This window comes from Planotetraspora sp. A-T 1434, assembly GCF_025420585.1.
GTDB lineage: Bacteria > Actinomycetota > Actinomycetes > Streptosporangiales > Streptosporangiaceae > JAOEGB01.
Genome location: NZ_JAOEGB010000001.1, coordinates 287,780 through 518,465, shown reverse-complemented (window position 1 = coordinate 518,465; position 230,686 = coordinate 287,780). Strand labels below are relative to the sequence as shown.

General features: G+C 69.9%; 190 protein-coding genes, 1 tRNA gene, 1 other RNA gene and 1 pseudogene (2 of these 193 cut by a window edge). 95 read left to right on the top strand and 98 right to left on the bottom strand.

The features are described from left to right. On the top strand, positions 1–730 hold the 3' portion of the coding sequence (locus N5079_RS02235; RefSeq protein WP_261581600.1) for a glycoside hydrolase family 76 protein. Its footprint begins 452 nt before the window's first position; only the last 730 of its 1,182 coding nucleotides appear in the window; its start codon lies off the left edge, out of view; the stop codon is at positions 728–730. A gap of 433 nt (positions 731–1,163) precedes the next feature. On the opposite strand, the gene treZ is transcribed toward N5079_RS02235, so the two are convergent. The 7 genes from treZ to N5079_RS02200 form a co-directional block, all read right to left on the bottom strand. Next, positions 1,164–2,867 (bottom strand): malto-oligosyltrehalose trehalohydrolase, encoded by a 1,704-nt coding sequence (treZ, locus tag N5079_RS02230; RefSeq protein ID WP_261581599.1) that lies wholly within the window; start codon positions 2,865–2,867, stop codon positions 1,164–1,166. A 52-nt stretch (positions 2,868–2,919) separates the two neighbouring features. Next, complete coding sequence (gene treY, locus N5079_RS02225; RefSeq protein WP_261581598.1) at positions 2,920–5,100, bottom strand: malto-oligosyltrehalose synthase; 2,181 nt, start codon at positions 5,098–5,100, stop codon at positions 2,920–2,922. Between the two features lie 46 nt (positions 5,101–5,146). Next, a complete protein-coding gene (gene glgX, locus N5079_RS02220) occupies positions 5,147–7,252 on the bottom strand; it encodes a glycogen debranching protein GlgX (RefSeq protein WP_261581597.1) in 2,106 nt (701 codons plus the stop codon). 250 nt (positions 7,253–7,502) lie between these two features. Next, the gene (locus N5079_RS02215; RefSeq protein ID WP_261581596.1) at positions 7,503–8,408 is read right to left on the bottom strand and encodes a TauD/TfdA dioxygenase family protein; all 906 of its coding nucleotides are present in this window, start codon (positions 8,406–8,408) and stop codon (positions 7,503–7,505) included. A 182-nt stretch (positions 8,409–8,590) separates the two neighbouring features. Then, positions 8,591–11,923, bottom strand: a complete 3,333-nt coding sequence (locus tag N5079_RS02210) for an AfsR/SARP family transcriptional regulator (RefSeq protein WP_261581595.1) — start codon at positions 11,921–11,923, stop codon at positions 8,591–8,593. Positions 11,924–11,994: 71 nt separating this feature from the next. Beyond that, the gene (locus N5079_RS02205) at positions 11,995–13,311 is read right to left on the bottom strand and encodes an ATP-binding protein (protein ID WP_261581594.1); all 1,317 of its coding nucleotides are present in this window, start codon (positions 13,309–13,311) and stop codon (positions 11,995–11,997) included. Positions 13,312–13,486: 175 nt separating this feature from the next. Further along, the gene (locus N5079_RS02200; RefSeq protein ID WP_261581593.1) at positions 13,487–14,173 is read right to left on the bottom strand and encodes a response regulator transcription factor; all 687 of its coding nucleotides are present in this window, start codon (positions 14,171–14,173) and stop codon (positions 13,487–13,489) included. 157 nt (positions 14,174–14,330) lie between these two features. Here N5079_RS02200 and N5079_RS02195 point away from each other — a divergent pair, with 157 nt between their 5' ends. After that, positions 14,331–14,975 carry a hypothetical protein gene (locus N5079_RS02195; protein ID WP_261581592.1) on the top strand — a complete coding sequence of 215 codons (645 nt, stop codon included), beginning with the start codon at positions 14,331–14,333 and terminating at the stop codon, positions 14,973–14,975. 19 nt (positions 14,976–14,994) lie between these two features. On the opposite strand, the gene N5079_RS02190 is transcribed toward N5079_RS02195, so the two are convergent. The 5 genes from N5079_RS02190 to N5079_RS02170 all read right to left on the bottom strand — a co-directional run bounded on the left by N5079_RS02190 (position 14,995) and on the right by N5079_RS02170 (position 25,383). Next, positions 14,995–15,759, bottom strand: coding sequence for a DUF305 domain-containing protein (locus tag N5079_RS02190; protein ID WP_261581591.1), 765 nt, complete (start codon positions 15,757–15,759; stop codon positions 14,995–14,997). Between the two features lie 624 nt (positions 15,760–16,383). After that, positions 16,384–18,966 carry a glycosyl hydrolase family 8 gene (locus tag N5079_RS02185; RefSeq protein ID WP_261581590.1) on the bottom strand — a complete coding sequence of 861 codons (2,583 nt, stop codon included), beginning with the start codon at positions 18,964–18,966 and terminating at the stop codon, positions 16,384–16,386. Positions 18,967–18,971: 5 nt separating this feature from the next. Further along, complete coding sequence (locus N5079_RS02180) at positions 18,972–21,041, bottom strand: CBM35 domain-containing protein (RefSeq protein WP_261581589.1); 2,070 nt, start codon at positions 21,039–21,041, stop codon at positions 18,972–18,974. A 74-nt stretch (positions 21,042–21,115) separates the two neighbouring features. Next, the gene (locus N5079_RS02175) at positions 21,116–23,587 is read right to left on the bottom strand and encodes a PQQ-dependent sugar dehydrogenase (protein WP_261581588.1); all 2,472 of its coding nucleotides are present in this window, start codon (positions 23,585–23,587) and stop codon (positions 21,116–21,118) included. Between the two features lie 221 nt (positions 23,588–23,808). After that, a complete protein-coding gene (locus N5079_RS02170; protein WP_261581586.1) occupies positions 23,809–25,383 on the bottom strand; it encodes a beta-N-acetylhexosaminidase in 1,575 nt (524 codons plus the stop codon). A gap of 114 nt (positions 25,384–25,497) precedes the next feature. Here N5079_RS02170 and mscL point away from each other — a divergent pair, with 114 nt between their 5' ends. After that, the gene (gene mscL, locus N5079_RS02165; protein ID WP_261581585.1) at positions 25,498–25,926 is read left to right on the top strand and encodes a large conductance mechanosensitive channel protein MscL; all 429 of its coding nucleotides are present in this window, start codon (positions 25,498–25,500) and stop codon (positions 25,924–25,926) included. A 127-nt stretch (positions 25,927–26,053) separates the two neighbouring features. Here mscL and N5079_RS02160 read toward each other — a convergent pair whose 3' ends face one another. Together N5079_RS02160 and N5079_RS02155 are read right to left on the bottom strand one after the other, a co-directional pair. Beyond that, a complete protein-coding gene (locus N5079_RS02160; protein ID WP_261581583.1) occupies positions 26,054–26,275 on the bottom strand; it encodes a hypothetical protein in 222 nt (73 codons plus the stop codon). 54 nt (positions 26,276–26,329) lie between these two features. Beyond that, positions 26,330–27,937, bottom strand: coding sequence for an AMP-binding protein (locus N5079_RS02155; protein ID WP_261581582.1), 1,608 nt, complete (start codon positions 27,935–27,937; stop codon positions 26,330–26,332). A 527-nt stretch (positions 27,938–28,464) separates the two neighbouring features. Between N5079_RS02155 and N5079_RS02150 the strand changes: the two genes are divergently transcribed. From N5079_RS02150 to N5079_RS02135, 4 genes are all read left to right on the top strand, one after another. Then, positions 28,465–29,652, top strand: a complete 1,188-nt coding sequence (locus N5079_RS02150) for a thiolase family protein (RefSeq protein ID WP_261581580.1) — start codon at positions 28,465–28,467, stop codon at positions 29,650–29,652. A gap of 166 nt (positions 29,653–29,818) precedes the next feature. Then, a complete protein-coding gene (locus N5079_RS02145) occupies positions 29,819–30,253 on the top strand; it encodes a Zn-ribbon domain-containing OB-fold protein (protein ID WP_261581578.1) in 435 nt (144 codons plus the stop codon). Beyond that, a complete protein-coding gene (locus tag N5079_RS02140; RefSeq protein WP_261581577.1) occupies positions 30,250–31,044 on the top strand; it encodes a crotonase/enoyl-CoA hydratase family protein in 795 nt (264 codons plus the stop codon). The genes N5079_RS02145 and N5079_RS02140 overlap by 4 nt, the downstream gene beginning before the upstream one ends. Positions 31,045–31,150: 106 nt before the next feature. Further along, positions 31,151–31,993 carry a fumarylacetoacetate hydrolase family protein gene (locus N5079_RS02135; RefSeq protein WP_261581575.1) on the top strand — a complete coding sequence of 281 codons (843 nt, stop codon included), beginning with the start codon at positions 31,151–31,153 and terminating at the stop codon, positions 31,991–31,993. A 90-nt stretch (positions 31,994–32,083) separates the two neighbouring features. Here the strand turns inward: N5079_RS02135 and N5079_RS02130 are convergent, their stop codons facing one another. From N5079_RS02130 to N5079_RS02120, 3 genes are all read right to left on the bottom strand, one after another. Beyond that, entirely contained in the window at positions 32,084–32,998 is a 915-nt protein-coding gene (locus tag N5079_RS02130) for a LysR substrate-binding domain-containing protein (protein WP_261581574.1), read from the bottom strand. Positions 32,999–33,259: 261 nt separating this feature from the next. Further along, positions 33,260–34,411 carry an acetyl-CoA C-acetyltransferase gene (locus N5079_RS02125; protein WP_261581858.1) on the bottom strand — a complete coding sequence of 384 codons (1,152 nt, stop codon included), beginning with the start codon at positions 34,409–34,411 and terminating at the stop codon, positions 33,260–33,262. Between the two features lie 169 nt (positions 34,412–34,580). After that, positions 34,581–34,760, bottom strand: a complete 180-nt coding sequence (locus tag N5079_RS02120; RefSeq protein ID WP_261581572.1) for a hypothetical protein — start codon at positions 34,758–34,760, stop codon at positions 34,581–34,583. A 1,525-nt stretch (positions 34,761–36,285) separates the two neighbouring features. Here N5079_RS02120 and N5079_RS02115 point away from each other — a divergent pair. Both N5079_RS02115 and N5079_RS02110 read left to right on the top strand, forming a co-directional pair. After that, positions 36,286–37,437, top strand: a complete 1,152-nt coding sequence (locus N5079_RS02115) for a glycoside hydrolase family 75 protein (RefSeq protein WP_261581571.1) — start codon at positions 36,286–36,288, stop codon at positions 37,435–37,437. A gap of 313 nt (positions 37,438–37,750) precedes the next feature. Continuing rightward, on the top strand, positions 37,751–38,125 hold the full coding sequence (locus tag N5079_RS02110; protein ID WP_261581570.1) for a hypothetical protein: 375 nt from the start codon (positions 37,751–37,753) through the stop codon (positions 38,123–38,125). A gap of 121 nt (positions 38,126–38,246) precedes the next feature. On the opposite strand, the gene N5079_RS02105 is transcribed toward N5079_RS02110, so the two are convergent. The 5 genes from N5079_RS02105 to N5079_RS02085 form a co-directional block, all read right to left on the bottom strand. Beyond that, entirely contained in the window at positions 38,247–38,498 is a 252-nt protein-coding gene (locus tag N5079_RS02105) for a hypothetical protein (RefSeq protein ID WP_261581569.1), read from the bottom strand. Continuing rightward, positions 38,491–38,718 carry a DUF6158 family protein gene (locus N5079_RS02100; RefSeq protein WP_261581567.1) on the bottom strand — a complete coding sequence of 76 codons (228 nt, stop codon included), beginning with the start codon at positions 38,716–38,718 and terminating at the stop codon, positions 38,491–38,493. Before N5079_RS02100 ends, N5079_RS02105 begins: the two co-directional genes overlap by 8 nt. Before the next feature lie 11 nt (positions 38,719–38,729). Beyond that, positions 38,730–38,870: a hypothetical protein gene (locus tag N5079_RS02095; protein WP_261581566.1), complete on the bottom strand. Its 141-nt coding sequence runs from the start codon at positions 38,868–38,870 to the stop codon at positions 38,730–38,732. A gap of 195 nt (positions 38,871–39,065) precedes the next feature. After that, the gene (locus N5079_RS02090; protein ID WP_261581565.1) at positions 39,066–39,287 is read right to left on the bottom strand and encodes a DUF397 domain-containing protein; all 222 of its coding nucleotides are present in this window, start codon (positions 39,285–39,287) and stop codon (positions 39,066–39,068) included. Next, entirely contained in the window at positions 39,284–40,135 is an 852-nt protein-coding gene (locus N5079_RS02085) for a helix-turn-helix domain-containing protein (RefSeq protein ID WP_261581564.1), read from the bottom strand. Before N5079_RS02085 ends, N5079_RS02090 begins: the two co-directional genes overlap by 4 nt. Before the next feature lie 143 nt (positions 40,136–40,278). Here N5079_RS02085 and N5079_RS02080 point away from each other — a divergent pair, with 143 nt between their 5' ends. The 5 genes from N5079_RS02080 (at position 40,279) to N5079_RS02060 (ending at position 47,759) form a co-directional block, all read left to right on the top strand. Beyond that, positions 40,279–40,773 (top strand): ATP-binding protein, encoded by a 495-nt coding sequence (locus N5079_RS02080; protein ID WP_261581563.1) that lies wholly within the window; start codon positions 40,279–40,281, stop codon positions 40,771–40,773. Positions 40,774–41,255: 482 nt separating this feature from the next. Beyond that, positions 41,256–42,695 carry an MFS transporter gene (locus tag N5079_RS02075; protein WP_261581562.1) on the top strand — a complete coding sequence of 480 codons (1,440 nt, stop codon included), beginning with the start codon at positions 41,256–41,258 and terminating at the stop codon, positions 42,693–42,695. 362 nt (positions 42,696–43,057) lie between these two features. After that, positions 43,058–45,190, top strand: a complete 2,133-nt coding sequence (locus tag N5079_RS02070; protein ID WP_261581561.1) for a carbohydrate-binding protein — start codon at positions 43,058–43,060, stop codon at positions 45,188–45,190. Between the two features lie 170 nt (positions 45,191–45,360). Next, positions 45,361–45,852 (top strand): PH domain-containing protein, encoded by a 492-nt coding sequence (locus N5079_RS02065; RefSeq protein ID WP_261581560.1) that lies wholly within the window; start codon positions 45,361–45,363, stop codon positions 45,850–45,852. Continuing rightward, positions 45,849–47,759 (top strand): PH domain-containing protein, encoded by a 1,911-nt coding sequence (locus tag N5079_RS02060; RefSeq protein WP_261581558.1) that lies wholly within the window; start codon positions 45,849–45,851, stop codon positions 47,757–47,759. Before N5079_RS02065 ends, N5079_RS02060 begins: the two co-directional genes overlap by 4 nt. A gap of 75 nt (positions 47,760–47,834) precedes the next feature. Here N5079_RS02060 and N5079_RS02055 read toward each other — a convergent pair whose 3' ends face one another. Beyond that, positions 47,835–48,845, bottom strand: coding sequence for a Gfo/Idh/MocA family protein (locus N5079_RS02055; RefSeq protein ID WP_261581557.1), 1,011 nt, complete (start codon positions 48,843–48,845; stop codon positions 47,835–47,837). A gap of 153 nt (positions 48,846–48,998) precedes the next feature. On the opposite strand from N5079_RS02055, the gene speB reads away from it, so the two are divergent. From speB to N5079_RS02015, 8 genes are all read left to right on the top strand, one after another. Beyond that, positions 48,999–50,012, top strand: a complete 1,014-nt coding sequence (speB, locus tag N5079_RS02050) for an agmatinase (RefSeq protein WP_261581555.1) — start codon at positions 48,999–49,001, stop codon at positions 50,010–50,012. 127 nt (positions 50,013–50,139) lie between these two features. Then, entirely contained in the window at positions 50,140–51,114 is a 975-nt protein-coding gene (locus N5079_RS02045) for a hypothetical protein (protein ID WP_261581554.1), read from the top strand. 188 nt (positions 51,115–51,302) lie between these two features. Beyond that, positions 51,303–52,334, top strand: coding sequence for a rod shape-determining protein (locus N5079_RS02040; protein WP_261581553.1), 1,032 nt, complete (start codon positions 51,303–51,305; stop codon positions 52,332–52,334). After that, on the top strand, positions 52,331–53,095 hold the full coding sequence (mreC, locus tag N5079_RS02035) for a rod shape-determining protein MreC (RefSeq protein ID WP_261581552.1): 765 nt from the start codon (positions 52,331–52,333) through the stop codon (positions 53,093–53,095). The genes N5079_RS02040 and mreC overlap by 4 nt, the downstream gene beginning before the upstream one ends. Positions 53,096–53,115: 20 nt before the next feature. Then, positions 53,116–53,691 carry a rod shape-determining protein MreD gene (locus N5079_RS02030; RefSeq protein WP_261581551.1) on the top strand — a complete coding sequence of 192 codons (576 nt, stop codon included), beginning with the start codon at positions 53,116–53,118 and terminating at the stop codon, positions 53,689–53,691. Further along, positions 53,684–55,774 carry a penicillin-binding protein 2 gene (gene mrdA / locus N5079_RS02025; protein WP_261581550.1) on the top strand — a complete coding sequence of 697 codons (2,091 nt, stop codon included), beginning with the start codon at positions 53,684–53,686 and terminating at the stop codon, positions 55,772–55,774. Before N5079_RS02030 ends, mrdA begins: the two co-directional genes overlap by 8 nt. Then, positions 55,771–56,943 carry a rod shape-determining protein RodA gene (gene rodA, locus N5079_RS02020; protein WP_261581549.1) on the top strand — a complete coding sequence of 391 codons (1,173 nt, stop codon included), beginning with the start codon at positions 55,771–55,773 and terminating at the stop codon, positions 56,941–56,943. The genes mrdA and rodA overlap by 4 nt, the downstream gene beginning before the upstream one ends. A 14-nt stretch (positions 56,944–56,957) precedes the next feature. Next, positions 56,958–58,001 carry a DUF2293 domain-containing protein gene (locus N5079_RS02015; RefSeq protein ID WP_261581548.1) on the top strand — a complete coding sequence of 348 codons (1,044 nt, stop codon included), beginning with the start codon at positions 56,958–56,960 and terminating at the stop codon, positions 57,999–58,001. 286 nt (positions 58,002–58,287) lie between these two features. On the opposite strand, the gene N5079_RS02010 is transcribed toward N5079_RS02015, so the two are convergent. Then, on the bottom strand, positions 58,288–59,178 hold the full coding sequence (locus tag N5079_RS02010; RefSeq protein WP_261581546.1) for a serine/threonine-protein kinase: 891 nt from the start codon (positions 59,176–59,178) through the stop codon (positions 58,288–58,290). Positions 59,179–59,222: 44 nt separating this feature from the next. Then, entirely contained in the window at positions 59,223–61,460 is a 2,238-nt protein-coding gene (locus N5079_RS02005; protein ID WP_261581545.1) for an N-6 DNA methylase, read from the bottom strand. Between the two features lie 57 nt (positions 61,461–61,517). Here N5079_RS02005 and N5079_RS02000 point away from each other — a divergent pair, with 57 nt between their 5' ends. The 5 genes from N5079_RS02000 (at position 61,518) to N5079_RS01980 (ending at position 66,766) form a co-directional block, all read left to right on the top strand. Further along, positions 61,518–62,252 (top strand): PP2C family protein-serine/threonine phosphatase, encoded by a 735-nt coding sequence (locus N5079_RS02000; RefSeq protein WP_261581544.1) that lies wholly within the window; start codon positions 61,518–61,520, stop codon positions 62,250–62,252. Between the two features lie 52 nt (positions 62,253–62,304). After that, complete coding sequence (locus tag N5079_RS01995; RefSeq protein ID WP_261581543.1) at positions 62,305–63,546, top strand: acetate/propionate family kinase; 1,242 nt, start codon at positions 62,305–62,307, stop codon at positions 63,544–63,546. A 277-nt stretch (positions 63,547–63,823) separates the two neighbouring features. Then, on the top strand, positions 63,824–64,606 hold the full coding sequence (locus tag N5079_RS01990) for a PhzF family phenazine biosynthesis protein (RefSeq protein WP_261581542.1): 783 nt from the start codon (positions 63,824–63,826) through the stop codon (positions 64,604–64,606). A 277-nt stretch (positions 64,607–64,883) separates the two neighbouring features. Beyond that, positions 64,884–65,720 carry a glycosyltransferase family 2 protein gene (locus N5079_RS01985; RefSeq protein ID WP_261581541.1) on the top strand — a complete coding sequence of 279 codons (837 nt, stop codon included), beginning with the start codon at positions 64,884–64,886 and terminating at the stop codon, positions 65,718–65,720. An 86-nt stretch (positions 65,721–65,806) separates the two neighbouring features. Beyond that, the gene (locus N5079_RS01980; protein ID WP_261581857.1) at positions 65,807–66,766 is read left to right on the top strand and encodes a pirin family protein; all 960 of its coding nucleotides are present in this window, start codon (positions 65,807–65,809) and stop codon (positions 66,764–66,766) included. A gap of 125 nt (positions 66,767–66,891) precedes the next feature. Here N5079_RS01980 and N5079_RS35435 read toward each other — a convergent pair whose 3' ends face one another. After that, positions 66,892–67,026: a hypothetical protein gene (locus N5079_RS35435; protein WP_410007735.1), complete on the bottom strand. Its 135-nt coding sequence runs from the start codon at positions 67,024–67,026 to the stop codon at positions 66,892–66,894. Positions 67,027–67,130: 104 nt separating this feature from the next. Here N5079_RS35435 and N5079_RS01975 point away from each other — a divergent pair, with 104 nt between their 5' ends. After that, on the top strand, positions 67,131–67,805 hold the full coding sequence (locus N5079_RS01975; RefSeq protein ID WP_261581539.1) for a TetR/AcrR family transcriptional regulator: 675 nt from the start codon (positions 67,131–67,133) through the stop codon (positions 67,803–67,805). A 660-nt stretch (positions 67,806–68,465) separates the two neighbouring features. After that, positions 68,466–69,119, top strand: coding sequence for an FMN-dependent NADH-azoreductase (locus N5079_RS01970; RefSeq protein WP_261581538.1), 654 nt, complete (start codon positions 68,466–68,468; stop codon positions 69,117–69,119). Positions 69,120–69,174: 55 nt separating this feature from the next. Here N5079_RS01970 and cynS read toward each other — a convergent pair whose 3' ends face one another. After that, positions 69,175–69,645 (bottom strand): cyanase, encoded by a 471-nt coding sequence (cynS, locus tag N5079_RS01965; RefSeq protein ID WP_261581537.1) that lies wholly within the window; start codon positions 69,643–69,645, stop codon positions 69,175–69,177. Here cynS and cynR point away from each other — a divergent pair. After that, entirely contained in the window at positions 69,644–70,375 is a 732-nt protein-coding gene (gene cynR / locus N5079_RS01960) for a transcriptional regulator CynR (protein WP_261581536.1), read from the top strand. The genes cynS and cynR overlap by 2 nt on opposite strands. 121 nt (positions 70,376–70,496) lie before the next feature. On the opposite strand, the gene N5079_RS01955 is transcribed toward cynR, so the two are convergent. Beyond that, positions 70,497–72,284 (bottom strand): sigma-54-dependent Fis family transcriptional regulator, encoded by a 1,788-nt coding sequence (locus N5079_RS01955; RefSeq protein ID WP_261581535.1) that lies wholly within the window; start codon positions 72,282–72,284, stop codon positions 70,497–70,499. A gap of 200 nt (positions 72,285–72,484) precedes the next feature. Between N5079_RS01955 and N5079_RS01950 the strand changes: the two genes are divergently transcribed. From N5079_RS01950 to N5079_RS01925, 6 genes are all read left to right on the top strand, one after another. Beyond that, entirely contained in the window at positions 72,485–73,510 is a 1,026-nt protein-coding gene (locus N5079_RS01950; protein WP_261581534.1) for an NAD(P)-dependent alcohol dehydrogenase, read from the top strand. A gap of 16 nt (positions 73,511–73,526) precedes the next feature. Next, positions 73,527–75,125, top strand: a complete 1,599-nt coding sequence (locus N5079_RS01945; RefSeq protein ID WP_261581533.1) for an extracellular solute-binding protein — start codon at positions 73,527–73,529, stop codon at positions 75,123–75,125. Positions 75,126–75,188: 63 nt separating this feature from the next. Beyond that, positions 75,189–76,067 carry a carbohydrate ABC transporter permease gene (locus N5079_RS01940; protein WP_261581531.1) on the top strand — a complete coding sequence of 293 codons (879 nt, stop codon included), beginning with the start codon at positions 75,189–75,191 and terminating at the stop codon, positions 76,065–76,067. Beyond that, positions 76,067–76,909, top strand: a complete 843-nt coding sequence (locus N5079_RS01935; protein ID WP_261581529.1) for a carbohydrate ABC transporter permease — start codon at positions 76,067–76,069, stop codon at positions 76,907–76,909. The genes N5079_RS01940 and N5079_RS01935 overlap by 1 nt, the downstream gene beginning before the upstream one ends. After that, positions 76,906–78,006 carry an ABC transporter ATP-binding protein gene (locus tag N5079_RS01930; RefSeq protein WP_261581528.1) on the top strand — a complete coding sequence of 367 codons (1,101 nt, stop codon included), beginning with the start codon at positions 76,906–76,908 and terminating at the stop codon, positions 78,004–78,006. Before N5079_RS01935 ends, N5079_RS01930 begins: the two co-directional genes overlap by 4 nt. A gap of 1 nt (position 78,007) precedes the next feature. After that, positions 78,008–79,099: an ABC transporter ATP-binding protein gene (locus N5079_RS01925; RefSeq protein WP_261581526.1), complete on the top strand. Its 1,092-nt coding sequence runs from the start codon at positions 78,008–78,010 to the stop codon at positions 79,097–79,099. Positions 79,100–79,240: 141 nt separating this feature from the next. Here N5079_RS01925 and N5079_RS01920 read toward each other — a convergent pair whose 3' ends face one another. Continuing rightward, positions 79,241–79,732 (bottom strand): DUF4265 domain-containing protein, encoded by a 492-nt coding sequence (locus tag N5079_RS01920; RefSeq protein WP_261581525.1) that lies wholly within the window; start codon positions 79,730–79,732, stop codon positions 79,241–79,243. A gap of 503 nt (positions 79,733–80,235) precedes the next feature. On the opposite strand from N5079_RS01920, the gene N5079_RS01915 reads away from it, so the two are divergent. After that, entirely contained in the window at positions 80,236–81,924 is a 1,689-nt protein-coding gene (locus N5079_RS01915) for a cytochrome b (protein WP_261581856.1), read from the top strand. Between the two features lie 60 nt (positions 81,925–81,984). On the opposite strand, the gene N5079_RS01910 is transcribed toward N5079_RS01915, so the two are convergent. The 3 genes from N5079_RS01910 to N5079_RS01900 all read right to left on the bottom strand — a co-directional run bounded on the left by N5079_RS01910 (position 81,985) and on the right by N5079_RS01900 (position 85,009). Beyond that, on the bottom strand, positions 81,985–82,803 hold the full coding sequence (locus N5079_RS01910; protein ID WP_261581524.1) for a hypothetical protein: 819 nt from the start codon (positions 82,801–82,803) through the stop codon (positions 81,985–81,987). Continuing rightward, positions 82,800–83,270: a papain-like cysteine protease family protein gene (locus N5079_RS01905; RefSeq protein WP_410007724.1), complete on the bottom strand. Its 471-nt coding sequence runs from the start codon at positions 83,268–83,270 to the stop codon at positions 82,800–82,802. The genes N5079_RS01910 and N5079_RS01905 overlap by 4 nt, the downstream gene beginning before the upstream one ends. A 536-nt stretch (positions 83,271–83,806) precedes the next feature. Beyond that, a complete protein-coding gene (locus N5079_RS01900) occupies positions 83,807–85,009 on the bottom strand; it encodes an FAD-dependent oxidoreductase (RefSeq protein ID WP_261581522.1) in 1,203 nt (400 codons plus the stop codon). A gap of 53 nt (positions 85,010–85,062) precedes the next feature. Here N5079_RS01900 and N5079_RS01895 point away from each other — a divergent pair, with 53 nt between their 5' ends. Then, positions 85,063–85,755, top strand: coding sequence for a TetR/AcrR family transcriptional regulator (locus N5079_RS01895; protein WP_261581521.1), 693 nt, complete (start codon positions 85,063–85,065; stop codon positions 85,753–85,755). A 539-nt stretch (positions 85,756–86,294) separates the two neighbouring features. Here the strand turns inward: N5079_RS01895 and N5079_RS01890 are convergent. After that, positions 86,295–86,366, bottom strand: a tRNA-Arg gene (locus N5079_RS01890). Positions 86,367–86,508: 142 nt separating this feature from the next. Between N5079_RS01890 and N5079_RS01885 the strand changes: the two genes are divergently transcribed. Together N5079_RS01885 and N5079_RS01880 are read left to right on the top strand one after the other, a co-directional pair. After that, the gene (locus N5079_RS01885) at positions 86,509–86,889 is read left to right on the top strand and encodes a response regulator transcription factor (RefSeq protein ID WP_261581855.1); all 381 of its coding nucleotides are present in this window, start codon (positions 86,509–86,511) and stop codon (positions 86,887–86,889) included. A gap of 503 nt (positions 86,890–87,392) precedes the next feature. Continuing rightward, on the top strand, positions 87,393–88,190 hold the full coding sequence (locus N5079_RS01880) for a hypothetical protein (protein WP_261581519.1): 798 nt from the start codon (positions 87,393–87,395) through the stop codon (positions 88,188–88,190). Between the two features lie 236 nt (positions 88,191–88,426). On the opposite strand, the gene N5079_RS01875 is transcribed toward N5079_RS01880, so the two are convergent. Further along, positions 88,427–88,543, bottom strand: a complete 117-nt coding sequence (locus N5079_RS01875) for a carbohydrate-binding protein (protein ID WP_261581854.1) — start codon at positions 88,541–88,543, stop codon at positions 88,427–88,429. Positions 88,544–88,679: 136 nt separating this feature from the next. On the opposite strand from N5079_RS01875, the gene N5079_RS01870 reads away from it, so the two are divergent. Continuing rightward, complete coding sequence (locus N5079_RS01870) at positions 88,680–88,976, top strand: family 1 glycosylhydrolase (protein ID WP_315967770.1); 297 nt, start codon at positions 88,680–88,682, stop codon at positions 88,974–88,976. Further along, the gene (locus N5079_RS01865; RefSeq protein ID WP_261581518.1) at positions 88,973–89,968 is read left to right on the top strand and encodes a LacI family DNA-binding transcriptional regulator; all 996 of its coding nucleotides are present in this window, start codon (positions 88,973–88,975) and stop codon (positions 89,966–89,968) included. The genes N5079_RS01870 and N5079_RS01865 overlap by 4 nt, the downstream gene beginning before the upstream one ends. A gap of 7 nt (positions 89,969–89,975) precedes the next feature. On the opposite strand, the gene N5079_RS01860 is transcribed toward N5079_RS01865, so the two are convergent. The 3 genes from N5079_RS01860 to N5079_RS01850 are packed head-to-tail and all read right to left on the bottom strand — an operon-like array spanning position 89,976 to position 92,836. Further along, entirely contained in the window at positions 89,976–91,184 is a 1,209-nt protein-coding gene (locus N5079_RS01860; protein ID WP_261581517.1) for a hypothetical protein, read from the bottom strand. Between the two features lie 2 nt (positions 91,185–91,186). Next, on the bottom strand, positions 91,187–91,573 hold the full coding sequence (locus tag N5079_RS01855) for a RidA family protein (protein ID WP_261581516.1): 387 nt from the start codon (positions 91,571–91,573) through the stop codon (positions 91,187–91,189). 36 nt (positions 91,574–91,609) lie between these two features. Then, positions 91,610–92,836 carry an alanine racemase gene (locus N5079_RS01850; RefSeq protein ID WP_261581514.1) on the bottom strand — a complete coding sequence of 409 codons (1,227 nt, stop codon included), beginning with the start codon at positions 92,834–92,836 and terminating at the stop codon, positions 91,610–91,612. A 556-nt stretch (positions 92,837–93,392) separates the two neighbouring features. On the opposite strand from N5079_RS01850, the gene N5079_RS01845 reads away from it, so the two are divergent. The 4 genes from N5079_RS01845 to N5079_RS01830 all read left to right on the top strand — a co-directional run bounded on the left by N5079_RS01845 (position 93,393) and on the right by N5079_RS01830 (position 96,213). Further along, the gene (locus N5079_RS01845) at positions 93,393–94,034 is read left to right on the top strand and encodes a hypothetical protein (RefSeq protein WP_261581512.1); all 642 of its coding nucleotides are present in this window, start codon (positions 93,393–93,395) and stop codon (positions 94,032–94,034) included. Between the two features lie 122 nt (positions 94,035–94,156). Beyond that, positions 94,157–94,786 carry an SdpA family antimicrobial peptide system protein gene (locus N5079_RS01840; RefSeq protein WP_261581510.1) on the top strand — a complete coding sequence of 210 codons (630 nt, stop codon included), beginning with the start codon at positions 94,157–94,159 and terminating at the stop codon, positions 94,784–94,786. Continuing rightward, positions 94,780–95,739 carry a sporulation-delaying protein SdpB family protein gene (locus N5079_RS01835; protein ID WP_261581508.1) on the top strand — a complete coding sequence of 320 codons (960 nt, stop codon included), beginning with the start codon at positions 94,780–94,782 and terminating at the stop codon, positions 95,737–95,739. The genes N5079_RS01840 and N5079_RS01835 overlap by 7 nt, the downstream gene beginning before the upstream one ends. A gap of 96 nt (positions 95,740–95,835) precedes the next feature. Then, positions 95,836–96,213, top strand: a complete 378-nt coding sequence (locus N5079_RS01830; protein WP_261581507.1) for a thiol-disulfide oxidoreductase DCC family protein — start codon at positions 95,836–95,838, stop codon at positions 96,211–96,213. A gap of 20 nt (positions 96,214–96,233) precedes the next feature. Here N5079_RS01830 and N5079_RS01825 read toward each other — a convergent pair whose 3' ends face one another. From N5079_RS01825 to N5079_RS01815, 3 genes are read right to left on the bottom strand one after another with little or no spacing between them, the layout of a single operon-like run. After that, positions 96,234–97,778, bottom strand: a complete 1,545-nt coding sequence (locus N5079_RS01825; RefSeq protein WP_261581505.1) for an N-acyl-D-amino-acid deacylase family protein — start codon at positions 97,776–97,778, stop codon at positions 96,234–96,236. Between the two features lie 60 nt (positions 97,779–97,838). After that, positions 97,839–101,687 carry a DUF4153 domain-containing protein gene (locus tag N5079_RS01820; RefSeq protein WP_261581503.1) on the bottom strand — a complete coding sequence of 1,283 codons (3,849 nt, stop codon included), beginning with the start codon at positions 101,685–101,687 and terminating at the stop codon, positions 97,839–97,841. 30 nt (positions 101,688–101,717) lie between these two features. Beyond that, positions 101,718–102,407 (bottom strand): response regulator transcription factor, encoded by a 690-nt coding sequence (locus tag N5079_RS01815; protein WP_261581502.1) that lies wholly within the window; start codon positions 102,405–102,407, stop codon positions 101,718–101,720. 189 nt (positions 102,408–102,596) lie between these two features. Between N5079_RS01815 and N5079_RS01810 the strand changes: the two genes are divergently transcribed. Then, entirely contained in the window at positions 102,597–103,583 is a 987-nt protein-coding gene (locus N5079_RS01810; RefSeq protein ID WP_261581501.1) for an arylamine N-acetyltransferase, read from the top strand. A gap of 66 nt (positions 103,584–103,649) precedes the next feature. On the opposite strand, the gene N5079_RS01805 is transcribed toward N5079_RS01810, so the two are convergent. Beyond that, positions 103,650–105,311 (bottom strand): class I adenylate-forming enzyme family protein, encoded by a 1,662-nt coding sequence (locus tag N5079_RS01805; protein ID WP_261581500.1) that lies wholly within the window; start codon positions 105,309–105,311, stop codon positions 103,650–103,652. A 112-nt stretch (positions 105,312–105,423) separates the two neighbouring features. Here N5079_RS01805 and N5079_RS01800 point away from each other — a divergent pair, with 112 nt between their 5' ends. Beyond that, a complete protein-coding gene (locus N5079_RS01800) occupies positions 105,424–106,017 on the top strand; it encodes a hemerythrin domain-containing protein (RefSeq protein WP_261581498.1) in 594 nt (197 codons plus the stop codon). A gap of 10 nt (positions 106,018–106,027) precedes the next feature. On the opposite strand, the gene N5079_RS01795 is transcribed toward N5079_RS01800, so the two are convergent. Next, positions 106,028–106,927, bottom strand: coding sequence for a winged helix-turn-helix transcriptional regulator (locus N5079_RS01795; protein WP_261581497.1), 900 nt, complete (start codon positions 106,925–106,927; stop codon positions 106,028–106,030). Between the two features lie 122 nt (positions 106,928–107,049). Here N5079_RS01795 and N5079_RS01790 point away from each other — a divergent pair, with 122 nt between their 5' ends. The 3 genes from N5079_RS01790 (at position 107,050) to N5079_RS01780 (ending at position 109,819) form a co-directional block, all read left to right on the top strand. After that, entirely contained in the window at positions 107,050–108,507 is a 1,458-nt protein-coding gene (locus tag N5079_RS01790; protein WP_261581495.1) for a carotenoid oxygenase family protein, read from the top strand. Positions 108,508–108,512: 5 nt separating this feature from the next. Continuing rightward, positions 108,513–109,505, top strand: coding sequence for an LLM class F420-dependent oxidoreductase (locus tag N5079_RS01785; protein ID WP_261581494.1), 993 nt, complete (start codon positions 108,513–108,515; stop codon positions 109,503–109,505). 119 nt (positions 109,506–109,624) lie between these two features. After that, positions 109,625–109,819 carry a hypothetical protein gene (locus tag N5079_RS01780; RefSeq protein ID WP_261581493.1) on the top strand — a complete coding sequence of 65 codons (195 nt, stop codon included), beginning with the start codon at positions 109,625–109,627 and terminating at the stop codon, positions 109,817–109,819. A 130-nt stretch (positions 109,820–109,949) separates the two neighbouring features. Here N5079_RS01780 and N5079_RS01775 read toward each other — a convergent pair whose 3' ends face one another. Both N5079_RS01775 and N5079_RS01770 read right to left on the bottom strand, forming a co-directional pair. After that, the gene (locus N5079_RS01775; RefSeq protein WP_261581492.1) at positions 109,950–110,270 is read right to left on the bottom strand and encodes a DUF3817 domain-containing protein; all 321 of its coding nucleotides are present in this window, start codon (positions 110,268–110,270) and stop codon (positions 109,950–109,952) included. Positions 110,271–110,343: 73 nt separating this feature from the next. Further along, entirely contained in the window at positions 110,344–111,129 is a 786-nt protein-coding gene (locus tag N5079_RS01770; protein WP_261581491.1) for an SURF1 family protein, read from the bottom strand. A 269-nt stretch (positions 111,130–111,398) separates the two neighbouring features. Between N5079_RS01770 and N5079_RS01765 the strand changes: the two genes are divergently transcribed. Together N5079_RS01765 and N5079_RS01760 are read left to right on the top strand one after the other, a co-directional pair. Continuing rightward, on the top strand, positions 111,399–111,572 hold the full coding sequence (locus tag N5079_RS01765; RefSeq protein WP_261581490.1) for a hypothetical protein: 174 nt from the start codon (positions 111,399–111,401) through the stop codon (positions 111,570–111,572). Positions 111,573–111,813: 241 nt separating this feature from the next. Next, on the top strand, positions 111,814–112,050 hold the full coding sequence (locus tag N5079_RS01760; protein ID WP_261581489.1) for a hypothetical protein: 237 nt from the start codon (positions 111,814–111,816) through the stop codon (positions 112,048–112,050). Here the strand turns inward: N5079_RS01760 and N5079_RS01755 are convergent. After that, positions 112,010–113,878, bottom strand: a complete 1,869-nt coding sequence (locus N5079_RS01755; protein ID WP_261581488.1) for a gamma-glutamyltransferase family protein — start codon at positions 113,876–113,878, stop codon at positions 112,010–112,012. The genes N5079_RS01760 and N5079_RS01755 overlap by 41 nt on opposite strands. A 207-nt stretch (positions 113,879–114,085) precedes the next feature. Between N5079_RS01755 and N5079_RS01750 the strand changes: the two genes are divergently transcribed. Beyond that, a complete protein-coding gene (locus N5079_RS01750; protein WP_261581487.1) occupies positions 114,086–115,273 on the top strand; it encodes a sensor histidine kinase in 1,188 nt (395 codons plus the stop codon). Further along, positions 115,270–115,932: a response regulator transcription factor gene (locus N5079_RS01745; protein ID WP_261581486.1), complete on the top strand. Its 663-nt coding sequence runs from the start codon at positions 115,270–115,272 to the stop codon at positions 115,930–115,932. Before N5079_RS01750 ends, N5079_RS01745 begins: the two co-directional genes overlap by 4 nt. Before the next feature lie 144 nt (positions 115,933–116,076). Here N5079_RS01745 and N5079_RS01740 read toward each other — a convergent pair whose 3' ends face one another. Beyond that, a complete protein-coding gene (locus tag N5079_RS01740; protein WP_261581485.1) occupies positions 116,077–116,523 on the bottom strand; it encodes a hypothetical protein in 447 nt (148 codons plus the stop codon). Positions 116,524–116,615: 92 nt separating this feature from the next. Here N5079_RS01740 and N5079_RS01735 point away from each other — a divergent pair, with 92 nt between their 5' ends. The 3 genes from N5079_RS01735 to N5079_RS01725 are packed head-to-tail and all read left to right on the top strand — an operon-like array spanning position 116,616 to position 119,485. Beyond that, positions 116,616–116,816, top strand: a complete 201-nt coding sequence (locus N5079_RS01735) for a hypothetical protein (protein WP_261581483.1) — start codon at positions 116,616–116,618, stop codon at positions 116,814–116,816. Positions 116,817–116,818: 2 nt separating this feature from the next. Then, on the top strand, positions 116,819–117,955 hold the full coding sequence (locus N5079_RS01730) for a sulfite exporter TauE/SafE family protein (protein ID WP_261581482.1): 1,137 nt from the start codon (positions 116,819–116,821) through the stop codon (positions 117,953–117,955). A 57-nt stretch (positions 117,956–118,012) separates the two neighbouring features. Continuing rightward, positions 118,013–119,485, top strand: coding sequence for a tetratricopeptide repeat protein (locus N5079_RS01725; RefSeq protein ID WP_261581481.1), 1,473 nt, complete (start codon positions 118,013–118,015; stop codon positions 119,483–119,485). A gap of 68 nt (positions 119,486–119,553) precedes the next feature. On the opposite strand, the gene ald is transcribed toward N5079_RS01725, so the two are convergent. Both ald and N5079_RS01715 read right to left on the bottom strand, forming a co-directional pair. Further along, positions 119,554–120,669 carry an alanine dehydrogenase gene (gene ald / locus N5079_RS01720; protein WP_261581480.1) on the bottom strand — a complete coding sequence of 372 codons (1,116 nt, stop codon included), beginning with the start codon at positions 120,667–120,669 and terminating at the stop codon, positions 119,554–119,556. Positions 120,670–120,742: 73 nt separating this feature from the next. After that, positions 120,743–122,125: an aspartate aminotransferase family protein gene (locus N5079_RS01715; RefSeq protein WP_261581479.1), complete on the bottom strand. Its 1,383-nt coding sequence runs from the start codon at positions 122,123–122,125 to the stop codon at positions 120,743–120,745. Between the two features lie 271 nt (positions 122,126–122,396). Between N5079_RS01715 and N5079_RS01710 the strand changes: the two genes are divergently transcribed. The 8 genes from N5079_RS01710 (at position 122,397) to N5079_RS01675 (ending at position 132,940) form a co-directional block, all read left to right on the top strand. Next, complete coding sequence (locus N5079_RS01710; RefSeq protein ID WP_261581478.1) at positions 122,397–123,743, top strand: dipeptidase; 1,347 nt, start codon at positions 122,397–122,399, stop codon at positions 123,741–123,743. Between the two features lie 797 nt (positions 123,744–124,540). Continuing rightward, positions 124,541–125,518, top strand: coding sequence for an ATP-binding cassette domain-containing protein (locus N5079_RS01705; RefSeq protein WP_261581477.1), 978 nt, complete (start codon positions 124,541–124,543; stop codon positions 125,516–125,518). Beyond that, positions 125,515–127,854 (top strand): YhgE/Pip family protein, encoded by a 2,340-nt coding sequence (locus N5079_RS01700; protein WP_261581476.1) that lies wholly within the window; start codon positions 125,515–125,517, stop codon positions 127,852–127,854. The genes N5079_RS01705 and N5079_RS01700 overlap by 4 nt, the downstream gene beginning before the upstream one ends. A gap of 65 nt (positions 127,855–127,919) precedes the next feature. Then, positions 127,920–128,543 carry a TetR/AcrR family transcriptional regulator gene (locus tag N5079_RS01695; protein WP_261581853.1) on the top strand — a complete coding sequence of 208 codons (624 nt, stop codon included), beginning with the start codon at positions 127,920–127,922 and terminating at the stop codon, positions 128,541–128,543. Between the two features lie 169 nt (positions 128,544–128,712). Then, positions 128,713–130,536, top strand: coding sequence for a substrate-binding and VWA domain-containing protein (locus N5079_RS01690; protein WP_261581475.1), 1,824 nt, complete (start codon positions 128,713–128,715; stop codon positions 130,534–130,536). Between the two features lie 55 nt (positions 130,537–130,591). Beyond that, on the top strand, positions 130,592–131,353 hold the full coding sequence (locus N5079_RS01685; RefSeq protein ID WP_261581474.1) for a hypothetical protein: 762 nt from the start codon (positions 130,592–130,594) through the stop codon (positions 131,351–131,353). A gap of 90 nt (positions 131,354–131,443) precedes the next feature. Further along, on the top strand, positions 131,444–132,076 hold the full coding sequence (locus N5079_RS01680) for a LysE family translocator (protein ID WP_261581473.1): 633 nt from the start codon (positions 131,444–131,446) through the stop codon (positions 132,074–132,076). Positions 132,077–132,211: 135 nt separating this feature from the next. Continuing rightward, positions 132,212–132,940 (top strand): HAD family hydrolase, encoded by a 729-nt coding sequence (locus tag N5079_RS01675; protein WP_261581472.1) that lies wholly within the window; start codon positions 132,212–132,214, stop codon positions 132,938–132,940. Between the two features lie 184 nt (positions 132,941–133,124). On the opposite strand, the gene N5079_RS01670 is transcribed toward N5079_RS01675, so the two are convergent. From N5079_RS01670 to N5079_RS01650, 5 genes are all read right to left on the bottom strand, one after another. Next, positions 133,125–134,714: an acyl-CoA synthetase gene (locus N5079_RS01670; RefSeq protein ID WP_261581471.1), complete on the bottom strand. Its 1,590-nt coding sequence runs from the start codon at positions 134,712–134,714 to the stop codon at positions 133,125–133,127. A 49-nt stretch (positions 134,715–134,763) separates the two neighbouring features. Further along, positions 134,764–135,912 (bottom strand): thiolase domain-containing protein, encoded by a 1,149-nt coding sequence (locus tag N5079_RS01665; protein WP_261581470.1) that lies wholly within the window; start codon positions 135,910–135,912, stop codon positions 134,764–134,766. 141 nt (positions 135,913–136,053) lie between these two features. Then, positions 136,054–137,082, bottom strand: coding sequence for a thiolase domain-containing protein (locus N5079_RS01660; protein ID WP_315967772.1), 1,029 nt, complete (start codon positions 137,080–137,082; stop codon positions 136,054–136,056). A gap of 11 nt (positions 137,083–137,093) precedes the next feature. Then, a complete protein-coding gene (locus N5079_RS01655; RefSeq protein WP_261581467.1) occupies positions 137,094–138,089 on the bottom strand; it encodes a Zn-ribbon domain-containing OB-fold protein in 996 nt (331 codons plus the stop codon). Beyond that, positions 138,079–139,683: an acyl-CoA synthetase gene (locus N5079_RS01650; protein ID WP_261581466.1), complete on the bottom strand. Its 1,605-nt coding sequence runs from the start codon at positions 139,681–139,683 to the stop codon at positions 138,079–138,081. The genes N5079_RS01655 and N5079_RS01650 overlap by 11 nt, the downstream gene beginning before the upstream one ends. A gap of 221 nt (positions 139,684–139,904) precedes the next feature. Between N5079_RS01650 and N5079_RS01645 the strand changes: the two genes are divergently transcribed. Further along, a complete protein-coding gene (locus N5079_RS01645) occupies positions 139,905–140,720 on the top strand; it encodes a crotonase/enoyl-CoA hydratase family protein (RefSeq protein WP_261581465.1) in 816 nt (271 codons plus the stop codon). A 6-nt stretch (positions 140,721–140,726) separates the two neighbouring features. Beyond that, positions 140,727–140,990: pseudogene (locus N5079_RS35430) on the top strand (DUF4143 domain-containing protein); the annotation flags it as partial. 107 nt (positions 140,991–141,097) lie between these two features. Here N5079_RS35430 and N5079_RS01640 read toward each other — a convergent pair. After that, positions 141,098–142,399, bottom strand: coding sequence for a damage-control phosphatase ARMT1 family protein (locus N5079_RS01640; RefSeq protein ID WP_261581464.1), 1,302 nt, complete (start codon positions 142,397–142,399; stop codon positions 141,098–141,100). 370 nt (positions 142,400–142,769) lie between these two features. Next, on the bottom strand, positions 142,770–143,882 hold the full coding sequence (locus N5079_RS01635) for an NAD(P)H-dependent flavin oxidoreductase (RefSeq protein ID WP_261581462.1): 1,113 nt from the start codon (positions 143,880–143,882) through the stop codon (positions 142,770–142,772). Between the two features lie 408 nt (positions 143,883–144,290). On the opposite strand from N5079_RS01635, the gene N5079_RS01630 reads away from it, so the two are divergent. The 3 genes from N5079_RS01630 to N5079_RS01620 all read left to right on the top strand — a co-directional run bounded on the left by N5079_RS01630 (position 144,291) and on the right by N5079_RS01620 (position 148,267). Next, on the top strand, positions 144,291–145,256 hold the full coding sequence (locus N5079_RS01630) for a LysR family transcriptional regulator (protein WP_261581461.1): 966 nt from the start codon (positions 144,291–144,293) through the stop codon (positions 145,254–145,256). An 85-nt stretch (positions 145,257–145,341) separates the two neighbouring features. Continuing rightward, the gene (locus tag N5079_RS01625) at positions 145,342–146,868 is read left to right on the top strand and encodes a S1 family peptidase (protein ID WP_261581460.1); all 1,527 of its coding nucleotides are present in this window, start codon (positions 145,342–145,344) and stop codon (positions 146,866–146,868) included. Between the two features lie 205 nt (positions 146,869–147,073). Further along, positions 147,074–148,267, top strand: coding sequence for an alpha-lytic protease prodomain-containing protein (locus N5079_RS01620; protein ID WP_261581458.1), 1,194 nt, complete (start codon positions 147,074–147,076; stop codon positions 148,265–148,267). Positions 148,268–148,529: 262 nt separating this feature from the next. Here N5079_RS01620 and N5079_RS01615 read toward each other — a convergent pair whose 3' ends face one another. Genes N5079_RS01615 through N5079_RS01600 form a run of 4 tightly spaced genes read right to left on the bottom strand, consistent with a single transcriptional unit; the run spans position 148,530 to position 152,541 of the window. After that, positions 148,530–149,297, bottom strand: coding sequence for an SDR family NAD(P)-dependent oxidoreductase (locus N5079_RS01615; protein WP_261581457.1), 768 nt, complete (start codon positions 149,295–149,297; stop codon positions 148,530–148,532). A 34-nt stretch (positions 149,298–149,331) separates the two neighbouring features. Continuing rightward, entirely contained in the window at positions 149,332–150,669 is a 1,338-nt protein-coding gene (locus N5079_RS01610; protein WP_261581456.1) for an FAD-binding oxidoreductase, read from the bottom strand. 1 nt (position 150,670) lies between these two features. Then, a complete protein-coding gene (locus N5079_RS01605) occupies positions 150,671–151,621 on the bottom strand; it encodes a decaprenyl-phosphate phosphoribosyltransferase (RefSeq protein ID WP_261581455.1) in 951 nt (316 codons plus the stop codon). Then, positions 151,621–152,541 carry a DUF3068 domain-containing protein gene (locus tag N5079_RS01600; protein WP_261581454.1) on the bottom strand — a complete coding sequence of 307 codons (921 nt, stop codon included), beginning with the start codon at positions 152,539–152,541 and terminating at the stop codon, positions 151,621–151,623. The genes N5079_RS01605 and N5079_RS01600 overlap by 1 nt, the downstream gene beginning before the upstream one ends. A 188-nt stretch (positions 152,542–152,729) precedes the next feature. On the opposite strand from N5079_RS01600, the gene N5079_RS01595 reads away from it, so the two are divergent. Together N5079_RS01595 and N5079_RS01590 are read left to right on the top strand one after the other, a co-directional pair. Beyond that, a complete protein-coding gene (locus tag N5079_RS01595) occupies positions 152,730–154,145 on the top strand; it encodes an acyltransferase family protein (protein ID WP_261581453.1) in 1,416 nt (471 codons plus the stop codon). Positions 154,146–156,107: 1,962 nt separating this feature from the next. Next, on the top strand, positions 156,108–156,845 hold the full coding sequence (locus N5079_RS01590; RefSeq protein ID WP_261581452.1) for a class I SAM-dependent methyltransferase: 738 nt from the start codon (positions 156,108–156,110) through the stop codon (positions 156,843–156,845). Here N5079_RS01590 and N5079_RS01585 read toward each other — a convergent pair. From N5079_RS01585 to N5079_RS01555, 7 genes are all read right to left on the bottom strand, one after another. Further along, positions 156,786–157,781, bottom strand: a complete 996-nt coding sequence (locus N5079_RS01585) for a DUF3068 domain-containing protein (protein ID WP_261581451.1) — start codon at positions 157,779–157,781, stop codon at positions 156,786–156,788. The two genes, N5079_RS01590 and N5079_RS01585, sit on opposite strands and share 60 nt — an antisense overlap. Then, a complete protein-coding gene (locus tag N5079_RS01580) occupies positions 157,778–162,088 on the bottom strand; it encodes an alpha-(1->3)-arabinofuranosyltransferase family protein (protein WP_261581449.1) in 4,311 nt (1,436 codons plus the stop codon). Before N5079_RS01580 ends, N5079_RS01585 begins: the two co-directional genes overlap by 4 nt. Positions 162,089–162,096: 8 nt before the next feature. Beyond that, on the bottom strand, positions 162,097–163,602 hold the full coding sequence (locus N5079_RS01575) for a glycosyltransferase family 4 protein (RefSeq protein WP_261581447.1): 1,506 nt from the start codon (positions 163,600–163,602) through the stop codon (positions 162,097–162,099). A 202-nt stretch (positions 163,603–163,804) separates the two neighbouring features. Continuing rightward, entirely contained in the window at positions 163,805–163,936 is a 132-nt protein-coding gene (locus N5079_RS01570) for a hypothetical protein (protein ID WP_261581445.1), read from the bottom strand. A gap of 138 nt (positions 163,937–164,074) precedes the next feature. Beyond that, positions 164,075–166,090, bottom strand: coding sequence for a hypothetical protein (locus N5079_RS01565; protein WP_261581444.1), 2,016 nt, complete (start codon positions 166,088–166,090; stop codon positions 164,075–164,077). 395 nt (positions 166,091–166,485) lie between these two features. Beyond that, positions 166,486–168,693: an acyl-CoA dehydrogenase gene (locus N5079_RS01560; protein ID WP_261581443.1), complete on the bottom strand. Its 2,208-nt coding sequence runs from the start codon at positions 168,691–168,693 to the stop codon at positions 166,486–166,488. A 316-nt stretch (positions 168,694–169,009) separates the two neighbouring features. Next, positions 169,010–169,927, bottom strand: a complete 918-nt coding sequence (locus tag N5079_RS01555) for a hypothetical protein (RefSeq protein ID WP_261581441.1) — start codon at positions 169,925–169,927, stop codon at positions 169,010–169,012. A 160-nt stretch (positions 169,928–170,087) separates the two neighbouring features. Here N5079_RS01555 and N5079_RS01550 point away from each other — a divergent pair, with 160 nt between their 5' ends. Then, positions 170,088–171,167, top strand: a complete 1,080-nt coding sequence (locus tag N5079_RS01550; protein ID WP_261581440.1) for a S1C family serine protease — start codon at positions 170,088–170,090, stop codon at positions 171,165–171,167. A 91-nt stretch (positions 171,168–171,258) separates the two neighbouring features. After that, on the top strand, positions 171,259–172,299 hold the full coding sequence (locus N5079_RS01545) for an adenosine deaminase (protein ID WP_261581439.1): 1,041 nt from the start codon (positions 171,259–171,261) through the stop codon (positions 172,297–172,299). 478 nt (positions 172,300–172,777) lie between these two features. On the opposite strand, the gene N5079_RS01540 is transcribed toward N5079_RS01545, so the two are convergent. Together N5079_RS01540 and N5079_RS01535 are read right to left on the bottom strand one after the other, a co-directional pair. Next, positions 172,778–173,509 carry a hypothetical protein gene (locus N5079_RS01540; protein ID WP_261581438.1) on the bottom strand — a complete coding sequence of 244 codons (732 nt, stop codon included), beginning with the start codon at positions 173,507–173,509 and terminating at the stop codon, positions 172,778–172,780. A gap of 360 nt (positions 173,510–173,869) precedes the next feature. Next, a complete protein-coding gene (locus N5079_RS01535) occupies positions 173,870–174,460 on the bottom strand; it encodes a GntR family transcriptional regulator (RefSeq protein WP_261581437.1) in 591 nt (196 codons plus the stop codon). A 462-nt stretch (positions 174,461–174,922) separates the two neighbouring features. Here N5079_RS01535 and N5079_RS01530 point away from each other — a divergent pair, with 462 nt between their 5' ends. Beyond that, on the top strand, positions 174,923–176,515 hold the full coding sequence (locus N5079_RS01530) for an alpha/beta hydrolase (RefSeq protein WP_261581436.1): 1,593 nt from the start codon (positions 174,923–174,925) through the stop codon (positions 176,513–176,515). Between the two features lie 230 nt (positions 176,516–176,745). Here N5079_RS01530 and ssrA read toward each other — a convergent pair. The 5 genes from ssrA to ftsE form a co-directional block, all read right to left on the bottom strand. After that, positions 176,746–177,131: a transfer-messenger RNA gene (gene ssrA, locus N5079_RS01525) on the bottom strand. 297 nt (positions 177,132–177,428) lie between these two features. Then, positions 177,429–179,315, bottom strand: a complete 1,887-nt coding sequence (locus N5079_RS01520) for a penicillin-binding transpeptidase domain-containing protein (RefSeq protein ID WP_261581435.1) — start codon at positions 179,313–179,315, stop codon at positions 177,429–177,431. 3 nt (positions 179,316–179,318) lie between these two features. Further along, positions 179,319–179,801: an SsrA-binding protein SmpB gene (gene smpB / locus N5079_RS01515; RefSeq protein ID WP_261581434.1), complete on the bottom strand. Its 483-nt coding sequence runs from the start codon at positions 179,799–179,801 to the stop codon at positions 179,319–179,321. Positions 179,802–179,890: 89 nt separating this feature from the next. Then, positions 179,891–180,790 (bottom strand): permease-like cell division protein FtsX, encoded by a 900-nt coding sequence (gene ftsX, locus N5079_RS01510; RefSeq protein WP_261581433.1) that lies wholly within the window; start codon positions 180,788–180,790, stop codon positions 179,891–179,893. A 14-nt stretch (positions 180,791–180,804) separates the two neighbouring features. Beyond that, positions 180,805–181,494, bottom strand: coding sequence for a cell division ATP-binding protein FtsE (ftsE, locus tag N5079_RS01505; RefSeq protein ID WP_214107638.1), 690 nt, complete (start codon positions 181,492–181,494; stop codon positions 180,805–180,807). 179 nt (positions 181,495–181,673) lie between these two features. Between ftsE and N5079_RS01500 the strand changes: the two genes are divergently transcribed. Continuing rightward, positions 181,674–181,862, top strand: a complete 189-nt coding sequence (locus N5079_RS01500; RefSeq protein WP_261581432.1) for a hypothetical protein — start codon at positions 181,674–181,676, stop codon at positions 181,860–181,862. A gap of 5 nt (positions 181,863–181,867) precedes the next feature. Here N5079_RS01500 and prfB read toward each other — a convergent pair whose 3' ends face one another. Further along, a complete protein-coding gene (gene prfB / locus N5079_RS01495; protein ID WP_261581431.1) occupies positions 181,868–182,977 on the bottom strand; it encodes a peptide chain release factor 2 in 1,110 nt (369 codons plus the stop codon). A gap of 82 nt (positions 182,978–183,059) precedes the next feature. Here prfB and N5079_RS01490 point away from each other — a divergent pair, with 82 nt between their 5' ends. Then, positions 183,060–184,130, top strand: a complete 1,071-nt coding sequence (locus N5079_RS01490; RefSeq protein WP_261581430.1) for a hypothetical protein — start codon at positions 183,060–183,062, stop codon at positions 184,128–184,130. 170 nt (positions 184,131–184,300) lie between these two features. Here the strand turns inward: N5079_RS01490 and N5079_RS01485 are convergent, their stop codons facing one another. The 4 genes from N5079_RS01485 to N5079_RS01470 form a co-directional block, all read right to left on the bottom strand. Further along, a complete protein-coding gene (locus N5079_RS01485; RefSeq protein WP_261581429.1) occupies positions 184,301–189,292 on the bottom strand; it encodes an NAD-glutamate dehydrogenase in 4,992 nt (1,663 codons plus the stop codon). Positions 189,293–189,324: 32 nt separating this feature from the next. After that, on the bottom strand, positions 189,325–190,146 hold the full coding sequence (locus N5079_RS01480) for a tryptophan 2,3-dioxygenase (RefSeq protein ID WP_261581428.1): 822 nt from the start codon (positions 190,144–190,146) through the stop codon (positions 189,325–189,327). A gap of 107 nt (positions 190,147–190,253) precedes the next feature. Beyond that, positions 190,254–190,466 carry a zf-HC2 domain-containing protein gene (locus N5079_RS01475; protein ID WP_261581426.1) on the bottom strand — a complete coding sequence of 71 codons (213 nt, stop codon included), beginning with the start codon at positions 190,464–190,466 and terminating at the stop codon, positions 190,254–190,256. After that, positions 190,466–190,954 (bottom strand): sigma-70 family RNA polymerase sigma factor, encoded by a 489-nt coding sequence (locus N5079_RS01470; RefSeq protein WP_261581852.1) that lies wholly within the window; start codon positions 190,952–190,954, stop codon positions 190,466–190,468. The genes N5079_RS01475 and N5079_RS01470 overlap by 1 nt, the downstream gene beginning before the upstream one ends. A gap of 201 nt (positions 190,955–191,155) precedes the next feature. Here N5079_RS01470 and N5079_RS01465 point away from each other — a divergent pair, with 201 nt between their 5' ends. The 5 genes from N5079_RS01465 to N5079_RS01445 all read left to right on the top strand — a co-directional run bounded on the left by N5079_RS01465 (position 191,156) and on the right by N5079_RS01445 (position 197,126). Beyond that, on the top strand, positions 191,156–191,761 hold the full coding sequence (locus N5079_RS01465; protein ID WP_261581425.1) for a DUF4142 domain-containing protein: 606 nt from the start codon (positions 191,156–191,158) through the stop codon (positions 191,759–191,761). Between the two features lie 37 nt (positions 191,762–191,798). After that, positions 191,799–193,082 (top strand): DUF1996 domain-containing protein, encoded by a 1,284-nt coding sequence (locus tag N5079_RS01460; RefSeq protein ID WP_261581423.1) that lies wholly within the window; start codon positions 191,799–191,801, stop codon positions 193,080–193,082. Positions 193,083–193,184: 102 nt separating this feature from the next. Continuing rightward, positions 193,185–194,141, top strand: a complete 957-nt coding sequence (locus tag N5079_RS01455) for a hypothetical protein (protein ID WP_261581422.1) — start codon at positions 193,185–193,187, stop codon at positions 194,139–194,141. Continuing rightward, on the top strand, positions 194,138–195,595 hold the full coding sequence (locus N5079_RS01450; RefSeq protein ID WP_261581421.1) for an NADH-quinone oxidoreductase subunit NuoF family protein: 1,458 nt from the start codon (positions 194,138–194,140) through the stop codon (positions 195,593–195,595). Before N5079_RS01455 ends, N5079_RS01450 begins: the two co-directional genes overlap by 4 nt. Positions 195,596–195,668: 73 nt before the next feature. Beyond that, positions 195,669–197,126: an FAD-binding oxidoreductase gene (locus tag N5079_RS01445; RefSeq protein WP_261581419.1), complete on the top strand. Its 1,458-nt coding sequence runs from the start codon at positions 195,669–195,671 to the stop codon at positions 197,124–197,126. Between the two features lie 138 nt (positions 197,127–197,264). On the opposite strand, the gene N5079_RS01440 is transcribed toward N5079_RS01445, so the two are convergent. Next, positions 197,265–197,978: a Clp protease N-terminal domain-containing protein gene (locus N5079_RS01440; protein ID WP_261581418.1), complete on the bottom strand. Its 714-nt coding sequence runs from the start codon at positions 197,976–197,978 to the stop codon at positions 197,265–197,267. Between the two features lie 181 nt (positions 197,979–198,159). On the opposite strand from N5079_RS01440, the gene N5079_RS01435 reads away from it, so the two are divergent. Continuing rightward, on the top strand, positions 198,160–198,417 hold the full coding sequence (locus tag N5079_RS01435) for a type II toxin-antitoxin system Phd/YefM family antitoxin (protein WP_261581416.1): 258 nt from the start codon (positions 198,160–198,162) through the stop codon (positions 198,415–198,417). A gap of 2 nt (positions 198,418–198,419) precedes the next feature. After that, entirely contained in the window at positions 198,420–198,788 is a 369-nt protein-coding gene (locus N5079_RS01430) for a type II toxin-antitoxin system VapC family toxin (protein WP_261581851.1), read from the top strand. A gap of 191 nt (positions 198,789–198,979) precedes the next feature. Here the strand turns inward: N5079_RS01430 and N5079_RS01425 are convergent, their stop codons facing one another. From N5079_RS01425 to N5079_RS01370, 12 genes are all read right to left on the bottom strand, one after another. Further along, positions 198,980–201,022, bottom strand: a complete 2,043-nt coding sequence (locus tag N5079_RS01425) for an acetoacetate--CoA ligase (protein ID WP_261581414.1) — start codon at positions 201,020–201,022, stop codon at positions 198,980–198,982. A 135-nt stretch (positions 201,023–201,157) separates the two neighbouring features. Continuing rightward, on the bottom strand, positions 201,158–201,904 hold the full coding sequence (locus N5079_RS01420; protein WP_261581412.1) for an HAD family hydrolase: 747 nt from the start codon (positions 201,902–201,904) through the stop codon (positions 201,158–201,160). A gap of 107 nt (positions 201,905–202,011) precedes the next feature. Next, positions 202,012–202,644, bottom strand: a complete 633-nt coding sequence (locus N5079_RS01415; protein ID WP_261581411.1) for an HAD family hydrolase — start codon at positions 202,642–202,644, stop codon at positions 202,012–202,014. Between the two features lie 112 nt (positions 202,645–202,756). After that, positions 202,757–203,263, bottom strand: a complete 507-nt coding sequence (locus tag N5079_RS01410; protein WP_261581410.1) for a DUF6912 family protein — start codon at positions 203,261–203,263, stop codon at positions 202,757–202,759. A gap of 113 nt (positions 203,264–203,376) precedes the next feature. Further along, positions 203,377–204,045, bottom strand: coding sequence for an HAD family hydrolase (locus N5079_RS01405; protein WP_410007723.1), 669 nt, complete (start codon positions 204,043–204,045; stop codon positions 203,377–203,379). A 157-nt stretch (positions 204,046–204,202) separates the two neighbouring features. Next, positions 204,203–205,594: a glycoside hydrolase family 3 protein gene (locus N5079_RS01400; protein WP_261581409.1), complete on the bottom strand. Its 1,392-nt coding sequence runs from the start codon at positions 205,592–205,594 to the stop codon at positions 204,203–204,205. 63 nt (positions 205,595–205,657) lie between these two features. Then, entirely contained in the window at positions 205,658–207,364 is a 1,707-nt protein-coding gene (ptsP, locus tag N5079_RS01395) for a phosphoenolpyruvate--protein phosphotransferase (protein ID WP_261581408.1), read from the bottom strand. A 5-nt stretch (positions 207,365–207,369) separates the two neighbouring features. Beyond that, entirely contained in the window at positions 207,370–207,627 is a 258-nt protein-coding gene (locus tag N5079_RS01390; RefSeq protein ID WP_261581406.1) for an HPr family phosphocarrier protein, read from the bottom strand. 34 nt (positions 207,628–207,661) lie between these two features. Further along, positions 207,662–208,288, bottom strand: coding sequence for an HAD family hydrolase (locus N5079_RS01385; RefSeq protein WP_261581405.1), 627 nt, complete (start codon positions 208,286–208,288; stop codon positions 207,662–207,664). Next, positions 208,288–208,734 (bottom strand): PTS glucose transporter subunit IIA, encoded by a 447-nt coding sequence (locus tag N5079_RS01380; protein WP_261581404.1) that lies wholly within the window; start codon positions 208,732–208,734, stop codon positions 208,288–208,290. The genes N5079_RS01385 and N5079_RS01380 overlap by 1 nt, the downstream gene beginning before the upstream one ends. A 244-nt stretch (positions 208,735–208,978) precedes the next feature. Beyond that, positions 208,979–209,215 carry a PTS glucose/sucrose transporter subunit IIB gene (locus tag N5079_RS01375; RefSeq protein WP_261581403.1) on the bottom strand — a complete coding sequence of 79 codons (237 nt, stop codon included), beginning with the start codon at positions 209,213–209,215 and terminating at the stop codon, positions 208,979–208,981. Between the two features lie 13 nt (positions 209,216–209,228). Next, entirely contained in the window at positions 209,229–210,263 is a 1,035-nt protein-coding gene (locus tag N5079_RS01370; RefSeq protein WP_261581401.1) for an SIS domain-containing protein, read from the bottom strand. 155 nt (positions 210,264–210,418) lie between these two features. Here N5079_RS01370 and N5079_RS01365 point away from each other — a divergent pair, with 155 nt between their 5' ends. From N5079_RS01365 to N5079_RS01355, 3 genes are all read left to right on the top strand, one after another. Then, complete coding sequence (locus tag N5079_RS01365; protein ID WP_261581400.1) at positions 210,419–211,159, top strand: GntR family transcriptional regulator; 741 nt, start codon at positions 210,419–210,421, stop codon at positions 211,157–211,159. A gap of 39 nt (positions 211,160–211,198) precedes the next feature. Further along, entirely contained in the window at positions 211,199–212,527 is a 1,329-nt protein-coding gene (locus N5079_RS01360) for a PTS transporter subunit EIIC (protein ID WP_261581399.1), read from the top strand. A gap of 282 nt (positions 212,528–212,809) precedes the next feature. Next, positions 212,810–213,301 (top strand): Rv3235 family protein, encoded by a 492-nt coding sequence (locus N5079_RS01355; RefSeq protein ID WP_261581398.1) that lies wholly within the window; start codon positions 212,810–212,812, stop codon positions 213,299–213,301. A 215-nt stretch (positions 213,302–213,516) separates the two neighbouring features. Here N5079_RS01355 and secA read toward each other — a convergent pair whose 3' ends face one another. Then, positions 213,517–216,318 carry a preprotein translocase subunit SecA gene (gene secA, locus N5079_RS01350; RefSeq protein ID WP_261581397.1) on the bottom strand — a complete coding sequence of 934 codons (2,802 nt, stop codon included), beginning with the start codon at positions 216,316–216,318 and terminating at the stop codon, positions 213,517–213,519. A 231-nt stretch (positions 216,319–216,549) separates the two neighbouring features. Here secA and N5079_RS01345 point away from each other — a divergent pair, with 231 nt between their 5' ends. Together N5079_RS01345 and N5079_RS01340 are read left to right on the top strand one after the other, a co-directional pair. Beyond that, positions 216,550–216,828, top strand: a complete 279-nt coding sequence (locus tag N5079_RS01345; protein WP_261581396.1) for an HGxxPAAW family protein — start codon at positions 216,550–216,552, stop codon at positions 216,826–216,828. An 82-nt stretch (positions 216,829–216,910) separates the two neighbouring features. Then, complete coding sequence (locus N5079_RS01340; RefSeq protein ID WP_261581395.1) at positions 216,911–218,221, top strand: winged helix-turn-helix domain-containing protein; 1,311 nt, start codon at positions 216,911–216,913, stop codon at positions 218,219–218,221. Positions 218,222–218,246: 25 nt separating this feature from the next. Here the strand turns inward: N5079_RS01340 and N5079_RS01335 are convergent, their stop codons facing one another. The 6 genes from N5079_RS01335 to mtrA all read right to left on the bottom strand — a co-directional run bounded on the left by N5079_RS01335 (position 218,247) and on the right by mtrA (position 225,579). Next, positions 218,247–218,951 carry a response regulator gene (locus N5079_RS01335; RefSeq protein ID WP_261581394.1) on the bottom strand — a complete coding sequence of 235 codons (705 nt, stop codon included), beginning with the start codon at positions 218,949–218,951 and terminating at the stop codon, positions 218,247–218,249. 311 nt (positions 218,952–219,262) lie between these two features. Continuing rightward, positions 219,263–219,934 (bottom strand): ribosome hibernation-promoting factor, HPF/YfiA family, encoded by a 672-nt coding sequence (gene hpf / locus N5079_RS01330; protein WP_261581393.1) that lies wholly within the window; start codon positions 219,932–219,934, stop codon positions 219,263–219,265. Positions 219,935–220,473: 539 nt separating this feature from the next. After that, the gene (locus tag N5079_RS01325; protein WP_261581392.1) at positions 220,474–221,220 is read right to left on the bottom strand and encodes a ComF family protein; all 747 of its coding nucleotides are present in this window, start codon (positions 221,218–221,220) and stop codon (positions 220,474–220,476) included. Positions 221,221–221,360: 140 nt separating this feature from the next. Beyond that, positions 221,361–223,103 carry an LpqB family beta-propeller domain-containing protein gene (locus N5079_RS01320; RefSeq protein WP_261581391.1) on the bottom strand — a complete coding sequence of 581 codons (1,743 nt, stop codon included), beginning with the start codon at positions 223,101–223,103 and terminating at the stop codon, positions 221,361–221,363. Then, positions 223,093–224,886, bottom strand: coding sequence for an MtrAB system histidine kinase MtrB (gene mtrB / locus N5079_RS01315; protein ID WP_261581390.1), 1,794 nt, complete (start codon positions 224,884–224,886; stop codon positions 223,093–223,095). The genes N5079_RS01320 and mtrB overlap by 11 nt, the downstream gene beginning before the upstream one ends. A 15-nt stretch (positions 224,887–224,901) precedes the next feature. Beyond that, a complete protein-coding gene (gene mtrA / locus N5079_RS01310) occupies positions 224,902–225,579 on the bottom strand; it encodes an MtrAB system response regulator MtrA (RefSeq protein WP_030509347.1) in 678 nt (225 codons plus the stop codon). 330 nt (positions 225,580–225,909) lie between these two features. Between mtrA and N5079_RS01305 the strand changes: the two genes are divergently transcribed. From N5079_RS01305 to N5079_RS01285, 5 genes are all read left to right on the top strand, one after another. After that, positions 225,910–227,637: a collagen-like protein gene (locus tag N5079_RS01305; RefSeq protein WP_261581389.1), complete on the top strand. Its 1,728-nt coding sequence runs from the start codon at positions 225,910–225,912 to the stop codon at positions 227,635–227,637. Next, positions 227,634–228,272, top strand: coding sequence for a DUF4129 domain-containing protein (locus tag N5079_RS01300; protein WP_261581388.1), 639 nt, complete (start codon positions 227,634–227,636; stop codon positions 228,270–228,272). The genes N5079_RS01305 and N5079_RS01300 overlap by 4 nt, the downstream gene beginning before the upstream one ends. Then, on the top strand, positions 228,269–229,495 hold the full coding sequence (locus tag N5079_RS01295; protein ID WP_261581387.1) for a DUF4350 domain-containing protein: 1,227 nt from the start codon (positions 228,269–228,271) through the stop codon (positions 229,493–229,495). The genes N5079_RS01300 and N5079_RS01295 overlap by 4 nt, the downstream gene beginning before the upstream one ends. Then, positions 229,492–230,571 (top strand): AAA family ATPase, encoded by a 1,080-nt coding sequence (locus N5079_RS01290; protein WP_261581386.1) that lies wholly within the window; start codon positions 229,492–229,494, stop codon positions 230,569–230,571. The genes N5079_RS01295 and N5079_RS01290 overlap by 4 nt, the downstream gene beginning before the upstream one ends. Before the next feature lie 73 nt (positions 230,572–230,644). Further along, a protein-coding gene (locus tag N5079_RS01285) for a DUF58 domain-containing protein (protein WP_261581385.1) crosses the window boundary here: on the top strand, positions 230,645–230,686 show its 5' portion. 1,281 nt of this gene lie beyond the right edge of the window; 42 of the gene's 1,323 nt are visible here — the first part of the coding sequence; it begins with the start codon at positions 230,645–230,647; its stop codon lies beyond the right edge, outside the window.

The window sequence follows — 230,686 nt, the reverse complement described above, 5'->3', positions numbered from 1 at the left end:
CCGCGTGTACGACATCACCCGCGACACGAAGTACCTGGAGATCGCCAAGACCGACGAGGCGTACATCCACCAGTACTGGGACGATTTCTGTGGCGGCGGCGTCTGGTGGGACCTTCCGGCGAAGACCTACAAGAACGCGATCAGCGTCGAGCTCTACATCAAGCTGCTCGCGGCGCTGCACAACCGGATCCCCGGCGACAAGCTCTACCTCGGCCGCGCTGTCGAAGCCTGGAACTGGTTCAAGAAGAGCGGCATGATCAACGGCGAGCACCTGGTGAACGACGGCCTGCAGACGCAGGGCGGTAAGTGTGACAGCAACCTGGGGACCACCTGGACCTATAACCAGGGCGTCATCCTGGGCGGACTGGCCGAGCTGTACAAGGGCACCGGTGACCGGAGTCTCCTCGCCGATGCCCGGAAGATCGCCGACGCCGTGATCAGCAGCCCGTCACTGTCCCCGAAGGGGATCCTGACCGAGCCCTGCGAGGTCACCACCTGCAACTCCGACGGGGCGTCTTTCAAGGGCATCTTTGTCCGTAATCTCAGCGAGCTCGACCGGGTTGTGCCCGGTCACCCGTACCGGAGCTACCTGCTCAACCAGGCCCGCTCCGCCTACGCGTACGACCGGAACAGCGCCAACCTGTACGGACTGCGCTGGGCCGGGCCGTTCGACCACTCCAACATCGGCCGCCAGACGGCCGCCGTCTCCCTCCTGACCTCCGTCCTCTGATCAAGGGGTCAACCATCTCGGGGCCGCCGGACGCACACCGCGACCGGCGGCCCCCGCTCGTGTCAGGCAAGCGCCAAGAGAACTACGTCATGCGGAAGACGAGGCCGCGGGGGTGGAAGGGCAGGATGCCGCCAGCGGGTTCCTATACCCGCCGTCCCGCCTGCCGCTTCGTGCGGCGTGATCATTCAGTGTTCCCGCGTACACCGTCCCACCTGGCGCTTTGTCCAGCGTGATCATGTAGTGGGAGGGCACCCCGGTCGGACGAACGCTGCATGATCACTAAGAGGGGCGGCGCTGATCAGACCGCGTGCGGAGGAATCCGTACATGATCACGATTCGGGAAACCAGACGTCCCCGAGCTTCCCGGGAAACCCTGCATGATCACGATGCGGGCGGGGAAGCCCTGCATGATCACGATGCGGGGCGGGGTCGCTTACGTCTGGACGACGGCGAGGGACTGGGCGGGCAGGTAGATGTCGCCTCCCATGGGGCGGATAGCCTCGTCGGAGGCGAGCAGGATCCGCTTGGCCCCGGGCGAGAGCCGTACGGGCACGGGGAAGTTGCCGAAGTTGGCGAGGACGCGCAGGGAGCCCCGGTCCATGACGAGGAAGTGCCGGTCCTCGTCGAAGCGGACCTTCACCCGGTCGAGCCGGGGGTCGGCGAGGTCGGGGTGCGACTTGCGCAGCGCGATCAGATCGCGGTACCAGCCGAGCAGTGACATCGGGCCGTCCTCTGAGAGCTCCCTCCAGTCGAGCTTGGAGCGCAGGAACGTCTCCTCCTCGCCCGGCTCGGGCGCCTTCCAGTCGTAGCCGAAGCCCTCGAACTCCAACCTGCGGCGCTCGCCCTCGCCCTCCGCGAGGTGGGGCTCGAAGTGGTCGGTGAAGAAGTAGAACGGCGTGCTCGCCCCCCACTCCTCGCCCATGAACAGCATCGGCGTGAACGGCGAGGTGAGCAGCAGCCCGGACGCCAGCCAGAGCTGCTCGGGCTCCAGCCGGTCGCCGAGTGGCCGGTTGCCGATCTGGTCGTGGTTCTGGACGGAGCAGACGAACCGGTAGCCGGGCACGCCGGCCGCCGAACGGCCGTGGCTGCGCCCGCGGAACGTCGAGTAGGTGCCGTCGTGGAAGTAGCCGTGCGTGAGCACCTTGGCCAGCGCGGACAGCGACCCGAAGTCGCAGTAGTAGGCCTGGGTTTCGCCGGTCACGGCGGAGTGCAGCGCGTGGTGGACGTCGTCGTTCCAGGTGGCGTGCATGCCGAGGCCGCCGGCCTCGCGCGGCGCGACCATGCGGGGGTCGTTGAGGTCCGACTCGGCGATCAGCGTCAGCGGCCGGCTCAGGCTCGTGGACAGGGCCTCGACCTCGGCCGACAGCTCTTCGAGGAAATGGACGGCGCGGGAGTCGTGCAACGCGTGGACGGCGTCGAGGCGCAGGCCGTCCACGTGATAGTCCCGCAGCCATTGGAGCGCGTTCTCGATGAAGTAGCGCCGCACCTCGTCGGAGCCGGGCCCGTCCAGATTGACCGCGTCGCCCCAGTAGGACCCTTTGAAGTCGTGGAAGTACGGCCCGAACTTGGCGAGGTGGTTTCCCGACGGCCCGAGGTGGTTGTAGACCACGTCGAGGATCACACCCAGCCCCACCTGGTGGCAGGCGTCGACGAGCACCTTGAGCCCGTCCGGCCCGCCGTACACCTCGTTGACGGCGTAGAGGTCCACGCCGTCGTATCCCCAGTTGCGCGTCCCGGGGACCGGGGCGACCGGCATGATCTCGATGAAGTCGACACCGAGGTCGACGAGATGGTCGAGCTTGTCGAGGACTCCCCGGAACGTTCCGGCCGGGGTGAACGTGCCGACGTGCAGCTCGTAGATCACCGAGCCGCGCAGGTCACGCCCGCGCCAGTCCTGGTCTCCCCAGGTGAACCTGCCGTGGTCGTAGACCCGGCTCGGGCCCTGCACGCCGTGCGGCTGCCGCCGCGTGCGGGGGTCCGGGTAGGGCCCCTCGCCGTCGACGTAGAAGGCGTAGTCGACGCCGTGCTCGTCTCCGCGAGCGTTCCACCATCCTCCGTCCCCCGGCGACATGTCGTGCCTGGTTCCCCCGAACTCGACCTCGACCTGTGTCGCCTGGGGCGCCCAGACCTCGTACATGCCCCTCCCGTTTTCTCCGTCTTCAGCACCTTTCCCACCCCGGGGCCGATGCTCACCGCTCCAGGATTGCGACCGGGTAACGGGACAGTAGATGGGCCATGGGGATGCGGCCGGTGTGCTCGTGTCCGGACAGGAGATCGCGCCAGCGGCCGGGGGGCAACATGAGAGTCTCGCTCCCCCAGCCGCCGCGGCGTTCGAGCGAGACCGGCAGCCGGGTCGCCACCGCGACCGCCCGGTCCCCCCGCGCGAACGCGACCGCGTGCTCGCAGGTCTCGATCGGCACGTACGGCAGGGCCGGGTCGAGCCGCCTCCGCAGCCGCAGCGCGGTGGTGGTGACCAGGAGCTTCTGGCCGTCCCAGCTGTCGTCCGGGGCGGCGAGCAGCTCGCGCCGCCGGTCGAAGTCGACGGGCCGCCGGTTGTCCGGGTCGACCAGCGAGAAGTCGGTGATCTCGCTGCCCTGGTAGACGTCGGGGATGCCCGGCATCATGAGCTGGACGAGCTTCTGGCCCAGCGAGTTGACCCTGGCGTAGCGGTCGACCACCGCCGTGAACGAGGCGACCGAGTAGCCGCAGACGTCGATGGCCCGCCTGGCGAACTCTCTGATGCCCTCCTCATAACCGGGGTCGGGGTGCTGCCACGACACGGTGGTCTTGGCCTCGCGCGCCGCCTTGAGCAGGTAGTCCGTGAACCGCTCGGTGGTGATCGGCCACGACGCCATCAAGTTCTGCCAGGCCAGGTAGTCGAGCTTGGGGTCGAACCGCACGGCGGACGCCCACGAGTCCACGGCGAGCGCCCACTCCTCCGGCAGCTCGGACAGCACGGCGAGCCGGGCCCGCACGTCCTCCGAGCGCTTGGTGTCGTGGGTCGAGAGCGTGGTCATCGTCTTCGGCGGCAGGCCCGCGCAGAATTGGTGGAACTCGGTCGCCGAGACCCCCCACCGGTCCGGCTCGCCGCCCACCTCGTTGAGGCTCGCCAGCGGATACCACCGGTAGAGCGCGGTGTCCTCCACGCCCTTGGCCATGACCGGGCCGCAGGTCTGCTGGAACCGCGTCACCGCCTCGGCCGGGCCGTACAGGACGAGGTTGGCGGTCTTGGCCACGGCGTCCGGGTCGGTGCGGGTCGCGGCCCGGGAGGCGGCGGCCTGGATGATCCCGGCCGACTCGGCGGGCGGCTGCTCGCCGGGGTTGACGTAGGCCCGGTAGACCGGCATCGCGGCGAGCAACTCCACGGCCGCCTCGCGCAGCCCCGCGTCGCCCAGCGCGGCCACCAGCCGGTCCACCTCGCCGCGGAAGAACTGCTCGATGACCTGCTTCTTGGCCTCGTATCGCACGGACTCGTAGTCCTTCGACACGCCGGTGTGGCGGGTGAACGTCTCGATCAGCGAGTCACGGGCGGCCGGGTCGACGAACAGCCGGGTGACCATGTTGAGCGAGTCGTATCCCGTTGTCCCGTCACACGGCCAGTCCTCGGGCAGCCGCTCCTGATCGATCAGAATTTTCTCCACCCAGAGCGGTCCGGGGACGCGGGGGCGGAGCCGTTCGAGGTAGCCGCGCGGGTCGGCCAGGCCATCGGGATGGTCCACCCGCAGCCCCTCGATCAGGCCGTCCTCGACCAGGGACAGCATCACCGCATGGGTGGCGGTGAAGACGACCGGGTCCTCGACCCGCAAGCCGATCAGCGACGACACGTCGAAGAAGCGCCGATACCCCGGGCTCTCCCGCCAGTTGACCAGCCGGTAGTGCTGGGCCTCCAGGAGCTCGGGCAGCGGGAGGTGCTCCGTACCGGGCCGGATCGGGAATTCGTGGTCGTGGTAGCGCAGGACGGACCCGTCCACCACGAGCCCGCCCGGCTCGTCGCCGAGGATGGGGAAGTCGACGGGCCACTGCACGTCGAACCAGCGTGCGTGCGGCGACGCCGGGCCGTCCCGCAGCGCGGACCAGAGCTGGGTGTTCTCCGACTCGGGCACCGGCACGGTCATGTGGTTGGGCACGATGTCGGCGACCAGCCGAAGGCCTGTCGCGGCCAGCTCGCGCAGGCCTTGCAGACCGCCGAACTCGGCCCGGATCCTGCTGTGGTCCACCACGTCGTAGCCGTGCCGCGACTCCGGCACGGCCTGCAGGATCGGCGACAGGTAGACGTGCCCGGCCCCCAGCTCGCGGAGGTATCCCGCGAGCCGGGTCACCTCCCCGAAGCCGAAGTCCGGCGTGAGCTGCACGCGGTAGGTCGAGGTCACGGCAGGTCCTTCCAATGGATCACAGGGGCATCATCGCCTGAACCGCCTACACCCGGCGCAGGACCCGGACGGAACGGCCGGACACCGGGACGGCCTCCCCTGCCCGGCACATGCGCGACTCGGTCGAGATCGGCATGGCCGTGTCGAGGTCGGTCGCCCACATCTCCCCGTAGTCCTTGGGGATCGTGAACCGGATGACCTCGTGGTGGGCGTTGAACAGCAGCAGGAAGGAGGAGTCGGTGATCGGCCTGCCCCTCCGGTCCGGCTCGGTGATGGCGTCGCCGTTGAGGAAGACCGCGAGCGCCTTGGCGTACCCGTTGTGCCAGTCGGCGTCGGCCATCTCGGTCCCGGACGGGGTGAGCCAGGCGATGTCGCTCAGCTCGTCGTGGGAGCCGCGCTCCGGCCTGCCGTAGAAGAAACGGCGGCGGCGGAAGACCGGATGCTCACGGCGGAGCCGGGCGAGCCGCCGGGTGAACTCCAGGAGCTGCCCGTTCTCCCTCACATCGGACCAGTCGAGCCAGCTGATCTCGTTGTCCTGGCAGTAGGCGTTGTTGTTGCCGCCCTGGGTGCGGCCCATCTCGTCCCCGTGGGAGAGCATCGGCACGCCCTGCGAGAGGAACAGCGTGGTGAGGAAGTTGCGCTTCTGCCGCTCGCGGAGCTGCGCGACCGGGCCGGTCGCCGGACCCTCCACACCGCAGTTCCAGGAGCGGTTGTCGTCGGCTCCGTCGCGGTTCTCCTCGCCGTTGGCCTCGTTGTGCTTGTCGTTGTACGACACGAGGTCCTGGAGCGTGAAGCCGTCGTGGCAGGTGACGAAGTTGATGGACGCGGCCGGGCGGCGGCTGTCGTCCTGGTAGAGGTCGCTCGACCCGGTCAGCCGCGAGGCGAACTCGGGCAGCGCGGCCGGCTCCCCTCGCCACAGGTCGCGGATCGTGTCGCGGTAGCGGCCGTTCCACTCGGTCCAGCGGGCCGGGAAGTTGCCCACCTGGTAGCCGCCGGGGCCGACGTCCCACGGCTCGGCGATGAGCTTGACCTGCGACAGGATCGGGTCCTGCTGCACGAGGTCGAAGAAGGCGCTCAGCCGGTCGACCTCGTGCAGCTCCCTGGCCAGCGACGACGCGAGGTCGAAACGGAAGCCGTCCACGTGCATGTCGCTGACCCAGTAGCGCAGCGAGTCCATGATGAGCTGCAGCGCGTGCGGGCTCCGCATCAGCAGGCTGTTGCCGGTGCCCGTCGTGTCCATGTAGTAGCGGCGGTCGTCCTCGACCAGGCGGTAGTAGTTGGCGTTGTCGATGCCCCGCATGGACAACGTCGGGCCCAGGTGGTTGCCCTCGGCCGTGTGGTTGTAGACCACGTCGAGGATGACCTCGATCCCGGCCTCGTGCAGGGCCTTCACCATCGCCTTGAACTCCAGCACCTGCCCCCCGCGCTCCCCCGAACTGGAGTAGGCGTTGTGCGGCGCGAAGAAGCCGAGCGTGTTGTAGCCCCAGTAGTTGGACAGGCCGCGCTTCTCCAGCACGTCGTCGGTGACGAACTGGTGGATCGGCATCAGCTCGATCGCGGTGACGCCGAGGCCGGTCAGATGATCGATGATCTCTGGGTGGCCGAGTGCGGCGTACGTCCCCCGGATGCGCTCGGGGATCTTCGGGTGGTTGATCGTCAGACCGCGGACGTGCGCCTCGTAGATCACCGTGTCGTGGTACGGCGTGGCCGGCGGCCGGTCGTGCCCCCATCCGAAGAACGGGTTGATCACGATCGAGCGCGGCATGTTCGGCGCGGAGTCGCTGTCGTCGCGGCTGTCCGGCTCCCCGAAGCGGTAGCCGTACACGGCCTGGTCCCAGCGCACCGAGCCCTCGACCGCCTTGGCATAGGGGTCGAGCAGCAGCTTCGCGGGGTTGCACCGCTGTCCCTCCGACGGGGCGTACGGCCCGTGCACGCGATAGCCGTACCGCTGGCCGGGACCGACGCCCGGCAGGTAGCAGTGGTAGACGAAGCCCTCGACCTCGGTGAGCGGCACCCGCTCCTCGCCGCCCTCGTCGTCGAACAGGCACAGCTCGACGCTCTCCGCGACCTCCGTGAACAGCGCGAAATTGGTGCCCGCGCCGTCGTACGTCGCTCCGAGGGGATAGGGGTCCCCCGGCCAGATCTCCCTCACGCGGTCTCCTCGCCCTCCGGCTCGGCGGCCCGCGCGGGGACTTCCCGGCACCCACCGGCTCTATATCTGCGCCCGCTCACCAGGCTGGCATGACACTCGTTCACAGACATGGTGCCTGCCCACGAAAGGCCCAGGAAACCCCTCTGGCAGTCCTGCCATGTTAACCGCGCGTATGCCAAAGGGGTGAACACGCCACGGCACACGAAACGGTGCGCGAAACGGCGCGTTCACCCCTGCGGAGGGCGATGACTCAGGCGGCGACCTGGGAGTATTCGGCGGCGTCACCCCGCAGGACGACGGACGGACGGCCGTCCACACCGGCCGGCACGTCACCCGCGACGGTCACGCGCTGGAGTCGCCTCGGCTGACCGCCGAAGTCGTGGACGACCCGGTGCTGGGTGGCCCGGTTGTCCCAGACCGCCACGTCGCCGGGCGCCCAGTGCCACCGAACCGTGTTCTCGACCTTGGTGACCTGCTGCTGGATCAGCTTGATGATCCCGTCCGACAGGTCGGACGACAGGCCGGCCACCCGGCGGGCGAAGTCGCCCAGCAGGATCGACCGCTCCCCCGTCTCGGGATGCACCCGGACGACCGGGTGCTCGGTCTCGTACACGGTCGAGGCGAAGACCTCCGCGTACGCCTTGGTCCGCTCGGGGTCGTCGGAGAAGGCGATCCTGGCGTAGTCGTACGCGTTGGTGTGCACCGCGCGGAGCCTGTCGAGGAGGTCGCGCAGCTCCGAGGGCAGGTCCAGGTACGCCGTGACCGTATTGGCCCACAGCGTGTCCCCACCGGCGGCAGGGATCTCAATCGCCCGCAACACCGACGCCTGCGGCGGCCGGTCGACGAACGTCACGTCGGTGTGCCAGCGGTCGACCTTCTGGCCGAAGCTGTAGTCGAGGTCGAGGACGTGCCGCTGACCGTCGAGTGACGGCACGGTCGGGTGGGCCGTCGTGAGCGGGCCGAGCAGCCCCGCGAAGGCGACCTGGCCGTCCGCGTCCAGGTGGTCCTGGCCGCGGAAGAAGATCACCTTATGGCGGAGCAGGGCGTTCCTGATCTCCTTGACGGTCGCCCTGTCGAGGTCGCCGCCGAGCTTCACACCGGAGATCTTCGCTCCGATGCGTCCGGCGACAGGGGAAATCTGCAGGTCGTTGGACATGATTGCGCCTTTCGTCCAGTACGGCACAGCCGTAGGGAAAATGGAGGAGGACCGGGGGATCAGTCGGCGTGACACAGGGCGCTGGCCACGCGACAGAAGTCCACGTGGCCGCGCCGGGTCAGCTCCTCGAATGGCGTCATGGCCCGACAGTAAACCAACATTCCATGCAAAGCAAGTAGGGATTACAGGAAAGACCGCCTCACCCCCTCCTGTTCGTGATCATGCACGGATTCCGCCGTACCGAGGAGCTCCAGGATGGGCTGCTCGTACAGCCACGCGCCCGACCTCCGCACGAAGCCGAGCGCGCCCCTCAGGCGATCGGCCGCCAAGTCCCGGTCGCCCCACACGAGCGCCAGGCGGCCGAGGCAGAGGTCCGTCACCGACCACCCGAGCAGGCGGCCGCTGATCGGCTCCAGGCGGGCGTAGAGGGCCTCGGCGGCCGGACCGTCCGCCAGCTCCAGGCAGACCTCGCTGAGCAGGTCGGGGATGAAGCGGTACGCCAGGTCGCCCTCGATACCGGCGAAACCGTCCGCGGACAGGCCGGCGAAGACCTCCGCGGCCTCGTCCCGCCTGCCCAGGTCGAGCAGGGCGACGCAGCGCAGCAGGCGCCAGCCCGCCTGGCCCTGCCTGCTGCCCGGAACCTCCTCGGCCAGTCGCAGGGCCCCCTCGGCATCACCTCTGGCCCGGAGGACGAGACAGTGGAACAGCCGGGCGCGGACGATCGCGTCGTCGCGGCCGAGAGCCCCCTCGGGGTGGACCCGGGCCGACTCCTCCGCCTCGGCGAGCGCCCCGTCGAGGTCGCCCCGCATGTACGCGCGGGTGGCCGAGAGCCAGGCGGCGAGGCTCATCAGCGCGGGCTGCCGGATCCGCCGCGCGGTCTCCACGAGCCACGTCAGGAGCGGGTCCGCCCGCTCGCTCTCGCCCTGCTTGGCCAGCTCGAAGTATTCGGCCTCTCGCGCCGTCCACTCGGCGACGAGATCACCCGTCCGGCGAGCGACCTCGGCCAGCTCGTCGATGGCCACCTGCCGCTCCTCATGCGTGCCGACGCCGCGGGAGAGGATCTCGTAGGCGCTCAGGCCCCGGAGCAGTGACCTGTCGTCCCCGCGCCGCCGGGCGTGCCGGGCCGCGTCCGCCGCCAGTGCGCAACTCTCCAGCACCGGCCGCGAGAAGTATCCCGCCACGGCCGACGCGGCGAGGAGCTGGGCACGCCACGGCGAGTCGTCTCCGGTGTGGGCGAGCAATGAGCGCTCGATCCGGCCGACGAGGGCGTCCCCCGCCGCCCATTCCTCGTACATCGCCCAGGCCAGCGGGTCGAAGTAGCCGAGTGCCGCCTTGGCCAGCCGCTCGTCGTCGCCGAGGGCCTCCGCGATCTCGGCGGCCTCGTCGAGGGACGTGTGGACCCTCGTGCTCATCCCGGCCGCCGACTGGGCCTCGGCCAGCTCCAGCAGCAGGTCGCACCTGAGACCCTGGTCGGTGACCGGAAGTTGCCCGGTCAGCATGACCGCCTGCTCCAGATGCTCGACCGCGTCCTCGTTGGCGAACTGGGCCGCGGCATGCCGGGCCGCCTCCCTGGCGTATTCGATGGCCTTGGCCGCCATTCCGGCGATGACCAGGCCCTCCCGGTAGTGGTACGCCAGCTCGGCCAGGTGGGTGCCGCGGTGTTCGAGCGCCGCCGCCACCCGGGCGTGCAGGCGGCGCCTCCGCAGCGGGGCGAGCCCGTCGCGCAGCACGTCCCTGACGATGTCGTGCGCGAAGCGGTAGACCAGCGCGTGCTCGGTCAGCAGCCGCGCCTCCACGGCCGCGTCGAGCACGTCGAGCACCTCGTCACGGGGGACGTCGACCACGTCGAGCAGCACCTCGAGCTCGGCCTCCCGCCCGAGCAGGGCCGCGGCGGACAGCACGTCGGAGGCGTTGGGCGGCATGCCGGCCATCCTGCCGCGCAGCACGTCGGCGATCGCGCCGGGCGCGTCCTCTCCCTGCTTGCGATCGGCGAGGTGGACGACCTCCCCCAGGAAGAACGGGTTGCCGCCGGTCTGCCTCGCCACGTCGGCGGCCCTGGTCGCGTCGGCCCCGGCCCGCTCCAGATATTCGGCGATGGCCTCCTCCCGGAGGCCGCCGAGCGCGATCCGCTCGACGTGCGGGAGCCGTACCAGCGTGGAGAGGGCCCGGGCCAGCGGCTCCCCCACCTCGGTGTCGCGGTAGGTCGCGACGACGGTCAGCGCCGGGCACGACCTCGTCGTGGCGAGAAATTCCAGCAGCCGCAGCGACGACGCGTCGGCCCACTGGAGGTCGTCGAGAACCACCAGCACCGGGCCGTACTCTCCGACGATCCGGGCGAAGGTTTCATAGAGCCCGAACTCGCCCGTGGCTCCGGTGATCTCGGCCAGCTCGCCGTGCCGCCCGGTGAGCTGCCGTACGGCCTGCGCCCACGGCCAGAACGGCGGGGCGCCGGTGCCGTCCCAGCACCGGCCGAAGACGGCCCTCGGGGCATGTCCGGCGGCGTGCTCGGCAAGGCTCGTCTTGCCGATGCCCGGCTCCCCCGCGACCAGCACGATGTGGTGGCCGCCCGCGGCGATGGCCCTGCGGAGGACCTCCAGCTCGGCCCCTCGGCCGATCAGGTCGCTCTCACCCGGCGGCCCAGCGGTCGGGGAGGCCGAGGACGGGGAGGCCGAGGACGGGGAGACGGGGCCGGCCGTCACGTCGGGAGCCGGGGAGGTGGGGGCGATGGCGGTGGCAGCGGTGGCTCGGCGGGTGAGCGCGGGATCCTGGGCAAGGATCCGCTGCTCCAGCTCGCGCGAGCGCGGGTCGGGGTCGAGCCCGAGCTCGTCGACCAGCATCCGCCGGCCTTCGGCCAGGAACGCGAGCGCGTCGGCCTGCCGTCCGGCCTGGTAGAGAGCGTGCGCGCCCATCCTGCGAAGGCGCTCCCGAAGTGGGTGCGCGGCTACGAGCCGGCTCAACTCGGGCACCAGCGCAGGCCCGAGCCCGAGCGCGAGGTCCGCTTCGGTGGCATCCTCGAGGACCGTCATGCGGAGCTCGGTCAGGTGCAGGATGTCATCCCGCGCCCACGGCTCGCTCTCGAACCCGGACAGCGGCTCCCCCCGCCACTCCGTAAGGGCGAGGCGCAGCTCCCTCGCCCCTCCGGCCGCGTCGCCGGCGGCCAGCAGCCGCCGTCCTCCGGCGACCCGGCCCCTGACGCGGCCGAGGTCGAACGCCTCGTCCGGGAGCTCGATGGCGTACCCGCCCGGCCTGCTGACCAGCACTGAAGGGGTTCCTCGGCGGGTGCGGCCGGGTTCGAGGACGCGCCGGAGCTTGGAGATGTAAGCCTGGACCGTGTTGACCGCCCCCCGAGGGGGGCCTTTCTCCCAGAGGGCGTCCACGATCCGCACCCTGCTGACCGGGCGCGGCGCGGCCAGCATGCAGAGGGCGAGCACCGCCCGCTGCTGGGCGGGCCCGATGTCCAGCGCCGCACCGCCCTCGTCGAGCACCACCACCGGGCCGAGCAGACGGAACTCCACGCGGTCTCCCTCAGATTCTGCGGCGCACCAATCTATCGGGATTGCGCTGTTTCCGGAGGTGCGGCCCCGGATCAGCGGGTGAGGGTGCGGCGGAGCAGGCTGCGCGGGGGGCGTGCCGCCGGGCGGCCGTCGGTCCGGAGCCACAGATGCACACCCGTGCCGCCGAGCGCCGACGGCTCAATCCGGACGTTGCCGCCCGTGGACTCCGCCAGACGGCGGGCGATGTCGAGCCCCAGGCCGGTGGACCCCGCGCCGCTGTGGCCCCGCCGCAGGGCGTCCTCGGGGTCGGCGATGCCCGGACCGGCGTCCGCGATCAGGATGCCCACCATCCCCACTCCTTGATGCAGAGTGACCCGGAACTCGGCCCGCTGCGGCGTGTGCCGGAAGACGTTCCCGAGCACCACGTCGACGGCGGCGCCGAGATCCGCGGCCGCCACCGGCACCCTGGTGGGCACGTCCGCCCCGACGAGCTGCCAGGGGCGCTCCTGGTCCTCCGCGAGCGCCGACCAGAAAGCGAGCCGCTCCCGGAGCACCTCCGCCGCGTCGCAGCCGCTCGCCACCGGACGGGACGGCCTGCGGGCAGCCTCGATGATCTCGTCCACCGCCCGTTCGAGCCGGTCGATGGCGAGCCTGCTCTGCTCCGCCTCGGGACCGGTGCCGCCCACGTTGAGGCGCAGCGCGGTCAGCGGCGTACGCAGCCGGTGGGAGAGGTCGGCCGCCAGCTCACGCTCGGCCGCGAGCAGCCCCGCCACCTGATCGGCCATGGCGTTGAACGCCTGCCCGGCCGCGACCAGCTCCGGCGGCCCGTCCGGCACGATCCGGACGGACAGGTCGCCCGATCCGAGGGAGGCCGCCGCGTCACCGAGACGGCGGGCCGCCCGGACCACGCGCGCCCCCAGCCTGTCGGCGACCGCCACCGAGCCCGCGACGAGGACGACCGCGACAACGGTCAGCACGGCCCACGAGGTGGCGACGCCCTTTGTGACGTCCGCCTCCGGCGCGTACACCTCGATCACCGCCCGCCGGCCTCCTGCGAGGGCGACCGGCTTGAGGAGCACGTATCCCCCGCCGAGGCGAACGGTCTTGGCTCTCTTGTCCGCCCGCGCGATGTCGGCGACCGGGGCCCGCGACGAGCCGACGACCGTGCCGTCGGGAAGGTGTACGGCGAGCCGCTCGGCCCCCACCGGCGTGCTCGCCAGCGCCCTTTCCAGCGCCTTGGCATCGTCGGTGACGACCAGCGCGGGGACGATCGTGGTGGCCTGCCGCTCGGCGTCGGCGAGGGCGCGGCTCTCGGCGATCTCCTTGACCGCCACCGCCAGCGGGATCAGAAAGGCCAGCGCCACCATCGCCGTCACCGCCACCGCGACGAGGGCCAGACGCCGCCTCACACCCGCCCCCGTCCCCGGCGCCTGGCCGTGCCGGCCGGCTGCGCCACACGACCCGGCCATGCCGTACTGCCCGCCGGCGTGCGTACGGGGACGCGGTGTGCCGCGCCGGTGAGGTGGAGGACGGTCACGCCGGAGCTGGGAGCCGACCTGGCGGCGGGGAGGGCGGCGAGGGCGCTCACGGCCGCGGTGGGGGAGGGCTGAGCCGGACGCCGACTCCTCGGACCGTGTGCAGGTAGCGCGGTTGGGAGGCGCTCTCGCCGAGCTTGCGGCGCAGCCAGGAAAGGTGCACGTCGATCGTCTGGTCGTCGCCGTAGGACTGCCGCCAGACCTCGGTCAGCAGTTCCTTGCGGGAGACGACGTGGCCCGGCCGCGCGCACAGGTACGCGAGCAGGTCGAACTCACGGCGCGTGAGGTCGAGCGGCGCGCCGTCCAGAAGGGCCTCCCGGCGCTCGGAGTCGATGGAGATGCCGCCCACGCGGACGACCTTCGACGGGGCGCCGTACCGGGCTCGCCGCAGCACCGCCTCCAGCCGCGCGTTCAGGTGGTCGCCGGAGAAGGGCTTGACGATGTAGTCGTCGGCGCCGTCCCGCAGCAGCCTGACGATTTCGGCCTCGTCGTCACGGGCGGTCGCGACGATGACGGGGACGTCGGAGATGGCCCGGAGCATCTTGAGCGCTTCGGCCCCGTCCAGGTCCGGCAGCCCGAGGTCGAGGATGACCACGTCGGGCGCGGAGTGGGCGATCTCGCGCAGGGCGTCCAGGGCCCGCCCCGCGCTGCGCACGGCATGGCTCCGGCCCCTCAGGTCGCGGATGATCGCGGAGCGGACGAACTCGTCGTCCTCCACCAGCAGAACGGTCGCCATGGGCCAGAAAGTACACGCCCATAGCGCACCGCGTCCCCCCTTATCACGCCGTATCGCGAAATATCCTTCATGTTCTCGAGAACCGCTCCTGCGGAGAGCGGACGAGTGGCTACTTATGGGTACGGAGCGGGCCCGCTGCCGATAGAGTGATCAGCCGATGAGACGGTGCGTCGGCTATACGCTTGCTTGGTGCGGTGCGACCGCGCTCGCCGTCGGCGTGTCCTGGCTCGGCGTGCGTGACGTGCTGCGCAGCACGGTTCTGGATGAAGCTCCCCTCGCTCCCGTGGTAGCCGTCGCCGGCGCGGTCGCTCCCACGGTGACCGCCGCCGTGCCGCTGATGAGTCCTGCGCCGCTGAGTCCTGCGCCGCGCCGGCATACGTCTCCGACCACGAAGGCCTCCCCCTGGCCCAGGACGCTTGTCCGCGTCTCACCGGCCCGCCATTCGCCGTCCTCGCCGGCGTCGCCCTCCTCCCGGCCAAGATCGACGGCCGGGTCCACCACCAAGGCGTCCGCCAGGCCGACGGTCAGGCCCACGGCCCAGCCGACGGGCCAGAGCCGCCCCACGCCGAGCCCGACGGGTGAGAGCCTGCACACGTTCACGCTCAAGGGCGGCAGGGCGACGATCGCGGTCACGGACAAGGACTGCCGGGTCGTGACCGCGACGCCCAACGACGGCTACGAGCTCAAAGTGTGGGAGAACGTGGGCTGGCTCCGCGTGACCTTCCTCCAGGGCACTCACGAGTCCTCGGCGTTCTGCACCTGGAACGCCCTCCCGCCCAGGCTCGACACCTACGAGACCTGAACGCCCCGGCCCGGGCGGGTCACTTGAGCTTGGGCAGGTATTTCTTCATCTCCTTGAGCTCGGCCCGCTGGGTGGCGGCCATCGACCCGGCCATGGCCTTGGCGTCCGGATCGGCGCCCTTGGCCTGCTCCACCTCGGCGATCTGGACGGCGCCGCCGTGGTGCTCGATCATCATCGTGACGAACAGCCGGTCGAACGCCGAGCCCTTGGCCTTGGCCAGCTTGGCGATGTCGGCCGCGGTCTGCATGCCCGGCATACGGTGGTCGCGCGGCAGCGGCTCGGCGCGCCACTTGTCGAGCCAGCCCTTGAGGGTGCGGATCTCCGGGTCCTGGGCCTCAAGGATCTTGTCCGCCATGTCCCTGACCCACTGGTCCCCCGCCCGGGTCTGGGCAAGGGTCGCCATGTCGATGGCCTGCAGGTGATGCGGGATCATCATCCGCGCGAACATGACGTCGGCGTCGTTGAAGCCCGGCGCCGCGGCGGATGTCGTGGCCGAAGTCCCGGCGGGTGTCTCAGCCGGTGTCTGGGTCGGCGTGTCAGTCGGCGTGTCAGTCGGCGTGTCAGTCGGCGTGTCAGTCGGCGCGGCCGTCGTCGTGGGGGACTCGGTCGAGATCCCCGCTGGAGAGGATGCCGCCGGAGCGGCGGAGGCGCCCGCGTCGTTCTGGGCCGGCCCTGTGCAGCCGGCCAGCAGTCCGGTGAGCAGGGCCGTCGCGAGCACGCCCGGCAACGCGCTCGTCAGGGTGCCCGTGACACCGTGCGGGACGATCCGGCGGGAGGTGGTCATACTGGGGAGCCTTTCGGATTACGACGGAAGGACGCGCCGCTGCGGCCGTGAGGACCGCCACGGCATGCAGTGGGCTGGCGCCGCGGTCGGGGCGGGAACCAGGCCGGGCCGGTCACACATGCGCCGGCAGCCTGTCCCGTGATCCCTTACGCCGTGACCCTACCGCCGGAGCCACCCCCCCCTCACGCCCGTGATCATGCGCAGGTTCCTCGTACCGGCCCGCCACGTCCCCCCACCCGGTTGGTGATCATGCGCACTTTCCCGGCCACCTCCGCTCGGCTGGGAAGACGCCAACCCTGATCACGCACTGGTCTCCCCGCTGCCAGATCACGAAGGCCGTCCGTACAGGCAGCGGCCGGACGTAGGAACCCGTGCATGATCACCGCTTACGGAGGCGCATGGCATCGCACCGCTCGGGAACCTGTGCATGATCACCGCTTACGGAGGCGCATGACAGCGCGCTGCTCGGGAACCTGTGCATGATCACGGCGGAAGGGGGGCCGCGAGGAAATAAAGAGCCGTGGTCTGCGGACAGACCACGGCTCTTCGGCTAACGGCCTAACGACCCCCGCGTGGGCGGGGAGGGGGCCGGACCGCCCAGGGGACGGTCCGGCCGGATGCGGGTCAGGGCACCCAGTAGTTGCCGCTGGCGACGATCATCACCTGCAGCTGGATGCTGGTGGAGTAGTAGTCGGTCGAGGTGAACGACGTGTTGAGCATCTTGTTCCAGATCGCGTCCAGCCACGCCTGGCTGCCGGAGTCCGTCATCGCGGCGACCGCGAACGGCGCGAAGAACGCCGGCTCGCTGCCGCTGCTGATCGCGGTGCCGGAGAGCGAGTAACCGGTAGCGACGTTGCTCGGGTTGCCGCCGGTCTTGCTCTTGATCCAGGTGTTCAGCTTGCGCGCCGAGGCGAGCGAGGCGCTGTCGCCGCTGGTGACGGCGTCCGCGCCGATTCGCCACGGGTCACGGCAGGCGTTCCAGAAGTACTTGCCGTCGTTCGGGTCCTCCAGCACCTGGCCCGGAGCGGGCTTGGGCGTGGTGTTGGTGTTGACGATGAAGTCCGCCAGGAGACCCGTGCTCGGGGCGTAGTTCGCCTGCTGCGACGTGATCAGGTTCTGGTGGGCCGTCCTGATCGTGTCCCACGCGGTGTCGCCGGTGGCCTTCTTGAACGCCCGGAAGTGGTCGATCAGCCAGTCCGACGAGCGGGTGATGTAGTGGGTGGAGTCGCTGGAGTCGCTCCAGTCACCGAGCAGCATCAGGTGCGTGGTCGAGTTGACCTCGCTCGCCTTGATGGCGTTGATGTGCTTGACGGCCAGGTCCTTGTAGTTGTAGGTCCCGGCGCTGCCCCACTGCTTGTCGGCCAGCAGCAGGCCGTAGGCCACGTCGAGGTCACCGTCGGTCGCGGAGTCCGAGCCGTTGACGCTCTTGCAGGAGGTGTCCTGCTCGGCGGCAAGGAGGTTCGCGTTGTGCACCGACGGGTGGGCGAGCATGAACTTGACCATGCCGTCGAACGCGGTCTTGGCGTTCGGGTCGGCCCCGGCCATCGTGGCGAGGATGACCATGCCGTAGCCCTGGCCCTCGGCGACGTACGGGTGGTCGGCGTCGGGCGAGATGACCTCGTACCAGCCGTTGCCACAGTTCTGCTTGAGGAAGGCGGCCTTCCACTTGTTGTAGTAGTCGATCACCTTCTGGTCGAGCGTGGCCTGGGAGCCGGTCGGGAGGATCGTGCCCGCGGCGTACGGGAACAGGTGGCTGCCGAACGGCACGTTCGGGCCGCCGCTGGCCGCCTTGGTGGTGCCGGTGACGGAGGCGCTCTTGGCCGACTCGTTGCCGGCGGCGTCCACCGCGCTCACCGTGTAGGTGTGCGAGCTGGAAGCGGCCAGACCCGAAATCGTCGCCGAAGTCCCCGACGGGCTCGCCACGACCGTGCTGCCCTCGTACACCTTGTAACCCGTCACCCCGACGTTGTCGGTCGACGCGCTCCACGACAGGCTGATGCTGCTGGACGTCGTGGTGCCCACCGCGAGGCCGGTCGGGACCGACGGAGCCTGGGTGTCGCCGCCGCTCGTGGTGGTGCCGGTGACGGAGGCGCTCTTGGCCGACTCGTTACCCGCGGCGTCCACCGCGCTCACCGTGTAGGTGTGCGAGCTGGAAGCGGCCAGACCCGAGATCGTCGCCGAGGTCCCCGACGGGCTCGCCACAACCGTGCTGCCCTCGTAAACCTTGTAACCCGTCACGCCGACGTTGTCGGTCGACGCGCTCCACGACAGGCTGATGCTGCTCGACGTGGTCGAGCTCACCGCGAGACCCGACGGAACCGACGGAGCCTGCGTGTCACCACCACCACCGGTCGAACCGGAGACGGAGATCTTGTCCAGGTTCGGGCCGCCGTTGACCGTCGTCGCCGTCGCCCGGATCGTGTTCGCACCCGCGGCCAGGTTCACCGTGAACGTGTCATCCGCCCAGGTGTCCCAGTTCGCCGTCGCGTTGTAGTTACGCGTCGCCACCGTCGAACCGTTCACCGCGTACTCCAGCGGCCGGTTCGTCGTCGTCCCGTTGGCGTACCGCACAACAACCGACGCCGGACCAGCAGCGGCGGCATTGACGTTGAACTCCACGTAGCCACCGGTGACGTTGACATAGTCCACGAACCCGGTCCCGGTGAAGTTCAGGTGGTTGTTGAACACCCCCGCCTGCGACAACGTCGCGTCCTCAGCCTGATACACCGTCCCCGGCGGCGGCGCCGCGACGACATCCACGTCGACGTAGTCCAGGTTCGGGTTACCACCCGCGGTCGTCGCGGTCAGCCGCAGCGTGTTGGACCCGGCGTTCACCGGAGCGGTGATGGTCGAGTTCGCCCAGGTGTCCCAGTTCGCGGTCACCGGGAACGACCGGTTCGCCGACACCACAGTGCCGTTCACCGCCACATCGGCGGGCCGGTCACTCGTCGTGCCGTTGGCATACCTGATGACCAGCGTCGCCGTCCCCGCGCTCGCCGCGTTGAACGAGAACTCGGTGTAGCTTCCCGCGATGTTGTCACCGTTCACGAAACCGGTGCCCGAGAAGTTGAGGTGGTTGGACTCCACGACCCCCTGAGAGATCGTGGCGTTCTCCGCCTCGTAGCGAGTGGCGGCGGCCGCCGCCGGATGCGCCGCGGCGAGGGGCAACAGCAGCCCGGCGGCGACGATTAGGGATTTCATTCGCATGTCAATCACCCGGTGTACTGGACGAAGATCTTGGTGAAGGCGTATGCCGACTGCGAGACGCCGCTGCAGGCGTCGGCGTCGGAACCCGCGGCGCACTGCCGGTCGCGGTTGATCGACCAGAAGGTCAGGCGGCCGATGTGGTGCTGCTGCGCGTAGGACAGCATGGTCTGGAAGTCCGTCGTGGTGACGGTCTCGTCGGCCTCGTCGGTCTTGCCGTTCATGGAGGAGAGGCCGATGTGGTTGTAGGCGACCGAGTCGCTGTAGCCGTACGCGGCCTTGACCTTGGCCTTGAGGCCCTCCATGGCGCTGACCGTGGCCTGGCCCATGGTGCCGGTGTGGCCGTTGAAGTCGAACGGCATGATCGTCCAGACGTCGTTCTGGAAGCCGGCCGCGGCGCCCCGGTTGATGAGGTCCGTGCCGTCGGCGTCGGGACCGCTCGGCGTGGTGCCCATCGTGATGACGGTCTTGATGCCGGGGTTGTTGGTCTTGACGATCTTGAGGGCGTCGATCACGCGCTGCCGGACGGTAGCGGTGGTGAACTCGGTGGCCTCGATGTCGATGTCGATGACCTTGAGGTTGTACGCGTTGATCACCTTCTGGTACGCACCGGCGAGCGCCGACGCGCTGGAGCAGTGCTCACCGAGCTTGTTGCCGCTCCAACCACCGAAGGAGATGACGATGTCGCCGCCCGCGTTGCGGATGGAGTTGATCGCGGACTGGTCCGAGCCGCCGGTGAGCGGGCGGGAGCCGTCCCAGGCCGGGTTGCAGGTGCCGTCGGAGAGCATGAAGGCGAGGGTGAACCACTTGATGCCGGTCGCCGTCATCACGCTGGTGGGCGACTGCGGGTTGCCCCAGCCGAGGTACTCGTACGGAGCGACGGCGAAGGACGGGCCGGTCGAACCGCCCGTGGTCGTGCCGGTGACGGAGGCGCTCTTGGCCGACTCGTTACCCGCGGCGTCCACCGCGCTCACCGTGTAGGTGTGCGAGCTGGAAGCGGCCAGACCCGAGATCGTCGCCGAGGTCCCCGACGGGCTCGCCACAACCGTGCTGCCCTCGTAAACCTTGTAACCCGTCACGCCGACGTTGTCGGTCGACGCGCTCCACGACAGGCTGATGCTGCTCGACGTGGTCGAGCCGACCGCCAGACCCGACGGAACCGACGGAGCCTGCGTGTCACCACCACCACCGGTCGAACCGGAGACGGAGATCTTGTCCAGGTTCGGGCCGCCGTTGACCGTCGTCGCCGTCGCCCGGATCGTGTTCGCACCCGCGGCCAGGTTCACCGTGAACGTGTCATCCGCCCAGGTGTCCCAGTTCGCCGTCGCGTTGTAGTTACGCGTCGCCACCGTCGAACCGTTCACCGCGTACTCCAGCGGCCGGTTCGTCGTCGTCCCGTTGGCGTACCGCACAACAACCGACGCCGGACCAGCAGCGGCGGCGTTCACGTTGAACTCCACGTAGCCGCCCGTGGTGTTGACGTAGTCGACAAACCCGGTCCCGGTGTAGCCCAGGTGGTTGTTGAACACCCCCGCCTGCGACAACGTCGCGTCCTCAGCCTGATACACCGTCCCCGGCGGCGGCGCCGCGACGACATCCACGTCCACGTAGTCCAGGTTCGGGTTACCACCCGCGGTCGTCGCGGTCAGCCGCAGCGTGTTGGACCCGGCGTTCACCGGAGCGGTGATGGTCGAGTTCGCCCAGGTGTCCCAGTTCGCGGTCACCGGGAACGACCGGTTCGCCGACACCACAGTGCCGTTCACCGCCACATCGGCGGGCCGGTCACTCGTCGTGCCATTGGCATACCTGATGACCAGCGTCGCCGTCCCCGCGCTCGCCGCGTTGAACGTGAACTGGGTGTAGCTCCCGGCGATGTTGTCACCGTTCACGAACCCGGTGCCGGAGAAGTTGAGGTGGTTGGACTCCACGACCCCCTGAGAGATCGTGGCGTTCTCCGCCTCATAACGGGTCGCCGCCGAAGCGGGCCCTGAGACGACTAACTGGACGAGGGCGGCCAGGACACTCCCGGCCAGGACTGTGGTGATGGTGCGGCGCACCTCGGTCTGCCTTTCCGCCATGCCTTGCGGCGCGGCCTGTTATACGCAAGAAAGGCCGGCGGCCGCGCGGGACGCGGCCGCCGGAGAACTTCCGATCAGGTGATGGTGATCTTGAAGATCTTGTCCGATCCGTTGGCCGCCCCACCGTTGTTGTCACTGTTGGTGGTGGTCAGCCAGAGCTGGTCGACGCCGGGAACCTTGACCACGGTCCGCAGCCGGCCGTACGTGCCGACGTAGTACGCGGTCGCGGTGCCGACGCTCTCGGTGTCGCCGCTGATCGGGATGCGCCAGAGCCGCTCGCCCCGGAGGGCCGCCATGTAGATGACGTTGCGGACGATGGCGATACCGCTCGGAGACGCCTGGTCGACGGTCCAGGTCTTCTTCGGGTTGGTCATGCCGGCGACGCTGCAGGTGCCCTCACAGGTCGGCCAGCCGTAGTTGGCGCCCGGCTTGATCAGGTTGAGCTCGTCGTAGGCGCTGTTGCCGAACTCGGCCTCCCAGAGGCGGCCGTTGCGGTCGAAGGCCAGGCCCTGCGGGTTGCGGTGGCCGTAGCTGTAGACCAGGGTGCCGAACGGGTTGCCCGGGGCGGGCGTGCCGTCGGTCTTCATCCGCAGGATCTTGCCGTTCAGCGAGCTCTTGTCCTGCGCGAGGCTGGACGTCTGCGCGTCACCCGTGGAGGCGTAGAGGTAGCCGTCGGGGCCGAAGGCCAGGCGTCCGCCGTTGTGGTACTTGTTCTTCGCGATGCCCTGGACCAGGATCGTGTACCCGCTCAGCGACGTGCCGTTGTAGGTCATCCGGACGATCCGGTTGCCCTCGGAGGCCGTGTGGAAGAAGTACACGTAGTGGTTGGTCGCCCAGTTCGGGTCGACGGCCACGCCCAGGAGGCCGCCCTCGCCGCCGGTCGTCACCACGTTCGGGACGGTGCCGACCTGGGTCCGCGCCCCGGCGAGGCTGACCTTGAAGACCTTGAACTGGCCGGCGGTCACCTTGTCGTCCCGCTCGGTCGCGAGAGCCGACTGCCCGTCGGGCATCCAGTAGAGGCCCCACGGGATGGTCCAGCCGGACGAGATCGTGGAGATGCTGGACGGCACGCCGCCGTCAGTGGCGCCGCAGGTCTGCGTCGTGAAGCTCACCGAGTTGCTCGCCGCGGACTCGTTGCCCGCCGCGTCGAGGGCGACGACGGCCAGCGTGTACGGGCTGTTGCAGGCGAGGTTGGTGACCGTGGTCGAGGTGGCCGGCGGGGTGCCGGTCACCGTCGCGTAGACCGACGTGCCGCTGCGCACCTCGTAGGACGTGACGCCGACGTTGTCGGTCGAGCCGGTCCAGGCCAGGTTCACGCTGTTGGCGGTGACGTTCGAGCTGGTCAGGCCGGAGGGCGTGGTGGGCGCCTGCGTGTCCGAGCTCGCCAGGGTCGTGCAGGGCACCTTCGCGCTGCCGATCGACACGTTGCCCGCCGCGTCCCGTCCGAACACCGACAGGTTGTACGTCGTGTTCGGCGTGAGGCCCGTGAGGTTGGTCGAGGTCTGGCTGCCCGGCGCCTCGGCCAGCTTGTTGCCGTCGTTGTAGATGTCGTACGCGACGACGCCCACGTTGTCGCTCGAGGCCCCCCAGTTCAGGGTCAGGCCGTTGGTCCCGATGTTGGTGCACGACGGGGTGCCCGGCGTGGTCGGGGCCTGCGTGTCACCGCCCGAGGAGGCCGACACGGTCAGCTTGTCCAGGTTGGGACCACCGTTGGCGGTGGTGGCCGTGGCCCGGATGGCGTTGGCGCCCGCGTTCAGGTTCAGCGTGAAGGTGTCGTCGACCCAGGTGTCCCAGTTCGCCGTGGCGGGGTAGGACCTGGTGGTCGCCGCCGTGCCGTTCACCGTGAAGGCCAGGGGCCGGTCGATCGTGGTGCCGTTGGCATACCGCAGCGTCAGCGACGCCGGGCCGGCCGCGGCGGCGTTGACGTTGAACTCCACGTAGCTGCCGGTCGTGTTGACGTAGTCCACGAACCCGGTCCCGGTGTAACCCAGGTGGTTGGTGAACACGCCCGCCTGGGACAGCGTGGCGTCCTCGGCCTGGTAGACCGTGGACGGCGGCGGTGACGCGACCACCGTGGCGTCCAGGTAGTCGAGGTTCGGGTTGCCGCCCGCGGTCGTGGCGGTCAGCCGGAGCGTGTTGGTTCCGGCGTTCACCGGAGCGGTGATGGTCGAGTTGGCCCAGGTGTCCCAGTTCGTGGTCACCGGGAAGGACCGGTTGGCCGACACCACAGTGCCGTTCACCGCCACATCGGCGGGCCGGTCACTCGTTGTGCCGTTGGCATACCTGATGACCAGCGTCGCCGTGCCGGCGCTGGCCGCGTTGAAGGAGAACTCGGTGTAGCTGCCGGCGATGTTGTCGCCGTTGACGAAACCGGTTCCGGAGAAGTTCAGGTGGTTGGACTCCACGACTCCCTGGGAGATCGTGGCGTTCTCCGCCTCATACCGAGTCGCCGCTGAAGCGGGCGCTGAAGTGACGAGTTGCGCGCTGGCGACGGTTGCCAGCGAGGCTACAAGAATCAGAGGTCGACGGAAACTACGCGGAAACACCTCTAACGGCCCTCTCCGCCGAGCCGTACGCCCGCAACGCCCCCGATAGGCGCCGGTCGACTGGTCGTGACAGGACACAAGTTAGGAAAGCTTCCTAACTTGTCGCTAATGGGACCAGCACCGGCCGTTCACAGTCAAGGCCCAATTTGTTTCACTGACATGAATCGTCAACAAATGCCAACATCCCGGTACGGCTCGGCCGTACCGGGACTCGGCGCCGGTCAGAACGGAATCTGCGGCGAACGGTAGAAGCTGACCGAGCCGGCGACCCACCGCGGCCCCTGGGCGGCGATCCGCGACCGGTAACCGCTCCACGAGTGGCTGGACGCGGGCGACCAGCCGATCTCGGCGATGCCGGGCAGCCGCGGATAGGCCATGTACTCCAGCTCAGAGAGCGTCTTCATGGTCTCGGTCCAGATGGGCGCCTCGACGCCGAGGACGTCGCCCTCCCCCACGCCGGTGATGAGCTTGGCGGGGTCCCAGTCGTACGCCCGGCGCGCCTCCACGATCGCGGCCCAGTCCTGCCCGAGCGGAGTTTTGTGGGTGTACTTCATGTCGAGGTAGGCGTGGTCCGCCGGGGCCATGATGAGCTTGACGCCGTTCTTGGCGGCGTTCCGGGCGAGCTCGGTGCCCTCCTGGGTGCCCGTGACGGGGTTCCAGTGCGCGGCGACCGAGTCCTGGCTGATCTTCGCCCCCGCGATCTCCTCCCAGCCCATCATGCTCTTGCCGTACTTGTGGACGATCTTCTGCACCTTGCCGATGAACTTGGTGTAGTCCTTCTGCTTGGTGCTGTGCGCCTCGTCGCCGCCGATGTGGATGTACGGCCCGGGGGTCAGCTTGGCCAGCTCCCGGATGACGTCGTCGAGGAACTCGTAGGTGATGTCCTTACCGGTGCATAGCGAGCTGAAGCCCACGTCCGTCCCGGTGTACGGCTTGGGCGCCTTGCCGTCGCAGTTGAGCTTGGCGTACGACGCGAGAGCCGCGTTGGTGTGGCTCGGAGTGTCAATCTCGGGGATGACCGTGATGAACCGCTTCTGCGCGTACTTCACGATTTCTCGGTAGTCGGCCTGTGTGTAGTAGCCGCCGGGGTCCCCGTCGACGGCCGTCCTTCCGCCGAACTTCGCCAGCCGGGGCCAGCTCTTGATGGCGATCCGCCAGCCCTGGTCGTCGCTGAGGTGCAGATGGAAGGCGTTGACCTTGTAGGCCGCGGCGAGGTCGATGTACCGCTTGACCTGCTTGACGCTGAAGAAGTGGCGGGCGACGTCGAGCATCGCGCCGCGGTAGGCGAAGCGGGGATAGTCCTCGATCTCCACTCCGGAGACCTTCCACGGCCCCGCCTGCTTGGCGTGGCTCTCGACCTTGGCCGGAAGGAGCTGGCGGAGCGTCTGGACGCCGCGGAAGAGCCCCTCCCCCGTGTCCGCATTTATCAGGACACCGTCACTCGTGACCGACAGGCGATATCCCTCGTCTCCCTGGCCCACCCCGCCGCTCGCGTCGAGGACGATGCCGGCCCCCTCCCGGGCGATCGGCAGCGGGAACCCGGTCGACCTGCGCAGCAGGCCCGCGAGATAGGAGGCGGCGCGCAGGCCGGTTCCGGACGGCACGACGATCTTCGTCTTGGCCGTGATCTGGTACGTCCCGCTCGTCACATGCAGGGACACGGGCACGGGGACGAGCTTGGGCGCCGGCGCCGAGTGGCGTGTGGGCGTGGAAGAGCTCTGGGCGGCCGCCGGCAGGGTGGCCGAAAGAGTGAGCAGCGCAGCCGAGGCGAGGGCGGCGGTAAGACGTCGCGACAACGGAGACCCCATAATTTAGTAAGGTTTCCTTACCTTGGAGGGAACCGTAGGCTCCGGCCCTTCCCGCGTCAAGCCCTTGCATACCTATGGGGTTCCGGGATAGGGCGTTGCCCCATGAGCGGATTCAAGAAGTTCATCATGCGCGGCAACCTTGTGGAACTCGCCGTCGCGGTCGTCGTCGGGGCGACCTTCAGCGGTCTCATCCAGGCCCTCGTGGCCGACCTCATCACCCCTCTGATCGGCGCGATCACCGGCGGCAAGAAGCCGGACTTCTCCTCGTACGTCTTCACGGTGAACGGCGCGCAGTTCAAGTACGGCGATTTCATCAACCACGTGCTGAGTTTCCTCATCGTGGCGGCCGTTGTGTACTGGCTGGTCGTCCTGCCGATGACCCGCTTCCTCAGCCTCTTCGACTCCAAGAAGGAGGCGACGGAGAAGCAGTGCCCCGAGTGCCTCAGTGACATCCCCGTCGAGGCCCGCCGCTGCGCCTTCTGCACCGTCGAGCTCTCCACCGTCCCCGCCACCGCCAAGCCCCCCGCCTGACATCCGTACGGCTCGCCCGCCCGCTTCCCCGGCCGGGCACCGGTCAGTCACGGGCGGGCGGCCGCTCCAGGGGTTCACGGCGGCCGGCACCTCAGGCGTCCGTTTCCGGGTCTGGGCGCCGCAGCGCCTATGCCAGGGCCTTCGCGGCGAGCTCGGTGCCCCGGACCCGCGCGGCGATCTTGGCAAACGCGGTCTCGCGGGAGGTCGACGTGTCGTCGGCGAACGGGGAGAAGCCACAGTCGTCGCAGGTGCCCAACTGCTCGACCGGGATGTGGCGGGCGGCGGCCAGGACCCGGTCGCGCACCTGTTCGGCGGTCTCCACCGCCGGATCGATCGGGTCGGTGGCCACCCTCCGATGTGACGCGACGCCGCCGACCGCGATGCCCCTGCACCATCGCGAGGCTCAACTCCGGAGCGGCCGCGCCTCGGATCGCAGCAACACGCGCAGTTCGTTCTTGGCGACCTTCTCCAGGGTCGAACGCGGCAGGTCGTCCACGACCCTGACCTCGCGAGGGACCTTGAAGTCGGCCAGGTCCCGGCGGCACGCGGCCAGAACGGCCTCCGCCAGGTCGCCGCCGGTCCCCCCGGGCCGGGGCACGACGAAGGCGACCGGCACCTCGTCCAGCATCGGGTCGGGCGCTCCCACGACCACCGCCTCCGCCACACCGGCGACGCCGAGGACGACCCTTTCTATTTCGGACGCCGCGACGTTCTCCCCGCCTACCCGCAGCATGTCCTTGCTGCGGTCGGCGTAGGTCACTGAGCCGTCCTCGTGCACGGTCAGCCGGTCGCCGGTGATGAACCAGCCGTGCTCGTCGAAGGCTGCGGCGGTGGCGGCTTCGTCATGCAGGTAACCGCCGAAGAGGGACACCCCGGGGATGCCGCGCACCCGGAGGTCTCCGGTCTCGCCGACGCCGACCGGCTTGCCGTCAGGGTCGAGTACGGCGATCTCGTACTGGGTCGCCGCACGGCCGATCGTGCCGGCCCTGTTCGGTACGAGCAGATCGCCGGCGATCGGGGCCGCGACGGTCTCGGTCATGCCGTACCACCCGATGATCGGGACCTTGAAGAGCTTCTCCGCGGGATGCCCGGACATGCCGGTGAACCAGCGGGTGAAGGTGTGCCGTTCGGGGACGTCGCGGTTGGCCAAGGCGCGCAGCGCGAAGTAGATCTGGGAGGCGAACGTGGAGTTGTGCGTGTGCGCGACGTCCCAGAAGCGCGAGGCGGAGAAGCGTGGCTGGAGAACCGCCGTCCCACCGGCCCACAGGGTGGGCAGGATCGAGTAGGACTGCGCGTTGGTGTGGAACAGCGGGAGGTAGACCTGGGTGACATCGGCGGGCCCCAGACGTGAGTGCGACCCGTTGACCTTGGCCGCCCACATGGTGTTGGCATGGGTCCACGTGACCGCTTTCGGCCGGCCTGTGGTGCCCGAGGTGTAGAGAATCAGAGTCGGGTCCAGGGCGCCACCTTGGTGGGCCGGGCCGGGCTCGTTGTCCAGCAGCGCCGCGAACCGGTCGGTACGGCCGGGCAGGTCGGCGGACGCCACCGGGTCACCGGCGTTGTGGTCGGTGACGAACACCGCCTTGGCGTCGGGGATGGCGTTCGTCACGACCGATGCCAGACTCGGCTGAGTGACCACGACGGAAGCGCCTGAGTGACTGCCGAAGTAGCTCAGCTCATCCTGCGACGATCGGGTGTTCGTACAGACCGCGACCGCGCCGATCCTGGAGCACGCGAACCAGGTGAGGACGTATTCCGGGCAGTTCTCCAAATGGATGAGCACCATGTCGCCCGCACGGACGCCACGGCGGCGCAGCCCTTCGGCGATCGCCGCGACGTCGTGGGCGAACTCGGCATAGGTCCAGGTGCGCCCGGTGTCGGCGAACGGCTCCCAGACGAGGAACGGGTGGGTCGCCCGGTTCGCCGCCCGTGTCTCCAGCAGCCAGTTGACGTTGCGGCCGTTGCCGATGGTCGTCAACGGCGAGCGCGGAGCATAGGGAATCGGTCGCATGTCAGTCCTCATTCGACGGAAGGGTTGTGGCACGGCATCGGCCGGTCTCCAGCTCGCTGGGGCTCGTCGAGCTGACAGAGGCCCGCGAAACCCGCTCCGGCGACAACGGCGTGACCTCCCCGGACCGGGAGCGGCGCAGCCTTTTTCCTGTGGCCCTGAGAATGTCTTACCGGAACGCCGAAATGGCGACCTCTTACGGCTTGCAGATTAGAACACCCAGGAACTTCTCGACTAACACCAAGTTAGACACATTCGATTACTTCGCACGACCTAGTAGGCCCTGACCAGCACAAATATAGATCGTTTCTCTCATTGTGGCGCTCGGTCCCACCCCGATCGCCGTCCAGAACAGATGCGCCCGTCAACCGCCGCATTTAGCATGACGTTCAGGTCGGACCACATGGAACCGCCACGCGCCGAAAGCCTTTTTTTGCACGCCCGGCGGCTCCCATGGCCGCATTTTCCAACCCTCGTCCGCGCATCGGGATACCGAGGGCAGCCGCTGAGAAACCGGAGTGAGGTCGCCTATGAGCGCCAGGGGTGACAGGCCCGCGCACCGCCGTGCCGCGATCGTCGGCCTGGGGTTGACCGAGATGGGCAAGGTCTACGGGCCGACCTCGCAGCGGTTCGCGGCCGAAGCGGTGAGGCGGGCGGCTGAGGACGCCGGTATCAGGCTCTCCGACATCGACGGTCTGCTGGTGTCCGCGGGCGTGACCCGGTCGGTGGACCTCAGCCTGCAGGTCGATCTCGGTCTGCACGACCTGCGACTGCTCACCCAGATGCAGGCATTCGGCTCCACAGCGGGTGCGATGGTCCAGTACGCGGCCATGGCCGTGGAATCCGGCATGGCCGACACCGTGGCGTGTGTCTTCGCCGACGCTCCGTTGCAGCCCGGGCGCGGTAGCGGTTCCGCGTACGCGGGACGGGCCGCGCCACGCGGCTGGTCGGGGTTGCTCGACGCCAGCGGGTTCGCCGGCCCCAACACGTTCTACGCGCTGGCCGCACGCCGCCACATGCGGGCTTTCGGCACGACAAGTGAGCAACTCGGCGCCGTGGCCGTCGCACAGCGAGCGTGGGCCGGAATGAACCCACTGGCCCAGTTACGCGACCCGATCACCCTTGCCGACCACCAGGAGTCCCGGTTCGTCGTCGAACCGTTCCACCTGCTCGACTGTTGCCTTGTCTCCAACGGTGGCGTCGCGGTGATCGTGACCACCGCCGATCGAGCCGCGTCGCTGGCCCAGCCTCCGGTGTCGGTGATGGGCTGGGCGCAAGCTCATCCCGGAAAACGAATGCGTCGTGACGACGACTTCGGCTTGGTGAGTGGAGCCGCGAGGTCGGGTCCGGCCGCTCTGAAGATGGCCGGCGTCGGCGTCGACGACGTCGACGTGCTGGAACTGTACGACTGCTACACGTTCACCGTGCTGCTCACCCTGGAGGACTACGGGTTCTGCGGCAAGGGTGAGGGCGGCGCGTTCGTGTCGGAGCCAGGGGTGCTCGGGCCGGGGGGATCGCTACCGCTGAACACCGGCGGCGGCCAGCTCTCCTCCTACTACATGTGGGGCATGACCCCGCTTGCCGAGGGGGTCATCCAGGCGCGTGGCCAGGGCGGCGAACGCCAGGCGCGCCGTCATGACGTGGTGCTCGTCTCGGGGAACGGCGGCTACCTCGACCACCACAGCACCCTGGTGCTCGGAAGCGCCTCGGCTCTCTGAAGATGGCGTTTTATCCCCATCGGCTCACACCTCCATCGGCTCACACCTCCATCGGCTCACACCTCCATCGGCTCACACCTCCATCGGCTCACACCTCCTTCGACTCACAGCTCCTTCGACTCACACCTCCTTCGACTCATAGCTCATCGACCAGAAAGGAGCGGCCATGACCATTGATCCGGTCGCCCGGGACACCGCCTCGGCTGACTTCTTCGACGGCACGCGTGGTGGCCTTTTCCTGCTCCGCCGCCGTCGAAGCACCGGCGAATACCTCGATCCGCGGAGCTTGCCCCTACCTGGCGACGAGGCTGACTGGGAATACGTGGCCGCCCGTGGCGGCGGCCGGGTGGTGTCGTGGGCCACGGTGCACAGCAGGAAAGAGGACAGGCCCGAAGCGGTACGCACCGTCGTCGGAATCGTCGAGCTGGACGAGGGGCCGTGGTGGTGGTGCCGGCTCGACGACGTGGATCCCGATGCCGATCTCGCGGACCTGCGCGTTCAGGTCGAGGTCGTGCCGTCCGGTCCCGCGCCCGAAGACGAGATGGTGCCCGTGTTCCGTCCGGCCCGGCTTGAGCATGCCGAATCCCGGAGCGCGCGATGAAGGCGATCGAGCCCGCTGCCCTGGTCGAGCGGCGCGGCCATGCCCTGGTGATCACACTGAACCGGCCCAGTGCGATGAACGCCGTCAACGCCGAGGTCAGCGAAATCGTCGGCGGCGCACTGGTCCGTGCCGAGGAGGATCGCGATGTCCGGGCGGTGGTCCTGACCGGCGCGGGCGGACGCGCGTTCTCCGCCGGCGCGGATCTCAAGGCGGTCTCCCGCGGCGAGTCGCTGATGGCTCCCGGGCATGACGAATGGGGCTTCGCCGGCTATGTCCGGCACCACATCAGCAAACCCACCATCGCGGCCGTGAACGGTTACGCCCTGGCGGGCGGCATGGAACTGGTTCTGGCCAGTGATCTCGCGGTGGCCGGCGAGTCCGCGACCTTCGGCCTTCCTGAGGTCGCCCGCGGGCTGTTCGCCGCGGCAGGCGGTGTCTTCCGGCTCCCGCAGCAGATCCCGCCCAAGATCGCCATGGAGATGATTTCCACCGGAGAACCGATCGACGCGTCACGTGCGCTGGGCCTCGGGCTGGTCAACCAGGTCGTCCCGGACGGTGCCGTGCTGGACGCCGCGCTGGCGCTGGCCGAGAAGATCAGCGGCAACGCACCGCTCGCCGTACAGGCCGGGAAACGGCTGGCGACGGGTCTGACCGATGACGCCGTGGCGGCTGAGACCGATGCCTGGGTCCGCAACACGGAGGAGATCTCCCGCATCAAGAACAGCCAGGACTTCAAGGAAGGCACCAGCGCGTTCGTCGAGAAGAGGGCACCCGTATGGCGAGCCCAGTGAGCACACGCTCTCACTTTCAGTGACCTGCGAGGCGCCGGCGAAGGCCGGCGTGCCCGTGATGGCCGCGGTCGACGGGCCTGCGCATCACCATCGATCAGGAGAATTCATGCGTATCGGCAATCTTTCCGGCAGGCTCACGGTCTTCACCGACGCGGGAGCGATCGACGTACAGCAGGCCAGTGACGGGCGGTTCGGCCCCGACCCGCAGTCGGTGTACGGCCAGTGGGACGAGTTCATTATTTGGGCGGCACAGGCGGCCGGCACCGCTGGCGCGGCTCCCTTCGCGATGGAAGATCTCGGGTCTCCCGCGCCCCGGCCCGCCCAGGTGTTCGGGATCGGCGTGAACTATCGGGCGCACAGCGCCGAAGCCGGGATGGAAGCGCCTGAATTCCCCGTCGTCTTCACGAAGTTCCCTACGTCGATCACCGGACCCGTCGGCGACGTCGTGCTCTCCGGGCCGACCGTGGACTGGGAGGCCGAGCTCGTCGCCGTGATCGGCAGGCCGGCCCGCAACGTCCCCGTGGAGAAGGCATGGGAGCATGTCGCCGGGCTGACCGTCGGGCAGGACCTGAGCGACCGGACCGAGCAGATGAAGAACCAGATGCCCCAGTGGAGCCTGGGCAAGTCGTTCCCCGGCTTCAGCCCCATGGGCCCGTGGCTGGTCACTCCCGACGAGTTCCCCGATCCCGACGACCTCGAGATCGGCTGCGCCGTCAACGGCACGGAAATGCAGCGTGCCTCGACGTCCGATCTCCTGTTCTCCGTACCCGCCCTGATCGCCGAGCTTTCGGCGAAGCTCCCGCTCCTGCCCGGCGATGTCGTCTTCACCGGCACCCCGGGCGGAGTCGGCGCGGCCCGCAAGCCACCGATCTATCTCAAGGCCGGCGACGAACTCGTCACCACGGTGGCGGGCATCGGCGAGCTCAGGCAACGCTTCCTGTCCGCGTGACTCCTGTCCCCTCGGAAATATCGGGAATGTAGGGCCGAGCCGTACGGCATGGCCGCGGCGTTGGACGACGCCGCGGCCGCCGGGGTCGCGCTACGCCACGGCGCCTTCCTGGCCCGTCCGGAACGAGGCGGACACCTTTTCGACCAGGTCGATGAGGGCCAACAGTGCCGGATTGTCGTCGTATTCGGCCCAGGCGAGGGCCAACGGGAGCGGCGCTATCTCGGGCACCGGCACCAGAACGACGCCCGGCAGTCTGATGTGGCCCGCCGCGATCGGAACAAAGCCGATCCCGACTCCGGCGCCGACCAGCGACATGATGGTGTGCGCGTCAGGCGCCGACTGGACGACGTTGGGGGTGAACCCGCGCTCGAGGAACGCGCTTTGGACCACGTGGGGCACCGCGACACCACGATCGGTGGAATAGCTGATCACCGGCAGGTCGCGCAGGTCGGACAGGTCGACGTGCGGGCGGTCCGCCAAGGGATGGTCGGCGGGCAGTGCCACGGCCATGTCGTGCCGGAGGATTTCCCGGACGGCGATCCGGGAGCCTTGGACCGGCAGGCGGACCAGGCTGGCGTCGATCTCGCCGTGGCTGAGTCGCTCGATCAGCTCGCCTCCGTAGAACGGGCCCACCACATCCAGCCGGACCTGGGGCCGCCGTTCGCGGTACATCCTGGTCATCATCATCAGCACCTCGTGGGAGGCGGGGCCGCTGAACCCCAGCCGGAGGACACCGGTCGTCCCGGCGGCCACCTTCGTGGCAGCTCGTCGCGCGGCGTGCACGCCCTGCACCGCACGCCGCGCCTCCTGCAAGAACACCTCGCCGGCCGGGGTGAGCGAGACATGCCTCGTGGTGCGGTTCAGCAAGGTCACGCCGACATCGCGCTCGAGTCGCTTGATCTGCTGCGACAGCGGCGGCTGGGCGATGTGCAGCCGCTCCGCCGCGCGGCGGAAGTTCAGCTCCTCCGCCACGACGATGAACGCCTCGATATGCCGGAGCTCCATAACTCCACCCCCTGGCCTGGGACCTGACGGCGACCCCTGACGGAGTGGTGTCCACTCCGTCGTGTGCTGAGCCGGTCGACCCTGTGCTTGATGCGGCAAGGAAGTGCTTGCCGAGTCAAGTAAATCCCGAGACCCTCACAATAAGCAAGTCTCCGGCGTGGTGCCTTTTGCCCAGGTCATGTGGGGGCGCTTGCCGTGGGTGGCGGACGGCCCGGTGCCCTCGCTCCTGTTTACGTTTGGCTGCGATGCCGAGGGGTGGCGTCAGACGTGCTCGAAGATGGTGGCGTTGGCCTGTCCGCCGCCCTCACACATCGTCTGCAGCCCGTATCGGCCGCCGGTGCGGTGCAGCTCGTACACGAGCTTCGTGGCCAGGATCGCGCCGGTGGCTCCCAGCGGGTGCCCGAGCGCGATCGCGCCACCGTTGACGTTGGTCTTCTCCAGCGAGGCCCCGGTTTCGCGGGCCCATGCCATCGGGATGGACGCGAAGGCTTCGTTGACCTCGAACAGGTCGATGTCGTCGATGCTCAGCCCGGACCGGGACAGTGCGGCCGCGGTCGCCGGGATCGGGCCGGTGAGCATGTAGATGGGGTCGTCGCCGACCACAGCCAGTGTGTGCACGCGGGCAAGCGGTGTCAGGTTGTGCGTTCGCACGGCATGCTCGGAGGCGACGAGCAGCGCGCCGGCGCCGACCGACATCTGGCTGGACACCGCGGCCGTGAGCGCCCCGCCTTCCCGCAGCGTCTTCAACTTCGCCATCGCTTCCAAGGAGGTGTCGCGGCGCGCGCCCTCGTCGGTGTCGACGCCGGCGATGGGGGCGATCTGCGTTGCGAACCGGCCCTCGTCGATCGCACGGACCGCCCGCCGGTGGCTTTCCACGGAGAAGCGCTCCATGTCCTCGCGGCTGAGGCCCCACTTCTGGGCGATCAGCTCGGCCCCGCGAAACTGTGAGATCTCCTGGTCGCCGTAACGCTTTGCCCATCCTTCGCCGCGCCGTGGGGTGCCGAGTTCCTTCAAGACGATGTTGTTCGCGTTCATCGGCACCATCGCCATATTCTCCACGCCCGCGGCGATCACAAGGTCCTGGGTTCCCGAGATCACCGCCTGGGCGGCGAAGTGCAACGCCTGCTGCGAGGAGCCGCACTGCCGCTCGACCGTCACGCCCGGCACGCTCTCCGGCAGGCCCGCCGACAGCCACGCGGTGCGGGCGATGTCGCCGAACTGCGCTCCGAGTTGCGTGACGCACCCCATGATCACGTCCTCGATCGCCGACGGATCGACACCGGCGCGTTCTACGACTTCGCTCAACACGTGCGCTCCCAGGTCGGCGGGGTGAACGCCGGTCAACGCGCCCTTGTGGGTTCCGACTGGCGTACGTACGGCACTGACGATGTACGCCTCACTCGTCACTGGCATGGCTGTCCTTTTCTCGCAGTGATCTGTACGTTTCCGGGCTCCGCCGCCGCCCACCCGCAGCACGTCCTCGCCGCGGGTGGAGCAGGTGACCGCCGCCTTTGTACGCGGCCGGCGGACCGCCGGTTCAGTGGGAGCCGGTTCAGTGGGAGCCGGTTCAGTGGGAGCCGGTTCAGTGGGTGCCGGCCATCAACTCGGCGAGGTCGTCGGGCTTGAGCAGCGACGGCGGCATCGGCGGGCTGCCCGGATCGGCCGACGGCTGCGGCAAGAGGCCCAGGTCGGTGTAGAACTCCACCGTCTCGGCGACATTCGGGACGCCGAGGGTGATATCCGTGAGCCGGTGCAGCGACATATCAAAGCTCCCTAGGACCACGCGATGACGCAACGCCGGCGGAGGATCGCCCTGTCTTTGGTCATCTGCTGGCAACCCCTTTGGTGTGTAACAGTCGATGACAACGGCGGGAAGGGGATATTCAGAAAGCGCTTCCAAGGGGAACCGCACGTCGGTAGTGACTGGGGAAGAATCGGCCGATTCCCTCCGCCGTCAGCGTGTCCGGCGCACCGGCACTTTCCAGGTCGGCGTAATCCCTGAGGCTAGGACAACCCGAACGATCCGTCCAAAACCACTTTGATTGACGATTGATATCCCTGGCGGCCATAATCTCCCTGGAATCGAACAGATGGTCGAATCTTCTGCTCGGTTCAGGTGGCCGTGCCGTACGATGCGGCGGCCGGCCCGCGCCGTCGTCCTCGACGTGGTCCGTGCATGAGATCCACTCAGGACCGATCCCGTACGGCCTGGCCGACCGCGCGTCCGGCGCCGAGGTGGTCGCCCCAGGCGGGGCATGGCTTTACTGCCTTGGCGATGAGCACCTGATGGGCCACGGGCCCGCGTTGCGTCTGCGATCAATTAAGGCGATTTTGCCTTCTTTATGTTGACATGTCGCTGGCAATGCCTCTTGCCTGAGAAGTGAATCACACACCTCTGGGGCCCTGGGGTCCGTCTGAGGCAAATGACGGGCATCCGGATTTCTCAGCCATAAAAGGTCTGGTTCCCATGGCGTACTTATGTAGATGGCGATTCCTGGCCGTCCCCGTCACGCTTGTCGCGACCCTTCTCGGAGGAACGGGAACAGCCTCCGCGAGTCAGAGCGGATACTCATATACGGCATTCCAGGGCGCGAATCATTTATCCGGTTCGGCGGTCGCCCAATCCGACGACGATCCGGATGAACAGACATCCCCCGAGGCGGGCCCCTCCCCGCGTCCCGCCCACCCAGGTGGCCATCCTCACGCTCACCGCTAGCGGCTCATCGCGCGCCGTCCGCAACGCCCGCCACCGGACGTGCGCGTATGTCGGGACTCCAAGGCTCCGGATTCATCGCCACTTGTGAGTTCGAATACCCCATGCGTTTCGTAGATTCCTGCTGAACGGCCCCCGTCTACCTTCCGGCACCGGGCCCCTCGGCCGTGGCCGAGCCGGGCCGAGATGCCGCGACTGACTCCGCCGTGGTGTCCCGATAGACGCCGTGGTGTCCCGATAACGCCTTGGTGTTCGATCGCCCACGACGCCGTTCCGCGCCCCTGGAGACCGCTGGAGAGCGCCAGGGGATGCTTCGCGCGGCCATTTGCGGCCGACCGGCGCACTGTCGAGAGCATCCCAATTTGGGTCTTGTAGGGCAGCTTGCCCAAGGCTACGATCCCCCGTAAATGTTAGGAAAGTTTCCTAATAGTCCCATCCGTCCGCGTCACCCAGGCCTTGAGCTGTGGCGAAGCCACCGCTCGGCCCGTCTACGCCCTCACCCCCCTCAGTCGGCCGTGCGCCGGACCCTCGGATCGTGCGCAGCCGACGCCTGTCCCCGAAAGGAACGGCACATATGAAAACCCGGCTTCTCAGCGCGTTCTTCGTGGCGCTGAGCCTCTGTTTCGCGGTAGCCGGCCCCTCCCCCGCGTCAGCCACGACCAGCAGCGTGCTCGCCTACGCCGCATGGGCCCCCAACACCGCCTACGCGGTGGGCGCGCGCGTGACCTACAACGGCGTCGACTACGAGTGCCTCCAGGCGCACACCTCCCAGGTCGGCTGGGAACCCCCCAACGTCCCCGCCCTGTGGAAGTCCCTCGGCACCGGCGGTGGTGGCGGCGGTGACACGACCGCCCCGAGCGTGCCCACCAGCCTGCGGGTGACCGGCACCACCTCCAGCAGCGTCTCGCTCGCCTGGAACGCCTCCACCGACAACGTCGGCGTCACCGGCTACCAGGTCTTCCGCGGCGGCAGCCTGGTCACCACGGTCACCGGCACCTCCTACACCAACACCGGCCTGGCCTCCAGCACCACCTACAGCTTCACCGTCAAGGCCCGCGACGCCGCCGGCAACCTCTCGGCCGCCAGCAGCGCCGTCTCGGCCACCACCGCCACTGGCGGGGGTGGAGGCGGCGGCACCGTGACCGCGGACCAACTGCTCGCCAAGGTGACGACCTGCAGCCAGATCTCCAGCGGCAAGTACAAGACCGACAGCGACTCCGGCAGCGCCACCGTGCCGGTCTGCAACAAGAACGGCGCGGTCTTCTGGAAGGCCGACATGGACATCGACTGTGACGGTGTCCGTACCACCCAGTGCAACGAGAACACCGACTGCTGCTACCAGAACGACACGTTCTGCCACACCAGCGGGAACTCGCCGCTCAACGCCGCCACCCTGCCGTACGTCGTGATCCCGAGCACGAGCAGCATCTGGAACTACACGACCAAGGGCATCGGCTGTGGCACCGTCGTCGCGGTGATCTACAACGGCAAGATCGAATACGCCGTGATGGGCGACACCGGCCCCAGCGGAATCATCGGTGAGGCGTCCTACAAGACGGCCTCCGACCTGGGCATCAACCCCGACCCGAGCAACGGCGGCACCGACTCCGGCGTGACGTACATCGTCTTCACCGGCTCCGGCACCAAGGTCGCTCAGGAGGAGAACCACAGCCAGGCCGTGACCCTCGGCAACCAGCTGGCCCAGCAGTTCATCAACAACAACTGAGCACCTCTGAGCACCTCCGTCGTGGCCCCCCCCCCCCCCCCCGGGGGGCCCACGACGCCGTTTGGGCGGTTCCCCTCCTCCGGCGTAGCGGCTGCTGGTGATCGACTGGTTCCTTCGCGACCTGGGCCCCGAAGGGCTGACGGGTGACGCCCTGGTGCTTGAGCCGAACAGGCGGTCCCAGAGCACATGCACCACATGGCGAGGCCGTCGTCGCCCGCGTTGCGGCGGCTTCGCCGTTTAAGCGCCCTGAAAGTGATCCGCAAGGAGGCGTTCCTAATGTCTGCGGCGTTGCAGAATCACTAGGAAGGCAGTCATGAACATCCTCCGGAACACCCTCGCCGTTGCCGCCGCCTCTGCGCTTCTGGCCCTGACCGCCGCCTGCGGCGGTGGCGACAAGGCCGCCGTCTGCCAGGACGCCATCAAGGCGTTCACGGACTACAGCAGCAAGGCGGGCGCGTCCGCAGGGAACCTGGAAGCGATCAACACGGCGACCGCCGATCTCGCCTCGACGCTCAAGTCCCTCTCGGGCAAGGCGGACGGCGACCTGAAGACGGCGCTGACCGGCATGGCCGACTCCTGGGCGAACTTCAAGCTCGACGTCTCCGACCCCGCCGCGGCGACGAAGATGACCGAGTTCGCCACGAAGGCCACCCAGGCCACGCAGCAGCTTGGCACCGCCTGCTCGTGACGCTCTCCGAGGCAGGCCGTCCCCCACTGAGGGGGCGTCCGCCTCGGCCGATTGATCGCCGTAACGCATCCCATGAAGCCGCCGGGCCGCATCGCCGGCCCGGCGGCTTCGTGGTCCTTGCTCAGTGCTCCACGCCCCAGTCGTGGGGGCCGAGGAGGTACGCGTCGCCCTTCGGCACCAGCCGCCCGCATTGGGTGAGGCTGTCGAGGCAGTGCCGTACGGTCTCCTCCGGCAGGTCGGCTATCGCGGCGATCTCCTTGACGGTCGCCGGCCGCTGGTCGACGTTCAGGGCCGCGGCCGCCTCGTAGACGCGCATCTCGGCGGCGGACATCTCCTGGGCGTCGCGCAGGTGATCCTTGTGGGTGTCAGGCATCGCGCTGCCTCGCTCCGCTGCGCAGCCGCTCCGGATCGATGTGGCGGTCGGGGTATCGCTTGAGGTACTCCCGCTCCAGCTCCTCGGTCCGGGACGTGTGCCGTTCGAGCGCGTCGTCGGACCCGTGGAACAGCGTGTCGGACCGGGTCTCGTGCAGGCTGCGCAGCTCGCGGAACAGGTCGTCGTCGTCGAGGTCCTGCGGATCGACTCCCATGGTCATGACGTCCTCCCTCACACCTCGGTCGGCTTGTCCCATCGTTCATCGGGGTTTCCGTCGTCAGGCTCCGCGTTGGGCGGGTCGGTCTGCGACGGCGCGTTCTCCTCGGCGAAATCGGGCTCGGGCTCGATGTCGCGGTCGTCTTCGTGTCGCATGCCGGTCTCCTGCCCGCTCGTCGGCGACCCATACATGTGACGGAAGCGACTGAATCCCCGCACGGCGGCACTTATTGGCGACTGCGCGGCCCGGTAATCCGCGTATGCGAATTGCTTGGATATCCCGCAAATGACGTACGGCCCACGCCATGGCGGGCGCGGGCCGTACAGAGGGGATGTCAGGAACGGAGGACGTCAGGACAGGTCGAACTCACCGCCCTTGACGCCGTCGAGGAACGCGTCCCACTCTCCGGGGGTGAACACCAGCTTGGGACCCTCCGGGTCCTTCGAGTCGCGCACGGCGATGCCGTGGCGGAGGTGGGCGACCTCGACACACTGGTTGCCCACGGTGTTGGAGCGGGTCGCCTTGCGCCAGATGGCGCCGGCCAGGTCGTCCGTTGCTTCGATGTCCTTCATCGTCCTGCCATCTCCTTCTCGACCGATTCGATCTTCTCTAGTGACTTCTCCGGGCCGAGCGCGGCGGCACGAAGATGATCGAAGACCTGGACATAGCCCTTGACCTGCTCGGAATCCTCCAAATAGAGCTCGCCGCCCATGTTCTCCAGGAAGACCACGTCGAGATCCTCAGGATCGGGAAAGGTGAGGATCGCCAGCGGGTTGCCCATGCCGAGATAGGCGCCGGATTCGAACGGAAGCACCTGGATGGTGATGTTCGGCTGCAAGGCGACCTCCCCCAGCCTGCGCAACTGCTCCGCCATGACGGACGGCCCTCCCACGGGCCGCCGGAGGGCGGCCTCGTCCATGACGACCCAGAGGTCAACGGCCTCGGGCCCGGCGAGGCGGCGCTGCCGCTCCATCCGGACCGTGATCCGCCGCTCGATCTCCGCCGGGTCCTTCACCAGCGCGGCACCGACCACAGCGCGGGCGTAGGCCTCGGTTTCGAGCAGGCCGGGCACCAGCAGCGGCTCGTAGTTGCGGACCGAAGAGGCCTCCGCCTCCAGCCCGACATACGGCCCCGGGAGAACGTCCCCGAAGGCGTGCCACCAGCCGCGACGGGCGGCCTCCCGAGCGAGCTCGAGCAGGGCCGTCCGTTCGGATCCGCCGACTCCGTAGAGATCGAGCAGATCCCGCATGGTCCGGCCCTGGGGCCGGGTGTGTCCGGTCTCGATCCGGTACACCGTGGAACTCGCCACGCCCAAGCGGAGCGCCACATCCTCGCGGGTGAACCCCGCCTCACCGCGCAGGCGCATCAGCTCACCGGAGAGCCGGCGAAGCCGGACCGTCGGGCTGCGTCCTACCCGCATGAGACGACATCTCCCTGGAAAGGAACTTTGCAATAGTGCGTCCGCAGTATTGCGTGGCCGAATTCCTAAGTGCAGGATGAATGCAGTCTGACACGGACCTCGATTCGGCATCGGCGGGCGGGTACACAGGGAGTTATCACAGGATGACAATTCTCAACCTCCCGGGGAGAACCGCGATCTCACGGCCCTTCTCCGGAGATCCGTCACAGGCGGGAGCGGCCCGGCGCTTCGTCGCCGGCCGCCTGGGAGATGGCCATCCCTGCCGGGACGACGCCGTGCAGCTCATCGGCGAGCTCATCGCGGAGTTCCTCCGGCATGCCGCCGTCTGCGGGGGCCGGGCACACCACGTGGTGGCGGTCAAGGCCGGGCCGGGGTTCGCCCGCGCGACGCTCGTGACGCCGCAGGCCTGCGGATGCTGGACCTCGCCCGACATGACGCCCGGCCGGGGTGTGCACCTCGTCAGCCTCTTCACCGATCGCTGGGGCGTCTCCGCGAGCCGGGCCGGCGTCTCGGTCTGGTTCGAGCTGGGGCAGCCGGCCGGACCGGGCTCCGTCAAGGAACCCATGCCCAAGACGGACCTCCGGCATCACCCCCACCTGGCGCGTGATCATGCACAGAGTCCTCGGCGCCCTGCCTGACGCCCCGCTCCGCCGTACGTGATCATGCACAGAGTCCTCGGCGCCCTGCCTGACGCCCCGCTCCGCCGTACGTGATCATGCACAGAGTCCTCGGCGCCCTGGCTCACGTGCCGCCCCGCCGTACGTGATCATGCACAGAGTCCTCGGCGCCCTGGCTCACGTGCCGCCCCGCCGTACGTGATCATGTACGGAGTCCTCGGTATGCCGATCGACCTTCGGCTTCGCCGTGGGTGATCATGTACTGCGCCCGAGATGCATGATCACACACGATCGTGCGCCAGGTCAGAGGACCTCGCGCGGAACTTGTGCTTGATCACGATCCGGGTTTGTCCCGGCAGTGCGCCCCGACGGGAGCCTGTGCATGATCACGATGGTCAAGAGGGGGCAATGGGCTGCCCGGGGGACCGCATGCTCGCCAACATGTGCGATTCTCTTCTCAAATGCGGGGTAGTCGGCGCCATATCTTGCGAGAAGGGGTTGATATGGCGCAAATAAGCACCGACATTCCAGCCCGGCTCGACCGCCTGCCCTGGGCCCGCTGGCACTGGCTCATCCTGGCCGGCCTGGGCACCGTGTGGATCCTCGACGGGCTCGAGGTCACTATCGTCGGAGTCATAAGCCCCCGGCTCACGGAGAAGAGCAGCGGTCTCGGGCTGACCACCAGCCAGATTGGTCTGGCCGGCGGCGCCTACGTCGCGGGCGCCTGTCTCGGTGCACTCTTCTTCGGCCATCTGACCGACCGGTTCGGCCGGAAGAAGCTGTTCCTCGTCACCTTGGCCCTCTATCTCACCGCCACTGTGGCCACCGCGTTCTCCACCGAAGCCTGGTACTTCTTCCTGTGCCGGTTCTTCACGGGCGCCGGCATCGGCGGGGAATACGCCGCGATCAACTCGGCGATCGACGAGCTGATCCCCGCGCGCGTCCGCGGCACGGTGGACCTGGTGGTCAACGGGTCGTTCTGGCTCGGCACGGCCTTCGGAGCCGTGGTAGCCATCCCCATGCTCAACCCCGACGTGGTGTCCGCGGACGTCGGCTGGCGGCTGCTGTTCGGGCTCGGCGCGATCCTGGGAGTCGGCATCCTGCTGATCAGGCGGCTGGTGCCGGAAAGTCCCCGCTGGCTGTTCATCCACGGCCGCGAACGGGAGGCCGAGGAGATCGTGCGGGGCATCGAGACGGAGGTCCGCAAGGAGAGCGGCGAGGAGCTCGACCCGCCGGGCGGCGAGATCACGATCAACCAGCGCCGCCACACCCCGCTGACCGAGGTGGCCGCCACCCTGCTGCGCCGCTACCCGAAGCGGACCGTCGTCGGCCTCTCGCTCTTCATCGGCCAGGCGTTCCTCTACAACTCGATCTTCTTCACGTACGCCCTGGTCCTCTCGACCTTCTTCAAGGTGCCCGACGACAGCACGCCCTGGTATCTGATCCCGATCGCCGTCGGGAACTTCCTCGGGCCGGTGCTGCTGGGCAGGTTCTTCGATTCGGTGGGCCGCCGCGCGCTGATCTCGGGCTGCTACGTCCTGTCGGGGCTTCTCCTGATCGGTACGGCGATGCTGTTCAACAGCGGCGTGCTGTCGGCGGCCACTCTGACGGCCTGCTGGATGGTCGTCTTCTTCTTCGCGTCCGCCGGGGCGAGCTCGGCCTACCTCACGGTCTCGGAGATCTTCCCGATGGAGACCCGGGCGCTGGCGATCGCCCTGTTCTACGCGGTCGGCACGGGGCTCGGCGGCATCATCGGGCCGGTGCTGTTCGGCCGCCTGGTGGAGAGTGAGTCGGTCGGCAACATCGTCCTGGGCTACATCATCGGCGCGGGGCTGATGATCGCCGCGGGCGCGGTGGAGTGGTTCCTGGGGGTCGAGGCGGCCCGCCGCTCGCTGGAGGACATCGCCCAGCCTCTGAGCGCCCACGAGCCGCAGATCGCCTGACCGGTCTCCGGCTCGGCGCGTGCTCGGGACCGGCTGAACACAAGCTGTGAGCCGCCCCGGCACGGGCTGAGACCTGGCCGGGAGTCCGCTCAGCGCCCTCCGTCACGGAGGGCGCTGAGCTGATGTCTTGGAGAGATTGGACCTCTCCTCAAGTTAATGTCCTTTACGATAGCCGCAGTGTCGTCCGAGGTCAGGCGCTTGCCGGGCGTGGACTCCCCTGCGCCGTGGAATCCCACACATACCAACAGCGCGATCCCGCCAAAAAAACCAAAGTGCAACAGATATTGACGCCACCAAACATCGGAGCTTTCATGGGTTACGCGTACTAGGGGGCGGACCGTACAACCCAGGAGGACCGAGGTTTGAGGCGAAAGTTATTAACGGTGCTGGCGGCGGCCGCCATCGGCATCTCAAGCGCGACGGTCACGGTGGCGACCGCCCCCGGCGCGTCGGCATCCGACAACGGGCTTTCCATCCGGCCCGCGATGGGCTGGAGCAGCTGGAGCTTCGTCCGGCGGTGGCCCACCGAAGCCAAGATCAAGGCCCAGGCCGACGCGCTCGCCAGCAGCGGTCTGGTCAGCCACGGCTTCGTTTACATAAACCTGGACGACTTCTACCAGAAGTGTGACGCCAACGGCTTCATGGTGGACTCGTTCGGCCGGTGGCAGGTCGACAGCACGAAGTTCCCGAGCGGCATCAAGGCGCTGGCCGACTACGTCCACTCCAAGGGCCTGAAGTTCGGCTTCTACGTGACCCCCGGCATCGCCAAGAACGCCGTCACGGCGAACACCGCGATCGAGGGCACGCCGTACCACGCGAAGGACATCGCGGACACCACGCAGTTGGAGAAGAACTACAACTGCAAGAACATGTACTACATCAACTACAGCAAGCCCGGCGCGCAGGAGTTCATCAACTCGTGGGCCAGGCAGTTCGCGTCGTGGGGTGTCGACTACCTCAAGATCGACGGCGTGCACGCCGGGGACATCCCCGACGTTCAGGCGTGGGACAAGGCCCTGCGGGCCACGGGACGCCCGATCAACTACGCGCTGTCCAACAACCTGCCGATCGCCAACGCCACCACCTGGAAGCAGCTCGCCAACAGCTGGCGCACCCAGGGCGACGTCGAGTGCTACTGCGGCCCCGGCCCGAACGGCAGCGACTACCCGCTCACCGACTGGAGCCACGTCTCCACCCGGTTCAACTCGGCCGCCTCCTGGCAGCCGTACGCCGGCCCCGGCGGGTGGAACGACCTCGACTCCCTGCAACTCGGCAACGGCGACCAGGTCGGCATCAACGCCGACCAGCGCAGGACCATGTTCACCCTGTGGGCGATGGCGGCCTCTCCTCTGCTGCTCGGCACGGACCTGACCGCGCTCAACTCCACCGACATGGCCATGCTCACCAACGACCGGATCATCGCGGTCGACCAGGACGGCGTCGCGGCCTCGCGGATCGTCAACAGCGGCGTCAACCAGGTGTGGCGCAAGCGTGAGGCGAACGGCGACTACATCGTGGCGCTGTTCAACACCGGCACGACGGGCAACTCGACCGTGAGCGTGACCTGGTCACAGGTCGGCTTCAGCGGCTCGGCCGACGTCACGAACCTCTGGTCGGGCGCGAGCGAGGGCACGATCAGCACCTCCTACAGCGCGACGCTGCGTCCGGGCGAGCAGCGGCTCATCCGGGTGAAGCCGGGCGGCGGCACCAACCCCGACCCGAACCGCTACGAGGCCGAGAGCGCGACGATCTCCCAGGGTGTCGTGGAGTCCAACCACCTGAACTACTCGGGCACGGGCTTCGTCAACGGTGACAACATCGCGGCGAGCTACACCGAGTTCACGGTGAACGCGCCCAGCGCCGGGACGGCCACCCTCACCCTGCGGTTCGCCAACGGCACCACAGCCGACCGGCCCGCCGACATCGCGGTGAACGGCACGGTCGTCCAGGCCGGCCACGTCTTCCCGGCGACGGCCAACTGGGACACCTGGCAGGACTACACCTTCACCGCACCGGTGACGGCCGGAGCCAACAAGGTGCGGGTGACCGCCACGGGCGCGGGTGGCAACCCCAACCTCGACTACCTCGACCTCGGCACGATCACCGGGGGCGGCGGCAGCACCGTCTACCAGGCCGAGGACGCCACGCTGTCCCAGGCCGGCGCGTTCACCAACCACCTGGGCTACACCGGCACCGGCTTCGTGGACTACGTGAACACCACCGGCAGCTACGTGGAGTTCACCGTCAACGCCGCCTCGGCGGGCCCGGCGCAGGTCACGCTCCGGTACGCCAACGGAACGACGGTGGACCGCCCGCTGGACATCACGGTCAACGGCACGTCGATCGGCACCCGGTCCTACCCGCCCACGGCGAACTGGGACACCTGGACTGACGACACCTTCACGGTCAACCTGAACGCGGGTGCGAACACCATCCGCGCCACGGCGACCACCGTGAACGGCGGCCCCAACCTCGACAAGATCACTGTGGGCTGAGTTCGGTTCCTGTACGGCCCGCGTCCTCGGGGGGCGCGGGCCGTACCCATGTCCCGGCTTGTCCGCGCCCTGGGCCTGGTCTCACTGGACAGCGGTATGACATTCGTCCTGAAAAGGTGGGGATCCAGCACACTGCCGAGACGCTTTCCGAATCATGCAAAGTTAGAGGCGTGGAAACCACGACCCTCCGCCCCCCTCGGCACCGCGTCAGCCGTACCGCGATCTGGTACTGGACCGCGCGGGCCGCTCTGGGCTGGCTGATCCTCATCGCCGCCCAGGTCGTCTGGCTGGTCGCCGACGGCGACCAGGTGACCGCGCACGTCGCCGGCCTCGCCGTCACGGCGGCCGCCGCGCTCGCTCACCTCACCGTCATGCCCCAGTGGCGCTACCGCGTCCACCGCTGGGAGACCACACCGTCGGCCGTCTACACGCAGTCGGGGTGGTTCAAGCAGGAGTGGCGCATCGCGCCCGTCTCCCGCATCCAGACCGTGGACAGCGAGCGCGGACCGCTGGAGCAGCTTTTCGGGCTGGCCAACGTCACCGTCACGACCGCGTCCGCCGCGGGACCGCTGCGCGTCAGCGGCCTCGACCGGGATACGGCTCAGCGCCTCGTCGAAGAGCTGACCGCCAACGCCCAGGCGACAGCCGGTGATGCCACATGAGCCCCGACACGAACGCCGAAACGAACGCCGACGTCAACGCGGACATGAACGCGGACATGAACGCGGACATGAATCCAGCCGCGGGCATGGGCATGGCGACGGACGCCGGGGCCGGCGCGAACACCGAGGCGGGCACGCGCACGGGCGTGAACGCCGGCGCGGGCGCGGATACGGATGCGCTGGTGACCCCGTGGCGGCGGCTCAGCCCTCGAATGCTGGTGATCCACCCGTTCCAGGAGGTCGTGCGGGCCGCTCCCGCGCTGATCGGCCTGGTCGCCGCCGGGTCGAGCAAGGGCGGCGGGGGCCATCTGTGGAGCCTCGCGGCCGTCGCCGTCACGGTCGCCCTCGGCACGCTGCGCTGGTTCACCACGACCTACCGCATCACGCCCGACCACGTGCAGGTGAAGAAGGGCCTCCTGCGGAGGAAGGTGCTGACCGTTCCGCGCGACCGGGTCCGCACGGTGGACGTCACCTCCCACGTGCTGCACCGCCTGCTCGGCCTCGCGAGGGTCGAGGTCGGCACCGGGCGGTCCGACAGGAAGGGCGGCGGCGAGCTCAAGCTCGACGCGCTTAACACCGCGGACGCGGCCCGGCTGCGCGTCGAACTGCTCCATCGGGCTAGCCGTACGGCTGCCGCGTCCGCGGCGTCCACACCGGCACAGGCACACCTGTCCACACTGCCGGCCGGGTCCGCGGCGGCGTCCGCGGCGGTGCTGGGGAAGGCTCCGGGAGCGCCTTCGACGCCGGGGCTGCCGGTGTTCCCGGGCGCCGCGCCGGAGCCGGACGGAAGCGAGACGGAGCTGGCCAGGTTGCGGCCCGGGTGGTTCCGGTTCGGGCCCTTCACGCTGTCGGGGCTCATCACCGTGGGTGTGATCGCCGGTTTCGTCTCGCGGGTGACCTCCGAGGGCAACGTGGACCTCGGCGAGATCGGGCCGGTCCGCTCAGGATGGGACTGGTTCAGCGCCCTCTCCCTGCCGCTCGCCATCGCGACGGTCGTGCTGCTGCTCGCCGTCTTCGTCGGGGTCGCCTCGACGATCGGCTACGTCCTGGCCTTCTGGGACTTCCGGCTGACGCGGCACACCGGAGGGACGCTGCACGTCACGCGCGGCCTCATCACCACGAGAGCCACCACCATCGAGGAGCGGCGGCTGCGCGGCATCGAGGTGAGCGAGCCACTGCTGCTGCGGGCCGTACGGGGAGCCCGGCTCATCGCGGTCGCCACCGGCCTGCGCGTCGGCCAGGGCGCGCAGCGCGGCGGCTCGATGCTGCTCCCTCCCGCCCCCCGCGCCGAAGCGGAGGCCGTGGCCGTCCGCATTCTCGACAGCGCTCATCGGCGCGCATATGCGAGCGCTCATCCGGACGTCCGTCAAGACGCCGTCCGGGAGACGCCGGATGTCCGCGGGACGGGGGAGGTCTCGCCCGTCACCGCGCCGCTGATCGCGCACTCGGCCGCGGCCCTGCGGCGCCGTTTCACCCGGGCTCTGGGCGTGAACGCGCTGCTGGCGGCGGTCCTGCTCGCGCTGTGGGCCTGGGCGGACCTGCCGTCGTGGACGTGGGTGACGGCCCTGGCTCTGCTGCCGGTCACGGCGATGGTGGCGGCCGATCGCTACCGCAGCCTCGGGCACGCCCTCGTGTCGGGTTACCTGGTGACCCGCTGGGGCTCCCTCGTCCGCAGGCGGGTCGCCCTGGAATGCGACGGGATCATCGGCTGGAACGTCGAGCGGTCCTTCTTTCAGCGCCGCGCCCGTCTGGTCACCCTGACGGCGACCACCGCCGCCGGCCGCCAGGGATACCGCGTGCAGGACATCGAGCTGGACCAGGCGCTCAAGCTGGCGGTGGACGGCTCCCCCGGCCTGCTCGACCCGTTCCTCTCAACCGGCAGGGACCCCGACCTTCTCACCGCCTGAGCCGCCCGGCCGCGCCGCGCCGCGTCGGGCAGGCGGGGCGTCGGGCAGGCGGGGCGTCGGGCAGGCCGGGCGTCGTCAAGCTTGGCGGAGGCGGCGGACGGCCAGGTCGAGCAGGCGCATCACGGCCAGGGTGTCGTCCAGCGGCATGACGGGGCTCTCGGTCTCCCCCGCCTCGACGGCCCGCCGCACCTCGCGGGCCTGGGCCGCGAAGGCGACCTCCCGGTCCGGGATCTCGTGGACCCGCGGCTCGGCCCCGTCGACCGTCAGCACGAACCGGGTGGGTGCGAAGAACAGCTCGTCGACGTCGATCCGCCCGGTCGTGCCGATGACGGAGGCGGTGGTCGGCAGCGGGCTCACGAGCGAGGTCTCCAGCAGCGCCCGGCGGCCTCCGGGCCAGCCGAGCAGCAGGGCCGCCTCGGCGTCGACGCCGCTCTCGGCCAGGCTCCCGTGCACCGCCACGTCCTCGGCGGCGGGCTCCCCGAGGAGCAGGTGCGCGAAGCTTACGGGATAGACGCCCAGGTCGAGCAGGGCGCCGCCGCCCAGCGCCGGGTCCCAGAGGCGATGATGCGTGTCGTACGGCAGGGCGAACCCGAACGACGCGTTCACGGAGCGAAGGTCACCGATCTCCCCGTCCGCCACCAGGCCGGCGATCTGGGCGATCAGCGGGTTGAAGCGCATCCACATGGCTTCCATGAGGAAGACGCCCTTGTCCCGGGCCAGCCGTACCATCCGCTCGGCCTCGGCCAGGTCGGCGGTGAGCGGCTTCTCGCACAGGACCGCGCGCCCGGCGGCGATGGCGAGCTCGACGACTTCCAGGTGCTGCGCCTGCGGGGTCGTCACGTAGATCGCGTCGATGTCGGGATCGCCGGCCAGCTCGGCGTAGGAGCCGTACGCACGCGGCGCGCCCAGCTCGGCGGCCAGGCCCCGGGCACGGTCAAGGTCGCGCGAGCCGACCGCGGCGACGCTCATGCCAGGCTCCCTGGCTATGACATTCCCGACACTGCGCGCGATCCCGCCAGTAGCGGCGATACCCCATCGAAATTCGCTCACGATCGGAGACCATAGCGCTGATCCCCGCGGCTTCATCCCGCCGGATCTCGTCCGGATAACACTTCCGGCCTGTCCCCAAATAGCATGACGAAGCCGTTCCATCCCTGATGGGAACCATGAGCGGGCACGCCCGATCCGGGATCGTGACGAGGACCACACGGTCCCGGCGCCAGCGCTGAAGGAGTTCGATTGACCCGCTACGGCCAGATGTTCGGGCCCGATATCACCTTCCTGGGGGTCGACCGCTGCGACCTCGACGACCCGGAGAGCTACGCGGGCGCCGACGTGATCATCCTGGGGGCGCCCTTCGACGGCGGCACGTCCCACCGTCCCGGCGCGCGCTTCGGGCCGAACGCCATCCGCCAGACCTGCTACCTGCCACACGACGGCTCCCGGCCGAGCCTCGCCCTGCGGGTGGACGCCCTCAAGGACCTGCGGGTGCTGGACGCGGGCGATGTCGAGACCTACTCGGGTGACATCGAGGGCAGCCTGCGCGCGATCGAGGAGGCCGTCGCCCGTATCTCGGCCTCCGGAGCCGTCCCCATCGTCCTCGGCGGAGATCACACCGTCGCCCTCCCGGACGCGACCGGCGTCGCCCGCCACCACGGCTTCGGCCGGATCTCCATGCTGCACTTCGACGCCCACGCCGACACGGGACACATCGAGTTCGGCCACCTTTACGGCCACGGCCAGCCGATGCGGCGGCTGATCGAGTCGGGAGCCATCCGCGGCGACCGGTTCCTGCAGATCGGCCTGCGCGGCTACTGGCCCGGTCCGGACATCCTCGACTGGATGGCCGGGCAGGAGATGCGCTCCTACGAGATGACCGAGATCGTCACAAGGGGCCTGGAGGAGTGCCTCACCGAGGCGTACGGCATCGCGCTCGACGACTGCGACGGCGTCTACCTCTCTGTCGACGTCGACGTCTGCGACCCCGGGCACGCGCCCGGCACCGGCACGCCGGAGCCTGGCGGCCTGACCGCCCGCCAGTTGCTCGACGCGGTCCGGCGGACCTGTTACGAGTTGCCGGTCGTGGGAGTGGAGATCGTGGAGGTCGCGCCGCCGTACGACCACGCGGACATCACGGCCTATCTGGGCAACCGCGTGGTCCTTGAAGCGCTCTCGGCGATGGCTCGCCGCCGCAGGGACGCCGCCGACGGCACCCGCTGGGATCCCGCCCAGCCGCTCCTCGACGGCCGCTGACCGCGGGCCGGTTGCGGCCGCCGCGCCTCACTGATGGGCGGCGCACCTGGCGGGGAGCCGGGCGGCGCATGGGTCACGATGGGCATTCGGTACGGCACGCACGCGATGATCTGGTAGGGATTGTCGAGTGACGCGATTAAAGGCCCTGGCGGCCAGGCTCGTGGTGATGCTCGTCGCCGTCGTGGTCGCGATGCTCCCCGCTTTGGTCGCCGAGGCCCAGTCGGAGGAGGGCGTGCGGGCGGTGGGGCTGCGCGCCTCGGTGCCGGCGGGGGCGGTGGGGCTGCGCGCGCCGGTGCGGGTGCCGGCCGGGGTTACGGCGGGCTACGTCGTCGTCGACCTCGGCACGGGCAAGGTGACCGCCCGCCACCAGGAGCATCACCGGTTCAGGTCCGCGTCGGTCGTCAAGATCCTGATCGCGCTCGACTACCTCGAGCGGCACAAGGGGCCGACCCCGAAGAAGGACCTCGGGCTGCTCGTGCCCATGCTGCGCGGCAGCGACGACAACGCGGCCACCGCGCTGTGGCGACGCGGAGGCCAGGGGCGGATCGTCCAGCGGGTCGCGCGGAAGCTCGGGCTGGCCGACACCGGCCCGCCACCCGTCGCGAAACCGGGCTTCTGGGGCTACACGGCGATCAGCGCGTCCGACATCGCGCTCGTCTACCGCTACCTGCTGGAGCGCGCCGATCCTCCTGTGCGCGACTTCATCCTCGGCCAGCTTCGGAAGGCCTGGCAGTGCGCCAGTGACGGTTTCGACCAGTATTTCGGCATCCCACGGGCCGTCCCCCGGCCGTGGGCGGTCAAGCAGGGCTGGTCGGGGTTCGGCGCCGTCCCGCCCGTCAAGTGTGTGAAGGCCACGACCACGTCGCTGCCAATGTCGTCACTCGCGTCGTCCAGGTCAGGCACGGCGGCGTCCGGACTGGCCACGCACTCGGCGGCACCCAATCCGGTTGATTTCAGCCGTCCTGTGCTCCACACTACAGGCGTGATCGGCGACCGGTTGATCATGGTGGTGCTCACCCTCCAGCCGCCGGGCGCGTCCTTCGCCGGTTCGGCCAAGCGGGTCACGAGGCTGGCGAGAGATGTCTACCTCAGCGTTGTCTAGGCGGCCTTCTTCCGGCAGCCTTACTGATGGCCTGCGTTCGCTCAGGACTGCGTGGTTAACGGCTGATTCATCCCGCACCGCGTTGTCCCGGTTGAGCCATTCGGGGGCCGGTTTGGTCGCGTTGTTTAGGCTGTGCGGCGCCGGGCAGCGGCCACGCCGTACTCTCCCTTTCTGAAAGCTGGTCGGCGATGGGTTTCGCGTGGGGATTTCTGGGCCGGGACATCGCGGTCGATCTTGGTACGGCGAACACGCTGGTGTATGTGCGGAAGAAGGGCATCGTCCTGGACGAGCCTTCCGTCGTGGCGATCAACCTGCACACCGACAGGATCGTCGCGGTCGGCACGGCCGCCAAGGGGATGATCGGGCGGACGCCGCCCCACATCGTCACGCTCCGCCCGTTGAAGGATGGCGTGATCGCCGACCTTGACGCCGCCGAGCGCATGTTGCGGCATTTCATCCAGTTGGCCCATAAGAACCGCTACCTTGCCAAGCCGCGCGTCGTCGTGGCCGTGCCGAGCGGCACGACGAGCGTCGAGCAGCGCGCGGTCAAGGAGGCCGCCTACGAGGCCGGGGCCCGCCGCGTGCACATCATCGAGGAGCCGATGGCCGCGGCGATCGGCGCGGGCCTCAACGTGGGCGACGCCACGGGCAACATGGTCGTGGACATCGGCGGCGGCACCACCGAGGTCGCGATCGTCTCCCTGGGCGGCGTGGTCGTGGCGAAGTCGGTCAGGGTCGGCGGCGACGAACTCGACGAGGCCATCGTCAACTATGTGAAGAAGGAGCACTCCCTGCTCCTCGGCGAGCGCACGGCGGAGCAGATCAAGATCACGCTCGGCACCGTGCGCCCCGGCGACGACCACAAGATGCTCCCGATCCGCGGCCGGGACCTGGTGACCGGCCTGCCGAAGACCGCGACGATCTCCCGCGAGGAGGTCAGGGACGCGATCGAGGACCAGGTCCAGACGATCATCGACGCGGTGCAGAGCACGCTCGACCAGTGTCCGGCCGAGCTCGCCGGCGACCTTCTCGACAACGGCATCGTGCTGACCGGCGGCGGCGCCCTGCTCGACGGGCTCGCCGAACGGCTCGGGCAGGCCATCGGCATGCCCATCCACCTGGTGGATCAGCCACTCCAGTCCGTGGCGCTGGGCGCGGGCCGCTGCGTCGAGCGCTTCGAGGACATGCAGGACGTGTTCCTTCCCGAAACCCGCCGATGAGAGCCGCCGGTCGGCGAGCGCCCGCGCTGCTGGTGCTCGTGTCCGTCCTGCTGATCGCGGCCGACCACTGGATCACCCTCACGCCGCTCCGGGCCTTTGGATCGGGCGTCTACGGCTCGCTGGAGAATGTCACGTCCTCGGTGACCCGCTGGGCCTCCGACGCCCGGCGGCTGGAGACGGTCGAACGGGAGAACGCCCGGCTCCGGGCCGAGGTCCTGACCGGACGGCGTCCCACCGCGGCCGTAGCCGGAGCCGCCGCCGCGTACCAGGTCGTCTCCGCCCACGCGATCGGCTTCGGCGGGGACCAGACGGTCACCCTCGACGTGGGAACCGGCAGCGGGGTGGCCCGCGACATGACCGTGCTGAACGGCGACGGCCTCGTCGGCCGCGTCGTGCAGGCGGGTCCGTCGACGGCGACCGTGCTGCTGGCCACCGCGCCCTCGTCGTCGGTGGGCGCGCGGCTGGAGACCTCGCGCGAGGTCGGGCTCGTCACGGGCGTCCCTGATCGGGGGCTGCTGCGGCTGAGCCTGCTCAACGCCGACGCCGCCGTCCGCGTGGGCGACCGGGTGGTGACGCTCGGGTCGGAGAACATGCGGCCGTTCGTGCCGGACGTCCCCGTCGGCAGCGTGGTCGCCGTGGAGGGCACCTCGGGCGCCCTGACCCGGACGGCTCTCGTCCGGCCCTTCGCCCACTTCAGCACCCTCGACCTCGTCACCGTGGTGGTGGGCCCAGGCCGGCCGGGGGACGGGGCGCCGCAGTGATAAGGCCCGCGAGGAGGCCGGTGAGGGATCCGGCGAGAAAGCCGGCAGGGAACCCGGCCGGACGCGCGCTGCTGGCTGTGGCGCTGGTCCTGCTCGCCCCTGTCGCGCAGGTCTCCGTGGTGAACGGTTTGGGCCTTCCCGGCGGCGGCCCCGACCTCGTGCTGATCGGCGTGGTCACGCTGGGGATGGTTCTCCGCCCGATGGCGGCGACCGTCGTGGGGTTCGCCGCCGGCCTGGCCGCGGACATCGCGCCGCCGGCGGACCACTCCATCGGCCGGCACGCCCTCGTGCTGTGCCTGATCGGTTATCTCTGCGCGCTGGTCCCCGCCGACAGCTCGGCCGGCCAGCGGACGGCGGCCGCTCTTGGCGGGACGCTCGGCGGCGCCCTGCTCGACGCCGCGCTCGCCGGTGTCCTCGGCGACGAGAGCTGGACGTCCGTCCTCGGGGGCCTGCCGGGGTCGCTGGCCTGGACCGTGGCCGGCGGGACCCTGGTCGCCGTCGCCCTCGTCTCCCTGCTGCCCCGGCGGCGCCGGTTCGGCGGTCCGGCGTCGCGAGCGGCCGCCAGAGGGCACTACACCGGGGGCCACCATGCGTAGCGGCGCGCACGGCGGGCGGCTCGTGGTCCTCTACGTCGTCGTGACGTCGCTCATGCTGACGCTGCTAGGCCGGCTCTGGTATCTGCAGGTCACGACCGGTCCGGCCTACGCCAGGGCGGCCACCGAGTCGCGTGTGCGCACGGTGCCCCTGCCCTCCGTGCGGGGCCAGATCCTCGACGTGCACGGGCATCCCCTCGTGGCCAACCAGACCATGCCGCAGGTGTCCGTCGACTACATGGCCCTGATCCATCAGCCCGATGGAGGCAGGGCGGTGCTCACCCGGCTGGCGGAGGCGCTGCGCAAGCCGTACCAGGAGATCGCGGACCGGGCGCGGCTGTGCAGCCGGGAGGTGCCGCGGCCGTGCTGGCCCGGCTCGCCGTACCAGCCGATCACGGTCGCGGACGACGTGGACCCCCGGACCGTGGTGCGGATCGCGGAGCGCCAGGCGGAGTTCCCCGGTGTCAGCACGGCGCTGCGGCCCGTGCGGACCTATCCGCTGCACAAGGCGGGGGCCCACCTGCTGGGTTACCTCCAGCCGCCGTCTCCGTCCGACCGGTCCGGCGGCCCGGACCTCGTGGGCCGTGACGGGCTGGAGGCGGAGTACGACACCGAGCTGGCGGGCCGTACCGGCCTTCGCGAGGTGGCCGTGGACAGCACCGGCAAGGTGACCGGCCTCCTCCGCGAGGAGGCACCGCATCCCGGCGACACCCTTGTGACCAGCATCGACGCGCGGATCCAGGAGCTTTCCGAGCGCGCGCTGGCCAAGGCCGTGACGAACGCGCGCAAGCGGGGCGAGCCGGCCGACTCCGGCGCGGCGGTCGTGCTGGAGGCCGCCACCGGGCGGGTGACCGCCCTCGCGAGCTACCCGAGCTACGACCCGGCCGTGTGGAGCGGCGGCATCTCCCAGCGCGACTTCGAGGCCCTGCCACTGGTCTCCAACGCGGTGCTCGGACAGTGGGCGCCGGGCTCGACGTGGAAGGTCACCTCCACGGCGGCCGCGGCCGACGCCGGATACAAACTGCGCGCCTCCTACGACTGTCCCGGCTCCTACAAGGTCGGGGGCCGGTCCTTCCGCAACTTCGACGGCATCGCGCTCGGCCGGATGAACATGCACAGAGCGCTCGTGGTCTCCTGCGACACGATCTTCTACCGCTTCGCCGAGCGGATGTGGAAGCACGACGGCGGGCTGAAGCCGGTGCGCCACCCCGCCGACCCCATGCAGTCCATGGCCAGGAAGTTCGGCTTCGGGAACCGCACGGGGATCGACCTGCCCAACGAGTCACCCGGCCGCGTCCCCGACCGGGCCTGGAAGAAGGCCAACTGGGAGCGGACGAGGGCCGACAGCTGCCGCCGGGCCAAGACCGGCTATCCGGACGTCGCCGACCGCAAGCGCGCCGCCTACCTCAAGGCGCTGGCCGCGGAGAACTGCCAGAACGGCGGCGTGTGGTGGGCGGGTGACGCGGCCAACTTCGCCATCGGCCAGGGCGACGTCCTGGTGACGCCGCTGCAGCTCGCCAGGGCCTACGCCGCCCTCGCCAACGGCGGCACGGTCTTCAGCCCGCGCGTCGCCAAGGCCCTGGTGCGCCCGGACGGCAGCGTGGTCCGGACCGTCACCCCGCCCGTCACCGGCCGGGTCGACGTCTCCCGCAGGACGCTGCGCTACATCCGCGACGCGCTCGCCGACGTCCCCCGGGAGGGCACGGCCGCCGCCGCCTTCAAGGGCTTCCCGTTCAAGCGGCTGGCCGTCGCCGGCAAGACCGGGACCGCCGAGGCGTACGGCAGGCAGGACACGTCGTGGTTCGCCTCCTTCGCCCCGGCCAAGAAGCCGCGTTACGTGGTCGTCGTGGTCGTCTCCCAGGGAGGCACCGGCGCGAGCACCGCCGCCCCGGCGGCCAGGGACATCTGGGAGGGCATCTACGACCTCCACGGCAAGGCGCATCACAAGCACGCCAAGAAACACGGCAAGAAGACGACCGCCGGGAAGCACAGGCACGGTCACAGCCGGAAGGCGCCCCGCGATGCCTCCCACAATGCCTCCCACAGGGCCTCCTTCGAGCCGGCTCGGGTAGGTGATGCGCGATGACGACGTTCCGTCCCACTCCGTTACGGCTCTTGCGGCCTCGCACGCAGGCGCGGCGGGGCTGGGTTCCCCTGCTGGCGTCACTGGACTGGGGGCTGGCCGCCACGTCGGCTGCGCTTTCCGGGATCGGACTGCTGCTCGTGTGGTCGGCCACCCGCACGGACCCGAGCTCGACCCTGCTCCAGCGGCAGGCGGTCAGTGTGGGCCTGGGGTTCGTCCTCATGTGGCTGGTGTCGCGGTGTGACCTGCGGATCCTCCGGGCGTACGTGCCGGTGCTCTATCTGCTGGCGCTCGCCGGGCTGGTCGCGGTGCTCACGCCGCTCGGCCGTACGGTCAACGGCTCGCACGCCTGGATCGTCCTGGGCTCCGGGCTCCAGTTCCAGCCGTCGGAGTTCGCCAAGGTGGCTCTGGTGCTCGCGCTCGCCATGGCCCTGGGAGAGCTGCGCGACGGCGAACGGCGGCCGGGCCCCGGAGCGGTGTTCCTCGCTCTGGGGCTGGCGGCCTTGCCGATGGGGCTCATCATGCTGCAGCCCGACCTCGGCACGACCCTCGTCTTCGCGGCGGTGGTGGCCGGCATGGTCGTGGTCTCGGGAGCGCCCAAGCGGTGGCTGGCCGGGCTGACGGCGGCGGCCGGCCTCGTGCTGCTCGTGGTGTGGCGGCTTCACCTCATCCGGCCCTACCAGCTCCAGCGGCTGATGGTCCTGACGGACCCCGACGCCGACCCGCTGGGGGTGGGATACAACGCCACCCAGGCCCGGATCGCCATCGGCTCGGGCGGCATGCTGGGGAAGGGCCTGTTCCAGGGTGAGCAGACCGCCGGGCATTTCGTCCCCGAGCAGCACACCGACTTCATCTTCACCGTGGCGGGTGAGGAACTCGGCTTTCTGGGCGCGGCCTGCGTCATCCTGCTGATGACCGTGGTGCTCTGGCGCGGCCTGCGGATCGCGGCCAGGAGCGCCTCGCCGTACGGCACGGTCCTGGCGGGCGGGGTGGTCTGCTGGCTGGCGTTCCAGACGTTCGTCAACGTGGGTATGACCGTGGGCATCCTGCCCATCACGGGCCTGCCGCTGCCGTTCGTCTCGTACGGAGGATCGGCGACCATCTCGACCCTCACGGCGGTCGGGCTGCTGGAGGCCGTACATCGGACGCGGAGCCGCACACCGCTGGGATAGGGCACTCTTGTGGGGTGCGGAGCAAGCTGGGCGGCCGGGTGGCGGAAGCGGCGAAGATCGCCCTGGCGACGCGGAAGTACGTGACGGCGATCGACGTGCTGACCGGCCTGCGGTGGCTGCACGCCCGCCATGTGGACACCTGGCGGCAGGGCCGGGTGGACAGCCTCGAACGGCTGGCCGCCGTGGACGCCGCCCGGATGGTCGAGGCGGTCACCCATCTGCGCGAGTGGGCGGTGGCCTCCGGGCTCGTCGCGAGCGAGACGGCCTACTCGGCGGCCAGCAGGGACCGGCGGCCGCTGCGCTTCACGGCCGAGGGCGGCGAGGAGCTGGAGCGCCTGTTCCGCGTCCACTGGGTCTCCCCGACGTTGAGCGAGGCGAGGCAGCGGCAGCTCGCGGAGCGCCAGAACCGCGCGCCCGACCTGGTGGTGGTCGCTCCTCTGGAGACATGGGCCTGCGCCGGATGCCGGGAGACCGGTCCGTACCTGATCATGGAGGACGACCAGCCGTTCTGCCTGACCTGCGCCGACATGGACCACCTCCACTTCCTGCCGGCCGGGAACGCGGCTCTGAGCCGCCGGGCCAAGAAGGAGAGCGGCCTGTCCGCCGTGGTCGTCCAGTTCAACCGGAGGCGTAAGCGGTACGAGCGGCTCGGCATCCTAGTCGAGGAGACGGCGCTCATCCGGGCCGAGGAGCAGTGTCTGGCCGACGAGGAGGCGCGGCTCCGCCGCCGCGAACGCGACCGCGACCGGCGCGCCCACGAGGACGTCGAGTTCCAGGCGAGGATGGCGGCGGAGATCCGCCGCCTGTTCCCCGGCTGCCCGCCGGAGCGCGCCGAGGCCATCGCCCTGCACGCCGCCGTGCGTGGCAGTGGCCGGGTGGGCCGGACGGCGGCCGCCCGTGCCCTCGACGAGAACGCCATCACCCTGGCCGTGGTCGCGAGCGTGCGCCATCTCGACACCGACTACGACAGCCTGCTGATGTCCGGGGTTCCCCGGATGGACGCCCGCGACCAGATCCGCCCCCGCATCGACCAGGTCCTGACCGCCTGGCGCACATGACCACAACCCCCACCTGGCGCTCTGCGCCGCGTGATCATGCACATGTTCCCGCACACACCGACCCAGCTGGCACTTTGTGCAGCGTGATCATGCATGACGAGGGTGCGCCCGGCGGACAGGCACTGCATGATCACAAACAGTGCCGGCCCTGATCACACCGCATATGGCGGAATCTATGCATGATCACGATCGGGGGAATCCCACGGGAACTCCACAGGAATCCCACGGGAATCCCACGTCCCCGAGCTTCCGGGAAACCCTGCATGATCACGGCGACCAATCGGGGTTAGTGGACGCGGCCGACCATACGGGCGTACATGCGGCCGGGGCTTGGGACCGACGACGGGTTGAGGAAGCCCGGCAGCATCGGAAGGTCGACGGCGAACGGCTGCAGCCGCTCATAGAGCGCGTGCGCGTCCGGGGGCCGGTTCTCCGGCTTCTTCTCCAGCAGGTCGGCGATGAGCCGGTCCAGCTGGGCCGGAACCCCCGGGACGCGCGGCGGCCGCTCCTTCACCTGCTTGTCGAACACGGCGTACTCGGTCGGCCCCGTGAAGAGCTGCCTTCCCGTGAGCATCTCGTGGAGGACGCAGCCGAGGGCGTAGAGGTCGCTCTTCGGGTCGGCGACACCGCGCTGGATCTGCTCGGGCGACATGTACGCCGGGGTGCCCAGGATCTGGCCGATCCGGGTGAACTGGGCGACGTCCGCCTCGCGGAGCATGGCCAGCCCGAAGTCGAGCACCTTGACGCTGCCGTCCGGGCACAGCATGAGGTTGGTCGGCTTGAGGTCGCGGTGGCAGATGGACAGCGCGTGCGCCGCGGTGAGCACGGCACATGCCTGCGCGGCGATCGCCGCGGCCCACGGCACCGGCAGCGGCCCGTGCTCGCTGACGAGGTCGGCGACAGTCACTCCCTCGATGAACTGCATGACCTGGAAGAGCCGCTGGTCGAAGGTGCCGAAGTCGTAGAGGACCGGCGCTCCGGGGTGCTCCAACCGGGCGAGGATCCTGGCCTCGCGGATGAAGCGGCGCTCGAGCTCCTCGTCCGGACCTCCGGGAAAACGGAGGAACTTGACGGCCACCTTGCGGTCCAGGCGCCGGTCGTGGCCGCCGTAGACGGCGCCCATGCCGCCCTGGCCCAGGGGAAGGTCGTCAAGCACATAACGGTCGCCGATGACCATGCGTCCCTCCCGTCGACCTTTGCGGGAAAAAGTTACACCTTCAATCATGAAGACGAAGAGGGGTCACAAGGCCGGAGACGGCCATCGACGATGCCCTCGACGCCGAGCCGTACGAACGCCTCCCCGGCGGTGGCGGCCTCCACCAGACGGTCTTCCAGGGCGAGGAACTGCTGGAAGGCCCTGCCGTACCGTCTCTGCTCCGCGAGCGGAATCCGCGGGACGCGCGCCCGGCGGGCCTCGACGCGGCTGGCGCCCAGATGTGTCGACCTGGAGCTCGTCCACCTGGTGCTGGGGTGCGCCGGCCTGCTTCCAGGGTGCGTCCGCCCGCCGGCCGCCGCGAAGCGGAGGAACCCGGCGAGGAACTCGGGATCGAGCCTCGCCCGGTCGACGCGGAAGACGGTGAGGTGGGGGCCCAGCACAGCGCCACCGGCCTCGATCACCCGGGCGGTGACGGGTGAGCCGACGATGTCGCCGTCCTCGATCGTCACGAGGTCGGGGCCGGGAGCGGCCAGGCCGGTGGGCGGACCGCCACGCGCGAGGTCGTCGGCCGTCAGCATCGGAAGGCCCCGAGTTTCTGCCGGACGGCCCCGTGTCTCCCTCGCAAGGCTCCCTGTCTCTGTCGGAAGGCTCCCTGTCTCTGTCGGAAGGCTCCGTGCCTCTGTCGCAAGGCTCCGTGTCTCTGTCGGAAGACCCCGTGTCCATATCGGATGTCCACGTGTCTCCATGGGCTCGTCCGATGCCTTCAAGGTCGAGTGGAGAACGGTCACGAGCCCCGCCTTGACGAGCTCCGCGACGGTCGTCACCGGGGTGTCCCAGCCCAGCTCGCCCTCGCCGAGCACCTCCAGGTCCGGAAGGGACTCGGCCATCGCCTGGGCCAGCACCGCCGCGGCTTCCACGAGCCGGTCGCGGGCGTCGGGGAAGCCGCGGGTGTCGCTCCCCGCGGACAGGTGCCGCGCCGGGCTCACGTCCACCTCGTCGTCGAGGAGGTCGATGATCCGGACCGTACGGCCGCCGCTTGGCGGCTCAGACTCGGCCAGGTGCGCACGCCACGCCGGCTCGACGAGCGAGAGGTCCTCCCCCGCGTCCGCCAGCAGGATCGCCGTGGGCTGCCGCTCCCCCGCCCGCGGACGGCGCAGCAGCCACAGGTCGGGGCCTCCCGGCGACAGGGTCACGACAGCGCGGAGCGCGCCCGCCCGCAGCAGGTTCGCCCGGATCCGCCTGCCCGGACGTCGGCTCGCCGCCGCTGACGGCATCAGGATGGCCACCAGCCCGCCCGGCCGCACATGGGCGAGGCAGTGCTGCACCCACGCCAGCTCAGACTCGCCCCGGGGCGGCATACCGTAATCCCAGCGCGGATCGCCGATCAGGTCCTCGTGGCCCCACGCCCGTTCGTTGAACGGCGGGTCGCACACCACCGCGTCGGCCCGCTCGCCGGAGAAGCCGTCATGCCGGAGGGCGTCCCCACCGACGATACGAGCGCGGTGCCCGCGGAGCAGGAGCCGCAGCGCGGCGAGGAGCGCCCCCGTCTCGCTCGCGTCCTGTCCGAGCAGCCATCCCTGCCCGTCCCGCTCCGGGACCCGCGGCTGGGTTTCTTGACTCGCCGTCGGCGCGTCCGGCCGTAGCGCCCTTTCCGTCTGTACGGCGAGCAGAAGCGTGCCGAGACCGCAGGCCGGGTCGAGGACCGATCCGCCTTCGGGGCAGGCGAGCCGCGCCATCAGACCCGCGATCTCCGGCCGCGTGATCGAGAGCCGCCGGCTGTGGGCTTCGACGTATCGCTCGCAGAGGAATTCGAAGGTCTCGGCCGCGCCGTCCCTCTCGGCCATCTCCGCGAGCAGGCGGATCAGACCGGGATCGGCCAGCCGTGCTCCCGCCGCGTCCGGCGACCCGAGGTTCACCGGGAGGTCGGGAGTGGCCGCGGCGACGGCGTGCGGGAGCCGTACGACCAGGTCGCGGCTGTCGGCGAGGCCCTCCCAGCCGCCGGGGTCCCGGCGGGTGTAGAGCAGGAACGCGCCGGCGTGGCCGAGCAGCTCGCCCAGATGGAGGTCGTCGGCCGACGCCTTCAGCCGCTGCCAGATCCGGTCGCCGAGCGACACCTCGAACGCCTTGCCGTTCCGGCGCAGCCATTTTTCGACTTCGGGCAGGGAGAACAGGGGGCTGGACGCCGTGCCCCCGACCGGCTGCGGGAAGTCCTCGTAACGGCGGCGCCAGTTGCTCACCGCGGCCCTTCCGACGTCGGCCAACCGGGCGATGTCGCCCGCGTTCACTGTCGCGTCCTGGCTCATGGAACTCAGACTAATCCATGCTTGTGAAGTGATTCAACCAATGGTTTACTCAAAACCATGACGCACAACCGCATTCGGTATGCCGCAGGATCGGACGTCGGGCGCTCCCGCACGAAGAACGAGGACTCGGTGCACGCGGGCAGGCAGCTGCTCGCCATCGCCGACGGAATGGGCGGACATGGGCACGGGGAGGTCGCCAGCGCGGCCGCCATCTCCGCGCTCTCGGCTCTTGAGGACGTCCCTCTCTCCGCCGATCCCCTCGCCGCGCTGGAGGGCGCGGTCCGCGACGCGGCCCGCAGGCTGAGCGAGCTGGCCGAGCAGGATCCCGCGCTGGAGCGGATGGGCACCACGATCACCGCGATGCTCTGGGACGGCCACAGCCGCTTCGCGTTGGCGCACGTCGGCGACTCGCGGGCGTACATGCTCAGGGACGGCGCCCTCTACCAGATCACCCGTGACCACACGCTGGTCCAGTCGCTGGTCGACGACGGGCGGATGAGCCCCGACCAGGCGGCGAGGCACCCGAACCGGTCGTTGCTCCTTCGGGCGCTCGAGACCAGCGGCCTCGCCGACCCCGATCTCTCGTTGCGCGACGCCTACCCGGGCGATCGTTATCTGCTCTGCTCCGACGGCCTGACGGCGGTGCTCGAACCGGAGACCCTGCACCACTTGCTGACCACCATCGCCGACCCCGAGGAGGCGGTCCGCCACCTCATAGCGCTGGCCAACGAGGGCGGCGGCCCGGACAACATCACCTGCATCGTCGCCGACGTCGAGCCCGTCTCCCCCTGACCCGCGCCTCCGAAACGGTTTGGCACGACCCGGCGCGGGGAGACGGACGGCTATGACACCGGTGGTCCTCACGGTCAACGCCGGCTCCTCGAGCCTCCAGCTTCACCTCGTCCGCGACGGCCGGGTGTTGCTCACGGAACACAGCGAGCAGAGCCCGGACCCGGCCGAGGCGGAGCGGACGCTGTCGGACTTCCTCGCCAAGGCGTCTGGCCTCGGCAGCCTTGGCGGCGGACCCGGCGGACCCGGCGGCGTTGGCGGCGGGACGGACAGCGGTCGTGACAACCCTGATGGCGCCGCTGAGGGCGCGACGGCGGGCGGGAGCGACGGCCGAGGTGGAGAGGATGGCCGGCTGGAGGTCGGGTTCGTCGGCCACCGACTCGTGCACGGCGGCGACGCCGTACTCGCGCCGACCGTCGTGGACGACGACGTGCTGCAGGCGGTCGGGCGGTACGCCGACCTCGCGCCGCTGCACGTGCCACCCGCCCTCGCACTCGTCGAGGCGGCACGGCGCACACTGCCCACGGTGCCGCATGTCCTCTGCCCGGACACGGCCTTCCACGCCGGAATGCCGGAAGCCGCCGCGACCTATCCCCTGCCCTCCGAGTGGCGGCGGCGGTACGGCCTGCGCCGGTACGGCTTTCACGGGCTGTCCTACGCCTGGGCCGTCCGGAGGGCGGCGGAGCTGCTCGATCGGCCCGTAGAGGGACTGGACCTCGTGATGACGCACCTCGGCGGCGGGTCGTCGGTGTGCGCCATCCGGGGAGGCCGGAGCGTGGACACCTCGATGGGATTCACTCCGCTGGAAGGCGTCCCGATGAGCAAGCGGTCGGGCAGCGTGGACCCCGGAATGCTGCTCTGGCTGCTGTCGGACTCCCGCCTTTCGCTCGAAGATCTGCGTGAGGGGCTGGAGCACCGATCCGGCCTGCTGGGGCTGTCGGACGGGCTTTCCGGCGACACCCGCGAGCTGGTCGCGTCCAAGGAGAAGGCGGCGGCTCTCGCGCTCGACGTGTTCGTCCACCGGGTGAGCCGGGAGATCGCGGCGGCCACGGCCAACCTCGACCGGTTCGACGCGCTCGTCTTCACGGGTGAGATCGGCTGGGACCAGCCCGAGGTCCGGGAGGGCGTGTGCCGCCGTCTATCTGTGCTGGGCCTGGAGCCGCCCGTCCGCGGCGACCCCGACACCGACGGGTTCATCAGCCCGGCCGGCGCGCGTGTTCCGGTTCTGGTGGTCAAGCCCCGCGAGGAGCTGCAGGTCGCGCGGGAGACACTGGCCGTCTTCGGCCACCCGACCTGACGACCCAACCTTGCCGCGTGATCATGCACAGGTTCCCGCACGCACCGTCCTACCTGGCGCTTCGCACAACGTGATCATGCATGACGAGGGTGCGCCCGGCGGGCGGACACTGCATGATCACAAACAGTGTCGTCCCTGATCAGACCGCCTACGGCGGAATCCATGCATGATCACGATCGGGGGAACCCCATTGGAAACCCCACGTCCCCGAGCTTTCCGGGAACCCCTGCATGATCACGGCGACGGTTGGCTGACCGGGTCCCTAGAATCGGGCAATATGCGAATCTTCACCGTCGACTCGTTCACCGACCAGGCCTTTCGTGGCAATCCCGCCGCCGTGTGCCTCCTGGAGGCCCCCGCGACGGACGCCTGGATGCAGGCCGTCGCCGCCGAGATGCGGCACTCGGAGACGGCGTTCGTGATGGGCGAGGAGGGGTCGCGGCACTCGCTGCGCTGGTTCACCCCCGCAGTCGAGGTCGCGCTGTGCGGGCACGCGACCCTGGCGACCGCCCATGTCCTCTACTCCCTCGGCGCCTCGGGACGTCTGGAGTTCGCCACCAGGAGCGGCGTCCTCACCACCGACCAGGCCGGCGACGGGCTCATCGCGATGGACTTCCCGGCGAAGCGGGCCACCGCCGCCGAGGCCCCGGACGGTCTCGTGGAGGCCCTGGGCGTGAAGCCCGTCTGGGTGGGGCGCAGCCAGTTCGATTTGCTGGTGGAGGTCGAGTCCGCGGAGGCCGTCCGCTCGGCCGCTCCCGATTTCGACCGGCTCGCCGCGGTGGACACCCGTGGTGTCATCGTCACCGCCCCCGGCGACGGCACCTCCGCCGACTTCGTATCGCGGTTCTTCGCTCCGAGGGCCGGAGTCCCCGAGGACCCGGTGACCGGATCGGCGCACTGCGTGCTCTCGCCGTACTGGTCGGACAAGCTGGGGCGTGACCGGCTCGTCGGCGAGCAGGTGTCCGAGCGCGGCGGGACCGTCCGCACGACGCTCCGCGGAGACCGCGTCGAGCTGGCGGGACACGCCGTGACCATCTGGTCCGGCGAGCTGCACATCTGATGCCGGTGTACGGCCATGCGGAGGTTATGGGATACAGCGGCGCCTTTGGATAGATACCGAGGATGAGAGTCCTCGGGTTCGAGACGGCGGAGACGCTTCTTGAGCGCATGTCCGCCATGCCACGCCGGCTGTCGCCGCGCCTCCGGACGTCGCTCCCCGCCACTGCCGGGTCATGCGGTGGATCGATCGCCTGGGTGGCCCTGAGCGCGTCCGGGCCTTACGAAGCCCCTTGTGGCATTCGCGACAGCGTGACGCCCTCGACCATGGCAGGCGGGCGATGACCGCGCGGGTCACGCTGGTGGTGGCCACGCAGAACCGCCGGGACGAGCTGGAGCGCTCGCTGGCCCACCACGACGGCCCCGTCATCCTGGTGGACAACGGCTCCACGGACGGCACCGCCGCGTTCGTACGGCGGCGCTTCCCGCATGTCGATGTGGTGGAGCTCGGCCGCAACCTGGGCGCTCCCGCCCGGAACGTCGGCGTTCGGCGGGCAACCACCCCATACGTGGCGTTCGCCGACGACGACTCCTGGTGGGCGTCCGGGGCGCTGGACAAGGCCGCCGACAGCCTCGACGCCCATCCGCGCCTCGCGGTGCTCGCGGCCCGAGTGTTCGTCGGGCCGGAGGAGCGGCTGGATCCCATCTGTGCGGAGATGGCCCGCTCCCCCCTCCCTGCCGAGGCGGATCTGCCCGGCCCGAGCATTCTGGGGTTCCTGGCCTGCGGGGCGGTCGTGCGCCGCGAGGCATATCTGGCGGCCGGGGGCTTCGACGACGTCGTGTTCTTCTTCGGTGAGGAGGAGCGTCTCGCCCTCGACCTGGCGGCGGCCGGCTGGGGGCTGGCCTACGTGAGCGACGTGGTGGCGCACCACCACCCTTCGGCCCCTCGCGACCTGCGCGGCAGGCAGGTCCTCGCCTCGCGCAACGCGGTGCTGACCGCCGTCATGCGCCGTCCGTGGCCGGTGGTGGCGCGGATGGTCATGACAACGGTTCTGCGTGGACCGGTCGGCCGGCAGGCCCTCCGCGACGCGCTTCGAAGGCTCCCGGGGGCCCTGGCACGCCGCCGCGCCCTGTCACACCCCGTGGAGTCGGCCCGAAGGCTGCTGGAACAGAGCTGACAGTCACCACTCCGTGAGCTCTGACACTCGTCAAGTATCATGGGCCGGCAGTATCGGCCAGAACCGGGGAGCGCGTGGTGAGCAACATGGAGCAGGATCCGCAGGAGGTGACCTGCGGCGGCCTGAAGACCGCCTCCGCGCGTCCGGTCTACGAGCTGCTTCCCGGCCACCCCGTGGCGCTCGGCGGCTCCCGCGGGATCACGGTCACCCGCACCCTGCCGAACCGGGTTCGCCGGATGGTGGGCGCATGGTGTTTCATCGACCACTTCGGACCGCAGGACGTGACCGGAAACATCGGCATGAGGTTGCCTCCCCACCCGCACACCGAGCTCCAGACGGTGACCTGGCTCGTGTCCGGTGAGATCCGCCACCTCGACAGCATCGGCAGCGACCAGGTGATCCGTCCCGGTCAGCTCAACCTGATGACGGCGGGACGCGGCATCGCCCACGCCGAAGTGGGCACCGGCGACGCGCCCACCGTGCATGGCGTGCAACTGTGGGTGGCCCTGCCGGGGACGGACCGGCACGTCCAGCCGCAGTTCAGCCATCACGACGACCTTCCGGTGTTCCGGGACGGCGGGGCCACCGTCACCGTGCTGATGGGAGAGCTGGCCGGAGCCGAGTCCGCCGCACGCTGCTACACACCGCTCGTCGGGGCGGAGGCCGCCCTGGAGGCGAACGCCCGCGTGCGACTGCCCTTGCGGCCCGACTTCGAATACGCCCTGCTCACCCTTACCGGCAAGGTGGACGTCGACGGGACGGGCCTGGAGCCCGGCCCGTTGCTGTATCTCGGCTCCGGCCGGTCCGAAGTCACGCTGGAAGCCGATGCGCCGGGGCGGGTGCTGCTCCTGGGCGGCGAGCCCTTCGAGGAGCGCATCGTGATGTGGTGGAACTTCGTGGCCCGCGACCATGACGAGATCGTCGCGGCGCGCGAGGAATGGACGACCGGCAGCCGCTTCGGCACGGTGGCCGCGTTCGGAGGCGCCAAGCTGCCCGCTCCCCCGATGCCCACCACCCGGCTGACCCCGCGCGGGCGGCACCGCTGAAGGCAGGGACTGGGACAGGACCGCTGCGACACTGAGTCGCTCAACGGCGCCGAACAGCAGTGCCGTACGGCAAGCCCCCGCGGCACGACAGCCGCGGGGGTGCGTGGTGTTTCACGGTTTACGCGTCAGGCGTCCTGGGCTCGGCCCAGCACGGAGAACACCGCGCCGGAGAGCTCCGTCACCGCGTCGGCCGACGCGCCGCGGCTGCGCCAGGCGACGAACCTGTCGGGTCTGACCAGGATCGCGCCGTCGGCATCGATGCCCCGGTGCCGCAGCCACGTGCAGCGTGGATCCAGAATCTGACGAACGTCAGAATAGTAGGCTCCTGTCAGGCGTCAAGCACCGGGCCAGCGAAGGAGCAGTCGTGTACGGCGAGACGGAGCAGGTCACACGCCGGCCAGGCAGGCCCGGCGCGGGCGCCCCGGCGATCCCGTGCACGGAGGAGATCCTGCGAAGGGGACTCGACGCGTTCGCCGAACTGGGCTACGAGGGCGCGTCGGTGCGCGAGCTCGCGAGGCGCCTGGGCGTCAGCCACAACTTCATCAATGACCGTTACGGCTCTAAGGCGACGTTCTGGCGCGCCGTCGTGGACTTCGCCCTCACGGAGATGACCGAGCAACTGGAGCCCGCGCTCGAAGGCCATCACGACGACATCGAGCGACTAGGGGCCATCATCACCCGCTTCTACCGGGTGGCCGCCCGCAGTCCCCAGGTCAACCGCCTCATCGCGGACGAGTCGGTCCGAGACTCGGACCGGCTCGACTACCTGTACGAGCGCTACATGGGGCCGTCGATGACCGCGTTCACGCCCATCGTGCGGCGCCTGATGGAGGCCGGGCGCATCCCTCCGGCACCGATGCGCCTGATCTACTTCGCCATCACCGGGCCCGTGGTCGCACTGACCCAGCATCCGCTCGGGCACCGCCTCGGTGGGCCCGAGCAGGAAAGCCCGGAGGAAGTGACCGCAGCCGCCGAGGCCCTCGCCGCGTTTGTGCTGCACGGGCTCCTGCGACCGCCACCGCAGCCCGCGGACGGCTGAGGCCAGCGGGCGACCCGGCATGGCCTGCGGATCAAAATCGATTAAGCTTTCGCGGACGTGGGACCCCCGTGGGGGGCGCACCCTCGTCATGCATGATCACGCCGCACAAAGCGCCAGGTAGGACGGTGCGCGCGGGAACCCGTACATGATCACGCCGCACAAAACGCCATGCAGGACGGTGCGCGCGGGAACCCGTACATGATCACGCCGCACAAAACGCCAGGTAGGACGGTGCGCGCGGGAACCCGTACATGATCACGCCGCATAAAACGCCATGCAGGACGGTGCGCGCGGGAACCCGTACATGATCACGCCGCACAAAGCGCCATGCAGGACGGTGCGTGCAGGAACCCGAGCATGATCACGCCGCGCAAATCGCCGGGTAGGACGGTGCGGCCGATTCTTCAGCCGGCTCCGCGCGGCCGCGCGCTCGGCGGCGTAGCCGCTTCGCTTGGCACTCACTGAAGCAGCTACCCGCCCCCTCAGCGCGCCGGCGACATCCGCCACGGACCGGCATTTGAGGCACATCACAGCGCCACAGATCGCAGCGAGGCAATCACAGCACCCGGTCCACTCGATGAGCGACTTGACAACTAATCTCTATTGAAGACAGTCTGAGCGGCAGACGAGCTTTCGCTCCGACTATCGAAGGGCTCAGTCATGGCACACCTGCTTCATGTCGACTCGTCCGCGCTGTCCGCCGGGTCGGTCTCCAAGGAGATCGCGACAACCTTCCGGAAGGCATGGCAGGAGGCGCATCCGGATGGTTCTGTCACCTATCGCGACCTGGGGCTGGAGCCCGTTCCCGCGCTCGCGGAGGCCGGTATCACGGCCGCGTTCGTTCCGGCCGCCAATCACAATCCCGCACAGGCGGAGGCGTTCGTCCTCCGGAACCGGCTCGTGCAGGAGGTCCTCGAAGCCGACGCCTACCTGTTCGGGGTCCCTATGTACAACTGGGGCATCCCGGCCGCCTTCAAGGCCTGGCTCGACCAGATCATCCTCGCCGGAGTCACCGTCTCCCTCGATGGAACTCCGCCGCTGTCCGGCCGGCCGGCGACGGTGGTCCTCAGCTACGGCGGCGGTTACGACCCGGGCACGCCCCGCCATGGCTGGGACTTCGTCCAGCCGTACCTCGAGACCGTCCTCGGCAAGGGTCTCGGCCTGGCCGTGACCTTCATCAAGGCCCAGCTCACGCTGGCCGAGCGGAGCCCCGCCATGGCCGCCCTGATCCCGGCGTCGCGGGAGATCCGGGCCGCCGCCCACACGGACGCCGAGGCGCGGGCACGCGACATCGTGGCCAAGCTGACGGCGTGACCGCACGCGGATGAGGGCCGGCGGCGCTGGCCCCGGCCCTCATCCGCGCACGAGGTCAGAACGGCTTGGTGGGCAGGTAATTGCCGTCGAGGGTGATCACCGCTCGGGAGCCGCCCTCAGGGTCCTCGACCTTCTTCACATCCAGCTTGAAGTTGATCGCGCTGATGATGCCGTCACCGAACTGCTCGTGGATCAGGGCCTTGAGAGTGGTGCCGTAGACCTGGAGTATCTCGTAGAACCGGTAGATGGTCGGGTCGGTCGGGATGCCGCCCGGGATGCTGCCGCGTACCGGGATCGTCTGCAGCAGTCGCGCGGCATCCTCGTCCAGACCCAGGAGCTCGGTCACGGCCCGGGCCGCGCCGGCGGGCAGCGGGTGCTGACCCAGCAGAGCCGCCGTGACGAACGCCACCGACAGACCGGTGGCGTCGGCCAGCCTCTGCCAGGTGAGATCCTCGCGGGTGTTGGCCTCGACGACCTGAGCGGTCAGCCGCTGACGAGCCTGCTGGTCAGCCTGTGCGTGCCACATGATGAGGTTCCTTTCGCCGGGGTGGATCCCTACCCGCTACGCCCGCCGCGCCCTGCAGGACCTGACGGCGGGCGAACGCGCGGTGCTGGACGTGCGGGACCTCTCGCGCGGCAGCCTCCGGCTGGCCATGACACCGACCTTCACGGCCTACCTGATCGGCCCCCTCGTCGCCGATTTCCACACCCGGCATCCCGGGATCACCCTTGAGATCCGGGAGATGACACAGGACCGCATCGAGTCCGCGCTCCTCGACGACCAGCTGGACCTCGGCATCGCTTTCAGCGGAGCCCCCCTCCCGGCGATCACGGCCGCTGCTCTGTTCACCGAGACCCTCAGCCTCGTCGTCGGCGCCGCGCACCCCTGCGCCGACCGCCTGCTCCCGCTACCGATCCACGAGCTCCGTGACCACCGGCTGGCTCTCCTCAGCGGTGATTTCGCCACTCGCCGCCACGTCGACCAGCACTTCGCCGGCCACAACGTCCGCCCACGCATCGCCGTCGAAGCCAATTCGATCAGCGCTCTCGTCGAGGTCGTCCAGAGAGCCCCGCTCGCCACCGTGTTGCCCGACGCCATCACCCGCGAACAGCCGCACCTCCACCCCGTTCCCCTCGAACCCCCGCTGCCCGCACGCACCGTCACACTGCTCCGCCGGGACGGCGCCTACCAGAGCACCGCCGCCCGCGCCTTCATTACTTTCGTCAACGTCACCAGCGGGATGTTCCCCAGCTAGGCGATCACACGCCTTACGGAGCCGGGCCGGCGGGCCGGAAACGGCGTGGCACGCCTGGAGCAGGCGATCCGGGGTAGGTCCTTACCGCCCCGCGCGAGGCGTGACGACCCTGGGCACTCACCTACGTAAGGCTCGACGGGACGATTCCGTAACGGCGCATCTTGCGATACATGGTGGCGCGGGAGATGCCCAGATCCTGTGCCGTACGCTGGACGTTGGAGTTGCGCTCCATCAGCCCGCGCAGGATCGCGTCCCGTTCGAGCGCCTCCATCGCGGTCAGGACCTTGTGGGAGGACACCCGGCATTCCGGCGGCAGATCCTCGGTCCGGATGACCCGGCCGGCGTTCCTCCGTACGAGACTCCGGATGACCGAGTCGATCTGCCGGATGTTCTCCGGCCAGGGGCACCGCTGAAGCGTCGCGAGCGCCTCAGGTGAGCAGGTCGTTTCACCGTACGGCCGATATTTCCGCAGGAAGAACCGGACGAGGCTGTCGATGTCCTCATACCGGTGACGGATGGGCGGCACCTCCACCGAGGCGTCGCACAGATAGTCGAGATGGTCGTCGGCGCCGACCGCCGACGGCTGGCTCGTCATGACGAGCTGTCCGGCGACCGCTCGGTCGAGGGGCGCCACAAGGGTTGTAAGCCTGCGGCGCAGGTGGTCGCTCAGCAGGTGGACGTCGCGCAGGACCACCACGTGGGAAGGCTCGGACAGCAGGCCGCGGACGTCGTCCAGCCACTGCTGGGCCGCGTGGTGCGACTCCGACAGGGGCGGCTCCATCATCGCGAGGGTGCGCTCGGCGCCGTGGGACCGGTGAATCGCCTCGATCAGCGCGGTCTTCCCCACTCCGGCCTCGCCCACCAGTCGGAGCCACGACCCCGCCGTGAACGCCGCCTCGCTTTCGGCGACCGCGCGCAGCCACTGCGGGGCCGAGCCCACCAGCCCCAGGCTCGTCCGCGCGCGCCTGACGGGGGCGGCCGACCTGGGCTGGGGACGCCCGATCAGCCGGACCCGGAAGACGGCGCCCGCGTCGGTGCCCTCGCGCCGGCAGCGGCTGACCCGGAGCTCGGCGACCCGGCCCGACGGCAGCGCGATGCTCCGCGTCCCCTCGAAGCGGTAGTCGTCGGCGATCTCACGCGCGTGATCGAGCAGCGCGTAGTGATCCTGGCCCGCGACGGCCGCGCTCAACTGCTCGTTCATCATCACGACTTCACGGTTCAGGGCCAGGACGGGCCCCGGCCGGACCGAGGAGCACGCCTCTATGTAGTCCTGGAAGAGGGCCCGCTCACGCCGGGAGGAGATCGCGGCGATCTCGCTCTCGATCTGGCCCGCGACGGACCGTGCCAGGGCCATGAGCATCCTGGCGGAGCCCTGGCGGGTCGTGGTGAGGTTGAAGGCTCCGAGCAGGGTGCGGCGGGTGGGGTGCTGGATCGGCACGGCCGCGCACTGGAAGTCCCGCAGCGCCTCGACGTAGTGCTCACTGCCGACGATCAGGACCGGGCGGCCGCTGGCCAGCGCGGTCCCGATGCCGTTGGTGCCGACGTAGCGCTCGGAGTAGACGTGGCCCGGGGCCAGCCGCACCCGGTTGAGCCGCGTGGTGAGCCCCTCGTGGGAGAGCCTCCGGGACAGGACCACGCCGTCCCGATCCGTGATCATCGTGGACACCGGGTCGCCCGCGAGCTGCTCGTGGAGCCTGTCCACGATGGGCAGCGCCGCCCTCGTGAGCAGGGTGTCGAGGTTGGGGTTCTCCAGGTACGGAGCGTCGAACTCGCTCGACTTCACCGCGTACTCGATCGACCGCTGCCACGACGCGACCACGAGCGGGCGGACCCGCCCCGGGTCCTCGGCGACTTCCAGATACAGCTCCCGGGCCGCCGTCAGCGAACTCCCGGCTTGACGTTGGGACATTCAGGCACCTACTCCCGCACAGCGCGCTTGCTCCCCCCGTGAGGAGTCATTGGAGCAGGTCAACGATACCGGGGCCGCGATGTGTATCACGTTGAGACATCGGCGGATCGATTGTGAGACATCGCCCCACGGGCGGCGGGTCGTGTAATGGCCGAACCATCCAGGCAGCCATCCCCACGACCATTCCCAGGAGTGCCCTCATGAAAGCCGTGCAGATCTTCGAGTACGACGAGCCGCCCGCGCTCGTGGACGTGCCGGATCCGCAGATCACCGGTCCGCTGGATGTGATCGTTAAGGTCGGCGGGGCGGGTGTGTGCCGCACCGACCTGCACATCCTCGAAGGACAGTGGAAGGAGAAGAGCGGGGTCGCCCTGCCGTACACGATCGGTCACGAGAACGCCGGCTGGGTGGAGGCGGTGGGCCAGGCCGTCACGAACGTCAGGGTGGGCGAGCCCGTGATCCTGCACCCGCTGGTGACCTGCGGGCTGTGCCGGGCGTGCCGGGCGGGTGACGACGTGCACTGCGTCAACTCGGCCTTCCCGGGCATCGACACCGACGGCGGCTACGCCGAATACCTCAAGACGACCGCCCGCTCGGTCGTGGCGCTCGACTCCTCCCTGGAGCCGGCCTCGGTGGCGGCGCTGGCCGACGCCGGGCTCACGGCCTACCACGCCGTGGCCAAGGCGGCCCGGGTCCTCCGGCCGGGTGACCGCGCGGTCGTCATCGGTGCCGGAGGGCTGGGGCACATCGGCATCCAGGTGCTCCGGGCCCTCTCACCGGTCGAGATGATCGTCGTCGACCGGAGCCCGGACGCCCTCGCCCTGGCCAAGGAGCTCGGAGCCGACCACACGCTCGTCGCGGACGGCAGCGAGGTCGAGCGCGTTCTGGAGCTCACCGGAGGCCACGGGGCCGAGGCCGTCCTCGACTTCGTCGGCGAGGGCGGCGCCATCGAGGTCGGCGTGGCCTGCCTGCGCCGGGCCGGCAACTACTACGTCATCGGCTACGGCGGCGACCTGAAGGTCCCGACGATCGACGTCATCTCCACCGAGATCAACTTCATCGGCAACCTCGTGGGGTCCTACAACGACCTCTCCGAGCTGATGGTCCTGGCGGCGCGGGGCAAGGTCAGCCTGCACACCCAGCGTTACCCGCTGGCGTCGTTCCAGGACGCGCTCGACGCCCTGGCCGCCGGCGCCGTCCGCGGTCGAGCGATCTTGATTCCGTGACTGAGGAGTTCCCCCCATGCACAACCTTTCCCGCCAGGGCCTGATCGCCGCCGCGGCCGTCGCGGCCCTCGCCGCCGCCGGGTGCGCCGGCGGCGGCCAGGTCGAGCAGAAGCCCGACAAGCCCGCGCTGTTCCAGCCGGGCTCCGCCATCGGCTACCAGAAGTACGGCAAGGACTACCCGGCCACGACGGTCAAGGACGTCCCGGGACCGTGCAGCTACGAGTCGATCAGCCGCAAGGACTACTCCGGTCAGACGCTGAAAATCATCACCCACGCCGTCCCCGTCATCGGCGAGCCGACCAAGCTGCACGCCAAGCAGTTCGAGGAGCTCACCGGGGCCAAGGTGGAGGTGGTCAACGTCCCCTTCGGGGAGTTGCACCAGAAGATCCTCACACCGCTCCAGGCCGGCCAGCCGGCGTACGACGTCATGTTCTACCCCTCGCTGTGGATCGGCGACATGGCCCCCTACCTCGCGCCGGTCCCGAAGGAGTACCTCGACACGCCCGGCATGAAGGACGTCACGAAGGCGTTCATGGGCGTGGCCACCTGGAACGGGACGGTCGTGCAGTATCCCGTGGACGGCGACCGGCACTACCTGAAGATCCGCACGGACGTCCTGAAGGACCCGAAGCAGCAGGCGGCGTACAAGGCGGCCACGGGCAGGGACCTCGAGGTCCCCAAGACGTGGGCCGAATATGCGCAGGTCGCCTCGTTCTTCACCGGCAAGGACTTCGACGGCGACGGCAAGCCCAACTTCGGCAGCGCCGAGGTCACCAAGCGCGACGACCTGATGTTCTCCGCGTTCATCAGCCGCGCCGCGCCGTACGTCAAGAACCCCGGCGTCAAGGGCGGCGTCTTCTTCGACGTCGAGACGATGCAGCCGCTGATCAACACGCCGGGCTTCGTCCGCGCCCTCGACGACATGGTGAAGGCCAAGTCGGCCTGGCCGCCCGGCGGGGCCAACTTCGGGCTGGGCGACGAGATCTTCTCGTTCGGGGGCGGCCAGACCCTCATGTCGTACTCCTGGGACGACGCGTTCATCCAGGCCCAGCAGCCGGACAGCAGGGTCCGCAACAAGGTCGAGGCGGCGCCGCTGCCGGGATCCGACGAGGTCTACAACCGGACCACGAAGGCGTGGGACAAGACCCCGAACCAGGCGCCGTACTTCACCTGGGGATGGACCTCGGCGGTCGCCAAGACCGCGCGCAACCAGAAGATGGCCTTTGACTACCTGTGCTTCTTCAGCAACGAGGCCAACACCGCGCTCGACCTGACCATCGGCCGGTTCGGGGTCAACCCGTACCGCAACTCCCACTTCGACGCGGCCTTCTGGGAGAAGCAGGGCTGGGACAAGGACACCGCCGAGGCGTACGTCAGGACCCTCTCCGACATGGAGAAGAGCACCAACCGGGTCTTCGACCTGCGCGTCCCCGGCGTCAACGAGTACATGTCGTCGCTGGCCAACGGCGTCGCCGCCGCTCTGGCGGGCCAGAAGGCCCCGCAGCAGGCACTCGACGACGTGGCCAGGGAGTGGACCGACATCACCGGCCAGATCGGCAAGGACAAGGTCCAGGCCGCCTATCGGAACGTGGTCGCGCTCGAGGACAACTCCTGACCCCTCACAGGACGGCCCGGCCGGCCGAACCGGCCGGGCCGCGCGGATTTCGCAAGGAGAACCATGGACGGCCTGCGCCGGCACAAGAGCATGTTCCTGCTCCCCGGCCTGCTCACGCTTGTTTTGATCATCATCTTCCCGCTCCTCTTCACGATCCGGGTCAGCTTCTCCGGCTGGAACGTGAGCAACCCGCAGATGGACTTCGTGGGCGGGGCCAACTACGTCAAGATGCTGCACGACAGCCGGTTCTGGGCCTCGATCCTGCGCCTGGGCCTGCTGGCGGGCGGAACGGTCCTGATCCAGTACGTCATCGGCTTCGGGGTGGCCCTGCTGGTCTGGCGGGATCTGCGCGGCCGCCGGTTCTGGCGGGTGCTCTTCCTCATTCCGATGATGACCACTCCGGTGGTGATGGCCGCCATCTGGCAAACGATCTTCCATGAGTCGCTGGGCCCGGTGAACGACCTGCTCGGCAGGCTCGGCCTGTCACCGGTTCACTGGCTCACCGGCTCCGGACCTGCCCTGGCCGCCCTCATGACCGTCGAGGTCTGGCAGTGGACGCCGTTCATGTTCCTGTTGCTGCTGGCCGGCCTGCTGAGCCTGCCCAAGGAGCCGTTCATGGCCGCCGCGATCGACGGCGCCGGAGTGTGGCGCACCTTCCGGAAGGTGACCTTCCCCCTCATGGCGCCGGTGTCGGTCTCGGCGATCATCATCCGGCTGATCGAGGCGTCCAAGCTCTCCGACAGCGTCTACGTGCTGACCTCCGGGGGCCCCGGCTCCTCCACGGAGAGCCCGGGCTACTACCTCTACATCCGGGGTCTCAAGGAGCAGCAGACAGGGTACGGCGGGGCACTGTCGCTGACCTACCTCGTCCTCATGATCGTCACGCTCACGGTCGTCGCCGCCCTGCTCGCCAAGGCCTTCAAGGTGAAAGGGAACGCGTGATGTCGCGCCTCTACGCCACGTTCAAGTACACCGTGATCGCGATCTGGGCCTGTTTCGTCGCGGGGCCGTTCATGTGGGCCATGACCACCAGCTTCAAGGACGCCAACGGGGTCCAGGGTGGCGCCACCTACATCCCGTGGCTGCAGTACAAACCGACCGTGACCGGCTGGCACAACATCTTCGGCGGCGCGGGGGGCGTGGACGTCGTTCATCCCTTCGTCAACAGCGCCGTCATCACCGTCGCCGCTTCGGCCATCAGCCTCGTCCTGGGCTCCCTGGCGGCGTACGGACTGTCCCGCTACCGGTTCAAGGCCGGCTTCATCAAGAACAGCGACATCGTCTTCTTCTTCGTGTCGCAACGGATCATGCCGCCCGTCGTCCTGGTGGTCCCGTTCTTCTACCTCCTGCAGTCGGTCAACCTGCTGGACAGCATCCCGGGCCTGGTCATCGTGACGGTCGCCCTGCTGCTGCCGATCGCGGTGTGGGTGATGGTGGACTTCTTCAACGGCATCCCGCGTGAGATCGACGAGATGGCCATGCTCGACGGGTGCAGCCCGTTCGAGGCGTTCGTCCGCGCGATCCTTCCCAACTCGCTGCCCGGGCTGACCGTTGCGGCGATGTTCTGCGCGGTGTTCGGGTGGAACGACTTCTTCTTCGCGTTCAGGCTGACCTTCACCGAGGTCCAGACGCTGCCCCAGGCGGTGGTGGCGCTCAACTCGTCGATCCCGCCCTGGTGGACCCTGTCCGCCGCCGCGCTTTTCGGCATATCGCCGCTGGTCCTGCTCGCCGTATGGGTCGAGCGCTATCTGTCCAAGGGAAACCTCTCGGGGGCGGTCCGATGACTCCGCATGCCTCTCTGAACGCCACTGATCTCTGCCTGGCCGTCGACGGGGTCGACCACCTCAAAGACGTGACGGCGGTCTTCCAGCCGGGACGGCTCCACACCGTCATCGGCCGCACCCAGGCCGGGAAGACGACGCTGCTGCGGGTGCTGGCCGGCCTCCAGGGCGTGGACTCCGGGACGCTGACCCGGGACGGCGCCGACTTCCTCAAGACGCCGGTCTGGCGGCGCGACACCGCGATGGTCTACCAGCAGTTCATCAACTATCCGCATCTCAACGTGTTCGACAACGTGGCCTTCCCGCTCAAGCGGGCCGGGCTTCCACAGGACGAGATCCGGCGGCGAGCGGGGCAGAGCCTGGAACGCGTCGGCCTGGCCCACCTCCACGAGCGCAAACCCTCGCAGCTCTCCGGCGGGCAACAGCAGCGGGTCGCGGTGGCTCGCGCCCTCGCCCGCGGCGCCGGAATCCTCCTGTTCGACGAGCCGTTCGCCAACCTGGACTACAAGTTGCGCGAGCAACTGCGCGAGGACTTCAGAACCCTCTTCTCCGACCAGGGCGAGGCGGTCGTGATCTACACGACCACCGAGCCCGCCGAGGCGATGATGCTCGGTGACGTGGTGCTGGTCATGCACGAGGGACAGGTCGTCCAGATCGGCGCTCCCGGCGAGGTCTTCGACCGGCCCGCGACGACCACGGTGGCCCGGATCATCAACGACCCGCCCATGAACATCTTCCCGGGGCGGCTCGCGGACGGCCGGATCACGGTGGCGGACTTCCAGGCCACCCACGTGCCTGGCCACCTCGCCGACCTGCCCGAAGGCTCTTACCAGTTCGGGCTGCGCGCGACGGACGTCGCTCTGGCCGCCGCCGGCGTCGCGGGCGAGGTCACCTTCGTGGAGATCTCCGGATCGGAGACCTTCGTCCACGTGGCCGTGGGCGAGACGCCGTTCGTCGTGCAGATCGAGGGGATCCACGACATCGTCCTCGGCGACGTCGTCCACATGCGGCTGCGCCCGGAGAGGCTGTTCGCGTTCGACCAGGCGGGGGCGCTCCTGCGGCCGCCTTCGCACGACCCCGCTTCGGCAGAAGGGCGTTGACATGGCACAGGTGGACATCATCGACGTCGGTCACAGCTACACGCCCGACGCCGAAGAGGAGCGCTGGGCCCTCAAGCCGCTGCGGCTGACATTCGAGGCCGGCAAGACGTACGCGCTGGTCGGACCGTCCGGTTGCGGCAAGACCACGCTGCTGAACATCCTGTCCGGGCTGGTCACGCCGTCCCAGGGCCGCGTGGTGTTCGACGGCCTCGATGTCACGAGGCTGCCCACGAAGGCCCGCAACATCGCCCAGGTGTTCCAGTTCCCCGTCATCTACAACTCGATGACGGTCTACGAGAACCTCGCCTTCCCGCTGCAGTGCCGAGGCTGGGACAGGGCGAGGATCGACGTTAAGGTCCGTCAGGTCGCCAAGGCGCTCGACCTGGACGACCGGCTCAGGCAGCCCGCCCGGCGGCTCACCGCCGACGACAAGCAGCTCATCTCCCTCGGCCGCGGTCTCGTACGCGATGACGTGGCGGCCCTGCTGATGGACGAGCCGCTGACCGTCATCGACCCGCAGCTGAAGTTCATGCTGCGCCGCAAGATCCGCGAGATCACCGAGCAGTTCCGCCCCACGGTGATCTACGTGACCCACGACCAGTACGAGGCGATGAGCTTCGCGCAGGAGGTGCTGGTGATGAAGGACGGCAGGGTCATGCAGCAGGGCACTCCCGAGCAGCTCTTCGAGGCCCCCGCGTCGACGTATGTCGGCTACTTCATCGGATCCCCCGCGATGAACTTCCTGTCGGTCGGCCAGGACCACGGGGGCTTCACGGGTGACTTCACCCTGGGCGGCCGGGCCCTGGCCATGGCGTGGGACATCCGCACGAGCGGCGCCCAGGCCCAGGTGGGCATCCGGCCCGAGTACGTCAAGGTCGTCCCGGAACCGGGAGTGAACACCTTCCCCGTCAGGCTTCGCGGCGTCCAGGACCACGGCCCGCAGCGGGTGCTGGAGATGGACCTGGCCGGCCAGCTCATCAAGGCGAAGGTGCCGCGCGAGGACGGAGTCCCGGGGGCCAAGGAGTTCCTGATCCATCTCCCCCGCACCAAGGTCCTTCCGTATGTGGACGGTCACCTGGCGACGGTCCCCTAGAACGCCGATGGTGGTCGCCCTGCGGCCGGTCGGTGCTCGGCCGGCCGCAGGGCGGAACGTGAAGCGATGACTCTTGGGATCGGCCACAGAAGTTCGCCCTCGCGGCGATGCCCTGAGAATCCCTGGACGGGTCAGCGGCATTCAGGCGGGATCGAGCGCTTGCCAGGCCTCTGTGACGCAGCCTTCCTCGTAATCCCACCAACCGTCAGCCTGACCCCGCAGAAGCAGGCGCTTGGCCCCAGCGACGTCCGCGCTCGGCGGAACGTTCAGCGCCACCAGTCCGAACTGCTCGATCCCTTCTCCTTCGACGCCCAACGGCGCGAAGGCATCGAGGACAGCCTGCCTGTCGTCGGCCAACTCGCCTTCGGCGAAAGGGATGACCCGGATCGTGCAGTTACCGGAGAACTCCACCGTCTCGGTTACCCACACGACTCCCTCGGCGTCCACCTCGGTGACCACCACATCGCCCAAGGCGGATCCGCGGACGAAGAAGGGAATGCTGTCCAGCATCACCTGACCTGGTGTTACTGGGATCGCCCACAGCCGCTCAGAGCGGGCCGGTGGCCAGCCGTCTTCGTCCTGTGGGAGATCGAACACCACATGCACATCCGTGGGCTCCGCACCATCTGTCACGTGAGCAGGATCCCCTATCGCGGCCGGAGCCGTCTGCGGTCGCGGCAGTGAGCGACGCCGCGTCAGGCCGCGCAGGCTCAGAGGAGCCGTGACAGAACTCTGTCGAGGGGAGCGCACCTGCACCGGAAGCGACGTCGCCGGGTAGATTTGGCAAGAGAGAGTTGAAAAGGGGCGCCGGTCCGGCCGGATTCCATCTGCTGGCCGAGGAAAACCCGTCAGGGTCGTCGGCCACGGCCAGTTCACCACAGGTCTTCGGTGATTCCACGCCGAGACGGCGTCCGCCACTTCGGCCCGGCATCGCGAGTGCGTGGTGATCGCGCCTTGCGGGGGCTCCCTGACCGTCAGCACAGCGGTCCGATGGCGCTGGACGCTCGGTCTGGGGCCGCTTGCCGGCATGGACACCGGTGACCAGAACCGGCTTCCTGATCGGCGTGGTGTTCGGTGCGTTCGGGGGCGTGCTCGCGCTGACGATGCCGCCCCGTCCGATCTCGAAGAAGGGCACTATGAAGGCTCCCCCGAAAGTCATCGCCGGGGTCGCCACATTCGTTGACGATCGCCTCGGCGCGGGGAGGTTCCTCAAGCGCAACCTGAGGAAGGTCTTCCCCGACCACTGGTCGTTCCTGCTGGGTGAGATCGCGCTCTACTCGTTCATCATCCTGCTGTTGACCGGCACGTTCCTGACGTTCTGGTTCAAGCCGAGCATGGGCGAGGTCGCCTACTCGGGCTCCTACCAGCCGCTGGTCGGCGTGAGGATGTCCGAGGCGTACGCCTCTGCCCTGCACATCAGCTTCGACGTGCGGGGCGGCCTGCTGATCCGGCAGATCCACCACTGGGCGGCGCTGCTGTTCGTGGCCGGAATCATGGTCCACATGCTCCGCGTGTTCTTCACCGGGGCCTATCGCAAGCCGCGAGAGCTCAACTGGCTCATCGGCCTCGCCCTTTTCACGCTGGCACTGGTGGAAGGCCTGACCGGTTACTCGCTGCCCGACGACCTGCTCTCCGGCGCGGGTCTGCGGATCACTCAGGGCGTCATGCTCGGGATCCCGGTGGTGGGCACGTACATGTCGTTCTTCCTGTTCGGCGGCGAATATCCCGGGCAGGACGTGATCCCGCGGTTCTTCACGATCCACATCCTGCTGATCCCGGGCCTCCTGCTGGCGCTCATCTCCGCGCACCTGATCCTCATGTGGGTGCAGAAGCACACGCAGATGCCGGGCCCAGGGCGCACCGAGACGAATGTGGTGGGCGCGCCGTTCTACCCGGCGTTCATGGCCAAGTCGGGCGCGTTCTTCCTGTTCACGTTCGCCGCCCTCGCCTTGCTGGGGACCTTCGCCCAGATCAACCCGGTCTGGCTGTTCGGGCCGTACACGCCGGCGGACATCTCGGCCGGGTCGCAGCCCGACTTCTACATGGGCTTCCTGGAAGGGGCGCTGCGCCTGATGCCCGCTTGGGAGATCAATTTCTGGGGCCACACGATTCCGCTGAGCGTGCTGATCCCGGCGCTGATGCCGTTGGGCATCCTCATGACGGGCCTGGCGATCTACCCGTTCGCCGAGCGGTGGATCACCGGTGACCGCCGTGAGCACCACCTGGCCGACCGGCCGCGCAACAACCCGCACCGCACCGCGATCGGCGTGGCGGGCATCACGTTCTACGGCATCTTGTGGCTGCTCGGCGCCAACGACGAGATCTCGGCCTTCTTCCATGTCGACCTGTACTCGACGACGATCTTCGGCCGATTCGCGATCTTCATCGGTCCGGCGCTCGCCTACTACATCGCCTACCGGATCTGCATCGGCCTTCAGCGCAGGGATGCCGAGGTGCTGTCCCACGGCGTGGAGTCGGGCGTCATCAAGCGGATGCCGAACGGCGAGTACATCGAGGTCCACACGCCTGCGGCGGAGGACATCGCCGAGCACATCCGCGGCAAGGCCGAGATCCCGATCATCGAAAGCGGGGTGGACAGCGGGGGCATTCCCCCAAAGCTCGCCCGTACCGTCCTCGGCAGGCTCCGCGCCAGGATGAGCCAGGCGTACGGCACGGACCGCGTCCCGCTCGACGAAGCCCACGAGGAGGCCCCCGACGAGGCCCCCGACGAGGCCCCCGAGGAAGTGCACGAGGAGAAGCACGCTGCCATCGGGGCCGGGGAGCGCGTCGATGCCGGGGAGCGCGAGCCGCACACCGAGCACTGACACCACCGACCGGGTTTCGGCGGGCGAGCCGTGCTCCCTTGACGGCCCGCCCGCCTGGCCTCAGCGCCACTGTCTCCGGAAGCCGCGGATCGCCAGGGCCAGCGCGCAGGCCGCCAGCATGACGCCGATCCCGAGCGGCACGGCGTGGAAGTCCGGCCCGGTCGCCGAGCCGGTCTCCGAGCCGGTTGCCGACTGCGAGACCGCACCGGCCCCGCCCGACCCGAAGCCGCCGACCAGGCCTTCCTTGTCGTAGTCGGAACCCGGCAGTTTGTCGCCGTAGCGCGAGGCGACAAGCCGCTGGTAACCCTCGAGGCTGTACACCGTAGGCGCGGTGTCAGACCCCGAGGTGTTCAGCAGGCGGATCTCCTTGTCGGAGACGGCATACCAGGCATCGATCTGCGGCTCGTGCAGCAGAGAGGTCCCCTGTGGCAGCATGCTCGCCGCGGTCTGCTCGTCCAGACCGGTGGCGATGTCGTCCACCCGCCAGGAGTCACCCTCACGGGTCATCCCGATCGTGACCTGGGTGCCGTCGCCGGCCTGGGCCGGCACCGCCACGTAGGCGAGGTCCCCTGCGGGAGCGCCGGTCGTCCCTCGGACGAAGTCCGCGGTGAGCTCGAAGACCGGGATGGTCTTCTCGCTGACCGAGACGGCCGGTGAGGAGTCGCCGGTGCCGGGCTCCGTGCTCGTGAACTGCACGTTCGCGAGCTGATCCCGCGTCGTCGCCGACGCGGCGACGGAGTGAGCGTTCTGCAGGTCGGCGGCGGTGGGCTGCCCCGACAGCAGTGGCGAACCGTCTGCCGAGGCCGACGCCGCTCCGCCGAGAATCACGAATGTTCCGAACGCGGCGGCCACCGCCGCCCGGGTGGCTGCCCGTCTCATATCGACCTCATGATGTTGTTCAGTGTCCGGGTCCAGGTGAAGGAGCTGTTGCTCACCAGACCGGTGTAGGACCGTACGTACCGCCGCGCCCCGGAGGCCTTGGGATTGATGTAGTAGACCAGGCCACCGAGATAACGGGTGTCGTATCCGTAGGCCACGAGAGCGTGCCCGCCCCCGGAGGCCCAGCTGATCCCGACGTAGAAGGGCCGCTTGGCATTGATCTGCGTCTGAACTCCCTGATACGTGAGCGAGTCGTGAATGTCGTCGCCCGGCGAATAGAACGAGAGTTTGTCCAGAGCGTGGGCCACCAGCTTCGCGCTTCCCGCCTCGTTCGGGCAGGTGAACAGGCTGATCTTGTCCTTCGCCAGGTTGCAGAAATCGTTCTGAGAGATCTTCACGCCGTGATATGCGGCGATCATGCTGCCGGCCGCCGACCAGCACCACTTACTCTGCTCCTGCGTCTGCATATCGACTGGGAGTATGTGCGATTGGGCCGCCTGGGCCGTGCCGGGGGTGAACAAGCACGTCCCGGCTATCGTGACCGCGGCCAGCGCCTGAAACAGGCCTGAGCTTCTTCGAACCATCGAAACTTCCTTCTCGATTGCTAGAGGACAACGATTCGACGGACACGCTAGAAGCGATTCCCGGGAAGATCTGCGTAGAAATCCTCACGCAGCCGGAATGCGGATAAATACCAGGAGCAACCGCATACAGATGATCGATCCAGCGCTTCCTCGGCCTGGCGACGGCGCGTTTCTGTCGTCGGCTGCGGCTCGTCCAGGAGGCGGACCAGTCTGGCTCAGGGGACGCCGAGCAGCGAGGTGGGAGCGATCGCGTCCAGGCTCGCCTGCCTTACGGCCTGGCGAGGACGACTTACCGGCGATCAAGGCATCGATGAACGAAAATCAGCAGGGCGTACAACTGCGTCGTCTCAGTGGAGGCGTGGCCGAGGCGGCGGCGTACGGCTTCGATGGAGACCCCGGGGTGCTCTCGCGCTTGGCAGTCAGGATGGCTGAACTTCGTCGAAGAGGGCGAGGGCTTCGGTGGGGTCCGGGCTCACGAGGCGTTCCAGACCGGCCATCGTGATCTTCGCCCACTTGCCGGCCCGTGCCCACATCTGTTCCTCGAAGGCGCGGACGGCCTCGTCCAGATCGCCGGGGCCGGCGGCGACGGACTCGGCGAGTTCGGCGCCTTCCAGCATCGCGAGGTTCGCGCCTACCCCCAACGGGGGCATCAGGTGGGCGGCGTCGCCCAGTAGCGTCACCCCGGGGACGTGGGCCCAGGTGTGGGACACAGGCAGGACGTAGAGGGGGCGGTGGACGAAAGCGGTGCCGTGGCGGAGGAGGTCGAGGACGGGAGCGGCCCAGCCGTCGAACAGAGCCAGCAGGCTTGATCGCACGGCCTCGACGTCGGCCAGGTCCAGGCCCGCGTCCAGGCCCGCGTCCAGGCCCGCGTCCAGGCCCGCGTCCAGGCCTGCGCGCCGGTTCAGGCCCATATGCCGGTCCAGGTTGGTGTGCCAGTCCAGCGGCGCGCGGAACTGGGCGTACACCTTGACGTGGCCGCCGCTGTTGCGCTGGGCGACGAGGGCGCGGTTCACGCCGTACACAGCCATGGAACCGTCGCCGATCAGCCGGGCGAGGTCGGGGTGGCGGGTGTCGACGTCGTCCAGGGAGGTCTCGACCAAGGTGACGCCGGTGTAGTGCGGCGTCGCGGACGAGATTGCCGGGCGGACCCGGGACCAGGCGCCGTCCGCGCCGATCACGAGGTCGAACGTCTCCTGTCGCCCGTCCGCGAAACGGACCAGCACGCCGTCCCGGGTCCCCGGCACTACCTCCGTCACGCCCCGCCCCCACTGAACATCGAGGGGGCCGAGCAGGAGGTCACGGAGTTGCCCCCGGTCGATCTCTGGATTGGCCCGGTCACCCGGACGGGGTTGCCAGTCGCGCAGGACGGTCCCGTCCGCGTCCAGGATGCGCATGGCCTGCCCCTCGGGACGGGACAGCGCCTGGAACTCCGCCAGCAGCCCCGCCTTGCCCAGCGCGAGCTGGCCCATCCTTTCGTGCAGGTCGAGCGTGCCGCCCGGGGGACGGGCGTCGGGGGCGGGATCGCGCTCGAGGATAGTGACGGGGTGACCGTGGCGGTGCAGGACGCGGGCGAAGGTGAGGCCCGCGGGGCCGCCTCCAATCACGGCGATACGATGTCTCATGTAGATACACTGTATTTTGCTGAGACGATGTATCGCAACAGTACGATGTATCCATGACTGTGTGGGACCGGCCGGAGCCGCCGACTCGCCCCGTGCCGCTCGATCGGGAGCGAATCGTTGCCGCCGCCATCGCGCTGGCCGACGAGGGCGGGCTGGAGGCGGTGTCGTTGCGCAAGGTCGCCGCCCGGCTGGACGCAGGCCCGATGCGGCTGTACGGATACATCTCCACCAAGGAGGAGCTGTTCGACCTCATGGTGGACGAGGTCCACGCCGAGATCCTCCCCGAGGAGCAGCCCGGCGACTGGCGGGAGGTGTTGCGCATCCGCGCCCACCGCACCAGGCAGGCCACCCTCCGTCACGAATGGCTGGCCGACCTGCTCGGCGGCCGTCCTACCCTGGGCCCAAACGCCCTCGCCGTGACTGAGGACACGCTGGCCACCCTCGACGGCCTCGCCGACCTCGACACCGTCATGCGCGCCGTGGAGACCGTCAGCGCCTACATCACTGGCGCCATCAGGCGCGAGATCGCGAACCTGCGGGCCGAGCGCGCCACGGGCCTGTCCAAGCGCGACTGGCAGCGCGCCTACGGCCCGCATGTGAGCAGGATGCTGGCCACGGGCCGCTTCCCCGCGCTGGCCAAGGCCGTGCACGACGGCACGGAGGTGGACGCCGAGACGTCCTTCGCGACCGGCCTGGACTGGGTCCTCGACGCCGTGGCCGCCAAACTCGCCCGGCCGCCGGCGTGACCAGGCTCACGTTGCCCCGGCATCGCCTCGATCAGCGACAGGACCGCTGGTCGCCCCGTCGGCGAAGCGGGGCGCGAAGCGGTAGCGCTGTCGCTGGCCTGGTCCGTCGTGACCACCTCGGGTTTCGGCCCGGCGTCCAGGTTGATCAGGCAGTCCAGGACCGCCGCTTCGCCCTCTCCCCGCAACAGGTTGCCTCGCCGCTCGCGGGCAGGCCGTACGACCTCCGCCACGCGGCGCTATCGACGCGGCTCAACGCGGGCGTTGTGTTGACCCGACCGTTGTAGCCGGGTGTGCGGGCAACAGTGTGGAAGTCCTACTCAAGCGTTACGCGAAGTGCATCGACGGACGAGACGAGCAGATCACCCGGCGCATAGAAGCGGCCCTCAAAACGTGATCCACACCGGCCCGCGCGTGGCCCACAACTGGTCCATGACCAGTGAGCGTCAATGAGAACGGGCGGGCTCCGTGAGACTGGAGACCCGCCCGTTTCTGTGTCGTTGGCCCTGATCAGCGCCTAGATCATGCTGATCAGGATCTTGTGCCCCCTGCAAGATTCGAACTTGCGCTCCCGGCTCCGGAGGCCGGTGCTCTATCCCCTGAGCTAAGGGGGCTCAACGAGTGACAAGGCTACCAGCACTTGGAGGGCGCTTGTCACCACGATATGGCGCCTGGGGGGCCGATCCAAATACAGATGTCCAAAACCCCACCGTGAACCCCAGTTCAGGGGCTAGCTTGGCGGCCGTGAGCGAGCTTATGGGACGAGTGCTGGTCGTGGATGACGACGAGGTCATCCGGCAACTCATCGCGGTCAACCTGACCTTGGAAGGGTTCGAGGTGGAGACCGCGTTCGACGGGCAGGACTGCCTTGATCGCGTTCATGACGTGGATCCGGACGTGATCACTCTGGACGTGATGATGCCGCGCCTGGACGGCTGGGAGACGGCCACCAGGTTGAGGACGGACCAGAGCACCAGCCACATCAAGGTCGTGCTGATCACGGCTCGGGCCCAGGAGGACGACAGGCGGCGCGGCCTCGGCATCGGGGTCGACGCGTACCTCACCAAGCCCTTCGACCCGGCCGAGCTGATCGAAGTCGTCCGCGACCTGGCCAAGGGCGCGACACCGGCGCCGTGACCGGAGAGGCTCATTGGTCCACGTCCGCCGCGCGGGTTGAGCGGGAAACGGGCCGTCACAGTCGTGTACGGCTCGCGCGGCGCTCGCGACGAAATCGGCGAGAAATCGCCGCGGCGGCCGATCCGATGATGTCGTCGATCTGCGGCCGGCGCCGTCTGGTTGCGGGGGTCGTGTTCCGGCAATCGGCCCTGGATGAGGACTTTACCGACAGGGCGGTGAGCGTGGTGCTCGAAGGGGTAGGGCCGCGAAGGGATCCGAGAGCACGCCGACCAGCTCATCGCGGCGGCTGACTGCGGACCACGGACACTTCACTAGGCCGGGCCGACCGGGAATGCCCCGGAAGGCGGCCTCGCCGGTGGCGGACCCTCCTGGTTCCGGACACCAGGCCAACGAGATCGCGCCCGTTCGCGACCGCGACTTCAGAACACCTCCAAATGCGTACGAAACGCATAAGTCCGTGGCGTTTGAGCCATGCATCAGCGACCACTGGAGGGAGCATTCCGATGCCTGATCCCGAATTCAGTCCACCCGAGTTCCCGGGCGGGGAGCCGCCACGACGGCGGGCCCCACGCCGGCTTCTTCTCGGAGTCGCCACAGCGGTGGTGGTAGCCACGGGTGCCGGGGTGGCCGTCGCGGGCACCTCGGCCGGTCAGGTCAGCGGACAGGGCCAGCCCACTCCGGTTCCTACGGAGACGGTAACGGCTCCCGCGGTCCCGAGCCCGCCCGCCACGGCGACGGTGAGCCCGCCGGCCGAAACCGCGAGCCCACCGGTCGTGCCTCCGGGGCCGCCCTCGCCGAGCCCGACCAGCACGCAGCCGCTTCAGGGGCCGTTCGGCGCGCTCCACGGCCAGCTGGTGGTCCGGACGGCCGGCGGCTACCAGACCGTCACCACGCAGACCGGACTGGTCACCTCGATCGAGCAGACCTCGATCTCGGTCAAGAGCGAGGACGGCTTCGCGCGCACGTACACCATCGGCGACAACACCCGGGTCAGCGCCGGGCGTGAAGGGCTGACAGGCGTGAAGTCCGGTGACACCGTCTGGGTGATCAGCACCGGCCAGGGCAGCTCGGCCGCGGCGGTCGTCATCACGGACCTGAGCCGGCCTCCGTGGCCTCCGTGGGCCGCTCACGCTCCGGAGACGTCGTCGCCCACGGCCACGGCGACCGTGATCCCGCCGAGCCCGGAGGCCACCGCGCCGACGGTCGTGGTGCCGCCGAGCCCGGAGACGACCGGGGTGCCACCGGCATCGCCCGTGCCGGGCGAGACGGTCTCTCCGGAGACCATCCCGCCCACCGGGTAGGTGCCCTATCCCACTCAGGTACGGCACTGCCGTACCTGAGCCGGGGCGAGGCAGCGGGGGTCGAGCTCGCGATGAGGCGACCTGCGCGGGGACGAAAGGTCCAGAAACATCCCCGCGCAGGCCGCGTCCGTGGGTCCGGGGTGACCGGAGACGATGGCGGAGAAGGGGTGTTCCCGCCATCGTCTCCCATTGGTCCCGCGTCGGCTAGCTCGTCGAGAAGGTGAACCAGTTGAGGTTCACGAAGTCGGCGGCTGGCCGCTCGTGAAGGTGACGTAGACGGTATGCGTCCCGGTGACGCCTGTGATGTTGGCCGGGACGGTCTGCCAGCTCTGCCATCCGCCGGTGCTGCCGATGGCGAAGCCGCCGATGGGAGCGTTGGCGCGGCTGTCCAGCCTGACCTCTTCGAGGCCGCTGACATGGTCGAGCGGGCGTTCACGGTGCCGGTCGGGAGTAGGCCGCGCCGTCGCCCCAGGTCATGCCGGCCGTGTCGTGGCCGAAGGCGCCGGGGAAGACTGCGTTGTTGGGGCGTCACTGGCCAGCAGCTTGGCCATCGGCGCCCAGCTCGACGGCCACCTGCGCGCCTCGCACGCCGCGATCAACGCCGGTGCGGACCTACGGGGTTATCTCGTATGGTCGCTCCTGGACAACTTCGAGTGGGCCTACGGTTACCACAAGAGGGTCGGGATCGTGTACATCGACTTCGAGACGCAGCGGCGCATTCCCAAGGACAGTGCCCTGTGCTATCGCGAAGTCATCAGACGCAACGGTCTACAGGGGGACGCATGAAACGACCCACTCTGGAGGCGGTCGCCGCGCGGGCCGGAGTGTCCCGCGCGACCGTCTCCCGGGTCGTCAACGGCCAGGCCACGGTCACTCCTCAGATCAGGGACGCCGTGATGCGCGCCGTCGACGAGCTGGGCTACGTCCCCAACTCGGCGGCGCGCAGCCTGGTCACCCAGCGGACCGACTCGATCGCCCTGGTCGTCTCGGAGCCGCCGACCAGGGTCTTCTCCGACGACCCGATGTTCTCGACGGTCATCCGCTCGGCCAGCATGGAGTTGGAGGCCGCCGACAAGCAGGTCGTGCTGATGCTGGGCGGCTCCGCCAAGAGTCACGCCAGGATCGAGCGCTACATCGCCAGCGGGCACGTCGACGGCGTCATGCTGATCTCGATGCACGGCGCCGACCCGCTGCCCGCCGCCATCGCGCGCATGGGCGTCCCCGTCGTCTCGTACGGCAGGCCGACCGTGCCCGTGGCCCTGCCGTACGTCGACAACGACAACGTGGGAGGCGCGGAGAAGGCGGTGCGCCACCTGCTCGGCAAGGGACGCCGCCGCATCGCGACGATCGCCGGGCCGCAGGACATGGTCGCGGGTCAGGACCGGCTGGCCGGATACCGCAACGCGCTGCGCGACTCCGACCGCCGCTCGATCGTGGCCGTCGGCGACTTCACCCGCGAATCGGGCGTGATCGCCATGCGGCAACTGCTGGAGGACGACCCCGGGCTCGACGCCGTGTTCGCCGGCAACGACCTCATGGCGATCGGAGCGCTCCAGTCGCTGCGGCAGGCCGGACGGCGGGTCCCGGACGACGTGGCGGTGGTCGGGTTCGACGACATCGAGGCCGCCCGCTACACCGAGCCCCCGCTCACCACGGTCAGCCACCCGATCATCCAGCAGGCCGGCGCGATGGTCCGGTTGCTGCTCGGCCTGTTCCAGGGCGGCCCGGCCGCCCCGGTGATCCTCCCTACCGAGCTGGTCGTCCGCGAGTCCGCCTGAGCGTTCCCTACCCCAGGGCGGCGGGGATCCGGCTGAGCACGTCGAACGGGGCCAGGCCGTAGGCGTAGAAGTCGACGGCCTGGGCTCCGGCCGCCCTGGCGGCGCGGACCTTGGCGGCCAGCCGGTCGTCGGAGTCGGTGTCCGGCAGGCCCGGCCGCAGGACCGCGCGCAGTTCCCTGTCCTTGCCGATCGACCGCTGGTAGGCCGCCACGTCGTCGGCGACCCGGGCCGCGTCCCGGGCGTAGGCCGGCACCGCGAACGACGGCACGAGGTCGCCGAGGGCGACCAGGTCCACGCCGATCTGCCAGGCGTCGTGCGCGGCGAGCCCGGCGGGCGGCAGGCCGTCCACGTAGCCCTTCCACGCCCCGGTGGCGTCCATGAACGTCAGCATGGACCCCTCGGCCGTCACCGCGGACGACACCTCGCCCACCAGCGACGTGACGCTCTCCGAGCGGGCCCGCGCGTAGGCCACCACCTCGGGCCCGGCGTAGGCCGTGAGAGCCGCCCGGGTCACCTCGCCCTGGGCCGGCGGGTCGCCATCCAGGACGCCCGAGACGATCCGGGCGCACTCCTCCCTCGCGACATCGGCGTTCACCCCGAGGTCCGCCGCCCGGCGCATGCAGGGACCGCAGAAGCACAGGCCGAACAGGAAGGCGTCCATCGGGCCGAGGGCCACGAAGCAGCGCTCGTGGTGGTAGCCGTGCGAGAACGCGCCGAAGTGCAGCGACTCGGCCACCACGCTGTCCGCGCCCTGCCGTGCGACGGCGCGCGCCAGCGCCACCGCGTACGCCCTGACGTCGGGGTGGGACGGGCACAGGTCGCCCGGGGATCCCCTGTCGCCGAAGCAGTTCTGCACGGTGACGTCGAGGTTGGCCAGGCCGACGGTGGTGTTGTGCAGGAACACCGTCCGGGCGTGGAGCTTCAGGCCCCGGCCGGCGCACGCCCGGCGGATCTCGGCGACCGGCTCCTCCTCGGCTCCCTGCTGCACCGGCGGCGCCAGCCGCACCCCGGCGAAGACGTCCTCCGGCGGGATGAAGTGCACCCCGTCACGCCGGAACGTGAGCCGGGACGAGCCGTGCGGCGTCACGTCCCGCGCCTGGTGGGAGGTGGCGGCGATGGTCACGCCCCGCACGCCGTACGCCGAGACGCGGTCCAGGACTTTGTCCACGCCCTCGCCGCGGAAGTCCTCGACGAAGGCGTAAAGGGCGCTGTCCATCGTCAGTGACCCTTGTAGGCCACGAAGTCGATCTCGACGAGGATGTTCATCAGGTCCGAGCCGACGGTGGTCCGGACCGGGTACGGCTCGGTGAAGTAGGACTTGTAGACCTCGTTGTAGGCCGCGAAGTCCTCCTTCAGGTTCTGCAGGTGGACGGTCGCCTTCACCACGTCGTCGAAGGTCAGGCCCTGGGCCTCCAGGACGGCCCCGAGGTTGCGCAGGGTCTCGTGCGTCTGGGCCGCCACGTCGTCGCCGACGACCTCGCCGGTCACCGGGTCCAGCGGGCCCATGCCCGAGGTGTAGACGAAGTCGCCCACGACCAGCCCCTGCGAGTACGCCGCGACCGGCTGCGCGCCCGAGGTGGTCCGGATCTCCTGCTTGCCGCCCATGTTCACTCCAGAAATGAGGTGCCTTGAATTAACTGATTAGAAATAAGTGCTGATTACATCAATCACGACATAGTCGTCGTCGACCACCGGCATGACCCGCCATTTGTCGAAGGCCGTGCAGGGATGCGAGATGCCGAACGACACCAGGTCGCCCGGCCGTAGCCCGTATCCCGTGAGGTACGCGTGCTGATCCTGGACCTTCACCACCGTCACCCCGTCGAGTGGCACGGCCGCCCCCTCAGGGCCGCGCCGTACCGCACGCGGGAACGGCATGTCCAGGTCGTACGGAACGTCACGTTTGCCCATGCCCACGAGGATGAGGCCGGGCTCCGGGACCGAGAGCACCTGCGCCCAGACCTCCAGCGCCGGCCGAAGCTCGCCCTCCAGGCGGGTGTAAGGCGTGCGCTCCCGGTAGAAGCCGTCGTCGTGGGCGATGTAGGCGCCGCTCCGCAGGATCACGAGAGCGTCCAGGCCGGCCTCGGCCGGTGGCCGCGCCAGGCTGGCCAGTTCCTCGGCCACCAGGTCGAACCAGGCGCTCCCGCCCGCGGAGAGCACCATCCGGCCGTCGACCAGCGGTGCGACCGCGTGGGCCACCTCCCGGAACTCGCGCAGAAACGCCCGGACCTCGTCCGCGCCGGGCTGGGTGCCCTCATAGCAGGCCACCCCGGCGAGCCGCACGCCGGAGGAGGCTCTTACGGCGTCGGCCACCTTCAGGACCTCGGCGAGGCCGCGGCAGCCGGTCCGGCCGCCGGCGTGCCCCAGCTCGACCAGCACGCGGAACGGTGTCCCGCTCGCCGCCTCGTCCAGGGCCCGGACGCCTTCCACGGAGTCGACGAAGCAGAGGAACTCGAAGCCGTCCAGCTCGCCCGCCAGCCGGCGGAGCGCTCCGGCGTCCAGAATCTCGTTGGCGAGCAGCACGCGCGGGACGCCGAGCTCGCGGTAGACCAGCGCCTGCCCGGCGGTCGCGGCGCTGATGCCCCACGCTCCGGCGTCGAGCTGCGCCTGGAAGAGCTCAGGGGACATCGTCGTCTTGCCGTGCGGCGCGAAGGCGAGCCCGTGGTCGCGGGTGAAGCGCGCGAGCGTGGCGACGTTGTGCTCCAACTCGGCCCGCTTCGCCACCATGATCGGCCAGGTGAACGAGCCGTCGAAGAGGGAATGGCGGGCGGCCGCGAAGTCGGCCCGGGGGACCGGTCCGCCGGTCTCCAGGAATCCGCGAGTGCGCCAGTCGACCAGGACCTCGGGAATCCGAAGGCGATCCGCCATGTCCACGCCCCCTCATCTCCCCGGTGAAGCCGTCACCGGGTGAAGCCGTCTCCGATTTCAGCCGGGTGTGGCGATAGCCCGGAGCCGTCACTCGGTTGAGCCGTCACCCGCGAAGCTCCCGCCCCGGTATAGACCGCCTCGCTGGATCGTACTGGACCCGTTAGCCGCCGGAGCCCCCCGGTGCCGCTCACGATTGACCGCCGACCCTTTGCGTGGCCCTATAACACCCAGCCGAATTCATTCATATAAGCGCCACCGAATATGAATTCCCGGACGGCTGGTGCGAAGGCGTCGAATGCGCGACCAGCAACGACGGTGATCTCCCAGTCGCGCCCAAGTGGCCGCCAATCCGGCCCCAAGTCCCTGATCAGTGGCCCTTGCCATCGTTTCTCCCGGCAGCACAGCAGCCAATGGAGAGAGGCAGCCGGAACAGGATCGCCCCGATCGGCGCAATTCAGCGATCGGGGCCGGAAAGCCTGCCCGGCCACCGACCTCCAGCTCACGGATCCGTTTCGGATCTCACTTGTCGTTCCCATGTCCAATGAAGGGAAAGTAAATGCGGACATCCAAATTGCTGGCGACCGCTCTCGTCGCGGCGGCGGCGCTCACGGCCGGAGCCGTTCCGGTCCAGGCCGCCACTCTTGTCGGGCCAGGCCGTTCGGCGGCCGTGGCCGAGGCCGCGAGCGCGGTGTCGATCTACGACGGCGAGACCATCTATCGAGGGCTGATCCTCGGAATCGGCCCCGTGGCCGACCTGTTCCCCGAGTTCCGCCGCCCGGTCGCCGAGGTGACCGAGGAGCAGGCTCGGTTCGCCGACGACGTCATCGCCTCGATCAACGCCAAGGACCGGGAGTTCCTCACCACCTTCGGCACCGAAATGACCAGCGGGGACCGGGTCCGGATCGACCAGGCCTTCGCGGACGCGCAGGAGATCACCCGCCGGGTGCTGGAGGACGGCTTCGGACTCCGGCCGGGGCCTCCGCCCACCGAGCAGGCGTTCGGGTGGGGCGTCTTCGTCATCGCCATCTACCTGGGCAACGCCTACGAGGTGGTCAACGTCTACAAGATCTACAACGCCTGGCGGGAGAGCAACGTCTACAAGGTGGCGAACTTCACCGATTCGATCGTGAACGGCGACATGGCCAGGCTCGACCGTGAGCGCTTCGTGGACCTCATCGCCGAGCGGCTCGCCGCCTAGTCACCCCGGCCTCCCTCAGCATCCCCTCAGCCTCCGCTCGGTCCCGGAGCCGGCCCGCGCCGTCGCCGGGCCCGAGCGGGGCGCCGCGAATCCACGGAGAACCCGATTCCACGGAGAATTGAATGACTCAAACCACGGCAACCGCCGAGACCGCTGTGGCCGTTGAAACCGATGGTGAGAACCCGGCCGCGAGGACTGTGACCAGGCGCCTCGGCTGGACGCTCGTCGCCATGGTCGCCTTCTGGGGCTCACTGATCTTCTATGTGGTGGACACCCAGTTGCCGAGCAACGCCCTGCGGCTTCCCGGACAGGAGCAGCTCCGATTGAGCGTCACGGCCATCGCCCCGCAGGGCTGGGCATTCTTCACCAAGTCGCCGCGCGATCCGCAGATCGGCGTGTGGCGGCTGTCGGTGGAGCCGTCGGGAAGGAAGGTCTGGCTCGACGCCAAGCTGACCCCGCACTCCGAGCTGCGCAACGTGCTCGGATTCAACCGGCGGTCCCGCGCGCAGGGCGTCGAGCTGGGCATCCTCCAGACCGCCGTCCCCCGCGACAAATGGACGCCGTGCCGAGGCGCGGACGTCTCGGCCTGCTTCGATCGCGTTCCCAGCGTCCTGACCCTGCACAACTCCTCCCCCGACCCCATCCACTGCGGATCGATCGGCCTGGTCCAGCGTGAGCCCCTGCCGTGGGCCTGGGCCGGCAGCACGACCGTCATGCCCGCGAAAGTCGCCAGAATCGAGGTCACATGCTGACGAAAGCCGGCCAGGCTGCCGCGCGAATCGCGCGGGTCTCCCCCTGGACCAACGTGTACGGCCTGGCGCGCACCCTCGTGGCGCTCGGCACGCTGGGCACGCTCATCTTCAGCCACACGTCGTCACTCTTCCGGCCCGCCCAGGGCGTGAGCACCTACCCCAACTGCCAGGGCGTCGCCAGGTTCAGCCTCTACTGCGTCGTCCCGGACGGCCGGCTGGAGATCGCTCGTTTCGTGTCGATCGGTGTGCTGCTGGTCGTGGCCAGCGGATGGCGCCCGCGCTTCACGGCGCTGCCGCACTGGTGGGTCACGGTCAGCCTCATGGCGTCGGCCGTCATCCCCGACGGCGGAGACCAGATCAGCTCCGTCATCACCCTGCTGCTGCTTCCGGTCGCGCTGCTGGACGGGCGCGGGTGGCACTGGGGGGCGCCCGTCGACGTCGCGGACCGGCCCGTCCGGTCGCTCATCGCCTGGACGACGTTCTTCGTGATCCGCCTGCAGGTGGCCGGGCTCTACCTCCAGGCCTCCGTGGCCAAGCTCAGCCACGCCGAGTGGGCCGACGGCACGGGCCTGTGGTACTGGCTCACCGACCCGTTCTTCGGCATGCCGACCTGGGCCAAGCCATGGCTCACCCCCATCCTGATGAACCCGGTCGGCGTCACGGCCATGACGTGGGGGCCGCTCGCCATCGAGTTCTCCCTCGCGCTCGGAATGATCGCCCGCCGGCCGGTCCGGCCGTACCTGCTGGCCGCCGGCATCGCCTTCCACATCTCGATCGGGGTGCTCATGGGCCTGGGAAGCTTCATGTTCGCCATGCTCGGCTGCCTGGTGCTGCACCTGCGCCCGGTCGACACGCCGATCCGGATGCCGGCCTGGCTGGGCGCCGTAGTCCGGCAGAGCGCGAGAGCGACGGCCCCCGCCCGCCGTGCCCGCCTCGCCGCGTCGCCCCGATGACAGACCTCCATGAGACATACAGGACGGCGGCGGCTCATACCGATTCACGGAACCCCGCGTGGGACCGGCATGAGCCGTCGCGGGAAGGAACCCCCGATGTCGGCTCCCGTTCTCGTCTACGACGGTGACTGCGGCTTCTGCATGCGGTCGCTCCGCCTGCTTCGCCGTACCGTCCCGGAGTGGCCGGAGAGCCGGGCGTGGCAGGCCATCGACCTCGGCGCGCACGGGCTCACGCGGGAGCAGGTGACTCGGGCGGCGTGGTGGGTCGAGCCCGGCCGGCCCCCGGTGGGGGGCGCGGAGGCGTTCGCCGCGCTGCTCAGGTGGCAGCCTTCAGGCCGGTGGCGCCTGCTCGGACGCGGCCTGTCCACTCCCCCCGTGTCCTGGATCGCCGCGCCGGTCTACGCCGTGGTGGCCCGGTGGCGCCAACGCCTGCCCGGCGGCACACCGATGTGCTCCATCCACCGCGACCTCTGAACCCTTCAACCCCGGACGGGTCACACGGGACGCAGAGCTCGGCCGGCGGTGGCTCCGGTCAGCCTGCCGTCGCGGAGGACGGGCACGCCGGAGACCAGCACGTCGTCGATCCCCACGGCGACCGACCGCGGATTGTCGTAGGTCGCCGTGTCGGACACCGTCAGCGGGTCCACGACGATCAAGTCGGCCGCCTGGCCCTGCCGTACGAGACCGCGGCCGGGCAGCCTGAAACGGCGGGAGGGGTGCGACGCCAGATGGACGGCGGCCTGCTCCCAGGTGAGGTCGCCCAGCTCGCGGACATGCCGTCCGAGGAAGCGGGCGAAGGCGCCGAACCCCCGGGGGTGGGGGTGGCCGCCAACGTAGATGCCGTCCGAGCCGCCGGTGTGGCCGGGGTCCCGGAGGATCGCGCGAACGGACTCCTCCCCCGCCGGCCCCTCGTCAGGGCGGGCCATGACGCAGCCCGCCTCCAGCCGGGTCTCGATCAGCAGCATCCGGCAGAACTCGGCCGGCTCCATCCGCTCCTTGGCCGCGGCGGCCGGGAGGGTCATCCCCTCCGCCCACTCCAGCCCCGGCGCGTGCGACAGGGTGATCCTGGGCCACAGCTCACCCCACGAGGCCCATTCGCCCGCCAGCCGCGCCCGCTCCGACTCCAACATGGACAGGGCGCGCTCCGTGTCGGCTACCGGGACCCACGCCGGCAGCGTCACCATCGCGAGGATGGTGCTGCTCCGCAGGTAGGGATAGGTGTCGAAGCTGAGGTCCACATCCTGCCGCCGGGCGCCGTCGAGCAGCGGCAGCAGTGTCCCCGCCGGCCCGTGATAGTGCGACACGTGCACAGCGGCGCGCGAGCGCCGGGCGATCTCCACGACCTCGGCCATCCCCGTCGGCGCCGAGGCCCCGTAGCCGCGCATGTGAGTCACGTACGGCAGGGCGCCGAGCGGCTCGCAGAGATGAGCCAGCTCGGCTGCGTCCGCGTACCGCCCCGGAGCGTACTCCAGGCCGGACGACAGGCCCACGGCTCCCTCCGACAGTCCCCGCTCGACGCGCTGCCGCATGGCACGCAGCTCACCAGCGTCGGCGGCGCGCTCCGCCGCGCCCATGACGTCGAACCGGATCGTGCCGTGGGGCAGCAGGTAGGCCGTGTTCAACGCGGTCGTCCGGTCGTAGGCCGCCAGCAGCTCGGCCACGCCGACCGGGCCGTCAATCGCAGGATGTGAGCCGTTGATGGCCGCGAAACAGCGGCTCGCGTAGTCGAAGGCGGCCCGGGAGGTCGCCGGCGCGAAGGACAGCCCGTCCTGGCCGAGGATGAACGTGGTCACCCCCTGCCGCAGCGCCGCGAGCTGTATCTCCTTGTCGAAGACGACCGCGTCGCCGTGCGCGTGACAGTCGACCAGGCCCGGCAGGACGTGCCTGCCCGTGGCGTCGACGACAACGGCGGCGTCCGCCGAGGCAAACCGGCCCACGGCCCGCACCCGCCCGCCCGCGACGCCGACGTCCGCCCGGAAGGCGGGCGCTCCCGTCCCGTCGACAACCCAGCCGCCACTGATCAGCACATCGAAGGTCACCTGTCCGATTCAACCAACACGCGCCCCTCCGACGCGACAGGCGGGTTCCCGAGCCGTGCCTCAGCCATTCGGCCCGGGGATCCGGGAGGTGGAGCCGGGGCATTCGGCTGTGCTGAGGAGGGGCCGCTTGGCGAGCACCTCACGGGCCTGCTCCCGGGCGAGGTTCCAACCGTTCCAGGCGTCCGGCTCGTTGAGGTGGTTCACCGCGACCACGTCACGCAGCACGCAGCTGCGGGCGGGCTCTGGCAGGCGGTCCAGGGTCGGTACGGCTTCTGCCCCCAGGTCGCCGAGATAGTTGTGGTCCAGGCGCTCGATCCCGCGCACGGCGAGCTGCGTCTCGGCGACCTGCACATCCGGATCCCACGCGGCGAACACCAGCAGCCCCACCCCCGTGAGCAGCACCAGCGACCGGAAGAACCACGCCGTCTCCCGGTGCGTGAGACGTACCGCACCCGCCACCAGGACCAGCACGAACACGGCGGCGAGCCACCAGATCGTCGCCCCGACCGAGGCGCGCAGCCGGGACAGTCCGTACGCGTCGGTGTACAGGCCCAGACGGTGCAGTGCCGAGGCCAGGATGACCAGGGTGAACCCGCACAGCAGTCCGAGCAGCACCGCGAGTAGCCACCGGTCGCGCCGGCCGTTCAGCCGGAGCAGGATCGCCGCCGCCGCCACGATCCCGAGCACGAAGACGCTGACCGTGACCAGCTCGAAGAAGCCGGACCTGGCGTACTCGGCGTAGGTCAGCCCGGCCGTCGACAGGACCCGGCGGCTGCCGCCGAACAGCACGGTGATCTGTACAGCCACGAACGACGCGAACAGCAGGTTGAGGCCCACGAGAGGGATCACCCAGACGGTGCGGCTGACGGAGATCCGCAGATCGGGCCCCTCGGGCTCGGCCACCGGACGCAGGGCCACCAGGACGGCCGCCGCCACCAGCAGGGCGAAGAGCCCGAAGAGAAAGACCCGGAACGGCAGGCTGGCCGCCCATTCCGGCGTCCGCAGCAATCGGCTGGCGAACGCCGAGAACACCGCGTCCGCCGAGGTGAACAGCAGCCCGAAGACGCCGAGCAGCACGACCGTGATGCCCACGCTCACCAGGGCGGGCATCATCCTCCTGCGCTTGACCAGCCGCTTCATGGGGTCCGAGAGGAACCACGGCAGTGGGAACAGCCCGAGGACGACCGACAGACCGCCCCTGATGACGCCGGGCCAGCCCGCCCCGCCCCCCGACAGCGCGAGCGCGGCGATGCCGAAGGCCGCCAGCAGCACCGGCGCGACCAGCCAGTCCGCGTCGCGGATGAGAGCCACCGCCACCAGGGCGTACGCGAGGACGCCGAAGACCACAGTCCAGGGCGTGAGGCCGCGGCCCCCCGGGCCCAGCACCGCCGGGAGCGTGGCCACCCCCATGGCGACCGCCGCGAGGACCAGCCCCAGCCCTGTCGAGGCGTACGGCAGGGCGATGGCGGCCACCAGCCCCACGGCTGCGGCCGCCGGGAGGAGCCACCTGGGCGCCTCGGGCAGGTCGGGCCGGGGAAACAGAGGCGGCGGCACATAAATCGGCGGCGGCGGATTGTGCGCCCACGCCGGAGGACCGACCTCCGAGCTCTGTGCGGGACGCTGCCCCACAGCCTGCCCAGGCCCCGGCCCCGGCCGTGGCGCTTGACCAGGCCCAAGAGCTTGCGCAGGCCCAAGAGCTTGACCGGGCCCCCGCTCCGCAGGCTGTGCGAGCCGCCGCTCGCCTTCCGGCACGGTCGAGGACCCCGATCGGGCGACGCCCCCCGTGTCGCCGGCAGCGGCCGGGAGTGCCTCGTGTTCGGGTCTGTCGGCGTCAGCCACGTCCTCAGCCCGCCCTTCGATCGTCGAGTCCGTGGTCGGTCGCCCGGTTGAGTCAGCCGCACATTGAGTGATCGGCTCGGCCGTCGATCCAGTGGCCCATCGGGCCGTTCGGGGCGTCGTGTCCAGGAGCCGGTCGGGCTCCGGTTCGCCGCCGGGCCCACCAGGCCAGGCCGCGATGGGCGGGTGACCGAAGGCCCCTTGCCCTGCCGTACGGCGGGCCCCCGACGAGGATCCGATGGCCGCCCCCGCGACCGCTCCGCCGCATGTGAGCACGAGCATCGCGATGACTCCGGACACGCCCCCGAGGAAGAGTCCGAAGAAGAACGCGACGAAGACCCCGGCCCCGAACCCGGCGAACATGCCGAGGCCCGCCCCCAACGCCGCCCTGGCCGTCGACGCCGCCGACCCTCGGCCCACGGCCGGAGGGAACGCCTGGCCGGAGGCACCGGCCCGGCCGAGGGCCGACGCCGACGCCGATTCCGGTGGTGGTGTGAATGGTCCCCCTCCACGTGCACCGCCACGAACAGGGACGCCTGCGCCCGGAACAGGCCAAGCCGGGGCGTCACCAGGTGGAGCGCCCGGGACCCAGACGTCGTCGGCCGGACCGACCGGAGCTGCGATGCCCTGAGGGCGTCCGGGCGGCGCCCCCGATACGGCAGGGGACCGATGTGCCATGCCCCGCACCCGTCCGGCTCCGTGCGCGGGAATTCCATGAGTCAGACCGCGTCCGGATCCATCCGCCGGACCGTCGCCGCTCGCAGCCTCACCCCCGGCATTCTCATCGCTCGCAGCCCCACCGGCCCCAGCCCTACCGCTCGCGGCTTGCCCCGCCGGAAGCTGAACGGCCGGCCACTCGCGTCCGACTGGGACACTCCCAAGCGGCTCGCTTCCGGCTGGGGAAGTCCCAAGCGGTTTGCTTCCGGCTGGGGGAGTGCCTGTCGCCTTGCTCGTGTCCGGTGGGATCTCCGTGGCCTCGGGCTTCGAGGGGCTGACGCGGTCGGGCGTCGTGTCGCCGTGCACGGCCCTTCCGGGCAGGTGGACGACCATCCGGCAGCCCACGGCGTAAGGGCCGCAACCGGCTTCGGAGCCGGAACCCGTGGCCTTCCGGGCCGGCTCCGCGTCGGAATCGGCCACGCGGATCGACCCGCCGTGGAGCTCGACGATCTCCTGCGTGATGGCGAGGCCGAGCCCGGCCCCGCCCGCGTCGGCGGCACGGCCCGCGTCCAGGCGGGAGAAGCGCTCGAAGATCCGGGCGCGTTCTCCGGGCGGGATGCCGGGACCGCAGTCGGTGACACTGAGCTCCAGGTCCGCCCCCGCCGAGCGAGCCTCGAGCCACACCGGACCTCCCGGAGGGCTGTGCCGTACGGCGTTGTCGAGCAGGTTGGCCAGCACCTGGGCGAGCAGGGCGGGGTCGGCGTTGAGTTCGGTCCCGGGCGGGACCTCGCTCACGACCGTGACGTCCTCCCGCGCGAGTCCGGCCTCGGACGCGGCCTGGCGGCACAGTGACGCGAGGTCCAGCACCTCCGGCTCGATCAGCCGGGCGCCGGAGTCGAGGCGGGACAGGTCGAGCAACTGGGCGACCAACCGGCCGAGCCGCTGGGTCTGGGCGAGCGCCGTGCCGAGCGTGTCGAGGTCGGGCGGGGACACGCCGTCCACGACGTTCTCCAGGACGGCCTGGAGGCCGGTTATGGGGGTCCGAAGCTCGTGGCTGACGTTGGCCACCAGCTCCCGGCGCTGCCGGTCCACCTCGCCCAGATCGGCGGCCATCGCGTTGAACGCCCTGGCGAGCTCCCCTACCTCGTCTCTCGACGTGGCCGACACCCGCAGGCCGTACCGGCCCTTGGCGATGGTCTGCGCGGCGGCGGCCATCTCACGCAGCGGCTTGGTCATCCCCCGGGCCAGCAGCTGCACCATGATGAGCGCGAGCAGGACCGCGATGGCGATGCGGATGTCCCGGGAAAGGCCGGCGTTGATGCCGACCTCGTTGACGACGAAGGCCGTCACCACGGCCAGCACGATCACGATGCCGAGCTTCACCTTGATCCGGCCGAGGAAGTCAAGCGGCCGCATCGCCCGCCTCCATTCCGGATAGCAAGCCCATCACGGGCGGACCAGGGCGTATCCGACGCCGTGGACGGTACGGACGACCTCGGGCCCCAGCTTGCGGCGCAGCGCGCGGACGTGGCTGTCCACGGTCCGCGTCGCGGCGGCCTCGGAGAAGCCCCAGATGTCGGACAGCAGGCGTTCGCGCTCGAAGACCTGGCCGGGTCGTTCCGCGAGCCGTCGCAGCAGGTCGAACTCGGTCCGCGTGAGCTGCGCCTCGGCACCCCGCACGAACACCCGCCGCTCGGCGGTGTTGATCTCGACGTCGCCCACCCGGATCACGGCGTCCTCATGGGCGAGCACGCTGGCCCGCTCGACGCGCCGCAGCAGGGCGTGGATCCGCGCCACCAGCTCGCGCATGCTGAACGGCTTGGTGATGTAGTCGTCGGCCCCCACACCCAGGCCCACGAGCACGTCCGTCTCCTCGCCCAGCGCGGTCAGCATGAGCACCGGGACCGGACGGGCGGCCTGCATCCGGCGGCAGACCTCCAGCCCGTCCAGCCCGGGCAGCAGCCGGTCGAGGACCACGACATCGGGCTCGGCCTTGGCGTAGGCCGCGAGCGCCCCCTCTCCATCGCTCGCGACCCGCACCTCGAAGCCCTCCGCTATCAGCCGCATCTTCACGGCTCTCGCGATCGTCTGGTCGTCCTCGACCACGAGGACACGCCGCTGCTGGGGTGTAGCCATAGCGGAAGCGTAGGGCGACCCTGTGCAGACGGACCTTCCCGATATGTGAAGATCCCGTGCATCGGCGAGAACCTCGTTAGCGGGTTAACGTGGCGGTGTGCGTGAAGACGTGGCCCACCGCGTGTACGACGGGGTGAACTTACGGGTGACATGCCGCCGGCTAAGAGATGGGTGGGGGTGACCGGCGAGGTGACCGCATCGGTCGACGTGACGGGCTATCTCCGGCGCCTCGGGCTGAGTGACGTCGGACCGCCGAGTGTCGAGGAGCTGTTCCGCCTCCAGGCGGCGCACGTCGAGCGCGTGCCGTACGAGAACCTGGAAATCTGGCTGGGCCGCCCCACCACGGTGGACCCGGTCGAGTCATGGCGGCGGATCCTCGCCGGGCGCGGTGGCTACTGCTTCCATCTCAACGGGGCGTTCGCGCTGCTGCTCGGCATGCTGGGTTACCAGGTCACGCGGCATTTCGGCGGAGTGCAGAACGAGCCGGGCGTCCCCGCCGGAGCCACCGGAAATCACTTGGCTCTCACGGTCTCCGGCCTGCCTTCGGCCGGCAACCCCGGCGGCGGCTGGCTGGTGGACACGGGGCTCGGCGACGGCGTCCACGAGCCCCTGCCGCTGGTCGAGGGGGTCTACGAGCAGGGCCCGTTCCGGTACGGCCTGCGCCGCTCGGAGAGCGAGCCGGGCGGCTGGCGGTTCGAGCACGACCCGCGAGGGAGCTTCGTGGGCATGGACTTCGGCCTGGAGCCGGTGGAGATGGCGGCCTTCGACGCCAAGCACGAATATCTCTCGACATCTCCCGAGTCGGGCTTCGTCCGGGTCCCGGCCGTGCAACGCCGCGACGCCGCTGGAGTGGACATGCTGACCGGGCTGGTTCTTGAGCGCATCGGCGGAGCCGCCCCCGGGGACCCCGCGCCCCAGCCCTCGCCCACACAGGAATCAAGCACACAGCGCCCGGCCACACAGCGCCCGGCCACACAGCGCCCGGCCACACAGCGCCCGGCCACACAGCGCCCGGCCACACAGCGCTCGATCACGCTCGACCGGAGGGAGGACTACTTCGCCGCGCTGGCGGACGTCTACGGCATCGTGCTGGACGACGTCTCCCCCGCCGAGAAGGACAAGCTCTGGACCCGGCTGCGGACGGCCCACGACCAGTGGGAAACCGCCCAGCGCTGACCGGAGCGTTCTCCGGCTGTGAGCCGTTCCTCGGAGCTCCTGAGACCCTGACGGAACGACGCCGGCTCAGTCGCCGGGGGCGATCAGGGATTCTCTGAGCTCCCGCTTGAGGATCTTGCCGACCGCGTTGCGGGGCAGCGCCTCGATGGTCTCCACCCGCTCCGGCAGCTTGTAGGAGGCGATCCCCGTCTCCCTCAGGTACGTGGAGATGCCCTCCATGTCGACGGATTGGCCGGGCACGGGCACGACGAAGGCGCAGACCCTCTCGCCCAGGACCTCGTCGGGATAACCCACGATCGCGACCTCGGTGACCGCCGGATGACCCGAGATGAGGCCCTCCAGCTCGGCGGCGGCGATGTTCATCCCGCCTCGGATGATCAGGTCCTTCGTCCTGTCCACATAGCGGAGGTAACGGTCGCCGGCCAGCTCGAAGAGGTCGCCCGTGACCAGGTATCCGGCGCCGTCGAACGGATCGGCCGCCGCCGTCCCCGCGAGGTATCCCGCGAAGACGGTGGGGCCGCTCAGCCGCAGCTCACCGGGCATGCCCTCGGAGGTGATCTCCTCCCCCGACGCCGGATCGACCAGCTTGATCCGGGTGCCGCCGAGTGCGCCGGGCCAGGTCGTGCCGGGGGCGTCGGGGCGCGGGAAGTAGCGGGCCCGGTCGTCGGGATCGGGCATGGTCGACGGCTCGGACAACAGCGCGATGCCCTCGTTGGACCCGAAGAAGTTGATGATCGCGATGCCGTACCGCTCCTGCCAGCCGCGCACCATGGCGGGCGGCAGGGGCGCCGACCCGGAGCCGATGCGGGTCAGCGACGAGATGTCGAACCGGGCGAGGGCCTCCGGGCGGTGCAGCAGCATGGTGAGCAGCGCGGGCGGCGCCAGCGTATACGTCACGCGCTCCGCCGTGATCTGCCCGAGGTAGACGTGCAGATCGAACGGGTGGTGCTGGATCAGCGCGAAGCCGGTGCGCAGCCATGGCAGGAAGACCCCACCGATCCCGGCCATGTTGACCATGGGGAACGGGTTGAGCACGACGTCGTCAGCGGTGAGGGCGGGCGCCTCGGCGCAGGTCCAGGCGACCGCGAGCCAGTCGTAGTGGCAGCGCGGCACGCCCTTGGGGGTCGCCTCGGTGCCGGAGGTCCAGCAGATCGTCACGCAGTCGTTGGGGTGGGTGTCGAGCGACTTCAGGTGCGCGTCGAGGACCGCCGGGTCCCCCGTGGCCGTCTCCAGATCATCCTCGTCCCAGACGAGCACGGCCCGCATGGACGGGATCTGGAGCTGTCTCACCGCCTCGGCGCTGGGACGGCCCATGAGCTCCGGGCAGGTGACGAACGCCTGGACCTGGGCGAGCCCGCCGAGCTGGGTCAGCTCGTACTGGCGATACTGCACGGGGAACGGCGTGACGATGGCCCCGATCCGGACGGCGGCGAGGAACGTGACCGCCAGCTCCACGCTGTTGGGGAGCTGGACCGCGACGACGTCGTCCCTGCCGACGCCCCGGTCCAGCAGCACGGCGGCCACGCGGTCGACCTCACGGTCGAGCTCCGCCCAGGTCAGCCGCTTGGACCGGCCACCGGTCAGCTCGGCCTTGTTGGGCGGGTCCGCCACGGCGAGCGCGCCGGGCCGTTCTGCCACCCGCGCTCTCAGGAGCCTGTCGATCGTGTCGTCGGTCCACCATCCTTCGGAGGTGTAGCGCTCGACGTGCTCTTTGCGGTGCAGTCTCATCGCGGACTCCGGGGGGCTCGGTGTCCGAGACACTACGAAAGCCGAAGCCCGTGGTCAATGGTTTCGGGCCCCGGTTGGGGGTAGCCCGAATATGACGTGGAAGGAGGCCCAGATGGATCGTGAGACCACACCTGGAGTGACCAAGGAGCACGACGTTATCGAGCTTCTGATACGGCAGCACGTCCAAATCAGGGAGCTGTTCGACGAGGTCGACAGGGGCCAGGGGGACCAGCGCCGGGAGGCGTTCAGCCGTCTCGTCCGCCTGCTGGCCGTTCACGAGACAGCGGAGGAGGAGATCGTCCATCCTTACGCACGGCGGAAGCTCGTCGGCGGCGACACGATCGTCGACAACCGCCTGCACGAGGAGGAAGAGGCGAAGGAGATGCTCGCCCGCCTCGACGACATGGACGTGACGACGCCGGAGTTCTCCCAGGAGCTGGAGCGGCTCCGGGCAGCGGTCTTCGCGCACGCCGCGGCGGAGGAGCGCTACGAGTTCTCCGAGTTGAAGGCCGCGACGACCGAGGGTGAGCGGCGCGCGATGGCAGTAGGGGTCAAGGCCGCCGAGGCCATGGCGCCCACCCACCCGCACCCCGGGACCGAGTCGGCGGCCAAGAACCTGCTCCTCGGCCCGCCGATCGCCATCATGGACCGCGCGCGTGACGTGATCCGCAAGGCGATGGGCAAGAAGGAATCCGGGGAAGGATAGCCGGACGGGTTCAGCCCAGCTCGAAGTGGACCTCGCGCCGCTCAAGAGGCTGGGTGCATGCCGTACACAGAAGCACGGGAGCGAGCGCGGCGCCGCAGGGGCGGTGGGTGATGGTCAGGCCCGAGCCCGGCGGCGCCGCGAGCTCTCTCTGCGCCCAGTCCACGAGAAACGCGAAGACCTCGAAGAACGCCAGGCCCTTCTCGGTGAGCCGGTAGTCCCCTGCGACGAGGCGGAAGACGTCGAGCTCGACGAACCGCCGCAGCCGGTCGGTGAGCACCGAGGGCGCGATGCCCAGCTCGGCCTGGAAGTCGACGAACCGCCGCGTTCCGAGGAAGGCCGCGGCCAGCACGGTGGTGCTCCAGCGGTCGCCGAGGATCTCCATCGAGTCGGGGCAGTACGCGTAGGCGTCCACGCCGGTGTCGCCCCGGACGGTCCGGCGATGCTGGCGGGGCAGGCCCACGCGGGAGAACGTGGCGAGCGGCCCCCGGATCGTCTCGGTGTCGCGGGCGCTCATCGGCTTACGGCAGTCGCCGCACGCCAGGTACGGCCGGGCCTCCTGGCCGCACAGGTCATGGAGGAACGGCGCCTCCTGCCGCCCGGTCCAGTCGCGTTCCCACGAGTAGATCGCCACGAGCAGCGACCACAGGTCGAGCCCTCGGGGCGTGAGCCGGTACTCGTACCGCGTCCGGCCGTCGCGGTAGGCGACCAGCGTGAAGATGTCGTGGCCGACCAGCTCTTTCAGCCGGGCGGCCAGGACCGACTCGGAGATGGGCAGCGCGTTGCGCCAGCCCGCGTAGGTGCGGATCCGGAGCAGGAACGCCCGCTGCAGGATCAGCAGCACCCACCGGTCGCCCAGGATGGCCAGGGCCTGCCCGATGGCGCTCAGGCCACTTTCCGGGTCCCTGTCCACGACGGTCCACTCTCCCTTTTCGCACGAGGGCGGTCCTTTCCCGTGCACTGGCGAAGGTACCAGCGTCAGGTGTCCGGCCCGCCGATTGACGGGCTGACTTCTTTTATCGTAGCGTCCACCCCATGACGGTGGTACTCATGGACGAATCAGGCGAGGCCAACCCGTACCTGCTCGGCGTATACGCTCCGGTTCAGGACGAGATCACGGCCGCCGACCTCAAGGTGATCGGCGAGATCCCCCGGGACCTCAACGGCGTCTATCTGCGCAACGGACCCAACGCCCGGTTCCCCATGCGGGGGCGGTATCACTGGTTCGACGGCGACGGCATGGTCCACGCCATGCACTTCGAGAACGGCCAGGCCCGCTACCGCAACCGCTACGTCAGGACGAAGGCGTTCGAGGCGGAGTCGGCGCAGGGCCGGTCCCTGTGGACGGGCGTCATGGAGAGCCCCAAGGGCAACCCGTTCGGCAACACCCGCGGCCTCAACCTGAAGGACTCGGCCAACACCGACGTCATCTTCCACCGGGGCAAGGTCCTCGCGACCTGGTACCTGTGCGGCTCGCCGTACGGCCTGGACCCGCTCAGCCTGGAGACGCTCGGCGCGGAGACCTTCCTCGACACGCTGACCGGCGACTTCATGGCCCACCCCAAGGTCGATGAGCGCACCGGCGAGCTGTTCTGGTTCGACTACGGGCCGCGCGAGCCGTACCTGCGCTACGGCGTCGTCGGGGCGGGCGGCGCGGTCGAGCACTGCGTGGAGATCGACATCCCGGGCGCCCGGCTGCCGCACGACATGGCGATCACCGAGAACCACGCCATCCTCATGGACCTGCCGCTCTACCAGGACATGGACGCCGCCCGGCAGGGCCGTTACAAGCTGACCTTCAACCGGGAGCTCCCGTCGCGGTTCGGCGTGATCCCCCGGCGCGGCGCGGCGCACGAGATCCGCTGGTTCGACGCCAAGCCCTGCTACATCTACCACGTCGTCAACTCGTGGGAGTCGGGCGACGAGATCATCCTCGACGTGTGCCGGGTGAGCCGTCCCGCGCCTCAAGGAGCGGGCAGCCCGCTGTCCCGCATGCTGTCCTATCTCAAGCTCGACGCCCGGATGTACCGGTACCGGTTCAACCTGCGGACCGGCACGACCAGCGAGGGCTACGTCGACGACGACCACAACACGGAGTTCCCGTCGATCGACGCCCGCCAGACCGGATATGCCACGAGATACGCCTACAACGTGTCCATCGTGAAGGACGCCCCGACGAACCTGTTCGACGGCCTGATCAAGTATGACAACGTGACCGGTGCCAAGGAGGAGTACTACTACGGCGAGCATCGCTACGGCAGCGAGGCCCCCTTCGCGCCGCGCGACGGCTCGACCGGCGAGGACGACGGCTACCTCATCACGTTCGTGACCGACGAGCGCGAGGGCGCCTCGGAGGTCCAGATCCTCGACGCGTCGGACCTCACGGCCGGTCCGATCGCCCGCGTCCTGCTCCCCCAGCGCGTCCCACTCGGTTTCCACGCCACGTGGGTACGCGCCGACCAGCTCGGCAGCGGGCGCAAGGACGGGGAATGAGGCACATGCGACTCAGCGTCTCTCTGGGCCTGTGGCAGGACCGGCCCGCCGGCGAGGCTCTCGCGACCGCCCGCGCGGCCGACGAGCTGGGTTACCCGGAGCTGTGGGTCGGCGAGATGGCGACCTACGACTCCTTCGCGCTCGCCACGGCGGTCGGCCTGCGGACCGAGCGGATCGGCCTCACGATCGGCCCTCTCGCCGTGGGCGTGCGCGACCCCATGATGATCGCGATGGGCGCCGCGTCGGTCGCGGATCTCGTCGGCCGTCCGGTCGCCATCGCCGTGGGAACGTCCAGCCCCCTGGTGGTCGAGCAGTGGCACGGGCGGATGGAGGCGAGGTCGGCCACCGTCCTGCGGGAGGCCGTCCAGGCCCTGCGCCCGCTGCTCGATGGCCAGAAGTCGGACTTCTCCGGCAAGTTCCTCGCCAGCCGTGGCTACCGGCTGCGGCTGCCCGCTCCGCGCTCCGAGCTCACCGTCGCCGCGTTCGGCCCGGCCGCCGTGCGGACCGCCGCGCTGGCCGACCGGATGGTGCTCAACCTCATCACCCCCGCCTCCGCCGCCCGCCTCATCTCGGACCTCCGTACGGCTGCCGCCGCGAACGGCACCGCCACCAGGGTGGCGGCGTGGGTCTCGGCGGCGGTGGATCCGGACGAGGAGGCCGTCAACAGGATCAGGCGTGGCGTGGTGGGCTACCTGGCCGCGCCCGGCTACGGCGAGATGTTCATCGAGGCCGGCTTCGGTGACGTGGTCGAGTTCGCCAGGACGCGGCCCCATCCGAAGGATTTGCTGGCCGCCATCCCGGACAAGCTTCTGGAGTCGGTGGCGTTGCTGGGAAACCTGGACGACGTCCGCGCGAGGCTGGCCGACTACGCCGAGGCCGGAGTGGACGAGGTGGCGCTCGTCCCGATCAGCACCGACCGCGACCCCGCCGGAGCCGCGACCCTCGCCGCACTTGCCACATCCACCTCCCCCTCCACCGCCCCTTCCACCGGGGCCTGAGCGGCGTGGCGGCGAACCGTGTGGCGGGGCCGGAACTCCGCCACACGGTCAGACGTTGTGCTGGCGACGCGCCCCGCCGGCCGGGGACCGCTCGGAGCTCCGACACGAAAGGCCCGACGATGTCGCCACTCGGCAAGTACTACGTGATCGCAGGAATTGTGGCCGTGATCGCCATCATCCTGCCGCTGCCGACGATCCTGACCTGGCTGATCGTGCTTGGCGTGCTCGGGGCGCCGGTAGTGGGCTATTTCATGCTCGACGAGTCGCAGCGCGCGCGGCTACGCCGGATCCGCCGCCGCCAGATCGGCCGCTGAGCCCGCCGCGCCCGCGGGCGCCACACGGGCGTCGCATGGCCGCAGGGCTTACGCGGGCACAAGCGTCACATACCCGCGGGTGTCGCGCGGGCGCGGGTCTCACATGCCAGGTGTCACATGCCCCCGGGTGTCACGCGGCGGCGACCGCCTGCTCGCCCCGGACCCGGTCGGTCACCTTGCGCTCCAGGACGAACGACAGGACCGGGATGGCGCCCGCGAGCAGCACGAGCAGCAGGAAGCGCATGGGCCAGCGGACCTTGAGGCCCAGGTTCAGCGCGGCCACCAGATAGACCATGTACAGGAAGCCGTGGATCGGCCCCACCACGGCGACCATCGTGTCACTCCCGAACCCATACTTCACGACCATGCCGGCACAGAGCACGAGCAGCATCACGCCGACGATGTACGCCATGACGCGGTAGAACTTGAGCGCGGATTCCACGTCGATCATTACCCTCTGCTGGGAAACGGTTATCTCACGATAGCCGGAGCGCTCGACGGTCCGTCCGGCGGTGCGGCGATGGTCAGGTCCGGACCGCCGGCTCCGCGGGCTCCTCGGCACGGGACCGTTCGCCGCGTACGGCGTCGCGGACGAAGTGGAACCACATGAAGACCGCGAAGGCCGCGAAGATCCACCACTGGGCGGCGTAGGCCAGGTTGCGCCACGTGAAGCCGCCGCCCTCGGTCGGAGGCGGGACGGCCACCGGCTTCGCCGTGGACGGCGGGTCCTGCGCGGTCGCCACGACGAACCCGTCCCGGAGCTTCACATCCGTCCACACGTTGATCAGCTCGGCCGTGGACACGGTGGCCACCTGCCCCTGCGGGAGCGGCCCGCCGCGGACCACGGCGTCCGTCTGCTCGGACGGCCGCAGCCGCCCGGTCACGGTCACGGTCCCGGCAGGTACGGCTGCCGCCGGATCCGCCGCCGAGGCGACCCAGCCGCGGACCACCGCGACGACCGTGCCGTCCGTCAGCCGCAGGGGCGTGAGGAGCCAGAAGCCACGGCCGCTGGCGGCCCGTCCGCCGGGCCCGCTGACATCCGGCTCCCGGTCGGCCACGAGGAGCTGAGCAGGGGCGTCGTAGGCCCCCTGGGCCGTCACGCGCCTGCCGAAGACGTCGGTGCCGATGTGCCGGCCCACGTCGGTCAGTTGAGAGACGGCGACGGGCGGCGGATCGGCGGCGAGCTTGGGCTTGCCGGACGCCTCGAAGACGCCGAGCTGCCACCGGCCGAGGAGCGTGAAGGAGATGAGCACCCCGACAACCAGCAGGTGAAGGGCCACCAGCCGGGGGGAAAGCAGGGTGCGGAGCATGGACACCACGCTATCCGCCGAGGGCGGCGGTCTCGAACGCGGAACCGCGCCAGGACATGATCGCAACGCCCGCCGACCGGCGGGCCGATGGGACCTTCGCCGGACCCCCGGCTCGAACACGGTTCGGGCAACGTATTCCCAGGGGTCACGCGCCGGAAGAGAGGGGACGACGCCGTATCGACAAAGAGGTTTTCCGCTTCAGGTGATGCCAGTGCAAAATCCGACAAATCGTCTCCACGGCCACCCCTCGTATCGCTAGAGTTTGCGCCATGTCGGACCCTCAGATCGACCCGGCCGGGAACACGCAGGCGTTCCGGGCCTTCGCTCAGAACCAGGACGCGGCGGCTTCAAAGGAGCAGCCGTCCCGCCTGCCGCTGTGGCTCGCCGTGGGCGCGGTGATCGTCGTGGCGCTCGCCGTGGTGGCATACCTCCTGGTCAGCTGACGTCCCCGACCTGCCGCCGACGACCGCGCCCGTCGGCGGCTTCATCGTGCCCACACCCGAGATACCCCGTGCCGGAATGCCCGAGCTTGAGCATCCGGCATACGGGCCATCTGGACCTGGCCTGGCCCGCTCATTAGATTGGACGGACCTGACCGCACACGTCGGTCGTGTTCATGATCGAGGCCCAGGTGCCGTACGTCCTGGACTGCCTGAGGCTGCTCTCCAGGACCAAGGCCCGGCGATGGACGTACGCCCCGAGGTCCAGCGGACCTACAACGAGCGCCTCCAGCGGCGGCTGGACCGGCTCGTCTGGACCAAGGGCGGCTGCACGAGATGGTACCTCGACGAGGACGGCACCAACCGCGCCATCTGGCCGGGCTGCACCTTCGAATGCTGGGCGCGGAGCCGGAAGGTGAAGCCCAAGGCCTGCGAGCTCGTCAGCCCGTCGCCGCGGCGGTCGGGCTCGGGGCGGGGATGACGACCAGAGCGCTGCCGCCGCCGCGCCGCGTGGGCTCCGCGACGGCCTGAACCTTCCCGTGGCCGAGGAACTCCAGGCCGGTAGCCGCCCCGATCTCTCCGGCGGGAGGCCCCGGGGCCGGCGTGAGAGTGTGCCCCAGCGCCGTGAGCCGCGCGCCGTACCGGTCGATGAACGCCGGCTCGGCCTGGGTCGCGGCCGTGTTGCGCTGGGACGCGCGAGGAGCGGCGATGGCCTCCGGCAGCGACATGCCGAATTCGACCCGGTTGAGCAGGACCTGTAGCACGGTTGTGATGATCGTCGCGCCGCCGGGCGAGCCGACCGCCAGCAGCGGCCTGCCGTCCTTCAGCACGATGGTCGGCGCCATCGAGGAGCGGGGGCGCTTCCCGGGGGCCGGGAGGTTCGGGTCGCCGGGCGCGGGTCCGAAGGTGAAGTCGGTCATCTCGTTGTTGAGCAGGAATCCGCGGCCGGGCACCACGATGCCGTTGCCGCCGGTCTGCTCGATGGTGATGTTGTACGCCGCGACGTCGCCCCAGCGGTCCGACACCACGAGATGGGTCGTCTCCGGCCCCTCCGGCTTCTCCGCGCCCTTGTCGACACCCTTGTCCACGCCCTTGTCCACGCCCTTGTCCACCGCATCCGAAGAGGGCGAAGGGGAAGGCGGGGCGCAGGGCCCGTAGGCGCCGTCGGGCGAGCCCGGCGCGGCGGGATGGGGCATCGCGACCGGAGCGATGAGGCACGCCCGCTCCTTGGCGAACCCGTCGGACAGGAGCCCCTCCAGCGGCACGTTCACGTAGGCGGGGTCGCCGACGAACGCGTTCCGGTCGGCGAAGGACAGCCGCGACGCCTCCAGGTATTCGTGCAGGCCAACGCGCGGCAGCGCCTCCAGGATGTTGAGCGCCTCCCCCACTGTCGAGCCGCCCGACGAGGGAGGGGCCATGCCGTACACGTCGAGGCCCCTGTAGGTGATCTTCGTCGGCTGCCGTTCGAGGGCGCGGTAGGCCGTGAGGTCGGAGAGCTCCATCAGCCCCGGCCTCACCACCCGCGTGGAGCCGGGAGTGATGGGCGGCTTCTTGACCGTGGCGACGATCTCCCTGCCCAGCGCCCCGCCGTACAGCCACGCGGGGCCGCGCCTGCCCAGCTCGCCGTACGTCCTGGCCAGGTCGGGGTTGCGGAAGACCGACCCGACGGGCGGCGGCTGCCCTCCGGGCAGGTAGAGAGCCGACGTCGAGGTGAAGTCCTTGAACCGTGCCGCGTTCTGCTCTGTCTGGTCGTGGAATGTCTGGTCCACGACGAAGCCGTCCCGCGCGGTGTCGATCGCCGGGCGCAGGGCCTGCCTGAGCGAGATCGTGCCGAACCGGCGCAGCGCCAGGTCCCACTGCGCGACGCTTCCCGGCACCCCGGCGGACAGGCCGCTGGTCACGGCGTCCCCGAACGGGATGCCCTCGAAGACCGTCGAGGTCATCGCCTTGGGCGCGGTCTCGCGGCCGTCGATCGTGGACACCCGCCGGGTCCTGGCGTCGTAGTAGACGAGGAACCCGCCGCCCGCGAGACCCGCCGAGTACGGCTCGGTCACGCCGAGGGTGGCTGCCCCGGCCACGGCGGCGTCCATGGCGTTGCCGCCCTGCTTCAGCACCTTCAGCGCGGCCCTGCTCGCGTCCAGGTCCACGGTCGCCACGGCCCCGCCGTACCCCTCGGCGACCGGTTTCTTGACGTACGGCTCCCGCGCGGAATCGTCAGGCCGGAAGTGCTCCTGTGCGGCCTGGGCGGGCGGGGCGACCAGGCTCGTGAGCGTGACCAGTCCCAGCGACGCGACGACGACGCCCCTCATGTGAACCTCCTCTGGGAGATCACTCCAGCATGACTCACGAGAGTCAGGATCGCTTCGGAAATGTCCGCATGTGGACGATGCCCCCTCGGCTACTCCGCCCGGCGTACGAGCCGGTGCCGCTCCGGGGGGATGCGCTGATCAGCCACGATGACCTAGCGTGCGGGAGTGCGTTCCCGTTCTGAGTGGTTCCATTGGATAAATCCCGTTATGCCCGTCGCCATCGGGCTGTTCCAGGTCTTCGGGACGATGGGCGCCCAGTACGTTGAGACCAGGAACGCCGACCTGGGCCGGGTGCCGCTCGACTGGCGGGGATACGCGCTGCTGCTGGTCGGACCCGCCGCCATCGCCCTGCGACGGCGTTACCCAATGGCCGGCTTGGTGGCCACCCTGGCTGCGACCTGCGCCTATCTCCTGCTCGACTTCTCCTACGGGCCCGTTTTCGCCGGCCCCGCGATAATGATCTTCTCCGCCGTCGTGTCCGGGCGCCGCCGCGCGGCGTGGTGGGCGACGGCCGCGTTCTTCCTGTTCATGATCGCGTATTCGACGTGGCTCATCCCCAACCCTCAGGGCTGGTTCCACCACACCGCGGTCGCGGCGTTCCTGCTGCTCACGCTGACCATCGCCGAGTTCTACCGGGCCAGGCGCGAGCGCCTCGCGGAGCGGAAACGGGTGGAGGACGAGGAGGCCAGGCGGCAGGCCAGCGAGGAACGGCTGACCATGGCACAGGAGCTGCACGACGTGCTCGCCCACAACATCTCGCTGATCCACGTCCAGGCGTCGACCGCGCTGCACCTGCTCGACACGCACCCGGAACAGGCCCGCACCGCTCTCACCACCATCAAGGGCGCGTCCAAGGACGTGCTGGCCGAGATGCGGAGCGTGCTCAGCCTGCTGAGAGAGGGCGCCCCGCGCTCCCCCACCGCCGGGATGGACCGGCTCGACGAGCTGGTCGAGCGGAGCGGCCTGCCCGTGCGGCTGGAGATCAGCGGCCAGGTGAGGCCGCTCCCGGCCGGGACCGACCGGGCGGGCTACCGGATCGTGCAGGAGTCGCTGACGAACGTGTCGCGGCACGCCCCGGGTTCGAGCGTCATCGTGCGGATCTCGTACGGTCCGGCCGAGATGGGCATCGTCGTGGAAGACGACGGGGCTGGGGCCGCGCCCGCCGTACACGGCCTGGGCGGCGGCAACGGCATACCGGGCATGCGCGAGCGGGCGGCGGCCCTCGGTGGATCGCTTTCCGCAGCCCCACGTCCGGGCGGCGGCTTCCGTGTGGCAGCCACCCTCCCCCTCCCGGCCTTGGACCCCGCCTCCGATCCTGGCGGTGCCGATCCTCAACGGGCCGAAGAACCAGAGCTCCAGAGCGAGAGCCGTACCGAACCCGAGGAGCCCACGTGATCAACGTTGTGCTGGCCGACGACCAGGCTCTCGTGCGGGCCGGGTTCCGGGCCCTGCTCGACGCCCAGGACGGCATGACCGTGGTCGGCGAGGCGTCCGACGGCGCGCAGGCCATTCAACTGACCAGAGAGCTGCACCCGGACGTGGTGCTGATGGACATCCGCATGCCGGGCATGGACGGCCTGACCGCCACCCGTCACATCGGAGAGGATCCCGCGCTGGACAGCACGAGGATCATCATGCTGACCACGTTCGAGCTGGACGAGTACGTCTTCGAGGCCCTTCGCGGCGGGGCCAGCGGCTTTCTCGTCAAGGACACCGAGCCGGCCGAGCTGATCCAGGCCGTCCGGGTCGTGGCCTGCGGCGACGCCCTGCTGTCGCCCAGCGTCACCCGCAGGCTCATCGCGGAGTACGCCTCGCGGGCCAAGGAGCCAGGCATCGCGCGGAACCTCGGCCAGCTCACCGAGCGGGAGCGCGAGGTGCTCGCCCTCGTCGGCACCGGCATGACCAACGACGAGGTCGCCGCCACGCTCTTCATGTCACCCGCGACGGCCAAGACCCACGTCAGCCGGACGATGACGAAGCTCCACGCCCGTGACCGCGCCCAGCTCGTCGTCATCGCCTACGAGTCCGGCCTCGTCAAACCCGGCTGGCTGTAGCCGATGCGCCCAGCCCTCTTGCTCACTGTGGGTTGACATCTCCCACGCGATCCGTAACCTTGATATCGAAGCTGGCTCCCATAGGGAGCCGGAAGTCGTGGAGCCGGGAACCCCCGCACAGCCGGGACCCCGGCTCGGCGCTTTTCAGCGGCCCCGACGGTCCGGAAATGGAACTTCCAGCAAGGCCGTGTGAGGTTCATACCACTGCGCCCAGTTGCCCTTGCCCTCAGCCATCGCACGGCGCCATGCGGCCGCGCACGCGTCTGCGATCCACAGGAGCGGCTCTTCCGATGGACGTCCCTGACGGACCGACGTCTCCGAAGGAAGGAGATCCGCCGTACGCAACGCCGCGACGGTTCTCGTGTCCGCCACCTGCAGCGACTTGGTGTCCCGCAACTCGATAAGGATGCTCTCGACCCCGGCCTTCGCCAGCCAGGGAAGTAGCGCCGCCATGACCGTCTGCCGGGCGCGCTCGCGGTCCGCGGTATGCCGGTAGCCGGTGACATGGCCGACGGCGAATGTCACTCCGCGCAGCATGGCAAGAGTAGAGACGATCTCACTCTTTCGGCGTTTGTCTTTGTCCGGCTCCATAACGAGCGGCTCGGGTGACCGAAGTGTGACTGGTCGCTTTCGGGGCGCCACGTTAAGTTGCGGGGGGAAAGTCCCGAGGCGAGGAGGACGGCGTGAAGTCGATCGCGCGTTTCTGTGGCAGTTGCAACTGCGGGTGTCCCGAGCTTTTCGTGAATCTGACGGCTCCGGTTGAGCGCCAGGTCGTCATCACCGACGACTTCGGGCAGAAGGTCGAGATGAGCCTGGACCAGTTCGGCTCGATCGTGGAGGCCGCGAAGACCGGCGCTCTGGACGACCTGGCCCTCGTCCGCTGACCGTGAACGCCGCCGCTCTTTTCGCCGGTGGCTTCACGGCCGGCCTGGCCGCCGGCACAGCGTCATGTACGGCGGTCCAGGGCGGCTTACTCGTCGGCCTCGTCCGGCGCCCCGCCAGCGGGCGGTCTCACCGATGCCGCTCCGACCCGTCGGGTCCAGGGAAGCCGGGTGGCGGGAGCTGTTGCCAACACGGCGAGCCGGACGCGGGAGGACGCGGCGACCTGGCCACGGTGGGGGCCTTTTTGACGGGGAGGCTGTTCTCCCACATCGCCGCCGGGGCGTTGCTCGGCATGCTCGGCTCCGCCGTACAGGTGAGCCCGAGGGCGAGGGCGGCGCTCCTTGTCGCGGCGGGAATCGCCGTGGTCGTCCTGGCTGTGCGACTGCTCAGGAGGGGCGGGTCACACAGCGGGGCAAGTTGCTCGGCCCACTCCGCCGAAACGGTCATCAGAACGCGGGCTCCCGGCGTCGCGCGGGGCCTGGCCCTGGGTGCCGCCACCATCCTGGTGCCGTGCGGCGTGACGATCAGCCTGGAGATCGTGGCGGTTTCCACCGGAAGCGTGATCGGGGGCGCGGCCGTTCTCGGGGGATTCGCCATCGGTACGGCTCCCGCGTTCGCGGCGCTGGGGCTGTTGCTGCGCGGGCTCGCCTCGACCAGGCTGGCGGTGATCGCCGGAGTCGCGGCCGTCGTGGCGGGTGTCCTCACGATCGGGTCGGGCCTCCGGCTGGGCGGGTGGCTCCCCGGCCAGTCCCCCTTCAGCGGGTCGCCGGCCACGGCCTCCGGGTCGTCGACCGGCACCGCGAACGACCCGCAAGCGGCGCGCCAGGGCATGCGGGTGAGGCAGAGCACGGACGGCACGCGTGCGAGGCAGGGGGACGACGGCGTTCAGCGGATCACCATCTGGGCGACCGACTACGGCTTCCGGCCCGGCATCGTCACCGCCGCGGCGGACCGGACGACCGAAATCGTGTTCCGTACAGACGGCGCCCGAGGCTGCACGCGGACCGTGGCCATTGACGACCGCGACGTCGCGCTCCCCGACACTGGCGAGGAGACGGTACGGCTGCCGCCACATAGGGCGGGACAGCTCAGCTACGCGTGCGGGATGGGGATGTACGTCGGCTTCATCCGGTTCGGATGACAAGGGTCTTAGGAATTACGCTCCGTAGCATCACCGTGACGTGCCAATCTGGCTGGCATGACTTTCCTGGGAGCCACGGAGACGACGGTCGCCTGGCCTGACGTTCCGGTCCCGCGCGGCCCGGAACCCGAGGACCCTTTCGAGAGCAGGCTGCTCGCCGCGGCCCAGGAGGGCGACCCCGAGGCCGCCCACCTCCTCGGCCGGCTGTGCGCCGAGCGGGGCGAGCGGGCGGCCGCCCGCCAGTGGTGGGAGCGGGCCGCGCAGGCCGGCAACGTCGACAGCGCCTTCAACCTGGGGCTCTGGCACCAGAGGCACGGCACGCTGGAGGAGGCCACGAGCTGGTACGAGCTGGCGGCCGGGACCGGCGACGCGGAGGCCGCGGTCAACCTGGCCACGCTCCTTCTGGAGCGCAGGGGCGACGTGCAGGCCGCTCGCCGCTGGTTCGAGCGGGCCGCCTCGGACGGCTCACGCCTCGCGGCCCGCCGCCTGGCCCTGCTCTGCGAGGACCTGGGAGACATCCTGAGCGCGCGCGACTGGCACCGCGCGGCCGCTCTCGACGGCGACCGGGACAGCGCGCATGACCTGGGCTTCCTGGGCTACGCGGCCGGAGACGAGGGCGAGGCCCGCCACTGGTGGGAGTACGCGGCGCGGGCCGGGCACGCCGAAGCGGGGTACTACCTGGGTCTGCTCCTTCACGCGACCCTCGATCCTGAGGGCGCGGAGGCGGCCTACCAGCTCGCCGCGCGGCACGACCATCCCCGCGCCGCCTTCCAACTCGGCGGCCTGGCCCTCGCCAGGAGAGATCTCCGTACGGCACGGTCCTGGTTCGAGCGGGCCGCGCACGCGGGCCGCGTGGACGGCCAGCGGATGGCCGGCTTCGTGTGCGTCGAGCTCGACGACCGCCCGGCGGCCGGGATCTGGTTCGGCCGGGCGGCCGCCGGTGGAGATCCGGAGTCTGCCTACAACTTCGGCCTTCTCCTGATCGCCGAGCACAACGACCTCAGGGGCGGGCAGCACTGGTTGCGGCAGGCGGCCGAGAAGGGGCACCAGCGGGCCCAGGCCGAGCTGCACACGCTGCTGTCGGTCACCGGGAGGGACGCTGAGGCGGAGCAGTGGCTGCTCGATGGCGCACACTCCTCCGGGGCCCACTCCTCCTGGGCCGACTCCTCCTGGGCCGACCCCGGCTGGCCGCCTCCCCGCTGGGATCACCCGGCGGAGCCGGACCTGGCCGCGCGGGCCGAACTCGCCGTGGCGACCGGCCGCCGCCGAGGCGACGCGGTGGCCGACCCGGCGGACCTGATGGAGATCCTCGGCACCTGGGACCTGCTCACCCGCGGCATGCCGGAGCCGGGCGACCCGATCGCCTGGCTGACCGAGACGAGCGGTCTGCACACGGCCGCCGTGCAGCATCTCAGCTCGGTCCGGGCGACCCTGCTCAGGCCGGGCACGGCCCCGTGGCCCACTCGGGCCGAGGTTGAGCACGTCCTGGTGACGACCCGCGACCTGCGCCGTCGCCTCGGCCTGCGCTGAGACACGGGCCGAGGCGCCCGCGCCGAAACACGGGGGCGCCTCGGACGCGGGCCGCCTCCGGCGGGGCCTCAGGCGGCGAGGACCTCGGCGACCGGGGTGAACGGAAGGCCGTGCGCCACCGCGACCGGCTCGTTGGTCAGCTCGCCCGCGTGGGTGTTGAGCCCGAGCTGGAGCGCGGCGTCGCCGCGGAGGGCGGCCTGCCAGCCCTGGTCGGCCAGCTTGACCGCGTAGGGCAGGGTGGCGTTGGTCAGGGCATAGGTGGAGGTGTTGGCCACCGAACCCGGCATGTTGGCCACGCAGTAGAAGATCGAGTTGTGCACCTTGAAGGTCGGCTCGGCGTGCGTGGTCGGACGGGAGTCCTCGAAGCAGCCGCCCTGGTCGATCGCGATGTCGACGAGGACCGAGCCGGGCTTCATGCGCGAGACCAGCTCGTTGGAGACGAGGGTCGGGGCCTTGGCGCCGGGGATGAGGACGGCGCCGACGACCAGGTCGGCCTCCAGGACGGCCTGCTCGATGGCGTACGAGGTCGACACGAGCGTCTTCAGGCGGCCCTGGTAGATGGCGTCGATGAAGCGCAGGCGGTCGATGTTGACATCGAGGATCGTGACGTCCGCGCCCATGCCGACGGCGATCTGCGCCGCGTTGAGGCCGGACACGCCGCCGCCGATGACGACGATCTTGGCGGGGGCGACGCCCGGGACGCCGCCGGGCAGCACGCCGCGGCCGCCGTTGAAGCGCATGAGGTTGTATGCGCCGACCTGCGGGGCGAGACGGCCCGCGACCTCCGACATCGGGGCGAGCAGCGGCAGCGTGTTGCCGACCTGCACGGTCTCGTACGCGATGGCGGTCGTCCTGGCCGACAGCAGCGCGTCGGTGCAGGGGCGGGAGGCGGCCAGGTGCAGGTAGGTGAACAGCAGGTGGTCCTCGCGGAGCCGGTGGTACTCCTCCGCGATGGGCTCCTTGACCTTCAGGATCATCTCGGACTCGGCCCAGACCGCGTCCGCCGTGTCGAGGATCTTGGCGCCGGCGGCCAGGTACTCCTCGTCGGTGATGTGCGAGCCGAGGCCCGCGTCCCGCTGAACGTGGACCTCGTGGCCGTGGCGGACGAGCTCGTGCACGCCCGCCGGTGTGGCGGCGACGCGGTATTCGTGGTTCTTGACCTCGGCAGGCACGCCGATCTTCATGGGAAAGGTCCTTTCAAGCACTGCTCGGCACGGTCCGGCGCCGCCGGGGGCGCCGGCCGTACGAGATAGATGGTTAGAGACGCGCCCAGGCCTCGGTGAGCACGGAGCGGAGGATCGACTCGATCTCGTCGAACTCCTTGGGGCCGCAGATGAGGGGCGGGGCGAGCTGGACCACGGGGTCGCCGCGGTCGTCCGCCCGGCAGTAGAGGCCCGCGTCGTAGAGGGCCTTGGAGAGGAAGCCGCGCAGCAGCCGCTCGGACTCCTCCTCGTTGAAGGTCTGCTTGGTCGACTTGTCCTTCACGAGCTCGATTCCGTAGAAGTAGCCCGAGCCGCGGACGTCGCCGACGATCGGTAGATCAAGCAGCTTCTCGAGCGTGCCGCGGAACACCGGCTCGTTGGCCGTGACATGACCGAGGAGGTCCTCACGCTCGAAAATGTCGAGATTCGCCAGGGCCACGGCGGAGGCCACGGGGTGACCGCCGAACGTGTAGCCGTGGGCGAACATCTCGGTGCCCTGCTTGAACGGCTCGAAGAGCCGCTCAGAGGCGATCATGGCGCCGATCGGGGCGTAACCGCTGGTCAGACCCTTGGCGCAGGTGATGATGTCGGGCACGTAGTCGAACTTCTGACCGCCGAACATCGTGCCGAGCCGGCCGAAGGCGCAGATGACCTCGTCGGAGACGAGCAGGACGTCGTGCGCGTCGCAGATCTCGCGCAGCCGCCGGAAGTATCCGGGCGGCGGCGGGAAACAGCCGCCGGAGTTCTGCACCGGCTCGACGAAGACGGCGGCCACGGTGTCCGGGCCCTCCATCTCGATGGCCTTGCCGACCTGGTCGGCGGCCCAGCGGCCGAACGCCTCCGGGTCCTTCTCGAACCCGGGGAAGCCGGAGATCTCGTCCGCCCGGTAGAGGTTCGTGTTCGGCACCTTGATCGCACCGGGGACCAGCGGCTCGAACACCTGCTTGAGGCCCGGGATGCCCGTGATGGACAGGGCTCCCTGCGGCGTGCCGTGGTAGGCGATCGACCGGCTGATGACCTTGGTCTTCAGCGGCTTGCCCTGGATCTTGAAGTACTGCTTGGCGAGCTTCCAGGCCGACTCGACCGCCTCGCCGCCGCCGGTCGTGAAGAAGACGCGGTTGAGGTCGCCGGGGGTGAGCTGGGCGAGCCTGGCGGCGAGCTCGGCCGCCTTCGGGTGCGCGTAGGACCAGAGCGGAAAGAAGGCCAGCTCCTGGGCCTGCTTGGCGGCGGCCTCGGCGAGCTCGGCGCGGCCGTGGCCCACCTGGACGACGAAGAGCCCGGCCAGGCCGTCGAGATAGCGCTTCCCGTGGATGTCGTAGACGTAGGCGCCCTCACCTCGCACGATCATCGGCACTTCCGCCCCGTCGTAGGACCCGTGCCGGGTGAAGTGCATCCACAGATTGTCGTGTGCGGCTTTGAGAACGTCCGGGTGCGCCATCGCGACCTTCCCTCGGTGATCGGTGCTCTGCACAGTGTGCACGCCGTTTACGCAGTTTGCCAAGTGATTACGTGGCGTCACTCTGCAAGAAGTTCGGAATCCGCGATATCGCCTTGTAACTACGACGAAATCCGTCAGGTAGATTTTGGCCATTCTTCCTGGGTGAGGACCAGCGGCAAGGCACCCGCCGAGGGGCCCGTCCCCGGTGTGGTGCAATGGGCTGCACCAACAACCCAGCACATTGTGACTACACATATCGGGAGAAAACGCCGTGACACCTGAGGAGATCGAGAAGGCCGTCGAGGCGGGAATGCCCCAGGCGGTCGAGGACCTCAAGCGGCTCGTGGCGATCCCGTCCGTCGCCTTTCCCGGCCACCCGGAGGTTCCGGTCCACGAGGCCGCGGCGCTGACGGAGGAACTGCTCCGCGCGGCGGGCCTCCCGCACGTCGAGCGCGTCCCGGTCGAGGGCAGCTTCCCCGCCGTGTACGGCGAGGCCCCCGCGCCGCCCGGCGCCCCGACCGTGTTGCTCTACGCGCACTACGACGTCCAGCCCGCCGGCGACCTCGCGCTGTGGAGGACCGCGCCGTTCGAGCCCACCCAGATCGACGGCGCGCTGTACGGCAGGGGCGCGGCCGACGACAAGAGCGGCCTGATCACGCACGTGGCGGCGCTCCGCGCCTTCCAGGGCCGTTTCCCCGTGGGCGTCAAGGTCATCATCGAGGGCCAGGAGGAGTACGCGGGCGAGCGTCTGGAGGCCTTCGTCGAGGCCAACCCGGAGCTGGTGCGCGCGGACGCCATCGTCGTGGCCGACAGCGGCAACCCGCGTGTCGGTGACCCGGCGCTGACGACCTCGCTGCGCGGCATGGCGGCGTTCACCATCGAGGTCAGGTCGCTCGGAGAGTCGCTGCACAGCGGTTCCTTCGGGGGCGCGGCGCCGGACGCGCTCGCCGCACTGATGCGCATGCTGACCGCATTGCACGATGACAACGGCGACCTCCGTGTCCCCGGACTGAACCGCGGGACCTTCTCCGGCGAAGGACCATCTGAGGAGGAGTTCCGCGCGACGGCGGGCGTGCTCGACGGGGTGTCGCTCGTCGGCTCGGGATCGCTCGCCGACCGCCTGTGGGCGTCCTACGCCATCACGGTCACCGGGCTCGACGTGCCCAGCGTGTCGGGCGCGATCAACGCGGTCCAGGCCGTGGCCCGGGCCCGCGTCACGATCCGGATCCCTCCGTCGGGAGACACCAAGACCGCGCTCGACGACGTCACCGGCTTCCTGAAGCAGGTCGCCCCCTGGGGCGTCCACGTGTCGTTCGACGACTTCACCACCGGCACGGGCTTCCGCGCCGAGGCGGGCGGCCCGGCCACGGCCGCGATCGGCAGGGCAATGGAGCGGGCCTTCGGCCGCGCGCCGCGCGAGGTCGGCCAGGGCGGCTCGATTCCGCTGGTCGCGACGCTGGCCAGGCGGTTCCCCGAGGCGGAGATCCTCCTCTACGGGGCGGAGGACAACGACGCCGCGATCCACGCGCCGAACGAGCGAGTGGTGCTCGACGAGTTGCGCCGCGTCATCACCGCCGAGGCCCTCTTCCTCGCCGAGTACGGCCAGCCCTCGGCGTGATCATGCACACGTTCCCGGGAATGCGCCATGACCTGCGCCCCACCCCGGCGTGATCATGCACACGTTCCCGGGAATGCGCCATGACCTGCACCCCACCCCGGCGTGATCATGCACGGGTTCCCATTCGCGACATACGGCCCGGCCTGGCGGAAGCAGCAGGCCGGCACGCACAGAGATCGCCTGCAAGATCATGCGCATAGACGGGAAGGCCCGCGGTCCTGGATCGCCGGGCCTTCCGCTGTACACGCCGAACATGACGGTCTCGCCACCGGTCGGGCGTGGGCGAGCCCTCAAGGCGTGGGCGGGTCCTCGGGGCCGTGCGCAAACGGGTGGGCCCGAGCATGCGGGTGGCCCCAGCGGTGCGCATGACGGACGCGGATTGGTCTGGCCTTCACTCCCCGCGCCCCACCGCCGGCTTCCGCCCGCGGCCAACCGGGCTGGTCCTTGAGCGCATCGGCGGAAACCGCCCCCGGGGACATCGCGCCCCTGCCCTCCCGCGTCCTTGTACGGTCATCTGAGCGATATCGGGCGGGGGGAAGCGATTTCCCTGGCCAGAATGACCGTATAAGAGGCCCGCACTCTGCGGCCGCCCCACGCCCGAGGACCCGCTCACGCCCGAGGACCCCGCCACGCCCGAGGACCCGCCCTCGCTCGGGGGCCATCCATGTGCGGCTCGGTCCGCCGGCCTCCCGAAGTAGCCCAAATCACACCTGTCGCGCCGCCTGACTGCGGGGAAGAGCGGTAGCGTGGTTTTGTACCGACTGGTCAGTTCAAAAGCGACGACGGGAACAGAGGCGATGAACGTCCAGAACGCCACGAACACCCCGGCGACCCCGGTCTTCACCGGAATCGAGGTCGAAGCCGACGGGCTGTCCCTCAAGGGAGAGCACGGCTGGGTGTACCGGGACGTGTCGTTCACGGCTCCGGCCGGCACGCTCACCGTGATCGAGGGTGAGGCCGGCACCGGGCGGACGAGCCTGTTGCTCACGCTCGCCGGCCGCATGAAACCCAGCGCGGGCACGCTGACGGTAGGCGGCCGGACCAAGCTCCGCAAGATCCAGCGAATCGCCGCCCTCGGCCTGGTGAGCGAGGTCAATCCCTTCGACGACGCTCTCTCCGTGCGGGAGCACCTCCACGAGCGACTGCGCCCGCGCGGCCTGCCCTGGCGGAGGCGGCACGCGGACATCGTCCACGCGGCGCTCCACCACGCGGGCCTCGACCTGGCGGCGCTCCCCGAGAGCGACCGGACACTGACCAGGCAGCTCACACGGGACCAGGAGGTGCGGCTCGGGATCGCCCTCGCACTCCTCGACGAGCCGGGCCTGATCGTGGTGGACGACGCCGACACGGGCCTCGGCGACGGCAGGCTCCACGAGCTGTGGCAGACCCTGCGCGACCTGGCGGACGACGGCCTCACGGTGATCGCGACCTGCACGGACGCCCGCGAGGCGAGCGGCCTCGCCACCACGGCCATCTCCCTGACGGCGACGACCACGGCGACGACCACTGCGATGACCACTGCGATGACCACGGCGACGACAACCGGTGCGACGAGCGCCATCGGCACGAGCAGCATCGCATGCCCGGCCAACACAGCGGACACAGCGGACACGACGACCACAGCTCGCACAGCCGGTGCGGCGAGCCGTACAACCACGGCCGGGACGGCGAACCCGACAACCCCGGCCGGTGCGGCGAGCAGGACCGGCATGGCGAGCGTGACCGGCGCCGCGAGTGCGGCGGACATGCGGAACATGAATGAGGAGGAGCGGTGAGCAGGCCCTTGCCCCTGCATCTCGGACGGCTGGAGCTTCGGCGTTTCATGCGGTCGCGGCTCACCAGGGCCGCCCTCGTCGGCGTGATCATGCTTCCGCTCCTCTACGCCGGCCTCTACCTGTGGTCCCTCTGGGACCCGCAGGGCCACTTGGACAACGTCCCCGTCGCGCTCGTCGTCGAGGACCAGCCCGCCACCGTGGACGGCAAGACCGTCGACGCGGGCCGGGATCTCGCCGCCAAACTCAAGGAGCGGGACGTCTTCGACTGGCACACCGTGGACGCGGCGGAGGCCGGCAAGGGGGTCGAGGACGGGAAGTACTACCTCTCGCTCACCATCCCGCGCGACTTCAGCGCCAACCTGGCCTCGCCGTCCGGCGAGGCGAGCCCGACCCCGGCGGAGCTCGGCGTCCGGGTGGACACCGGGCGGAGCTACATCATGCGGACGATCTCGGACGCCGTGTTCAAGGAGGTCAAGGAGGCAGCCGACCGCAGTGCCGTCCACGACTACCTGAACCAGATCTTCCTGTCCTTCGGCGATCTGCACGACCAGACGGTGAAGGCCGCCGAGGGGGCGGACCGGATCCACGACGGCACGCGAAGCGCCAGCGAGGGCGCCTCGTCGCTGCAGGACGGCCTGGGCACCGCCAAGGGCGCCACGAGCAAGCTGTCGGCCGGGGCCGGCACGCTGTACAACGGCTCGGAGACCCTGGCCAACGGCCTCGACAGCGCCTACCGGGGTTCGACGGCCCTCACCTCGGGCCTGTCGAAGGCGGCCAGTGGCGCCGCCGACCTCCGCAGGGGTCTGGCGGCTCTCGACAGGGGCGCGGGCAAGCTCGCCGAAGGCAACAGGCAGGCCTACGAGCAGGTGCACGCCCTCTCCCCAACGATCAACCAGGCGGCCGGCAAGTACGTGCCCGTCCTTACCCAGAACGGCGAGCGGATAAGGTCGGCGGCGCTGGCTCTGGCCGAGGGCGCCGACGCCTTCGCCGGCGCGCTCGGCGACCTGCCCCGCGAGGTCCAGGGCAGCGCCGGCGAGACCCGGCAGGACCTGCGCGCCGTGGAGCGCTGGCTGAACTCGCACCCGGACGCGGACCCCGAGCTGAGGGCACTCGTCGAGCGGGCCTCCGGCTCGGCGGGGAACCTCGCGGAAGCGGCGGCCCGGCTGGAGAACAGGATCGGGTCGCAGTCCGGCAGGATCGACGACCTGGCCAGGCAGGCCCGGGCGGTCGCGGACGACGCGCGGGAGCTGGCCGCCGCCGCGCCGGCTCTCGGGGCCAAGCTCGACCAGGCCCGCGACAAGTTCAACCAGCTCGACCACGGCCTCAAGCGGCTGTCCGACGGGGCGGCCGAGCTGCGGGACGGCACGGGCAAGGCTCTCAACGGGGCGAGCTCGCTGTCCGGCGGGCTGAGGCGGCTGAGCGACGGCGCCGGGACGCTCTCCAACGGGCTCCGCAGGCTCGACAACGGGGCCGGAAGGCTCAACGCCGGCCTGGGCAGCCTGGCCTCGGGGGCGGGCCAGCTCAACACGGGTATTGCCAAGCTCTACACGGGGGCCGGAAAGCTCGACTCGGGCCTGGTCAAGCTGGCCGACGGTTCGGGCGAGCTGGCTGACAAGCTCGGCGACGGCGCCGCCCAGATCCCCGACTACGGCAAGGCGGAGCGCGACAGCCGTACGGACATGATGAGCGAACCGGTCCGGCTCGACACCGAGGTGGACAACGCGGTGCCCAACTACGGCACCGGCTTCGCGCCGTTCTTCGTGCCGCTGGCGCTGTGGGTGGGCGCGATGGTCACCTACATGCTGCTCCGGCCGATGAACCCGCGGCTGGTCGCCGGGTCGGCCCCCGCGTGGCGTACGGCTCTCGCCGGATGGCTGCCCGCGCTCACCATGGGCGCTCTGCAGGTGGCGGTGCTGCTCGCGGTGCTGCGGTTCGGCCTGGGGCTCTCGGCGGAGCACTGGCTGGGCGTGGCGGCGTTCCTGGTGCTGACGGCGGCCGCCTTCCTGGCGATCGTCCAGGCGGTGAACGCCCTCCTCGGCCCGCCCGGCCGGGTCGTGGTGCTGGCCCTGCTGATGCTGCAGCTCACGTCGTCCGCCGGCACCTACCCGATCGAGACGTCCCCCCGCTTCTTCCAGGCCATCTCGCCCTGGCTGCCGATGAGCTGGGTCGTCTCGGCGATGCGCCGGCTGATCAGCGGCGGTGATCTGACCGTGGTGTGGCAGGCTTGCGGCGTGCTCTCCGCGTTCGTCGCGCTCGGCCTCGCGCTCACCGTGTTCGCCGTGCACAAGGGCCGCACCTGGTCGATGCGCCGACTCAAGCCGGAGCTGGCACTGTGAGCGCCAAAACTGTGAGCGCCAAGACTGTGGGGAGCGCCACGACGGAGGTGAGCGTTGTGACCGGTATGACGAAGGCGGAGCCCGGCGGGCGGCGCGGCGAGACCCGGCAGAGGCTCTACCTGGCGGCGGTGGATCTGATCGCGGAGCAGGGGTTCACCGCCACGACCGTCGACGCCATCGCCGAGCGCGCCGGGGTGGCCAAGGGCACCGTGTTCTACAACTTCGGCAGCAAGGAGGCCCTCTTCGCCGGCCTGCTCGATCACGGGATCCAGCGGCTCACGGACGCGCTGGCCGAGGCGGCCCAAGCCGTACCGGCGGGAGGGCGCTCCTCGCGGGTGGCGACGTTGGACGCGGTGGTGCTGGCGCAGCTCCGGTTCTTCGACGAGTCCGGGCCGTTCGCCCGCGTGCTTCTCGCGGAGATGTGGCGTACGGCGTGGCAGGAGGCGATCGTCCGGCTGCGTGAGGGCGCGCTCGGCGTGTATGAGCGGGTGCTCGACGAGGCGGTGGCGGCGGGCGAGCTGCGGAAGGGGCTCGACACGGGCACCGCCGCGACCGCGATCTTCGGCATGGTGCTCACGGTGGCGATCGAACGGCGGGCGCTTCACCCCGACCGCCCCCTGGACGAGGTGCACGCGACGCTCACCGAGCTGATCCACGGACGGATCTCCGGCACCGCCGATCCACGCTGACCGCGAACGGACCTCGCGCACCCCCGATCGACGCTGATCCACCCGCTGATCTACTGGCCGTCTCCGGGATGGCGGGTCACCGTTAGCCCGACGAGATCATCTGCAACTAACGTGGTTCGCCATTCGTCGGGATAAGTGCCGGCATCCCCCCGTGGCAAGTGGAGGACGTGTGTACCAGCCGCAGCCGCAGAAGCGCCGCCGTAGCTTTGCCCCGTTCATCATCGCGATCATCCTCGCGGGCGCGCTGATCGTCGGCCTGAAAACGCTCTTCGGCGGGGGCGGTGGGAACGGCGGAGGCGGTGACGCGGGCGGGACCGAGCAGAAGCGGGCCTGCGGCGACGGCGGCATCACGCTGAGGATCGCGGCGTCGAGCGAGAAGGCGGAGCTCCTCCGGAAGATGGCCAACGGCTACAACGGCCGCGAAGTCGACGGCCACTGCGTGGACGTGATCGTCGAGAACAAGAACTCCGGCGGCACCATGCAGGCCCTCGCCCGCGGCTGGGACGCGCGGCAGGACGGGCCCCGTCCCGACGTCTGGACGCCCGCCAGCACGAGCTGGGTGACCCTGCTGCAGCAGCGGGCCCAGGGCGCCGACCGGGCGACCCTGGTCCCCCGTGACAACCCCACCATCGCCAAGTCGCCACTGGTCATCGCGATGCCGAAGCCCATGGCCGAGGCGATCGGCTGGCCGAAGAAGAAGGTCGGCTGGTCGGACGTCCTCGACCTGGCCAACGACCCGAAGGGCTGGGGACGGTACGGCCACCCGGAGTGGGGGAAGTTCCGCCTCGGAAAGACGAACCCCAACCTGTCCACCTCCGGGCTGAACGCGACCATCGGGGCCTACTTCGCAGCCACCGGCCTGTCCGGCGACCTGTCCGAGAAGGACCTGACCGTGCCGAAGACGCGGCAATTCGCGCGCGACGTCGAGCGGTCCATCGTCCACTACGGCGACACCACGCTGACCTTCCTGTCCAACCTCCAGCAGGCCGACGACGCCGGCACCGCGATGTCGTACATCTCGGCCGTCACGGTGGAGGAGAAGTCGGCGTGGGACTACAACCAGGGCAACCCGACGGGCGATCCCACGACTCTCGGCGAGCACGCGAAGCCGAAGGTCCCGCTCGTGGCGATCTATCCGAAGGAGGGCACGCTCTTCTCGGACCATCCGTACGCCGTCCTGTCCTGGGCCGACGCCCCCAAGAGGGCCGCCGCGGCGGACTTCCTCAAGTATCTCCAGTCGCCGGACCAGCAGAAGGAGTTCGCGAAGTACGGGTTCCGGTCGTACGACGGCACCGTGCGCGAGCCGATCAGCTCCGCCCCCGGTCTCAACCCGAAGGAGCCCGCCACCACGCTGAGCGTGCCCACGCCGCAGGTGCTCGACAAGATCCTCACGAGCTGGTCGGAGCTGCGCAAGCCGGCCAACGTGCTCATGGTCATGGACGTCTCGGGCTCGATGGGCGCCGACGTCCCCGGCACCGGCAAGAGCAAGCTCGACCTGGCCAAGCAGGCCGCGATCAACGCGCTGCCGCAGTTCGGCCCGAACGACCGGGTCGGCCTGTGGATGTTCTCCCTCAAGCAGGACGGCGGCAAGGACTACCGCGAGCTGGTCCCGATGGAACGGAAGAACCAGAAGGCGTTGAAGGACCGGATCAACGGCCTCATCCCCAGCGGGGGAACCGGCCTCTACGACACGGCCCTGGCGTCCTACCAGCATGTCCTCGCGCACCAGAGCGGCGACGCCATCAACGCCGTGGTGTTCCTGACCGACGGCAAGAACGAGGACAACAACTCGATCTCGCTCGACAACCTGCTCCCCGAGCTGCGCAAGGAGGCCGGGCAGGACACCGTCAGGATCTTCACCATCGCCTACGGCGCCGACGCCGACCTCGACGTCCTGAAGAAGATCTCGCAGACCACCAACGCCGCGGCCTACGATTCCCGCAAGCCGGGAAGCATCGACCAGGTGTTCACGGCCGTGATCTCCAACTTCTGATGGTCTACTTCTGATGGTCTACTTCTGATGGTCTACTTTTGCGCCAGGAGCCCCCGTGTCCCGCTTCAGTGAGGAACTGCGCGACCCCTGGGGGCTGCTCATGGGCGCCACCGCCGGAGGCGCCGCCTGGGCTGTCAACGTGCACCCGGTGGGCGCGGCCTTCGTCGGCGTGACGGTCTGGCTGGCCAAGTCGTTCGCCTCCGCGTGGCAGTCCACCGGGGGCGAAAGGTGTACGGACGAGCCGGCGGAGCTGCCTGTCGCCAAGGGCAGCCCCGAGGAGGCGTGGCTGCGGCGGGCCGAGCGTGCGGCGGGGAGCTTCGGTGATCTGACCGCCTCGATGCGCGGGCAGCTCCTGCTCGACCGGATCGCGGCCATGCGCCCGCAGGTGGACGACACGGTGGCGACTCTGCGGCGGCTGGCCGGGCAGGCCTCGGTGACGGGCTCGGCGCTCGCGCGCTTCGACCCCCGGTTCCTCCAGCAGGAGCGGGCACGGCTGGCCCGCACCCGGGAATCGGCCCGGCCGGAGGTGGCGGGCGAGCTCGACCGGTCGATCGCCTCGCTGGAGGCGCAGCAGGAGGTGTACGACCGGCTGTCGGCGACCCGCGACCGCGTGCTCGCCCGCCTGGAGTCCGGGGCGATCAGCCTGGAGGGCCTGGTCGCCCGGGTGGTGGAGGTGTCGGCGATGACGGCCACGTCGACCGCGGCCGACGGCGGCACGGGAGCTCTCGACGAGCTCACCTCCGAGCTGGAGCTCACCCGGCAGAGCCTTCACGAGGTCGAGGAGGCCACCCGCCACGACCTCGGTCACACCCCCTGAGCCCGCCCGCAGCCGTCCCGGGTGCGCCTGAGTGTCCGCCCGTAGGAAAAGCATGTGCTCAAGCTGGGCGGGGTTTCGTACCATCGCGGCATGCCCCCTGTGACGACACTCGCCCTCTTCGCCGCCGCCACGCTCGCGCTGCTCGTGGTGCCCGGACCCGCCGTGGTCTACATCGTCACCCGCAGCGTCACGCAGGGCCGTACGGCGGGGCTGGTGTCGGTGCTCGGCGTCCACGCCGGGTCGCTGGTGCACATCGCCGCCGCCGCGCTCGGGATCAGCGCCCTGCTGGCCGCGTCGGCCACGGCGTTCGCCGTCGTGAAGTATCTGGGCGCGGCCTACCTCGTCTACCTCGGCATACGAAAGTTCCTGCACCGAGCTGACGGAGAAGCGGCCGAGGTCAGGCACGCGTCGCGGTCCCGGCTGTTCGGAGAGGGCTTCGTCGTCAACGTGCTCAACCCGAAGACGGCGATCTTCTTCCTCGCCTTCCTCCCCCAGTTCGCCGACCCGTCCCGCGGGCCGGTGGCACCGCAGATCGTGTTGCTCGGCGCCATCTGGGTGGTGCTCGGCATGGCGAGCGACGGCACCTACGCCGTGCTGTCCTCGGCCATCGCCGGTCGCCTGCGGTCCTCAGCCCGGGCCAGGCGGCGGCTCGACGTCGGCAGCGGCGCGGTCTATATCGGCCTCGGCGCCGTCGCCGCCCTCGCGGGCGAGGGAGCCAAGTAGCTGTAGCCCGCCGAGCACGGAGTGATCCCTCCGGTGGACTGACGCCCCGCAACCCTCTGCGGCTTGCGTTGAACCCTGGACGGCTACGGGTGTCCCGTCGCAGTGGGCTCTCGTCCGAACTGGCAGAGTGAACAGGTGAGCATCCGGGGAGTGCTGTTCGACGTCGACGACACGATCTTCGACTACTCGACTTCCGAAGAGGTCGGCCTCATCGGCCATCTGACAGCCGAGGGGCTGCTGGAGTCGTTTCCATCGCACGCTGACGCGGTGGTGGTCTGGCGGCAGATCATGGAGGAGGAGTACGCCCGGTGCCTCGCCGGGGAGTTGACGTTCGAGGAACAGCAGGTCATCCGGACCAGGCGGTTCCTGGCCCACATCGGGCGTCTTCCGGTCGCGGGTCTGTCCGACGAGGAGGCCACCGTCTGGTTCGAGAGGTATGTGGAGTTCCGGGAGGCCGCATGGGCCGCCTTTCCCGACGCCGACCCCGTTCTCAGGAAGCTCGCCCCGGCCTTCCGGCTCGGCGTCGTCTCCAACTCGTCCCTCACCCACCAGCAGCGGAAACTTCGCATGGTGGGCCTGCTCGACCACTTCGGCGAGGCCATCGTCTGCTCCGTCGAGCACGGAGTGGCGAAGCCGGACCCCGCCATCTTCCTCGCCGGCTGCGACCTCCTCGGGCTGGTGCCGCACGAGGTCGCGTACGTCGGCGACAAGTACGACATCGACGCCCTGGGTGCCCGGGCGGCCGGCCTCCGCGCCTACTGGCTCGACCGCGCCGTCACGGGAACCACACCGCTGGACGGCGTCATCGTCATCCGGTCACTCGACGAACTCCCTCTCGACCTGCTGCGCGCGAATCGCGCGTGATCATGCACGGGTTCCTCGATCTGCGATTGACCTCTGGTTTCGCCGTACGTGATCAAGCAAACAGCCAGGCAATGCATGATCACGGATGACTGCGGGCCAGGTCAGTGGACCTCGCGCGGAATTCGTGCATGATCACGATTCACGTTGTTCCTGGCAGCGTGCGCCACCAGGAACTTGTGCATGATCACGCCAAAGAGGCGGCTTCGGCGGTCTCCCTGGCCCAGCGGTAATCCGCCTTACCGGCCGGGGAGCGGACCAGTTCCTCCACGAACGCATAGGTACGCGGCACCTTGTACCCCGACAGCCTCTCCCGGCAGTGGGCGTCGAGCTCGGCCGGCGTCGGCGAGGTCCCCTCGTACGGCTGCACCACGGCCGCGACGCGGAAGCCCCAGCGGTCGTCGGGAATGCCGGTGACCACCGCGTCGAACACCGACGGATGGCCCTTGAGCACCGCCTCGACCTCCTCGGGGAAGACCTTCTCCCCTCCGGTGTTGATGCACTGCGAGCCACGGCCGAAGACGCGGATCGTGCCGTCCTCCTCCACCATGGCGAGATCGCCGGTGAGCAGCCAGCGGGTGCCGTCCACGTCCGTGACGAAGGTGCGCCCGGTCTTGTCCGGGTCGTTGTAGTAGCCGAAGGCGATCCGGCCGGTCTTGGCGACCGTGCCCATGTCGCCCGAGCCCGGCTTCACCGGCTTGAGCGTCTCGTCCAGGACGGCGATGGCCGAGTTGGCGTTGGGCTGATATTTGAGTCCCGACTCGGGGGACGAACCGGAGACGCCCGAGGCGGTGTACCCGGACTCGGTGGAGCCGAAGTTGTCCAGGATCATCGTGTTCGGCAGCAACTCCTGCAGCCGGTCCCGCACCGAGCCGGTGAGGATCGCCCCGGTCGAGCTGAGGGCGAACAGCGACGACAGGTCGTACGACCGGGTGGCGAGCTCCTCGGCCAGCGGGCGGGCCATGGCGTCGCCGGTGATGTTGACGCTGACGACCTTCTCGCGCTCGATCGCGTGGAGGACCGCGGCGGCGTCGAACTTGCGGACGTAGGCGATGGCCGCCCCCATCCACCACGCGATGAACGTGGCCATCTGCGCCGCGCCGTGCATCAGCGGAGCCGCCGCCATCATGATCATCGGATTGGCGTTCCCGGCCTGCTCGATGACGGCCTCCGGCGTCGGCAGGGGGTCGCCGTACGGGTTGCCGCCGCCGAACGCCATGAAGAGGTCCTCGACCCGCCACATGACGCCCTTGGGCATGCCGGTGGTCCCGCCCGTGTAGATGATGTACACGTCGTCGCCGGAACGCCTGGGGAATCCCCTGGTCGAGGGCTGCGCCGCCAGTGCCTCGCCGTACGGCACGGCGCCCGGGACCGCGGTGTCACCGCCGACGGCGATGAGGTGGCGCAGGGCGGGGGCCTGCGGGGCGGCGGCCGCGACCCGCGAGTCGAACTCGACGTCGAACAGCAGGGCGACGATGTCGGAGTCCCGGTAGAGGTAAAGCAACTCCGCCTCGACGTAGCGGTAGTTGACGTTGACCGGAACCGCCCGGATCTTCAGAGCCGCGAGGAGCGCGGTGACATATTCGACGCCGTTGTAGAGCTGGATACCGACGTGCTGGCCCGGTCGTACGCCCTGGGCGGCGAGGTGGTGCGCCAGCCGGTTGGCCAGCGCGTCCAGCTCGGCGTAGGTCAGGCGGTCATCGCCGCAGATGACGGCCACGCGGTCCCCGATCGCGTCCGCGAGCCCTTCGTACAGATCAGCGTGGTTGAACTCCATACCGGGGACGACCCTTCTTGTCAGGGCTTGTCGGTTAGGGCTTGTCGGTTCAGGGTTTGTCGGTTCCGACGATCCACATGGCGAAGAACTGGGCTCCTCCCCCGTAGGCGTGCCCGAGAGCCCTCCGGGCGCCGTCGACCTGGTGCTCCCCCGCCATGCCTCTGACCTGCAACGCGGCCTCCGCGAAACGGATCAGCCCGGAGGCCCCGATCGGGTTGGAGGACAGCACTCCGCCGGAGGCGTTCCAGGGGATGTCGCCGTCGAGCGCGGTGCATCCCGCCTCGGTGAGCTTCCAGCCTTCGCCCTCGGGGGCGAAGCCCAGGTTCTCCAGCCACATCGGCTCGTACCAGGAGAAGGGCACGTACACCTCGGCGACGTCGATGTCCCGGCGCGGGTCGCCGATCCCGGCCTGGCGGTAGACGTCCGCGGCGCAGTCCTTGCCGCCCTGCGGGTTCACAGTGTCGCGGCCCGCGCGGAAGATCGGCTCGGAACGCATGGCGGCGCCGTGCACCCAGGCGGGAGTCCCGGTCACCTTGTCCTCGGCGGCGAGCACCATCGCGCAGGCGCCGTCCGACGACGGGCAGGTCTCCAGGTAGCGGATCGGCTCCCACAGCATCGGCGTCGACTCGACCATCTGCCGGTTGATCCCCGGGATCTTCAGGTGGGCGTAGGGGTTCTTCAGCGCGTTCTGCCGGTCCTTGACCGCGACCAGCGTGCCGATGTGGTCGGGCGCGCCGGAACGGCGCATGTACTCGCGGATGTGCGGCGCGAAGTAGCCGCCCGCGCCGACGACCAGCGAGGCGTTGAACGGCAGATGCGTCGAGAGGGCCCAGGTCGCGTTCGACTCCGACTGCTTCTCGAAGGCCACCACGAGCACCCGGTCGTGCACGCCGCCCTGGATGAGCGACGCTCCGACCAGCGCCGTCGAGCCGCCGACCGAGCCGGCGGTGTGGACGCGCATCATCGGCTTCCCGGCCGCGCCCAGGGCGTCCGCGAGGTACGCCTCGGGCATCATCACGCCCTCGAACAGGTCGGGGGCCTTTCCGATGACGACCGCGTCGATGTCCCTGAACGTCAGGCCCGCGTCCTCGAGCGCCCGGAGGGCGGCCTCCCGGACCAGGCCGGCGATGGAGACGTCACGGCGCTTGGTCTGGTAGTGCGTCTGACCGACGCCGATGACGGCACAGCGGTTACCCACAGCGGCACCTCGATTGCATGATCACGAAAGACGTTTTCGCAGGTACGGCAGGGCGGCCGGGACTCTGTGCATGATCACGGCCTGGCGTTTGCGCAGGTGAGGCCGGCCATCCGGGAACCTTTGCATGATCACGGCGAGGGGTCATGGGGTGGATCCCTCCAGCACGGCGACGAGGTTGTGCTGGAGGCAGGGGCCGGAGGTCGCGTGGGCGACGGCACGGCCGGCGCTCCCGTCGAGAACCCGTCGGGCGGCCTCGCCCACGCGGATCAGCCCCGTCGCCATGACCGGGTTGGCCGCGAGCGGCCCACCGGAGGGATTGACCACCGTGTCCTCCGCCAGCCCGAGCGCCTCACGGAGGATCAGCTCCTCGTGGCTGAACTGGGCGTGCAACTCGGCCACCTCCACCGGGCCCTTGCCCACCCCCGCCGCCCGTGCGGCGTCGGCGGCCGAGGCCGACCGGGCGAGATCCCGTATGCCCAGATAGTGGGGCTCGATGCGGTGGGCGATGCCGGTGATCCAGGCGGGGCGTTCCACCAGCTCCCTGGCCAGATCCCCGGCCGCCAGCACCACCGCCGCCGCGCCGTCCGTGATCGGCGCCACGTCGTACGGCTTGAGCGGTTCGACCTCGAAACCGTCGCCGGACGGGTCCGGCAGGTCGAGGGCGTAGGGGTTGTTCCGGCCGTCGGCACGGCTCCGCCGTACGATCTCGTCGAGCGCGGCCCGGTCGGCGCCGCACGCGGTCGCCTGGAGGGCCGCGAACGACACCTGGTCCAGCCCGAGCGGCGCCAGATAGTACGGGTCGAGCTGCAAGGTCATGAGCTCGCGGAGGTCGCCCTGAGACGACTTGCCGAAGCCGTAGACGAGGGCGGAGTCGACGTCGCCGTGCTGGAGCCGGACCCACGCCTCGTACAGCGCGAACGCCGCGTCCATCTCGACGTGGCTCTCGCTGATGGGCGGCCAGGCGCCCAGCACATCGAGCGCGGAGACGAACGAGAACGGCGCCCCGGCGAGGTAGTCACACGAACCCGAGCACGTGAAGCCGAACCTCCTGAGCCCCGACTGCTCCCTGACCTCGTTGATCACCGGGAGCAGCAGCTCGGGCTCGATCAGCCCGGTGTCGTGGCCGGTGTGCACCGTCTGCGCGAACGCGACGACCGCCACCTCCCGCATGACCTCCCGCATCACGCCTCGCCTTCCGGCTGGGAACCGTCCAGGTCCGAGCCTTCGAACCCTGAGCTCACGTGTTCGGACAGGTCGACATCGGGCTCACCGGTCGGGGCGAACCATTTGATGTTGGTCATGGCCATGGTCCGTTCCTCCGGCGGCACCCAGACGGCCCTGACCCGCATGCCCTGCCGCACCTCGTGCGCGGGGACGTCGCCGACCAGCGCGATCATCGGGGTGTCCGACCTGTCCAGCAGGACGTACGCCGAGACGAACGGCACCTGGGGAGCCCGGGGGTCGGGCAGGTTGTTGATCGCGAAGGTGGTGATCGTGCCCGTGTCGGCGACCTGAACCTCCTCCTCGATCACCGAGCCGCAGGAGGGGCACGAGAGCCGGTAGGGGACGTAGACCTTGTCGCAGGCGGCGCACCGGCCTCCGATGAGCACGCCGTCGCGGACGCCCTCCAGGAAACGGGTGAGGGCGCGGCCGGGCGTGACTCGATATTCGGCGCGCACCGGCGAGACCATGCGGGTGACCTCCGGCAGGAAGCACTCGATGTCGGTGATGTGCCCGACGGGGTCGGCCTTCCAGCGCGGGCGGACGCGGAGGCCGGGCCGCATGGCCTTCGGGTTCCCGGCGTCCACCACGTGGACCAGGGCGGTGTCGGCCCCGTCGAGCTTGATGGTGGCCCAGGCGAACGGCCGGTCGAGCGGATGGCCCTTGCGCGGCGTGCCGACCCAGGCCCAGGCCTGTACGGTCCCCGCCGGGCCCACTTCGACGTATTCGCCGGTCACGCTCTCGCCCGTGGCCGGGTCGTATTCGAGCGGCGGGACCAGGACGTCGCCGCCTGCCGTACGGACTCCGACGATGCGCCGGTCGCGCAGCTCGGTGAGGAAGCGCCCGATGACCGGGCCGGTCGTGCGCGTGTATCCGCCGGGGAACTCCAGGACGTGCGTGGCCGACAGTCCCCCCGATGGGGGTTCGTCAGAAGACGGCGGTTCCTCAGATGGCACGGTCCCTGCCTTCCCAGTAGGGGTCGCGGAGCTTGCGCTTGAGGAGCTTGCCGTTCGGTTCGCGCGGCATCTCCTCGATGAAGTCGATCGACTTCGGCCACTTCATCTTCGACAGGCGGCCGTTGAGCGAGGCGAGGATCTCCTCGGCCAGCTCGGGGCCGGGGGCCACGCCGGGCGCGGGCTCGACGACGGCCTTGATCTGCTCGCCCCACTCGTCGTCCGGGATGCCGAAGACGGCCACGTCGGCGATCTTGGGATGGATGAGCAGCTCGTTCTCGATCTCGGCGGGATAGATGTTGGCCCCACCCGAGATGATCAGGTCGGCCTTGCGGTCGCAGAGGAACAGGAAGCCGTCGTCGTCGAGGTAGCCGATGTCGCCGACCGTGAAGTAGTCAGTGTTTTCACCGACCCCCCTTCGGGCACCCACCCCCACCGCCAGGCGGTTGGCCTCGGTCTTCGCGGGGTCGCCCTTGTACTCGAAGCGGACACCCATCATCTTCATGTAAATCGTGCCGGGAGTCCCCCTCGGGACCTCGTTGAGGTCGTCGTCCACGATCAGCAACTCGCTGATCGGCCAGGCCTTGCCGACCGTGCCGGGGTGCTTCTTCCAGTCCTCCGGTGTGGCGATCGTGCCGCCGCCCTCGGTCGCCGCGTAGTACTCGTACACGACGTCGCCCCACCACTCCAGCATCTGCTGCTTGACCGGGACCGGACAGGGCGCGGCGGCGTGGATCATCCACTTCAGCGATGACAGGTCGTATCCGCGCTGGATCTCGTCCGGCAGGGAGAGCAGGCGCTTGAAGTGCGTGGGGACCATGTGGGAGTTGGTCACCCGGTAGCGCTCGCACAGGCGCAGCGTCTCCTCGGCGTCCCACTTGTCCATGTAGACCAGCGTGTGCCCCATGTGCAGAGCCGTACCCCCGAACTGGGTGACCGCCGTGTGATAGTTCGGTGAGGTGACGAGGTGGGCGTTGGGCCGCCCGGGCGTCATGCCGAACAGTCCCAGCAGGAACGTCATGAGCTCGGCGCCGTCGTCCGGGTCGAGGCCGCTGAGCGGCCGTTTGACGCCCTTCGGCTTCCCGGTCGTTCCGGAGGTGTAGTGCATGGTCGCGCCGGCCGTACGGTCCGCCGGAAGGGTGTCCGGGTGGCCCTCGGTCAGGTCGGTGACCGGGCCCCAGGGCGTGCCGTCCGCCCAGGTGACCGCGCCGAACGAGAAGCACCGGTCGCGGGGGATGCCGGACTCCTCGGCTCCCCGGACGCCTTCCTCGCCGTAGCGCTCGTGGACGAAGAACGCCTTCGCCTCGCTGTCGGCCACGATGTAGCCGATCTCGGGTCCGGTCAGGTGCCAGTTGATCGGCGTGTAGTACCACCCCGCCTGCATGGCGGCGAGGTACAGTGTGAGGCCGTCGACGCCGTTCGGGACGAGGCCGCAGATGCCGTCGCCCGGCTCGAGACCGAGGTCTCGCAGCCCGTGAACGAGCCGGTTGGCGCGGGCGAGCAGATCTCCGGCGGTGTGTTCTGTGCCGTCGGGATCCACCGCGGCGATCCACTCGGGATCGGCCTGGGCGATCCTCCAGAAGCCGAGTGAGCCCATCGGAACTCCCTTGTCCGGTTGCGCCCTGACGTACCCCCGGATCGCCGCAGTGAAGCACGTTCTCGTTGCTCCGACAAGCCCTGGCGCTACGGGAGGTTACGAACAAGAATCTGTTCTAGTTCGCAAGCGGCAGACTAACCCGGCCGACACCAGCCGAGCAAGCGCTTGATCAAACGACCTCGCCTGTGGATAGTCTGGCCTCTCGTCACTTTGGAGGTTTCATGGAGCTCCTGCCGATCAGCACGCCGCACTGCCGCATCGAGCGGGACGGCCACGTCGTGATCGTGACGATGGACCGCCCGGAGGCGAAGAACGCGCTGTCCACGGACATGCTGGTCGGCCTGGCCGAGGCGTGGCAGTACATCTCGGACGAGCCGGGAGTCCGGGTGGGCATCCTCACCGGGGCGGCCGGCACGTTCTGCGCCGGCGCGGACCTTAAGGCGATGGGCACGCCCTCGGAGGACGAGCGGGTCCGGCAGCGGGCCGCCGAGATCGGGGACGTCCACTGGAAGGGCCTGCTGCGCGACCCCGACTCCCTGCCTGCCAAGCCGATCATCTCGGCCGTCGAGGGCTACGCGGTGGCGGGCGGCACCGAACTGCTCGTCGGCACCGACCTGCGCGTGGTGGCCGAGAGCGCGACCCTCGGGCTCTTCGAGGCCAGGCGGGCGCTCTTCCCCATGGGCGGCGCCGCCGTACGGCTCCCGCGCCAGATCCCCTACGCCTTCGCCATGGACCTCCTGCTGACCGGCAGAGCGATCACCGCCCAGGAGGCCCTCACCATGGGCCTCGTCAACAAGATCGTGCCCGACGGCCGGGCCCTCGCCGTGGCCCGCGAACTGGCCGACCAGGTGGCCGCGTGCGGGCCGCTTGCCGTACAGGCCATTCTCCGGACATACCGGGAGACGCTCGGGCTCGGCGAGGCGGAGGCCCTGAAGGTCTCCGACAACATCGGCTGGCCGGTCATCGGCTCCGAGGACGCCAAGGAGGGCGCCCGCGCCTTCCGCGAGAAGCGCCCGCCGACCTACCGGGGCGAATAGCCGCCTGTGGCCTCACGCCACGCCGATTCCGGGCTGGCGCGCGGCACCGTCGATGACTACATCGGCTTCCTGCGGATGACCGTGCTGATTCACGAACTGCCGGCATGGTCGACAAGCCATGCGACCCGCGCCAAGCGGCGTCCCAGAATCTTCCTGTCGGATACCGGACTCGCCTGTCACTTCCTCGGCGCCGACCCCGACGGCCTCCTACGGCCGGAGGATCGCAGGCGACGTCCGCTGACCGAGACTTTCGTGGTCAACGAGCTGAGCAAACAGACGTCCCTCTGCCCTTTGGGGACCGCCTCACCGCCATTCCGTTGTCCTATCTCTGGCAGGCCGGGTGACACGATCAGCGCCATGGGGTGGCGATGGGAGCGTCAGGGTCTGGCCTGGATCAGGGCGTGGGTGCCGGTCGTGCGCCACGGATTGCCCGAGGCGTCGAGCGCAATTCGCGTGGGCTCCGGGACACCGGCGAGCGCATCGGACTTCAGCGTCCGCAGCGCGACGACCGCCCCGGGGAAATAGCGGGTGACCTCTGCGAAGGACGTCCCCTCCGCCCAGACGGCGTCACCGATGAGCCTGCGGTAGTTCAGGTCGCCCTTCATGAGAGTGACGGACGCCGAGGCGAAGTCCGCCCGCAGGTCGTCCGGCATGTCCCGGTAGGGCAGCGGGGCGCAGGAGAACGGGTGGGCGCGCAGGGAGAGACGCCCCGACGCCATCGCCTGCCAGAGCCGCCCGCCTGCCTTCCCGGCCTCCCCCGGCGCCGCGGCCAGCCGCCGCAGGCACGCCACCACGTCGGCCGGCGTGGCGTCGGACACGAAGTACGGATAGACCTTGACGTGCAGCACGACCTCGCCGGCGAGCCCTTCGGCGAGGAGGTGATCGGCGAAGGCGAGGTCGGCGAGCAGCTCTCGCCCGGCGTTGTCCGCGACCAGGACGACCTTTCCGGGGGCGCGGTCGCGGAGCAGTGACCACAGCAGCGCGCTGTCGTCCACCACCAGCCGGGCGACGCGCTCGTGCTCGCCGGTCAGCGTGATGGCGAACGACAAATCGGCGCGGTTGCCCCAAAGAGAGCCGAGCAGGAGCCCCGCCGCCCGCTCACCGGGAGGCAGGGCGGCCACTTCGTCGAGGGCGGCCAGCTCGGCGTCTGCGGCGGCGCTCTCCGACTCGGCCTGTTTGAAGGGCCCGAACGGATCGACCCCCCGCCAGGGACCGTCCTCGAAGTAGCCGGTGGCAGCGAGGAGCTTCCGGTAGAAGTAGCTCTCGGCCCACAGGAAAGGCACGTCCACCCACCGCCGGCCGATCTTGTCGCGCCCCCACTCGGCCCACGCCGCGTGGTCGTGCGCCGACGGGTCGAGCGGCTCCATCACGTCGCGGACGACCTCACCAAGCAGCCGGTCGAGCGCCCCGTGCCGATCCGGCGTGTACGGCAGGGCCTCCCTGACCCGCTGAATCAGGGCCGGATGCCGCTCCCTGAACACTCCCAGGGCGTACGAGCCCGGAACGTTGCCGAGAATGGGCGAAGCGTCCACCGGCGCACCTTCCGCAGGCGCGCCGTCCGCCGTCCCATCACCCTGGACCGCGTCGCCGCCCACCACGTCGCACGCCCCCGTGTCATCGGGCACCGTGTCATCGGGCACCGTGTCGTCGGGCACCGTGTTGCCGGGTAGCTGGCTCACCGGGGGCATCCTCCCGATTCGTGAAGGCGTCTCCGACAGTAAATCGCAGGACGGCAGACCACACGGGCGCGGGGTGCGGCCGCCCGAGCGCCATCACGCGGCCGTCATCACCCCGGCCGTCATCACCACGGCCGTCATCACCACGGCCGTCATCACCACGAAAAACGGCCTTCAGCGCAACGCCGCCGCACATGAGCGACCGTCCCTGGAGGAGGTCACCGGGGGGTTTATACCGTACAAACCTGAACGTCCGTGGGGGCCTGGGAGCTGTTGCCCATGACGTGGCGCGTCGCCGGTGGAGAAATCGAACGCCGCCACGGTCTTCACATCGGTGACGTCGGGCCAGGCATCTGTGCATGGGCGCGGTCGGCTAGACCTCGGTGATCCGGTTGAGGCGGTCCATGGCGTTGACGTATTCCTCGACCATCTCGAATACGACCTGCCTGGCGGGCTTGACGCGGTTGGTCGTGCCGATGATCTGACCGGCCGGGAAGGTGGCGAGCTCCGCCGCGTCGGACTTGCCGATCCGGCGCAGCGCCTCCGACACGAGCATGAACTGGAGCGGCATCGGCAGCGTGCCCGGCGACTCGGCGGACTCCCAGGCGTCGGTCCAGGCGTTCTTGAGCAGGCGGGCGGGCTTGCCCGTCCAGCTTCGCGAGCGAACCGTGTCGGCCGACGTGGCCTCCAGGATCCGCCGCTTGGCGAGCTCCGGGGTGTCGGCTTCCTCGACGGTGAGCCAGATGGAGCCGGTCCACACGCCCTCGGCCCCGAGCGCCATCCCGGCGGCCATCTGCCGGCCGGAGCCGATCCCGCCCGCCGCCAGGACCGGCACGTCCACGGCGTCGACCACCTGCGGGATCAGCACCATCGTGGAGATCTCACCGGTATGTCCTCCGGCCTCGGTGCCCTGGGCGACGACGACGTCCACCCCCACCTCGACCTGTTTCACGGCGTGCCGGGGGGTGGAGGCGAGGGCGGCGACCTTCACGCCCTTCTCGTGCGCGAGCTCGACGACATCGGCGGGAGGCGGGCCAAGGGCGTTGGCCAGCAGCGCGATTGGATGCTTCAGCGCCACCTCGACCTGCGGCCTCGCGGTCGCGTCCGTCCACCCGAGCAGCACCTTCCCCGGGTCGGCGCCGGTCAGCGGCGGCACGTCGTGCCTGGCCAGCAGGCCCTCGACGAACGCGCGGTGCCCGTCGGGGATCATCCCCTGCAGCTTCGCCACCAGCTCTGCCGGGCTGTCGACGCCCAGGTCGGCTCCGGCGTAGGAGGCGGGCATGACCACGTCCACGCCGTACGGCCGGCCGTCCACGTGGTCGTCGATCCACCGGAGCTCCGTCTCCAGCTCTTCTTGGGTGAAGTAGAGGGCGCCCAGCACTCCCATGCCGCCGGCGCGGCTGACCGCGGCGACGACGTCCCGGCAGTGACTGAACGCGAAAATCGGAAACTCGATCCCGAACATGTCGGTGACACGTGTCCGCATGCCCTCGACAGTACGGTCGGGCTCACGCAAACTGCAACGAGTTCTAACTAGAACGTTTCGTCGGCCGTACCAGCCGGCAACGTCCCCAGGCCACCCCAAACACGCCGTGATCATGCATAGATTCCCAGCGGGCAGGTTGACCTGCGCGTTCACTGTTCGCGATCATACATTCTCCCGGGAATGCATGATCACGATCGCTATATCCGCAGGCAATCGCCCACTCGCGGGAATCTGTGCATGATCACGGCAGGAGTGAGGGGGGACGGGGACGTTATAACGGGTTTTAGCCATGAAGTGGTCGTTCTTCATAACTATGCGACAGGGATATGACCTAGCTCCACGAAAGAGAGTCAAATTTCGTGACACGCCGGGATTGCAGCCATAACACAGCGGCCGTACCTTCCCGGTATGGATTTGGAGCTCCGTCACCTCAAGATCGTGCGCGCGGTCGCCGAGGCCGGGAGCGTCACCAAGGCGGCAACCCGGCTCGGGCTGGCCCAGCCCTCCCTGACCGCGCAGCTCAAACGCATCGAGCGCGCGCTCGGAGGCCCCCTGTTCGAGCGCGACCGCAACGGCGCCCGGCCCACTCCCCTCGGCGAGATGGTGCTGTCGCGGGCCCGTGTGCTGCTGCCCGCCGTACGGGAGCTCCAGGAGGACGCCGTGCGGTTCGCCAACAACTCGGATCCCGAGGACATCCCCGGCTACCGCCTCGGGGCCACGCACGGGCCGATCCTCGGCGGCCTCGTCGAGCGCCTGACCGCCGCCCATCCGGTCACCCCCGTGACGACCCGCACGTCCTGGTCGGCCCGCGAGCTGACCTCGATGGTGACCTCCGGCCGCCTCGACTTCGCCCTGATCGGCACCTGCGGCGACAGCCCACCGCCCAAGGCCGACGCGATGAGCTGGAGCACCGTGGGCTCCGACCCCGTCTTCGTCCTGCTCGCGGAGGACCATCCCCTCGCGGGCGAGAGCGAGCTGGAGCTGTCCCGCCTCGCGGGCGAGTGCTGGGCGGTCGCCCCCGGGGACGGCTGTTTCGCCGACTGCTTCGCCGGGGCCTGCGCGCGTGCGGGCTTCGTGCCCATGCCCATCTACGAGACCGACGTGACCACCTGCCTGCACCTGGTCGGGGTGCGCAAGGCCGTCGCGCTCTGCCAGGCCACCTTCCAGCTGACCGCCGGGCTGGTGATGATGCCGCTCGCCGGGGCTCCGCTGCGCTGGCGGCACCTGCTGGGCTGGCACACCGACTCGATCGCCGCCCGCGCCGCGCCCTCAGTGGTCAACTACGCGCGCGCGGCCCACGCCGACGCCGTACGGCGAAGCCGCCGCTACTCCGACTGGCTCGTCGCCAACCCGCGCTTCGGCACGCTTCCATAACCCGGCGGTAGGGGTCATCTGATAGATCCCCGCTCGGGGTGAGCGTGGTTACGGTGTCGGCACCCCCCGACACAAGGAGAGCCCCATGCTCCGCAGACGCACGGTCACCACCGCATGCGCTCTGGCGATCGGTGTCATCACCCTGATGGCCGCCCCCACCACGGCGGAAGCCGACACCGGAACCACCGACGCGGCCACCACCGGTTCGTCCGTCACCGGTTCGTCTGTCACCGCGATCAAGCCGCCGCCCGGCATGCTCGACGCCATGCAGCGAGACCTGGGCCTCAGCGCGGACCAGGCTCAGGCCCGCCTGCTGAACGAGTCGCGCGCGGCCGCCGTCGAGTCGAAGCTCCGCAAGCGACTGCGCGACGCGTTCGCCGGCTCGTGGGTCACCGGAGACACCTCCTCGACCCTCGTGATCGCCACCACCGACGCTTCTGAGGCGTCCGCCATCAGCGCCTCGGGCGCCCGGCCCCAGGTCGTCGGCCGGACACTCGCGTCGCTCACCGCCGCGAAGGAGGCGCTCGACAGGGCCGCCGCGAGCGCGGCGCCGAAATCCACGCCGATCTGGTACATCGACGTGCGGACCAACAGCGTCGTCGTGCTCACCTCCCAACCCGCCGAGGCCGAGGCGTTCATCGCCGCGAGCGGGGTGGACAAGTCGGCGGTTCGGGTGGAGCAGTCCGCCGAGCAGCCGAGAGTCCTCTATGACGCGCGCGGCGGCGACGCCTACTACATCAACAGCTCCGCTCGCTGCTCGATCGGCTTCTCCGTGACCCGTGGCGGCCAGGGCGGTTTCGTCAGCGCCGGCCACTGCGGCAACGCGGGCGACAGCACCGCCGGCTTCAACAGGGTCGCCCAGGGGACGTTCCAGGCGTCGTCGTTCCCGACGAACGACTATTCGTGGGTCGCGCTCAACAGCAGTTGGACCCCGCAACCGTGGGTCAACAACGGCAGCGGCGGCAACGTCACCGTCAGCGGTTCGACGGTGGCCGTCGAGGGCGCCTCGATCTGCCGGTCCGGCTCCACCACCGGCTGGCACTGCGGGACCGTCCAGCAGCGCAACACCAGCGTCACCTACGCCGAAGGCACCGTCTACGAGGTGACCAGGACCAACGTCTGCGCCGAACCCGGCGACTCCGGCGGCTCCTTCATCTCCGGCAGCCAGGCCCAGGGCGTCACCTCCGGCGGATCCGGCAACTGCACGTCAGGCGGCACGACCTACTTCCAGCCGGTCAACGAGATCCTGTCGGTCTACGGCCTCACCCTGGTGACCTCCGGCGGCAACCCGCCGCCCACCGGCTGCTCCGGTTACCAGCAGACCTTCAGCGGCAGCCTCACCAGCGGCGCGAGCGCCTACCAGCCGAACGGCTCCTACTACCAGTCGACCGTCTCCGGCACCCACAGCGGCTGCCTCGACGGCCCCGACAGCGTCGACTTCGACCTCTACCTGCAGAAGTGGAACGGCTCGACCTGGGTCAACGTCGCCAGCGGCACCTCCTCGGGCCCGGATGAGACCGTCACCTACTCCGGTACGGCCGGCTACTACCGGTACCGCGTCCACGCCTACAGCGGCTCCGGCTCCTACACCATGGGCCTCAGCAAGCCGTAGTGGTCGGAAGCGAGACGCCGGCAACACAGAGTCGGTAAAACCTGCGCCGCCGTCCGCCAAGACGGCGGCGCCTCCGTGTCCCAGAGATCACAGCGAGCTAGATTCGGCCTGCTTCCATACCGCGACGGTAGGGGTTAACTGATAGATCCGCGCCTGTCGTGAGCTCAGTTACGGTGACGGCACCCCCCGACGCAAGGAGAACCACATGCTCCGCAGACGCACGGTGACCACCGGCTGCGCCCTGGTCATCAGCGCCCTCGCGCTGACGGCCGCACCCGCCGTGGCCGACCCCGAACCTGACACCACCCCACCCGATGCCACCACGGCGTCGTCCGGCTCCGACCCCACTCCGCCGCCCGCCGTTCTCGACGCCATGCAGCGCGACCTCGGGCTCAGCGCGGCGCAGGCCCAGGCCCGCCTGGCCAACGAGGCCCGTGCGAGCGCCACCGAGGCCAAGCTGCGCGGCAGCCTCGGCGCGAGCTTCGCCGGATCGTGGGTCACCGGAGAGACCTCCGCCACGCTGGTCGTCGCCACGACCGACGCCGCCCAGGCGCCCACCATCGCCGGATCCGGCGCCCAGCCCCAGATCGTGGCCCGGACGCTGGCCGCGCTCACCGCCGCCAAGGAGGCGCTCGACAGGGCCGCCGCGAGCGCGCCCCCGTCGACCAGGAAGTCCACGCCGGTCTGGTACGTCGACGTGCGGACCAACAGCGTCGTCGTGCTCTCCTCGCAGCCCGCCGAGGCCGAGGCCTTCGTCGCGGCCAGCGGGGCCGACAAGGCCGCGGTCCAGGTGGTGCGGTCCACCGAGCAGCCGCAGCTCTACTACGACGTGCGCGGCGGCGACGCCTACTACATCAACAACTCGGCCCGCTGCTCGATCGGGTTCTCCGTACGGCGCGGCTCCACGAACGGCTTCGTCAGCGCCGGCCACTGCGGCCGCCCCGGCTACACGACGGCGGGCTACAACCGCGTCGCGCAGGGCACCTTTCAGGGCTCGTCGTTCCCCGGGAACGACTATTCGTGGGTCGCGGTGAACAGCAGTTGGACACCCCGGCCGTGGGTCAGGGGCAGCGGCGGCGGGAACGTGACCGTCAAGGGCTCCACCGTCGCCGTCGAAGGCGCCTCGATCTGCCGCTCCGGCTCGACCACCGGCTGGCACTGCGGCACGGTGCAGCAGCGCAACACGAGCGTCACCTACTCGCAGGGCACGGTCTACGAGGTGACCAGGACCAACGTCTGCGCCGAACCCGGCGACTCCGGCGGCTCCTTCATCTCCGGCAGCCAGGCCCAGGGCGTCACCTCCGGCGGATCCGGCAACTGCACCTTCGGCGGCACGACCTACTTCCAGCCGGTCAACGAGATCCTCGCGGTCTACGGCCTCACCCTCGTGACCGGCTAACCCCCCCGCGTGATCATGCACACCTTCCCGCGCACCCCCACGGGCCTGCCCCGCCCCCGTCCGTGATCATGCGCACTTTCCTCCGCGGCTATGGTGCGCTGCGAAGATTCGGTTCGTGATCATGCAGAGGCATTGCGCTGCATGATCGTGTACGGCATCAGCGCAGCCAGGGCGCGGTGACCAGGAATCGGTGCATGATCACGCGCGATGAAAGCGCAGGGTAAGGGGACAGCCCGGGAAAGTGTGCATGATCACGCGGAAATCAGCGGGGGAGTCGGCGCCACAGCGCGCGGGGCAGGATCCGCATGACGGCGAACACGAAGCGCAGCCTTCCCGGGACCCAGACCATCTGCCGCCCCGACCTCAGGGCGTCGATCACGGCGTCCGCGACCGCGTCGACGGTCACCGACATGGGGGCGGGGGTCATCCCCTCGGTCATCCGCCCGATGACGAACCCGGGCCGGACGACCACGACCCGGGCCCCTGAGCTGCGGGGAGAATGCGTGCCGTGGAGGGAATCCGCGAGGCCCTGGGCGAAGCCGTCGAGGCCCGCCTTGGCCGAGCCGTACACGAAGTTGGCCTTACGCACCCGCACGCCCGCGACCGACGACAGCACCACGAGCGTGCCGTGGCCCTGCTCGCGCAGCCGCCGGGCGGCGGCGAGCCCGGCGGAGACGTGGCCGCCGAAGTTGACCGCGACGTCCCGCGCGGCGGCCACCGGGTCGTCGTCGTAGACGGCCTGCCTGCCCAGCACGCCGAAGGCCGGGATGACGACGTCGAGGTCCCCGAGCGTGGCGGCGGCGTGCTCGATCAGCGCGGCGTGGGTCTCGGGGCGGGCGGCGTCGAAGTCCACGACGTGGACCTCCGCGCCGAGCTTCCGGAGTTCCTCGGTGGGCGCGGCCCCGCCACGCGCGGCGAGCATGACCCGGCTGGCGCCGTCTCGCACGAGACGCTCCACGATCGCCAGGCCGATCTCGCTCCGGCCGCCGAGCAGCAGGACGGTGTCGACCGAACCCAGGGCGTTCCTCATGTCCTCACCGGTGAGGTCGTCGCGGTCTTGGCTGTCACAGGCACAGTCTCCTCGCCAGGTCGGAGTGGAAGACCCCGTGGGGGTCGATCCGGCGGCGGATCGCCCGCCACTCTTCCAGGCGGGGGTAGGTCGCGGCCATGACCGCCGCCGACATGCGGGAGTCCTTGGCCAGGTAGACACGTCCCCCGGCGGCGGCCACCCAGCCGTCGAGCTCGGTCAGCATCCCGGCGAGCCCGCTCTGGACGGCCGGGATGTCCAGGGCCAGCGTCCACCCCGGCATCGGGAACGACAGCATCCCGGGGGTTCCCTCGCCGAACCTCTTCAGGACCGTGAGGAACGACACCACGCCAGCGCCGGACAGCCGTTCCACCACCCGCCGTAAGGTGTCCTCGGCCCCGAACGGCACGACGAACTGGTACTGGACGAAGCCGCGCGAGCCATACATCCGGTTCCAGTGACCGACCCCGTCGAGCGGGTGGAAGAAGGGCGCGATGCCCTGGACGACTCCGCGCCTGGCCCTGGGCGCCTTGCCGTACCAGACGGCGTTGAAGGCGCCGATCGACGCGCGGTTGAGCAGCCCGCCGGGCACCCATGGCGGCGCGGACAGGCGCGGCCGGGGGGCGAAGCGAAGGGGGTCGCGGCGCATCCGCGACGGGAGGTCGTCCAGGCGCGCGTGGTCGCCGCGGGTGAGGACACTCCGGCCCATCCGGCCGCCGCGGGCGAGCAGGTCGATCCAGGCGACCGTGTAGCGGTAGCGGTCGTCGGTCGCCGTCATCACGTCGAGCGTCTGGTCGAGGTCGCGGGTCCGCTCGACGTCCACCCGCATCCGGGAGGTCTCGATCGGGACGCAGGCGAAGGTGGCCTCGACGATGACGCCGGTCAGCCCCATGCCTCCGACCGTCGCCCAGAACAGCTCGTCGTCCGGCCCCAGCACGCGCGTCGCCCCGTCGGCGGTGAGCAGGGTCAGCGAGCGGACGTGCGCGCCGAAGGACGAGTCCACGTGGTGGTTCTTGCCGTGGACGTCGGCGGCGACGGCCCCGCCGACCGTGACATATCGGGTGCCGGGGGTCACCGGGACGAACCAGCCGCGCGGCACGAGCTCGGCCATCAGGTCGTGCAGGCTCATCCCGGCCGACGCGGTGACCAGGCCGGTGTTCGGATCGTGGGCCCACGACGGCGTGAGGGCGGTGCAGTCGAGCACGAGGCCGCCGGCGTTCTGCGCGGCGTCGCCGTACGAGCGGCCGAGACCGCGCGCGACGACCCCGCGCCGGGAGGCCTCCTTGATCAGCGCGGCGGCCTCGTCGGCCGAGCGCGGGCGCGCCAGCCTGGCGGGGGTCGGGGCGGTGCGCCCCCACCCGGTCAGAACCGTCATGTCAGATAGATCCCAAATAGATGCCAAAGGCGAGCAGCACGAGCATGAGGGCGATGAAGACCTGGAGCGGCCGGTCCCGGAGGGCCAGCTCCTCGGGCTCCTCCCCCACTCCCCGGTCGACGAGCAGGGCGTGCCGTAAGACGACGAGAACGAAGGGCACGATGCTCAGGGCGTAGAACGCGCGGGCCGCGCCGGTGTGCTCCTGGAGCGCCCACAGACAGTACGTGACGATCATCGCGCCCGAGGCCATGACCCGGACGTGGGCCAGATAGCTCGCCGTATAGACGACGAGCGTGGCCCTGGTGGGATGGGTCGTGCCGTCGCCGCCCTGCGCGCGCAGTTCGGCCTCCCGCTTCCCCGCCACGAGCAGCAGCGAGCCGAGCGAGATGACGACGAGGAACCAGCTCGTCACGGGTACGGCCACCGCGACCGCGCCCGCGTAGGCCCGGATGACGTGGCAGCCGGCCACTGCGACGAGGTCCACGACCGGCTGCCGTTTGAGCCAGAGGGTGTAGGAGAACGTCAGCGCAAGATAGGCGGCGACCACGGCAGTCAGCTGCCAGCGGCCGGCCACCAGGCTCACCAGCAGGCCCGCCGCCAGCAGGATCGCGCCGGTGATCCGCGCGAGCCGTACGGACACGATCCCGGCGGCGACGGGGCGCAGCCGCTTGCGCGGATGGCGGCGGTCCGCCGCCATGTCGGCGGCGTCGTTGAACAGGTAGGTCCCGCTCGCGGCAAGGCAGAACGCCACCAGGGCGACCAGGGAGCCCCGTAAGCCCGGGCCGGTCGTGAGCACCCCCGCGGCGGCAGGGGCCGCGAGGACGAGCGCGTTCTTGAGCCACTGCCGTGGACGGCAGGCCCGCAGCAGCCCGGCCGCCGTCGAGCGCCACGTCAGTGCGCCCGCCGGTGACGTGTCGACCGGCGGGCGCACTGCCGCGCGCTCTGGGATCATCAGCCCTCGCGCGCCGGGGAGCCGCGCATGATGAGCAAACCGGCGACGAGGAGCACGACGCCGAGAATAAGGGAGATGAGGGGGATCGTGGTCTCGATGAGAGTGATCTGGCTCAGATTGTCCCTGACCGCGCTGACCAGGTCGCTGACGCTCTGCGGCGTCATCACGGCAGTGGCGATCAGGGCCGGCATGCGCTCGACGCCGTCGGCGGTCTTGAGCACCTCATGCCGCTGCTGCTCCTGCTTGACCGGCGCGCCCGTGGTGGGCTCAACCCAGAACGTGGTGACGCCGTCGTAGACGCGGTTGACCTGGATGTCACCGGGGTCCGCCATGCCGAGCACCGACGCGGGCGCGCTGAGCGTCTGGGTGACCGTCGGCGGGACCTTCTGCTCGAACTTGTAGACCTTGAGCCCGTTGACCGTGTCCTCGCCCGCGAAGGTCGCGTCGAACGCCTTGTGCGCGTCGGTGTTGAAGACCTTGTAGGTCTTCTTCTCCACGCCGAAGGGGAACAGGAAAATCTGGCCCTCCAGTTGGACGGGCTTGTCGTCCACGCTGGCGCCGCAGCAGGTGACGCCCGCGCCGTCGAACTTGTTGAACGCGCTGCGGAACTGGGTGAACGAGATCCCGCGCTTGTTGTTCGTCACGTCGTTGACGGCGGTGAACTGGTCCCAGACCACGTGGTCGTCCTTGGCCTGCGCGACGTCTCCCCTGGTCGTGACCGTGATGTCGAGATTCCCGGTGAGGACCTTGAGGTCGCCCACGCTGAAGTAGCGGGCGTTCTCCGCGGTCAGCCGCGTCTTGATGTAGTAGTCGGCGGGAGCCTGGACGAGCTTGCCGGCCACCTGAAATTTGATCAGTGGTGCGAGAACGATGAGGAACGCCCCGATTGCCAAGAGAACAACTCCAACTGCGCGGCGCATCGCTCCTCCTGGGCAGGCGTGGTAAAACCGCCATTTTGTCCTGAAACAGGTTCCTATTTCGCGCTAATGTTAGTGGGGGTAGTGACCGACGTCACGAGGGATGCGGAAAAGTGACCGAAACAGGTTCTAGGTCGTCGGCGGCTCGTGACATATTACTCGTCAGTTCGTCACCCGTTCGTGACAAAACTGTGCCTTCCAGGCTCGATCGGGCTCCGCGGGCAGCCACGCTTCCAAAACCGACGGGTCACCTCGACGCGCTGGACGGCATGCGGGCGATCGCGGCCCTCGCCGTGCTGACCTTCCACGTCGCCATCGAGTCGGGGGCGGCGCTCCAGGACAACTTCTTCAGCAGCCTGCTGTCGCGGGGAGACGTGGCCGTCCCCATCTTCTTCGCGCTGTCGGGCCTGTTGCTCTACCGGCCCTACGCGCGGGCGGCGCTGCACGGTGGCCCGCGTCCCGGCACCGGGGTCTACCTGCTGAAACGGGCTCTCCGCATCCTCCCGGCGTACTGGCTTGTCGTGATCGTCGCCATGGTGCTGTGGTCCGGGAGCCACGTCGGGGACGTCAAGACCTGGCTCGAACTGCTCCTGCTCACGCAGAACTACGAGCTTCATCCGTGGTGGTACGGCCTGGGCCCGCGCGGGCTCGCCCAGATGTGGAGCCTCTGCGTGGAAGTGGCCTTCTATCTCGTGCTGCCGCTGCTGGCCGCCGCCCTGTCGGCGTACGCGCGCCGGGCCGGGGACGACGTCGGCCGCCGGGCAAGGCGGCTGCTCATCGGGATCGCCGTGCTGGCCGCCACCTCGTTCGTCTGGGCCCTGATCACCTACTACCCCGCCTACCGACCGTACCTGAACACCTGGCTGCCCCGCGCGGGGGTGTTCTTCGCCCCCGGCATGGCGCTGGCCGTGGTGTCGGTGTGGGCGCGCGACGAGCCGGGGACGGACGGCCCCGCCCGCCGCTTCGTCCGCGCGGTCAACGCCTCGGCGGGCACGCTCTGGGTGGTGGCCGCCGTGGCGTACGCCGTGGCCGCCTCGCCGCTGACCGGCACGAGGTTCAGCGGCGTCGACGGCGTCTGGGCCGACCTGTCGGAGCTCGTGCTCTACGCGACCGTCGCGGCGTGCCTGGTCGCGCCCGCCGCGCTGCCGGCCCCCGCGCCCGCGGGTCGAGGCTCGCTGCTCGGGCGCTTCCTCGGCAGCCGGGTGATGCGCTTCCTCGGCCGTGTGTCGTACGGCATCTTCCTGTGGCAGTTCGTCGCGCTCTATCTCTGGTACGACTTCACCGAGCAGGGGCCGTGGACCGGCAACTTTCCCGGCAACCTGATCGTGGTGGGCGGCCTCACGGTGCTGCTCGCCACGATCACGTACAAGTACGTCGAGGAGCCCGCGAGGGGCATGATCCGGTTCGTCACGAGGCCTTCCCCCTCTTCTTCTGCGACGTCGGCGACGACGGCTTCGGCTTCAGGGATTGCGAAGCCGGAGACGGGGATTGCGAAGCCGGAGTCGGGGATGGCGACGGAGACCCCGCGGCTGGAGGGGCCGGGCTCACCGCCGGCGCCGGAGGCGGGGCGGCCGCCGGGACGGGATCCCCGAACGCGAACCCCTTGAGGCAGATGGGCGCCGAGGGGTCGTCCAGCCGGATCATCAGGCCCTTGCCCACCGCCGTCACCGGGAACTGCAGCAGCCCTCCGTCGGTGCGCGCGAAGCTGAGCTGGCCGCGCTGCCCGCTCATCTCGTACGTGGCGGTCCCCGCCCGTTTCGCCGTGTAGGCGAGCCCGCCCATCGGGCCCACGCCGCCATACGACACGACGTCCGGGAAGTAGATCGCACCGGCGATGAGCGGGAAGCACATCCTGCCGGGCGGAGGCAGGCTGGCGAACAGCGGCTTAACGCTGACCGGCACGAGCCTGCCCTTGTCGTCGAAGACCAGGGCGTGCTCCGACGGGTCGGGCGCCCGCATCCTGGCCCGCAGCACGGGCCGGGCGAGCGGCGCGAGCACGTGGTGGCTGAGCCTGCGGTTGCCGTTCCAGGGGATCACGATGTCGCCGGGGACCGGGCTGGAGAAGATGACGGCCGTGTCGGGCGCCTTGGCCAGGGACGTCCGCACGGCGTCCAGGTAGGCCCGGAACCGGTCGCCCGACAGCGTGTGGCGGTAGGCGTCGATCGACACGATCGACATGGCCAGGTAGACCCCGGCGAGCAGCCCGGCCACCATGGGAACGCCCGCCCCTCCCGGGATCGGCCGCCGGTACGGCTCGGCCTCGCCGTACAGCGGAAGGAGGGCGAGGGCGAGGCAGATGGCCAGGACGATCACGGCGTCGGCCACATAACGGGTCTCGGAGCCGACGATCTGCGTCAGGCCGGTGCCGCGCGCGATGGCGGTCGGGATCGCGTCCACCCCCAGGAGGTAGCCCGCCAGCACCACCCAGGCCCGTACGGCACGGCGGCGCCAGAGCAGCGTGACGAGGACGACTGCGGCGAGCACCGTCCAGGCCGCCGCCACGAGGAACGCGCTCGGGTGGGCCATGCCGCCCGTCGGCGGGACGGGGCCCCACGACAGCGGCCCGCCGACGGCCCCGGACGGGAAGGTCCATCCGAGCATTCGGTTCACCAGGTCCGCGACGTCGGCAGGCTCCGGCGTCACCGCGCCCTCGCCGGGGGCCGTGCTCCTGCGGGCCAGATACAGCGCCGCGTAGCCGCCCATCAGCAGAAGGTATGACCCCCAGAGCCGCCAGTGCGTCCGGGCCTCGCGGAGCATCAGCGCGGTCCAGTTCCCCGTCCAGCCGCGCAGGTAGGCCGTGGTGATGGCGAACAGCAGGAACGGGACGAAGACCCCCTTGGTGCTGAAGGCCATCGCGAACAGGACCCAGTAGAACGCCCGCCGCGCATGCACCCGTCCGCCCTGACGGACGTGCCGAACTTGGGCGTCGAGCGCCATGACCATCCCGAGCTGGAGCGGCACGGCGTTGAGCGCGGCCGACCACCAGCCGAACGCGGGGATGGTGAGCGGGCAGAACAGGGCGATGGCGAGCGGCAGCAGGATGCCGGGCCGTACGCCGAAGAGCCGGACGAGCAGGCGCAGCAGCACCGCCGAGACGGCGGCCTGGGCCGCCATGGTGACCGACGAGACCAGCAGCCAGTTGTACGCCGAGATCCGCGCCAGCACCCAGGTGAGCCCGAGCGCGCCGGGCATGAGGTGCCCCTTGTGCACGCGGAAGAGGAAGTCGAACGTCAGCCCGTGCTCGTAGGCGTCGCCCATGAACAGGAAGTCGTCCTCGACGAAGTAGGAGCCGAGCAGGACGGGAATCCGGACCGCCAGCGAGCCCACGATGAGCAGGACCGCCGTGATCATGACGGGATTCGCCATGCCGGACATCCACGCCGGGACCGTGATGCTCAGGCCGGGCCTTTCCGTGCGCGTGATCTGAGTCATTCTGATCTCCCAGCGGCGTCCATCACCATATGAGCGATACGAGCGATACGAGAGCTATGTGGACCGCGAATCGGGCTCAACCGGGTGTTATGCTCCGGCGCACCCCCACGTAGGGGCCCTACACGCAGGGAGACGCCGTGCAGACCGAACCGTTCCGCGCCGACCTGGCCCGCTCGATCCGGCTGTTCAGCGCCTTCCGCAAGGAGCAGACCGACCCCGAGTTCTTCTACGGCCTGCTGGCCCGCGACACGGTGGCGCAGCTGTCGTCCTACACCGACCTGAACGGCGCGCTCGTCGCCGACGTGGGCGGCGGTCCCGGCTATTTCACCGAGGCGCTGCGCGCCGCCGGCGCCCGGCCGTTGTGCGTGGACTGCGACGCCGGGGAGATGAGCGCCAGGACCGGCGTCATCCCGGACGGCGCCCTGCTCGGCAGCGCGCTCGACCTGCCGCTCCGGAGCGGCTCGGTGGACGTGTGCTTCTCCTCCAACGTCCTGGAGCACGTGCCCGACCCCTGGCGGATGGCCGATGAGATGGTCCGGGTGACCAGGCCGGGCGGGATCGTCTACCTGTCGTTCACGAACTGGCTCTCGCCGTGGGGCGGGCACGAGACCTCGCCGTGGCACTACCTCGGCGGCCACCGCGCCGCCCGCCGCTACGCCCGCCGTCACGGGCGCTCCCCCAAGAACGTGTACGGCGAGAGCCTCTACGCCGTGTCGGTGGCCGGCGCGCTGGCGTGGGCCAGGCGGCGGCCCGACGCCGAGGTCCTCGACGCCCTGCCCCGCTACCACCCCCGGTGGGCGACCGCGGTGATCCATCTACCCGGCGTTCGCGAGGTCGTGACCTGGAACCTGGTCCTGGTGCTTCGCCGCCGCTAGGCGCCGGGCGAGACGGGTGGCGCGCTGCCACAGGAACAGGGCGACGAGCAGGCCGCCGAGCACGAGGAAGGCCGCCGGGACCACGTCGCGCACGAGCAGGATCCACCGGCGGAACCTCGCCGCCTCCGCCACCTGTGCGGCCACGTCCGCGGAGCTCGTGACGAGGTCGGCCTGGAAGCCGGTCTGCCGTTCCACGCCGTCGGGCGTCCGCAGGGTGTCCCGGCGCCGCTCCAGGATCTTCACGGTGAGGCCGCTCTCGGGCTCGACCCACAGGGTCCGGCTGATCTCGGTGTACCTCGCCACGCTGACCCTCCGCCACGCGGGGAGGCCGATGGAACCGCCGGGGATCTGGTCGGGCAGGTCCTCCACCTTCACCGGCCCGGCGGCGTACGTGTAGCGGTAGGTCGTGAGGCCCTCGACGGTCTCCGCCCGCTCGAACCGCAGCGGGGCCTCCCGCTTGAGCACCGGGTCGAACATCTCGTACGTGCGCGGTTCCGCCCGGTACGGCAGGCGGAACGCGAGCCCTGTCTGCCGTACGCCGGTGTCGTTGTCGACGTACTCCCCGCAGCAGTCGACGGCCAGCCCGGTCCGCCGGTCGAAGGCCGTGCGCCGCTCGTGGTAGTCCAGCCGGGTGCCGTCGTCCCGCGTCTGCATGGAGGAGAACTCCACCCATACGGCCGTGCGCTCGTCGCCCGCGGTGGGATCGCCGTAGATGGAGACCGTGTCCTCCACGGGCACACCCGTGCGCAATTGGAAGGTGGCGCTGTCGAGATAGGTCGCCGAGGGCGAGACAAGCCGATAGACGCGGGTCTGCTCCAGCGGGAGGACCTGGGTGCCGGGGTAGACGTAGAACCGGAACAGTGCCGCCATCGTGAGCACGAACGCCGCCCCGGCCAGGAGGATCGACCTGGGCAGCCGGACCAGGAAGTCGATCACGCTCCGACCTCCTCGAACGCGGGCCGTTCAGCGTGTCCGAGAGGTTCCGGCTCCTCGGCGAACAGCGGCGGCCGTACGACGGGCTCCTGGTCCCGCACCGCGCCGAGCAGCCGCGCGAGGACCACGAGGCAGAGGACCTGCGCGACCAGGCTCTGCCCGGCGGCCTGCGCGAGCCCGGCCGTCCCGAGGACGCCGAAGGCGACCCAGGCCGAGGCGGCCCGCCGGGCGAGCCCGCGCAGCCTGCTCGGCCCGGCGTGCTGGGCGTCGGCCAGCCGCCGCAGCCACAGGTGCAGCGCGAGGGTCACGGTCACGATCGCCGCCCCCGCGACTCCCCCGGCCCACAGGCCGGCCAGCGGCGCCGCGGGCCACACCCACGCCGTGCGCGGCCTCCCGGCCGTCACGGCGGCGAGCCTCGACCGGCCAGGGAGCAGCGCGAGGGCGAGCACGATCAGCGCCAGCAGACATCCGCCGATGAGCGCCGCCCGATACATCGGGTCCGGCTCGTAGCGCAGGATCACCTCGCCGCCGCCCGCGGGCAGCTCCCACGCCTGCCGCCAGCCGTCGAGCCGCACCGGGCGGAGTCTCGCGCCGCCGAGAGACGCCCGCCATCCGGCGTTGTAGTTCTCGTTGACCACGAGATAGGACGGCGTGGCGGCGCTGACGCGCAGGCGGCGCTCCTCCGGGCCCCACGAGACGACCTGGGGCCGCGCCATCGTGACAGGCGACTCACGCGTGCCGTCGCTCGTGATGCCCGTGCCGTTCCGGGCGCCGGTGTCCTTGGTGAGGATCGCCGACTCCACGCGGAAGGCGTCGCTCGACGCGACGCCGAGCCTGCTCCGCCCCTCGGACAGGTGGACGGGGACGCATCCCGAGTAGGTCAGCGGCCGGCCGTTCAGCACGTCGTCGAGCGTGCCGCCCACGATGCGGGTCGGCACCGCGTTGCCGTCCACCTGCAGGGTCGGCCCGTAGCCGCACGGCAGCCGGAGCGGGATGCCGCCGAGCCCGCCGAGCGGCTTGACGCCGGGGATCGTCAGCTCGGTCACCTCGATCGCCCGGGAGGCGGGCGCCGTGAACTCGACGGAGAACTTCCTGGTCCGCAGCGAGGGGAAGACGAACCGCCCGTCCCGGCCCACCCAGCCCTGCACGGCCCTCGTCTCCGTGCGGACGGTCAGCCTGACCGGCGGCTGCCCGAGGAACGAGTCCGGGAAGAAGGCCCTGATCTGCGAGAACCGATGGACCGTGCCGAGGTCGATGTACAGCGTGGGATGCCGGTCGAACGGCTGGGCGTACCACACCGTCCTGATGTCGCCGTCCATCGCCTGGCGTCCCAGCGTGGCCGGGTAGTCCGTCGCCGTGGACGACGCCCCGACGTGCGGGTAGAGCGACGGCAGCGTAGTGATCAGATCGGCCGCCCGCGGATCGGTCAGGACGGCCTGCCCGCTCACCGTGCGGACCTCGCTCCGCGCCACGGGGAACAGCCGGTCCAGGCCGTAGCCGTCCTCGCCGAGGACCTGCAGCCGCGGGTCGCACGTCCACGTGGCCGACCCGCGCATGCAGGACGGCGCCTGGCCCTGCCTGGTCAGCAGCAGCGTCCCGGGGTCGCCCCGTTCCGGCTCCGGCACCGAGATCGTCCGTACGGCCCGCACTCCCGGGATCCGCAGCTCGGTGATGCCCACGCGGCTGCCGAGCTTGGCCTTCGGCTCGTAGGCGAGCCTGGTGATCCGTACGCGAAGCCACGAGGTCTTGCCCCGGACCGGCCGGAGCGGCTGCTCGCGGTCGGTCCGCTCCACGGGCACCCGCCGGACGCCCTGCTCGGTCTCCAGGGCGACCTCGGCCACGGGCGGCCCGATCGGCGCCTGGTCGAAGGCCACGCCGACCTCGCTCAGGTCGAGCCGCCCGGTGAACCGCACCTCCAGCCACTCCCCGACCGCGCCCCGCCAGCCGTCCGACCGCCACCCGGTGCGGGCGTCGCCGTCCAGCGCGGCGTACGGCTGCCGCCCGGGGTCGCGCTGGCCGGAGGCAGCGGTGACGCCCGACTCCGACGAGGAGGCGGTGACGTCCTTGATGTCCAGATAGCGGGCAGTGGAGGTGGCCGCCGACCACGCGGGGTCGAGCAGGTCGGTGGTGACGGTCCGCTGGTCCTCGGGCAGCGTGGCCGACGCGATCCGCCTCACGTCGCCGAAGACGATGTCCCTCTTGCGGAGCGTGTCGGTCGCCACCGTGTTCCTGTCCGGGATCGAGGCGGCCCCGGGCTCGTCGCCGACCAGGACCGGCCGGTCGTCCGTGAGAAGCCCCTGTTCGGCGAGGTCGAGAACGACCTCGGGGGCTCCCTCGACGTGCAGGGTCCCCTCGCGGGGCACCATGCCGGCCTGCGGCGCCGCGCCCGGAACCTCGTAGACCTCCAGCGCCGGGTACGGCTGGTCGAACCAGCCCGACGCCGTGCTGCTCTGGGTCATGCCGACCAGCGGCCCGAACTCGGCGGCCTTCTTCAGCCCCGAGTCCTGGAGGGTCTGGTGGACGCGGGCGGGCCAGGCCGTGCCGAGGGTGTCGCGGACGAGGTCGTTGCGCACGAGGAGGAACCGCACGCCGATGCGGCGCAGCGCGGAGGCGAGCCCCGGCGAGCCGCGCCCGGTGGAGAACCGCTCGTCCACGGCCTCCACCAGCCGGGCCAGGCCGGGCGAGCCCCAGGGCACGTTGGCGTGGGTGGCCCAGCGGACGGTCAGCAGCGACTGCATGGGCTCGTCGAGGGGCCTGCCCCAGAGGTACTCGCCACGCGCCGAGCCGGGCACCGCGAGCACCATTCCCTCACCGGTGCTCCGGTTGAGCCACGCCGCCGCGTCACGCCAGTAGGACGGGATGTCGGCGAACGCCCCCCGCGTCGTCACCCCGGCGGTCGCCACGGGGACGAGCGTGAGCGTGAGCAGCCCGGCGGAGACCGCCATGACAGGCGCCCTGAACCGCACCGGACCGGCGACGGGCAGCGCGGCGAGGCCGAGCGCGAGCGGGAGCCTGATCAGCGCGTCGAACTTGTGCAGGTTGCGGAACGGCGCGAGCGGCCCGTCGAGCAGCGCCTTGACCTGGCCGGTCCACGGATGCGCGAGGTCGCCCGCGTGCCCCGCCGTGATCACGACGAGCCCGGCGACGACGCAGAGGACGAGGAAGGTCCGCTCGGGGGTCGATCGGCGGATCACCCCCGTCAGCCCCAGCGCCGCCACCAGCGTCGTCGCGACGACCAGCCAGGGCACGGTGGCCTGATGGAAGGCCGCGGGCAGCCACGGCTGGCCGTCGACGGGGAGGAAGGAGATCCAGCTCGACGTGCCACGCAGGGCGTTCAGCAGGGAAGTCACGCTGGTCGTCGCGCTCGCCGTCTCGATGAACGGCAGGAACGAGAAGATGTACCGCCCGAGCAGCACCAGCGGGACCAGCCACCACAGCGACACGATGCCGATGAAGAGCAGCCACCAGCCCAGCAGCCACCATTTGCGCCGCCGGTTCCCCCTGCTCAGCAGGTAGATGAGCGGCACGACCAGTACGGCGAGCTCCGCGGCGGCGTTGATGCCCCCGGCGAACAGGAACGCGACCGCCGACAGGGCGGCCGCCCTGCGCGGACTCGCGCCCTCCCTTGTTTCCAGGAGACGCGTGCCGTGGACCAGTGGCAGCAATATCCAGGGCAGCACGGCGCTGGGCTGGAACTCCGAGGAGTTGACGCCGATCAGCGCGAGCGCGTGAGGGGCCAGCGCGTACGCCAGCCCGGCGAGGATCCGGGTGGTGGGCGACCCGATCCCCATCGCCCTGGCCAGCCGCTCGGTGCCGAGGAAGGCCGCGCAGAGCACCAGCGACATCCACACGCGCTGGATGTCCCAGGCCGGCATGTCCAGCACATGGAACAGCACGTAGAACGGCCCCATGGGGAAGAGGTAGCCGTACGCCTGGTTCTGCAGGTGCCCGAAGTAGGCCGGATCCCACAGATGGGTCGCCCGGGCGAGGAACCCCGCCGGGTTGATCGCCATGTCGAGCTTCGTCTCGGCGATGATGGCGCCGGGCGCGGTGTTGAACGCCACGGCGGCGAGGAGCAGGCACCCGGCGAGCAGCCTGAGCCTGTGCCGGAGCCCCGGATCGTCGGCGGGCCGGCCCGAGCGGTCTCGCTCGGCGACGGGTGGCCCGAAGCGTTCGGGCTCTCCGCGTTCGGGCTCTCCGCGTTCGGGCTCTCCGCGTTCGGGCTCTCCGCGTTCGGGCTCTCCGCGTTCGGGCTCTCCGCGTTCGGGCTCTCCGCGTTCGGGCTCTCCAGTCCAGGTCTCAACGGACACGGCTACGCTCAGGAGTCACGGGTTGATTCGCGCGGTGTTGATTTGCACGCTGGTGATTTACACAGTTCGGTAGTGATTAGTCCGGTAATGCTAGCGCCGGTCTTACCCCAGGTGAACTCGCGTGCCCACATGCGGCAGTCGGCGCCCATCCGGGCCCGCGTCCGCGGATCGCTGAGCTCCTTCAGCGCGAGGTCGACCACGTCGGCCAGCCGCTCCCCCTCCCTGACCAGCCATCCGGTGACGCCGTGCCGTACGGAGTCGCGGAGCCCGGCGACGTCGTAGGCGACGGTCGGCACGCCGAGAGCGGCCGCCTCGATGACGGTCAGCCCCCAGCCCTCGAACTCGGACGCGGTGACGTTGAGCCGGGCGCCGCTCAGCACGGCGTTCTTCTCGCCCTCGGGGAGGAAACCGTGCAGGTGCACCCGTCCGGCCCTGCCGGGCTCGCTCGCGCGGGCGGCCAGCGGACCCAGCTCGGGGCCGCGTCCGACGATGTGGACGTGCAGCCCCGGCCAGCTCTCCGCGAGGTCGGCGGCCAGGTCGGCCACCCGCTCGACGCGCTTGTGCCCGACCAGCCGGCCCAGGTAGACCACGGCAGGGTCGCCGGACACGGCGTCCCTCGCGACCGGCCGGACCATCGGGCTGCCGTTCGGAACGACTTCGATCGGAGCCCGCCACCGCAGCCGCTCGCGCAGCTCGATCCGGGACGACTCCGACACCGTGACCGTGGTGCACCGCCGGTAGACGAGCCGGGACACCGGCCCCTCGATGAAGCACCCGATCCTCGCGAGCCAGCGGGGGAAGAACGCGTAGAACTGCCGGTCATGGACGTGGTGGACCAGGGAGATGACCCGGGTGCGGCGCGAGACCACGACCGGCGCGAAGAACGGGATGCCGTTCATGCAGTCGATCACCACGTCGAACCGCCTGCGCCGCAGCAGCAGCCACAGCGGGACGAGCAGGTAGACGAGATAGCGGTTGCCCATTCTGCGCAGCTCGATGCCGTCGCGGAGCTCGGCACGCGGCTGCCCGGCCTCCCGGCTCGTCACGAAATGTACGTGCGCGCCCTGTCCGACCAGGTAGGACGAGACCTGCCAGGCGTACTCCTCCGCGCCTCCGGCGACCGACTGGGACGGCTCCCGGAAGTTCAGCACGGCCACGCGCACGTCGCGGAGAGCGGGTGCGAGGGCGGGCTCGGGCTCCACCGGGCCGGCGGCGAGGCGCGGCCTGTCGCGCGCGCTCTCGCCTTGGGTGAAGCCATCGCGCCTGGGGAAAGCGTCGCGCTGAGGGAGAGCGTGGTGCTGAGGGAAGGTGTCGTGGTGAGGGAAGGTGTCGTGCTGAGGGAAGGTGTCGTGCTGGGGGAAGGTGTCGTGCTGAGGGAGAGTGTCGCGCTCGGGGAAGGTGTCGTGCTCAGTCGGACTGTCGAGCTCGGTGAAGGTGTCGCGGTGGGGGAAGCCGTCGCTTTTCGTGAAAGAGGTGCGCCCCGACAGGTTTGCCTTCGCACTCTGTGCGACCACGGCCACTCCTTTGGCTGGCGCGTCACAACGGCGGATCGCGGGTCCGCGGCGGACACCGGCGCGGGCGAATCCGGGCATGGACGCATGAAGGCATGGCGACGCCACACCCCGTACTCACGAGCTGGTTGTGCCGTCCCGCCTGAGCCCATCAGGGACCCGGTACGGCTCGCGCCTTACGAAATGGAGATCAGGGCTCGGCGGGTCACCTGTCGCCGTAGTTGTAGAGCGGCTTGTTAGGCGGCTCCGGGGTGGGCGAAGCCACGTTGACGACGGCCACCGAGGCGACGCCGGCAAGCACGGCCCCGACCGCCAGAGCAGCGAGCACCTTCAACACAGTGCTTCTCCCCTCATGTTCCGAACGCGCAGTGTGCCGAGACTAGAACGTGATCCAGCTCATACACCATAGCGTTGGTCAAACCGTGATAAAAAAAGTTACCCTCCGGTATAGGCAGGTATCAACCCCTGGACCAGGTCAGATCCTCAGAAGCAGCAGGCTCTCACCGCGCCATACAGGGGTGGCTCCACGTAGCCTGAACAGGAACTGGTTCTCATTAGAACCTTCCACGAGGACGTACCGCACGCCCTCCCGAGCCAGGTCCCCCGTCAACGACCCCGCCCTCTCAGTACCGGTCCCACCGGCCTCGGCCGCGCCCGTGCGAGCCCCGGCGGGGACACCCCCTCCGGCTCCGGCCTCGCCCGCGCCGGCCCCGGCGGGGACACCTCCTTCGCGCCCGCCCCTGCCCCCGCCGCCGCCATCGACTTCCGCGGGAGCCCCTACGGGCACACCCCCTCCGGCTCCGGCGCCGCCGCTGATCAGGGCCGCGATTCGGCGGGTGAGCGGGTCCTCGGCCGCCACGCGGATCCGTCCCCTGCCCGGAACGCCGACCACGAGCGTGTCGTCCCAGATGACCCGCCGCGCGAACAGCTTCGTCGCCGGGTCGAGGACCACCCTGCCGCCGTTCCACGGGAAGGCCCGGTAAGCGCCCCACGGCAATGAGACCAGGGCACCGGGATGGGGGTCGTCGTTGACGATGGCCTGCACCCGGCGCCACTCGTCCGGATAGTCGGCGGATCCCAGCCTCCCGAAGGCGCCAAGCGCGAAGGTCGGCAGGACCAGCACCGGTACGGCTGTCGCGACCAGCACCGGTACGGCTGTCGCGACCGGCCCCCGACGGCCGAGCGCGGACACCACGACGGCGAAGCCGACGGCCTCGGCCAGGGCGAGCGGAGCCACGTACAGTTGGCCGTCCCGGAACGGCCCGAAGCCCGGCCACCAGCCGATCATGGCCCGCGGAACGCCGGGAACGAAGGCCCCCGCGCACGCGATGAGCAGCCCCACTCCCGCCGCGACCGCCAACCCCAGCCCGTAACCGTCCCCTTCACTTCCGCCCCCGGATCCACGTCCTTGTACGGCCATCTGAGCAATTACGGGCGACGGAAAGCGATTTGCCTGGCCGGATGACCGTACAAGAGGCCCGCTGGACCCGCCCGCGGACCCGCGCAGGCCCCCGGACCCACCCACGCCGCCAGACCCTCCCCCGGCTCCGGGTTCGCCCGCGTGTCCGCCTGCCGCTCGCCGTACGCGCGTGCCGTGGACGAGCAGCACGAAACCGGCGAGCGCGATGGCGGTGAGCGCGAGACGCACGGACGCGAGCGCCCATGAGTCCTGACCTGGCACGTCCGCGTGGGAGTTCCAGATGCCGCCGAGTGACAGAAGGCTGCCGAGCGTCCCGAACGGCCCGTCCGCCCGGGGCGCGAACGCCGCCACCCCCGCCGGGTCGGTCACGGCGTTCGTGCGGAGGGCGGGCACGAGCCACGGCAGGCTGAGCACCACGATGACGGCGGCACTCGTCAGTACGGCCCGCCCTCGAAACGTCCACTCCGAGCGACGGGCCGGTGCCCACCATCCCTCCACCGGCCCTTCAACCGTGCGGAGCGCGGCCACCGGAAGCACGGTGAGGGCGGAGACGAGCATGGCCTGGAAGCCGCCGACCGCGGCGGGGAGCAGCGCCGGCGCGAGCCGCCAGGCCCCGCCACGCGAGGCCGCACGTACGGCCCATGGCAGACCGGCGAAGCCGAGCAGCAACGCCCACTGGCCGAGGAGCAGGCGCTGGGCCAGGTAGGCGTTCCAGGCGTAGAACGCGGCGGCGGCGAGCCGGGGGGCCGTCCTTCCCGACGGCACCAGGGCGGCCGCTCCCGACGCGGCCAGCACGAAGATGCCCAGCAGGATGAGCTTCTGCACCACCTCCGCCGGAAGAGCCTCCGACAGCAGCGCCACCACCTGGTCGCTCGGCACGGCCCTGGGGAAACCGGCCACATCGAGCCGCAACGGGGGATCGGGCACGAACACCATGTCGTACCGGAGCGTGAACCCCGGCCCGAGCGCCGGCCCGAGCGCCAGCACGCCCAGTCCCAATCCGAGCGCCCCCGGCGCCAGCCTGGCGAACCAGGCAGGCGCAAGCCGTACAAGCCGGAAATGGGGCCGCATGCAGTACAGGCTAGAGAACCGGTCAGGCCCCCGTCGCCGTGATCATGCAGGACTTCCCGGAAAGGTCGGGGACGTGCCGTTTTCCGGATCGTGATCATGCACCGATTCCGCCGCACGCGGCCTGAGCAGGGACGGCACTGTTTGTGATCATGCAGTGTCCGTCCCTCGGTCGCACCCTCGTGATGCATGATCACGACGCATAAAACACCAGGTAGGACGGTGCGTGCGGAACATGTGCATGATCACGCCACACGAAACACCAGGTAGGACGGTGCGTGCGGGAACATGTGCATGATCACGCGGAAGGGTTGGCTCGGAAGGGTCCACACCTTTCCCTATCGAGTTCCCCTATCGAGTTCCCCTATCGAGCTCCCCTATCGAGAAGGACGCTTGCGCTACTTGCCCGGTTCGGGGTCGCGGGGGAGGCCGAGCATGCGCTCGCCGATGATGTTGAGCTGGACCTCGGTCGTGCCGCCGTAAATGGTCATCGCGCGGGTGGCGAGGACCGCGCGGTTCCAGTAGCCGGGGTCGCCGAGCTTCCAGTCGGCCGCGGTGACCGCCGCCGGGCCGAGCAGATCGACGGCCGCCTCCGACACGTGCTGCGCGTGCGACGTGGACAGCAGCTTGCGCACCGACGCGTCCGCGCCCGGCTCCGCGCCGGCGAGCTGCTTCAACGTCACCCGCAGCGACAGCGCGTTGATGGAGTGGCCCTCGCAGACCACGTTGGCGAGCTCCAGCCGCTCGGCCGGGGTCAGTTCGCGACCGAGCCTTCCAGCCAGGCCGAGGAGGTCGGGCACCGAGGACCCCGTGCCGCCCGAGCCGGACGACAGCGACACCCGCTCGTTGGACAGCGTGTTGCGGGCGACCTTCCAGCCCTGGTCGACCTCCCCCACCACGAGGTCGTCCGGCACGAAGACGTCGTCGAGGAAGACCTCGTTGAACAGGTTCTCGCCGGTCATCTCGGTCAGCGGCCGCACGGTGACGCCCGGCGCCTTCATGTCCACGAGGAAGTAAGTGATGCCGTCGTGCTTGGGCTTGGAGCTGTCGGAGCGGGCGATGCAGATGCCCCACTCGGCGACGTGGGCGACGGAGGTCCAGATCTTCTGGCCGTTGAGCTTCCAGCCGCCCTCGACCTTCTCGGCCTTCATCTGCAGCGAGGCCAGGTCGGAGCCCGCACCGGGCTCGGAGAAGAGCTGGCACCACACCATCTCGCCGCTCAGCGTGGGCAGCAGGAACCGCTCCTGCTGCTCCGGCGTGCCGTACGAGACGATGGACGGCACCACCCAGGCACCGATGATCATCTGCGGCAGCTTGATCTTGGCGGCTCTGATCTCCTGATGGATCAGCACCTGCTCCAGGGGCGTGGCGTCGCGGCCCCACGGCTTGGGCAGGTGCGGCATCACGAAGCCGGCCTTGGCCAGCGCCTCCTTCTGCGGCCTGCCTTCGAGCGGGGCGATCTCGGCGAGTTCCGCGCGGATGGCGGCCCGAAGGGGCTCTGACTCCTCCGGAAGGTCGATCTCCATCTCACGGGTGATGCCGCTCAGCGCCAGCGAGGCGACGATCTCGGCCCACTCCGCCGACGACCCGAGCAGCGCCCGGAGCGTCAGCGCCCGCCGGTAGTAGAGATGCGCGTCGTGCTCGAAGGTGTAGCCGATCCCGCCGAAGGTCTGGATGGCGTCCTTCGCGCACTGCACGGCCGCGTCCGGAGCCATGACGCCGGCGATAGCGGCAGCGTAGGCGCGCTCCTGCCCCGAGGCGCGGGTGGCGTCCCAAACCGTGGCCCTGGCCTGCTCCAGCGCGACGAGCATCCGTGAGATCTTGTGCTTGATGCCCTGGAACTGACCGATCGGGCGGCCGAACTGCACCCGGACCTTCGCGTAGTCGGCAGCCGCGGCGACGGACCACGCCGCGACGCCGACGGCGTCGGCGCCCAGGATGATCGCCGCCAGGTCGCGGACGCCGGATGTCGTGAGCCCGTCGAGGACCCTTTCCGCCGGTACGGCTACCGCCTCCACCTCGACCTTGGCCACGCCGCGGGTCAGGTCCAGCGGGCTGATGGGCGTGATCGTCGCCTGGGCGGCGTCGATGGCCACCCACTCCTCGCCGAGGTCGGTGGTCACCGGAAGGACGAGCACGTCGGCGAGGGCCGCGCCGAGAACAGGCTCGGCGACGCCGCTGATCGTGAGCACGCCGCCGTCACGGGTCCCGGAGATCGCGCCCGTCAGCGCGACGGCTCCGGTGACCGACCCGTCGGCGAGGCCGGGCAGCAGCTTGGCGTGCGCCTTCCCGTCGGAGGCCAGGATGGCGGCGCTCGCGAACACGGTCGGCACGAACGGCCCGGGCGCCACGCGCTCAGACAGGGCTTCGATCGCGACGGCCGTCTCCAGCAGGCCGTATCCCGACCCGCCGTGCTCCTCGGGGATGTGCAGTCCGAGCAGGCCCTGGCCGGCGAGTCCGGCCCAGAATGCCGGGCGCTCCTCGGTCCGCGACTCCCCGGGGCGGCCGACGGCGCGACGCACCACGTCAACGGAGATGTTGCGCTCGGCCCATCTCGTCACCGACTCGCGGAGCGCCTCGTGCTCCTCGCTCAGCCCGATCGCCATGTGCTCCTCCACCGCTAGAAACTTGGTAGAACCATATTCTAGAAGGAGGTTCTCGCACTACCCAGCCCTTCGGCGTGATCATGCACAGCTTCCCTGGACTGCCACCTATCCTGCGCCTTCATCGCAGATGATCATGCACGGGTTCCCGGAGACCGCACCCTAGCTGCGCGAATGCCGTTCGTGATCATGCACCCGCAACACGCCTGCATGATCACGAGCGTACGTCCGCAGCTCACCATAGGTGCAGATGAAGGTGTGCATGATCACGTACGGCCGCCGCGCAGGTCGGAGGGACACCCCGGGAACTTGTGCATGATCACGCGGGAATTGGGCGGACGGCCCAGAACAGCATGTTCAGATCGTGGAGAAGCTCCTTGCGGTCGTCCGGCACCGTGGCGAACAGCATCGCGGGCCTCGTCCTCCCCGTGCCGACGACCGCCACGATGGCCTGGGACGAGTGCTTGGCCCCGCCCGTGACGTAGCTGAGCCTGTAGCCGAGCAGCCACCCCATGCCGCGCCGTACCGGCTGGGACGCCGTCCAGGTGAGCTTGCCGCCGGGCGGCTGCCGGCGAAGCGTCCACCTGACCGCCTTGGCGGCCACCTTGCGATAGTCGCGGTAGGTGCCGAGCGTGCCAGGCGCGGCCCCCGGAAGGGGACCCGAGCCGATCAGCGCCTGCGGCAGTCCTACCGGACCGGCCCGCTGGGCGAGGGCGAACGGCGCCGAGCCGGCCGTCTTCCACGGCTTGCCGAACTTGGGATAGCTGATCCCGGCCTTCTTGTCGAGGACGTACGACACCACGGACGTCCCCTGACCGGGATAGACCGGCAGATACTTGTACGAGCCCGGGACCTTGGGCAGCGCCACGGGCGGCGGGGTCGGAGAGGCGCTCGGGGTGGGGCTCGCCGGCCCGGTCGCCCCGGCCTGCGCCTGGTGGACCGGCGCGACGTACCCCGGCTTGTCCCCCGAGAAGACCAGGAAGACCAGGGCCACCGCGATGATCGCCCCGACGGCCGCGACGACCGTGTAGAAGAGGCGGAGCGGAAGGTCCCAGGCGCGGCGGCCGGCCCCTCGTGCGAGAGCGAGCGCCCCTCCTGACGGCGGCGTGACCGGCGGCGTGGTCCGGAGATCTTCGGGACGCACCCGTGGCATCGGCGTCGTCGGCGCGTCGTAGGAACGGATGAAAGGCTGCCGTGGCCGGTCATGCCCGGCCGGGTTTCCGCCGCCCTCCGTCATGTCCGCAGATTACGTCAGAAACGACGATGGTCGAGGTCGCTCCCAGTCACGCTTCGGCGGCGCTTTGCCGCTCCGCATCGGTGGGGGGTCCCGACGCCCCGCCGACCGGCCGAGGTCCCGGTGCTTGGATCCCCGCCCTCACCTGGGTAGACAGGGGAGCATGGGATTCTCACGGGCTGTCACCCGCATGGCGGCCGCGCTCACTCTGGTCGCAGTCACGTCGTGCGGAGGCGTGGCCGGGAGCCTCAAAGGCAGCTCCCCGGCGGCGCGGACGGCGACGGCCTCGCCCTCCGTATCGGGAGCCCCCGAGGCGGCCGCGCTCGAGTCGACGTTCGAACGGGTCATCAAGAGGGTGCTGCCGGCCATCGTCCAGATCACGACGACCACGGGCCTGGGCTCCGGCGTCGTCTACGACACCGCTGGCCACATCGTGACAAATGCCCATGTGGTGGGTAAGGCGCGGGAATTCCAGGTCACCCTCGCGACCGGCGGCAAGCCGCGGAGGGCCACGCTCGTCAACACCTTCCCGGCCGGCGACCTGGCGATGATCAAGGTCGACGACCCCAGCGGGTTGGCCCCCGCGACGTTCGGGCGGTCCGCCCAGCTCCAGGTCGGTCAGATCGTGCTCGCCATGGGCAACCCGCTCGGCTTCTCGGGAAGCGTGACGCAGGGCATCGTGTCCGCCCTGGGCCGCACGGTTTCCGGGCAGGGGCCGACCGGGACGCCGGGAGCCACCATCACCAACGCCATCCAGACCTCGGCCCCCATCAACCCGGGAAACAGCGGCGGTGCGCTCGTGGACCTCTCCGGCCAGGTCATCGGCATCCCGACCCTCGCGGCTGTCGATCCCGAGCTGGGCGCGGCCCCCGGCATCGGCTTCGCCATCCCGAGCGACACGGCCACCGACGTCGCGGGCCAGATCATCAAGTTCGGCAGGGTGGTCAACAGCCGCCGGGCGGCGCTGGGTGTCCGCGTCGGCACGGCCGTCGACGCGGACGGCAACCCGATCGGCGCCGTGGTCGGCGCGTTGACGCCGGGGAGCGGGGCGGAAAAGGCGGGCATCAAGCCCGGCGACGTGATCGTCAGCGTCGGCGGCGTCCGGACTCCCACCGCGAACGCGCTCTCCCAGGTGCTCGCGACGCTGAGGCCGGGCGACAAGACGCAGGTCCAGGTCCTGCACCCGGACGGCCGGACCTCAACCGTCACGGTGATCCTCAACGAGCTGCCACCGACGGAATAGCCCCGCCCCTTTGGGGCGAACCTGACAAACTGCTGTGAGAAACGGCCATCTTAGTTGGAACCGGGCGGCAGGTCCTTGTTACGGTCGTCGCGTGATCGACCCTGACCTCACGAAATTCATCGCCGGACTGCCCAAGGCGGAGTTGCACGTACACCACGTCGGCGCGGCGTCTCCCCAGATCGTGGCCGAGCTGGCCGCCCGCCACGAGGGCAGCACGCCGGTGCCCGCCGACCCGTCCCAGCTGGCCTCCTTCTTCGTCTTCCGCGACTTCGCGCATTTCATCGAGGTATACGTGGCCGTGATGGACCTGATCAGGGACCCGGAGGACCTCTGGGCCCTGATTCACGGGGTCGGCCGCGACCTGGCCGGCCAGCGGGTCCGGTACGCCGAGCTGACCATCACGCCCTACCTCCACCTGGAGAAGGGGTTCGCGCCCGCCCAGTTCTGCGAGGTGATCGAGGACGCCCGCCGCCGGGTCGAGACCGACTTCGGCACGACGCTGCGCTGGTGCTTCGACATCCCCGGCGAGTTCGGCGTCGCGGCCGCCGAGCCGACCCTGTCGCTGGCCCTCGGCCAGCGGCCGGACGGGCTGGTCAGCTTCGGCCTCGGCGGGCCGGAGGCCGGCGTGCCGAGGGCGCAGTTCGCCCCCCACTTCGCCGCCGCCCGGGCCGCCGGGCTGCGTTCCGTACCGCACGCCGGAGAGACCACGGGCGCGGAGACGGTGTGGGAGGCCATCCGGGAGCTGGGGGCCGAGCGCATCGGCCACGGCGTCCACAGCGTGGAGGACCCCGCCCTGCTCGAACACCTCGCCGAGCACGGCATCACCCTGGAGGTCTGCCCCACCTCCAACATCCGCACGGGCGCCATCCCGAGCCTGGCCGCCCATCCCCTCCCCGAGCTGGTCAAGGCCGGGGTCCCCGTCACGATCAACTCCGACGACCCGCCGATGTTCGGGACGACCCTCAACCAGGAGTACGCGGTGGCCGCCGAGCTTCTCGGCCTCGACCGGGACGGCATCGCCGACCTCGCGCGGTCGGCCGTCCGGGCCTCCTTCATGAGCGTCGAAGACAAGTCCGCCCTACTGGCCGAGATCGACGCCTACACCACCCCACCCCTCCCCCTCCGCGCGTGATCATGCACAGATTCCCGTAATCTCCGCCGGGACCGAACGAACGTGGCCATGGGCCCGGGAGTCGTCGTGGGTACGCATAGAGCCCAGGAAAGGAGCGACCCCCGGGTACCTATCCATGTCCCCGGGGGTCTGTCGAAGCCGCCATATCGCGGTGCCAGCGGCGTTTAAGAGGGCGGATCAGTCCTCACGACGTGCGCTCTGCCATTGAGCTACCGCGGCACGAAGAGCCGCGAGCCGGACTCGAACCGGCATCTCAACGATCACAGTCCACCCTCGGTTGATCTGGCACTCGACGGCAATGCTGAATCTGGAGCGAGAGTCTGAGTTTGATCGGCTGCCTCTACCAGTTGGGCTACCCCGGCCCGCGTGCCGGGGGGAGGGATCGAACCTCCGCTGTCGCCGTCGTTCAGGCTGACCTTCAGTTTCAGCTTGCGCTCCTCGCGCACCCCAGGCGCTCGGGCCCGGGGGGTCTTTTGGGCTACCCGAGCAGGTAGCCGAACACCGCCTCACCGATCCGCTTGTCGGCGACCTCGGTGCCGTTGGCCTCCTCGCGGGCATACTTCACGGCGTCCTGGAGCTTCTGCACCCTGCCCAGGAGCTCGTTCACACGCCGCTGCGGCAGCGCACCCGAGAAGGAGATCTTCGTCCAGTAGCCGACGACCACGTCCTCGTTGTAGACCTGCACCTGCGCCGGGTGCTTGTCGGTAGCCTCCGCCAGGACATGGTTACGCGGGACCTTCTTCGTCCGCGTCGTCTTCACCGGCTCGGTGCGCCAGGTGTCGGTGTTCTCGTCCAGCGACCACGTCTCGGACGGGTCCAGCGTCGGCAGCTTGCTGATGAGCGTGTGCAGGTCGACGAGCTGCTTCTCCAGGAACAGCAGGTACGTCACCGGCACGCCTTCGAGCAGCGTGACGCCGTCCACCTTCACGTCGGCCCTGGCCGAGCAGTTCGCCCAGTCCTTCGTCGCGGTCACGTCGAACAACCGCGTCAAGGTCACGCCGACGTCCTTCAGCACGCTCTCGGCCTGCACCTGGACGCGGGTCGACTCGGGTGGCAACTGCTCGCCCTCGTCGTCGATCGGCTGGTAGGACCGGGAGATGCCGGACAGGAGCGGGCTCTTCTGGATCGTGTGATAGGCGTCGGTCACCTTGCGCTGGACGTCGGCCTTGACGCCCTTCTCCACGGCGAGGATCTGGTTGAGCTTGGTCACAGGGTGTCCCTTCCGTCCGGGGGCACGGCGGGCGACGCCGACGAGCAGACAGTACAGCGGATCAGTGAAATGCGCGTCAATTCGTATATGCCGGATAGCGTTTTAGTGCACGAATCGCCCAGTAATGAAATAGGTCGAAGCATCTCCCCCGCTCCGTGCACACTGGCAGCGACACGAAGGAGACCTTTCATGCGGAACCAGGTTGCCCCGAACCGGCTGTCCTGGGCCACTGATATTCAGCCCGGCACGATCGAGAAAGCCGCCCGCACAAGACGACCGCCTGCCTTCCCGTCTGAACGGCGATTTCACGATCCGTGATCATGCAGCCGACCCGGCGTCGTCAGGGAACGCCCCGGAGCACTAGAACTCGTCGGAGCCCGTCACCTGAGCGATGGGAAAGATGTGGCGGGAGGCGGCGCAGATGGTCTCCAGCGTGTGGATCGGCGTGTCGTCTGTGGCGTAGCTAACGCGCAGGATCTCGACGACCCACTCGCCGGGGCCGAGCTCCAATGCGGCGGCCTCGGCCTCGGTGGGCGGCCGGGCGATCAGGCGCTCCTCGGCACGGCCGAAGCGGTGCCCCAGTGCTTCGATCCCCGCCTGCAGGGTCGGCCGCACGAAGTCCGGGGCACAGAGCGGGGTGCCGCCGAAGAGATCGAGCCGGAAATAACTCGTGGCGATCCGGACGGGAACGTCGTCGGCCAGCATCATCTTGCGCCGCGCCAGGACCTCCACGCCCGGCGGCACCCGGAGAGCCTGGGCGACGTGTTCGGAGGCCGGCTCGGGGCCGACGTACAGCATGCGGCGGCCGGCCCGGATGCCCTGGCGCTCGGCCTCGGTCATGAACAGCGACGCCGAGCCCCGTACGGCCGGCTCGGCCGGAAGGCCCCGCCGTACGACAACCCGAGGGCTCCGCCGCTCCCCGCCGAACTCACCCGCGCTCCGATCTCCCACAGCGATCCGGTCCTTCCCGAGCCCCGAGCACACCACCCAAGCGACTCTAGCCAGTGCCCGGCACACGTCCGGACGGGATTGCAGCTCCTGCGACAGTCGTGAGCCTGCGGGACGGGACGGCGGCGAACCGATCGCCGTGATGCCGCCCGACCTCAGGTAACCAGCCCGCCAGGGGCCGGCCGGGCGCCTCTGGATGGTGTCTCCCTCAGCCTGAGGCCTACTCCTTGCGAACGACGACATGCGGAAGTTTCGTCCCTTTTCCGGATGGGCGGGGCACCGTGCGTGATCAGACAATCGAGGCGGCTCGCGGCGCCGAGCCCTGCACGCTGTCCCACCTGTACCGGACAGGAGCCGTCGCACCCGCGCACGCAGGTCGGCCCGGGCACCACCGCCGGAGGAAGATTCGCCGTCCATCGCCGCACACGGGTGCTCGGCCCGGGGGACCCGACGATTGGAGATCGTGTGCGAAGAACCTCCCTGCTCGCGTGCGCCCTGGCGTTGATCGCGTCCTTGCTCTCCCTCACTCCCGCGAACGCCGCCATCACCAAGACGACGACCACCAAGACCACCAGCACCAGCACCACCACCACGGCAGCCGGGGCGGCCATCGCCTGGGCCGCGTGTCCCGAGGACCCAGCCGTCGAATGCGGCACGCTGGCGGTGCCCATCGACTGGGCCCATCCTGGAGGCCCCACCATCGACCTGGCGCTGGCCCGGCGCAAGGCCACGGACCCGGCTGCCCGGATCGGCTCCCTGCTCATCAACCCCGGCGGTCCGGGCGGATCCGGGGTGGACTTCGCCTTCTTCGGCAACGACTACTTCAGCCAGGAGATCACCCGCCGGTTCGACCTCGTCGGCTTCGACCCGCGCGGCGTGGCACGCAGCCACCCCGTCGTGTGCTCGGTCGACGTGCTCGGCCAGGCACCCGATCCGATCATGAAGAGCCAGGCGGAGTTCGACGGGTGGCTGGCCTACGACCGGCGGCTTCGCGACGACTGCCGGGCCCGGACCGGCCCGCTGTACGACCACGTGGACACGCTGAGCGTCGCGCGCGACCTCGACGCCATCCGCGCCGCCCTCGGCGAGGACAAGCTGTCCTACTACGGCATCTCGTACGGCACGCTGCTCGGGCAGCAGTACGCCGAGCAGTTCCCCCGCAGAGTCCGCGCCCTGGCCCTGGACAGCAACATGGATCACAGCCTGGGGACCACGGCGTTCCTCGCCACCGAGGCCGCCACTGTGCAGGACTCGTTCGACGAGTTCGTGGCGTGGTGCGACCGCGACGCGAGCTGCGCGCTGCACGGTAAGGACGTGCGGAAGGTGTGGGCGGGCCTGCTCGCCCGGGCCGGACGCGGAGACCTGCCGTCTCCGGACGACCCGAGCGTTCCGCTGACCACGCTCGACCTCATCGCCGATGCCTTCGACGATTTCTACGGACCGTCCTGGGCGAAGCTCGCCAACCTGCTGAACGCTCTGGACACCGGCGCCCCGGCGCCGGCGGAGCTGTCCGCCGTGACGACGCGGCGAAAGGCGGCGGTGGGAGACGTGGCCGAGTTCCCGTCGCAGGTCTTCTGCGAGGACTATCGGCTGCCGATCCGCGACTACCGTGATTACGCCGCCCACCTGCGCCTCGCGGCGAGGGTCGCGCCGGACATGCGCTTCAGCCCGCTGGCTTTGGGGCTGACCCCCTTCTGCCTCGGCCAGACGCGGATTCCGAACCCGCAGCACGACCTACGGGTCCACGGCAGTGCGCCGCTGCTGCTCGGCAACGCGGTTCACGACCCGGCCACCGCGTACAGCTGGGCGGTGGACGCGGCCCGGCAGATCGGCCGTGAAGGCGTGCTGCTCACCTACGAGGGATGGGGCCACGGGATCTACCGCCGCGGCGAATGCACCACGGGGGCCATCGACCGCTACCTGGTGTCGCTGACCTTGCCCGCCCGCGGCACGCGCTGCCCGGCCGTGCCTCCCGCCGACGTCAGCGCGCAACGGGGAGCGTGGCCGCGACCCTCTGGCCCGCTTCCGAACCTGCCCGGCTGGGTGCGCCTGCCCTAATCGCCACGGACCATCAACAGAGGCATGAGAGACGCCCTGCTCCTCCGCGAGCAGGGCGTTTTCATCGTGCGGACCCACGTCCTGAACGCAGGGGCCGGAAAGGAATGCCGCGCGCCCCGCAGGGGGCGGAACACGCGAAAGCGGCGGCGCCTCTTCGGGCACCGCCGCTGCGAACACCTCTGCGTCACTCGAGCACCGCTCTGGCAGAGCCGTACTCGAGTGAGCGCTTCGGGTGGAGGTGGCGGGAATCGAACCCGCGTCCTTCAACACCATGTCAGGGCTTCTCCGGGCGCAGCCTGTTGCAATTTTCTCAGCCCCGGCGATCTCACAGGCGAGTCGCCGACGGGCTCAGTCACTGTTTGGTTTCCCGCTCGACCCCGTGACCGGGTCGGTCGGTTGAGCCTCCTAGCGATGTCAGATCCGGGCCGGAGGCGGTCCCGGGCTGACAGAGGTTACTCGCTGCTTAGGCGGCGAGAGCCAGGTTGCCCTGGCTGACCTCAGTGCGCGTGTTATTGGCACTTATTGGTTTGCGGTCACAGTGTTAACGAGGTTATGTCCGCAGTCCTCGGCCCGCTTCCCCTGGCATGCAATGCCGAAGTCGAAACCGGTCACCCCCTGTTGAGTTGTCAACCCCGCTCCGAGGAGCCGGGTAGCGCAACCATATATCTCAAAACACCGGCGGCGCGAACCGAATTCCTGCCCGCGGGACGGCGAAGCCCCCGGGAACGCGGCATGACGCACACGCCCCGGGGGCCGACCGGCAGGGTCGAGCCGGTCCGGACGGCAGGGCTCCCCCCGAGATGGAGCCCTGGTCTCATCACGGTGACTGAGACCGCAACCCCCCAAGCGGTGCTCAGTCACTTAGAAAGACGCCGCCGAGGCCCCCGATGGTTGCTCGGCTCAGCGAAAATCTTCAGGCTTGTGCGCCGGCGTTCCGGAAGTAGGCTCCGGCGATCTCGGCGGCGCTCGCCGCGTCGGCGCTCTCGGCCAGCACGGCCACGGCCACATCGCCCTGCCAGCCCACGAACCACGACAGGCTCCTGCGCTGCTTCTTGTCGACCTGAGTGACCTCGGCGGCCACGCCGTACACCGGAGTTCCGGAGACCTCGGCGGCGCGAGCCGAGCCGGACACGACTCCCGCGCGCATCAGCGCCCGCAGCTTGGTGATCGTGGGGGCGTCGAGCGTCACGGGGTGCGGCGGGATGGGCGGCGCGACGTCGGCGGAGGGGTCCGGCGACGCCGGCGAGGTGACGAGCACGGGCGGCCGCCACGTGCCGGACTCGACGGCGGCGGCGACGAGGGCCATGGAGAGGGGGCTGACCCGGACGCTCTGTCCGGCGATCATCTTCGCCACGGCGGCGTCCCCGTCCCCCGGGGGGAGTGATCCGCTGAACGTCTTGAGCGGAAGCCCCCAGTCGCCGCCGATGCCGAACTGGGCCGCGCTGTCCAGGAGCGCCTGCCGGTTCGTCCGCCTGGCGAGAGAGGCGAGGGCGGTCACGCAGCCCTGCGCGAAGTCGGCCTCGAAGCTCGGCGTCACGCTTCCGAGCACCCCCGGCTGCTGGAACCGGGCGCCGCCCACCGTGCGGTCGGCGCTGCAGGGGATCTTCTGGGCCGGGTCCAGACCGCCCTGGAGCAGGGCGTCGGCCGCGAGGATCGAGAAGGTCGTGCCCGCCGCGTACCTGCCGGCGAGGGCGTCCTTCTCCTGGTGGAACTCGTTGGTGGAGACCGCGAGCACCTCGCCGGTGGCGGCCTTGACGGCGACGAGCGCGGCGGGCCGGGAGCCCCCCACCGCGGCGTCGCCGGCGCTCTGCGCGCGCGGGTCGATGGTGGTGCGGACGGCCGTGTTCGTCCGGCCCGGCCAGGCCTTGAGCTCCTTGACCTGCTGCCCCGACGCGGCGTCGAGGATGACGACGCGGGTCTCCGTCGAGCCGGTGAGCTGGTCCTGGTAGGCCTTCTGCAGGCCGTCCCTGCCGACCGTGTCTCCGGCCCGTTGCGGCCCGCCGAGCTGCTGCTCCACCTCGGGAGTGATCGCCGTGACGCGCCCCACGATCTGGGCGGGAGACTTCGGCGCGACCGGCGGGGTGTCGGTCTGGATGCCGAGCCCCTTGATGACGGCGAGCTTGTCCTTCAGCGCGGCGTACTTCGTCCGGCCGAACGTCGCCAGCGGGACGAAGGTCTGCGGCGGCGACGAGAGGATCCGGCTCAGCAGGCGGTCCTGGGCGAAGCCGGTGACCTTCGAGAGCTCGTCGCAGAGCCGGCCCGGGTCCTTGATCTTCGCCGGGACGACGCCGGCCACGTAGAGGACCGTCTCGTCCTGGAGCGGGTTGCCGTCACGGTCGAGGATGGGCTTGCGCCCCAAGGGGACGGTCGCCACCGCGAAACGCTGCCCGGGATGAAGGTCGGGATGGATCACGCTCGGCGACCACTGGACCTTCCACCGGCCGTCGACGACGTGCAGTGGCAGCGCCCCGTCGTACTCCCACAGCGGGTTGTTCTCACCGAGGTCGACCTGGGCGTGATACTGCGCCCGCGCGGTCTCGCCGTCGCGCTGGATGCCCTTCAGCGAGAACCGGATCGACGCCGCGTCGAGCTGCAGCCCGACGGACTCGAGCGTCTTCCGCACGGTCGCCGGGTCGCCGTCGGCCCGCTTGGCGGCGCTCGAGTAGTCGCCCGTCTGCCAGCCGACCAGGAAGTCGCGGACGGCCTCGTGCGGCGACGGCTCCTCGAAGCAGCCCGTCAGCATCGGCGCCACCAGGGCCACCGCCAGCGCGGCCCGTACGGCTCTCGCGTGGACGGACACGGCCTAGCGGCCCCCCCGGCGGCGGACCGCGTTGGACATGGCGCGCGCCATCTCGCGGTTGGCCTGCTTCTCCATCAGCGTCTGCCGCTTGTCGTAGTCCTTCTTGCCTCGGGCGACGCCGACTTCGACCTTGGCCTTGCCGTCCTTGAAGTAGATCGACAGCGGGATCAGCGTCAGGCCGCGCTCCTTGAGCGTGGCCTCGATCTTGCCGATCTCCTTACGGTGGAGCAGCAGCTTGCGCGTGCGCCGCGCGGCGTGGTTGGTCCACGTGCCCTGGCTGTACTCCGGGATGTACGCGTTGATCAGCCAGGCCTCGCCGTCCTGCACGGTGGCGTAGCCGTCGGTGAGATTGGCCTTCCCCGCGCGGAGGGACTTGACCTCCGTACCGGTCAGCACGAGCCCGGCCTCGTAGGTGTCCTCGATGAAGAAGTCGTGCCGGGCACGCTTGTTCTGGGCGATCAGCTTGCGCCCGGTCTCACGTGGCATACAGGGAAGCCTACCGTTGGCGCGAGGACGGGCGTGGCGACGGAAAACGACGCGCGATCGCGCGTGGGGCAGGTGCGGCCATCGACCGGTCACACACGCAGGTAGCGGCGGAGCGTGATGAACGAGGCGAGGACACAGATCACCACGCCCACGGCCATGGTGAACGTGATCACGCCCGCGACGGTGTTCCATCCCAGGGGGACGGCCATGTAGCTCTGGATGCCCTCGAAGAGGAGGATCTTGGTGACGATCAGCAGGACGGCCGCGAACACACCGCCGATCAGGCCGGCGATCACACCCTCCATCACGAAGGGGAGCTGGATGTAGATGTTCGAGGCCCCGACCAGCCGCATGATGCCGGTCTCCCGGCGGCGGTTGTAGGCGGACAGCCGGACCGTGTTGCCGATCAGCAGGGTGGCCGCGAACACCATCAGGATCGCGACGCCGAGGGCCATGTTCCGCAGTTTGGGGAGGAAACCGAAGTACGACTCCAGAAGCTTGCGCTGGTTGACGATGCGCGAGATCCCGGCCCGGCCCGTCAACTGGTCCGCGAGCGCGTCGGCGTTGTCCGGGTTCCTGAGCTTCACCCGGAAAGACTCGGGCAGATCGTCGGGCTGGATCACCGACAGCAGGACGTTGTTGCTCTGCTGCGCCTGGAAGTTCTTGTACGCCTGAGCCTGGTCCTCGTAGTCGACCCGCTCGACCTGGGGCATGACCTGGATCGTCTGCTTCAGCTGGGCCTTCTGGTCGGCGTTGAGCGGGGGCTTGTTCTTGCAGGCCGGAAAGACGTCGTCCTTCTTGCACAGGAACACCGAGAGCTCGACCTTGTCGGTCCAGAAGGTCGTCAGAGACGAGACCTGAGAGTTGATCATCAGCCCGATGCCGAGCAGCGCCATGCCGACCGCCACGGTCACGATGACGGCGATGGTCATCGTGAGGTTACGCCGGAGGCCGATCCAGACCTCGGAGAAGATGAAGTTGGCCCGCATGGTCCCAGATACTCCTAATACGCCTGGCCGTACACGCCGCGCGACTGGTCGCGGACGATTTTGCCGTCCTCCAGCTCCACCACGCGCTTGCGCATGGAGTCGACGATGGCGGCATCGTGCGTTGCCATGAGGACGGTGGTGCCGGTCCTGTTGATGCGGTCGAGCACCTTCATGATGCCGATGCTCGTCGCGGGGTCGATGTTTCCGGTGGGCTCGTCGGCCAGCAGGATCATCGGCCGGTTGACGAAGGCGCGCGCCATGGCGACGCGCTGCTGCTCGCCTCCGGACAGCTCGTCGGGCATGCGATGCGCCTTGCCCTCCAGGCCGACCAGCTCGATGACCTCGGGCACGACCTTGCGGATGAACCTGCGCGGTTTTCCGATGACCTCGAGCGCGAACGCCACGTTCTCGTAGACGTTCTTGTTCGGAAGCAGCCGGAAGTCCTGGAAGACGCAGCCGATGCGGCGGCGCAGGTGGGGCACCTTGAAGTTGGACAGCCGCGCGAGGTCCTTGCCGGCGACATGGATGGCGCCGGAGTTGGGCCGCTCCTCCTTCAGGACGAGCCGGAGGAAAGTGGACTTCCCCGAGCCCGAAGGACCGACCAGGAAGACGAATTCGCCCTTGTCGACATCCACGCTCACGTGGTCGAGGGCAGGCCGGTTTTGGTTCGCGTAGACCTTGGTGACATTATCGAAATGGATCACGGGCGCATCACGGCAAGCCAGTCTAGGGGTTGGGACATCCAGCTCGGGGGGCGACGGTCACTTTGCAGTGGATCGACGTTCCGGTTGGCCGTAGCTCAGTCTAGGGGTAACACTGGCATGGAACGTCCATAACGGAAACAAAACGATTAGGCCTTGAGTAGTGAGACGGTAAAGGTGCTATGAGCTGCGAACATCTGATCTGCGCGGCGTGCGCGGGCCCCGTGGTGGAGGGCCGCTGCCCCGTCTGCCGGGAGGGCCGCGCCAAGGTTCACCACCACGGATTCATGGGCCTGTCGCCCCTGGTCATCACCCTCGCCGTGCTGCTCGTGGTCGCCTTGGTGGCCCTCAAGCACGCCGGCGGCTACTAAGGCGACTACCGGGTCTCCTGGCGGCGCATCCAGCGGATCTCGCCCTCGATGAACTCGTCGATGTCGCCGTCGAGCACCGCGGTCGGGTTGCCCGCCTCGACGCCGGAGCGCAGGTCCTTGACGATCTGGTAGGGGTGCAGCACGTAGTTGCGGATCTGCGTGCCCCACGACGTCGTCGACTCGCCGCGCAGCTCGTTCATCGCGGCGGCCTCTTCCTGCCGCTTGCGCTCCAGCAGCTTGGCCGACAGGACGGTCATCGCGGAGGCCCGGTTCTGAAGCTGGGACCGCTCGTTCTGGCAGGAGACCACGATGCCGGTCGGGATGTGCGTGATCCGCACGGCCGAGTCGGTGGTGTTCACGCCCTGGCCGCCCGGGCCCGACGACCGGTACACGTCGATGCGCAGGTCGTCCTCGTTGATGTCGATGTGGTCGGTCTGCTCGACGACCGGCACCACGTCGACGCCCGCGAACGAGGTCTGGCGGCGGCCCTGGTTGTCGAAGGGGCTGATCCGGACCAGCCGGTGGGTGCCGTGCTCGCCCTTCAGCGTGCCGTACGCGTAGGGGGCCTTGACCGTGAAGGTGGCCGACTTGATGCCGGCCTCCTCGGCGTAGGAGGTGTCGTAGACCTCCGACGGGTAACCCTTGCGCTCGGCCCACCGCAGGTACATGCGGAGCAGCATCTGCGCCCAGTCGGCCGCGTCCACGCCGCCGGCCTGGGAGTTGATCGTGATGAGCGCCTCGCGGGAGTCGTACTCCCCCGACAGCAGCGTGCGGACCTCCAGCGCGCCGATGTCGGACTTGAGGGAGGTGAGCTCCTTGCCGGCTTCGGCGAGCGCGTCCTCGTCGCCCTCCTCGGCCGCCAGTTCGAACAGGACCGGCAGGTCGTCCAGGCGGCGGGCCAGCGCCTCGACCCGGTTGAGCTCGCCCTGCAGGTGGGAGAGCTTGCTCGTCACCTTCTGGGCCTGCTCCGGGTCGTTCCACAGGTCGGGCGCGGCAGCCTGCTCTCCCAAGTCCGCGATCTGCTTGCGCAGGGCGTCGAGGTCGAGCACGTCCTGAATGCTCTTCAGCGTGCCGGTAAGCTCGTTGATCTCTTCGGCTGGATCGATGACTGCCACGTCTGTAAAGGGTACGCGAACAGCGGACCCTGTTAGGTATCGCACCTCGGCTAGCATGTGGACCTCTGTAGGAGGAGGGGCGTTGATCGGGGTCGTCCGGAGTGCGCTCACCTTCGCGCTCCTCGCCAGTACGGCTGTCGCCTGCTCCGGCGCCGCGCCGTCACAGCCCGCGAAGCCGCGCACTACGCCGACCCCCGCGGCGGCCGTCTCCAGCGCTCCCGCCCCCAGCCCGAGCCCCACATCCACCGCGGCCAGCGCCGTGACGCTCGCGGAGGCGGGCCGGGCTCTCGACACCTTCCTCGCCACAGACGACGTGGTGCGGGCGGCCGGAGCCGACAAGTGGACCCTCGCCCTCACCCGCGACGGGCAGCGCCCGATGACCCTCGCCCGGCTGCGCTCCTCGCGCGGGGCCGCGCTCCCCCGCTATACCTGGGGCCACCGGACGCTCCTGGTCCCACGTCAGAGCCCCGGGAAGGCCGCCCAGTGGTTCGCCGCGACCGTCGAGCGGCGGAGCGCCTCGGGCGAGGTCCGCACCGCCGTGCTCGCCTTCCTCCGGCCGGACGAGAAGTCCCGGTGGCAGGTCAGCTTCGAGTCCCTGCTCTACCCCGGGGAGAGGCCGCCGGCGGCCGCGATCGACTCCGAGGGCTACGCGACCGCCCTGGAATCACGTGACCAGACGGTCGCCGTCAGTCCCAATCTGATGGGCCCGCTGCACGCGACGACCGCCGAAGAGGGGGCGCAGGGCTACGCCTCCGGCCTGATCGCCCCCGGGCCGCAGACCACCGGCTACTTCGCCGACATCACCGCGGCCAAGGTCAAGGCGCAGCGCGACGACGGCATGGAGTACCAGTCGATCTTCGCGGCCGCGGCCGACAACCCGGTCTTCGCCCTGCGCACAGAAGACGGCGGCGCGCTCGTCTACTACACGCTGATCCGCACGTCCACGTGGACGCCGATCTTGATGTACGCCAAGTGCCGCCCGATCGTGATCCCGCCTCAGGCCAGGTGGCTCCTGAAGGTCTCGAAGATCTGCAACGAACGGCGGATCCAGGAGACCCAGCAGTACGTGGGCGCGGTGCCGCCCAAGACGTCCACCGCGCCCGCCCACGTCATCGGCTACGACGGTCTCATCACCAAGGCCACCACCCGCTGACTTGCCGACCATGCCGCGGTACGGCCGGCCGGGGAGTTTCCTCCATGATCACCGCCGGATTTCGGCACTTCAACGCGGCTGCCCGGGAATCCGCGCATGATCACAACCCGGGTCTGCGCAGGTGGGACGGCAGCCCGGGAATCCGTGCATGATCACGGCGAGGGGTGCGGTCAGGCGTCGGTGTGGGGGAGGTTACTCGTGGCGACGAGGGTCCGTACGGCCCGCAGCGCCACGGACAGGGTGGCGAGGTCGAAGGTGTCGCTCTCCCAGATCTCCGAGAGCGTCTGCCGCGACCGCGTGACCGCGGCCTGGTTGGCCTCGGTCCAGCGGGCCAGCCGCTCCTCGGGGGACAGGCCGGGCTCGCTGTGGATCAGCACGTCCCGGGTCAGCGTGGCGTGCGCGGCGTAGAGGTCGTCGCGGAGCGCGGCACGGGCCATCGAGTTCCACCGGTTGTCCCGTGGCAGGGCGATGACCCGCTCCCTCAGCCGGGCGAACTGGAGCCGGTCGGCCAGGTCGAAGTAGACCTCGGCCACCTCGTCCACCGGCCTCCCGGTGACGGAGGAGATCTCCACCAGGTCGAAGGTGGAGTAGGCGGGGACCATCGAGGCCACCCGCTCCGCCAGGTCCTCGGGCACGCCACGGGCGACGAAGGAGTCCCGCCGCTCCTCGTAGGCCACCAGGTCGGGGCCGGTGAGAAGCTTCGGCAGGTGGGCGAGCAGGCCGTCGGAGCCGTCGATGAAGAACCCGGCCGTGGACGCGAGGTCGAGCGGGGGCCTCCGGTTGCCGAGCAGCCACCGGGTGCCGCGCTCCGACAACTTGCGGCTCTCGAACAGCATGGCGAGCTGCGTCGCGGTGTCGACCTTGTTGTCCAGCGCCTCGACCTGGCGGCGGAAGGTCTCCAGGTCGAAGACCTCCCGGGCCACCAGGTAGGCGCGGACGATGTCGGCCGTCGACGCGCCGGTCTCCTCGCCGAAGCGGAAGACGAAGCTGGTCCCGCCCGCGTTGACCACGTCGTTCACCACGCAGGTCGTGATGATCTCCCGGCGCAGCGGGTGCGCGTCCATGTACGTCCGGAAACGCTCCCGCAGGGCCGACGGGAAGTACGACACCAGCCACGACGCGAGGTACGGATCGTCGGGGATGTCCGACCCGAGCAGTTCGGCGTCCACCACGATCTTGGTGTAGGCGAGCAGCACCGCGAACTCCGGAGCGGTGAGCCCGAGCCCGGACTGGCGGCGCTCCGCGAGCACCTTGTCGGAGGGCAGGAACTCCAGCTCCCGGTTGAGCAGGCCCGCCCGCTCCAACCGCCGCAGGTACCGCGAGTGGATGTGCAGCATCTCGGGAGCCTGGGCGCGGGACGCGGCGAGGACGACGTTCTGCGCGTAGTTGTCCTCAAGGACCAGCTCGCCCACCTCGTCGGTCATGTCGAAGAGGAGCTGGTTTCGCTGCTTGTCGGTCATGTCGCCGTCGCGGACGACCTGGTCGAGCAGGATCTTGATGTTGACCTCGTGATCGGAGGTGTCCACTCCGGCCGAGTTGTCGATGAAGTCGGTGTTGACCAGCCCGCCGTTCAGCGCGAACTCGATCCGGGCGAGCTGGGTGAAGCCGAGGTTGCCGCCCTCGCCGACCACCTTGCAGCGCAGGTCGGCGGCGTTGATCCGGAGGCCGTCGTTGGCCTTGTCCCCGACGTCTGCGTGGCTCTCCGAGGTCGCCTTGACGTAGGTGCCGATGCCGCCGTTCCACAGCAGGTCCACGGGGGCCCTGAGGATGGCGCTGATCAGGTCGTTGGGCGCGAGCGCGGTGACGCCGTCGGGCAGCGCGAGCGCGGCCCTGATCTGCGGGGACACGGGGATCGACTTGGCGGTCCGCGGCCAGACCCCACCGCCGGACGAGATGAGCTTCTTGTCGTAGTCGGCCCACGAGCTGCGCGGAAGCGCGAACAGCCGCTGACGCTCGGCGAAGCTCCGCGCGGGGTCGGGCGCCGGGTCGATGAAGATGTGCCGGTGGTCGAAGGCCGCCACCAGCTTGATGTGCTCGGACAGCAGCATGCCGTTCCCGAACACGTCGCCCGACATGTCGCCGACGCCCACGACGGTGAAGTCGGTCGTCTGGATGTCCATGCCGGCCATACGGCCGGCTCCCCCGGAGGACGACCCGAGACCCCTGAAGTGATACTTGACCGACTCCCACGCGCCCTTGGCGGTGATGCCCATGGCCTTGTGGTCGTAGCCCACCGAGCCACCGGAGGCGAAGGCGTCGCCGAGCCAGAAGCCGTAGTCCTTGGCCACCTCGTTGGCGATGTCGGAGAACGTGGCCGTGCCCTTGTCGGCGGCCACCACCAGGTAGGTGTCGTCGCCGTCGTGCCGTACGACGTCGGGCGGGGGGACGACGTCGCCGTCGACCAGGTTGTCGGTCAGGTCGAGCAGCCCCGAGATGAACTGGCGGTAGCAGGCGATGCCCTCGGCCAGCGTCTCGTCGCGCCCACCGGCAGGCGGTCTCTTCACGACGAACCCGCCCTTGGAGCCCGTGGGCACGATGACGGTGTTCTTCACCATCTGGGCCTTGACCAGGCCGAGGATCTCCGTGCGGAAGTCCTCCATGCGGTCCGACCAGCGCAGGCCGCCCCGCGCGACCTTGCCGAAGCGCAGGTGCACGCCCTCGACCCGCGGCGAGTAGACGAAGATCTCGTACTTCGGCCGGGGCAGCGGCAGCACGCTGATCGCCTGCGGGTCGAACTTCACCGCGATGTACGGCTTACGCCTGCCGGCGACGAACTGGCTTGCCCCTGCTTCCCGTCCCCCTGCTCCGGCGTCACGTCCCTCGCCGTCGGCGGTCTGGAAGACGTTCGTCCGCAGGGTCGCCTGGATCATCTCCAGGTAGGCCCGGAGGATGCGGTCCTCGTCGAGGGAGGCGACCTCGTCCAGCGAGGCCAGGATCTCCTCGGTGAGCGCGTCGCAGACCTCGGACCTGCCGCCGTCCGGCCGCCGTGGGTCGAGGCGGGCCTCGAAGAGCCTGACCAGCAGCCGGGCCAGCCGGACGTTGCCGAGCAGCACCCGCTCGATGTACGACTGGCTGAACGTGGTGCCGGCCTGCCGCAGATATTTGGCGTAGGCGCGCAGGATCTCGGCCTGCTCCCAGGTCAGACCGCCGGCCAGCACGAGCGCGTTGAAGCCGTCGTTCTCGACCTCGCCGCGCCACAGGGCCGCGAAGGCATCCTGGAACAGCCGCTTGAAGTCGTCGCGGTCCACCTCGTCCGAGGGCGTGTAACGCAGGCCGAAGTCGTAGATCCAGGCGTCCCGGATGCCCGCGTCGTGACCCCGGGCCAGCTCGTACGGGCGCTCGTCGACCACCTCGACGCCCATCCGCTGGAGCAGCGGCAGCACCCGGGACAGCGAAATGGGGGCGCCCAGGCGGTAGAGCTTGAACCGCCGCTCGCCCTCGGCCGCGCCGTACGGCTCGTAGAGGTTCATCCCGATCGCGGCCTGGTCCTCGGCGAGCTGCTCCAGGCGCCTCACGTCGGCGACGGCCGTACGGGGCGGGAAGTCGGCCTTGTAGCCCTCGGGGAAGGCAGTGCTGTAGCGGCGGACCAGCGTGGGGGCCTCCTCCTCGGAGGAGAGCTCGTTGATGGCGACGGCGAGGTCGTCCTCCCAGGAGCGGGTGGTGGCGGCGAGGCGCGCTTCCAACTCCTCGACGTCGACCGGCACGTCGCCCAGGGGCTTGCCGCGCTCGCCGCGGATCACCACGTGCAGCCGGGCCAGCGCCGACTCGCCGATCATGGCGCTGTAGTCGAGCGACGTGCCACCGAGGGCCTTGAAGAGGATCTCCTGCATCTGCAGCCGGACCTTGGTGGTGTAGCGGTCACGGGGCAGGAAGATCAGACAGGAGATGTAGCGGCCGTAGTCGTCGCGGCGGAGGAAGACCTTGACCTGCTTGCGCTCGCGGAGCCGGAGCACGCCGAGCGCGATCGGCAGCAGCTCGTCCACCGAGATCTGGAACAGCTCGGCGCGCGGGTAGGTCTCGAGGATCTCGATGAGGTCCTTGCCGTCGTGGCTGTCGGGCGACAGGCCGGCCCGGTCGAGGACCTCGGCGAGCTTGCGCCGCAGCACGGGGATCCGGGAGACCGACTCGTTGTACGCCACGTGGGTGAACAGCCCGAGGAACCGGCGCTCGCCGACCACCTCCCCCTCGGGGGAGAACACTCTCACGCCGACGTAGTCGAGATACTGCGGCCGGTAAACGGTCGCCCGGCTGTTGGCCTTGGTGACGATCAGGACCTGCTTCTCGCGGGCCTTGGCGCGCATCTCGGGCGGCATGGCGGCGAAGCTGTCCGATCCGGCCTTGTCGGCCCGGAGGATGCCGAGCCCGGTGCCCGGCAGCGCCCGCAGGCTCTCGCCCTCCTCGGTCTGCTCCAGGCGGTACTCGCGGTAGCCGAGGAACGTGAAGTGGCCGTCGGCGAGCCAGCGCAGCAGCTCCAGGCTGTCCTCGACGCCGGCCGGGTCCAGCGGCGGCGGGTTGACCGCCAGGTCCTCCGAGGTCTGTACGGCGAGCGCCCGCATCTTCGCGAAGTCCTCGACGGCACACCGGGCGTCGAGGAGCACCCGCTGGAGATCGCTCTCCAGTTGCTTGAGCACGGCGGGTTCGGACTGCCGGTCGATCTCGATGTGCATCCACGACTCGTGGAGCGTCTGGCCGGTCATGTCGTCCTTGCCGCGGCCGAGGAGCGCGCCGGTCACGTCCCGGCGGACCCACATCTGCGGGTGGACGACGAGGTGGGTGCCGAGCTCGTGCCGGGTCAGCTCGGTGGTCACCGTGTCGAGCAGGAACGGCATGTCGTCGGTGACGATCTGGACCACCGAGTGACCGGGGTCCCAGCCGTACTCGTCCAGCGTGGGGGTGAAGACCCGGACCACGGCGCGGCCCTGCGGCCGGAGCTCGGCCAGATGACGGTGGGCGATGGCCGGCCCGAACACGTCGACGGGGTTGCGCTCGGCCAGGTCCTCGGGCGCCACGTGCCTGTAGTACTGCCGGAGGAAGGCGAGCACGTCCTCGCCGTCCCCCTGATGCGCTCCCGGCGTGTGCGCGCACACCTCGGCGGCGGTGCGGAGGAGCTCGTCCAGCGCTTCATCTGTTCCGTGGTGATTTGGCGCCATATCGAGCGGCATGTCGCTACTCACTCCCTTGTGAGCCTCGTGATTCACAGCCAGGCCCGTAGTTCCCATAGCAGGGGAAAGAAATGCATCCGTGTCCGTCCCCGGAGGTACGGTGCCCCGGACGAGCCGCCGGTACCGGATTTCGTGCCAATCTGGCGCTCGACCATCTGGACGTGCCGCATCCGCCAGAGCGCGGTCGTCTCGTCGTGGGTCACGAGACCCTCGGCCAGTTCCCACAGATCGTCGTGCGATCCACGATTCCTTGCCACGGCCAGCAGGGAGTCCATGATCTCCTCGTCGGAGACGGCCAGGCCACGCTGGGAGAGAGCGGTGAGGTAAGCATCCCACAAAGTGGGTTCCGCCAGCCGCCGTCTCAGCCTGGCGAGTTCCCCGTCACTGGCGTCCCTGAGCCGTTCCAGATAGGACGGGTCCTTCGCGCCGGAGAGGAACTCCAGCTCCCGGAACTGGACCGACTGGAATCCGCTCGCCGGGGCGAGGACCGACCGGAACTCCAGGAAGTCCTGCGGCGTCATGGTCTCCAGCACCTGGACCTGCTCGACCAGCACCCGCTCCACGGCGTGGACCCGCCGGAACAGCTGCCTGGCCCGCCACAGGGCGCCCTCCATCATGGCGTCCCTCGCCTGCTCCAGCTCATGCAGGAGCAGCTTGAACCACAGCTCGTAGACCTGGTGGATGGTGATGAAGAGCAGCTCGTCGCTGGCGCCCGACTGCGGGGCCTGCTGATCGAGAAGCTCCGTCAGGCGCAGGTATTCACCGTAGGAGAGGCGGGCGCCCTCCTCACCGAAAAGACGGGGAGGCGGCAGGGCATCCCCCTTCCGGGGTCGCCGATCCGGCGTCGCAGCCATGCCTCACTCCTCCGGCGGCGCTGCAGGTTCTCCATCGAACCGGAATTTCGGCGTCACCGCACCCGATATCACCCCAAAACGGCACAAACGTCAACTTGACGCGCGAGTCAGGGGCGAGTCCGCTCGGGGGACACGGAGTCGGACTCGAGAGGGGCGAACTTGAGGTCGTCGAGCATGCCGGGCAGGTCCTGGCTCTCCAGCAACTCCGCCCGGCACTGCGCGCATTCGTCGAGGTGTAGCTCGAAAGCTTCGGACTCGTCGTCGTCGAGCACTCCCAGGGCATAGGCGGCCACATCGAAGTGAGGCGACGACGCGGACATCAGCTGGCCACCCCCCTCTCTTTCAGGGCCGTGCGTAGCGCGCGCAGGGCATAGAAGAGTCTCGACTTCACGGTACCCGCTGGGATTCCCAGAATCTCGGCGGCTTCGCTTACCGTACGGTCCCGTAAGTATGTCTCTTCGATAACTTCCCGGTGCTGGGCCGACAGACCGCGGAGCGCGTCGGCGACCACGATGGCCGCCAGCGTGCGGTCGGACCCGTCCGGAACGGCGATGCTGTCGTCGTCGGGAGCTTCCACCTCCCTTGGGCGGACGCCACGCCTGCGGCGCCCGTCGATCACGATGCGGCGGGCCACGGTGAGGAGCCAGGCCCACAGGAGGCCGGGTTCCCACGTCAGCTTCGCCGAGTTCCGCCAGGCACGGAGGAGCGTCTCCTGAACGACGTCCTCAGCCCATTGCAGGTCGTTGCCGGTCGTCTTTCGCACGTGACGCAGCAGCGGACCACCGAACTCGCGGTACAGCTCCCTGATCAGACGATCATCCCGATCAGGGTCGTCGTAGGAGTCCAGACGCACGAACCGGCTGTCGAGTTGTCGACGCACGGCCACATATTTGCACCGGCGTTACTGTCACGTACAGCACTCGCGTAACTCCAGTCATTTCTGACTATTTCCTGAACCGCCTCCGAGACCGCCGCGTACCTCCGACCGAAGGTCACGAAAGGAGGCACGATGCGGTTCCGGTTCGGCGAACTCCTGGTGTTCGGAGTCTTCCTGTTCGCGGCGGCCGTCGCGGTCATCGTGGTCGTCCCCCGAGGGGAGGCGGCCCAGGCGGGCTGGACCCAGACACAGGCGATCCAGCAGACGCGGTGGGGCCCGCTCAGCCCGGCCGACCGGGACCTGCTGGTCCGGGTCCGGTGGGCGGGGCTCTGGGAGATCCCCGCAGGGCGCTGGGCCCAGGACCGCGCGGCCAGCGAGAAGGTGAAGGACGTCGGCATGCACCTGATCACCGACCACACCAAGCTCGACGCCGAGGTCCGGGAGCTCGCCGCCAAGCTGGGCGTCCCCCTCCCCGACCAGCCCAACCCGGACCAGCGGCACTGGCTGGACGAGATGTCGGCCAGCCGGGGAGCCGACTTCGACCGGATCTTCGCCGACCGGCTCCGCAACGCCCACGGCAAGGTCTTCACCGTGGTCTCCGCGGTCCGCGCCGGCACTCGCAACGACCTGATCAGGGCCTTCGCCACCCGCGCCGTGAACGTGGTGATGAAGCACATGTCCCTGCTCGAAGGCACGGGCCTCGTGGACTACTCCACGCTTCCCACCCCATCGTCCTAGCCCGGTTTCCGACGGAACCATGCTCTTTGGAGGAACCATGCGAAAACGGTTGATGCTCGCCATGGCCGGCGTGCTGCTGAGCGGCTCGCTCGTGGGGGTGACCCGGCCCGCCGCGGCCGACCACTGCGACCCCGCCGTCCAGGGCGCCGAATGCGAGGACGTCGGCCCCGCCCTGGAGGACTTCATCGACATCACCCAGGTGGCTCCCGGTAACACGGGCGTCCGGGCGGGGCGCGGCTCGTTCACCTCCCTCTGCGGCCGGAACGAGAACGGGCACCGCAACTCCGACAACCACATCGTCGCCCCCGGCGTGTCCAACGGCGCCCACCACATCCACGACTACGTCGGAAACCTGACCACCAACGGGTTCTCCACCGACCAGAGCCTGGCCGCGGGCGGCACGACCTGCCGGTTCGGCGACCGGTCGGCCTACTTCTGGCCGGTCCTGCGGAGCCGTACGGGCCAGAAATCGCCGCCCGGCCCATCACCCACGGCCTCCCCCAGCGCGTCGCCCACGGCGTCTCCAAGCGCGTCTCCAACCGCGCCTGTCCCGGGAAGCGCCTCGGCCACGCCGTCCGGCACGGCCCCGCGATCCGGTACGGCTGCCGCCGCGCGGCCCGACGCCGCCTCACAAGAGGACGGCCTCTCCACCGACACCACCTCTCAGAACGACACCGCCTCCCGGAACGAGACCACCTCCCGGAACGAGACCGCCTCCCGGAACGAAGCGGCCTCGCAGGACGAGGCCGCGGGGGACGCCTTCCGGGCCGCCCACGCGGACGAGCCGGGCGGCGCGGCGGACGGGAACGTCGGGCAGATCCTCCGGGCGAGGTTCGTCTCGCTGCAATTCCGGGGCAACCGGTTCAGCAGGGTGGTCGCGATGCCCAGGTTCCTCCGCCTGATCACGGGGGACGCCAAGGCGGCGACCAACGGCGGCGCGAACGCCCGCGCCCAGTGGAGCTGTACGGGCTTCACCAACCGGGTCACCGCCAAATATCCCCTCTGCCCGAGGGGCAGCCTGGTGCTGCGGATCCTGGACTTCCCGAGCTGCTGGGACGGCCAGAACACCGACAGCGCCAACCACAGAACGCACGTCCTGTTCCCCGGCGCGAACGGCGCCTGTCCTGCCGGAACCCGGGCGATCCCGCAACTGCGCATGACGCTCGCCTACTCGGTTGCCCGGGGTCCGTCGTTCGCGGTGGACAGCTTCCCGGAGCAGCGGCACAACCCGGTCACCGACCACGCCGACTTCGAGAACGTGATGCCGGACCGGCTCATGACCTCCGTCGTGAACTGCATCAACCGCGGCCGCCGCTGCTGACCGCGCGTCCGGACACCCCCAACCCCAGCACAGCGCTCTCGAAACCTCTCGCCTGAGGCCACCCGGCACAGCAATTCACAGGTTCATCCGACGGAGGAATCAGTGCCACACCGACGGGCTCCACGGCACACCCGGCCGGACGCCGGCCTCGATCTGAACAGCCGCGGCGTGCGCATCGGCCTCGGCGCGGTCGTCACGCTGGTCATCAGCGGAGCGCTACTCGCCGCCCGCAGCGGCGCCGGCGCGCGGTTCCTGGCCGAGGCGCAGGGCTTTCTCACCTTCTACGCGGGCGTCTTCTCCCTCGTCGCCCTCACCACCACGGTGGCGCTCGGGCTGGCCGCCACCGACCGCATCGTCCTGCCGATCCCCCACCGGGTCCGCGCCCAGCTCGTCCACCGGGCCGCGGCGCTGATCGGCGTCGGCTTCCTCGTCACCCACATCGGGATGAAGATCGCGGCGGGGCTCGTCCCGGCCTACGGCTCGGTCGTCCCGACGACCTCGGTCTACGTGGGGATGGGCGCCCTGGCGTCCGACCTGATGATCGTGGTCGTCGCCACCGGGGTGATGCGCGGCCGGTTCGCCCAGGCGGAGCGGCCCTGGACCTGGCGGATCCTGCACGATCTCGCCTACCTCGCCTGGCCGCTGTCCGTCCTCCACGGCCTTGTGAGCGGCCGGACCCCCGCCGCCTGGGTGAGCTGGAGCTACGTCGTCTGCCTGGTGGCGGTCGGCTCGGCCCTGCTGCTCCGGGTCGTGGCCGCCGCCCGGCCGGCCGCCGCCGTGGCCCAGGCGGAGGAGCGCGACGCCCAGCGCGCGCAGACGCTGCCCACGCTCTCGCGTTCGGGCGGACAGGTGGCGCGGCTCAGACCCCGGACGGCGCCGCGAACACCGCCCCGGCCGGCATCCCAGCCGGCGCCCTGGCCGGTGTCAGCGTCGACATCAGCGCCGGCATCGGAGCCGGTGGCACAGCCGGTCGGCCTTCTCGGCCGCACCGGCACGGACGCCGTGCCGATCAGCAGAGCCCGTAAGCAGCAGGACACCAGGCTACGGAGGATCGTGTGATTCCCTATCGCGTCTCCCAGGTCAGGCAGCTCGGCCCGGCGCGGCTCACCGCCGGGCTCGGCGAGCACCGCAGGCTCGATCTGAACACCCACTACACCGTCCACGACCAGCTCTCCGGCGAGACGGTCGACTCGCTCATCTCCATGGCCGAGGAGGTGGACCTGCGGGGCCGCGGCGGCGCGGCCTTCCCGTTCGCGCGCAAGCTCCGCGCCGTGGCCGCCCGCGCCCGCGACTCCGAGACGGTCGTCCTCGTGAACGCCGCCGAGGGAGAGCCGGCCAGCATGAAGGACAAGATGCTGCTCACCCGAGCGCCGCATCTGGTTTTGGAGGGCGCCCTGCTCGCGGCGAGCGCGCTGAACGCCAGGGAGGTCGTCGTCGCCGTCGCCGCGGGAGAGCTCGCGGAGGCGTCGGTGACCGCCGCCGTCGCGGAGCGCGGCCTCGGCGGATGCGTCCGGGTCGCCGGCATCCAGGAACGGTTCATCTCCGGCGAGGGCGGCGCCCTGGTCCGGGCCGTGAACGGCGAGGCCGGCATGCCGCCCGGCCGCAAGACGAGGTCGAGCGACAGCGGCGTGTACGGCCTGCCGACGCTCCTGTCCAACACCGAGACCTTCGCCCAGCTGGCGGTCCTCGCGGAGCTCGGCCCCCAGGAGTACGCGTCGGTGGGAACCGTACAGGAGCCGGGGACGATACTCCTGACCGTCGGCGGCTCGGCGGTCGTCCCGGCCGTCGTCGAGGTGACGCCCGGGATGCCGCTGGCGGCCGTGCTGGACCTGTGCGAGGCCACCGTCGGCGACGGCGTGCTGCTCGGCGGCTACCACGGGAAGTGGCTGCCGGCCGCCGACGCGTACGGCGCGATCGTGTCCCGGCGCGGCGCGTCCGACGCCGGAGGCGAGCTGGGCGCGGGCATCGTGGTCGCGCTCGGCGGCGAGACCTGCCCCCTCGGGGAGACCGTGCGCGTGGCGAACTACCTGGCCGCGCAGTCCGCGGGCCAGTGCGGGCCGTGCAGGCTGGGCCTGCCCGACCTGGCGCGAGCGATGGCCGAGCTCGCCGACGGCGCGCCCGACGGTCCCGATCTCGTACGGCGGGCCGCGACAGCCGTACGGGGAAGGGGGGCCTGCTTTCACCCCGACGGCACGGCCAGATTCGTGCTGTCCGCGATCGAGGCCTTCGCCGACGACGTGGAGGAGCACCGGATCCACGGGACCTGCGGGAGGCCGGTTCGTGAGGTGCTGCCCCTGCCGATGACGGACGAGTCCGAGGCCAGGCTGGTCGTCGACTGGACCCGCTGCCAGGGCCACGGGCTGTGCGCGCACCTCGTCCCCGAGCTGGTCAAACTCGACCACCACGGCTACCCGGTGTTCATGGACAGTGGCATCCCGTCATGGCTGAGCGGCGAGGCGCAGAAGGCCGTCGAGATGTGCCCCGCGCTGGCGCTGAGGATCGGAGCGAAGTGACCTTAATGTAACCAACCCGACCGGATAGCGGCACGTCTCACGAGGTAGATCAATGCCTCGGAGAGTGATCATGATGGATCGGCGAAGCTTCCTTCGCGTGTCGGCTCTGGCCGGGACGGTTGTCGTGTCAGGTACGGCGGCGGCCCAGGCAGGCCCCCGCACGCCCGACTGGGCGGCGCTCGCCCGCGGCCTCGAGGGGCGGCTGATCCGTCCGGGCGACTCGTCCTACGACCAGGCGCGGCGCGTGTTCAACACGGCCTACGACGCCGTACGGCCGGCCGCCGTGGCCTACTGCAAGAACCCGGCCGACGTGGCGGAGTGCGTGAGCTTCGCGCGGAAGTTCGGCGTGCCGGTGACCTCGCGGTCGGGCGGCCACAGCTACGCGGGCTGGTCCACCGGGCCGGGTCTCGTCATCGACGTGTCGCCCATGAGCAAGGTCTCCTACTCGGGCGGCCACGCCACCGTGGGCGCGGGAGCGCGGCTGGTCGACGTCTACTCGAAGCTGGCCGCGCACGGCGTCAGCATCCCGGCCGGGTCGTGCCCCACGGTCGGCGTCGCCGGCCTCACACTCGGCGGCGGCATCGGCGTGGTGTCCCGAAAGTACGGCCTGACCTGCGACGTCCTGGAGTCGGCGCAGATCGTGACGGCCGACGGGCGGCTGCTGACCGCGTCCGCCACGGCCAACCCGGATCTCTACTGGGCCTCTCGCGGGGGCGGCGGCGGCAACTTCGGCGTGGCGACCTCGTTCACGTTCCGGACCCACACGACCCGCGACGTCACCGTCTTCTTCCTGCACTGGTCGTGGGCCAAGGCCGCCGCCGTGCTGAAGGCGTGGCAGGCGTGGGCGCCGTCCGCACCGGACGCGCTCTGGTCGAACCTGCACCTCAACCACGACCCGTCGCTCGACGTCATGGTCGGCGGCCTCTACGTGGGCGGCAAGGCGGGCTGCGAGGCGCTGCTGCAGAAGCTCGTGGACCGGGTCGGCGCCGGCCCGTCCAGCCGCTTCGTGAAGCAGTCGCCGTACGACCACGCCATGATGGTCATGGCGGGCTGCTCGTCGCTGTCGGTGGCGCAGTGCCACCGGCCCGGCACGCTGCCGGGCCAGAATGCGAGCGGGCAACTCGTCCGCGACTCGTTCAGCGCCAAGTCGCACATCGCCTACACGCCCCTGTCCGCTGCCGGGATCAAGACGCTGGTCGCCCAGGTGGCGGCCGGTGGGCGGCACTCCGTGCTGCTCGACGCGCTCGGCGGCGCCGTGGGCCGCGTGCGGCCCGACGCGACCGCCTTTCCCCACCGACAGGCGCTCTACACGGTGCAGTACTACTCCCACTTCGCCGGGGCGGCGGCCTGGACCCGGGCCGCCCACGCCGCGATGCGCCCGTTCTTCGGCGACCACGCGTACGTGAACTACATCGACCCGGAACTGAAGGGCTGGCGCCAGCAGTACTACGGCGCGAACGCTCAGCGGTTGGCCCAGGTCAAGGCCGCCTACGACCCGGGGAGGCTGTTCCGTCTCCCCCAGGGCGTCTGAGGCGCGGCTACATGCCGCCATCAAGGGCGGCAGCGCTTGTCGGGCGCCGACATCAACGCAGTACTACGCTCACTTCGCCGGGGCGGCGGCCCGGACCCGGGCCGCATACGCGGCGATGCGCCCGACAGCGCGGACACGTCACTTCTGGGAGCGCTCGGCGATGATGGCGGCCAGGGCGGCGGTGATGTCGGCCTCGGCGGCTGCCTTGGTGACGCCGAGGCCGGTGAGCAGGCCCGCACCGTCTTCGAGCTCCAGCAGCGCGAGCAGGATGTGCTCGGTCCCGACGTAGTTGTGCCCCAGTCGCAGAGCCTCGCGGAACGTGAGCTCCAGCGCCTTTTTCGCCTGCGTGTCGTACGGAATCAGGTCGGGCACATCTTCCACGGCCGGCGGGAGCGTGGCGGTGACCGCCTGCCGTACGGTTTCCAGCGGAACGCCCTGCGCGACGATGGCCTTGGCCGCGAGGCCGTCCGGGTCGTGCAGCAGCCCCAGCACCAGGTGCTCCGGGCGTATCTCGTCGTTGCCGGCGGCGTGGGCCTCGTTCTGCGACGCCACCACGGCGTTCTTCGCCCGGGGGGTGAACCGGCTGAACCCCTGGTTGGGATCGAGGTCCGCGTCGGCCTTGGGGACGAACCGCTTCTGGGCGGCCTGCTTGGTGACCCCCATGCTCTTGCCGATGTCGGTCCAGGACGCGCCGGAGCGTCTCGCCTGGTCCACGAAGTGGCCGATCAGGTGGTCCGCCAGCTCGCCGAGGTGGTCGGCGACGATGACCGCGCCAGCGAGCTGGTCGAGCGCGTCAGCGTGGGCCTTCTTGATGGCCTCGATCAGGTCGTCGAGCCGCACGGGATTGGTCATTCGAGTAGGATCCGTCATGCGTCAACCATAAGTTGACGCAATGCTGATCGTCAACCCTCGGTTGACGATGGACGACCACTGCGCGCCGATTCACCAAGCGAACTGGACGGGATCGCTTACTTGGGCGGAGCTGACGCGGGGTAAACGACTGGACTAAGCTAACTTAGCTAAGGGGGTCGAAATGCCAGAAGGCGCTGCCGAGCAGTACAACATCCACGACGCGAAGACGAACCTGTCACGCATCATCGACAGAGTTGAACACGGCGAAGAGATCGTCATTTCCCGAGCCGGTCGTCCCGTAGCCAAGGTCATTCCGTTCCCGACCAGGGTCAGCCGTCGCGGCAGGGGGTCCCTGGCGGGAATGCTGCAATTCGCCGACGACTGGGACTCGCCCGAGGTCAACGACGCCATCGCGCACGATTTCGGGTTGATGCCGTGAGGATGCTCCTCGACACCCATGTCGTCCTGTGGTGGCTGACGAACGACCCCACACTGGCCGACGAGATCAAAGAGGCGATCGACGAAGAGCCGCAGGTCTTCGTCAGCTCGGCCACGCTATGGGAGGTGGCCATCAAGCAGAGCATGGGCAAGCTCGCCGCCCCCGACGACCTGGTCGAACGCATCGCGGACAGCGGGTTCCGCGAACTTCCCGTCCGATTCGGCCACGCTATCGAACTGGGAAGACTCCCCCTCCTTCATCGCGACCCCTTCGACCGGCTACTGATCGCTCAGGCCCGTTGCGAAAGGCTCTTCCTGGTCACCAGAGACGGACATATCCCCAAGTACGACGTCCAAGTAATGACAGTCTGAGTAACCCTGCTTCAAGCCGCCACCGGTGCATCTTTGTCGGTCATCAGGACGCGGCGCTCAGGACAACATGCATGTCGAGCGAGGCCCGCCCGCGCAACGGGGCCTGTCCGGCGAGGAGCCTCGTTATAAGAACCGCACTTATAAGGACTGCACTTATAAGGACTGCACTTATAAGCAAGGCAGGAGAGGGGTCAGCGCGAGGACTCCGGCAGGAAGTGGCTCAGGACCTCGGGGTTGGCCATGGCGTCGGGGTTGGCGGCCTGCTCGACGGGCGTGCCGAGAAGGATCTTCCGTACCGGCACCTCCAGCTTCTTACCGGACAGCGTCCGGGGGATGCCGGGGACCTCGTGGATCTCGTCGGGCACATGGCGGGGGGACAGCTCCGTCCGCAGGGCCGTACGCAGCCGGGAGACCAGATCGTCGGACAGGGTCTCGCCCTCCCCGAGGGTGACGTAGAGCAGCAGCCTGCCGTCCTGACCGAGCCTGCCCGTGTCGATCACCAGGCTGTCCGTGATCTCCTCGAAGCGTTCTACGACCCGGTAGAACTCGCTGGTGCCCATCCGGACCCCTCCCCTGTTGAGGGTCGAGTCGGAGCGACCATAGATGACGCAGCTCCCGTCAGGAAGGATCTTGATCCAGTCGCCGTGCCGCCAGACGCCGGGGTAGTCGGCGAAGTACGACTCCCGGTAGCGGTCTCCCGAGGGGTCGTTCCAGAACATGACCGGCATCGAGGGCATGGGCCGGGTCACCACCAGCTCCCCCACCTCGCCGACCACGGGAGTGCCCGCGGGGTCGAAGGCCTCCACCAGGGCGCCCAAGCAGCGGCACGGGATCACGCCGGCCCTGATCGGCAGCAGCGGCACCGCGCCCACGAAGCCCGTGCACACGTCGGTGCCGCCCGAGAACGACCCGAGTTGCACGCCGGATTTCACGTCGGAGTAGACCCAGGCGAAGCCCTCCGGCGGCAACGGTGAGCCCGTCGAGCCGATCCCCCGCAGCCGCTCCAGCCCGGACGGCTTCAGATCGGCCTTCATCGACGCGATGAGGTACGGCGCGCCGGTGCCGAAGTAGGTGACGCCCTCTTCGGCCACCAGGTTCCACAGGGCGCCGGTCTCCGGGTGGGTCGCGCTGCCGTCGTAGAGGAGGACGGTGGCCCCCACGAGCAGGCCACCGATGAGGTAGTTCCACATCATCCAGCCGGTGGTGGTGTACCAGAAGAACACATCCCCCTCGCCGAGGTCCTGGTGGAAGGAGATCGACTTCAGGTGCTCCAGCAGGACGCCGCCGTGCCCGTGCACGATGGGCTTGGGCAGGCCGGTCGTGCCGGACGAGTACAGCACCCAGAGCGGATGGTCGAACGGCACCCGCTCGAACCGGACCCGCTCGAACTCCGCCCGCTCGGACTGGGGCCCGGCGGCCTCGGCCCGCAGCTCCTGCCAGCGCGACTCGCGCGCCGCCCTCGCCGATCCGCCCGCGTTCTCCCCGCCAGGCACGGCCGTACGGCCCGCGTCCTCCTGGTCCGGCACGGTCATACGGCCCGCAGACCCGTCCTTGCCGGGCGCGAGGTAGTCGATCCACACAGTCGCCACGAGGCCGGGCAGCTTGGCGGCGATGTCGCGCACCACGTCGGAGCGGTCAAAAGACTTGCCGCCGTACCGATAGCCGTCCACCGCGATGAGGACTTTCGGCTCAATCTGGGTGAATCGGTCGATGACGCTCGGCGCGCCGAAGTCCGGCGAGCACGACGACCAGATCGCGCCCAGCGAAGCGGTCGCCAGGAAGGCGATCAGCGCCTCCGGGATGTTCGGAACATAACCGGCCACCCGGTCGCCACGGCCGACGCCGAGCCGTACGAGCCCGGAACGCACCCGGGCGACCTCCTCGCGCAGCTCGCCAAGGGTATACGTGCGCCGGCTCCCCGCCTCGTCACGGAAAATCACGGCAATGCGGTCGGGGTCGCCGCGCAGCGCGTTCTCGGCGTAATTGGTCACCGTTCCGGCGAACCATTTCGCGTCCGGCATCGTCCCACTGATGACGGGCCCGTCACCACGCTCACCGAGCACACCGAAGTAGTCCCATACCGACGTCCAGAACTCGGCCGGAGACTTGACCGACCACTGCCACATGTCCTGGTAGTCCACCGGCCGGCCGAGCCGTTCCATGAAACGGGTGATCCGAGCGTCACGGACGACGTCCGGCGTGGGCTCCCAGAGCAGCATGCCTTCCTCAACCATGTGCCCATCCTTACGAGGGGCGCCCTGTATGTCACCATCGCCGCCCACATAGAAGGGGCCGGTCATATGTGGGCCTTATATATGTGGGCTCTGAGGTGGTCGATCGCGATCCGCGTGTGGAGGCGTGGTGGCCGCTCAGCCGGCCTTGCGGTCGGCTGGCGTGGTGAGGCGGGCGACGGCGGCCACGACCTCGGAGGCGTTCGACAGGTCCGGCAGCACGATGTCCGCGCCCGCCTCGGTCAACTCGGCCGCCGTGGACCGGCCCGACGCGATGGCGATCATGGCGGCGCCGCCGATCCTGGCCGCCTGGACGTCGCGGGTCGAGTCGCCGACGAGCACGGTGTTGCCCGAGGTGAACGCCGCGCCGTACTTCGCCTTGGCCCTTCCCTGCGCCACCTGCAGCAGTGTGGCCTTGGGATAGACCTCCTCGCCATAGCCGCCCACCTCGAAGTCGACCCACTTGTCGAGCCCGAAGGCCTTCAGTTTGTGCACCGCGTTGCCCTTGATGGTGCCGGTGAGCACGGACTGGACGACCCCGTCGAGCCGCGAGACGGCCTTGAGCGCGTCCCTGGCCCCCGGCATCGTCCGCCCCTCCTTCGCCAGCCTCCTGTGCTTGTCGCCGAAGGAGACCGCGAGCGCGTCGAGGAAACGCGGCAGGTGATAGTCCTCGACCACGATGCCGTTGATGGCCAGCGTCTCGAAGATGATCTCGGAGTCGGGGCGGCCCATCGCCGGCGCGAGCTTGACGAGCGGTCGCCCGGTGACCATCCGGAACGCGTCCGCGTAGGCATCGCGGGCCACGATGGTGACATCGACCAGGGTGAGATCAACGTTCCAGAGAACGAGGCGGTTAATCGTGGCCTCCGTGGGGGGTTTCGGCATGGCTCGTGCCCAAGGGTACGGCTATCGCACGCAGCTGAAGCCGTCCAATGCCGAGCTCATCCGTCGCATACCCCTGACCGCTTGACCTCGCCGAGCGGGCCGGCGCGTCAGACCCTGTCCAGAGCGTCGGCGAGCGAGTCGACGACAGGGACGCCGACGCGCTGAAGCTCCGAGCGCTTGGTCATGCCGCCCGTGTAGAGGATCGCGCGGGCGCCGACGTGCTGGGCCGCGTGCGCGTCGTCCACGCTGTCGCCGATGACGACCACCTTCGCCGGATCCAGCTCGAGCGCCTTGAGATGCTCGACCATGTGCTCGGCCTTGGTCCCGCCGGAGGCGGAGCGCAGCCCGTCGACCCGGATGAAGTGCCCGTCGATGCCGAACTCGCCGACTTTTCCGACCAGCCGCTCGTGGCCCCACATGGACAGCAGCGACTGGGTCCGCCCGGCGTCCTCCCAGGCCCGCAGGCTGGCCGTGGCTCCCTCGGCGAGCTGACAAGCCAGCATCAGCCGGTGGTAGTGCTCGTGGAACCCCAGGTCGAGGAGCTCCCACTCGCCTTCCTTGAGCGACCTCCCCAGCATGCGCTCGTAGGCCACCCAGATCGGGCGGGTGTAGACCTCGCGGAAACTGTCCGCGTCGAAGGGGCCCAGGCCGTACGGCTGGAAGAGCTCGTTCGTCGCTCCGACGACCGCGTCGATGTCGTGGAACAGCGTGCCGTTCCAGTCCCAAACTATGTGCGTCATATCGCTCCCGAGGATAGACCGCACCTATGACATTTCCGTGAACCGCGACGGTCATGTCAGCCGACGGTGAGGTCAGATTCGGTGAGACGAGGCCTGGTCAGGTCAGACGCGGTCAGTTCAGGAGGTCGGGGATCTCCTGCGTGGCGTACCACATCAGCTCGTGATCCTCGGCGCCGTCCACGACGAACTGGGCGTCGTCATCTCCCTGGTCGGCGGCCGGGAGCGCGGCGACCGCCGCGTCGATGTCCTCGACGGCGGTGGGGTCGTCCACGTGGACGGCGGCGAGCATGCCGAGCGTGACCGGCTCCAGCAGCCGCACCCGGGCGCGTTCCTCCAGGTCGGGGCTGCTTTTCACGATGTCGTCCGGCACCTCGGCCGCGACGACGACCCGTCTGGCGGGCACCTCGACGCCGTCGGCGCGGTCGGCGACCAGCATGCGGAGAGAGGCACGGGCGGCCTCGGTGAGCGCGACGTACTCGAGCTCTTCGGTGTCACCGGAGACATACCACTCGATAAGTGCGGGGGTCACGGCGTAGCCGGTCAGCGGGGCCGGTCCAAGCTCGCCCGCCGCGGCCACCTGGGCCAGCGCGGGGAGCGTGCACGGCAGATATACGCGCATGCGTTCCTCGACTCACGAGTATTGTCACGATATTTCAGTATTTGGCGTGCTCGGGATTCCGGTCCTGGTCAACGGCCGGGCACCCGCTGCCGACGGTCGCCGCGAGTCCGAGCTCACGGCCTGAACGGCAGGCTGAAGAGCCGCTCCATCTCCGCGATGGTGGCCGACGCGTCGCTGTGGTGGATGCCGACGAAACCGAGCGCCTCGGCGGCCTCGATGTTGGCCTTGATGTCGTCGATGAAGACGCACCGCTCAGCCGGCAGCGCCACCATGCCGAGGGCGTGCTCGAAGATGCGCGGCTCCGGCTTGCGCATGCCGACCTCGCCGGAGATGACGATGGCGTCGAAGAGCCCGTCCCACAGGTCCCGGGGGTAGTCGTTGGCCCACGAGTTGGACACCAGGCAGGTGGCGAGCCCGGCCGCGCGGGCCAGGCGCAGCATGTCGTGCATCTCTTCCACCGGCCGGAACCCGGCGAACATCCGGGTCAGCAGTCCGTCGGCCTCGGGCGGCACGCCGTCGAGCGTCCGCAGCCGGGCGGCCAGGTTGCGCTCGAACTCGGCCGCCGGGACCTCACCCCGCTCCAGCGCGTGGATCGGGTTCTCACCCGGCGCGGCTCCGGCCTCGTAGGCATGGAGGATGAGCTCGCGCATGACGTCCCGGTAATGGCCGGAGTCGATGCGGTCGGCCTCGATCCATTCGGCGATGGAGTCGGCCATGCTCGTCGTGAGCACCCCGCCCCAGTCGATCAGCACACCCTTGAGCACGGCACCGTCTGTTGACACGCCGTACAGGATAAGGCCCTCTCGCAGAGCGCATCACGGCCACCTACTCAGGGCCACCCATCACAGGGCTCCCATCACAGGGGCTCCCATCACAGGGGCTCCCATCACAGGGGCTCCCATCACAGGGGCTCCCATCACAGGCAAACCAGAGCGCCTGTCACAGGGCGCGCATCGGCAGGGACTGCGCGCGGGCCGCCGCAGCGGCGCGGATCCGCCTGGCGACCTTGAGATGCTCGCTGGACTTCAGGGCGCCGGGATCCGTGTGCGTCGCCTCGAACACGCCGCGCGACTCCTTAAGGTGAAGGATCCGCGTCACGGACTCGTTCAGCCGCTCCTCGCTGATCCGTCCCGTCTGGACCGCCTTCAGGACGGCGCCGTACGCCGTACGGAAGTCCGGCGGCATCAAAAGCATGTCGGCACCGGCCAGGATGGCCCGCACCGCCACCTCGGCGTCGCCGTACTTCTTCCGGACGCCCGCCATGTCGAGCGCGTCGGTGGTGATCACGCCGTCGAAGCCCAGCTTCTCGCGGAGCAGCCCGGTCAGGATCTTGCGGGACAGCGTCGAAGGATCGCCGGAGGGGTCGAGCTTCGGCATGACGACGTGGGCCGACATGATCGCGTCGACTCCCTGCGCGATGGCCGCGCGGAACGGCGGCGCGTCCAGCTTCTCCCACTGCGCCATGGAATGTCGGATGACGGGAAGCCCGGTGTGGCTGTCGACGGAGGTGTCGCCGTGCCCGGGGAAGTGCTTGGCCACCGAGGCGACGCCGGCGGCGTGGAACCCGTCCACCGCCGCGCCGACCATCGCGGCGACCTCACGCGGATCGGACCCGTAGGCCCGTGGGCCGATCACCGGGTTGCGGGGGTTGATGTTGACGTCCGCGACCGGCGCGTAATCGAGGGAGACGCCCAGATCCCGCAACTCCTCGCCGGTCACCCGTGCCGCGTCCCGCGCGTTCCCGGGGTCGCCGGTCGAGCCGATGGCCATCGAGCCCGGCAGCTCCGTGACCAGTGGGCGCAGCCGCGAGACGAGCCCGTTCTCCTGGTCGACGCCGATCAGCAGCGGGGTCTTCGAAGACGCCTTCCGCAGGCCGGTGGTGAGCGCGGCGACCTGCGTGGCGCTGGAGACGTTGCCCGCCCACGGGAAGAGGATCACCCCGCCTGGCCGGTATTTCGCCACCACCTCGGCCGGGGTGGCCACGCCGTACCTCGCCTGGTTCTCCTTGCTGGAGGAGCCGGCGTGCGAGCCGTACACGACGGTCATGAAGAGCTGGCCGACCTTGTCCTCGACGGTCATCCCGGCGAGCGCGTCCGAGACGTCCGCCGGGGTGGACGGGTCGCCATCTGACGGCTCCACCGTGATCACGGAAGTCGGGGGCACGGAAGCCGGGGGCACGGTGGACGGCACAGCCGTGGGCACAGCCGGCGGCGCGGCGGGAGAACGTGTGGAGGGCGGCGCGCTGCTCCCCAGGCCGGCGGAGCATCCCGTCACGATGAAAGCCACGAGGCCGATGGCCCCCCGCCCGACCCTGCGCCGCAGTTCCAACACCTCTTTACGTTATCTACGCTCGCGGACCGTTCGCTGCCAAAGCTCCACAGCATCTGCGGTGCCTCACAGCGCGAGCGCTCCGAGGCCGGGAAGCTCGGCCCTCGCGGCGGCCTTCGCCACGCCCGCCGACGTCTCCGACCGTGCCGCGGCGGCGGCCGTCCGGCACTGGTCCAGTGTGTGCCGTCCGAGCGCGGCGCGGACCCACGGCAACGCGGGAGACGCCATGGAGAGCGAGGTCACGCCCAAGCCGACGAGCACACAGGCGAGGACCGGGTCCGCCGCCGCCTCGCCGCAGACCCCGCAGCCCTTGCCCGCGGCCGTGGCGGCCGAGGCCGCCAGTGCGATGAGGTCGAGCACAGCGGGCTGCCAGGGGTCCTGGAGCTCGGAGACGGCGCTGACCTGGCGATCGGCGGCCAGCGCATATTGCGTGAGGTCGTTCGTGCCGATCGAGAAGAAGTCGACGGCCTCGATCAGGTCCGCGGCCCGGAGCGCCGCCGAGGGCACTTCGATCATGATCCCGGCGCTGGACAGCCCCGCCGTACGGCAGGCCTCCGCGAACCACGCCGCCTCTTCGACGGTCGCCACCATCGGGGCCATGACCTGGGCCTTCGCCGACGTACCTGCCACGGCACGGCCCAGCGCGCCGAGCTGGGCGGCCATGATGTCCGGATATCGCCGGAACATACGAACGCCACGCTCGCCGAGAGCCGGGTTGGGCTCCTCTTCGGGAGGCGGCAGGAAGGCCAGTGGCTTGTCGGCGCCCGCGTCGAGCGTCCTGACGATGACCCTCCCGCCGGGGAACGCCTCGAACACGGCCCGGTAGGCCTTCTCCTGCTCCTCGGCCGAAGGGGCGGTCTCCCGGTCGAGGAAGAGGAACTCCGTGCGGTAGAGGCCAACGCCCTCGGCCCCGGCCGCGAGCGCGGCGTCGAGGTCGCGCGGGCCGCCGATGTTGGCGAGCAGCGGTACGGCATGGCCGTCGGCGGTGGCGCCGGGACCGGTCGTGGCCGAGAGCACGGCCCGCCTGGCCTGGTCGGCGGCGCGGGCTTCGGCGACCTCTTCTTCCGAGGGCGAGAGCCGTACGTCACCGGAGGCCCCGTCGACCAGCACGGGCGTGCCCGGCGGGATCGCGGTCGCGGCCACGCAGCCGACGACGGCCGGCACGCCCATCGAGCGGGCGAGGATGGCCGTGTGGCTGGTCGGGCCGCCCTGCTCTGTCACGAAGGCGGCGACGACGTCCCTGGTCAGCAGAGCGGTGTCGGCGGGGGCGAGATCACGGGCGACCAGCACGTACGGCTCGGCGGCCGTGGTGGGCACGCCCGGCATCGGCAGGCCGGTGAGCACGGCGATCGCGCGGTCGCGGATGTCGTCGAGGTCGGCGACGCGCTCGCCGAGATAACCCCCGGCAGCAGCGAGCAGATCCCGATATTTCTTGAAAGCGTCGAAGACGGCTCTCGAGGCTGCGGCGCCCTGGTCGACGAGCGCGGCGACCTCGCCCGCGAGCCCCGGGTCACGGGCCATCATGGCCTGCGCGCCGAGCACCTCCTCGGCCTCGCCCCCCGCCTGGACGCCTCGCGCCTCCAGGTCGGCGGCCACCTGCTCCAGCGCCCGCTCGGCCCGGTCCCGCTCGGCCCCGGCGTCGCCGTCGTGCCGGGAGTCCTTGTCAGGCTCGGGGATGTTCCCCACGACGAGATACGCCGGGCCGTACCCCGCTCCGGGGCTGACCCCCGTGCCCGCGAGCAGCCGCCCCGTCTCGGTGTCGTCCTCGTCCACGGGCGTCAGGACGCCGACGCGATCTCGGCGAGCTGGTCGAGGAGATCTTCGGCGCCCTCGCCCTCGGCGGTGATGACGATGGACTCCCCCTGACGGACGTCGAGGGCGAGCACCGACAGGATGCTCTTCGCGTTCACCGGCTGGCCCCCCGCCTTCGCGATGGTCACGTCGAAGGGCGCCTTGGCCGCGGTCTGCACGAACGTCGCCGCCGGGCGGGCGTGCAGCCCGACCTCGGATGCCACGCTGACCTTGCGTTCGGCCACGATTCCTCCTCCTGCTGCAGGCGGTCCAGACCACCTATATCTCGGTCAAAGGCCAATCAATACCCGACAGATCGGCTATCACCAGGTCTGCATGGGAAAGTTCATCGGGATGATGCGTGGTCGCCACTCCGACACACGTCATACCCGCCGCCCGGGCGGCGGCGATCCCGGCGAGGGAGTCCTCGAACGCCACACAGCGGACGGGTTCGACCCCGAGCCGGTCGGCGGCCGTCAGGAAACCCGCGGGGTCGGGCTTGCCCACCGCCACGTCCTCGGCCGTCACAATGGTCTGGACCAGATGGGCGACGCCCACCTCCTCGAGCCGGTCCAGGGCCCAGCTGCGATGGGCCGAGGTGACCAGCGCGACCGGCGAGCCGGTCTCCACCACCCGCCGGACCAGGTCGGCCGCACCCGGAACCGGCAGGATGTCGGGCAGGCCGGGACGGTCGTAGTAGGAGCGAACCTCGGCGATCAGCGCCTCACTGTCGGCGTCCGGGAACAGCTCGGGCAGGACGTCGGAGCTGCGGCGGCCCATGAAGCGCCGCAGCAGGTCCTCGTCGTGAGGGATGTCGTGGTTCTCCAGCAGCATGCGCCACAGGGCCAGGCTCCGCGGCTCGGTGTTGATCAGCGTGCCGTCCAGGTCGAAGAGCGCGGCCTCCATCACGCCCACTGGAATAGCTCGTCGCCGGCGCTCACGGAACCCTCCGCGAGGACGTGAACGGCATCGGCGGAGGCGTCGAGCGCCACTACGGGGCAGACCGGTGACCGGCCGCCCGCCTCGACGCTCGCCGGGTTCCAGGCCACCACGGGCTGGCCGGCCTCGACGTGGTCGCCCTCGGCCGCGAGCAGCCGGAAGCCCTCGCCCTTGAGCTGGACCGTGTCGATGCCGAGATGCACGAGGACCCCCCTGCCGTCGTCCCCGACGACGACGTAGGCGTGCGGATGCAGCTTGATGATGGTGCCGCCGACGGGGGCCACGGCCTCAAGGGGCTCGCGGGCGGGGTCGATCGCCGTTCCCGGGCCCACCATGGCCTGCGAGAACACCGGATCCGGCACGGCCGCGAGGCCGATCACCGTCCCCGCGACCGGGGCGAGAACAGTCGTCAATGAAGCGCCCTTCCCTGAGATCCCATCCGGCATCCCGTCGAAGCGTCCGTCGAGGCGCCCGCCGAGCTTCCGCCGACGCGTCGTCGAGCTGGTGCCGGCGGGGGGTTCGCGTGTGACATCCCGGCACCCGGCGCCGGCCCGCCTGCGAAGCGCGGAGCCGATGCGGGGTTCGCCCTTTGCGGGCGGTCCCACGCCGGCACAGGCCCGTGGACCGGGCAGCCGGCGTGAGCCGCACGCACAGGCGTCAGCCGATGATGTCCTCGATGTCACTGGCGATCGTGTCGGCCTCCGGACCCACCACGACCTGCACGACATTGCCGGCCGCCATCACCCCGTGGGCGCCGGCGGCCTTGAGGGCGGCCTGGTCCACCTTCGAGGCGTCGTGCACCTCGGTGCGCAACCGTGTGATGCACGGCTCGATCTCGATGATGTTGTCAGCACCACCGAGCCCGGCGATGATCGCCTCGGCGTCCGCAGCCATGGGGGTTCTCCATTCAGTCGGTCTGAGTGACCTTGTTCAGACCACGGGGGGCGTCCGGGTCGATACCGAGCCTGCGGGCGAGCGCCTCGGTGAGCAACTGCCCGGGAACGATGAGCCCAAGGGGGGCCACCCACTCGGGCAGGTCGGGTCCGTTGAGCGCGGCCGTGGAGGCGGCGGCCAGCTCGGTTCCGCCGCCGACGCCGAAGGCCGACGCGCCCGCGCCGGTCACCCGCTGCGCCAGCGAGACCGTGCCCGCCAGCGTCGGGCCCTCGCCCGCCGCGACGAGGATCGCCGGGGTGTCCTCGTCCACGACCGCGATCGGGCCGTGCAGCAGGTCGGCGTACGACAGGCCCATGGCGTGCAGGTAGCACGCCTCCTTGAGCTTGAGCGCGATCTCCAGCGCGGTCGAGAACGCCAGGCCGCGGCCGGACACGACCACGCCGGGCTTGTCGGCGAGGCCCTCGACGATCGCGTCCAGGTCACCGGGGTCGGAGATGAGCTTCTCCACCGCGTCCGGCACCCGCTGGAGGTCGTCGCGGTCCACGTCGGCGCCGAGGCCGAGCGCGAGCACGGCGAGCGCCGCCAGCTGCGTGGTGTACGTCTTGGTCGCCGGGACGGCCTTCTCCTCGCCGGCGAGGGTGCACAGGGCGAGGTCGGCGGCCAGGGCCAGCGGCGACTGCTCGCCGCCGTTGGTGATGGCCACGGTCTTCGCGCCGCAGTCCTTCGCCCACTGCAGGGTCTCGACGATCTCCTCGGTGCGGCCGGACTGGGACAGGCCCACGGCCAGCACGCCGTCGAGGTCGAGCCTGCGCCGGTACGTCGTGGCGATCGAGGGGGCGGCGAGCGCCGACAGGCGGCCCGCCCGCGCCTCGATCAGGTAGCGGCCGTACACCGCCGCGTTGTCAGAGGTGCCGCGCGCGATGAACAGCAGTTGACGGGTGTCCCGCGCGAGCTCCTCTACCTCCCCGGTTCGAGGAAGCAGGGCGTCCAGCGTCGCCCGCAGCGCGGCCGGCTGCTCGGCGATCTCGCTGCGCATCTTGGTCGTCATCCGGTGCTCATCCTTGGTGGCGAGAGGGAGAGGGCCGTTACCGATCCGACGCCGGCCCACAGATTGACACACATTTCTGGGCTGTGGTCTAGTCCGGACTAGACCAGTACGAACCATAACTTATTCGTCTGATCAGATCGAGAGGGGAGGGATCAGTGGCCCAGATCGATCCGGACAGCCCGGTGCCGAAGTACTTCCAGCTTCGGGAGATTCTGCTCGACCTCATCGAGAGCAACGAGCTGCCGATCGGTGCGGCGATCCCCTCGGAACGCGAGCTGTGCCAGCGCTTCGGCCTGTCACGGATGACAGTACGTCAGGCCGTGGACCACCTTGTGTCCGAGGGCCGCCTGCACCGGGTCCCCGGCAAGGGCACGTTCGTCGCGCGTCCGAAGATCGAACTGGCCCTCCAGCTCACCTCTTTCAGCGATGACATGCGGGCGCGCGGCATGGAGCCGGGCTCCCGTGACCTGGACCGGCGAGTGGTCCGGGCCAGCGCCCATCTCGCACGGGAACTCGGTATACAGCCTGGGGACGCCGTGCACTTCATCGAGCGGTTGCGCACAGCGGACGGGGAACCGCTGAGCATCGAGCGCGCCCACATCCCGGTCGTGCTCGCTCCCGATCTCGATGCCTATGACCTGACCGGCCTATCTCTGTACGCCCTGCTCGAGTCCCGATACGGCCTCGTGCTGGACGGCGGGGAGCTCACCATCGACGGCGGCATCGCCGATCCAGGCGACGCCGACCTGCTCAAGCTGCCCCGTGGCGGGGCCGTCCTGCTGCTGCAGCGCCGGTCCTTCGCCGGAGGGGTGTGCGCCGAACTCGGGGTCTCCACGTATCGCGCCGACCGCTACCAGCTCCGGACTCTTCTCGAGATTCCGACCAGACGCTCCTAGCGGTCTCCTCCCGTATCCCCCCTCCCTGGAGGAAACGAAATGAGTTCCACGTCCGCCGACGCGGGTCTGCCCGCCGCTCCCGGACAGCAGTCCCCGGCGATGGCCGTGCTGTCCCGCATCGGCCGCTCCCTCATGCTTCCCATCGCGGCGCTGCCCGCCGCGGCCATTCTTCTCCGCGTCGGCCAGGACGACCTGCTGGGCCGTACGGACAACGCGACGCTGGACAAGATCGCGCAGATCGTCGGCGGCGCCGGAGACGCGCTTTTCGCCGCCCTGCCGCTGCTGTTCGCGGTCGGCGTGGCCGTCGGGTTCGCCCGCCGCTCCGACGGCTCGACCGCGCTCGCCGCCGTCGTCGGATATCTCGTGTGGGACCGGGTCACGCATCTGATGTTCTTCGACGCGTCGGCGGACCTGGCCGTGCACAAGAAGGTGGCGCAGAACGTCGTCGGGGCGGACGGGAAGCCCAACGAGGTGCTCAACCTCGCTTCCGCCAACCCCACGGGCGTGCTGGGGGGCATCCTGATCGGCCTCGTCGCGGCGCTGCTGTGGCAGCGGTACTACCGGACGAAGCTGCCCGCGTGGCTGGCGTTCTTCGGTGGCCGCCGGTTCGTGCCCATCCTCACCGCGCTGGCCGCCCTCATCCTCGCCGTGCTGTTCGGCCTGATCTGGCCGCCGATCGGCCAGGGCCTCACGACCTTCGGTGACTGGCTGGCCCACAACTCCACGGTGGGCGCGGGAATCTACGGCGTGGTCAACCGGGCGCTGATCCCCTTCGGCCTGCACCACTTCGTCAACTCGATCGTCTGGTTCACCGTGCCGGATTGCCCAGCGGTTCACGCGGCGGGCGACCTCAACTGCTACTTCGCGGGGCAGGACGGCGCGGGCGCGTTCATGGCGGGCTTCTTCCCCGTCATGATGTTCGGCCTGCCGGCCGCCGCCCTCGCCATCTGGCGGGCCGCCCCGCCGCACCGTCGCGGGGCCGTCGGCTCGATCATGATCTCCTCGGCGCTGATCTCGTTCGTCACCGGCATCACCGAGCCGATCGAGTTCGCGTTCATCTTCGTGGCCCCGGTGCTGTTCGTCGTGCACGCGCTCCTCACCGGCATCTCCATGGCCCTCGTCGCGGCGCTCGACGGGCGGCTCGGCTTCGGGTTCTCCGCGGGTGTCATCGACGCCGGGCTCAACGCGACCAAGGGAAACACGCACAACTTCCTGCTGATCATGCTGATCGGCGTCATCTACTTCTTCGTGTATTACGCGGTCTTCAGCTTCCTGATCAAGAGGCTGAACATCATGACCCCCGGCCGCGAGCCGGAGCCCGACGTGGACTCCGGCGAAAGCATCGAATCGCCACGCAGCCACGTCTGACCTTTAACAGCACCCCATCTCACGAGCAGGGGCGTCCGGTCATCCCGGGCGCCCCTGCCGTCTTTCCCCACAATTCCGGCCGCCGATAATCATGACAATTACGCGCCGGAAACAGTCTCGTCATCCCCTGGTCCGCACCAACCGAAGAGAATGTTCCCCCGCGAATTCGCTCATAGTGGCCCGGGGATCGGCAAAGTTGGCGACGGCTGTATCAGGCCGCGCGCCCGGAACCTCTATTAGTCGTCAGGTCCGACCACGACAGACGACGACAACGGAGTCCCGATGCCCAAGCCGATCCCCCTGCCCCGGCTCGTGTCCGTCCCCTCGGCGGAGCCTCCGTACGACGATGAGCCGGAGGTCAGGGGCGCCACGCCCAGAACGTACGGCTCGCTCGCCCTGGCCCGGGATCCCGGCGAGAACGGCACGGCGGCCCCCAGGGGATCGATCATCATCGCGCCCCCCGGGTCGCTCCCCGACGAGCGGCGGCTGCGCGGCCTGGGCCAGGCGGTGGCCGAGATCCTCTGCGGACGCCGGCCACCGGAGACCGTCCAGGACCGGCTGTCCGAGCGGGCCTACCGGGAGCTGATCCGGGCCGGAAGGATGATCGAGACCCAGCGTCCGCCGCTGGTCGGCCTCCCCCACGTCCAGCAGCCGCGCGCGGGCGTGGTCGAGATGTGCCTGCTGGTCCACTGCGGCACGCGCAGCCGCGTGCTCGCCCTGCGCCTCGAACGGTACGGCGTGCAGTGGCTGGTCACCGAGTTCGAGACGGCATAGGGCGCATGTGAGAGGGCAGCCGCGCTCGGCCCGCTCCCACACACCCCGCCCGGACTCGTGAGCACGGCCCCGAGCCGACAGCTGGACGCCTCGCAGAGGCCGAAACTTCGCCGGTCACAGGAGCACGCGCTCCAGGCCGGCACTGGACGGCCGCGTGCCGAGACGGGAAACCCCCGCCGGGCAGCTCCCGGCGGGGGTTTCATCACCGTCACTTGTCACGCGTCGGCGTTGCGGGGGTCGCCGTGGCAGCGCTTGTACTTCTTGCCCGAGCCACACGGGCAGGGGGCGTTGCGCTCGACGTTGCCGTAGGCCGCCCGCTGCTCCGGAGTGGACCGGACCCGGCTGACCTCGACGTCGCCGCTCTCGCCCGGCGCGGTGTAGACCATCTCGGTCGGCCTGGCCGGCTGGCGCAGCGCCCGGGCGATGATCGAGCCGGTCTCCGCGACCGCCGCGTCGACCTCGGCGTTCTCCTCCACGATCGGGTTGGCCTGCACCTCGACCTCGAGGTTGAACAGGTAGCCGACCGACTCCTCCTTGATGCCGTCGAGCATCGCGGAGAACATCTCGAAGCCCTCGCGCTGGTACTCGATCAGCGGGTCCTTCTGGGCATAGGCGCGCATGCCGATGCCCTCCTGGAGGTAGTCCATCTCGTAGAGGTGCTCACGCCACTTGCGGTCGAGCACCGAGAGGATGACCCGGCGCTCCAGCTCGCGCATGGCCTCGGAGCCGAGCTCCTCCTCGCGCTGGTCATAGGCGCGGAGCGCGTCCTCCTTGATCTTCTCGCCGAGCAACTGGGCGGACAGGTCCTCCTTGTCCCCGCCGACCTCCTCGACCAGCTGGTCCACCGTCAGCGAGATCGGGTAGAGCTGGCCGAACGCCTTCCACAGCTTGTCGAGGTCCCACTCCTCGGCGAAGCCCTCCGCCGTCGCCGCCTTGACGTAGTCGTCGATGACGTCGGTGACGAAGCCGCGGACCTGCTCGTGCAGGTCGGCGCCCTCCAGCACGCGCAGGCGCTCGCCGTAGATGACCTTGCGCTGCCGGTTCATGACCTCGTCGTACTTGAGGACGTTCTTCCGGATCTCGAAGTTCTGCTGCTCGACCTGGTGCTGCGCGGAGGCGATGGCCTTCGACACGATGCCGGACTCGATCGGCACGTCGTCCGGGATGTTGAGCCGCGTCATGATCGTCTCGACCCTGGCCGAGTTGAACAGCCGCATCAGGTCGTCCTCGAGGGACAGGTAGAACCGGGACTCGCCGGGGTCGCCCTGACGGCCGGAACGGCCGCGCAGCTGGTTGTCGATGCGGCGGGATTCGTGCCGCTCGGTGCCCAGCACGTACAGACCGCCGAGCTCGACGACCTCCTCGTGCTCGGCCTTGACGGCCTCCTTGGCCTTCTCCAGGGCCTCGGGCCAGGCCTTCTCGTACTCCTCCGGCGTCTCGGAGGGGGACAGGCCGCGCTGCTGCAGCTCCAGGTCGGCCCGGAACTCGGGGTTGCCGCCGAGCATGATGTCGGTGCCTCGGCCGGCCATGTTGGTCGCGACCGTCACGGCGTGCTTGCGGCCCGCCTCGGCGATGATCGCGGCCTCGCGGGCGTGGTTCTTGGCGTTCAGCACCTCGTGGGGCACACCCTGGCGCTTGAGCATCCGGGAGAGCTTCTCGGACTTCTCGACGCTCGTGGTGCCGACCAGGACCGGCTGGCCCTTCTCGTAGCGCTCCTTGATGTCGTCGACGCACGCCTGGAACTTGGCGTCCTCGGTCTTGTAGACCACGTCCGCCTGGTCCCTGCGGATCATCGGACGGTTGGTCGGGATCGGGACGACGCCGAGCTTGTAGGTCTGGTGGAACTCGTTCGCCTCGGTGGCGGCCGTACCGGTCATGCCGGCGAGCTTCTCGTAGAGGCGGAAGTAGTTCTGCAGGGTGATGGTGGCGAGAGTCTGGTTCTCGTCCTTGACCTTCACGCCTTCCTTGGCCTCGATGGCCTGGTGCATGCCCTCGTTGTAGCGGCGGCCGTGCAGCACACGCCCGGTGAACTCGTCGACGATCAGGACCTCGCCGTCGACGACGATGTAGTCCTTGTCCTTCTTGAACAGCTCCTTGGCCTTGAGGGCGTTGTTCAGGAACTGCACCAGGTGGGTGTGCTCCGGCTTGTAGAGGTTGTCGACGCCCAGCCAGTCCTCGACGCGCTCGACGCCGGCCTCGAGGATGCCGACCGTGCGCTTCTTCTCGTCCACGACGTAGTCGCCGGTGCTCTCCTCGCCGTCCTTGCCCTCGACGCCGCGCCGGAGCCGGGGCACGATCTTGGCGAACTCGGCGTACCACTTGCCGGACTGCTCGCCGGGGCCGGAGATGATCAGCGGGGTGCGGGCCTCGTCGATGAGGATGGAGTCGACCTCGTCGACGACGGCGAAGTTGTGGCCGCGCTGGACGCACTCCTCCATGGACCACGCCATGTTGTCACGCAGGTAGTCGAAGCCGAACTCGTTGTTCGTGCCGTAGGTGATGTCCGCGTTGTACTGCTTCCGGCGCTCCTCGGGCGGCATGTTGGCCAGGATCACGCCGACCTCGAGACCGAGGAAGCGGTGAACGCGGCCCATCGTGTCGGCGTCGCGCTTGGCCAGGTAGTCGTTGACCGTGACGACGTGGACGCCCCTGCCCGAGATGGCGTTGAGGTAGGCCGGCAGCGTACAGGTGAGCGTCTTGCCCTCACCGGTGCGCATCTCCGAGATGTTGCCCATGTGGAGGTTGGCGCCGCCCATGATCTGCACGTCGAAGTGACGCTGCCCGAGGACCCGGCGGGCGGCCTCCCGAACGGTCGCGAACGCCTCCGGCATCAGGTCGTCGAGGGACTCCCCGTCGGCATGACGCTGCTTGTACTCGGCCGTGAGCGCGCGAAGCTCGGAGTCGGACAGGCTCTTGAAGTCCTCTTCGACGGAGTTGACCTGCTCGGCGATGCGCTTGAGCTTACGCAGAGTCTTGCCTTCGCCGGCGCGAAGGATCTTGTCGAGAATGGCTGCCACTTTTGTAAAGCTCCTCGCAGGTCTACCCCGGCGGATCCACCGGGGTGTGAGGACGAGACATACTTCCCCGTTGCCATCGTAGGCCGTTCCATCACCAGACACAGCCACCGGCAATCGGCCGGAGCGGCGCGTCCCCGAGCGCGTGCTAATCGCCTTGCTTATAACGGGAAATGGCCGCTTGAGGTTCCCCCGATGTACGGACCACCTGGCCCATCAGGTAGAAAACGGGGTATGGCACAGAGCGCACACCAAGGCAGCCACGGAGGAAGCGCCAAATCCTGGCTGGCTGTCACCACCATCCTGATCGGCTTCGTCGTCGGAGGCGTGGCCCTGACGGCCGGCCCCAACTGGTTCGTCTTCTGGGTGGGCGCCGGGATCTGCGCCGTCGGCGGGATCCTCGCCCTCGCCTTCGACATCTTCTCGGACGTGATCGTGGACGCCCCCCGCGAGATCCCCGCGATGGAGCACCACTCGCCGTTCGAGCACCACCACGTCCTCAGGCGGTCCTGAGCGCCGGAGAGCCCTCCGCGCACCGTCGTAGAGGTTTTCGGTCGAAGGGGTTTGTCGGTCACGCCGTCTAGCATCTCTGGCTGTGACCGACCACCTGACCGACCATCTGAGCGACCCCCTGAGCGACCCCCTGAGCGACACGGCCAACCCGGTCAACCCGACCGGCCTGACCGATCTCACCGCCGACGAGGCCCGCCGGATCGTGCTGCGGGCTCAGGGCTTTCTCGGGTCCGGCGCGCGGAGTGGCGGCGTGCCGGCCATGCTCCGGCGCGTGGGCGCCGTGCAACTCGACACCATCTCCGTGCTCGCGCGCTCCCACGAGCTGGTCGCCTACGCCAGGCTCGGGCAGGTCGGCAGGGCCACGGTGGAGCGGGCCTACTGGCACAACCCGCCCGTGGCGTTCGAGTACTGGTGTCACGCCGCCTGCATCCTTCCCCTGGAGCACTGGCCCCTGTACGGCTTCCGCCGCCGGGCCTACCGGGACCGCAGGTTCCGCTGGCACGAGGTGCCGCCCACGGTGGACAAGGTCCTGGAGCACGTGCGGGCGGACGGCCCGCTCACCACCGCCGACATCGGGGGCAGCAAGAATGGCGGGCCCTGGTGGGACTGGTCCGACTCGAAGATCGCGATCGAGTTCCTGCTCGACATCGGCGAGGTCGTCTGCACCCGCCGGGTCGGCTGGCGGCGCGTCTACGACCTGGCCGAACGGGTCGTCCCCCCGGAGCTTCTCGCCGAGGACCTGTCCGACGCCGAGGGCGTGGCGGGCCTGACCCGGATCGCCGGCCGGTCTCTCGGCGTGGCGACCAGGGCCGACCTGGTCGACTTCACCCGCGTGAAGGGTAAGCAGGCCGCCCTGCTCGACGACGCCCTCCTGAGTGGGGCCGCCGGACTCGTGCCGGTCCACGTCTCCGGCTGGCCCTTACCGCGCGCACGGCGGGGCGTGACCGCCTCCGGAACGCCGAACGCCTGGGCAGACCCCGCGGCGCTGGAGACCGAGCCCCGCGGCCGCCACCGCACGACGCTGCTGTCACCCTTCGACTCACTCATCTGGGAGCGCGCCCGGACGGAGCGGATCTTCGGCCTGAGCCACCGCCTGGAGGCGTACGTGCCGAAGGACAAGCGGATCCACGGCTACTTCGCGATGCCGGTGCTCGCCGGCGGCAGGATCATCGGCCGGGTCGATCCGGCTCGGGAGGGCACCACCCTGGTCGCCCGCCAGGTCGGTTTCGAGCCGGGCGGCAGCCGTACGAGCGCCGTCCACGGCATGCGGGACGCGCTGTGGGAGGCCGCGAGCTGGGTCGGCTGCACCGATGTCCGCGTCGAGCGCGTGACGGCACCCGACGGGGCACCGGGCCTGGAGTCGGCGCTCCGCGCCGCACTGGCCGGACGGTGAGCCCCCGCCGCTCTCCGGAGAACCCCTAGGTGATCTCCAGCAGGCGTTCCCGTACGGCGTAGACCACGGCCTCCATGCGGGAGTGCAACTGGAGCTTCTCCAGGATGTTGCGGACGTGGTTCTTCACCGTGTTCTCGGAGATGAACAGGTCCTTGGCGATCTCGCGGTTGTTCATCCCCTTGGCGACGAGACGGAGGACCTCCATCTCGCGCTCGGTCAGCCGCGGAACGGGCAGCTGCGGCGGCCGTTCGGCCTCCTTGCGGCTCATGTTCGCGAACTCGTTGATCAGCTTGGCCGCCATCGCGGGGTTGATGAGGGACTGGCCCTCGTGGACGCCGCGGACGGCGTCGGGGACCTCGTCGATCTGGACGTCCTTGAGCAGGTATCCCGTGGCACCGGCCTTGATCGCCTCGAAGAGGTCCTCCTCCTCGTCGCTGACCGTCAGCATGATGATCCGGGTGCTCGGGACCGACTCCTTGATGCTCCGGGTCGCCTCGATTCCGTCCTGCCTCGGCATCCGTACGTCCATCAGGACCACGTCCGGCAGGAGACGATCGGCGAGGCCGACCGCTTCCTGACCGTCGCTGGCCTCACCTACCACCTCGATGTCCGGCTCCGCGGCCAGTGCCAGCTCCAGGCTGCGGCGGATCAGCGCATGATCGTCAACGATCAGCACGCGGATCGGCTCGCAGCGACCAGATGCTCGGGCCGCTTCGTCGGGTCGGGTCACGGAACCTCCTTGCGGGGGCCAAGGACGCTGGATCGCCATCATTACACGGTTCCGGGGTGGAAGAGGATCTTCGTCGCAACGGAACGCGCGGACCCGTGGTTTAGCCACGGGTCGCGCGCCACGAGAACGGCTGAGGACGGTCCGGCGAACGAGTGCCCGTCAGGGCGCGGATCCGGATGAACGCGTCGCGAGGCGGAGGAAGAGGCCGGAGCGGAACCTCCGGCCGGCGAACGCGGATGGAGCACCCGCATAGCGGGGCGCTCTCCGGACCGCGCCCGGCAGGGCGTCATCAGCCGGACGCGAACGAGTGGCTAGCTCTCGACCAGTCTCAGAAGGCCGTAGTGGTAGCCGCGCCGCCGGTAGACGACGCAGGGCTGCCCGCCTTCCTTGTCACGGAACAGGTAGAAGTCGTGGCCCACAAGCTCCATCTCGAGGAGGGCCTGATCAATCGTCATAGGGTCGGCCGGGTGGAACTTCTCGCGGACGACGAGCGGCCCGTCGCCGTCCATCTCGATCGGAACGATGGACGACTCCGCGTACTCGTTCCGCTCTTCGGTGATCTCGATCTCGATCGCGGGGACCGGCTCGGGCTCGGGCGCCCACTGGGGCTCCACGGCCACCTGGCTGTCGCCGGTCACGGCGGTGAGCTCGGCGACCGACGGAGGGCAGTTCTTCCCGTGATGGATCTTGCGCCGGTCGCTGAGCCGCCGGAGGCGCTCCTCCAGCTTGCCGAGCGCGATGTCCAGTGCGGAGAACCGGTCGTCCGCCGACGCCTCCGCCCTGATCGCGGGCCCGCGCGAGTGGATGGTCAGCTCCACCCGTTCCCGCTGGCCGCTCAGCCGGTGGTTGGGTTCCTTGGAGACCTCCACATCCACTCGGATGAGCTTGTTGTCCAGTCGTTCGATTCTGGCCAGCTTGGTAGCCACATGATCACGGAATCGGTCACTCACTCCGGTGTGCCGTCCCTTGACGATGATGTCCACGCAAAGCCCCCCCTTCGCATCTCGACTGTGGTGCACGGCGCTTGGAAGCACCCGTCCGGCCGACCTGGTCTTCGTCCCCACATCCGCCTGCTGAGGGGTTCGCGGCTCACTTGCCACTACTGCCCTTCTCCTCTGGCGGGGGACATCTGGACCCCCGGGAGGGCAGGACTTACCTCTAAGCCGCACCGTGATCGGTCGACCAAGAGTCGCCTTACGTGGGCCGTTTCGCCTGCGGCTGGCATCGGCTAGCCAGACCGATCCCCTGTCGGGGGGCGGTCCGGCGCAACCACGGACCCGAACGGGTGCCATGTCTGAACGCTAGTCCTTGGCGGACCGAATGTCAGCCAGGAGATCGATGAAACGATCACTTTGCGTGACGTTCGAGTGAGATTCCGGTCGGCCCGGAAGGGGGCCCGCCATTGCGAATTCCCCCGGAGCCGGGGGTTCTCGTCTCCTGTGAACAGGGCGTTCGCCGCGACGTCGGCACAGACATGTGTCCTGCCGGTCAGGTCGGGATTTGGGCCCATCTTTACTCTGCGTCATGGTCCGGAATTTGACCATTCCCGGCGTGTCGCGGCTTGTGCCGCCGGTTTCCTGGTCGCCGCTTTTCTCCGTGTAGCGGCCACGGTGACCGCGAAGGGCACCTGCGCGCCGGCGGCGCGCAGCACCCGGGCCGCCTCCGCCAGCGTGGCGCCCGTGGTGACGACGTCGTCGACCAGCACGACGGCCGCTGGACGGCCCTGAGGAGGACGGCGCAGCCCCGGACGGCCGCTTCCGACCTGGAAGGCGCCGGACAGGTTGGCGGCACGCTGAGTGGAGCTGAGCCCCGCCTGGTCGGCCACCCGCCTCGCCTGCCGGAGGGCCGGGAGAAGGGAAACCCGCATGCCCCGCTCGCGCAGTCTCCCGGCGGCCGCCGCCGCGACCACCCGGACGTGATCGTGGCCGCGCCTCCGTGAGGCCACACGGGCGCTCGGCACGGGGACGAGCGCGACGGGACCGGCCCACCCGTCGAGAGCCGCGGCCGCCACCCCCGCCAGGCAGTCCCCCAGGAGAGGCGCGAGAGCCGTACGGCCGCGCTCCTTGTAGGCGAGGATCATGCGGCGGGCCGCGCCGTCGTAGCCGGTCGCCGACCAGCATTCCGGCAGGCCCGGTGGCGGTGGATCGGGCGGGCGCGGAGCCGGATCCCACATGAGCTCCGCCGTACAGGAGGAACAGGCCACGGACCCCGGCTCGCCGCATCCGGCGCAGCTCGGCGGAAGGATCAGATCGAGAAGCGCCCCCAGCACGTGCCCACCATGCCAGCCCCCACCGACAGAACAGCCGCCGCCGAAGCGTCCCGAGCAGAGCGGGCTGAAGCGACGGGGCGCGAGGGCGCAGCCGAAGCCGCGCCGGGGGCCTGCGTGGCGGCGGCCGGGCTCGGGAGGGGTCAGCCGAGAGGGTAGACGGGGGTGGTGGCGCCGTCCTTTTCCAGCGCCGTCCAGGCCCTCTTCTCGACGCTGTAGGTCCGCACCTCGCCGTCGCCGTCGGCGAGGACGTGGTCGGGCGCGCCGACGATCGAGTCGATCTTGGTCTGCGGGTCCAGCCTGATGACCGTGTCGGCCGCCATGCCCTCCATGACGGACCACTTGGCCAGCTGCTGGCCGCCCTTGCCCTTGGAGAGGACAAGCAGCTCGGCGGAGTTCTGCCAGGCGATGTCCACGATGTCCTGCCCGCTGTCGGGCCCGACGAGCGTCTGGACGTTGTCGATCCTCGCCTGCTGGCCGACCCTGACGATGGTGCCGATCTTGACCTCGGCGCCGAGGCCGCTGTCCGTCTTCATCGCGATCCGGGCGCCGTCACGGGACACCCGCAGGGCGATGATGCGGCCCGTCGCGAGATCCGCCGGGATGATGACGCGACGCGCCTGGCCTTCGTACGCCTGCCACACTCGCGTCTCGTTGTCCGCCCGCTCGGCGGACCAGACGTAGCGGTAGCGGTCCCATGAGGGCGGTGTGAGGCCCTTGCCGGCGATCCAGCGCTGCCACTGGCTGCCGCCGGCCATGTCCGCGACGTACACGCCGTTGCCGTTGACCAGCGCCGCGACCCTGGCCGGGAACTCGCCCGACACCGCCGGGAAGGAGAACTTCGTGGCCTGCTCACCCGCCGCGCCGAGGACCAGGTCGCCTCCGCCGTTGTCCTTCACCCAGTGGAACTTGCCGCCCTGCATGTAGTACGCCTGCGGCTTGGCGGGCAGCACATCCGGGTCGAACTGGGCGTAGTCCGTCGGCTTGAACCGCAGCCCGGACCCTCGGAACGGCTCCCCGTTGACCCGGATCTCGATGGTCCTGCCCGTCACCAGATCCCGCAGGGTCCAGGCGAGCTGCGCCTCCATCGCGTCGATCCGGTCAGAGGAGACGGACTCCACGGCGGGGGAGAAATCCACGACGACGGTGTCGCCCTCGACGGTGATCTGGTTGAGCTCGGTGCCGCTCGGGAACGCGCTGCTCACCGCGTCTCTGATCGACCTGGTCGGGCCGCCGAGCAGCCTCCGGACGCGCGTCTCCGGGACCCCCGAGCTGGGATCGATCGGCACCCACACCCGGTCGGCCACGAGCCCGGTGACGCGGGTGGCCGGAGGGTAGTAGAGGTCGATCTTCCGGTAGGCCCGCTTGAGATCGTCGGCCGACAACAGCCGCGCGTTGGGCGGCGAGAGGATCCGCCACTGGGTTTCGACCTTGACCAGTGTGAATGTCTGGACCACCTCGCCGGACGTGGGCATGTAGCGGCCCTCCGGGTCGATGGTGGCGACCGCGTTGCCCTTGAGCGTCACGGTGGCGTCCCGGTCCTTGGGGTCCGGGGCGGCCTTCTCCGACACCTTTCCCTCGTAGATCCTCGTCTCCTCCCCCGGGTTCCACTTCTGGGCCGAGTCGGGGGTGAGGTACAGCCGGGCGATCGCGAGGCTGGAGTCGTCGAAGCTCGCCATCGCGGACTGGAAGCCCTTGACGATGTCCGACGGCGAGGCGTCTTTCTTGGGCCGCTCGGCGATCATGCGGACATACGGCTGGCTGAGCGTGTCCCGGCTGTTGTCCTCCTCGGCGGCCCGGGGGCTGCCGCTCGTGGGCACGATGGCGCACCCGCCGGAGACCAGGGTCAGGGCGACACCCACGACGACGGCCCTGTTAGTCCACATTGAAGCCGCCCGGGTCCGTGCTTTCCTGCGACCTCATGCCGATGTCCGAGGCCGCGTGGTCCTGCAGTCTCACGCCGACTTCGGAGACCGCGACGGCCACCGGCGAGAGGGCCGGAGTGACGTGGGTCCGCCAGGTGCGGCGCATCTCGACCTCCGGCGGCACCAGCGGCAGCGGCGATCCCTTCAGGTCGGAGCCCGCGACCCGGGGCAGTGACAGGCGGAACTGGGTGCCCTCTCCGGGCAGGCCCCAGGCCTGCAGCCAGCCGCCGTGCAGGATGGCGTCCTCGCGCGAGATGGCCAGGCCGAGGCCGGTGCCGCCGATCGTCCGCGCCCGCGAGGGGTCCGCCCGCCAGAAGCGATCGAAGACCAGGTTCTCCTCGCCGGGCTTCAGCCCGACCCCATGGTCCCGTACGGCTACCGCGACCGCGTCACGGTCGGCCCCGAGCGTGACGACGATGTCCCGGCCCTCGCCGTGCTCGATGGCGTTGAACAGCAGGTTGCGCAGGATGCGCTCGACCCGGCGGCTGTCCACCTCGGCCATGCACGGCTCGCTGGGCAGGCGGAGCTCGAACCGGGTGGCCTGCCGTTCGGCCAGTGCCTCGGAGTCGCCGACCGCGCGCAGGACGACGTCGCGCATGTCGACGGACTCGACGTCCAGAGTCGCCGCCCCGGCGTCGTACCGGCTGATCTCCAGCAGGTCGGCGAGCATCGACTCGAACCGCTCAAGCTGGTTCTGCATGAGCTCGGCCGACCGGGCGGCGGGGGCATCGAAGTCCTCCCGGCTCTCGTACAGCAGGTCGGCGGCCATCCGGACGGTCGTCAGCGGCGTACGCAGCTCGTGGGAGACGTCGGAGACGAACTGCCGCTGGACCTGTGACAGCTCCTCAAGCTGGTGGATCTTCACGGCCAGGTTGGACGCCATCTCGTTGAACGACGTGGCGAGCCGGGCGAGGTCGTCCTCACCGCGGACCCTGAGCCGCTCCTCGAGCCGCCCGGCCGCCAGCCGTTCCGCGGCCTGCCGTGCCAGCCGTACGGGAGTGACCACCTGCCGGGTGACCAGGTAGGCGATGGCTGCGAGCAGCAGCACCAGGGCGACGCCGACCCCGATCAGCATGCGCTGGACGGCGTAGAGGGTCCTCTCCTCCTCGCCCAGGGGAAAGAGGTGGTAGATCTCGTAGCTGCCGTTCACCCGGGCGCCGACGACGATTCCCGCCTCGGGCCGCTTCTTCCCCAGATACCTCAGCGTGCATGGCTGCTTCCAGAGCTTGCCCTCCTCGTCGCTCGCCTGGACTTTGGCCCGCAGCCTGTCGGGGACGCTCCCGTAGTCGAGGTTCCCCGAAGCCCGCCCGGCGCCGACGCCCGCGTCGTTGAAGATGACCACGTCGTAGCGGCCCCCGGCCCTGGTGACCAGCGCGTTCGCCGCCTCCTCGACCGGGTTTCCGGTCTGGCCGCCCGAGCCGTTGTCCTGCGACGGGTCGCCCGCCTCGACCAACGGCGGGGCCAGATAGCCGCTCGCGGTCGCGATGTTGGCCCGAGACTCCTGGAGCGCGGCCAGCTCGCTTCCCTTGAGCACCGAGGTGACGATCGACTGCATCAGGAAGACGCCCAGCACCGCGACCACGGCCATCGACAGCACCAGAGTGCTCGTGACGACCCGGAGCTGGAGTGAGCGCCGCCAGACTCGCCGCACGGTGCCCACGCCGCGCCGGGCGCGCCTGCGGACGCCGCGCGCGATCTGGCGCGGTGTCCTGCGGCGCGGCCTCGTCTTCGCGGGGGCGGGCATCGTCGTGCCGGGAGGCTAGGCGGGACCGGCCTTGTAGCCCACGCCGCGGACCGTCACCACGATCTCGGGGTGCTCGGGGTCCTTCTCGATCTTGGCGCGGAGCCGCTGGACGTGCACGTTCACGAGACGGGTGTCGGCCGCGTGCCGGTAGCCCCACACCTGCTCCAGGAGGACCTCGCGGGTGAACACCTGGCGCGGCTTGCGGGCCAGGGCGACCAGCAGGTCGAACTCCAGCGGCGTGAGGTTGATGGTCTCCTCGCCGCGCTTGACGCTGTGGCCGGCGACATCGATCGTGATGTCGCCGATCTGGAGGATCTCGGGGGTCGGCTCGTCGGTGCGGCGGAGCCGCGCGCGGACGCGGGCGACCAGTTCCTTGGGCTTGAACGGCTTGACGATGTAGTCGTCGGCGCCGGACTCCAGGCCGAGCACCACGTCGATCGTGTCGCTCTTCGCCGTCAGCATGACGATGGGGACCCCGGACTCTGCCCGGATGCGGCGGCACACGTCGATGCCGTCGGCGCCGGGAAGCATGAGGTCGAGAAGAACCAGGTCCGGCCGGGTGTCCCGGAACGCGTCGAGCGCCTTGTCGCCATCGGACACGAAAGACGGCTCAAAACCCTCCCCGCGCAACACGATGCCGAGCATCTCGGCGAGAGCGGCGTCGTCGTCGACGACCAGCACGCGTCCTTTCATGGCCCCTCATTCGTTCTACGCGTTTGGGAGATTTGGGCGTTTATCACGGGTTCATCCGAAGGTTACCGGTGGCCACCACTTAGGTGATACACGACCATGACAAAGGATGCAGTTTAGGCGCGCTGGGGGGAACGCGCGATGTCCTGACCAGATACGGCCACTGGACAGAGCATCCCATGGTGATGTCACGGTCCAAGTCTGCGCTCAGACGCGGCCTTCCGGCCATCCCTCACTGCTTTCTGATCACGGCCTGAGCGCGACGTTTGCAGTGTTCGTGGCCACTCGATCACTCCCGCTGCACGTGGCCGTACATCATGCCAGGATTGGGGCATGACGGACGGCTCCGAACCCACTCCCGACGTGCCTCCCGGCTGGGCGGCCGACCAGCCTCCTCCGTACGGCGGGGCCTCAGGGTCGTGGGCCTCTCCCGGCGGGCCCGGCAGCCCCTATGGCCAACCGGGCCCCGGAGACCAGCCCGCCGGACAGCATGGCACTCAGCAGGCCGGGCAACAGGGCCACCAGCAGGGGCAGCAACCGCCCGGCCAGCCGTACGCGCAGCCCTATGGACGGCCAGACGGCCAGGGTCCGGGGCAGGGCTACGGCCAGGGTTATGGGCAGGGCTACGGTCAGCAGCAGTACGGCGGCCAGCCGGGCTACGGAGCGGCTCACGGTCAGCAGCAGTACGGCGGCCAGCCGGGTTACGGCCAGCCGGGCTACGGGGCCTACCCGCCCGGCCCGTACGCCCCATATGGCTACCGGCCGCCGCAGGCGCCCCGGCCGGGCATCATCCCGCTGCGGCCACTCGCCCTCGGCGACATCCTCGACGGCACGATCAAGCTGATCCGCTCCAACCCCAAGGCCACGCTGGGGATCTCGGCGATCGTCGCGGCGATCACCACGCTTCCGGTCGCGATCGGGCAGGCGATCTACTTGCGGTCGGTCGGCGGGTTGATCACCAACCCGGAGTCCGCGACGAGCGCGACCTTCCCGCTCGGAGGGCTCGCGGCCCAGTATCTCGGCACGCTCATCTCCCTGATCATGACTTTCGTGGCCACGACGATCCTCACCGGCATCCTGACGCGGGTGCTCGGCCGGTCGGTCTTCGGCGGGCGCATCACGGTCGGCGAGGCCTGGCGGCTGTCGAGGTCTCGGATTCCGGCCCTGCTCGGGCTGGTGCTGCTGCAGGGGCTCATCCTCCTGCTCCCGCTGCTGATCGCGATCGCGGTGGGGATCGCCCTGGTGCTCGCGGCCGGATCGTCCGGCGGCCTCGGGGACGGCAACGGAAGCGGGGTCGGGGCCGTCGTAGGCTTCGCTCTGCTCTTCATCGTCGCCTACATCCCTTACGTACTGTTCTTCAACACCAAGTTCGCGCTGTCGGCCCCGGCCATCGTGCTCGAACGGCGCGGTGTCATCGACGCCATGCGCCGCTCGTGGAGGCTGGTGAAGGGCGACTCGTGGCGGGTGCTCGGCATCCTCCTGCTCACCGGTCTGCTCGCCGGGATCATCGGGGCCGTGCTGTCGGTGCCGTTCTCGATCGGCGGGTCGATCCTCGGCGTCATCGGGACGGGCTCGGCCGGAGCCGTCGTCGGCGCGGCGGTCCTGCTGGCCGTCGGCAGCGTGCTGAGTGCCATGATCACCTATCCGATCCAGGCGGGAGTGAACGGCCTGCTCTACGCCGACCGCCGGATGCGGGCCGAGGCGTTCGATCTGGTCCTCCAGACGGCGGCCGTGCGGAACCAGGAGCAGGGCTGGGTCCACGCGAGCGTCGACGACCTCTGGCATCCGTCCTACGCCGCCGGATCAGCCGGCTACGGCGCCGCCCCGGGCGGAGCCGCCTACCAGAGCCCCGGGCCGTACGGGAACCCGGGCCAGTACGGGAACCCGGGCCACTACGGGAACCCGGGCCAGTACGGAACCTCCGGGCCGTACCCGAGCCCCGGTCAGCCCCTGGACGCGGGATCTCACGGGAACCCGGCACCCCCTGGAAACGCCGGGCCGCACGGGAGCGCCGACGCGTATCGGAACCCGCCGACCCCTCCGGACGGGCCGCAGCCGTGACGCTCGTCCTGCGGTTGCTCGATCCTCCCGTCGACATCGGACGTGACGAGGCTCAGCGGGAGGTCTCCGGCGAGCTCCTGAAGTCGGGCTACCAGCAGGAGTCGCTGATCGACCGGCTGTGGCGGGGGTTCACCCAACTCCTCGGCGACCTCATGGACGCGGGGTCAGGCGTGACGGGCGGCGTCGTGTCGCTCATCGTCATCGTCGTGATCCTGGGCGTCCTGGCGGCGCTCCTGCTGTGGGCCCTGCGCCGGATGTCGCGCGGCCGCGGAGCCGGCGAGGGCGTCGTCTTCGACGGGCGGGAGCGGACCGCCGCCGAGCATCGGGCGGAGGCCGGACGGCTGGCCGCCGAAGGCGACTGGACCCGGGCCGTCCAGGAGCGGCTCCGCGCGATCGCCCGTGACCTTGAGGAGCGGGCCATCGTCAGCCCGCTGCCCGGCCGTACCGCCCTTGAGCTGGCGGAGGCGGCGGGGCGGGCCCTGCCCACCCATGCCGCCGGCCTTCTGTCGGCCGCCCGGATCTTCGATGATGTGACGTACGGCGAGGCCCCCGGAACCCGGGAGGCGTACATGACGCTGACCGCCCTGGACGAGCGCCTTCAGACCGCCCGCGTCGCATTGGAGACGCCCGCATGATCACCCAGACTCGCCCGGTGAGCCAGACCCCGGTGAGCCAGACCGGGAGCGAGGCCCCGGCGCGGGCCGGGTGGTCGGTCCCCACGTCGCCCACGGCGGGTGGCCTCTGGCGACGCCTGCGCGGGATCCTCCTGGTGGGGCTGCTCGTGGTGGCCGCCGCGCTCGTCCCGGTGCTGCTGTCCTCACCGGGCACCGAAGGCCACGAGGCCGACCCCGCCGACGCCACTGTGTACGGGAGCAAGGCGCTCGCCGAGGTGCTCGGGGACCACGGAATCACGGTCGAGCGCGTGGACAGCGCCTCGGACGCACTGGCCCGCAGCGGCACGGACAGCCAGCTCCTCATCACCTATGCGAGCCTCCTCAGCCGCCCCGAGGCCACCCGGCTCGCCGCCGCGCCGGGCGACCGGCTGATCGTGGGCGCCGTGCCGTACCTCGACGTCCTGGCGAGCGGTGTCACGCCCAAGGACCGCGGGGCGCGCGTCCGGTCACGCGAACCGAGCTGCGCGCTGCGGGAGGCCACCCGGGCGGGGAGCGCCTTCATGGGCGGCACGTCGTTCTCGGCTCCGGCCGGAGCCACCGGCTGCTATCCGGCTGGCGGCAAACCGACCCTCGTCCGGTATGTCGCGAACGGCCACACGGTGACAGTGGTGGGCGACGGTTCCTTCATGAGCAACCTGCGGCTGGCCGAGGACGGCAACGCCGCGCTCGCGATGAACCTGGCCGGGACGAAGCCGCGGCTGATCTGGCTCGTCCCTCCCGCGGAGCCCCAGACCGGGATCGACACCGGCCCCGGAAATGAGAGCCTCGGCTCCCTCATCCCTCCGGGGGTGGACTGGGCCGTCATCCAGCTCATCATCGCCGTGGGCGTGGTCGCCCTGTGGCGAGGGCGCAGGCTGGGCCCCGTCGTCGCAGAACGCCTGCCGGTGGTCGTGCGGGCCGCGGAGACCGTGGAAGGGCGCGGCCGCCTCTACCGGGCACGAAGGGCACGTGACCGGGCGGCTCTCGCGCTCCGCGCGGCCGCCGTCGACCGCATCACCCCGCGCCTCGGGCTGTCCCGCACCGCCTCCCCCGACGAGCTCGTCGCGGCGACAGCCGTACGGACCGGGGAGGACATGGAGGACGTGCGGTTCGCGCTGTACGGCACGGCCCCGGCCGACGACGCCGCTCTCGTGGCCCTGGCCGGATACTTGGACGCAATCGAAAGGCAGGTAAGCGACTCGTGACCACACCTGGACCGGGGGCGCAGGGGCACACGGCTCCGGGACACGCGGGCCCCGAACACGAGGGCCCCGAACACGCGGGCCCCGAACACGAGGGCCCCGAACACGAGGGCCCGGGGCATGCGGGGGCGGCGGCCGACGCCGCGCGGGAGGCGCTCGGCACGCTCCGGGCAGAGGTCGGCAAGGCCGTGGTGGGGCAGGACTCCGTCGTCACCGGCCTGGTCATCGCGCTGCTGTGCCGGGGGCACGTGCTGCTCGAAGGCGTTCCCGGCGTTGCCAAGACGCTGCTGGTCCGGACCCTCGCGGCCACGCTGTCGCTCGACTTCAAGCGGGTGCAGTTCACCCCCGACCTGATGCCGGGCGACGTGACGGGCTCCCTCGTCTACGACGCCAGGACGGCCGAGTTCGAGTTCCGCGAGGGGCCGGTCTTCACGAACCTGCTGCTCGCCGACGAGATCAACCGGACCCCGCCGAAGACCCAGGCCGCCCTGCTCGAAGCGATGGAGGAGCGCCAGGTCAGCGTCGAGGGGACCGCCCGCAAGCTGCCCGACCCGTTCATCGTGGCGGCGACCCAGAACCCCATCGAGTACGAGGGCACCTACCAGCTCCCGGAGGCGCAGCTCGACCGGTTCCTGCTCAAGCTGACGGTTCCGCTGCCGCCCCGGGACCAGGAGATCGCCGTGCTGGAACGGCACGCGCTCGGATTCGACCCCCGCGACCTGTCGCACATCAAGGCGGTGGCGTCCGCGGCGGACCTGGAGGCCGGGCGGGAGGCCGTCAGGCGCGTGCACGTGGGGCCGGAGGTGCTCGGGTACGTCGTCGACCTCGCCCGCGCCACCCGGCAGTCGCCGTCGCTGCAGCTCGGCGTGTCACCGCGAGGGGCGACCGCGCTCCTGGCGGCGGCCCGCGCGTGGGGCTGGCTGTCCGGCCGGACCTACGTCACCCCGGACGACGTCAAGGCGCTGGCCCGGCCGGCGTTGCGGCACCGGGTGCAGTTGCGTCCCGAAGCCGAACTGGAAGGCGCCACCCCCGACGGCATCCTGGACGGCATCCTCGCCTCCGTCCCCGTCCCGCGATGAAAGGTCCCGCGATGACGGGTCCCACGATGACGGGTCCCACGATGATGGCCGTACGAACCGGGAGGGCCGTGCGGTGGCACTGACGGGACGGGCGGGGCTGCTCGCCGCCCTCGGC

Excerpts from the sequence above, each read along its gene's own strand:
- N5079_RS01815 (WP_261581502.1), bottom strand. The coding sequence starts at position 102,407 with ATGGCTACACCCCAGCAGCGGCGTGTCCTCGTGGTCGAGGACGACCAG.
- N5079_RS02000 (WP_261581544.1), top strand. The coding sequence starts at position 61,518 with ATGACGCACAACCGCATTCGGTATGCCGCAGGATCGGACGTCGGGCGC.
- N5079_RS01600 (WP_261581454.1), bottom strand. The coding sequence starts at position 152,541 with ATGCGCCGCGCAGTTGGAGTTGTTCTCTTGGCAATCGGGGCGTTCCTC.
- N5079_RS02090 (WP_261581565.1), bottom strand. The coding sequence starts at position 39,287 with ATGAAGGACATCGAAGCAACGGACGACCTGGCCGGCGCCATCTGGCGC.
- N5079_RS02150 (WP_261581580.1), top strand. The coding sequence starts at position 28,465 with ATGAGCGCCAGGGGTGACAGGCCCGCGCACCGCCGTGCCGCGATCGTC.
- N5079_RS01650 (WP_261581466.1), bottom strand. The coding sequence starts at position 139,683 with ATGGGCTCACTCGGCTTCTGGAGGATCGCCCAGGCCGATCCCGAGTGG.
- N5079_RS01440 (WP_261581418.1), bottom strand. The coding sequence starts at position 197,978 with ATGACCAATCCCGTGCGGCTCGACGACCTGATCGAGGCCATCAAGAAG.
- N5079_RS01785 (WP_261581494.1), top strand. The coding sequence starts at position 108,513 with ATGCGACTCAGCGTCTCTCTGGGCCTGTGGCAGGACCGGCCCGCCGGC.
- N5079_RS01980 (WP_261581857.1), top strand. The coding sequence starts at position 65,807 with ATGGAGCAGGATCCGCAGGAGGTGACCTGCGGCGGCCTGAAGACCGCC.
- N5079_RS02125 (WP_261581858.1), bottom strand. The coding sequence starts at position 34,411 with ATGCCAGTGACGAGTGAGGCGTACATCGTCAGTGCCGTACGTACGCCA.
- N5079_RS01835 (WP_261581508.1), top strand. The coding sequence starts at position 94,780 with ATGCTGACGAAAGCCGGCCAGGCTGCCGCGCGAATCGCGCGGGTCTCC.
- N5079_RS01565 (WP_261581444.1), bottom strand. The coding sequence starts at position 166,090 with ATGCGGCCCCATTTCCGGCTTGTACGGCTTGCGCCTGCCTGGTTCGCC.
- N5079_RS01485 (WP_261581429.1), bottom strand. The coding sequence starts at position 189,292 with ATGCCGCTCGATATGGCGCCAAATCACCACGGAACAGATGAAGCGCTG.
- N5079_RS01865 (WP_261581518.1), top strand. The coding sequence starts at position 88,973 with ATGAAACGACCCACTCTGGAGGCGGTCGCCGCGCGGGCCGGAGTGTCC.
- N5079_RS01970 (WP_261581538.1), top strand. The coding sequence starts at position 68,466 with ATGGCACACCTGCTTCATGTCGACTCGTCCGCGCTGTCCGCCGGGTCG.
- N5079_RS01715 (WP_261581479.1), bottom strand. The coding sequence starts at position 122,125 with ATGGCGCACCCGGACGTTCTCAAAGCCGCACACGACAATCTGTGGATG.
- N5079_RS01555 (WP_261581441.1), bottom strand. The coding sequence starts at position 169,927 with ATGACGGAGGGCGGCGGAAACCCGGCCGGGCATGACCGGCCACGGCAG.
- N5079_RS01990 (WP_261581542.1), top strand. The coding sequence starts at position 63,824 with ATGCGAATCTTCACCGTCGACTCGTTCACCGACCAGGCCTTTCGTGGC.
- N5079_RS01725 (WP_261581481.1), top strand. The coding sequence starts at position 118,013 with ATGACTTTCCTGGGAGCCACGGAGACGACGGTCGCCTGGCCTGACGTT.
- N5079_RS01840 (WP_261581510.1), top strand. The coding sequence starts at position 94,157 with ATGACTCAAACCACGGCAACCGCCGAGACCGCTGTGGCCGTTGAAACC.
- N5079_RS02075 (WP_261581562.1), top strand. The coding sequence starts at position 41,256 with ATGGCGCAAATAAGCACCGACATTCCAGCCCGGCTCGACCGCCTGCCC.
- N5079_RS01855 (WP_261581516.1), bottom strand. The coding sequence starts at position 91,573 with ATGGGCGGCAAGCAGGAGATCCGGACCACCTCGGGCGCGCAGCCGGTC.
- N5079_RS01755 (WP_261581488.1), bottom strand. The coding sequence starts at position 113,878 with ATGAGGGGCGTCGTCGTCGCGTCGCTGGGACTGGTCACGCTCACGAGC.
- N5079_RS01295 (WP_261581387.1), top strand. The coding sequence starts at position 228,269 with ATGATCACCCAGACTCGCCCGGTGAGCCAGACCCCGGTGAGCCAGACC.
- N5079_RS01880 (WP_261581519.1), top strand. The coding sequence starts at position 87,393 with ATGCCTGATCCCGAATTCAGTCCACCCGAGTTCCCGGGCGGGGAGCCG.
- N5079_RS01375 (WP_261581403.1), bottom strand. The coding sequence starts at position 209,215 with ATGGCTGCGGACGCCGAGGCGATCATCGCCGGGCTCGGTGGTGCTGAC.
- N5079_RS01475 (WP_261581426.1), bottom strand. The coding sequence starts at position 190,466 with ATGTCCGCGTCGTCGCCTCACTTCGATGTGGCCGCCTATGCCCTGGGA.
- N5079_RS01305 (WP_261581389.1), top strand. The coding sequence starts at position 225,910 with ATGACGGACGGCTCCGAACCCACTCCCGACGTGCCTCCCGGCTGGGCG.
- N5079_RS02010 (WP_261581546.1), bottom strand. The coding sequence starts at position 59,178 with ATGGTCATCGGCGACCGTTATGTGCTTGACGACCTTCCCCTGGGCCAG.
- N5079_RS01550 (WP_261581440.1), top strand. The coding sequence starts at position 170,088 with ATGGGATTCTCACGGGCTGTCACCCGCATGGCGGCCGCGCTCACTCTG.
- N5079_RS01885 (WP_261581855.1), top strand. The coding sequence starts at position 86,509 with ATGGGACGAGTGCTGGTCGTGGATGACGACGAGGTCATCCGGCAACTC.
- N5079_RS02155 (WP_261581582.1), bottom strand. The coding sequence starts at position 27,937 with ATGCGACCGATTCCCTATGCTCCGCGCTCGCCGTTGACGACCATCGGC.
- mtrA (WP_030509347.1), bottom strand. The coding sequence starts at position 225,579 with ATGAAAGGACGCGTGCTGGTCGTCGACGACGACGCCGCTCTCGCCGAG.
- N5079_RS01830 (WP_261581507.1), top strand. The coding sequence starts at position 95,836 with ATGTCGGCTCCCGTTCTCGTCTACGACGGTGACTGCGGCTTCTGCATG.
- N5079_RS02110 (WP_261581570.1), top strand. The coding sequence starts at position 37,751 with ATGAACATCCTCCGGAACACCCTCGCCGTTGCCGCCGCCTCTGCGCTT.
- mtrB (WP_261581390.1), bottom strand. The coding sequence starts at position 224,886 with ATGCCCGCCCCCGCGAAGACGAGGCCGCGCCGCAGGACACCGCGCCAG.
- N5079_RS01385 (WP_261581405.1), bottom strand. The coding sequence starts at position 208,288 with ATGGAGGCCGCGCTCTTCGACCTGGACGGCACGCTGATCAACACCGAG.
- N5079_RS02005 (WP_261581545.1), bottom strand. The coding sequence starts at position 61,460 with ATGAGCCAGGACGCGACAGTGAACGCGGGCGACATCGCCCGGTTGGCC.
- N5079_RS02140 (WP_261581577.1), top strand. The coding sequence starts at position 30,250 with ATGAAGGCGATCGAGCCCGCTGCCCTGGTCGAGCGGCGCGGCCATGCC.
- N5079_RS01905 (WP_410007724.1), bottom strand. The coding sequence starts at position 83,270 with ATGCAGACGCAGGAGCAGAGTAAGTGGTGCTGGTCGGCGGCCGGCAGC.
- N5079_RS01465 (WP_261581425.1), top strand. The coding sequence starts at position 191,156 with ATGCGGTTCCGGTTCGGCGAACTCCTGGTGTTCGGAGTCTTCCTGTTC.
- N5079_RS02105 (WP_261581569.1), bottom strand. The coding sequence starts at position 38,498 with ATGCCTGACACCCACAAGGATCACCTGCGCGACGCCCAGGAGATGTCC.
- N5079_RS02190 (WP_261581591.1), bottom strand. The coding sequence starts at position 15,759 with ATGACCACCTCCCGCCGGATCGTCCCGCACGGTGTCACGGGCACCCTG.
- N5079_RS01765 (WP_261581490.1), top strand. The coding sequence starts at position 111,399 with ATGTCGGACCCTCAGATCGACCCGGCCGGGAACACGCAGGCGTTCCGG.
- N5079_RS01695 (WP_261581853.1), top strand. The coding sequence starts at position 127,920 with ATGACGAAGGCGGAGCCCGGCGGGCGGCGCGGCGAGACCCGGCAGAGG.
- N5079_RS01625 (WP_261581460.1), top strand. The coding sequence starts at position 145,342 with ATGCTCCGCAGACGCACGGTCACCACCGCATGCGCTCTGGCGATCGGT.
- N5079_RS02055 (WP_261581557.1), bottom strand. The coding sequence starts at position 48,845 with ATGAAGCCGCGGGGATCAGCGCTATGGTCTCCGATCGTGAGCGAATTT.
- ald (WP_261581480.1), bottom strand. The coding sequence starts at position 120,669 with ATGAAGATCGGCGTGCCTGCCGAGGTCAAGAACCACGAATACCGCGTC.
- N5079_RS01680 (WP_261581473.1), top strand. The coding sequence starts at position 131,444 with ATGCCCCCTGTGACGACACTCGCCCTCTTCGCCGCCGCCACGCTCGCG.
- N5079_RS01605 (WP_261581455.1), bottom strand. The coding sequence starts at position 151,621 with ATGATCCCAGAGCGCGCGGCAGTGCGCCCGCCGGTCGACACGTCACCG.
- N5079_RS02180 (WP_261581589.1), bottom strand. The coding sequence starts at position 21,041 with ATGGCGGAAAGGCAGACCGAGGTGCGCCGCACCATCACCACAGTCCTG.
- mrdA (WP_261581550.1), top strand. The coding sequence starts at position 53,684 with ATGCGTAGCGGCGCGCACGGCGGGCGGCTCGTGGTCCTCTACGTCGTC.
- N5079_RS01430 (WP_261581851.1), top strand. The coding sequence starts at position 198,420 with ATGCTCCTCGACACCCATGTCGTCCTGTGGTGGCTGACGAACGACCCC.
- N5079_RS01480 (WP_261581428.1), bottom strand. The coding sequence starts at position 190,146 with ATGGCTGCGACGCCGGATCGGCGACCCCGGAAGGGGGATGCCCTGCCG.
- N5079_RS01910 (WP_261581524.1), bottom strand. The coding sequence starts at position 82,803 with ATGAGACGGGCAGCCACCCGGGCGGCGGTGGCCGCCGCGTTCGGAACA.
- N5079_RS02060 (WP_261581558.1), top strand. The coding sequence starts at position 45,849 with ATGAGCCCCGACACGAACGCCGAAACGAACGCCGACGTCAACGCGGAC.
- N5079_RS02085 (WP_261581564.1), bottom strand. The coding sequence starts at position 40,135 with ATGCGGGTAGGACGCAGCCCGACGGTCCGGCTTCGCCGGCTCTCCGGT.
- N5079_RS02215 (WP_261581596.1), bottom strand. The coding sequence starts at position 8,408 with ATGTCCAACGACCTGCAGATTTCCCCTGTCGCCGGACGCATCGGAGCG.
- N5079_RS02040 (WP_261581553.1), top strand. The coding sequence starts at position 51,303 with ATGGGTTTCGCGTGGGGATTTCTGGGCCGGGACATCGCGGTCGATCTT.
- N5079_RS02145 (WP_261581578.1), top strand. The coding sequence starts at position 29,819 with ATGACCATTGATCCGGTCGCCCGGGACACCGCCTCGGCTGACTTCTTC.
- N5079_RS01895 (WP_261581521.1), top strand. The coding sequence starts at position 85,063 with ATGACTGTGTGGGACCGGCCGGAGCCGCCGACTCGCCCCGTGCCGCTC.
- N5079_RS01900 (WP_261581522.1), bottom strand. The coding sequence starts at position 85,009 with ATGAGACATCGTATCGCCGTGATTGGAGGCGGCCCCGCGGGCCTCACC.
- N5079_RS01415 (WP_261581411.1), bottom strand. The coding sequence starts at position 202,644 with ATGACGCACATAGTTTGGGACTGGAACGGCACGCTGTTCCACGACATC.
- N5079_RS01750 (WP_261581487.1), top strand. The coding sequence starts at position 114,086 with ATGCCCGTCGCCATCGGGCTGTTCCAGGTCTTCGGGACGATGGGCGCC.
- N5079_RS02120 (WP_261581572.1), bottom strand. The coding sequence starts at position 34,760 with ATGTCGCTGCACCGGCTCACGGATATCACCCTCGGCGTCCCGAATGTC.
- N5079_RS01645 (WP_261581465.1), top strand. The coding sequence starts at position 139,905 with ATGGAGCTCCTGCCGATCAGCACGCCGCACTGCCGCATCGAGCGGGAC.
- N5079_RS01630 (WP_261581461.1), top strand. The coding sequence starts at position 144,291 with ATGGATTTGGAGCTCCGTCACCTCAAGATCGTGCGCGCGGTCGCCGAG.
- N5079_RS01995 (WP_261581543.1), top strand. The coding sequence starts at position 62,305 with ATGACACCGGTGGTCCTCACGGTCAACGCCGGCTCCTCGAGCCTCCAG.
- N5079_RS01460 (WP_261581423.1), top strand. The coding sequence starts at position 191,799 with ATGCGAAAACGGTTGATGCTCGCCATGGCCGGCGTGCTGCTGAGCGGC.
- N5079_RS02135 (WP_261581575.1), top strand. The coding sequence starts at position 31,151 with ATGCGTATCGGCAATCTTTCCGGCAGGCTCACGGTCTTCACCGACGCG.
- N5079_RS01925 (WP_261581526.1), top strand. The coding sequence starts at position 78,008 with ATGGCACAGGTGGACATCATCGACGTCGGTCACAGCTACACGCCCGAC.
- N5079_RS01930 (WP_261581528.1), top strand. The coding sequence starts at position 76,906 with ATGACTCCGCATGCCTCTCTGAACGCCACTGATCTCTGCCTGGCCGTC.
- treZ (WP_261581599.1), bottom strand. The coding sequence starts at position 2,867 with ATGTACGAGGTCTGGGCGCCCCAGGCGACACAGGTCGAGGTCGAGTTC.
- N5079_RS01800 (WP_261581498.1), top strand. The coding sequence starts at position 105,424 with ATGGATCGTGAGACCACACCTGGAGTGACCAAGGAGCACGACGTTATC.
- N5079_RS01345 (WP_261581396.1), top strand. The coding sequence starts at position 216,550 with ATGGCACAGAGCGCACACCAAGGCAGCCACGGAGGAAGCGCCAAATCC.
- smpB (WP_261581434.1), bottom strand. The coding sequence starts at position 179,801 with ATGCCACGTGAGACCGGGCGCAAGCTGATCGCCCAGAACAAGCGTGCC.
- N5079_RS01775 (WP_261581492.1), bottom strand. The coding sequence starts at position 110,270 with ATGATCGACGTGGAATCCGCGCTCAAGTTCTACCGCGTCATGGCGTAC.
- N5079_RS01635 (WP_261581462.1), bottom strand. The coding sequence starts at position 143,882 with ATGCGGACACGTGTCACCGACATGTTCGGGATCGAGTTTCCGATTTTC.
- N5079_RS01945 (WP_261581533.1), top strand. The coding sequence starts at position 73,527 with ATGCACAACCTTTCCCGCCAGGGCCTGATCGCCGCCGCGGCCGTCGCG.
- cynS (WP_261581537.1), bottom strand. The coding sequence starts at position 69,645 with ATGTGGCACGCACAGGCTGACCAGCAGGCTCGTCAGCGGCTGACCGCT.
- N5079_RS01955 (WP_261581535.1), bottom strand. The coding sequence starts at position 72,284 with ATGTCCCAACGTCAAGCCGGGAGTTCGCTGACGGCGGCCCGGGAGCTG.
- N5079_RS01360 (WP_261581399.1), top strand. The coding sequence starts at position 211,199 with ATGAGTTCCACGTCCGCCGACGCGGGTCTGCCCGCCGCTCCCGGACAG.
- N5079_RS01615 (WP_261581457.1), bottom strand. The coding sequence starts at position 149,297 with ATGAGGAACGCCCTGGGTTCGGTCGACACCGTCCTGCTGCTCGGCGGC.
- N5079_RS01950 (WP_261581534.1), top strand. The coding sequence starts at position 72,485 with ATGAAAGCCGTGCAGATCTTCGAGTACGACGAGCCGCCCGCGCTCGTG.
- N5079_RS01560 (WP_261581443.1), bottom strand. The coding sequence starts at position 168,693 with ATGGCGATCGGGCTGAGCGAGGAGCACGAGGCGCTCCGCGAGTCGGTG.
- N5079_RS01620 (WP_261581458.1), top strand. The coding sequence starts at position 147,074 with ATGCTCCGCAGACGCACGGTGACCACCGGCTGCGCCCTGGTCATCAGC.
- N5079_RS02195 (WP_261581592.1), top strand. The coding sequence starts at position 14,331 with ATGAGACGGTGCGTCGGCTATACGCTTGCTTGGTGCGGTGCGACCGCG.
- N5079_RS01935 (WP_261581529.1), top strand. The coding sequence starts at position 76,067 with ATGTCGCGCCTCTACGCCACGTTCAAGTACACCGTGATCGCGATCTGG.
- N5079_RS02200 (WP_261581593.1), bottom strand. The coding sequence starts at position 14,173 with ATGGCGACCGTTCTGCTGGTGGAGGACGACGAGTTCGTCCGCTCCGCG.
- N5079_RS01770 (WP_261581491.1), bottom strand. The coding sequence starts at position 111,129 with ATGCTCCGCACCCTGCTTTCCCCCCGGCTGGTGGCCCTTCACCTGCTG.
- N5079_RS01985 (WP_261581541.1), top strand. The coding sequence starts at position 64,884 with ATGACCGCGCGGGTCACGCTGGTGGTGGCCACGCAGAACCGCCGGGAC.
- N5079_RS01610 (WP_261581456.1), bottom strand. The coding sequence starts at position 150,669 with ATGACGGTTCTGACCGGGTGGGGGCGCACCGCCCCGACCCCCGCCAGG.
- N5079_RS01355 (WP_261581398.1), top strand. The coding sequence starts at position 212,810 with ATGCCCAAGCCGATCCCCCTGCCCCGGCTCGTGTCCGTCCCCTCGGCG.
- N5079_RS01420 (WP_261581412.1), bottom strand. The coding sequence starts at position 201,904 with ATGCCGAAACCCCCCACGGAGGCCACGATTAACCGCCTCGTTCTCTGG.
- N5079_RS01860 (WP_261581517.1), bottom strand. The coding sequence starts at position 91,184 with ATGGACAGCGCCCTTTACGCCTTCGTCGAGGACTTCCGCGGCGAGGGC.
- N5079_RS02130 (WP_261581574.1), bottom strand. The coding sequence starts at position 32,998 with ATGGAGCTCCGGCATATCGAGGCGTTCATCGTCGTGGCGGAGGAGCTG.
- N5079_RS01780 (WP_261581493.1), top strand. The coding sequence starts at position 109,625 with ATGTCGCCACTCGGCAAGTACTACGTGATCGCAGGAATTGTGGCCGTG.
- N5079_RS02115 (WP_261581571.1), top strand. The coding sequence starts at position 36,286 with ATGAAAACCCGGCTTCTCAGCGCGTTCTTCGTGGCGCTGAGCCTCTGT.
- N5079_RS01425 (WP_261581414.1), bottom strand. The coding sequence starts at position 201,022 with ATGGTTGAGGAAGGCATGCTGCTCTGGGAGCCCACGCCGGACGTCGTC.
- N5079_RS01435 (WP_261581416.1), top strand. The coding sequence starts at position 198,160 with ATGCCAGAAGGCGCTGCCGAGCAGTACAACATCCACGACGCGAAGACG.
- N5079_RS01760 (WP_261581489.1), top strand. The coding sequence starts at position 111,814 with ATGGACGTACGCCCCGAGGTCCAGCGGACCTACAACGAGCGCCTCCAG.
- N5079_RS01370 (WP_261581401.1), bottom strand. The coding sequence starts at position 210,263 with ATGACGACCAAGATGCGCAGCGAGATCGCCGAGCAGCCGGCCGCGCTG.
- N5079_RS02100 (WP_261581567.1), bottom strand. The coding sequence starts at position 38,718 with ATGACCATGGGAGTCGATCCGCAGGACCTCGACGACGACGACCTGTTC.
- N5079_RS01915 (WP_261581856.1), top strand. The coding sequence starts at position 80,236 with ATGAAGGCTCCCCCGAAAGTCATCGCCGGGGTCGCCACATTCGTTGAC.
- mreC (WP_261581552.1), top strand. The coding sequence starts at position 52,331 with ATGAGAGCCGCCGGTCGGCGAGCGCCCGCGCTGCTGGTGCTCGTGTCC.
- cynR (WP_261581536.1), top strand. The coding sequence starts at position 69,644 with ATGATGAGGTTCCTTTCGCCGGGGTGGATCCCTACCCGCTACGCCCGC.
- N5079_RS01820 (WP_261581503.1), bottom strand. The coding sequence starts at position 101,687 with ATGCGGCCGCTTGACTTCCTCGGCCGGATCAAGGTGAAGCTCGGCATC.
- N5079_RS01500 (WP_261581432.1), top strand. The coding sequence starts at position 181,674 with ATGAGCTGCGAACATCTGATCTGCGCGGCGTGCGCGGGCCCCGTGGTG.
- mscL (WP_261581585.1), top strand. The coding sequence starts at position 25,498 with ATGAGCGGATTCAAGAAGTTCATCATGCGCGGCAACCTTGTGGAACTC.
- N5079_RS02095 (WP_261581566.1), bottom strand. The coding sequence starts at position 38,870 with ATGCGACACGAAGACGACCGCGACATCGAGCCCGAGCCCGATTTCGCC.
- N5079_RS01845 (WP_261581512.1), top strand. The coding sequence starts at position 93,393 with ATGCGGACATCCAAATTGCTGGCGACCGCTCTCGTCGCGGCGGCGGCG.
- N5079_RS01740 (WP_261581485.1), bottom strand. The coding sequence starts at position 116,523 with ATGGAGCCGGACAAAGACAAACGCCGAAAGAGTGAGATCGTCTCTACT.
- N5079_RS01790 (WP_261581495.1), top strand. The coding sequence starts at position 107,050 with ATGACGGTGGTACTCATGGACGAATCAGGCGAGGCCAACCCGTACCTG.
- N5079_RS02185 (WP_261581590.1), bottom strand. The coding sequence starts at position 18,966 with ATGCGAATGAAATCCCTAATCGTCGCCGCCGGGCTGCTGTTGCCCCTC.
- N5079_RS01320 (WP_261581391.1), bottom strand. The coding sequence starts at position 223,103 with ATGTGGACTAACAGGGCCGTCGTCGTGGGTGTCGCCCTGACCCTGGTC.
- N5079_RS01850 (WP_261581514.1), bottom strand. The coding sequence starts at position 92,836 with ATGGCGGATCGCCTTCGGATTCCCGAGGTCCTGGTCGACTGGCGCACT.
- N5079_RS01410 (WP_261581410.1), bottom strand. The coding sequence starts at position 203,263 with ATGCGCGTATATCTGCCGTGCACGCTCCCCGCGCTGGCCCAGGTGGCC.
- rodA (WP_261581549.1), top strand. The coding sequence starts at position 55,771 with ATGACGACGTTCCGTCCCACTCCGTTACGGCTCTTGCGGCCTCGCACG.
- N5079_RS01705 (WP_261581477.1), top strand. The coding sequence starts at position 124,541 with ATGAACGTCCAGAACGCCACGAACACCCCGGCGACCCCGGTCTTCACC.
- N5079_RS01445 (WP_261581419.1), top strand. The coding sequence starts at position 195,669 with ATGGATCGGCGAAGCTTCCTTCGCGTGTCGGCTCTGGCCGGGACGGTT.
- N5079_RS01670 (WP_261581471.1), bottom strand. The coding sequence starts at position 134,714 with ATGGAGTTCAACCACGCTGATCTGTACGAAGGGCTCGCGGACGCGATC.
- N5079_RS01660 (WP_315967772.1), bottom strand. The coding sequence starts at position 137,082 with ATGCGGGAGGTGGCGGTCGTCGCGTTCGCGCAGACGGTGCACACCGGC.
- N5079_RS01805 (WP_261581500.1), bottom strand. The coding sequence starts at position 105,311 with ATGAGACTGCACCGCAAAGAGCACGTCGAGCGCTACACCTCCGAAGGA.
- N5079_RS01940 (WP_261581531.1), top strand. The coding sequence starts at position 75,189 with ATGGACGGCCTGCGCCGGCACAAGAGCATGTTCCTGCTCCCCGGCCTG.
- N5079_RS02080 (WP_261581563.1), top strand. The coding sequence starts at position 40,279 with ATGACAATTCTCAACCTCCCGGGGAGAACCGCGATCTCACGGCCCTTC.
- ftsX (WP_261581433.1), bottom strand. The coding sequence starts at position 180,790 with ATGCGGGCCAACTTCATCTTCTCCGAGGTCTGGATCGGCCTCCGGCGT.